Below are 226221 nucleotides of genomic sequence, written 5' to 3'. Positions count from 1 at the left end.
GACTTATCCACAGTGTTGGTAACTTACACGACTGTAGTTCATTCGGGAAAAGCCCCTTTCCGGCGAAGCGGCGGGACCTCGCCGCTACAGCGCCTCCCGGAATCCACATCTGTGGATAACTCTTGGGGATACCGGTGTGCGTAAGTGGATAAAGCGGACCAACCTGGGCGATTTGTGGATAAAGCGGTGGAAGAAAGCCTGATACAGGCAATACAAGAGCGACTGTCCCCCTCTTTCAACAAGTTTGTGCACAGTGTTAATAAGTGACAGCGATGTAATCGCATTTCCGTGATTCCCCGCGTCGCAGGGCGAAGAGAGCCACCGGCTCCCGGCAGTGCCCGCAAGTTTCCACAGGTGTGGATAAGTTGTGGGTATCGCGGTGTTGGTAAGTGGACAACTGCGGTGGGGTAGTTGAAGCTGGGTGGCAGCCCAGCTTTCCGGCTGACTGTCACTGCCTGCCCAGCCTTCTGACCAGGAGAATCCTTTGAGCGCTACCACGCAGCACATCTTCCTTGACAAGCAGCATCCTGCCCTGTGGCGGGCACTCAACGGGCTGGGGCTCAAAGTCCGTGAGGCGGCCGACGCGGCGGGGCTGGACGGGAAGACTGTAGAACTCCTGCACGTCCGCATATCGCAGCTCAACGGCTGCGCGTACTGCCTGGACGTCCATGTCAGGGACGCGCTGAAGGCGGGCGAGAGCGGGCAGCGGCTGGCGGTGCTCCCCGCCTGGCGCGAGACGGCTCTTTTCACCGAAAAGGAACGGGCTGCCCTTGCCCTGGCCGAAAGCATCACGGAGTTGCCGGACCATCGTTCACAGGCCCACGAGGAAGCGTTCGCCCGCGAGCACCTCACGGACGAGGAATTTTCGGTCGTCAGTTGGCTGGTGATCACCATGAACGCGTTCAACCGGGTTTCCATCACCAGCCACCATCCCGTCCGCCGGGATGGCTGATGCACGGTTTTCACAGCGGGGCCTCGTTATCCACAGGTCTTCCACACTGTTAATAACTGCATATCGGCGGCGTGATTAGCAGTTTGGCCCTGCAGGGCGCTTACGAAGCCTGCTTGCCATCTGCCCGTCGAAGTTTTCAACAGTGTGGATAACTTTCCCAACAGTTGGGGAAAACTACTTAGAGGTGGGGCCCGGCCAGATTCCTGAGGAACCGCGGCGGTGGCTGTCCAGCAGGTGTGTATCCACCATGCCTATGGCTTCCATGAGGGCAAACATGGTGGTGGGGCCGACGAACGAGAACCCCTTCTTCCGGAGTGCCTTGGACAGGGCAATCGACTCCGCCGACTCGGTGGGGATGTCGGAGTGGGCCGCAGGGCGGGGCGTATCAACCGGTTTGAACTGCCAGACGAAGTCCACCAGGCCGCCTTCCTTTCGCAGCGCGAGGGTGGCCTGTGCATTGGTCACGGCAGAGCGGACCTTCAGCCGGTTCCGGACGATGCCGGGGTCCTGCAGGAGCCGTTCGATGTCGGCCTCGGTAAAAAGGGCTACCGCGTCTGGGTTGAAGTCTGCAAAGGCCGCCCTGAAAGCCGGGCGCTTCCGAAGGATGGTTGCCCAGGACAGACCTGCCTGGAATCCCTCCAGACAGATGCGTTCGTAGAGCCCCTGTTCGTCGGTAACAGGAAGGCCCCACTCCTGGTCGTAGTAGTTGCGCAGGAGCGGATCCACCGACGCCCATACCGGCCGGGCGAGGCCGTCCTCGCCGACCACTGCGCCACCGGCGGCAGCTGCAGCGTTGACGGCTGCGCCGCGGTCAGGAACTATGAGCGCCACCGGGTGGTCATCAGGAAGCCGATGATCGCGATGCCGAAGCCGGCCACGATGTTCCAGGATTCCCATGCCTGGACCGGGAGGCGGCCTTCGCTGATGTAGAACGTGATGATCCAAAAGAGGCCGATGATCATCAGGCCGAACATGACCGGCTTGAACCAGACCGGGTTGGGCTTGTAGGACTGCGACGTAGCCTGCTGGGGGGTGCTGGCGGTCTTCTTGCGAGGCTTTGACTCGGGCACGGGCTCTCCTTGGCGGGCTGAGGCAAGCTCGGCGTTCCGGGCTTGATATCCTGCAAGAAGGATGTTGCCAGCGGTCTGCGCGATCTTGGTCAAATCTGGATTCTTACTAGCAGCCAATTCTAGCCGTAGTCATGGGTCACCAATGCCCATTGCACCCGCCCGGAGGAGAACCCGTGGTACTGCAGGAGAAGGCGAGGCCCGCCGCTGCGCCGGCTGCCGGCGTCGTAATTCTGCGCGGGACCATTCAGGTTGTGGGTGAGCTGCTCATAACAGCCGGAATCATCCTTCTTCTCTTCGTTGCTTGGCAGCTGTGGTGGACCAACGTGGAATCCGACGCGAAGCAGAGCGAAGTCATCAAGGAGTTCGCCCAGGACCTCGGCGCCGCGGCTCCAGCCGCCCCTGACGCACCGGCAGCTCCGGCGGCTCCCCAGAATTTTGGTCCCCCGGTGGTTTCGGCTGCACCGGGCCATGCAGGCACCATCGGCATCATGTACATTCCCCGGTTCGGCGAACGCTACACCCGGCCCATCGTTCAGGGAACCACTGGCGACGTGCTGGACACGCTGGGATTGGGACACTACGCCAACACGGCCATGCCGGGAGCGGTGGGCAACTTCGCTGTTGCCGGGCACCGCCAGACTCACGGCGCCGTTCTGGACAACATCCACACCCTGGTGCCCGGGGACAAGATCTACGTTCAGACCAAGGACGGCTATTACGTGTATGTCTTCCGCAACAACCAGATTGTGATGCCGTCGCGGACCGACGTCCTGGAACCGGTGCCCACCCTTCCGGGTGTCACCCCCACGGAAAGCTTCCTCACCATGACCAGCTGCAACCCCCGCTTCGGGGCGGAAGAACGCATCATCGCCTATGCACTGCTGGACACGTGGCGCCCTGCGTCCGCCGGTCCACCCGCTGAAATCGCAGCCCAGGTGGCCGCAGCGGTTGGACGGGGCTGAGCATGTACGGCTGGATTTTCCGCCATCTGCCCGGGCCTTTGTGGCTGCGGATCGTCACGTCGCTGGTGCTCATCGCCGCGGCACTGGTATTGATGGTTCAATTCCTTTTTCCCTGGATGTCCGGGTACACCGCATTCACCGACTCAACGATTGGTGCCGCAAGCCAGCCATGACCACAACCAAGATCCTCGTGGTGGATAACTACGACAGCTTTGTCTACACCCTGGTGGGCTACCTCCAGGAGCTCGGCGCAGAGACCACAGTGGTCCGCAACGACGACGTCACCCTCGCGGAAGCCATCGAACTGGCCGGCACCCGCGACGGCGTGCTGATCTCACCCGGCCCGGGCAACCCGGCCGAAGCCGGCGTCTGCATCGAACTCATCAGGTGGTGCGGCGAGAACAGCGTGCCCATGTTCGGCGTCTGCCTGGGGCACCAGGCGTTGGCCGAAGCGTTCGGCGGCAAGGTAACCCACGCACCGGAACTTATGCACGGGAAGACCTCCCTGGTGGAGCACATCGGAACCAGCGTTTTTTCGGGTCTCCCCTCCCCCGTCACGGCCACCCGCTATCACTCGCTCGCTGCGGTGCGGGACACCCTTCCTGACGTCCTGGAGGTCACAGCGGAAACTGCCACCGGAGTGGTGATGGGCCTCCAGCACAGGACGGCGCCCTTGTGCGGCGTGCAGTTCCACCCGGAATCCGTGCTGACCGAGGGCGGCTACCAGATGCTGGGAAACTGGTTGGAGTCCCTGGGTATGAAAGGCGCGGCTGCGCGGGCAGCCAAGCTGAGCCCGCTCATCCAGCACTGACCAGACAGAACCGGCCCAGCAGAACAAGCCCAGTGCGCCGCTGACCGAAGCCGGCCGCTGAGGCGAGGCGGGAGTACGGGGTCAACCCCTCCTGCCGGACCTCTCCGGATCCGGATCCGGATCCGGATCGTGGTCGGGGTCTGGATCTGGATCGGGGTCAGGCGCCGGCTCCGTCTCCGTCGGAGTTGGTTTGGCGGTGGGCGGCGGGGGCGGTGCCTTGGCCACCACGATGGCGACGGTCTTTCCCTGTTCCACCGCGGAGTTCACGGCGTCGCTCTGATCAGTGACCCTGCCTGGTTCCACCTGCGCGTTCTCGGCCTCGGTGACGGCAGGTACCAGGCCCAGTTCCTTCAGCGCTGCTTCTGCTTCCTGCCGGGTCAGTCCGCGCAGTTCCGGTACTGCCACCTTGCCCGTTGACACCACCAGTTCGACGTTTGTGCCTATGCCGACGCTCTGCCCTGGGGCGGGGCTTGTGGTTATCACGATGCCGGCCGGAACCGTGGCGCTGTTGGCGGTGGTGGTGGAGGGTGCGCCCACCAGCCCGATCTGCCGCAGCATGTCCCGCGCCGCAGCTTCCGTCTTGCCCGGGAGGGTGTCCGGAATCTTGACGGCGCTGGGTCCGTCGGAGATCTTCAGGATCACTTCGGATCCTGGGTCCATGGCCACACCGGAGGCCGGATCCGTGCCGATGGCGGTGCCCTTGGGCACTGTAGCGTGTTGCGAACGGACTATCCGGGGCTCGAAGTCCGCGCCGTAGAGTTCCTGCAGCGCCGCGGACTCAGTCATGGCGGCCACCGCCGGAATCGCAATCTTGGGCGGCGGGGGTGCCGGGCGGTTCACAATGTTGTACAACCACAGTCCGCCGCCGGCAAGGACCAGGACGGTGAAGATCACCAGGGTGCTGATCCATGCACGACGGCGGGACTTCTGCCGCGCAGTCCGCTCGCGTTCCGGAGGCAGGCCCAGGGGCAACTCATCCCGTGTGGAAAGTTCATAAGCGGCGGGAGCTATGCGGCCGCCGTCGTCCGCCAGTGCACTCGTGGCAGCGAGCCGGCCGGTGGGCGTGTCGTCGAGGAAGCTGGCACCGGTCACCGCAAACGCTTCAGTGGCAGGGCCAGTGGAAGGCGTTGGGACGTGGTCGTTGGGATCGGTGGGCGCTTCAGAGGCGGAGACAGCGGGAACAGGGATACCTGCCCTGGCGGCCCGCAGGGCACGCATAAAAGCGGCGGCATCCTGGAACCTGTCGTCGCGGTTCTTTTGCAGCGCTTTGGCCAGTACGGTGTCCAGCGCAGGCGAAATCTCCGGGTTCAGGCTGCTGGCCGGTGCCGGAATCTCACGGACGTGTTGGTAAGCAACGGACACCGGGCTGTCACCAACGAACGGTGGCCGCGAGGTCAGCATTTCGTAGAGGAGGCAGGCGGCGGAGTAGAGGTCGCTGCGTGCATCCACTGTTTCGCCGCGGGCCTGTTCAGGGGACAGATACTGGGCAGTTCCCACCACGGCCTGCGTCTGGGTCATAGTGGCTGAGGAATCCGCAATGGCACGGGCGATGCCAAAGTCCATGACCTTCACCGAGTCCGTGCCTTCGCAGTACATCACGTTGGCCGGCTTGATGTCCCGGTGCACGATGCCGGCCTTGTGGCTGTACTCCAGGGCCGCGAGCACGCCCAGGCAGTAATCGATTGCCTGGGCGATGGTGACGTCGTTGGCCCGGATAAGGTCCCGGATGGTCTTGCCCTCAACGAATTCCATCACGATGTACGGCACCCGGACGTTGTCGTCCGAACCGTCGTGGACGAGGTGCTCGCCCGTATCGTAGATCGCCACAATGGATGGGTGGTTCAAGGCAGCCACGGCCTGGGCTTCGCGCTTGAAGCGCGCCTGGAACTGGGGATCACGCGCCATGTCCGGGCGCAAAAGCTTGACGGCCACGGTCCGCCCCAGCCGGGTGTCCAGGCCCCGGTGCACGTCCGCCATACCGCCCCGGCCGATGAGGCCGCCCAGCTCGTATCGTCCGCTCAGGACACGCCGGTTATCCACCGGAAGGTTGTCCTCCCGGTGCGACGGTGTGCGCGCTGACTCGTTCATTGGCTGTCCTGGCGATTACGGCTGGCAGGTCGGGGGCAGCCCCGGCAGCTCGTCTTCGGCGCAATCCGGGAGTGACGGCTGTGCAGTTGGGGCTGCAACGGAGGAGGTTGTGGGTACCGGGGTCGGGGTTGGCGCCGGAGTGGATGTGGTGGGGGCGGGCGGTGCCACTGCATACGTGACCGTCACGGGCGATCCCACTTCCACCCGGCCCGAGCGGGACAGGGCGATCACCGAGTTGGGAGCCGAGTTCGCATCAACTTGGGGCTGGACCGTGACGTCCAGATTGAGCGCGGAAAGCTGGGACTGGACCGTCCGGTAGTCCTTCCCCAGGTAGGCCTCAGGGATGACGTCCACGGTCTCCGGTGTTGGGGCGGTGGTGGGCGCGGGTGTGGTGACGGTCTGGGTGGGTGTGGCCGACGGCGTTGCCCGGGTGGGGGTTGCCGAGGTGGCGGGGGCGCTGGTTGCGGGAGAACTGGATGAGGGATTGCCGGACGGGGAGAAGACTCCGAGCTGGTTCACCAGGAACCCGGCCAGCGCGAACAGGAGCAGCAGGACCAGGGCGATGAGGGGCCAAGTCCAGGGGCTGCGGCCCTTGCGCCGGGGCTCGTCGGCGGGCTCGTCGTCGTACGTTGATTCTTCCGGGACCCATTTCCGCTCGGCGGCGAGGGCATTGGCCCGGGCGAGCGTACCCTGCGGTTCATCAGCATCCGCAGGAGATGGTGCTGCACCGGCCGCCATTCCCGCTGCAGCACCGGCAGCACCAGCGCCTAACACCGGCAACGCGGACGTGGCAGTGGGCGAACTGTCCCGCTCCGCACCGATGACACCGGTGGGGGCGGTTGCGGTGTCCACGGGGGCGGTGATGGGACCCGTGTCAGCATCAAACAGGAGCATGCCCGGGACGGCAGCGCGTGCTGCGCTGACGTCTCCGTTCCGGATGGCTTCCGCTGCTTCTGCCAGCTTGATGGCATTGGCGGGCCGGTTCTTGGGATCCTTGGCGAGCATGGACATCAGGAGGGCGCGCACCGGGGTGGGAAGTGATTCCGGCAGTGGCGGCGGCGCATCGTTGACCTGGGCGAGGGCGATGGCGATTTGGGACTCACCGGAGAACGGCCGGTGCCCCGAGAGGCATTCGTAGCCGATGACGCCCAGCGAGTAGATATCCGAAGAACCCGTGGCCGTCTGGCCGGTGGCTTGCTCAGGTGCCAGGTACTGGGCCGTGCCCATCACCTGGCCGGTCTGGGTAAGGGGCACCTGGTCAGCAAGGCGGGCGATGCCAAAGTCGGTGACCTTCACGCGACCTTCAGGGGTGATCAGCAGGTTTCCCGGCTTGACGTCGCGGTGCACCAGTCCCTGGGCATGCGCAACGGCCAAGGCGCGGGCGGTCTGCGCGATGATGGACAGCGTGCGGTCCGGGGACAGCACCTGCTCATGTTCGATGATGGCGCTGAGCGGCTGGCCCGGTACCAGTTCCATCACCAGGTAGGCGGAGCCCTCTTCCTCGCCGTAGTCAAAAACGTTGGCGATACCAACGTGGTTGAGCAGGGCGGTGTGGCGGGCCTCTGCGCGGAAGCGCTGAAGGAAGCCGGGATCTCCCGTGTACTCCTCTTTCAACACCTTGATGGCGACGATGCGGCCGAGGACGAGGTCTTTGGCTTTCCAGACTTCACCCATGCCGCCAATCGCGATCCGCGTGGTCAGCTGGAATCTGCCGCCGAGGGTGATTCCGGTTGTAGGCCTCACTTATTCAACACCGCCTCAAAAATTCTCTTCGCGTTCGGACTCGTAAGCTGTGCGCCGGTGTTGATGTCCACGCCCTCCATGACGATCGTGACACCCACCTGCGGGTTGTTGGCCGGGGCAAAGCCGGTAAACCAGGAGTTGTTCGCGCCATTGCCCAACTCTGCAGTCCCCGTTTTGCCCGCCACGTCGACGCCCGGAACGGCTGCCCTGTTGGCGATGCCCTCGCTGACCGCGCTGGTCATCCATTCCGTGATCTGGTTGGCGATCTCCGGGGTGGTGGAGGTGCGCAGCTGTTCAGGCTGCGGTTCGTCGATGACCCGAAGGTCCGGGGAACGCAGGGCCTTGATGAGGTTGGGCCTCATCTGCACGCCGTCGTTCGCGATGGCCGCGGTCATCATGGCAACCTGCAGGGGTGTGGCCCGGACGTCCCGCTGTCCGATGGCGGACTGGGCCAGTCCCGGCTCGTCCAGATCGTCCGGGAATCCATTGCCCCGGGCGTAACCGAGCTTCAGCTGGTCTCCCATGTCCTCGGCAAATCCGAACTTCCTGGCCTGCTCGGCGATCGCATCGCGTCCAAGGTCCAGGGCGATGCTGGCGAAGGGGGTGTTGCAGGACTGCTGCAGCGCGAAAGCAAAATCCGCCGTGTCGCGCGTGTAGCAGTTGCCGCCTGCATAGTTGGGAAGCTTGTACTGGATGCCAGGGAAGGGCATCTCGGCGGGATTCGGAAGTTCGCTGTCCTTGTTGTACTTGCCGGAGGCAAGGGCAGCAGCGGTGTCCACGAGTTTGAAAACCGAACCCGGGGCGAGCAGTTCGCCGGTTGGACCGCTGACGTTCGGGTTCAGGTTGATGCCGGGGACCTTGACGAGTTCGTTAATGTTGGCCGACTCTTCGGCGGGATTCTGGGTGGCAACGAGGTTGGGGTTGTAGGACGGCTTGGACACCATGGCCAGGATCGCACCTGTCTTCGGGTTGGTCACCACAATGGAGCCGCGCTGCCCGTCAGGAATGAGATCGTAGGCCAGCCGCTGGATCTCCGGATCGATGGTGAGTTCCACCGATGCGCCCTTCGGCTGGTTGCCCAGGAAAAGCTGGCCCACCCGGTCCAGGAACAGTTGATCCGCGTCGCCTGCCAACTGCTCCCGCATGGCCTGTTCCAGGCCTGTGGCGCCGTAGTTCTGGGAGAAGTACCCGGTGATCCCGGCGTACAGCTCCGGCTGCGGGTAGGTCCGCTGGAACGCACACGTCTCCGAACCGCTCTCCACAGACTCCGCCACCGGCGTTCCGGCCACGACGATGGCGCCGCGGTCATTGCAGTAGTCCTGAAGGATGGCGCGCTGGTTCCAGGGATTATTCTCGAGCTCCTCCGCGCCGACCACCTGGACGTAGCTGATGGCGCCGAAGATGAGGGCAAACATCGCGATCGCTGCTACCCATGAATGCCGTATTGCCTGGTTCACAGGTGCTTCACCGCCTCGGTTGGAGTATCTATGCCCACAGATTCCGCGCCCTTAGCGGCAGGCAGGGGTGTGGTGTCCACCGGACCGCGGGCGGTATGGGAAATCATCAGGAGCAGGCCCACGATGATCCAGTTGGCCAGCAGGGAGGAACCGCCGGCGGCCAGGAAAGGCGTGGTGAGGCCCGTCAACGGAATGAGCCGGGTGACGCCCCCGATGACCACGAAGCACTGCAGCGCGACGGCGAAGGAGAGGCCGCACGCGAGGAGCTTGCCGAACGCATCCCGGGTGCCCAGGGCCGCGCGGAAGCCGCGGGTGAAGAGCAGCAGGTACATCAGGACGATGGCAAAGAGTCCGATCAGGCCAAGTTCCTCGCCGAGGGAGGCAATAATCATGTCGCTGTTGGCGAATGGAACCAGGTCCGGACGGCCCTGGCCCAGGCCTGTTCCCACGAGGCCGCCGTTGGCCATGCCGAAGAGTCCCTGAACGATCTGGTGGCTTCCACCGGGGGCACGGCCGTAGACCTCTTCGGTGAACGCGTTGAGCCAGCCGTCGATGCGCAGTTCAACGTGCGAGAAGACCCGCGACGCCGCGAATCCGCCGCCGAGGATGAGGGCCAGGCCGATCACTACCCAGCTGATGCGGCTGGTTGCAACGTAGATCATGACAATGAACAGGCCGAAGAAGAGCACGGATGAGCCGAGGTCGCGCTGGAAGATGAGCACCCCGATGCTCACCAGCCAGGCCGTAATCATGGGGCCCATGTCCTTGAACCGGGGGAACTGCAGTGGCCCAATTTTCCGGCCGGCCAGCAGGATCAGGTCCCGGTTCGAGGATAGGTACCCGGCGAAGAATATGGCCAGGGTGATTTTGGCGACTTCACCTGGCTGGAACGTCATGGGGCCGAGCCGGATCCATACCCGGGCGCCAAGGATTTCGCCCGCACTGATGCCGGGAATCAGCGGCAGCACCAGTAGCAGGGCGCTGGCGGCCAGCGAGATGAAGGTAAATTTGCGCAGAATGCGGTGGTCCTTAAGGAACCAGATCACGGCGATGGCCACGGCCATGGCGATGAGGGTCCAGCGGAGCTGGTTGTTGCCTGTATCGTCTCCGGGCGGGTCCAGCCGGTGGATCATGGCAAGGCCGATGCCGTTCAGGGCCACCACCAGGGGAAGTATTACCGGGTCAGCATATTTCGCACGGAAGCGGAGCACGCCATGGAATACCAGGGCGGCGACAGCGAGGAGGCTTGACTGGAACCAGAAGTCAGAGTCAAAGGCCGTTTCCTGGTCCACCCCCACCAGCATGTTGGCGCCGATGCCTACTGCAAGGGCAAGAAACAGCAACGCAAGTTCCACGTTTCGGCGCGGCTTGGGCGTGGTACTGAGCTGGCTCATTGGCCCACCTCGCAGGTAATTGTGGGACTGGCTGTGGGGGACGGGCTCGCCGGGGTGGTCGAGGCGCTGGGCGTCGAGGTTGCGGTGGCTGAAGCGGTGGCGGAGGCCTTGGGTGCCGGGGTGGCGGTGCCCGAAGAAGTGGCCCGAGCGCTTGGGCTGGCGGAGGCCGAAGGAGACGCCGACGGCGGCACGCACTCTTCTTCAGGCGACGTGGTGCCCGTCAGTTCGAGGTTCTTCACGATGCGCTGGGCATCGTAGAGGTCCTGGGCAGGCACGGTCTGGCGGACCCGTTGCTGCGAGAACGGCGGAAGGGAATCCATCCGGATAGCCGTGACCGTCTCGAGGCTGGAGAGCTGGATGGGACCCAAACGCTGGGAAACGCCATTATAAATAGCCACGCGGGAATCGAACTCGCCGACGTAGTAGCGGGTCTGGGTCCAGGCGTATCCGAGCCAAAGCCCGATGGTCAGTACCACCAGCACGGATGCGGCAATGGACCAGGTCAGCCACCGCCGTGGCCTGAGAGGCACGACAGTGTCGTCCGCTTCGCTGGTTTGCGGTTCAGCCTTGTGTGTCAGGAGGGTGGCGGCGCGACGTGCCACGGTGCGGCCGGCGATGGTGGGAATGGAGCCGGACGCCGCGGCTGACGCGGCTGCTCCCACGAGTTCGTGCGGGCGGGACGCGAGTTCGTCGCGGAGGACTTCGGCAGAGAGGTGCTCGCCGAGGTGCGGGTCTGTTGCTCCGGCTTCAGAGGACTCTGAGTTGCCGTTGTTGTCGCCTTGTTCCGATGCGGGTGGTTCCTTGCCCGGGCCGGAGTTTGAAGCGTTGGCAGCGGGCGGTCCCGCCGGATCGCCGGCAGCAGGCTTTCCGCCGTCCACCGAATCCGGTGCTTTAGCAGCGGGGGAGCCCGCGTTCTGCGCCACGGCAGCGGCCTTGGTGACTTCGAGGGAAGGAATGACGTCGACGGCGGCTGTACTGACGTCGTCGGGCGTTTCTTCCACGATTTCAAGCATCACGACGGTGACGTTGTCCGGTGAGCCAGCCTCGAGGGTGAGATCCACCAGGGTCTCTACGCACTCGCGGAGGTCCTTGGTTTCGCGCACGGTGCGTTCAACAGCGTGCCCGGCGACGTAGTTGAGGCCATCCGAGCAGAGGAGCCAGCGTTCCCCCGGTTCCACGTCCAAGGTGTCCAGGTCCAGCTCGGGGCTCGCGTCGACGTCACCCAGGACGCGCATCAGGACGTTTTTGTGCGGATGGGTTTCGGCTTCCTCGGGCCGGAGCCGCCCCTCATCGATAAGCCTTTGCACGAATGTGTGGTCCACGCTGACCTGCTCAAATACGCCGTTCCGCAGACGATAGGCCCGGGAATCACCGATGTGGGCAAAGTGCAGCTTTCCCTCGGCGAGCAGGAGCGACGTGACGGTGGTGCCCATGCCGGCCAATTTGGGGTTGATGTGCACAAGCTCAGACAGCAGGGAGTTGGCGGTCTGGATCTCGTCGGCCAGGGTGGTGGCGGCGTCCCCGGTGTAGTCGCCGCGGTCCAGGTGGATCATGTCCAGGACGGTGGCAGCCGAGGCGACGTCGCCGCCCGCGTGCCCGCCCATGCCATCGGCTACTACGGCCAAATGGCGCCCCACATAAGCGGAATCGTCGTTTTTGGAGCGGATTCTGCCGACGTCGGACCTCGCCGCGAAGCGCATGATGAGGGGCCGCTGCGCCGGCTTGGAATCGGTTGCGGGGGTTTGCGAAGCGGCCACGGCTATGGCCTCAATTCGATGACCGTCTTGCCGATTCTCACGGGTACGCCAAGCTCAACAGGCAGGGCACGGGTAAGCTGCTGGTCCGCCAGATAAGTGCCGTTGGTTGAACCAAGGTCCTCGATGAACCATCGGGTGCCCTGCGGGAACAGTCTCGCGTGACGGCCGGAGGCGTAGTCATCCTCCAGGACCAGGGTGGCCTCCTGGGCACGGCCCAGCAGGATGGGGCTTGAGGCCAAGGGGAGTGTCCGTCCCTTGAGCGGGCCTTCGATAACTGCCAGTTGCCGGGCCTGCTGCTTTACGGGCTGCGGCGGCTCTTCGGCAAGCTCGGGATTCTTGCGGACCTGCCGGGCTGTTGGCGCGCCGGCTGCGGCCTTGCGGCCCACCATGAGGTCGCGCCGCATTGCGGAAACGATGCTGAAGATCAGCACCCAGAGCAGGAGCAGGAAGCCGAACCGCAGGGCGGTGATGGTCAGTTCACTCATGCGTGGCCGCCAGGGCCGGCAGGAAGCAGGCGGAAAATGATCTTTGTCCGTCCCATCGTGATTGTGGAGCCGTCAGTGAGTTCGGTGCTTCCGGAAACCTTGTGTCCGTTCACGTAACTCCCATTGGTGGAACCCATGTCCACTGCGCTGGTGACACCATTGGCGGTTCGAATCTCGAGGTGCCGGCGGGAAACGCCCGTGTCCTCCACCAGGATGTCCGCATCGGAGGACCTGCCCAGCACGATGGACGGGGCGTTGAGTGAATACCGCTGACCGTCGATGTCCAGGATCGGTTGCAGGCGGACGGGCTGACGGCTGGGAGCGGCGGGAAGGTTGGGACGGGGCGGAGCACCGCCGGGAGCGCCCTTGGATTTCTCCGTTAAGGAGACGATCTCGAAGTCACCCGCCCGCAGTTCCGCATCATGCCGGAAGGAGATCCGCACCGAACCCTGCAGGGTGTAGCCCTGGCTGCGGACGTGGTTGATGACCACGTCGCAAAGTTCTTCGGCCAGCGGTGTACCCCATTCCTGGGCCCGTTTGAAGTCCTCATCGCTGAGTTGGACATCAAAAACGTTCGGCACCAAGGTGCGGCCCGCGGCAACGGTAAGGGACCTGTGGTCTACTTCCCGGCGCAGCCTGCTGGCGATCTCCACGGGTTCAACCTGGTTGCGCGAGCCGGTGGAGAAGACACCCCGGACGGCCTTTTCGATGCCGCGCTCGACTTTGTCCAGCAGACCCATGGTTCTTCTCCTTTCCCCCCGGCTGCGGGGCAGTTTCGTTCCGTAAGTTCACTTGCGGTGACGTTCTTAAGCCGCCGGTGTGCCTGCGTGCAGCAGTCACTCCTACATCAGATACTACTGGGCAGGCCTGTGAATGACCTTAATCCACAACGGCCGGGCGCTGCCAAAAGTTCGGTATCGGGCTGACCGCGGCGCCGGGCCGCCTGGGGTTTGAGCCGTCTCGCGGGTCGGTCCCTGCCCGGGTTTCGATGGCGCTAGGCAGGGCCCTGGGACCTCAATTGGTGTTTTCCGGCCAATGTCCGTTATGCTTGATCTCGCTGCTTTTACAGGGTTGCGGTTCGGGAAACCGGCCGGGATTCGGTGAAGGAAGTTGCGCGCGAGTGGCGGAACGGCAGACGCGCTGGCTTCAGGTGCCAGTATCCGAAAGGGTGTGGGGGTTCAAATCCCCCCTCGCGCACGCAAACGAAGAGCCCCGGTCAACAGACCGGGGCTCTTTTGCTTTCGTCCTCACGGCTCCACGGGTGTCAGAACCGAACCGTTGTCAGCAAAGGCTCGCAGATTGGCGAGGGTCAGGTCCGCCATGGCTGCCCGTGTCTCGTGGGTGCCGCTGCCGAGGTGCGGCAGGAGGACCACATTGTCCAGGGCCAGGAGGTCTTCGGGAACCTTGGGTTCGTCGGCGAAGACATCAAGTCCGGCGCCAGCCAGTTTCCCCGCCAGCAGTGCGGCCACCAGGGCTTCTTCATCCACCACTGACCCGCGGGCAATGTTGATGAGGTAGCCCCTGGGTCCAAGGGCAGCGATCACCTCCGCATCCACCAGCTTCGCGGAGCCTGCGCCGCCTGCCGCTGCAACGATCAGCACGTCACAACCAGCTGCCAGGTCGCGGGGTGAGGGTTCGTACCGGTAGCTGACGCCCGTCACCGGGTGCCGGCTGTGATAGCTGATTTCGCAGTCAAACCCCTCCAGCCTTTTGGCAATGACCTTTCCGATCCTGCCCAGTCCGAGGATGCCTACCTTTTTGCCGCTGGCCTTGGTGGCCAGGGGGAAGTTGCCTTTGCTCAGCCAGTCCCCCCGCCGCACGAATCGGTCCGAGGCGCTGATTCCCCGCAGCACATCGACGTAGAGGGCAATGGCCGTATCCGCAACACAGTCGTTGAGGACATCCGGTGTGTTGCTGACGGTGATGCCACGCTCAAACGCCTGGGCAGCATCGGTGGTGTCGTAGCCCACGCCGAAGTTGATGACCGCGCGGAGGTTGGGCAGCGCCTGCATCAGTTCAGTGCCGACGCCCACCTTGCCGGACGTCACCGCAACCTCAAAGGACCCGCCGCGGCTGCGCAGGAACTCCTCCCGCTCCGCAGGCGGATCGGGCAGCCGGACAGCACCGTATTCCTCCGTTATCGATTCCTGGACGATCGGCATAAGTGGCCCTACCTGGAGGACGGCGATGTTCTTCATAGCTGCACCATAGGTTTCGGCACTCATACAGGTCCAACTTGGAATTGGCATAGTTCGATGCCGGAACTGTATCGATCCGGCCGGTTCCGCGGACTGGCGCGGAATACCGTTCCAAGTGAGGACCGTCACACGGCCGCCTGCAGGCTCCCGCGCCCCTTCATCCGGTTGGCGGGCCGCCCAAATTCCTTGTGGACCCCTGGTACCTCAATTAGCTTGAGTCCAGCGCGGCGGCCTTACAGCCCTTGTTATCGGTGTTCTGCACCGGTACACGAGCGTCCCGCTGCCGTAAGTATCGATCTGGAGGAACCCAAAGATGTCTTCTTCAAAGCTTCCCTTTGCCACCGTACTCAAGTGGCCAGCCCTGGCGTCCGTCGCGGTGCTGGGCCTGAGCGGCTGCACCGTTGCCAACACGGACGACGGCGGTGCAGCCGCCGCCACCGATTCGGTCCGCGTAGTCCTTAGCCAGGAACCACCCACGCTGGAGGCGTGTGAATCGAACCTGACCTCCACCGGTGTTGTGGTCCGTTCGAACGTGACCGAGCCGCTGATTGAACGCAACCCGCAAAGCGGCGAACTGGAGCCCAAGCTCGCTACCGAGTGGAAGGCCACCAGCGACACGGAATGGACGCTCAAGCTGCGCGAAGGCGTGAACTTCCAGGATGGCACTGCCTTCAATGCCGAGGCAGCAGCCTTCACCATCGAACGGGCCGTCAACTCAAAGCTGGGCTGCAACGTGGAGGGCTACGTCTTCGGTGATGCTGACCTCGCCGTGAAGGCCGTCGACGCAACCACCCTTACTGTCACCACGCCCGAACCGGATCCCATCCTGCCGTTGCGGCTTTCCTTCCTTGAAGTGGTCCCGACGTCGACGAGCAGCACGGAAAAGGTCCGGGAACCCATCGGCACCGGCCCGTACAAAATCGATACCTGGGATGCCGGCCAGAAGATCACCCTGTCCAGCTGGGACGGTTACTGGGGTGACAAGCCGGCATACGCCAAGGCTGAATACCAGTGGCGCTCCGAAAGCTCCGTGCGTGCCGCGATGGTCACCAGCGGTGAAGCGGACGTGGCCATGGGACTAAGCCCGGACGACAACATCGGCGACCTCGGCGTGGACTACCCGAACAACGAAACCGTAGCCCTGCGGATGGACGCGAATGAGGCACCGCTTAACGACATCCGGGTCCGCCAGGCAGTCAACTTCGCCATCGATAAAGAAGGAATCGTCAGCTCGCTCTATCAGGGCAAGCACCAGGTGGCCGCGCAGTTGGTTCCTGAAGGAATTGTCGGCCACAACTCCGAGCTGAAGGGCTGGCCGTTCGACCTGGACAAGGCCAAGTCCCTGGTGGCTGAAGCAAAGGCCGACGGCGTGGACACCTCCGCGCAGATTTCATTGGTTGTCCGCAGCGCCCAGTTCCCCAAAATCACTGAACTGGCCCAGGTGCTCCAGGAGCAGCTCAGCCAGGCAGGCCTGAACGTCAAGCTCAAGATGCTCGAAACCAGCCAGCACCTCACCTACCAGGTTCGGCCGTTCCCGGAGGATGAAGGAGCTGTCGCCCTGATGACGCAGCACGGCAACCAGGCCGGCGACGCGGCCTTCACCGTGGACCAGTACATGCTCTCCACCGGAGCGCAGAGCTACTTCGGCACCCCCGCGTTCGACGCCATGATCAAGAAGGCCGATGCAGCCTCGGGTGACGAACGCAAGAAGGAATTCGAGAACATCTTTGCGTACCAGAACGACAAGGTGGTGCAGTTCGCGCACATCTCACACCAGACGGGCATCCTCGGCCTTGCCAAGTCCCTGAGCTACAAGCCCAACTCGTCCAGCGGTGACGAGCTGCGCATCTCGGAAATGACGCCGGCAAGCTAGCCCGGGCCTCGGGAAGAGAAGGACAGCCATGCTGATCTACTTGAGAAAGCGCATCGTTTCCAGCGCCCTGCCGCTGGTGGTGGTGATCGTGGGGGTGTTCGCACTCGCCAGGATGACCGGAAACCCGGCCAGCCTGTACCTGCCGCTGAACGCAACCCAGCAGATGCGGGACGACTTCACGGCCCGCAACGGCCTGGACCAGCCCCTGCTGGTCCAGATGACGGACTACTTCGGCGGCGTGCTGCGGCTGGACTTCGGGCAGTCGCTCCGCACGGGGCAGGACGCCGCCGCGATGGCACTGCGGGCCTTCCCCGCAACGCTGCAGCTTGCGGCCACCACCATGGTGCTGGCCGTGGTGCTCGCCCTGGTGGTGGGCTGCTGGGCGGCACTGAAGCCGAACGGCATCGCGGACCGCATCTCAAGTTTCATCTCCATGGCTGCCGCTTCCATTCCCGACTTCTGGCTGGCCATCGTGGGGATCTGGATTTTTGCCATCACCTTGGGCTGGCTGCCGACATCCGGTGTGTCGGGAGCCAGCGCCTGGGTGCTGCCCATCGCCACCCTGCTCCTGCGGCCGTTCGGCGTGCTGGTGCAGATTGTCCGCGGGTCCATGGTGTCAGCGCTCTCCGAGCCATACATCAAGCTGGCACGCAGCCGGGGTGCCGGCGAGCTGCGGGTGGTCACCCACCACGCACTGCGCAACGCTGCTGCTCCGGCGCTGACCGTCGCCGGCGACCTGACCGTGGGCCTGGTGAACGGCGCGGTGGTGGTGGAAACGATCTTCGGCTGGCCGGGCATCGGCAAGCTCATGATCGACTCCATCCTGCAGCGGGACTTCGCCGTCCTGCAGGCAGCGGTGCTGCTTACCGCCGTCGCCATCTTTGCCCTGAACATCCTCATTGACATGGGCTACGCGCTGCTGGACGCACGCGTCCGTCCCGTGACGGTCAAGGCCTAGGAGTAACCATGACGAGCTCACTGACAGATGGTGCGGCACCGCAGCCGCCGGCCGCCCAACCGCCCACCAAAAACGCTGAGGACACCAAGGGTGGAAAGCCGGGCCTGTTCCGGCTCCTGCTCAAGGACCGCTTTGCGGCGGCCTCGGCGCTGGTCCTGCTCTTTGTCGGCCTGACCGCACTGGTGGGTCCGGCGTTGATGGGGGACCTGGCCACCAAGCAGAACCTGCTGTTCGCCAACAAGGCACCGTTCACGCTGGCGCACGGCTGGGAGTACTTCCTGGGCAGCGATTCCCTGGGCCGCAGCATGCTTGCACGGCTGGTGGTGGCCAGCCGGACCACCCTCTCCGTCGCCCTCCCGGCCGTGGCCGTGGCCCTGGTGATCGGCTCCCTGTGGGGTGTCTGGGCGGGCTACCACCGAGGCTGGCGGGAGAACGTCTCGATGCGCATCGCCGATGTGATCATGAGCTTCCCCTCCCTGCTGCTCGCCGTCGTTGTGCTTTACGTCTTCAGCCCCTCCGCTGCGAACATCGTCCTGATCCTGGCCCTCACCCGCATCCCGATCTACCTGCGCACCGCACGCGCCGAGTCCGCCGAGCTGCAAAGCCGGACGTTCGTGGACGCGGCCCGCACCTTCGGTGCCAAGCCCAACGCCATCATCGTGCGGCACGTCATTCCGGTGGTGCTGCCGACGCTGCTCACCCTGGCAACCCTTGAGTTCTGCTACGTGATGCTCGCCGAGTCCTCGCTCAGCTTCCTGGGCATCGGCATCCAGCCGCCGGACGTCAGCTGGGGCCTGATGGTCTCGCAGGGCCGCCAGTACCTGCAGACCGCATGGTGGCTGTCCATCTTCCCGGGCGTGGCAATCGTTGTGACCACCATCGCCGCCAACGTCCTAGCCGCCTGGCTGCGCATTGCCACCGATCCCGCACAGCGCTGGCGCCTTGCACTTCCCCGTAAGCGGCTGATCGCCCGCATCCCAGCGAAGGAGGCACAGCCGTGAAAACAGCTGCCGAACAAGCTCCCGTGAAAGCGACGGCCCGTGCCGGAAAGCGCGCGGCCCAGGGCAACGCCCACGACGTCGTCCTGCAGGTACAAGATCTCGCCGTGGACATCCGCACCCACCGCGGCACCATCCGCGCCGTCAACAGCGTGGCGTTCGAGGCCCGGGCCGGCGAAACCCTGGCGTTGCTCGGTGAATCCGGCTGCGGCAAATCCATGACCGCCAAGGCACTGGCCGGAATCATGGACCCGGTCTGCGACCTCGCAGACGGCCAAATCGTCCTCAACGGCACCGACCTTGCGGCACTGACTCCCAAGGAACGGCTGAAGTTCGCCGGGCCGGAACTGGGCATCGTCTTCCAGGACGCACTCACTGCACTGAACCCTGTATATACAGTCGGGACGCAGCTCGGCGAGGCCTTCCGCATCCACCGCGGGCTGAACGCCAAGCAGGCACGGCTCGAAGCGATTGACCTGATGAAGCGGGTGGGCATTCCGGAGCCCGAGTCCCGGGTCAACTCCTACCCCCACCAGTTCTCCGGCGGCATGCGCCAGCGGATCCTCATCGCCATGGCCGTGGCCCTCAATCCGCGCCTCCTGATCGCGGACGAACCCACCACAGCCCTGGACGTCACCGTCCAGGCACAGATCATGCAGCTGCTGCGCACGCTCCGCGAGGAGGGCCAGATGGCGGTCATCCTCATTACCCACGACCTCGCGGTGGTGGCGGAGGAGGCTGATTCCGTCGCTGTGATGTACGCCGGCAACGTGGTGGAAAGCGGGCCGGTGGCTGAAGTGTTCGCCGACCCCCGCCATCCCTATACAAAGGGGCTGCTCGAATCCGTCCCCGGTCCACCTGGAACGCGGCGCCGAGCTGAAGTCGATTCCCGGCAGCCCGCCGGAGCTCCACGACATCCCACCCGGTTGCGTCTACCAGTCGCGGTGCCCTATGGTGCAGGCTATCTGCCGGGCTGAGCGCCCGGCGCTCCGCCCTGTGACCCGGCCTGCCTCCGGCGCGGGCGTTGTGGCCGGTGCCGGAGTTGCACCCGCCCAGGACAGCCAGGCGGTTACGCCCACCAGCGCGGAGGGACGGCCAGTCCGCGCCGCAGCCTGCCACTTCAGCGAGGAGATTAACAATGGCTGAGCCGCTATTGACCATTGAGGGCCTGACCAAAACGTTCCACGTGGCCAAAAGCGCCAGCGGCAACACCAAACTCAAAGCCCTGGACGGGATCAGCCTGACCGTGGGCCGTGGGGAAACCTTGGGGCTGGTGGGCGAATCCGGGTGCGGCAAGTCCACCCTGGCCCGCACGCTGATGATGCTGGAAACCCCGGATGAGGGAACCGTCAGCTTCGAGGGGACCAACCCCTTCGGGCTGCGCGGCAAGGAGCTGCTGGGCTGGCGGCGGCGGGTGCAGATGGTCTTCCAGGACCCATTCGCATCCCTCAACGCGCGGATGAGCGCCGGCGACATCATCGCCGAACCGTGGGCCACCCACCGGAGCCTGTACCCGACGTCCAAGCAACGCCAGGAGAGAGTCAGCGAACTGCTGCAGATGGTGGGCCTGCGCCCGTCGGACGCCCGGAAGTCGCCGCAGGAATTCTCCGGCGGCCAGCGCCAGCGGATCGGTATCGCCCGCGCCCTGGCCCTGAACCCGGACGTCATCATTCTCGATGAACCGGTGTCCGCCCTGGACCTGTCGGTCCAGGCGCAGGTCCTGAACCTGCTCAATGAGCTGCAGCGTGAACTCGGTGTCTCCTATATCTTTATCTCCCACGACCTCACGGTGGTCCGGCACGTGGCGGACCGGGTGGCAGTGATGTATCTGGGCAGGATCATCGAAACGGGGGAGACCGAGGAGGTCTTCGACCATCCCCGCCACCCTTACACCGCCGCCCTGATGTCGGCGTCCCCGAAGCTGGACGTCAGCGGGGCAAAGCGCGACCGGATTGTCCTCAAAGGCGAGCTGCCCTCACCGTTGGATCCGCCGTCGGGCTGCCGCTTCCGCACCCGCTGCTGGAAGGCACAGGATATCTGCGCCGAAGTATCGCCGGAACCCCAGGTCATCACCGCCCCCGACGGCAGGCGGCACAGCGCGGAATGCCACTTCCCGCTTGATTCCGTCAAGGGCCTGACCGGCGCTGCTGCCAGCGCCTTGTGACAGGCGCAGAATACGCCGTCATAGCCGGGATCATCTTCCTGGCCGCCTGCCTGCAGGCATCCAGCGGCTTCGGTATGGGAATGCTGGCAGCGCCGGTGATCGCCATCATCGACCCGGCGCTGCTGCCGGCCACCCTGATCCTCCTGGCCCTGCTGGTCACGGTGATGGTCACCGTGACGGAGCGCCAGAGCCTCGACCTGCGCGGAACAGGCTGGGCGCTCGCAGGGAGGCTTCCCGGCAGCATCGTGGGTGCGTGGCTGGTGGCGGTATCTTCAAAGGAAGGCCTGGCCTGGGTGGTGGTGGCCGTAGTGCTCACGGGCCTGGTCCTGGCCGGCAGGGGCTGGGCACCCCGGCCCCGGCGCGTGAACCTGATCGCCGCCGGCGCCGCCTCCGGAATCATGGGAACGGCAACGTCCATCGGCGGCCCGCCCATGGCACTCGTCTGGCAGGGGCATGAGGGGCCACGCCTGCGGGGCACCATGAGCGCCTTCTTTATGGTGGGCTCAACTATCTCAATGACAATGTTGTGGCTGGCCGGTGCCGTCACCCCGCAGATGCTGGTCCTGGCGCTGTGGATGGTTCCGGCTGTTGTTGCCGGCTACGCCGCCTCGCGCTACGTCAACCGCTTCCTCAATCCGCGGCGGCTCAAGGCGCTGGCCCTCGGCGCTTCCGCGCTGGGCAGCGTCCTGCTGATTCTGCAGTTGCTTCTGGCAGCCTAAGCAACCGGACGCTTCAAGCAGCCGGAATGGGACTTCGGACCACGTTGCTGAGCCCCAGGCCGCGGGCCAGGCGGTCGATGTTGGCGGCGATGTCGCCAGCACGGCGCTCAAAGGTGATCCGGGCGTGGCCGGAGTGGTGCGGCGTCAGCACGGTGTTCTCCAGCGAGGTGAACGGCAGCTCCGCCGGGGGGATCACGCCGTCGGCAGGTGCTCCCCACCAGACGTCGATGCCCGCCCCCGCGATCTGCCGGTCCTTCAAGGCCGCATAGAGGGCGGCCTGGTCCACCACTGGCCCACGTGCCACATTGATCAGCACGGCGGAGGTTCTCATGGCAGCCAGTTCGGCTTCCCCGATCATTCCCCTGGTGTCCTCGTCCAGCGGCACGGTGACCACCACGACGTCTGAGCTGCCCAGGAGCGTGTGCAGCTCCGGATTCCCGCCAACCCAGTCCAGCTGCACCCCCTCGGGAAGGGCTGCGGCCGGGTTGCGCCGGACGGCCTGGACTTTCATTCCCATGAGGGCGGCCACCCGGGCCACCTCCGCGCCGATGGAGCCGAGGCCCACCAGTCCCAGGGTGAGGTCGGCGAGGACGGGGTGGAAGGGGACGTCCGGAGCTGTGGCAATGGTCCGCCACTGCCCGCTGCGTACCTCCCGGTCCGCCCTGGCGACGTTGCGGGTCAGCATCAGGGTGAGCATCAGGACGTGTTCGGCGATGGGCCGTGCGTGGTGGAATGTGTTGGCCACAGCGGCTGCGGGCGGCAGGTGCGGGAGGGCGATCTTGTCGTAGCCGGCGCCGGTCACGTGGACGAGGCGAAGGTTGCCGGCAGCCTCCGCTTCCGCGGCCGTGAGGGAAGAGCAGACGACGACGTCGGCACCTGCCAGCGCGCGGCGTCGCCGTTCAGGGGACCATGCCGCCGCCATGTCCCAGTGGTGCGCGCCGCCGTCGTACTTCAACCTGTCCTCAAACCTACTGATGATGGGATCGGTGACGACGATCCGCAGGGCTTCCGGACCCGCAGGGCCGAGCGCGCTCACCAGCGGGGACTCTGGAGCTCGTAGCCGGGGTGGAGGCGCTGCATGTAGCCGGTGTCGTCCCGGCTGCGAATGCCGCACTCGAGGTACTGCCGGTGCAGCCGTTCCAGGGCATCACGGTCTATCTCGACGCCGAGGCCGGGCGCGGTGGGGACCTGGACGGCCCCGTCCTTGAACGCCAGCACGCCGTCCTTGATGACGTCCTCGCCAGGGTCCTTCCAGGGCCAGTGGGTGTCGCACGCGTAGTCGAGGTTGGGGGTGGCCGCCGCGAGGTGGACCATGGCGGCCAGGCTGATGCCCAGGTGCGAGTTCGAGTGCATGGACAGCCCCAAGCTGAAGGTCTCTGTGATTCCGGCCAGGAACTGGCTGCGGCGCAGGCCGCCCCAGAAGTGATGATCGGACAGGATGACGTCCACGGCGCCGGCTGTAACGGCAGGGGCAACGTCGGCGAAACTGACAACGCACATGTTCGTGGCCAGCGGCATCCCGACCTGCCGGCGGACGGCCGCCATGCCTTCGATGCCCGGGGTGGGATCCTCGAGGTATTCCAGCACGCCGTCGAGTTCCTTGCCCACCCGGATGGAGGTTTCCACTGTCCATGCGGCATTGGGATCGATGCGCAGGGGCAGGTCAGGGAACTCGTCACGGAGGGCCTGCATGGCCGCGATCTCCTTTTCCGGCGGGAAGACGCCGGCCTTCAGCTTGAGCGCACCGAACCCGTAGTGGTCCACCATGGTCCGGGCCTGCCGGACGATCCCGGCCGGGTCCAGTGCTTCGCCCCAGGTGTCCGCGGCCTGGCCGGGGTGGCCCGGCCACTTGTAGAACAGGTAGCCGCTGAACTGCACGGCGTCCCGGACGGCGCCGCCGAGGAGGTCGCTGACCGGCCGGCCCAGAAGCTTGCCCTGAATGTCCAACGCTGCAACGTCAAAGGCGGACAGCACGCGGTCCGCGGTGCTGGAGCCGGTGACCATGCCACTCATGCCGTGGCCGCCCTGGATGGTGTCCAGCCGAAGGGCCTGTTCTATGGCACCGCGCATGGAATTGACGTTGAAGATGTCCTTGCCGGGCAGGGCGGCAGCCGCAAGCTGGAGCCGGGCGATGTGGCCGGCGTCGCCGTAGGTTTCGCCGAAGCCTGAGACGCCGGCGTCGGTGTGGACTTCTACGATGGCCCGGAGTGCGAAGGGTTCGTGCACGCCCACCGTGTTGAGGAGCGGGGGATCCTTGAAGGCCACAGGTGTGATGGTGACTCCGGTGATCCGTGCCTGGTTGAGCTGGGCGTGGTGATCCTGGCCTGCGGGCTGGTGGTTCATCAGTGTCCTCGTCGACGTCGGTGCTGGCTTGCTAATTGTGGTCCTGGTCACTGACCATATGGGAAGGGATCAATACACGTCCAAGCCAACTTCTGCACTCAACCATCCAGTAAAGGTATGAATGTTTTCACTACCCCAGTTAGAGGCGTTTGTGGCCGTTGCCGAGGAGCTTCATTTCGGTGCCGCTGCTGAGCGGCTGAACATGACGCAGCCGCCCCTGAGCCGGCAGATCCAGATGCTCGAGAAGAAGCTGGGCACGCTGCTCTTCAGCCGGACCAGCCGGAAGGTGGAGCTGACGGCTGCCGGCGCCACGCTGTTGCCGCGGGCCCGGCAGATCCTGGACATGTGTATTAAGACGGACATGGACGTCCGCCGGGTTTCGTCGGGCCATGCGGGCACCATCACGGTGGGGTACACCGCCATTGCCGGGCAGAGCGCACTGCCGATGATGCTGCGACGGGCGGCGGAGGGGATGCCGGGGGTTTCCTTTGTGCTGCGCGAGCTGGTTTCCACCGACCAGATGGATGGCCTGGTGAAGGGGAGCGTGGATATTGGCCTGCTGCGTCCCATCGTGGCGCGGCCGGGGGTGGTTTCGCGGCCGCTGATGCAGGACCGCCTGGTGGTGGCGCTGCCGGAGGGCAGCTCCATCCTGGGGAGTTCTGTGCCGCCCGCGGGGGAGCCGTTGCCCTTGGGGTCGCTGGACCGGCGGCCGCTGCTGATGTACTCCACCAAGGAGGCCCGCTACTTCCACGACCTGGTCCTCCGCCTGTTTGCCAGTGCCGGCGCCCACGCCAACATCACCCAGTACGCCAGCCAGGTCCCGGCGCTGCTGGCGTTTGTGCAGGCGGGCCTTGGGGTGACGCTGGTGCCGGCCTCAGCCATGGCCTTCGCCCCGCCGGGAGTGGAGTTCCACGAGATCGACGGCCGGCACGGCATGCAGGAGCTGAACCGCGTGGATCTGGAGCTCGCCTGGAATGAGGAAACGGACAATCCGGCGGTGCTGCGGCTCCTGGATCTCATCGAGCCGGAAATGGTGGAGGCGGAGCAGGCCTGAAGCCGGGGACGGCGCCCGGGTTACGGCCGCGCTGAAGCCTTGAACCGCCGTCGTGAGTTGGCCAGATGGCTGCGCATGGCAGCCGCTGCGGCAGCCTCGTCTCCGTCCGCGATGGCCTCGGAGATGGAACGGTGCTCCTGGACCACCTGGTCGAAGTGGTCGCGTGCGTAGTGTTCGACGCCGGTCATCAGCCGGGTGCGCGGCATCGCGATCATTGTTTGGCCCAGGGCGGCCAGGCAGTCGGAGTAGAAGGGGTTGCCGGAGGCGGCGGCCACGGCCCGGTGGAACTCGAAGTCCGACTTCATGGCGTGGGCCGGGTGGCCGGCGCTCGCCGTGAACTCATCGAGGGCTGCGGTGACGGCCCGCAGCTGCCGGTCCGTGTGGTTCCTTGCTGCCAGTGCGGCGGCCTCGGTTTCCACTCCCATACGGAACTCAAGCAGGTGGAGCCGGTCTTCCATGGTGGCCACCGGACGGGCCCCGGGTGCTGCCTGGGGCTCGTCCGACGGCGGTGTGAGGGCGAAGCTGCCCCGCCCACGTTCGGTTTCAACCAGTCCCTCGGCCTGCAGCCGGGTCAGGGCGGCGCGCACCACGGTCCGGCTGACGCCGAAGTCGCTGATGAGGGTGTTTTCGCTGGGCAGCTTTTCGCCTGGCTGGATGGCGCCGTCGACGATGCGGGTGCGAAGGTCAGCGGCGAGGTCCGCGGTGAGGTTCCGGCTCATGGCTTCAAGGTTACGGCTTGATGGTTACGCGCCGAACTCCACGGAGTCGGTGGTCCACGCGCGTACCTGGTCGCTGAGCGTGACGCCGAGGCCGGGGCGGTCCGGGACGATCATGCGGCCGTTCTTGGTTTCGAGCCGCTCGTTGAACAGGGGATCGAGCCAGTCGAAGTGCTCAACCCACGGTTCGCGCGGGTAGGCGGCGGCCAGGTGCAGGTGGATTTCCATGGCGAAGTGCGGGGCGAGGCCCAGCCCGCGTTCGTCGGCCAGGGCGGCGAGGCGGAGGAACTGGGTGATGCCGCCGACGCGGGGTGCGTCCGGTTGGATGATGTCGCAGCCGTTGGCGCTGATAAGGCCCTTGTGCTCGGCCACGGAGGCGAGCATTTCGCCGGTGGCGATGGGGGTGTCCAGGACGTTGGCCAGGTGTGCGTGGCCTTCGAAGTCGTAGGCGTCCAGGGGTTCTTCGATCCAGATGAGGTTGAATTCCTCCAGTTGGCGGCCCATGCGGAGGGCGGTGGCGCGGTCCCACTGCTGGTTGGCGTCCACCATGAGCGGGACGTCCCAGCCGATGTGTTCGCGGATGCCGGCGACGCGCCGCAGGTCCTCTTTGCTGTCCGGAAGGCCGACTTTGATCTTGATGCCGCCGATGCCTTCTTCGATGGACTGGGTGGCGCGTGCCTTGACCTCTTCGAGGGTGGCGTTGAGGAAGCCGCCGGAGGTGTTGTAGGTCTGGACGGAATCACGGTAGGAGCCGAGGAACTTGGCCAACGGCAGGCCGGCGCGCTTGGCTTTGAGGTCGTAGAGGGCGATGTCGATGGCCGCCAGTGCCTGGGTGGCGACGCCGGAGCGGCCCACCGAAGCGCCTGCCCAGAGCAGCTTGGTGTAGATCTTGGCGATGTCGTTGGGGTCCTCGCCGATGATGCCCTCGGCAACTTCCTTGGCGTGGGCGTACTGTGCGGGGCCGCCGGCGCGCTTGGTGTAGCTGAAGCCGATGCCGGTGTGCCCGAGTTCGGTGGTGATCTCGGCGAAGAGGAAGACTACTTCCGTCATGGGCTTCTGCCGGCCGGTGAAGACTTTGGCGTCGCTGATGGGAACAGCGAGGGGGAGCTTGGCGGTGGACAGTTTGACGTGCCGGATCAGATCGACGGTACTCATGGGTTCTCCTTTGGGCGGGCGTCGGGCTCCTTCGCCCGCCTTCTTATAGTACAAGTGCGTTGCTTGTAATACAAGTAGTTTTTGCCGGTTGCCGGCCAGGCCAAGCCAATGCTCTCCCGCTGGCACTTCCCCACCTCGATGTCAGGCTGAGCTCTATGGCTTTTGAAAAGGAGTGTCAGGAAACGGCCGGTTGGATCCTGTTCTGACGGCAATTTGCATAGTGCCTGACGTCAGGTTGGGGTGTACCTCAACTGTTGTCAGCTCGGCTTAGCTTGACTGTTCGCCGGTACACCCGGAGTCCATCGCTGTGCAGGAACAGTGCCCGTCCCTGTCCGTCGTCCTGTTGAAGCCAGAGGACGCTGCCGTCCATGGCGAGCATGTCGATGCGGCCTGAGGTTATGACTTGTCCGTGATTGTGGATCTCCACCTCGTCGGTGCGGGAGAGTGTGGACCAGTTGGGGACGGGTTCGGGCCTGAGGGATCCAGTGTGGGGATTGGCCATGCGAGAGCGGGTGTTCATCTCGGTTGTCCTTTATCTACGGAGTTCTGGCGGTTGGATCTTCTGGGTAGTTATGGGAGGAGGCAGGGTGACCATGTTGGTCACCCTGCCTCCGTTGCATGCTGCGCTGTTCTCGCGCCCGTCCGTCGGGCTACCTGTTGCGATGGAGTGCGTGAACGGCAGCACACGCGCCGGACAGTGTGTCCGGCAGTCAGTAGCGCCGGGTCAGAGTTTGTCGGCCCGGACTGCGAGTACGGGGCAGGTCGCGTCGAGCAGGATGCGCTGGACGGTGCTTCCCAGGATGAGCTTGCCCACCATGGACCTGTGCCTGAGCCCAATGACAATTACTTCGACGCCGCGTTCCTGTGCAATTTGGATGACCGCGTCCCCCGGATCGGCCAGGATTGAGGATTCGATGGTCAGGGCCAGGCCGGCCTCGATCAGTTGGCCTTCGAGCTCCTGCAGTTCCTGCGCGTCCAAGTCGTGGTGGCCACGACCGATATTCACGATGAGCAGGTCCGACTTCCGCCGGTGGGCTTCCTTGATCCCCTCAGTTAGCGCCTCCCTGCCTTCGGGAGCGGATGCGTAGGCTACGAGTACCGTCATTTTTTGATTCTCCAATGGCTTTGGGTGTGCCGGGTGTTCCGGTGCTAGACGAGGGTGTTGAGCCAGCCCTGCGGCAGGTCAATCGGCAGCAGCGAGGGCAGTGCCAGGAGCACGATGTACAGGACTCCGGTGTAGATGATTGCGACCTTGAGCCGCGCCCTTGCGACTATCAGGAGGAAGGCCGGGATGAAGATGGTGACTGCAATCAGGTATCCGAAGGCGGCCGTGAGAGCCAGGAAGCCTGTCATCCATAGGAAGGTCTTCAGCGCGAACTTAGCATCAAGGGTCCAGCCTGCCTTCACGGGCTGTTTGCCAAGGCTCCCGTCTGCTTTTTCAGCAAGGGTGTGATCTGCGTGCGGAGTCCTGCCGCGAAGCCTTCTCCGGATCTCCATGAAGAGCAGGATGCCGGAGAAGATCAGGCCTCCGGTGCTCACCAGCTGGGGGACCAGTCTGGCTTCCGGGGAGAATGAAGCGGAGGAGAGGAAGGCGGCGGCGAAGGCGACGAAGAAGATGCCTGATGCTGCGAGAGACCAGGTGGAATTTTTCAGCGGAGCTTCGTCGTCCTCGGGCTGTTCGTCCCGGTGACCATCGTCAAGGTTGGTGTGCCGGCGGGCGCGGATGAACTTGATGAGCGCCCAGATCATCGGCAGGATGAGGATGGCCAGGAAGACCAGGACGCCGGGGCGGGCCATCCAGTCGAAGCCTTCGTAGAGGCTGTCGGTGAGGAAGTAGTAGCGTTCCAGCGGGATGGCCAGGACGAAACCGATCAGGAACGGTGCCCGGGGGAACCCTGTGGATTTCAGCAGCCAGCCGAAGACGCCGAGGATGATCATGATCCAGAGGTCGCCGAGCTGGCCGCCTTCCTGGAATGAGCCCAGGAGCATGATGGCTACGAGGCCTGCTGCCAGGACGGCGAAGGGGACCTTGGTCAGTTTTGCGAGCTGTTTGACGCTGAGGAAGCAGAGCAGCGCGCCAAGGATCGAGGCGATCGCGAAGGACCAGACGATCAAGTACATCAGGTCAAGGTGTTCGGTGATGATGGAGGGTCCGGGCTGGATGCCGTAAGTGAGGAGCATTCCCAGGAGCATCGCCGAGGGCACGCCGCCGGGGATGCCGAACAGGAGGGTGGGGATCAGGTCGCCGGCCTCCACGGAGTTGTTGGCGCTTTCGGGGCCGACAATGCCGCGTGGGTCTCCCTTGCCGAACTGGCGCTTGTCTTTGGCGGTAGCCACGGCCTGGCCATAGGCCATCCAGGTTCCGGCGGTGGCCCCGACGCCAGGCAGGACGCCTGCCCAGATACCGATAAGCGCTCCACGGATGACCTGTGTCCAGTGGGAAAGCCATTCCCGGATGCCCTGGCCCCATCCGCCGCCAAGGCTGATGGTTTGCTTTTCGCCCCGGCGCTGGCTGGCGCGGGATGCGATCTCGGCCAAACCGAAGATGCCCAGGGCAACAGCGACGAGTGACAGGCCGTCTCCGAGGAACAGACTGCCGAAGGTAAAGCGTTCCTCAGCTGTGGTCGGCGAGGTTCCAACCATGCCCAGGATCAGGCCAAGGAGGCCTGCCGAGACTCCCTTGATGATGTTTCCCCGTGACAGGACCGCCGCCAAAGACACACCGAGGACGGTCAACATGAAGAGCTCAGGACTGGCGAAGGAAAGGACCAAGGGCCGGGCCAGCGGAATCGCCAGGGTCAGTCCGACCGCGCCGATGATGCCGCCGGCCATGGAGGATAGGAAAGCCAGGGTCAGCGCGCGGGCTGCCTGGCCCTTCTTGGCCATGGAGTAGCCGTCGAGCATGGTGACGCTGGCTGATGCTGAGCCTGGGGCGCCGAGCAGTACGGCGGAAACGGTGTCGGAGGTGTGTACGACGGCGAGGGCTCCGATGAGGAGCGCCAGAGCCTGGGGCGGTTCCATGCCGAAGGTGATGGGCAGCAGGATTGCAACGGCTCCTGTGCCGCCAAGTCCCGGGATGAGGCCCATGATCAGGCCGGCGACCGTGCCGATCAGGAGCATGATGAGGAGGGAGGGGTCAGCGAGGGATGCCAGCGCTGCCATTGCGGAGTCAAGCATGATGGTCCTTATTCAACGTGGATGTTGTATTTGTCCGCGAGCAGCCCTGTGACATAGGACCGGACGGAGCCGCTGACTTTGTAGGCGTCGCGGACGCGGTCGGCCATGCCGGTGTCCGCGACGAGGGGGTAGCCGCCGAGTACTTTGGAAGCCTTTTCCTGGAAACCTGTGTCGGTGCCGAGCTTCTCGCTGGATTGGCGCAGCAGCTCGTAGGCGTTCTCGGGTGTTTCCTGGGGCACCCAAAGTCCTTTTTGGTAGGTGTAGGTGAGCCCGAGCAGGGTCTTGTAGGCCTCAAATTTTTCCCCTGACGGCTTCTTTCCGTGGAGCGTTTCGTAGGCTTCTGCGACCGTTGGCACGTCGGGGAAGTTCGGGTCACGGATGACGTCCCCGGCCTCGTTCAGTTGGCCGAAGGACATTAGGACGACGGCTTTGCCTTCCTTGGCGATGCCGGCGACGGCCGAGCCGTAGGCTGAGGTCGTCTGGTAGTCCAAGTCGATTTCGCCGCGCTGCAGGGCCAAGTTGACCGGGCCTCGGCCTTCGAACCCAAAGGTGGTCGTGATGTCCGCTTCGAGCAGGTCGAAGGCGACCAGGGTGGTGATATCCAGGCCTGTGGCGCTGATCCCGCCGAACTCCAGCGGCTGCTCCCGGTTGATCAGGTCCTGAACACCTGCAACCCCGGCTTCGGCCCGGGCGTAGATGACTCCGCCGGTGCCGTTGACCACGACGGGCTTGAGGTCTTCAAAGGAGTATTTAACGGCCGAGCGTCCCAGCACCCAGGGCACTACGGTGGAGGCTGTCCCGACCAGGATCTCAGTGCCGTCGGTCTTGGCTGACCGGGCGAACCTGTTGGTGCCGAGAATGCCTTCGCCGCCGGCTTCGTTCACGGGTGCGAAACCGGGGCGGCCGGGGACGTAGTTGGTCAGTTCGGTGCCGATGAACCGGGCCCAGGTATCTGTTCCGCCTCCTGAAGCCAGGGGAATCAGGAATTCGAGGGTTTCGCCGCTGAAGTTGCCGTCTTCGGTGCTGGAGGGTGGGTTCAGCAAGCTGCCGCCCAGGACGGTGGTTGCCGTTCCCAGGAGCGCGAACGCACCGACGGCGGTGAGGATAGTGCGCCGGGAGTGCTTGGGCGGATCTGGCTGCTCGCCTTGCTCGGTCTGCCCGTCGGTGCCTTCCGGGGAGAGTCCGGGCGGCTCCAAGGATGACTTGTTGCTCGTCATTGAGGAATCCTTAGGTTGGGCCTACCTCAATGCAACACCACTCCAGTGTCGATAAGAGGACAGGCTGTTATTTTGTGTTCCGCTTACCAGGACTCTGGAAGCAGCAGTTCGGCGTCCGCGATGCGGCGGGCGCTTCGGATGGTTCCGACGACGGGCACGCCGTCGTTGATTTCTGCCCATGTCTGGACTAGGCCGGCGGGGGTGCGCATGATGAGCCCGGACGAAGGATCCGTTGAGAGCAGATCCCGGACCACAGTGCCTTCGTGCTGGGCGGCCATGGTCAGCGCTACGCTTCCGGTGATAGCCAGGTGACAGCATGGCCGGGTGGAGCCTGCCCATGGACAGCATCCTGACGTTGAGCTCAGCTTCATCCTCCGGGGCCGCTTTGCCGACCAGGGCCAGCTTGGGTATCGCCCGTGCGGCGTCAGCGCGCGTTGCTGCAAGGCCCATGCGCACGGCGGCGTCCCGGCGTACGTCATCCAGATGGACAAGAAGTGCCGCCTGGCTGTCGATGTCCGCGGCCGTCTCGTTGCCGGTGAGGCCGATGGACTCAGCGTCCAGGATGATCAGGGGAGCGCCGGCATCGATGAGCGTCGCTGGGACTTCCCGCCCATCGAACGTCACCTTCTCCACCGGTTCACCGGTGGGGAACAGCTTCCCGGTGGTCCTCCCGGCCGGATCCAGGAACCCCATGCCGACCGACAGCCCGGGGAACGGAACGCCCGGGATCATCTGGGTGCCCGGATCCTGAAGTTTGCCCTCCGGCGTTGGAACCTTCTGCAAAATGAGCTGATCGGTGTTGGTATTCAAGGTCCGGACGGAGGTGGTCTCCTGGCCGGGAACCACCCAGCCCCGTTCGATCGCATAGGGGGCGACTACGGCTGAGCAGTTGCCGCAGTTGCTGCCCCAGTCCACTTTCTGCTCGTCGATGGCCACCTGTGCAAACGTGTAGTCGACATCGGCCTCGTCACTGACAGAGCGGGACAGGATAACGGCCTTGCTTGTCGTGGATGTTCCGCCTCCGACGCCGTCGATCTGACGGTTGTCGGGGCTGCCGAAGAGACGCAGAAGAACTTCGTCCACGCTCTTACCGGGAACCTGCAGATGGTCCCACTCGAACACCCAACACTTGCTGGTTCCGCCCCGCATCCACGCTGCTGGGATCTTAAACATGATTGCTTTCACACCTTCCTAGGGCCCTTCCTTGGGCCTGCAAGCCTTACCGGCTGTCTAAGTGTGATCCAAACCTCATATGAATTACAAACACCAAATAGTGAACGTCTATGCACTAATACTTCAATCAGCCGCTCCTGGAACGGGTTTCCATCAGGCTCACGCGAGCAGCTGTAGAACCGATGAGGCATTGAGGTCGGGAATTTCGGCCCGTACTGAAGTGAAGGCATAGGATTGTGAGGGGGGCATAAGAAATACTTCAAAGGAGGCGGGTGGCTGTGCTGAACATCAGGAGGCTTGAACTGCTGTTGGACGTGGTCGAGCTCGGATCGATTACCGCCGCTGCTGAAAAGCATGTGTACTCCCCATCCGGGGTGTCGCAGCAGCTGCGGAGGCTGGAAGCCGAAATCGGGCAGCCACTTCTTCAACGGCAGACCCGCGGTATGGTCCCCACTGATGCCGGTCATGTTCTCGCAGCGCACACCCGGCGCATCCTGCGACAGATGGCTGCCGCTGAGGCGGATTTGGCAGAAATCGCAGGACTCCACCGGGGCAGCCTGACCATGGGGACCTTCCCCACCCTCGGCGGATCCTTTCTCCCGCTCGTGATCAGCCGGTTCAAGAAGGAGTACCCGGCGATTGAGCTGCACGTGCGCAGCAGCCGTTTCGAGGACTTGGTTGAGATGCTCGAGAACGGCCAGGTTGGAATGTCTCTCCTCTGGGACTACGAATGGAACCGGATCAACCCTGGGGACTTTGCCCTCACGACTGTTTTCGAGGATGCTACGGCGCTCATAGTGGGCAAGGACCACCGACTGGGGCGACGAAAGCAAGTGGACATGGCAGACCTGGCCGCCGAAGAATGGATTGTTCGCGGTGATGCCCATCCTGTGGTTGAAGTACTGCACAGAAGCGCTAGTGCGGCAGGGTTTACTCCACGGATCGCTTTTCAGGCCAACGACTACCAGGAGGCCCAGGCAATGGTCAGTGTTGGCCTGGGCATAGCGCTTGCTCCGCGAACCGCCGTTGTCAATAAGCATCCCGGTGTCAGCATCGTTTCACTGGGTGCCAGTGCCCCGTCCCGACGAGTGCTCCTGGCCCACCGTCACGACAGGGTGCGCGCTGCCGCGGAAATGGCCTTCCAGGCAACCCTCCTGGAGGTTGCCAAAGAAACGACCGCGGATTTCCGGTGAAGCGCTGCATTCGAGAAGCCCCGTGCCAAGGGTGAGGCCGGTTGTATTCAGATCGTGTCGGCTTGCATTGACTGGCTTGGCAGCACCACCAAAGGGGGAGTGGTGAGCGAGGGAAAGTCGATCCGGTGGTTATGGATGCTGATCGCATCCGCGGTGCTTTGCCAAATCGCTCTCAATCTGGCGAGGCCACTCATTTCTTATAAAGTGTTGGCCCTGGGCGGTGACTCGGTTGCAGTGGGCCTGACCTCTGCCTCCTTCGCCCTCCTTCCGGTGGCCATCGCCCTCTGGCTCGGTCGATTGTCAGACCGCCGCACCTCGATGAAGGGCATCACCCTGGCCGGCACGCTCTTGCTCGCCACCGGTCCGCTCCTGCTCTCAGCCGCCCCATCCCTGCTGCTCGTTGCTGTGTCCAGCGCAGTGCTGGGTATTGGCCACCTGTGCTTCACGATTGCCGGACAGTCCGCCATCGCACGATTCGTTCCGCTCAGCCGGATGGACGCAGCCTTTGGCTGGTTCACCGCGGCGTTCTCCCTTGGGCAGCTGGTTGGTCCACTTGTTGCAGGTCTGGCCATGGGGCCTGCAGGAAACGTGTCCGCAGCGGCCCGGCTCATGGACGCCAACTCGGCATTGATACTCGCCGGGGCGATAGCGGTGCTAGCCATTCCGATCGCCTTCGGGGCATCGGGCAAGGAACGCGCGAACGCCCCAAAAACAGAAGCAACTCAAGCGAAGGCGGCCCCCAAGTCAAAGTCTGTCGCCCACCTTCTGGGTATCCCCACCGTGAAGACCAATATGCTCGCCAGCCTCGCACTGCTGGCCACAACCGACATCATCGTCGCGTTCCTCCCCCTGCTGGGAGAAGAAAACGGAATCGCCCCCATCGGAATCGGCGTCCTTCTCGCCGTTCGGGCGGCCGCCTCGATCGCGTCCCGTCTGCTCCTGCCCGTAATGCTGTCTCAATGGAGCAGAACCGGACTTATCACCGCCAGCCTCGCGGGCGCAGGTCTAAGCCTATCGATCCTGCCCTGGCTGTTCGGGAATCCTGTCCTGGCGGCGGCTCTCTTAGCCATCGTTGGATTCTTCCTCGGCCTTGGACAACCCATCACGATGACGCTCATCACCCAGGCGGTCCCTCCCGAGGCACGTGGCGCCGCACTGGCCCTGAGGCTGCTGGGCAACCGTCTCGGACAGGTTGCCCTGCCGATCGGGGCAGGGTTGCTGGCAGCTCCAGCCGGACCGGGCGGAGCCTTATGGATGTCATCAGCAGTTCTTTGCGCCGCCTCCGTAAGATGGCCAAAAAGGCCCACAACCTAGGCCCTCCCCGCGGGATGGAATGCCTTCGTAGAGGTGCCGTGCTTACGGAACAGGCGGCATTCAAAAGTTGGATTGCCTGGCAGTATCAGCGACATAGGCCGGGTTCATCCATCACAATGAAACTACGGTCACGATGTGTGATGGCGTAGCGCCGAGCGGAGCCGCAAATGAACCAAAACCAGCGACACGCAGAAGCCGCAGCAGCGCTTCAAAAAACGGTCGACCGTGGCGACCCTGATGACGCCCCAAGAGCGGCAGTCACCCTGGGAACACTGCGCCTGGAATCCGGCGACCCCGCCGGAGCACAAAGAGCCTTCCAAGCCGCGAAGGACAGCGGCCATCCCGAGTACGCCCCAAGAGGTGCTGTCCTCGTCGGCATAAGACTGATGGAGGCCGGCGACTGGGATCGAGCCCGCCGCGCGTTTGAGCAGGCTATCACCAGTCACCATCCCCAACATGCGCCTTCCGCCTGGGTCATGAAGGGGATGCTCCTGGAAAAACAAGCAAATCCAGCTGCGGCGAACGCAGCATACCGAACAGCAATCGACAGTGGTAACCCAGAATATGCCCCCTTAGCTGCGGTCGGGCTGGGGTTACTCCTCCAAAGACAGGGCGACGCCATCGGCGCCCAAAAGGCCTACCAAACAGCAATCGACAGTGAACACCCTGACCACGCACCCTTTGCGATGCTACTAACGGGGGAGTACCTCACGGGGGGAGACCTGCAGTCCCGTGAGCGCTTCCGCAACACAGCCGCCCGTTACGGAAACCCGGACGTTCTCGTGAGCCTGGCCGAGCTGTACATTGCCGAGCAGGAAGTACCCACCGCCCGCCGGCTCCTCCAGCAGGCGGCGGTCTTGGGCAACAATGTCGCCGCCCATTCGCTCCAGCTATTCGGGCTGCCGGACACCCACACAGCAACCAGTGACGCCGCACCAAAAGCACTCCTGGAATCTGCTGAAGAGAACGACACTGACAGCATGAACATGCTCGGCCTTCTTGCGGCCGTTCACGGAGACGTCCTCGAAGCACGCTCATGGTGGACCAAGTCCGCCAGTGAGAGGGACATGATTGCCCCGCTGCTGCTCTCACGCCATTTGGGTTAGCGGACCTCAGCGTTACGAAGATGCCGGAAGGGGAGCCTGGCTGGACCGGAAAGGGCTCAAGTCATCGGAAGCGGGAAGTCTCATGGAATCAACCCGTAAAAGCGCGCCCCGTTCTCGTAAAGGGCGAGATTCGCGTCCTCAGCAAGAATGTCCGCAACGAGTTCCACATCCTGCGGCTGAAACGGCACTCGGGCTCTCGTGCTGGGAAGATCGGTTCCAAACATCAAAGCCTCGGGATTCTGCTTGTGGATTTCCCGGACAGCCGAAGCAACGTCGAGCTCAACCCGACCAAATCCCGTGGCCTTCACCCGGACGCCACGGGACACAAGACGGAGCAGGACATTGCGATGCTTCGACGTCATGCCCAAGTGGTCGATACTCACCTTGGGAAGCGCTGCAATGACCGGCTCCAACTCGACCAGATCCTTCGCGTCGAGGTAGAACTCGACGTGCATCCCGGCAACGTCCCACACTCGCCGCCCAAGTGACGACACGCTTTCTATTTCCGCGGACCCGCCCCGGTAAAGATTGAATCGAACGCCACGGACTCCCGCTTCACGGAGACGAAGAAGTTCGTCGTCGCTTATCGTCTCGGCAACATTGGCAACGCCCACGAACATAGGCCCAAGAGTCGCCAACGCATCGATCAGGTAACTCTGGTCGAAGGCCTGGAATGAACCAGAGACGACAGCACCACCCGTAACTCCCAGATCTGAAACGGCACCAAGATAATCCGCCGCCGTGAACTCGGGCGGCAGATACCCCTTGTTCGGAACAAGAGGGAAGCGGGTATCGATGATGTGGAAATGGCTGTCAAAGATCCGTCGGTTCATGATGTTCCCCGTACGTGGATTGTGCGACTTCAGACCCTATTGTGCCAGCTCGATTTCGACCCCTAAACCGGAAGAGTCCGTCCGACATGGACTTGTTAGGTTGGGGTGTGCTCCAGCCTGCTAATAACTAGAGCAGGGGCAGTCCTGAGCTTCTGCTGGACGCTTCAGGCGCACACCCCCTATTTCCTTGCGCAAGTATTGGGTGGTGTTCCGGCAGAATTCTTAGTACCGCGCTTGTCATGGCGGATTCCCTTGGTTGGTGCAGGGTGCCTGATGGGATTGATCAAGTCAGCACGACGTGCATGGAATTTTTGCGTTCCGGACGACTCAGTTCAGGGAGTTGAAGCTTCCTGGTAGGGGAAGAACTCTATCCATCTCGGCCCGGCTGAGCATCTTTGGGAGCTTTGCCGGCTCAGAAGGCCGCTGGTTCGGTCTATACGGTAGACCGAGATCCTGTTGGATACTTCTCCGCAGACAATTAAGAAGTTTCCCGTTGGGTCGATTGCCATGCCGCGGGGTTGTTCTTCTGTTTTCACCGTTGCGCGCAGTGTTAGTGATTGCGTGTGATCGTCCTGAGCCAACACAGCTATAGTGCTACTGGTTCGTTCGGTGGCGTAAAGGAAACGTCCATTTGGGGTGACTTGAAGTTCAGCACTCCAGATGGCGTTAACTAGCGGAGCTGGACCGGTTCCGTTGCGGATGGTCCCAGGTACGAGCCCGAGTTCGGGAGCTGTTGAGCATAACTCGCCAATCTCAGTTAGCTCTCCGGTGACCTTATCCCGCGAATAGCTTGTAATCGTGCCCGATAATTCGTGGATTGCATATAACAGGGCACTGTTTGGTGAGAAATGAAGGTGGCGGGGACCGCTGTTGGGCGAACAAGGCAAAGACTTTTGTTCACCAAGTTGCCCTCCTTCATCCAGAGCCCACCACACAATTTGATCGTCCCCTAGCGAGGTGGCGTATAGGAATCGTCCGTCGGGGCTCGAAAGTACGGCGTGGGCGTGACGACCTGGGTGTCGCTTGCTTACCGGCGTTTCAGTCACTTCTCCGTTGTCATCGATGCGGGTAACGGATACGAAGCTTCCCTCATAGGACGCTCCGAGGAGGAAATGGCCTGATGGGTCCACAGCTAGATAGGCAAGCCGGGCGATCGAATTGGCAGCGGCCGATTCTTGAAGGGAACCACCCTGGGCAGTGATGTGGAGCGATGCAATTGACGGGGGATTGGTTGCAAGAGCTGCATACAGCTTATCTTTGGCCCTGTTTACGGCGAGGCAATGAACGGATGCGGCGGTGGAGAACTGCGATAGGGGGACTAAAGCGCCTGAAGTTGAATCGAACAGCAGGACCTCGATTTTTAGACCTTCGTGGCAGGCGACGTAAACGGCGAAGCGGGTCATTAGGCTGCAGTCCTCTCATTGCTGTTTGCCCTGCCGAAAGACGTGCAAGCCTTATTGCCGACGACAAACGTTGAGGTCAGGTATTGCCGCATCTGAGGGACAGTATTGCCGTCAAAGACCCTGGTCCATGCCCAGTATGGTGCTGGAATGGGCATGGACCTAGGAGGAAGTCTCGATGGACCGCTCCTTTATGCAGGTTTGCGGTTCAACTCCTGTGGTTGTAGGTGGGTCGGTCAGGCGTGCCGCCGCTGCTCCCGAAGGTAGGCGTATCCCTTTATCAGGAATGTCAACCTGCTTACCAGCGGGGTTGGCTGCCTGGCGCCTCAAGTGAGCCCGTCCTCGGCGCAACTTCAGGCTGGACGGCTTGCGGCTTACCAGCGCGGTGCGACGTACTCGTACTCGGGCTCGATGGATTTCATGTAGGCGGTGTCATTTCTCGTTCGGATGTTCGAGGCCAGATACTTCTCGTGCAACCTTCCCAGGCCTTCACGGTCGAGCTCAACCCCGAGGCCAGGCTTGTCTGGTACCCGGATCGCTCCGTCGATGAACTGCAGATTGGCTGTGCTGACCACATCCTCGGACTCGTCTTTCCACGGCCAATGCGTGTCAAGAGCATAGGTCAGGTTCTCTGTGGCTGCACCAAGATGGACCATTCCCGCAAGGCTGATTCCAAGGTGGCTGTTGGAGTGCATCGACACGCCAATACCGAAGGTTTTGCAGAGTGCTGCGAGATTCAGGGACGGATGAAATCCTCCCCAGTAGTGCTGGTCGATGAGAATCACTTGGACGGCGTTAAGCCGGATCGCCTTCGGAATATGGCCGGTTTCCACAACGCACATGTTGGTTGCCATGGGAATGCCGGTGCGGCGGGCTACTTCTGACATCCCTTCGATTCCCATTGTTGGGTCCTCATAATATTCCAGGGCCTGGCCGAGCCGTTCGCCAACGCGGACAGAAGTTTCGACGGACCAAGCACCATTGGGATCCACCCTTAAGGGCAATGATGGAAACGCGGTGCGAAGTGCCTCGATAGCTTCTGCTTCCTCGTCGGGTGCAAAGACACCTCCCTTGAGCTTCAGGGATTTAAAGCCGTACTCACGAACCATTGTCTGTGCCTGACGCACAATCCCAGCTGGATCTAGGGCCTGACCCCAGCGGTCCTCTTGGCCTCCAGGATGCGTCGCCCACTTGTAAAAGAGGTAGGCACTGAAATCGACGTGGTCGCGGTGTTTGCCGCCGAGCACTGACCACACCGGTTCACCAAGAATTTGTCCCTGAAGGTCATAGAAGGCTGAGTCGAACGGCGCGACCACGCTGCCGATGGTCTTGCCGGTCGTTTCAGGACCCATGAGACCGGTCTGTGATCCTCGTGAAATTCCACCTAGAACGTCACCGATGACGGTCCAGAGCCGGCCTACGTCGAAGGGTGAGGCACCTTTGACAGCTTCTGCTGCTTTGTTCAGCAGTTCAAGATGGCCCGCGTCACCGTATGTTTCTCCCAGCCCGATGAGCCCGGTAACGGTGTGGACTTCAACAATGGCCCGTAAGGCAAGTGGTTCGTGAACTCCGACGGAATTGAGTAAGGGCGGATCCGTGAAGGCCACGGGAGTTATTACGACATGATTGATCTCGTGCCGGCTCATGTAGGTGTTGGTCCAATCGTAGTGATGAGTTGCGTTCTAGCCTTTTACGGCGCCGGAGGCGAGCCCGCGCATGAATGACTTTTGGAAGCACAGGAAGGCTATGACGGAGGGAAGCAGAGCGAGAGTAGCTCCAACCAGGACGACGCCGAGCCCAACCTCCGGATCTGCGCGCAGACTCCGCAGAGCCAGGGGAAGAGTGAACATGTTTGAATCCGAGGCCACGATCAGCGGCAAAAGGTATTGGTCCCAAATCATGGTGAACCCGAAGACACCGATCACTCCGAGAGCCGGGGTGCACGTGGGAAGGATGACCGAGAAAAAAGTGCGCAGTTCACCTGCCCCATCAATCTTGGCCGCTTCCTCCAGTTCCATCGGCACTTCCTTCATGAACTCCGTCATGACAAGTATTGAGAATCCCCAAGCGATGACGGGGACGATCATTCCGGCGAGGGTGTTGATGAGGTTGACCCCAATGAATGGAACATCGGAGAGGACCCTTGAGAGGGGGATGGCCAGAATTTCCTCAGGCAGCATCAAGGTAGCCAGAACCAGGAGCATGGCGATTCCGCGTCCCCTGAACTTCTTCCGGGCCAGGGCGTAGGCTGCAAAAACTGAGACCAGCATTTGAAACAGGAGGCCGATGCCGACTACGACTAGGGAATTCCCGAGGTAGAGCATGACGCTGCGGTCCAAAGCCGTGGAGAAGTTCTCCAGGCTGGGCTGTTGCGGTATCAGGCTCAACGAGGATGGGTCCCGGTTGGTGGAAAACGCACCCACGATGATGGCCACCAGGGGGCCGGCGAAGACGACAATGATTAGCACCCAGAGGCAGTAATTTATGGCCTTGATCCAAGGCTTGTTGTTAGTCCCCAGGCTTAGGGCTGAATCGAAACTTGTGCTCATGCTTTCCTCCTGCGGGAGAGCTGGATCAGTAGGGTCAACGCGACGGTGGCCGCAAAGAGGAGGACTGAGCCTGCTGCCGCGATTCCGAGTTGATTGCGCTCGAAACCTAGCTTGTAGATCAGCGTCATAACGACTTCCGAGGAACCGTTTGGTCCGCCGTTGGTCAGCAAGAACACCTCGGTGAAGACGCGCATGCCACGAATTGCTGCGAGAGTCAGAAGGATGGCTATTACAGGTCTGAGCGCCGGCAGCGTGACGTAGAGTATCCGCCGCAGGGGACCGGCCCCGTCGAGTGCACTCGCTTCGTAGAGGGATTTATCCACACTGACCAAGCCGGCGACGATGATGATCATGTCGTAGGGCGCCCCCCGCCAAATTCCGACCAGCATTACGGAAATGAGGGACGAGTCCGGCGAATTGATCCACTGCGAGGGTTCTAGAGCAATCCATGAAAGAACTTGATTGGCTATGCCGTCCCCGGTGGGGTGGTAGATGATGCGCCAGACTTCAGCGATCACGGCCATGGGGGCGACCACGGGAAGGAATGCCGCTGACCGGACGAACCACAGCCGTTTGGCCTGTCCCTCCAGGAGAAGCGCCAGGACGAAGCCCAGCAGCAATGATCCTGCGGTTTGTCCTACCCCGAGCAGCAGTGTGTGCCAAACTGCGCCCTGGAAATCATCGCTGGAAACCAGGGCGTTGTAGTTGTCCAGGCCAACCCACTGGTTTCCCAGGAAGGGTCGCACGTTCTGGAAGCTGGTCATCACAGCTTCGCCCATGGGGATGAACTTGAACATCAAGAACAGAACCAAGGCGGGAGCGAGGAATGCCCACGGGACCCAGAAAGCTCCAGCGCGGCGGCCAGGGCGTCGCTTGGTCGGTCGACTGGGTAAGTCTTCAGACTTTCGGGATTTTACGATGAGCGCGGAATTGCTCATTGAGCCAGGGCCCCCTGAGCGCTGAGTTCCGCGGTGAACTTCTCATCGAGTTTCTTCATTTGATCGGTGACGTCCAGGCTGCAGTCACTGATTAGCGTGTTGAGTGTTTCAGCTGACGCGTTGAGGAATGGAGCCCAGTTCGGGACTGCAGGGACGTAGCGGCCATTTTCCTCGTAGAGCTTTTCAAACATCTGCCAGCGGGTGTCTGTGCGGACTTTTGACATGTCCACATCGGAGTTGACGGGCACTCGGACCAGGTTTCCTTCTCGGTCGCCCGCCATTGCCACCGTTTGTCCCTCAACAGACACTGCCCATTCCGCAAATTTTTCCTGTGCGGACTCATTAGGGCTGCCAGCCATCAGGTAAACGTTGTTGCCTTCCGCCAGGGTCGTCAGACCGGCCGGTCCCGCGGGAGGGGCGAATACTTCCACCACGTCCTTGCCTGGTTTCAGATCGAAGCTCGCCAGTTCGTAGGGTGCGACGAGGTAGGACCCTACGGCACCGGTCTGAAACAGTTCTTTAACGTTCGTGGTGTCCTGGCTTCCAGCACCGGGCTGGAGGACGTCGTGTTCGCAGACCAGGCCGCGGATCCACTGAGCGGCGGCAATTGATCCCTCACTTGCTACTTCGGACGTAAATTTTCCGTTTCCATCTTCTTTGAAATATTCGCCGCCGCCTGACCAGAAGAAGGATGACGTGTTCCACGAGATGTAACCGCGCTTTGTGGAGCCAGGAACACCGAGGCCGGCGACGTCTTTGCCGGTGCCTGTGGGATCCTCGGTCGAGTACGCTTCCCACAGCTTGACGAGTTCGTCCCAATTTGTTGGGACTTCAGCTCCCACTTTCTGGCGCCAGTCGGAACGGTTGAACAGCGCGACTGTTTGGGCTGTGTGGGGCACTCCATAGAACTTGCCGTCTGCTGCCTTCGCGCCCTCCCAGGCCCGGTCCTTGATCTTGTCCGTGCCCTCGATATCGGCAGGATCTATTTCCCGCAGCAGTCCCTGAGTCTTCATGTTTCCGAGCTGCGCGGTGTCGTTGATGACGATGTCAGGCAGGTCGCCCTGCGAGGCCCGCTGTTGAAGCTTGATTTCGAAGTCCTCCAAGATCGAGGAGAACTCCACCTTCACTCCTGTGGCTTCAGTAAAGGCTGCGGCCACCTCCTGGCCCACCTTGTCGGAGGGGCTGCCAGGCGCCTTCCGCTGCCAGATCTCCAAGGTTTGCGAGTTTTCGTCGTTCTGGTTCACCGAGGAGCCTTCAGTGGCTATTCCCGTTGAACAACCTGCCAGTGCCGTAGCTGCCAGCATTCCAACGCTTAAAACGAGGGCGATTTTCGAGTTCATCCTGAGCTTCCTTGTCCATGGATGGGTGGGCGAACGGAGGGGCCTGCCTCGAGGAGGGGACCGAGCGTGCCGGCCATGCTCCGACGAGTAGGTCGGTGATCTAACTTCTATCCAAGTCACGGTGCAAAAGACCGCAAAGCTAGATGCAAACTCAGAAGAAACGATCCTATTTTATATATGTAAATGGCTGTTATGATTTGAAACAACCGTTATGAGAGTATGAGTGAAATCACAAATGTGTCAACCGCAGGAGGAACGTTGCCGGTAACTTCCCAGCCGCAAACCATCGCCGTTACGGGCGGCGCAGGCATGATGGCCACTCTCTTGCGCCCGCATTTGCAAAGGGCCGGGTATGACGTGCGTCTGATTGATCTGGTGGCCGCCTCTGCACCCGGTCCTCAGGAAACACTTCATGTTGGTTCCGTGGCTGACGCTGCATTCATGAATGCAGCCCTTGTAGGGGCCGACGCGGTCATCCACCTTGGCGGAATCCACCGGGAAAAGTCCTGGGAGGAGCTAAGTGCCACCAATATCACCGGTACCCAAGTGACACTCGAAGCAGCACGGATAAACGGTGTGAAACGCGTCCTTCTCGCCAGCTCCACCCACGCAGTTGGCTTTCACCCGGTTGATTCTGCACGTGAGGACATCATGCTGGCCCCCCGGCCGGACACCTATTACGGAGTTAGTAAGGCAGCGATGGAGGCCCTTGGCAGCCTGTATGCCGATAAGTTCGCCATGAAGGTCGTCAGTGCTCGTATCGGCACCGGCGGGGAGCAGCCCAATAACATCCGGACGCTGTCGTCCTGGCTGTCCCCGGGCGATTCCTATCGCCTGGTTGAGGCCACGCTGAACGACTTAGGCGCTCCTGGGCACCACGTGCTTTGGGCCGTCTCAGCAAATTCTCGCGGGTGGGCGGATCTGTCGGCCGGCCGGCGGATTGGTTTCAATCCCCTCGATGACGCCGAAGCGTTCGCGACAGAAGTGAACGCGGAAGAAGACGCTGCCCCAAACTCGCTCCTCGGGGGACAATGGGCAAGCAGCAGTCACCAGCTTGGGGTAGACAATTACTCTGTACTGGAGGCGAAATGAACGAGAGCACTGTGAAAGCGCGGGGAACAGGGATTCAAGGATGACCCCCCTGGACGAACAATCCGGCGATGCCGGACCGGTAGGTGACGTGAAGATGGTGAAGTCTGCGGAGCGGACCATCGCCATCCTCGAAATGTTGGCCGCAGCGCCGCAGCCACTGACCACTGCCGAGATTTTTAAGCAGACAGGGTACCCGCGCTCCAGTCTTCATTGGCTGCTCCTGACTCTGCTGGAGCTCAACTGGATCGAGCAGAATTCTGAAGGGGCCTACCGAATCGGCACCCATGCGCTCCTCTGCGGCACCGCCTACCTTGACCGCGATCCAGTGATGGAACACGTGTCCGGCGTTCTGGAAAAGATCCGTAATGCCACCACTTTCACTACCCACTATGCCCGCCTGGACCGGTCCGATGTTATCTACCTGGCCACGCGCCAAGCGGTGGACCGCCGACGGCTTTCATCTCGAGTGGGCCGAAAGCTTCCAGCCCAGGTGACCGCACTGGGCAAGGCCATCCTGGCCGAGTACACCGACGCCGAGGTTCAGCAACGAATCGGTACCGGCCAGTATCAGCAACTAACGCCACATAGTGTGCCTGACTTTGAGAGCCTGCGAGCAGAACTGGCAGAGTTCCGCAAAACAGGACACTCAATTGAGCGAGAGCAGAATACTGTTGGCCTGACCTGCGTAAGTGTGGTTGTGCCATACCGGATCCCCGGCACTGACGCCATCAGCTGCTCCATCCCCTCGGAACTGGCCACCGAGGAAGTACTTCGCCACACTGTTGCCATACTGCAAACATCTGCAGCTGAACTCGCGCGAACCCTGCGAGGGGCAGGCATCCGCTAGCCCCGCAAGGGCCACCTGCCTGCAGTTATCGGCCGACGACGGGCCCCTGCTATTTCAAGCGCCGGTAACGGATATACCGTCAACCTGATAGGGCGCCGACAAGCTAACCTGATGGCTCTATTCCGTCCACTGTTGGGTCAATTAGGGTTATCCACGGCTGGAAGTCGGGAGCCGTTGGTGTAGCTCCCATTGCAGCAGTAGCGGTGGATAACCCATAGGAATTGTCCCTGGCTGTGGGACGCGGCCGGACCGAACCTCTGAGCGGACCCACGAGTAAGTCCTAGTCTCTGGGCCTTAACCGACGTGCTGCTGTGCTCGGCTCAATGCTCATGATCGGACTGACGCCGACTATGTTCTTCATTTGGACGCCGGAGCCAGAAATGCTCAAGACGGGATCAACAGCTCTTGACAGCAGTCACTTTGCCGACCTCAGTCCAGGGGTTGATCACCAGGCCGCCATCTGGCTTGGTGACCGAGATGCCGTCAGCATTGGCCGACGCGTACTTGCCGCACACGAGCACGTTCTCAATCTCACCCGGAGCAAAGACTTGGACCGTTACGGGAACTGGTTTTTCGAGCTGAGTGAAGAGGACGAATAGAACGGTGAGCAGTATCATGAGCACAGCGAGGCCAGCGAGGCCCATCGCGACTTTCAGATCCATACGTGCTTGGTCAATTTTCTGTTGGGCAGACCGTGGTGACTTTCGCTGCGTTTCGTCCTGCCTCTTCGCTTTCACAAATCTTGGCGGCCACCCATGAGCGGCGCGAGTTCCGAAAAAAGTACATCCGGCAGCAGAGCCGACCGCGAGGCTCAAAAAGCCAGCGAACCTCCAGGCCAGCTCTATGTCCTGGTCTTCGAAAGTCTTAAGCGTTTCGGCACCAAAAAAGAGGCCCGAAAACGAGAGCAGGCCGAACAGCGCCATGGTTGCTGCCAGCCACTCCTTAGCCACCCCTCTCACACTGGCTAGCTCTGTACCGCCTGGTGGAGCCTTAGAAGGATCGGTCGGAGCTATCGATCCTATAAAGGTGTACATATTGCCTCCCTCGCCGGTCACGATATGAGGGTCATGGTACGACGGTGGACTACAGGATCGCACCAGTTATTTCTTGTCCGGGAGCGATGCTCCAAGAGCGTCCGTATGGGTGATTCAGCTCGCGTCTAACCTGGTGCTCACGATGAGTGGCACTACGACGATCAAAAATGTGGGGTGACTTGCCGTAGGCGAAGACTGGAACCTCAGCCCAAGCGTTCGGACTTTCACAAAAGGACCTCCTTCTACTCCCGTCATTTAGGAGCCGATAACGGACCTTCGTCAACCTAGGCGGGGGAGAGGGGCTACCTACGTGCCTAAATCTGAGCAGGAGCGGCTCAGGGCTAATGAACAGCCTTTCTCGCTTCACTGTCGCTTCCGGTGGGGCAACTATCGCTGGCCGCAGTATTTCTCGTCAGAACGAGAGTAAGACGTCAGGTTCCACCAAGACGGCAGTATGGCGTGTGGCCGGGGTTCAGTACGGCGAGGTAGTTGGAGCGGGGACGGACACTTCCTCTTCGCGGAAAACGTCACGGCCGGAAACGTGCCGCCAGGTTACATGGTCGAGCCGCCTTGGCTCGGTTGAATACAGCTCCGCTACTTTCTTGATCAGCGCCGCGGCCTCCTCCTCGGTAAACCGCCTGTCACCGAGCTCCGCATTTTCCCGGATAAAGCGGAGCACCATGCGGTCCGGCTTCACGGACTGGAAACCAGCAAGGATAAGAAGGTAGTTGAATGTCACGCCGGACCGCTGGCTAGGAAGCTCCAGCCACACCTTCTTTAGCTTCTTCAGGTGCTCGTCCTCTGCATAGGCTCGGTGCAGGTCGTCCCGCGTGCTGTAGTGCAGCTTGTGGTGGAGCACGTCAGCGGCCTGGCGGATGACCTCAGCCTTCAGCGGAGCGTTCGCCTTGGTGTGTGCCGGCTTCCGGTTGTTTACGATCTTGTCGGCCCAGACAGCGGCATCGTCGCCGACGTCAGCGAATGTCTTCAGCAGCTCTTCCGTGCCGTCGCGATCAGCGTCGCCGCCCTGGGTGTTTCGATACTCTCGGTAGGCGTTCACGACGTTGATGACGCTGGTGTAGTGCGAGCCTGTCGAAAAGATGGAGTCGATGATGCCAAGTGCCAAACTGTGCGGGTAGCCGTCAGCCGCAATCCATTTAGATTCATCGCCGAAAATGCCCCGGCATACCTCCGTCAGCTTTTCCGCCTCTGTGGCGAACCCAGTCGTCATGTTCGGACTCTAGCAAGCCTCCGTCAAGATCATCGGGACTTATACGGGCGCACCGGCGGGGTTCGTCCATTCCAGATCTTATCAGGCGCTCATTGATGCCAAGAAGGACCCCGTTCTGGAGGCGCTCCTCACAAGGGGAACGCTGTACAGCCTCTCCAAAGGAGGCAAGGGAACCGCCGGCCCCTTGGTCACCGCCCTGACCGTGGCGACCGTGGAAGCAGCCCAAGACCCCCGCCTGAACCTGTATTGACCGCCGGGAGAGCCGGTTGCACAATCATTCTTATCTGACTCGCGCGGCTGACGCGCGCCCCTTACAAGCACCTCAAGGAAGTGGCGAAGGTGTGGGATTTTATAGCTGATCTGCTGGATCAACTCTTCGGCTCAGGCGATAGCGTCGCCGACTCGGTCACCGGTGACGGCGGCAGCATTTTCGACGACGCCATGGTCATAGGTGACGGAGCGGGCACCGGCGCGGGAAGCATTCTCGGTGACGCAGCACCGGTCTCGGAAGAAGCATCGCCGGGGGCAGTCCCGCCACCGGCAGATGCCCCCGCTCCGGATCACAAGGCTGAGCCCCTCTTCGGCATGGCCATGGACGGCGGGGTTGACGAGAACGGCAACCCGCTGACGTGGTCCACCGCCGAGAGAGCAGGTGGAGCCCTATACGACGGCAACCAAGAGGTGGAAGAGGCGTAATCGGCCATGCGGCCATTTCTGGAGCAGACGGCTGGAGCCAACCTTCAGGTCAGCGCGCATGACCCTACGGTGCGGTTCCGATATAGCTTCCCGTACATCGAGCGTGAGGAATTCGTGGAGGATGGCGCCTACGCGGTCAGCTACATCACGCTACGGAAAGACGGCAGGGTCCTCATCTTCTCCAACGTCAGCGACTGGCCCACCGCCTTGGAATCGGTAGCCCGGGCGTCGACCAGCGACCTCGTGGGCATGGCCGAAATCCTTCCGGTGTCCTGCGCGATGCTAGCTAACCGAATGGTTCAGGATGAGGCTCTGCCGATGCTGCTGAAAGACAAGGACCCCGACAGCGGGCAGGAGACCTTCTTCGTGGCATACCATCTGCCCGGCACTACGAAGCGACTCCGGCAGAACCAGATCGACGCGTTCCTCTCCCGCCCGGAGAACAAGGTGGCGGCGGTACTCGTCTTTGTGGCCGCCATGAAGCTTGTGGAGGAACACATCGACATGGTGAAGATGAGCTCGGCCCGCAGAAACTGGATAGCGATCAAGGGCGGCCTGCTCATGGGGCTCAAGCACGGTGCCCGGATCGGCATGCGCAGCCTCATCCGGCAGGCCGCTCTGGGAGCACTTCCCGTTGACATTGCCCCGACACTCGACTCCGACATCTGGGATACCGCCTTCAGCGCCAACGAGATCGGGACGACCCTGAACAAGCCGTTACTCTTCCAGTACTTCGAATCCGCGCAGAGACTATGAGGCTTGGTTCCAGACAGACGCGTACTTCGACCCTGCCGAGCAGGACCTGCTAGCCGGCTTCCTGCTCGCAGCTGCCCTGGCCGACCTTCCCGTCACCAAGGTTCACACCTGGCTGACCGACGCCACCGACGACGCAGCTGCCGGGATCCTGATGGACTACGGCTTCACCCAGACCGGCAACGCCGTCCAAGGCGTGATCAACCTCCACGACAAACAACGCGGCGGCATCTACGGCGCCGCCCTGCAGATGGCATCCTGCCTGACCAACCGGCAAGTCTCCCGCTGGGTCACCGCGCAAGGCCGGCCGATAACCGGCCACTGTTCGACCCGGCCGCTTTCGCCCGGTCCAAGGGAACGCTCTACAGCCTCCAAAGAAGGCAAAGGCACCGCCTGGCCGGCGTCCTCGACGAGGCAGCAAACGTCTGCCGCTGGCGTGAACTTGCGCACCTCTACAGCCCTACGGCTCCCAGCCTTCGGGGACCTACCCGAACTCGTACGGCTGGTCGAGCAGTCTATGCGGCCAGTCGCCCCGCTGGCGGCCCCAGACGGGGAAGCCGAAGCGCGAGCAGCTTGAATTTCTGTACCTGCGGCTCGAAGGCAAGTTGTCGAATTATTCCTACCCGTGAGGGCCTTGTGGGTCCAAGAATGTTGCTCCCCAAATTCAGTAAGCCTCCAAGGCACGATCCCGCCCTAAACCGGCGCTGGCCAAGCAATTGTGACTGCCGGGATCTGGGCAGAAACGCCACGAATGATGGCGCCAAGCAACCCCTTTTACAGGCACTCCCCCGGTTCTTTTCAATCGCCATTATTGGACCTTCTGTCAGCCTGACCACATCTGGATCATCCTTGCTTCTGCATATCAGGGAGACGGTGGGCGGTCCACGGCTGGGGTCAATTTTGGTTATCCACGGCTGGGAATGGGAGCCCTCGGATTAGCTCCCTGGCAGCAGTAGCGGTGGATAACCAATGAGAAATTGTCCCCGGTTGTGGACCGCCGCGCTTCACGTGACTCTGGTTTCTAGAAGCCAGGGTCGGAGTCGTATAAACACGTCACAACCATCGTCGTCAGGTTTGGGTGTGGCCTACTCAGACGAAATTCCGGCCTACCCCTGCTTGGGATTTCAACACTCCCCGAGAAGCCGTGGTTGGTGTAGTACTGCCGGGTCGAAACTCGTATATGGGCAACAAGTTGGTCATGGGTTGCTCCCATGCGTGTCTCCCACCCGTTGGTACGAACTATCCAGCAATGTCCAACTCCGGACAGCCAGAGGGTGGTCCGTATGTCCCGCTTTGTACCCGTGGCTAGCTGCCCAGGGTTTTTTCCACGTTGGGCTATTTAGCATCGGGGTTGCTTCACAGTCTGTCCCTATGGGAGGAGGCACAGATGAATCGTCAAGGCTGGCTGGGCTTTGCTGATGTAGCGGCGAGATGCGTAGCTGCACGGCGTCTGCGGGGCGCTGCCCGTGGCTTGGCGTTGACTTTCCTCCTGGCTTTCTTGTTTTTCTTTCCGCTGGCGCCTGCTGCAGCGCATGATGCGATCGAGTCATTCGCGCCCGCCGAAGGCGCGGTAGTGGCGGAGGCCCCGGCGGCGGTGAAGCTGACGTTCAACAACACGCCCATAGCTCTCGGCGCAGCGGTGCAGGTCACGGACGGGAGCGGCACTGACCAGGCAGAGGGTCCGGTCGTCATCACGGACAACGTCGCCTCACAGGCCGTGAAGACGAGCGCCCCAGCCGGCAGGTACACGGTCACCTGGCGGGTGGTTTCCTCAGACTCACATCCCATCGAGGGTCAGTACACGTTCATAGCCGGGGATTCGCCCGGATCGTCCTCCTCCTTGGCAGCGGTGCCCGCTGCCCCGTCCACTCCTGCCAGTGAAACCGCGCTACCGGTTGCTACGACTTGGGCGCTTGTCGCGAGTGGGGCGGTGGCTGTTGCGAGCCTGCTTTTAATGGACTGGTATGTTCGGCTGCGTTTGCCCAGGGGAAGCGGCAGCCCGTCATGACGCCTCAAAGGGGGGATTTCGGCCGGGTTGCCGCCGTAAAGTTTGTCAGGTCAGCACTGCAGGCAGCATTGATCCGCCGGAGAAAGGAACGCCGATGACGCCACGGGCTTCGTTTCGGCTGTTCCGCACCGGTCTCATCGGATCCGTGGTGCTCGGCCTCGCCTTCGGCGGGCACTTGGCCGGAGGAGGGCAGGTACCTGCCCTGTCTGTCTTGGCCGCCTTGTGTGGCGTGACCATGATCCCGATAGCAGCGTTGACCCGGGCCCGCCTGTCCTTTCCTGTTCTGACCGGCTTGGTCGGTGCCGGCCAGCTCTGGCTTCACTGGGGCCTGGAGGCATTGTCCGTTGGGGCCCCGCCGCCGGTAACTCTGGCGCTGCTGGCAGGCCACGCGGACCACACCGGCCGCGGCGGCCATGCAGGAGCCCATTCGGTCCAGGAGGCAGTGGCAGTAGTTGGGGCCGCTCCGACTCACGCGGCAGCGCCGGATTGGTTGATGTTTGCCTCACACACGGTAGCCACCGTGTTCACGGCACTGCTTTTGGCCCGGGGAGAGCGCGCCCTCGCAGTCTTGGCGGGCTGGCTTGAACCGCTCCTGCGGCAGCGCGAACCGGCCCTTATCCTCCCCGCCCGCACCCCCGTCCTCGGCATCGGTACCGTCGTTCTTCCCTCGTCGCGGCCAGGGATCCGGTTGCCTTCAAGACGAGGACCCCCAGTGCTGGCCCCTGCCGCCTAGCGCCTTTCCCTGCACGGACAGGAAGAAGGCGGCACTCCACCGCTTTCACCGGACACGCGCTGCCATGCCGCCGTCCGCTCCTGACCCATGCATGTTTCTGAAAGGCACCCACCATGAAAACTTCCATCCGCCGTACCGTCACAACGACCGGGGCCGCCGCGCTCACGGCTGTCCTCCTCGCTGCCAGCGCGGCCGTGGCCTCTGCCCACGTGACCGTCGATCCGTCCGTCACGAAAGAGGGCGGGTTCACCAAGCTGACTTTCAGCGTTCCCAATGAATCCGCCACGGCCAAAACCAATCGGCTCGAAGTGAAGCTGCCTACCGAGACTCCGCTGACGTCCGTCTCGGTCAAGCCCATCGATGGGTGGACAGCGCAGGTCGTCACCAGCGACTTGCCCAAACCCGTCGAGGTCCAGGGGGCCACGGTCACCAAGGCACCGACCAGCGTGGTCTGGACCGCCGACGACACGCACCAGATCGGGCAGAACGAGTTCCAGATGTTCACTATTTCCGTTGGGCGCCTTCCGGCAGCCGGCACCACGATAGTCACGCCCGCCGCGCAGGGTTACACGGACGGGACCACCGTCAACTGGGCAGACACCCAGGCGGCCGGCCATGACCATTCGGCAGCCACAGCCTCGGCGGCGGCGTCACCGGCAGCCACCGCCGCTGAGCCGTCGCACCCGGCACCGTCCTTTGTGACTACAGCAGCGGACTCCACCACCGCCCCCGGGACCACGGGAACCACCCCGGCAGCGGCGGAGGCCCCGCCGGTTGCCGCTGCTTCGTCATCCGATGCCGGGAATACTGCCGGCTGGGTGGGGCTCGCCGCGGGCCTGATCGGCCTCGCCGCCGGCGCGACCGCACTCGCACGCAGCCGCCCTACCCGGACCAACTAGGCCCCGGGCGAAGACCATGACGCTACTAGCCAACTCGAAGGACCCCCGCCGAGGCGGCCCCTGGCAGCAACCGTCCGGACGCCAGCGGACTCGAGAGCCGCGGCTGGTTCCGTGAGTTCGTGCTCCGGCTCCACTTATCCGATTCCCCTGAGCCCTCGGCAAAGCCTCCCACAGGGGTCGGGCGAAGCGTTCCTCGCACTGCTGATCCGGGCCTGACGTCGCGCGGCGTGAAAACTTGCAGTAACGCTGGAATGGTTTTCAGTGAGTCCTCCACGACGCTGCACGGAGACCATATTGCGGCGTCTGCGCGCTTGTCCGCTGCGTTGAGTGAGCTAATAAATCGTGGAATCCAGGGGATGGCGGTGCCAATGCAGCCCTTCCTAAGTCCAGTCCTACACAGAACTAAGCTCCAGGCCAATGGCGGAGTTTGGGAGTGGGCGCACTTAAGGCACCACTGGTATCGTGCCCTTCATTGGTGGGGACATTGATTGCTGGACGGGCCGACCGAATGGGAAGGGCGACGAATGCCGATTTGGGTGCAGGCCCTGTTATGGGGCGCTGTCGCCGGTGGAGCCCTCGTTTTGGGATCCGGAATTGCCTGGCTGTGGAGCGTCCCGCCCAAAATCGTCGGCACCGTGATGGCGTTCGGAGCAGGTGTCCTGATTTCAGCGCTTGCCTTCGAACTGGTCGACGAGGCGGTGGAAGGCGGAGGGCTGCTGCCGACGGTCATTGGCTTTCTGGCTGGTGCGCTCATCTTTGTCGGTTCCAACATCCTGCTGAGCAGAGCTGGTGCGAAACATCGGAAACGGTCCGGGCAACAGCAACCTTCGGAAAAGGAAGAGCCCGGCAGTGGCACCGCAATTGCAGTCGGGGCGCTGATTGACGGGATCCCGGAGTCGGTAGTTCTGGGGCTGGGCCTTATCACCGCCGGCACCGTTAGCCCAGCCATGCTGGCTGCCGTAATTATCTCTAACGTTCCCGAGGGTCTGTCCAGTACGGCCGGGATGAAGAAAGCCGGGCGTGGGCCCACATATGTTTTTGGTATTTGGATTGCCATAGCAATCCTTTGCGGAGCAGCCTCCCTACTTGGCTACGCCGCCCTGGAAAATGCCCCGGCAGAACTCGTCGCCTTCATTACTGCGATCGCGGCTGGCGGCATCCTTGCCATGCTGGCCGACACGATGATCCCCGAAGCCTTCGAAGAACACCACAACCTCACAGGTTTCACAGCAGCCGTGGGGTTTCTGACCGCCTTCACCATTCACCACACCGGCGGCTAATCGGCCGTAGCCATCCTGCTTGTCTGGCATAGCCCATGCTGGCGCTCCCCCGCCATTCTCGAACACCGGTGATGGACATTCTGCCAACCTCCGTGGGGCAAGAACCAAGATTTTGGTGATCCCGCGGCCGGAACTCGGGGCGACTCTAAGCCGTCCCTGGTTGGGGTCAATCAAGTTATATACGGCTGGAGTGGGGAGCCGTCCGGGTAGCTCCCAGGTAGCAGGAGCGGTGGATATCGTACAAGAATCGTCCCAGCTGTGGGCGGGCGGAACGAGCTTCTCGTCCGAGCGTGAGATCAGTTCCGGTTGTTCCGAGGACCCAGGCAAGGAGCCGTGTGTCGGCGTGGTGTTGCCGCTGTGAAAGGCTTCGTCGGCAGCAATAGCGATGGTTAAACATAAGGATTGTCCCAGTTGTGGGCAGTGGGTCGCGCAGCCCGTCCGGTTAGCATGTAAATTTTTGCTTTCTACAGCCTCCCAACCCTCTGCACGCTCGGGTCTTCACTCTGGATGTGCCGGACGAGCGGGGCTGGTTATGTGGTTGGTAGCATTCGGGCGTTATTGCTGGTTGGGTTGGACGCAAGTCAGGGTCCTGCCGGCGGTAGGCGGACAGGACCCTGAATTGGTGGGTTGTATCTAGCGTGCTGCAACCGTCCCGGTGGCTGTGCCTCCCCGCGTGGACTGGATGAGCACACTGGTGACCTGTTGGTTAGGTCCAGGCTTGGGTTTCAGCGCCCAGGCACCTAGAGTGTCCACCGGCGACGTACCGAGCTTGGTGACAGGCCGGCCGGGGGTGGTGTCGTAGATGACCACGGATGTTGCCGGGGTAAGGACGCCTGAGCTACCGCTGAGCGTGGAAGTACCGGCGATCCTCATCTCCTTGTTCAATCTGTGACGGGACTCGGTGATGGTGACCGTGTCCGTTTGCACGGTCAGTTCAACAGTAGCCGGGGTACTGGCCGTGCCGTTGCGGTCAGTTACGACCAATTCGATCCGGACTGGTTCGTCCGCTTTCGCGGTCAACGGTGCGGTATCGGTCGTTTTGGCGTAGTACGGAACGGAAACGACCGTTTTCACGGCAGTGTTGCTGGAGAAGGTAACGGCTGGGCCACTGACTTGGCGCCATTGGTAGCCGGCAGCGCTGGTTGAGGTGCTGCCGTCAAGCTCAACGGTTCCCCCGCGAGCGACTGTGGGTGATGCTGCCGTGGCCACGGCTGAGGCCGGGGCATCCGGCGTGCCGGGATTTTCGGAGCCGGGGACTGGCCCACCGCCGGTGTCAACGACGGGACCGGGGTCCGGTGCCGGGGCTACAGGATCCTGACCTGCCGGTGATGCTCCGCCGCCGCCGACGGTGACCGGCAGGGATGCCGAACCGCCGGACGCGGTTTTGACGGTAACGCTGGCCGGCGGTGCCTTCACGGCAAAGGATTTCTCAGATGCCGTCCCAGCAGCGGGTTCTTCTAGGGTCCCCAACCCCACCACGGTCAGAGGATACCCTGCTGTGGAGGTCGCGGCGACGGTCAGATTGGCCCCGTCATAGTTGGCTTTAGTGATCAAGATGCCGCTTGGCTTGCTGACATTGATGGTGCTGCTGCTGGCGGGCTTGTCCTCGATGTTGGTGACCTTGATGCTGCTGGGGGTGTCACCGGTGAACTTGATGCGGGCGTAGTACCGTCCGCTGTCGTCGTCGCTGAGCATGGGAACGGTTTCGAACTTCCCGTCCTGGCCTTCCACCTGCAGTTGGGAATCGATGCCGCTAGTGGCGAAAACATCGATCATGTCCCCGTTGAGTACTGCCGCGTCGGTGTTGACGCCATGGTTCGTGGAGAGCTTGCCCATCAGGGAGAACTGGTCAGTTTCCAGCGCAAGTCCGCCGCCGTTGACGGAGAACCTGTTGTAACCCAGGGGGCTGCCGACAACTGTGTGGTCCTGGTTCGGGTCGCCGAGGTACCCGTCGGGGCGGGCTGGAGCGGTTGCAGGGTCCCACTTGAGGAAAGGCCCGATGTTGCTCTTAAGCGCTGTGGTGAAGTTTCCGATGGCGGGGGAGATGTCTTCGACGAGTTTGCCGTCGCCGCTGGCGTCGGTGTCGATGGTGATAGTGCCGTAAGGGTGGCGGAACTCCAGTGTGGTGTTCGCTGGCCCGCCTTTGACGACGACCCGCTGCCGGCCAAATACAACCTGATCGCCCGCGGAGACTGTGTTTGCGAATGCTGCCTCCAGCCCAAGAACCAGTACGGCTCGCCCACCGCCGGGAAGATCCAGCTCGGAGCCAGCCAGCATGTAGAACGCCTCCTCCGGGAAGTTTCCTGGGAATGCTATCGGTGCGGTTTCGTCCGGGATGTCCCCCGGGAGGAAGCCGCACAAGGGGTTTGAACCGTCAAGGCACAATTCAACGCGGGTGTTGGTGCTGTCTTCGTACCAAGCCGGGAATCCGTACTCAGTATTCACCGGCCCGACAGCGATCAGCCCCCCTGGATTCTTCACGCTCACTTCGGTCGCGGCCAGTGCCGAGCTCACGCCCGTAGCCGTCAATACCAAAGCAGTGGCCGCTGCCAGGCCGCGACGGGTCCTCTGTTGTGGACTCAAAGGCGGGCCTGAACGAACAGGCATGCTAGTAACCATTTCGTGCTCCTAATTCGAACGGTTGGTAAGAACCACTGTGACGAGCCCGAGTTGGAGAAACGCTAGAAACCCAAGTTGGAAAAACCTTGTCAAAGCCCCTGCACGGCTCGTTTCCTGTGAAGGAATCACTGAACATCGGCCTGGAGGGAGGGACGCAAGGAAAACTTTCACGAAGGCCCACACTGTGTCGCTTCCGCCATTGATGTCGGTGACGCGGCGTTATGGGCACGCTACGACTGGTCCGCGCGGCGGGCGCGGAGTTCAAGGTGTTTGCTCGGGGGCGTCCTAGTGACCAGGATGGCGCGATTAGGGACGGGGGTGCGCCAGTGATTGATTCTCGTTTGCTGTTACCTTTCGCGGGCGGCAGCTCTTGCTCCTTTCAGGAGGCAGTCACAGTCACGGTGCGGGTCGCCAGGATCTGACCTGTAACCCAGTGCAGGAAATCGACGGCGATTTTGTATTTCCCCGGCGCCGGTGGGTGAAGCAGGAAGTCAAACTTCTCCGCGGCTCCGGACTTGATCACGCTGGTGAGCAGCGGTTGCCCGGCCATCGAGGGCTGAACCGCGGGGCCGACCGGGTTCGGGGTGTTCCAGAAGGGGCGGCCATCGTGGGCGATCAGCTCTGCCATTACCACGGGTTGGTTCGCCTCGTTGAGGAACCTGGTACGTGTGGGAAAATAGTCCACGTTGATCATGCGGACCAGTGTGGGTGCAACGCCCTCTTTCGCGACGTTGGCCCGCATCGAGCTGATCGCCCATACCCTGTCCCCAGTGGGCCGGCTGGCTACCGCGCCGCCCAGGAGAAGGAAGTGTTTGGGTTCAAAGCGGTTGAGCCCGGCATCGTCCCCGGACAGGCCGGCTGCGTGGTTGAGTTCGTGCCACCGGGGATCAATGGAGTAGGGAGCAATCAATGTCTCGGTGGGTATGTCGTACAGCGGCCCCTGCACCGAGTGGCGGCGCATTCCACGCGGTGGCGGAGGGGTACTGGCCGGGGGATCTATGATGATCGGCCCGAACATGCCCATCTGCACGTGCAGTGGCGTGTTGACGTGGCAGTGATAGAAGTAGGTGCCCGCGGAGCCCCGGTTGGGGTTTCCGACCACGCCGACGTCTGTTCTCCACTGGTAGGTGTAATGCCCGGAGACCTCATAGGAGGTGTGGCCGACGCCGTCGTTCCGCGGGTCGGGTTCGATCCCGTGCCAGTGGATGGTGTGGACCCTCTTACTGGGTTTGATGGTGCCGTGAAACAGCTTGCCCTCCGTCAACCGCACCAACGGTGCCGGGATCCCTCGCCCTGACTTGCCGCTCTCGAAACTCCAAAATTCGAGTTCAGGCCCGTTCGGAATCTTCAGCTTCCTGTTGAAGAAGTCGAACTCCATGCTCAGGTCCGGGCGCTGGAGGAACTCCGTCTCCGGGCTTCCCTCGTGAGGTTGGTCCGAGGCGAACTCCACCTGGCTCCGGTACTTGTGGTGCCCGTCTTCCGCGGTCCCCGGCAGACCTTGATCAGGGCTGGCATCAGCGGCCACCACCCAGTCGGCGACAAGGCCGCCGGGGTAGAGTCCGCCCGCCGCTGTCTGGGAGGGCTCCGCGTGGCAGTGCATCGGATACCGCCAGTCGACAGTTCGGGCGTTCCACACTTCATTGACCACGTCCGGTGGACGCCGGACCGGAAGCAGTGACTCCTTTCGGTCCAACGGTTCCAGTTGAACGGTGTCCTCCCAGTGCTGCAGGATGACGTCACCCTCCGGGCTGACCCGTCCATGTTCGCGCGGGAAATCCTTACCATTGGCCCGCACGGTCCAGACGTGGTTGCCGTGGTAGTGCAGCTGGTGGTCCACGACGCCAGCGTTGATCATCCTCATCAACTGGCCGGTGCGGATGGCACCCGCGCCCGGCGAGGCGCTGAAGTTCCGCACGTCGGTTTCGCGCGGGAAGCCCGAGGGCAGCGTGTCCTGCTCCCGCCGCTCGTTCAATTCTTCATCGGTGCTAACGGCCAATGACTGGAAGCCCGAGTACCCGTTGAGGGTGAAGTACCTGGGTACCGCCGGTGTCGAGGCGGGATTGACCGTCCGCCCTCGGGAGGCGATTCGGGCCCAGACAGGATCCACGTCGTGGCACAGCCACAGCCACTGGCGCTCGAATTCGGTTCCGTCGGGGCCGGGGTAGAGCTGCCAGGCGTTCCGCGGGTCAATGACCACGAGCCCGCCGTAAAGGCCGAGGGTCCGCTCCACCGGTTCGTTGCCCGGGTCCGAGAACAGGTAGGTCCCTGGCGCCGGTGCGTCGAACTCCAGGAGATACGAGGCTCCCGGGGCTATAGGGCCCGTGCCTTTATCCCCGTCGTCCGGGCCAGCGCTGTGGAACCGGAGTTCGTGCGGCTGCGCAAGATGGTTGTGCACCCTTATCCGGATGATGCTGCCTGTTTCGGCGATGAGGGTCCGGTCCGGAAAATAGCTGGCCCAGTATTCCTTCCTCGCCAAATACTGTCCGGGGTTTGCCTGGTCGGGCTGCAGCGGTGTTGGCCTGCCGCGCGGTGGCGGCGGGGCGGTCAGGGGATAAGTCCGGCTTGCCGAAACCTCTCCGGCCGCAGTGAAAACCCGGGGGCTCATCGACAGTGACGGGTTGGCGTCCGACAAGGTGGTGGGGCGCTCCCCGAAGCCTCGGTGGTAGACCAATGAGCCATCCACCATCACCACGAAACCTTCATTGATATGGAAGTCCAATGTGTTCATGACAGTGCCTCGTTAATAATCAGGGGTGGCAGCGCCAGACGGTAAATACGGTCCCTGCTGCTCGTCGGAGAGCCCCAGCTTCGGGGAATCACGCGGTGCCAGGTAACTGATCAGAAGGTGCTCCGAGGTGTGCGGTGCTACCGGACCGGGTGTGCGGTCGGAGTCCCGGTGAGTGACTGTCACAGCCGTCGACCCCAGCTTTAGCCGGAGCTGCCCCGGGCTGAAAAGCACCGGCACCGCACCGGAATTCTGAAGTTGCACTTCCAGCAGCACGACGTCCGCCCAAGTCAAGTTGACCGGTTCAGGCCACGCCGGGTCTGGCAACGTCCGGTTGTCGTGGCCGTGATCGTCGGGGCTGGACTTTTCCGTAGTGCTGACACGCCTGATCTGCGTGTCGCCTCCAATGCCCCTGCCTGCGTTGATAGAGGACGCAGCGGCTGCCAAGGTTTTGAAGGCCGTTTGGCCTTGGGGATTGAGGCGGGCAAGGCGCCCGGCCCGAACAATGGCTAAGGACCCAAATGCTGTTGTCACGCTCGTAGTCATTTTTTGCGGGCTTCGCCCGGCAACCCCGTAGGTGCCACCGGCCAGCAGCAGGAAAGCGCCGCCACTTAGTACCAATCCGAACTGGCAGCGACTCAGGCCTCGATCCGGAATACGGTTACGTTGAGGATGCATGACGCTCCTTTTTTTGTTGCGGATTGGATCATCCTGCTTGCATGCCCCTGCGGAAACCTTTGGAGCAATTAGGAGGAGGTCTTGAAGCTCCCAGGCCCGCGCGAAGGGCGGCGCCGCGGAAGAGGCCGTCGTCTGGTCCTTTGAAACCCCACAACGCTTTGGTGACACCTACAGCAAGACGAACACGCCTCCGCGCGGCGCTTACCGCGTTTCAATCGCATTACTTTCCGGGGGTCGATTCCGGCAGCCACAAGTTCTTTTGTGAGGGTTCCCCCGTATAGGACCTAACCGGCAACCCAGTGCAGATGGAGGCTCGATGGCAGGTTCTATCAAGAGGGTGCGGACGGTGAGGATAACCGGGACCGGAATCAGCGCCGCCACCAGGAGCCCGGCCAACGTCCTACAGTCAGTTGCATCTTTGGCCACGACAACAGACGGCGGCTGGGAAACCGGCGCCTGCCATGGTGCTTTATTTCTTGCATGATCAATCCTTCTCGTCGTCCCATGCAGGCTGAGCGGCGGTCATGGGATCGTTCTCGTCCACGTCTGTCGCTTTGAGGCCTACCCGGAACTGGGTCATCATGTCGTGGTCCTCGTGCGGCAGGTTATGGCAATGCATCATGTACAGGCCTTTGTGGGGGGTGAACCTCATCAGCAGCCGTACGGTCTCGTTTTCGCCTATGTACACCACGTCCTTCGGGCCGCGTTCGTAAGCGAAGGGTGCTTTCCCGTTGCGGCTGAGGACCTGGAAATCCACGAGGTGGATGTGGAGCGGGTGGAACCAGCCGCCTGATTTGTTCTCAATTTCCCATATCTCCACTGAGTTGGCTGCTGGATCCGCAGCCACTTTTTTGTACCCGCTGGCTATGATGTCCTGCCAGCTGTCATCGTTGATGGTCCACATGTTGGTGACGTCGTTGCGCTTAACTCGGAACTGGCGCGTCTTTACGGACTGTTTTGTTGTCAGCGACATGGCTTCACTGGGGGCCAGGGTGGTGGGAATCCGGTTCCAGGTGGGGTCGGAGGTGTCCACCGGCTCGTCAGTGACGTCGAATGCCATGATCTTGTTGGTGAAGTCGTAGTCGATGTTGTTCGGGTTGGAGAGGTTCCGGAGCTCGACCCGCTGCCCGGTCTTGTACTTCCGGAAATCGATCAGGACCTCGTACCGCTCTGCCCCGCCGTGGCGGTAGTTCGCCACGCTTTGCGCGGCCGGCATCAGTCCGCCATCGGTGGCAACCATGATCAGCGGATCGCCGGTACTGAGCACCGGCCGCAGGGAACGGGAGATGGAGCAGTTAAGGATTCGGAAGCGGTACACCCGCTTCTGCACCTTCATAACGGGCCACGGCCTACCGTTGACCAAAATGACGTCACCCCAAAGTCCCGAGTGGGTGTTGTCGTCGTAGCCCAGCGATCCGTCTGCTGCGAACATGACGTCGTTAATGGTCAGTGCCACGTCGAAGCGGCCCTGCGGGAGCAGCTTCCGTTCGATGGGATCATGCATGTGGTACTGCGCCGCGAGGCCCGAATAGGCATTCTGGGCCGTGTAGTGGACGCCGTGGTCGTGGTACCACAGCGTCCGTGCAGGCTGGAAGTTGGGGTAGTGGTAATCCTTGTAGAACCCCGGGTAGGTGATGTCGCTGGCATAGCCGTCATACTGCGGCAGCGACGCGGACCCATGCAGGTGCGTGGAGGTGGAAAGGGCGTGTCCGTCCAGCGGATGCAGCGCCGGAAGCTGGTTGCGGACCCGCAACACAGCTTTGGTGCCTTGGTCCAGGCTGATGGTGGGCCCGGGGAACAGCCCGTTGTAGCCGAGGATGGGTGTTGTCAGCCGAGGCAAAATCTGAGCCGTCGTGGCCTTCTCCGTCACCTGGTAGTAATGTACGGGGCGCCCGTCTACGGGATCAATGCCCTTCTTATACGGATCCAGGAAGGGCGCCTGGTGGAACTCTGACTGGAAGGGCCGTGGCATCTCATTGGCGGCGAGCCGGCTGGCGGACTTGGCCTCCACCGATCTCGTCGGCAACAACGCCCCACCTGCTCCGAGGACCCCAAGTCCACCGATCAACAGAACTTGGCGGCGTGAAATTGTCATGACGGGTCTCCCTCTGTTTATTGCCTTGACTGTGCACCGCTCAGCTTGGGGATTCCTTCGCCGGTATCCCCCTAAGGCTTGGAGAAACCATGTAAGCCAACATGCAGACGGCCCTTATCGGACAGCGTTGGGGCTCGTGGTGGGATGGAGTTGCTGGGCCAGACGGACGCTATGCCTTTGACGGTGCATCAGTACATGCTGGAGCGGGCTATGGCTTAGCAGAACGGCGGGAAGACTTTGCACAGAGCCTTGACCACATCGGAGACAGGGAAGCCGTAGGCCAGACTCACCGCTGACCGGGACCGTGCAGCGCCGCCTACGTCGACGGTAACTTCAACCCGCAACAAGGCTCCCAGAGCACGGAAGACACGCGGCGCACTCGCGGCCGCCCAGCAGACCCACAACGGCCTGAGCCTCTAAGCGGGGTGGGGGAAACAGGGAGAGGTAACAAGTTCATGGCTGGCTATGGAGTAAATGATTTTGGCCATGCCTGTGAGCTAATCGATCTTTGGCGGCGATGTGAATGGACGTGGGGCGGTTCTTCAGGGTGAGCACGGCTTCCTTGCGTAGCCACAGCAGAGGATCAATGAAGGTTGGAAAGGATCGTTTGCTGGCTGTGCCGTATCTGAAGAGTTCTTGCGGGTCAGTGATGCGTTGGCCAGGACGTGTTCGACGTGCACGTCGCCGAGGAGATCAACCGCTGCGTCGAGGTAGCCAAGTGAAAATCCTCGGGCGCTGCACGAGGCAGGGTTTTTGGGATGGTCGTTGCAAGCTTTAGCCCGCCCAAGGGCTCAAGGGACGCCCGCGCAAAACGCTCGGCTGGAGTACTGCAGCCGGGCGTTTTGCGTGATTTACTACTTACCTCCTGACCAACAGGTGTTGCAAGGATTCTTAGAAACCGTCCGCTCTCAGCCGGCCTTCCCCGCCTCTTAGGCGACGTGTTCAGGTTTATGTGGTTAGAGGGTGCCGGTGGTAAAGCTCCAACTGGTGGTGGCTAGGGGTGTGCCTGCCGCGTCGCGGATGGTGCCGGGGCCGCCGGTGATGGTGGCGGTGTACCGGGTGCTGGCCGCAAGTGTGGTGGCGGGGTTGAGGATCCACTGGTTCGTGGTTCCGTTGCGGGTGACGGTGGCTGTTACCGCCGCACCGGTTGCAGTGTTCTTCAGGGTGAAGGTGGTGGCGCTGACGCCGTTAACGGGCTTGCTGAACGTCGCGGTGATGTTGGCCGTTCTCAGGACTCCGGTGGCGTTGACTGCGGGTGTCCGGGAGGTCACGGTGGGTGCGGTGCCTGTGGTGAATGACCAGTTGGTTGATGCCAGCGGCCGGTTGGCCAGGTCCCGGATTGCGGCCGTGCCGCCGGTCAGGGTGGCGGTGTAGGTGGTGTTCGGATTGAGCAGGGCGGTGGGGTCAAGGGTTGCTCGCCGGGTGGCTTGGTCGTAGGTCACTGTCGCCGGGATTACGGTGCCGGCGGCGTTTCGGAGTGTAAACGTGGTGCCGGAGATTCCCTGAACGAATTCGCTGAAGGCGGCGGTGATGTTGGTGCCGGTACCGACGCCGGTGGCACCGGAGGCGGGTACCCGGCTGGCGACAGTGGGTGCCACGGTGTCGGCGGCACCGATCCTAACGGTCCGGCTGGCGGTGGCGCTGACGTTGCCGGCGGCGTCCGTGGCCCGGACCTCGAAGACATACGTCCCGTTGACCTGTGCATCCCAGGTTTTGGGCGAGGCGCAGGTGGGGTCCCAGGTGGAGTTGCTCGGCAGCAGCCGGCATGCGAACTTGGCACCGGCTTCACTGGAGAAATTCAGTGTCGGGGTGTTATCCAGCGTTGGTGTTGAGGGGAACGGGGCGGTGACGGAGGCTGCCGGGGCGGCGGTGTCCACCGTGAACGTCAGTGTCGGGGAGGTGAGGTACTGCGGCACGTCTGCCGGTACCAAACCCGTTGCGGGGTCCGGGAGGTAGGCAGGGTTTGCTGTGCGGGACTGGATCTTGTGGATGCCCGGGGTGAGCGGTGCCAGCCTAGCGGAGTAGCTTCCGCCGGAGAGTGTGGTTGCCACCGGGGTCGCTGCTCCGTCGACGATCAGCTGCACAGGCGCTGTGCTGCCCGCCGGCGCAGTACCGGTCACGGTTGGCGTGGCGATGTTGGTGATGTTGTCCGTCGCGGAACGTCCACTGTCACTGGCTGCAGCGAGATCCGGTGTGGAGGGGGCGCCGTCGGAACCCTCCGCAATCAGCCCCTGGACGGTGAAGGTGCTCACGGTGAGAGTGTTGATTCCCGGGCCACCGGCGTTAGGGGCCGGCGACAATCACGGCGTTGGTGCCCGAAGGCGCTCCCGTGACGGCCCGCGGTGTGTTGATATCGCCCAGGGTTCCCGGGGCCGCCCCTACCTGGCGGAGGAACGTCGCGGTGCTGCCGGCCTTGTAATCGCCCAGGAACGCGGCGCCAACTCCGGCCCAGTCGCACGGCACGGTGGGGCTGGGCGCGCACACGCCGGAGTCCAGGGTGGCTCTGATCCTTCCCAGCGCGGGATTCTTCGGATCCGCCTCAGAGGTGAACACATTCACCCCGTAAGGGTGCGTGATCGTGTACGAGGCGTTGGGAAGGATGTTCTCGACGATGAACCGGAGCCGGCCGAAGCCCATCTGCTCACCAGGCTCCACAACCCCGTTGGTGTGCGCACCTTCCAGTGCCGCTTCATACAGCCCCAGGTTGCCGCCTGCCGCTTCGGCAGCAAACCAGAAAGCCTCCTCCGGGAAGTTGTCCGGATACGAAGCCGGCGCCCCAACGTTTGGCGGCTCCGAGAGGCACCCGGCGTCAGCCATGTAGCAAAGCTGCAGCCTCACAGTGCCGTCCGAAAACCAGGACGGAAAACCGGTGGACGGATCTACAGGCCCAACTCCGGCTGTTGACGCGCTGGCCGGTGCCGCTGCCAACGGCGACAGCGCCGCTGCCAGCAGCGCCCCGGCAGCAGCGGCGGCCAACCCCGCCCTGGCGCCCGCCCGCCGCGGAAGAGGATCAACTTGGCCGGCCCCGGCCGCATATTGAAGCTTCCTGATCATGATGACTCCTTTGGACTCCAGATGGCCCCCAGTACCTCTCAAGGCCAGGCCGGGTAATTGCCCCAACCACCGCAATCATCAAATGACAACCTTGGATAAGCCTCGGTATCCCTGCCCTTGGTTGCCCACCCTGCCCATCAACGGTGGGCGCCCGTTTTGGGCCGGGCCTAACAGGCCAAGGAAATCCCAAGATGGATTCGCAGGATTCCCCCAACATCCTGTCAATACCGTCACAAAATGATTAACTGTTCAGTGCTACGGTGCACCAATCCTGGCTCCGCCTTCGTAGCGGGCACCCAAAACCTCACTGTTGGCTATCACGAGGCCTACGTCTGTGCAGAACACAAGACACTGATCGATGCCGGCACCCCCTGGGACATGCAAGAGCGCCATGTCCTGATGGGTCATGACCTGGCACCGGTCCTCGGTAACTGGTCCGCGCGCCCCAGCACCGGATCGAATGGCTTCACCCTCCGCCTTGAAATCGCTGGGCAGATCAAGCCCTTCGAGGTATTTCTAATGCCTACCGAAGCGAAGATGCTGTCCACGTTCATCAGCGCAGCCAATGGCGCCGATTGACCGTGTAAGTGCTGGACCTGCTGAGGACTGCCCGGCCGCCCCGGGCAACCAGCGTTATATACGTCGACTCTCGGCCGAAAATGCGCAGCGACAATGTGTGTGGGGGATCAGTGGAAGCGCGGTGTGGAGCCGGCGGCGGCTGGGGGTGGCGTTCGCGTCTCGAACGAACGCCCTCGTCGCCGGCTCCGCTTATGACGCTATGGCGATGAGTTGAGAGATACCCCAGTAATCATTACGTGTTTTCCTGAAACAGGACTACTTGCTGGTATCGGTGATGGAGGTGTCCTTCGCCGGGGGACTGCAGCGGGGGAGTGGCTCCACTGTTTCATTTTCGCTCACGGCTTGGTCTTTGAACGCGCCGGAGTGGCGGCTTTCCGGGCAGGGAATGCCTCGGTGGGCTGCCGAAGCGCAACTCCTCCTGGGGCCACTCCCCGCCTATTTTCAAGAGCCGATAACAGCGATTCTGTAAAGCTACGCAGCATGCCGTGCCACATCAGCAGAGCCGGTTCGGGAGCGGCTTCAGTCCAGCCTGGCGTGGCGGGGATATTGGTAGACCGGCTCCCTGCTGATCCCGTAATCGCGGGCAAGGACGACTTTACGAACGCCACGGCCCGCGCGCTGGACCAGTTCGGCGCCCGTTCCGGCGAAAGGGTCCTCTTCCGTCCCTCGTAAACGCCGCGCTGCTGCGCCAGCGAGATGCCTTCCCGTTGTCGCTCCCTGATCAGGGCGCGCTCGAGCTCCGCTAACGCTCCCATGACCGAGAGCATGAGGTTGGCGATGGGGGAGTCCTCGCCGGTGAAGACCAGGCGTTCCTTGACATACTCCACCCGGACTCCTTTGCGGGTGAGAGTGTGGACCAGAGCCCGGTAGGTGGACGCGGCATCCACCCATGCCGGTGATGCTGTGGTGCGGGTGGGCCAGCCCTACGAATGAGGCCCCATCCGGAAAGAATCTGGACGGGGCCTCATTCGCTAATGCTAGGAAATAATCGCTAAATCACCTTGGCGGTTGCCGCGGAAGTCTTAGCGACCGTGGTGTAGCCGGTCTTTGTCCCTGTAACGGTGACGGTCACCGTCTTTGCGCGGACCGTTGTTGTCGGTGTGTAGGTGCTGGCGGTAGCGCCGGTGATGGCGATGCCGTTCGCTTTCCACTGGTACTTCAGGGTGACCGGTGCCGGTCCCCAGGTGCCTGGGGAGGCTGCCAGCCTTGAGCCGACTTTGGCAGTGCCCGTGATCGCAGGCGCCGGTGCGGTCAATGTTCCTGCCACGACCCTCGCTGTTGCCGCGCTGGTCTTGGCTACTGTGGTGTAGCCGGACTTGGAACCGGTGACGGTGACGGTCAGGGTTTTGCCCAGGACTGTTGCAGCCGGCCTGTAGGTGCTGGCGGTGGCGCCGGTGATGGCGATGCCGTTCGCTTTCCATTGGTACTTCAGTGTGACCGGCGCCGGTCCCCAAATGGCGATTGCCGTCAGAGTGTTACCGACCTTGGCCGTTCCGGTAATGCCCGGCACCGGTGCGGTCAGGAGGCCTGCGGCAACCTTGGCCGTTGCTGCACTGGTCTTGGCTGCCGTGGTGTAGCCGGACTTGGAACCGGTGACGGTCACGGTCAGGATTTTGCCCAGGACTGTTGCAGCCGGCCTGTAGGTACTGGCGGTGGCGCCGGTGATGGCGATGCCGTTCGCCTTCCATTGGTACTTCAGTGTGACCGGTGCCGGTCCCCAGGTGCCTGCCGCGGTAAGGGTGGAGCCAACCCTGAGCGTCCCCTTGATGGTAACCGCCGGCACGCCCAGGGTGCCTCCGGCGACCTTGGCTGTTGCCGTACTGGTCTTGGCTACCGTGGTGTAGCCCGCCTTGGTTCCGGTGACGGTGACGGCCAGGGTTTTGCCCAGGTCCGTTGCCGCGGGCCGGTAGGCAGCGGCAGTGGCGCCAGTGATGGCGATGCCGTTAGCTTTCCACTGGTAGCCCAGGGTGACGGTCGCCGGTCCCCACGTGCCGGGCACGGCCGTGAGGGCGACGCCTACCTTGGCAGTGCCGGAAATCGTAGGCATGGGTGCGGTCAGTACCGGGTTGGCAGCCATAACGGTTCCAGTGGCCGGGGAAGTCTTCACCACTGTGGTGTAGCCGTCCTTGGTTCCTGTCACGGTGACGGTCAGGGTCTTGCCCAAGTCCGTCGTCGTGGGTTTGTAGGTGTTGGCGGTGGCGCCGGTAATGGCGGTGCCGTTAGCTTTCCACTGGTAGGCCAGGGTGATTGGTGCCGGTTCCCAGGTGCCCGGGACCGCGGTGAGGGTTGAGCCCACAGCGGCGGTGCCGGTGATGGTCGGATCCGGGGCAGTGAGGGTGCCGGCGGCAACGGCGGTGGTAGCCGCAGATGTCTTAGCAACCGTGGTGTAGCCGTCCTTGGTTCCTGTCACGGTGACGGTCAGGGTCTTGCCGGCATCCCTCGTCGTGGGTTTGTAGGTGTTGGCGGTGGCGCCGGTAATGGCGGTGCCATCAGCTTTCCACTGGTAGGCCAGGGTGACTGGTGCCGGTTCCCAGATGCCCGGGACCGCGGTGAGGGTTGAGCCTACAACGACGGTGCCGGTGATGGTGGGATTTGGCGCGGTGAGGGCAGGACGTACTGCTGCCCAGGACAGGTCATGCGGCGTAGAGTTGCCGCCGACGACCGTCACGGGACTGGCAGCGGCCTCGGTGTCGGCGTTGCCCGAGAAGAGTTCTCCGTCCATCCAGCTATGCACCCGAAGAACGTACTTCCCTGATGTCAGGCCGGTGACGTTGTATTTGCCGGCCCCGTCCGTCATTCCGCCGCGCGTCACCAGCGAACCGTCCACCGTATACGCCTGGACATAAAGGTAGGGCGCCGGCTTTCCGGCCTTGTCAAGCACGGTGCCGCCGATCGATCCGCCCTTGGCCAAGGTGGCATCAACATTCGGCACAGACTGCCCCGCGGCGAGCTGGATCAGCTGGGCTTGGTTAATACCCGCGGATTCGGGCTTGTTCTGGTAATACTGGGCTTCCTCCGTGGAGTATCCGCTGGAGCGGTTGAAGGCCACCTTGTACGACCCGGCCGCAAGTCCGACCACGCTGTAATTGCCTGACTGGTCGGTGTACTCGCTTTTAACGAGCTTTCCGGTTTCATCCAGAACTGAGAGCGGGTAGCCCTGAGGGTTAGCACCCGCGACCTTTCCAGTAATGGATGCACCGGTCACTACCGTCACGTCGACTCCAGTGAGGTTTTGTTCCGCTGTGACCGGCCTGGCGGTGGCGGCCTCGAACGTGGATCCGCCGAACCAGCTGTCGACGGCGCCGCTGCGAACTCCGAAGAACTGCAGTTTGTACGTTCCGGGCTCCAGGCCAACCAGGGTGTAGGAACCATCCGCGAGCACTGAGCTGCGGGCCGCCGCAACGTCAGCGGATCCGGACTTGAAGGCGCCGACCTGGGCAGCGCCAAGGGAGACGCCGTCAGGGGCTGTGATTTTTCCGCTGATAGTGGCGCCCTTGACCAGGGTTGCATCCATGGAGGTTAGGCTCTGGCCGTCCGTCAGTGTGACAGTGGCTGCCGCTTCCATGGACGAGGCGTTGCTGTACCACTGCTGCAAAACTGCCGCGGTATACGGGACAAACTGCAACTTGTAGCTACCGGCGTCTAGCCCCTGTAGCAGGTAGTTGCCATCAGATCCGAAATAAACGGATTTTGCGAAAGTGTTATCGCTCTTGTGGAGGATGACTACGCCGGAGCTGCTTACACCGGCAGGCACAGTGACCTTGCCACTGATGCTCGCGCCTAGGGCAAGTACCGCGTCGATACCCGTGCGGCCCTGTCCGGCAGTCAAAACGATGGGTGCCGCCTCGGCCTGCATCTTCGCATCGTCGTACCACTCGTCCAAGGCGCCGGATTCAGGGCCACTAAAGAGCACCTTATAGGTTCCTGCAGGCAGTCCCTTGAGCACATACGTACCATCCGCGTTTACGGGGAACCATGTCCTCATCGGGCGTTCGTCCAGGCTGGCGGCGACGTTGACGCGGGTCAGATCTACACCGGAGGGCGCAGTGATCTTTCCGCTGATGGTGGCGCCCTTGACTAGGCTCACATTGAGATCCGCCAGGTCCTCGCTAGCCCCGACGGCGACGGTCGCAGCAGTCTGCAGCGACTCGCCGCCTCCATGCCAGGCATCCAGCGCCCCGGAGGTGCCCCCATTGAACTGGACCTTATAGTTTCCTGCCCGAAGACCACCGACCCTGTAGCTGCCGTCGACTGCTACCCAGGCGTATCCTGCTTGCGATCCGCTGTCTGCTTCGAGAACCGACACGGTGACCTCCGAGACGGAGACCCCAGCGGGCGCTGTGACTTTGCCGCTGAGGCTCACACCCTTCACGAGCACGGCATCAGCGTTGCCTGCGGCCTGGCCGTCGGTGATGACGATGGCGGTGGCCGTGCTGAAGGTCAGGCCGCCCCCGTACCACTGGTTTAGGGCGCCGGAATTACCCGAGTTGATCTCCAGTTTGTAGGATCCGGCCTGCAACCCACCCACTTTGTAGGAACCATCCGCTGCGACGGAGGAGGAGCCCGCGTAGTCCATGGCACCACTGCTGTGGTAGGCGGTGACCCACACGGCTTTCAGGTCTACGCCTGCAGGAGCGCTGATTTTTCCGCTGATGGACGCTCCGTTCTTCAATTCAGCGTCGATTCCAGTCAAGTCCTGACTGGCGGTCACGGTGACGGCGGTGGCGGACTCAAATGTGGATGCTTCCGCATACCACTGATCGAGAGTGCCGGAGGCGAATCCGCTGAACTGCACTTTGTAAGTGCCGGCTGGCAGTCCCCGAACTGTGTATTTGCCGCTCCGGTTCACCTGTGTGTTGAACCCGGTAGAACCTTCCAGGCTTCGTACCTGCACGCTGACGCCGCTGAGGTCCACGCCGGCAGGTGCCGTAACAGTTCCGCTGATCGAGGCACCCTTCACCAGGGTTGCGTCGATTTCGGTGAGGTCCTGGCCTGCGGCAAGAGTGAGCGGCGTGGCCGTTTCGAAGGACGAAGCATTGGCATGCCACTGGTCGAGCAAGCCCGCGCCGCTTCCGCTGAACTGGACCTTGTACGCACCTGCAGGCAGGCCGCGCACCAAGTAGCTACCGTCATAGTTGACCCGTCCCGACAACGACGAGGAATGATCCGCCGCGGACACGTTTACGTAGACAGAGGTTAGATCGGTTCCGGGAGGTGCCGTCACCTTGCCGCTGATGGAGGCGCCCATAACGAGTGCCGCATCGATGCCGCTGAGATCCTGAGCCTCGGCAAGAATGACAGGGGTTGCACTTTCAAAAGTGGAGGCCCCCGAGTACCACTGGGTGAGGGTGCCGGAGTTGTACCCGCTGAACCGCACCTTATAGCTGCCCGGGGCCAGGCCCCTCAGGGTGTAGTTGCCGTTGAACTCGGCGTTGCCGTAGGACCGAGAGGAGCCATCCAAGCTTTCGGCGTAGACGCTCAAGTAGTTCACGTCCACACCCGCAGGCGCCGTAACGGTTCCACTGATGGAGGCCCCTTTCACCAGCGTTGCGTCGACGCCGGCGAGATCCTGGCCTTCGGCCACGGTGACGGGAGTGGCTGTATCGGCCGAGGCGGCTCCGGAGTGCCACTGTTCCAGCGCACCCGAATAGCTGTCGCTGCCGCTGAACTGAACTTTGTAGCTTCCGGCCGGAAGGCCGCGCACCAGGTAGGCGCCGTCCGCGCCGATGGGTCCAGACCCGTAGTCCTGGCCGGAGCCTGAACGGACGGTCACAGTAATGTAGCTGAGTTCAACTCCCGCCGTTGCGGTGAGGTGGCCGCTGATTGAAGCGCCTTTGACCAAGGTGGCGTCCACTCCGCCCCGGCCCTGTCCGGCCGTGAGGTTGATGACCGTGGCTGTGTCGGAGGAGGCTGCACCTGGGTACCACTGCTCCAACGCGCCGGAGTTGTAGCCGCTGAAGTGGACTTTGTAACTGCCGGCGGAAAGGCCCCCGACTGTGTAGGTGCCATCCACCTGAACTTGCGCGGACCCGGCATAGCTGCTCGAACCGTCTGTCTGATAGAGCTGTACCTGAACGGACGCCAGATCGACGCCGGCGGGCGCGGTAACCTGTCCGCTGATGGAAGCCGCCTTGACTAACGCATCATCGATTCCAGTGAGATCCTGGCCGGAGTCAACTGTGACCGGGGTAGCTGTTTCGAAGGTCGCTGCCCCTGAGTACCACTGTTTTGCAGCACTGGAGTTGTTGGTATTGAACTCCAGTTTGTAACTGCCCGCGGAAAGACCGCGTACTGCGTAACTGCCGTCGGAGTTGATCTGTGCGTATCCCGAGTAGGAGTACTGCGCTGCCTTGTGGACCGAAATGCTCACCGAGGCCGGGTCGACGCCGGCAGGTGCCGTCACCTTGCCGCTGATCGAAGCTCCTTTGACGAGGACGGCGTCGACGCCGGTGAGTTCCTGTTCCGCCGTGAGCAAGACGGCGGTGGCGCTGTCGGACGAGACTGCCCCGCCGTACCACTGCTCCAAGGCTCCGGAATTGTTTGGAGTGAACTGGAGTTTGTAGCTGCCGGCGGCAAGGGCGGTGAACTTGTAGCTTCCGTCTTCGGCCACGGCGGCCCAGCGGGACCCGGCATAACCGCCTGAGTTGTACGCGTAGACGCCTACCGCCGAGAGGTCGACCCCGGCCGGGGCGGTGATGTGGCCGCTGATTGATGCCCCCTTGGCCATGACGACGTCAATGCCGGTGAGCTGCTGCCCGGCTCCGACAGTCAAGCCGGTGGCTGAGCCTTGATCAGCCCCGCCGTACCACTGAGGAACGGACTTGCTGGTGTAATCGGAGAACCACAGTTTGTACGAGCCTGCCGAAAGATTGCTAACGCTGTAGGCGCCTTCGGCAGCTGGATAGGCGGTGGTCACGTACTCTCCCGTGGGAGTGGCAGCGTAGACATGGATTGCCGTGGTGCGGGCATCTGCACCGGGCGGGACGGAAATGTGCCCGCTGATTGACGCGTCGGACAGGTCGGCCGCGTTGGCAGGCACCAGACCTGAAACAATGAGCGCCGAAAGAACTGAAAACAATAACGCGATCCGTAATCGGAATCGCCCGCTCTTTACGAGCATTTCTACCCCCCATGGGTCAGCAAACGGACCGGCCGCCACTTTAGATTTTCAAAGAACGCCCCAGTCTAACCGCCGATTAATATTTCCCAAACGCCTTACTAAAGATGCTGGACATACCGCGTATTTTTTTGATCCGGATGAAAGCCGCCCAACGGCTATTGTTGGTCCCGAAGTACTTTGGGGGAGAGGCTGCAGGATACGCATGAAAAGAGTAATTACCCGGATGCCGGGGCTCTGCATCGTCCTGATGGCGGTATCTCTTCTGGCTGTGCAGCCGGGCGGGCTGTTCCGGTTTGTCTGGATCAAGGTCCTGGTAGTGATGATTGCCGTCCTCGCCGCCGTGTTCTCGCCGCCCGGCTTTCGGCTCCCGCTGGCAGTTAAGACTGCGCTTGCCGCCTGCGTGTTGTGGATCGCCGTCGCCATGTTGCTCTCCGACGCTCCCATGACAAGCGTTGCCGGGCGGTGGCCTCGCTATGAGGGCGTGCTGATGCTTGGACTGAATGTAGCTGTTTTCGCCATGGGCGCGAAGGTCCTTGGGCGGCGGCCGTGGGGGCCAGCGGCGTACACTTCTTGGCGTGTCCCTCGCCGTTTCCGGCGCGGTGGTGTTCGTCATCGCGGTGCTGGAAAGCGCCGGTTTGCGGCCGCTGGGCGGTGCTGCCGATGTGCGTCCCGGAGCGACGTTGGGCAACGCTACCGACCAGGGGCTGATCGGCGTAGTCATCACCGGTGTGCTGGCCGCCCAAGCCGAGCCAGACCGGGCCTGGCAGGTCTGGTTGCGTCGTGGCGGTCTGCTTGCGGGCGCGGGGGTCGCAGTTCTTTCCGGTTCCCGCGCGGCGCTGGCCGCGTTGCTGGCCGTGGTGGTGTTCGGTGTTTGCACGTGGATGAGGAGTCGGTTGTGGACGGGTCCGAAAACCGCCGCCGGCGCCGGGCTCGCGGTGGCGGGCATCGCCGTCGGCGTCCTGCTGGCCCCCGCGCCTCGCGAGCGGCTGCTGTCAACGGGAACCGTGGACGGGCGGTTGCTGCTGTGGGAACAGGCCCTTGGACTGATCGCCGACCGCCCGCTGTCCGGCGTCGGTCCGAGCGGCTTTGTTGACGCCCTGCCGGGGTATCTCGGGCCCGAGTGGGCGCGGACTGTGGGAGACAGCTTCCCGACGGACTCCCCCCATAGCTGGCCGCTCCAGGTGCTGGCCGCTGGTGGCTTTCCCCTGCTGGTGCTTGTGCTGGTGCTGATTGTGGTTTCCGTGGTGGCGGTGGTCCGCCGGATGAGGGCCTCGCCTTCTGCCTCCCACCGGCGATACCTGGCCGTGGTGCTGGTCACGGTGGCGGCGTACGGAGTGGCGTTGCTGACGCACTTCACATCCATCGGCACCACGGGACTGGTGGCCTTCCTGTGCGGCGGGCTCGTGGGGCGCGAGGCGGCTACCGGATCTCCAGCCCGTGACGGCTTCCACCGCACGTTTGCTGCGGGGAAAATGTTGGCCGTTCCCCGGCTGTTCGGGGCGTTGCTCGTTCTTACCGGACTCGGGCTCGCGGTTCCTGCGACGGCGGCGGAAGGGTTTATGGGAGCCGGAGCCAGGGCGGCTGCAGGAGGGAATTATGCCCAGGCTGAGCAGGCGTTCAGGCAGGCCTGGCAGCTTAGGCGCTGGGACAGCGACACCGCACTGCTTGCAGGTCAAGCCTTTGCCGGCCCGGCCACGGAGGGGGAGCGGCAGGCCGCCCGCTATGCCGTCGAGTGGGGGACGCTCGCTCGGGAAAGGACACCGCGCTCCCAAGAGGCGGGAACGGCCCTGGCCCTCGGCCACCTCTACAGCGGCGAGGTGCCTGAAGCTAAGGATGTGCTGGATGCGCTGATTGCCGAATCTCCCAATGCCACGGCGCTCTACATTCACCGCGGCGTGGCGCAATTCGGCCTGGGCCAGCCGGCGGCGGCGATTACTGACCTGGAACATGCCGCATCGCTCGACCCTGCACTGGATACCCCATGGAGGGTCCTAGCCAACATTCATCAGCGGCTGGGCAATAGCCAAGAAGCTTTCGCTGCTACGCAACGTGCGGCTGCGCTGGCGAACCCTTAGCTCACAATTTCCGTGAATATAATCCCCGGATCAAGAATGCCACAGGGAAAGATCAAGATAAGCCAAGTTTTTTATTGTGCGCTGGTTTTCATATTCATATTCATATTGCGCCAAGACTCTGGCATGCGTTGCCGGCCCAGAGACTTCGATGCCGTCGGGTTTGGGCAGTTTTCTGGCTCGTCGCCTTTGAGGGTGTAGTGCGGGGTGGGCGCGTCGGTGCCGGCTAGGGGTCGAGGTCTTCCGATGATGGAAGTTCCTACACAGCCCATCCGGAAGACCTCGACGTGTCTCGCGCTACCCTTCCTGCCTCCTGACCTGACTACGTTCTGCCGGCTCGGTGAGCTCGGGCTGGAAGCTGCCGGGGCAGCTTTTCGGGCCTAACCGCGCGGTGTTGGAATGTCGTGCTGTTGATCCGGATGACTGGTGCCGTTCTTGTGGAGGCGCAGGGCGTCGCCCGCGGCCCACCTGCCTTGGCATACCGCGAACAGCGCGATCCTCGCCGAGGGCAACCGGGTGTTGATCGCGGACCCGGCCCGGTTCAGCGGGGTCGCCGAGATCGGCGTGGATGAGCATGTCTGGCGGCACACCCGGCGCGGGGACAAGTACGTCACCGTGATCATCGACCTCACTCCGGTCCGTGACAAGACCTGCCCGCACGATTGCTGGACATCATCGAGGGCCGCTCCAAACAGGTCTTCAAAACCTGGCTGCCGGGCGCCCGAAGGCCTGGCGGGATGGGATCGAGGTCGTTGCAATGGACGGGTTGACCGGGTTCAAGACCGCGGCCGTCGAAAAGCTCCCTGACGCGGTCGAGGTCATGAACCCCTTTCGCGTCGTCCGGCTTGCCGGCGACGCCCTGGACAGGTGCCGCCAGCGCGTTCAGCAGCAGACTCTTTCCAGCGCGCCCGGTCTTGTTCTACGGATAGGCTGGTCTTGGACCTAAACGTGGTCACGAGCTCGATGAAAAGCTCCAAGAGCTGCGTCAGAAGTTCGGGGCGCTCTAGCTGAAAGAAAGGCCTTCGACGCCGCCGCCCGGCGCCGCAACTATCCCGGGGGCTTCGGGCCAAACAGCATGGGCAGGGCAGGGGGCGGGCCCGTTGTTCACCGACAGGTCTGAGTGGCACATCGGCAACGAGCTCACATACGGCCGAAGGATCGCCGCCCCGTCCTACAAGGAAGTCAAGATCTGCCCACGGTCGTTGTCGGGTTGGGGTGTACTTCTGTCTTGCACGGGCAGTCCCGCTCGTCCGGTTTTCACCGATGATGGAACGGCTGCAGTGCGCGAAGCCGTCGGCAAATTATCCTGATGGTTTACTGCACCAAACTGGCCTCGGATAGGCCGGCACCGCAGGCGTTGGTCGCCAAGGGCCGACTGTTGATCCCTTGACCAGTTTGGTCGCAGGTCTAGCTTTACTTTGCTGACCAAGCTGATCTGAAGGAGTTTTCCCCATGGCACTATTCACCCTCCTCCACCGCTTCGCCGACTACGACACCTTCCGCAGGGTTTACGACTCCGCAGACGGTCTGCGGCAGTCCGGCGGCGTGACCGATCACTCGGGCCACCGCATGGCACGTTCCTGGCCCTTTGTGGGCTAACGACTGTCGAGGGTTTCTCCTGTGCTGCACTCCCTTTGCGGTCGGGTACGTCAGAGGTAGCTGCAAATCTGTGTGGGCTCGCATGCGGCCGGGTCTGCGGCGGTCAGGGTGCGGTGGAGCTCGGAAACGGTAGCTCTGAGGGCGGTCAGTTCGGCGATCTGCCGGTCCAGGGCATCCAGTTGTTGGGTCAGTTGGTCACTTACCTGTGCGCACGGGGCGTGTCCGGCGTCACGGATCCGGAGGATTTCCTTAATCTGGGCCAAGCCCAGGCCCGCGTCTTTACTGCGCCTGATGAATTCAAGCCGGCTGACCATCGCGGGGGAGTAGTCGCGGTACCCGCTGTCGGTGCGGCCGACGTCGGGCAGGAGACCTCGCTCTTCATAGAACCGCAGGGCCTTCGTCGTCGTACCAGCCGCGGCGGCTGCCTCACCGATACGCATATTTCTCCCCTTTCAGCTGATTTCACCGGCGTTTGACCTTCACCTTAGAGGAATGTTGGCCACGTCAGACCTCGCCATTGACCTTCCCCCAAGGGGAGGGTTGAGAGTGGGTGAGGAATGCGCCACGCGACACCGAGGTCCGGCGCGACCCAACCCGGGAGGCGCCATGACTGAGATCGCCGAAGATGAGTTAGACCTGGCTGAGAACGGCTCCTGCGGAGCGACGGTTGTAGCCGCGATAAGGGCCAGCGCACGCCCATCCGATCCAGACAGCCGGTCCAAACAACTGTCCGTCCGAAGGCAGGACCGCAAAGCCGCAGTGAGCTGCCACTTCCGTGGCCGGAACTGCAGGAGGCCACAGTGAGCATTCAACGGCGAAACGCTACCGTTCACACATACGCCATTTCCGCGTTCTGGCGGTGGTGGTCAGCAGAAGGTGCCGGGCACCTCAGTCGTGCCGTCACGACAGGTGACTACCGGGACCTTTCGGACACCCTCGATGGCATGGTGAAGGCCATCGGCCCGGGCCTTGGCTGGCAAAACGGCCCAGGCATCCGTGCACGGCACCAGCTCTGCGTCTCAGGCGGCGGGGACCCCGGACTGCGGGTCTTGGCCGAACGGTGGAGGCGGGCCGCACCCCCGCCCACACCGATGTGGGAATTCGCCGGAGCCAGACAGCCGCAACCAGGCATGCTCGCCGTCACCCTCGAAGTTGCCGGGGAATCGATCAACCTTGGCCTGAGCCGTGCCTCAGTAACCCTGGACGTGGAACGCGCCCGGGCCCACGTCATCGTCCACCACCCGGCCTTCACGCGGGTCACCCCCGGCTACCGGCACCAGCTCTCCCGTCTGCTGGTGGACTGGCTCCTTGGAGAAGACAACGTCCAACGATGGATCGGCGCCATCAGCGCCGCCGAGACCGAACCCCCGGACAGCCTGCCAGCAACAGCCCTTCCCGAGATCATCGAAGCCATGGCCGCCCGGTACGCGCCCATCGGCTGGACATTAAAGGACGCCGGAACATCCTCGGGGCCGCGCACGATCATCAGAGCACTGCGTCCCCTACGGTGGGTAGACCACCCCCTGCTGGACCTGCACACAGCCATCCAGGTTGGTTACCCGCAGACCCGGCCCGACGGGCTACCAGACTACGACGAAGCGATAGACCTGCACCGTCTCGAAGAGGACCTGACAGCAGCCCTCGGACCCCGAGGCATGCTCGTCGCCACCCAGACATCAAATGACCAGCGTATCCTGCACTGCTACACCGACTCCGAAGACCAGAACGGCCAGGACACCATCGACCGCTTCGCGGGAACCCGACCCCATATCGAAGTGACCCACACCCACGACCCCGGATGGACTCTGATAAACCCATTCACATAACCGCAGCAGTTCGGCGAGTTGGGGTCTGGCTGTGTCTCTACTGGGGCCTGGTTTGTGAAGACTGTTGGCTGGTGAACGGAAGGCATTGGTCAAGCACGTTCGACATCCCGGTTCTCCTACTCTGAGTGGTTCCAAAGCCCTTCATCATTCCGCGGTCCTCCTGAGAGGATACTGAGAACCGAACACCGCTGCCCAGAAAAGTTGCTTCCGGCATCTTCTGGACCCTTCACGCGGTCAGCAGCACATGGATGCTTGTCCGAATACAGGCGAGAGGAAGTCACTGTGCGGGTCCTGCTTGTGGAAGACGAGGTCCTGCTGGCCGAGACGATCCGGCAGGGGCTAAAAGCCGAGGGTTTCGTGGTCGATACGGCCCATGACGGTGTTGATGGGTTGTGGGCCGCCACGGAGAACCTGTACGACGTCGTTGTGCTGGATGTGATGCTTCCGGGCATGCATGGTTATTCGGTACTGAAACAGATGCGGGAGCGCCAGAATTGGGTGCCGGTGATCATGCTGACGGCCAAAGATGGTGAATATGACCAGACCGATGCCTTCGACCTGGGGGCAGATGACTACTTGACCAAGCCGTTCAGCTTCCCCGTGCTGGTAGCTCGGCTCCGGGCACTCATTCGCCGGGGAGCCCCGGAACGGCCGGTCGTCCTGGCTGTTGGTTCGCTAAGGCTGAACCCGGCAACCCGGCACGTGACACGTGACGGGCAGGTCATCTCGCTGACTGCGCGGGAGTTTGGCCTGCTGGACTACCTGATGCGCAGGCCGGGCGAGGTTTTGTCGAAGGCTCAGATCATTGACAATGTCTGGGACTCCGAATTCCTGGGCGGCGATAATGTGGTCGAGGTCTATATCGGGTATTTGCGCAGGAAAATCGATGTGCCCTTCGGCCTCAATACGCTCAGGACGGTAAGGGGCATGGGCTACAGACTCAGCCCTGATTAGAGTTTGCGGTGGGTACATCGGCAGGGGGTTCGCTAGGCGGCCGGGGCATCGGCGGCAAACTGATTTCAAAGCGGCACCAGCCCTGTGGCGCCACGGTTGCCGTAACCCGGCCACCGTGGCCCTCTATGATGCCACGGGTAATCGCCAGGCCCAGCCCGCTTCCGCCCTGCTGGCGTGACCGGCTCTCATCCAGGCGCACGAAACGTTCGAAGATCCTTTCCCTGTCGGCCAGCGGCACGGGGACTCCGTCGTCGTCAATGGTCACCGACACTGTCTGAACTGTCACCGACAGCTTCACGGCAATGGTCCCTGTGGCGTGGCGATCGGCGTTGTCGAGCACGTTCCGGAAGGCCTGTCCAAGGCGGACTGGGTCTCCTGCGACCTTGGCCGGAACGAGGTCTGCGACGATCCGCTGGCTGCTCGTTGCTTTGAGCCTGCGTAACTCAACGGCCAGGACATCATCGAGGTCCACATCCTCACGGCGGACGGTCATTCCCTCGTCGTCGGCCTTGGACAATGTCAGGAGGTCCTCCACGAGACCCTGCAGCCGTTGCGTCTCTTCGGCAAAGACGGGCCGCATCCCTCGCCACGTCTCGCCGGAGGGGTCGGCGTTGGAGATGTCCAGGCCTGTCCGGAGAGTGGTGATGGGGCCCCGCAGTTCATGGCTCGCGTCGGAGACGAACTGCCGTTGTCTTTGGTCGGCCGTTTCAATCCGGCCAAGCATGGAATTCATAGTGGCGGCCAGGGCTTGCAATTCGTCACCCGTGCGTGGGACATCCACACGCTCGCTCAGTCGCCCGGCGCCTATGTGGTTGACCTGTGTCCGTATCGTCTCCATCAGCCGCAGTGAACGCCCGACGAGGAAATACACCGACCACGCCACCAGGCCCAGCAGCAATGGCATAGCAACGAGCAAAAACCAGGTGACAATCCGGACCGTGTCTGACTGGGGCTGAATGGTTCGGCCGGCCAGAACCCAATACCTGGTGTCTTCATCGTCGTCCACGCCCCACACCACCAGATAGCGCTCGTCGCCGTCCCCCACGAGATCGGGAGCGGATACCTTGTCGGTGGCGCTTTGACCGGCAGTCGGCCTAAGAGAACTGAGTGGCCCCTTCAAAAGCCCCGGCTCGGAGGCCCCGATAACCTTCCCCTGGGCGTCGATGATTTGCACCAAGGGGTCCTTCTTCGCCGTCTCTGCCACCACAAGGCTGGCTTCTTCTGCGTCGTGGCTCTGAATGAAGGCTGCCACGTCCTGGACCTTGGTCCGCAGGAAACTGTCTGTCCCGGCAACGAGCGCGGACTCCAGCATCAGGAGCAGCAGCAGGCCGCCGGTCAGCAGGGCGACGGCGACGACGGCCACCGCTGCAAGGGTCGACTGCCCTCGGAGTCCACGGCGCAGAAATGTCCAGCGCCCCTGCGTTTGCTCTGCTACCAGAACACGCGCGGCAGTGGACGGATCCGGTTGGTCCATGATCCAAGGATTCAGGCTGAACCGGTCCAGCGCAATGGGAGCCGCCAGTCGTCTCAGTCTCCTCTCAGCAAGCCGGCGGCATGATGAAGCAACAAACTCCAACCGTAAGAGAACACAGATGTCGACCACCCTCAGCTCGTATGACATTGCTGCCGAAAGGTCCAGGCTTAGGACCGCGATTGGGAGTAGCGATGGAAGGGAATCCTAGCTGGACGCACTCGGCCGCGTTCTTCTGGGTCGTCTGCATCCTGGTCTCGAAGCGGAATGACGTGGTCAGACCCTTGGAAGGAGGCGACAAAATCATGACGGAAACCAGCGATTTCATGGAAGAACTGGTCCCTGATCACCGGCTTCTGATCGATGTCCGGACACCCGGCTATGGGTACCTATTTACGCTTCCGCATACCCTTCACGACGGAACTCCTGTCGAGTTGTATGTAGAGTTCGACGGCCAAGCTGCGCGAATCAATGACCAAGGCCTCGTGTCGAATCACTTGGATATGGCCGGGGTCGACCTCGGGAAAAAACACATAGCCACTGGGTGGAGCCGGATCCAAACGTCTGTGGGTTACGCCCCCGACTTTTCTGCCAGGCCATGGGAGCTTAGCGCCTTTGCTGAGCGAAGCCAGCTAAGTAGCGCCCTCTACGCGGTTGCGGATGCTGCCGTCCGTGCCGACGGGCTCAGAGTGCTTGCATCCCAGTACCGGCCACGGTCATTTTCCGAACGGGTTGAGCACTATGGGCCGGCGCTTGACCCAGAGGTATAGAGAGGTGTCGCCGGCGTGAACAGCAGTTTGTTATTGGCACCGCGTACGTAGTGCCAGCATGGGGGAGCCCAGTCCTGAAGCGGTCCTGGCCAAGGAACTTATCACCACGATCTGCAGGAATGTCGTGGTCGTGGTGCGTCTGCGCCGTCTGCTTGGGATGGGTACGAGGTGTGGCGAGTGGCTTGCCGGGTTGGTGGAAACCGGGATCAGTTGCTGCCGGTGCGGCCAGCCAGTTCCGTGCTTTTCCGGACGATAAGGTCGCAGGGGAAGTTGATTTGGCGCGGCGCGCTTCTTGGCGCGTGGATCCGGTTGATCATCATTTCTGCTCCGGCGCGGGCCATTTCGCGGCTTGGTTGTCGGACGGTAGTCAGGCTGAATGAGTCCCAGGCGGCCATGTCGACGTCGTCATACCCGATTACCCAGCAGTCCGTGGGTTGAATCTGGTGGGCTCGAAGGGCGTCTAAGGCACCGAAGGCCATGTGGTCGTTGGCGCAGAAGATGGCTTGGGGCCGGTCGGCGCGGGCAAGCAGTCTGTTCGTGACCTGGGCGCTGATGTCGTGGGAAAACATGCCGTCGAACCGGAAGTGTTCTGGCACGGCGTGGCCCTGTTCGGCCATTCTTCCGAGGAATCCCCGTCCGCGTTCGCGGGAGGTACTGGCGTTTTGCGCGCCGCCGATGAAGGCCACGTGTGTCTTGCCGTGAGCCAGCAGGTAATCGGCGACGGCGGCGCCCCCGGCGGTATTGCTGCTGGTGACCTGGTCACAGTCCAGGCCTTCCACCACGCGATTGATGAGGACGATGGGGCTGTTCTTTTCGATGGCTGCCTGCAGCTCCAGTGAATCTTCCGTGGCGGTCGTGAAGATCACTCCGTCGACGGCGTGTTCGCGGATGGCCTTCAGCGCGTCGTGGTGGCTTCCACCGCCGGCGTTCCAGATGACGACACGGAAACCGGCGGCATCAAGTTCGCGGCTTAGTTCATCCAGTACTTCAGGGTAGAACGGGTTTGTGAGGTCAGCGACGACGACGCCGATGGTGTTGGTCCGACGGGTCTTCATGGCTTGGGCGCCGGCGTGCGGCACGTAACCCAGGGTTTCCATGGCTGCCTGTACGCGGGCTTTAGTGGCCGGTGAAAGTTTCGCGGGGGAGGACATCACACGGGAGACCGTTGCTTGGGAAACTCCGGCGAGTTCCGCCACGTCTCGGCTTGTGACCATCGTGCCGTCCTCCATGAGTTGTTTGGTTCCGTTACGGGGGCACCGGAACTGCTGCATTGCGTTCGTTTCAGACTAAGCCAACCGGAGCCCCCACCAGGCCGGTGCCCACACCGTTACGTGAACCTGCCGCCAGTTCCAGAGGCTGATGTCGGTCAATGACGTTTTCTGGTCGGCCTGCGCCGCAAGGAAAGCTGGAATGGCCGGAACGGCGGCTCCTGCTGGTGCAGGCTCCGCCGTTCCGACTGCTTGGTGAGGGTTGGTTTTGCCGCTTAGGCTTTCGTCCCGGTCAGGGCCGGGTCCCTGCCAATTTCGGCCAGATCAAGGTCTTTGGTTTCCTTCGCGAAGGAAACCGAGATCATGGCAACGATCGTTGAGGCGATGATGATCAGTACGACAGGCCAGGTGCCGCCACTCCAAAGGACAAGTGCGCTGGCCAGCGCCGGCATGAACCCGGCGAGCAGGATTGATGCCATCTGGTAACCGATGGAAATTCCGGAGTACCGCACGGCGGTGGGGAACAATTCGCAGTACAGCGCCGGAAGTGGTGCATAGACCAGCGCGTGGCCCAAAGCCAGGAACAGTGCGACGCCGAGGATGATGGTCAGCTGCTGGCCCGCGCCGACCAGCGCGAAAATTGGCCAGGCGGTCAGCACGATTGCCGTGCCGCCGAGCAGGAAGGTCCGCTTGCGGCCGATGCGGTCCGAGAGGCGTCCGAAGACCGGGATCATGATGATGTTCAGGGCAGAACCGATCATGACGGCCGTCAGCCCGTAGTGCTGCGGAACCTTCAGTGTTGTTGTGACGTAGGAGAGGACGAAGACGGTGAAGAGGTAGTAGTTTCCAGCCTCGGCGAAGCGGGCGAAGATGGCGATCAGCAGCGGCTTGCGGTGGTGCGTGAGCAGTTCGGCAATGGGCGCCTTGCGGTGCTGGGCCTCCTTCGCCATCTTTTCCTTCTCGGCAAGGAACTCCGGGCTCTCGGTTGCGTTGAGTCGTATGTAGAGCCCGACTGCGGCGAGCACGATGCTCAGGAGGAAGGGTATGCGCCAGCCCCAGGTCGTGAAGGCATCACCTGTCAGGGCGCCTGCCAGTGCCACGGCTGCGGTGCCCAGGAGCAGCCCGCAGGACACACGCCGATCTGCGGCCAGGAGCCGTAGAAGCCGCGTTTTCCTTTGGGCGCGTTTTCGACGGCGATGATGGCCGCCCCGCCCCATTCCCCGCCCACGGCGAAGCCCTGGGCGAGGCGGAGTACGCAGAGCAGGATGGGCGCCAGCACCCCGACCGCCTCGTAGGTGGGGAGCATGCCGATCAGTGCTGTGGAGGCGGTCATGATGGCGAATGTGAGGATCAGGGTCGATTTCCGTCCGATCCGGTCACCGAGGTGGCCGGCGACGAACGCGCCCAGGGGGCGGGCAATGAATCCGACACCGAACGTTGCCAGGGCCGCGATCTGGGAAATGCTGGGATCCATTGCGGGAAAGAAGAGGGGTCCGAAGACCAGCGCCGCAGCGGTGGCGTATACGGTGTACTCGTACCATTCAACGACCGCGCCGATGGTGCCGGAGAACAGGGTCCGTCGGCGGACTTGTTCCATTGTCATGGACTTCTTGTCTGACATGGCAAAACTCGATTCTTGAGAAAGTGATCGGGGGTTCTTGTCAGTTCCCGAAGGTATGGTCGGACCAGGGCAGGGTGGTGCCGCGGTATTTCGCGGCCCGGACGTCGCCGGAGCGGGCGTGTCCTTCGAACCGTTCCACGCGGGAGGCGCGTCCGCAGAGTTCACCGAAGAAGGCGCTGGATTCGGTATTGGTCACTTCCTGGTAGGTGACAGTGCGCAGGTACTTGCCGACCCAGAGGCCACCGGTGTAGCGGGCGGCGCCGCGGGTGGGCAGCACGTGGTTGGTGCCGATGACTTTGTCTCCGTAGGAGACGCAGGTTCCTTCGCCCAGGAAAAGCGCGCCGTAGTCGTGCATCTTTTCCAGTGCTTCGCGTGGGTTTTCCGTGAGGATCTGTACGTGTTCGTAGGCGTACTCGTCCCCCAGGACGTAGGCGTCGTCGAGGCTTTCAACCACGTGGACGGCACCCCAGTCGCGCCAGGCCGCACCTGCGTAGTCGCGGGTCGGCATGTCCACGAGGATCGTATCGATGTGCTCAATGACCTTCCGGCCCAGCTCCTCGCTGGTGGTGATCAGGACGGCAGGTGAGTCGGGGCCGTGCTCTGCCTGGGACAGGAGGTCGACGGCGACGATGAACGGGTCGGCGTGCTCGTCGGCAATGATCAGCACTTCTGTGGGACCGGCGAAGAGGTCGATGCCCACCTCGCCGAAGAGTTGGCGTTTGGCCTCTGCCACAAAGGCGTTGCCGGGTCCGGCCAGCATGTTGACCGGCTTGATGGTCTCGGTGCCGATGGCGAGGGCCGCAACGGCCTGGATACCGCCGAGGAGGTAAATCTCGTCCGCGCCGGCCAGATACATCGCAGCGACGGTGGCGTCGGGGACTTCACCCTGGATCAGCGGGGTGCAGGCAGCGACGCGTTCCACGCCCGCGACCTTGGCGGTGATGATGGTCATGTGCGCGCTGGCCAGCAACGGGTACTTCCCGCCCGGGATGTACGCGCCGGCGGCCTGGATGGGAACGTTCTTCTGGCCCAGGAAGACACCTGGCATTGTCTCGATCTCGAAGTCGCTCAGTGACTCAAGCTGCTTCTGGGCCATCGTCCGAACCTGTTCCTGGACAAACTTGATGTCCTCGATGGTCTGTTCCGGAACGCGGGCCATGATCTCGTCCAACTGCTCCTTGGTAAGCAGGAAGGACTCGGGTGCATACTTGTCGAACTTCTCGGAGTATTCGCGGACAGCGGCGTCGCCGCGTTCACGAATGTCCGCAATGACGCCCTCCACGGTGGCGCGCACCTCGGGAGTGCTGCCCCGGTTGATGCTGTTCTGGGCCGGCTCCTTCAACATCACGGAGTCCACGGCCGAGCTGATTGCTGCTGTAACTGTCATGAGGATTTACCTTCCATCGTCATTGATGGGCGACCCTAGTAGCGCCCCGGACCAGACACTCAGGTCTGCCTGATCAACAACTGTATACGTATACATTTGAGCGCACAAGACTTTTACCGAAAAAATGTATACGTATGCACAAAAGCTCTCCTTGACGAACTCCACACGCACGCCTTTGCGGGTGAGACTCTGGACCAGAGCCCGCAGGTCGTCGAGGTCAAGCGTGCTGACCCGCGCGTACCCAAATCGCTGTCCGTTGACCGCCTCCTTTCTCTTGCAGCTAATCTTTCTCAGCTACTCATCTGCTCCCTCCGGCTGCCCCTGTCGCAGCCCCGCACTGCTACTACTTGACGGTCCCCGCTGCTGTGGCACTCGTGGTCTCGGCGGCGTCAGATTCCGCCTTTCGGCCCTTCGCGTCAGCTGCGGTCACCTGCTCGCCGTCCACCTGGTGGCGGTCGTTCTTCTCCGCGTCGCCGCGGGTCTTGCGCAGGCTCGCGATGGTGGCGACGGCGATGGTGATTCCGATGAACAGCAGTGAGAACCAGATGGGGATCTCGGGCGCCCAAAGGAGCGGCTGGCCGCCGTTGATGAAGGACAGTTCGTTGACGTGCAGGGCATGGAAAACTAGTTTTACGCCGATGAACGCGAGGATGACGGCGAGTCCCTGCGCGAGGTAGATCAGTCGTTCGAGCAGTCCGCCGATGAGGAAGAACAGCTGGCGCAGGCCCATCAGCGCGAAGGCGTTGGCCGTGAAGACGATGTACGCCTCGTTGGTCAGGCCGTAGATCGCGGGGATGGAATCGACAGCGAAGATGAGGTCCACGAAACCGATCGCGATGATGGTCAGCAGCATCGGCGTGACGAACCGCGTGCCGCCCTTCTTCACGGTGAGCCTGTCCTGGTGGTACTCGTCGGTCACAGGCAGAACGCGGCGCACGAACCCCATGAACCTGCCGTCGGCCGGGTTGGAGTCGTGGCTGCCGAACGCCTGCTTGTAGGCCAGCACGAGCAGCAGGGCGCCGAAGAGGTAGAAGATCCACGAGAAGTTCTCGATCAGTCCCGCGCCGATGGCGATGAACCCGCCGCGGAGGATCAGGGCGATGATGATGCCGATCATCAGCACTTTCTGCTGGTACTTTTTCGGTACCGCGAAGCCGGCCATCACGATGAGGAAGACGAAGAGGTTGTCGATCGACAGGGCCTTCTCGGTGAGATAGCCCGCGAAGTACTCGCCGCCGAACGTCCAGCCCGAGACCGCTCCGATGCCGACGCCGAACAGCAGCGCGAGGCCGATGTAGAAGGCGGACCAGCGGGCCGATTCGCCGATGGTCGGTTCGTGGGGTTTACGAACGTGTGCGAAGAACTCGTAGACGAAGAAGAGGATCGTCACGGCAATGGTGATTAACCAAATCAGGGGTGTGACCTGCATGAGGGGCGCTCCAAAGGGTAGGCGTCGGACATAGGCGCCAAGGTCTCCTCCGCCCGGACATAACCGGAACCGATGACCCGGGATGCATTGGTGCATCCGTAGTGACGGGTCAATCGCAGACGGGAGTACTCCCCTTGATACGAAAATCCTAACGCAGGCGCACCTGCCCTATCCACCACCGCTGCAGGTACTGTTCTACGCTGCGGGTGCTTTGCCTTGGAGGTAAGAACGGCCCCCGGGAGCCGAAGGCTGCCGAAGGCCGTTCTTGAACCTGGCGATTAGCCCGGTGGTTCTGCTCTTAACGGGTGGTTGCACCCCGGCTGCGGTACGTTTCGCGGGAGAGCAGGATGGCCAGGGCGATCATGGCGATGCCGAGGACGAAGTGAAGCCAGTTGTCTGCGTTGTTGACGGGGACGAAGTTGGCGGGGGTGTCGTGGCCGATGATGAGTCCGTAGAGCCAGAGGATCAGGTAGATGACTCCGCCGTAGAGCAGGAAGTTCCGCGCCTGGTCGTTGATGCGCGACATCAGGATCCCCGCGACGCCGAAGAGGAGGTGGACGATGTTGTGCAGGACCGAGACCTGGAAGATGCCCAGGAGCAGCGCCCCGGAGTCGTGTCCGGCGAATGAGAGCGTGTCGTAGTTGCTGGTGATGCCCGGGATGAAGCCGAGGATTCCCACCAGCAGGAAGACCGCGCCTACTGCCTGGGCTGCTTTTTGGAGTTTTGTTTTAGGTCCGGTCGTGCGGTTTGTTGTGGTCATTGGTGTGCTCCTGGCTCATTGGGGTGTGTGCTTGTGATGTCCGGGTGAATCCCAGGGAACCGGGGCGGCGCCCGCGGGTTCCACTGCGGGGGAGTGAAGAGTGCTCGGTGTTTCTGAGTTGGGTGATGTGTTGTTCGAGTTGGCGGCGGAACTCAGCGTCGGCGTCGGCTTCGGGTAGCGCCTGAACCAGGCCCTCGGCCGTGGAGAGGGCAGCCTGACCGGCTTCGGTGAGGCGGATGTTGGCGCTTCGGCCATCCCTTGCGCGTTCCTTGGCGAGGAACCCGAGTTCTTGAAGGCGCCGCAGGACCTTTCCCAGGCTTTGCCTGCTCACGCAGAGCATGGCCGCGACATCAGTGGCGGTGGCGGGTTGCAGTTCCGCAACCGCTTCGAGCGCATCCAGTCCGCCCTTCGTGAGTTTGAGGCGGGCCAGTTGCCGGTTCAGCCGGCGTTCGGTAAGCCGCGCGGCGATGCTGACGAGCCGGTGCGTGGCCCACTGCTCCGGGCCGGGGTGCGGCAAAGCATTCATGTGCCGGGGGCCGCCGGCGTGAAACTGCTCCGGCTCCGGCCCCGGCTTTTGCTTCGGGTCCGGTAGCCGCCCCGCCGGGTTGGGGGGCGGCACGGGAACCTTTCCCTGGCCGCTCACGCGTTCGTGACGTTGTCCTTGGCGTCGGTGGCGCGGTCTTTGACGTCGGTGACGGCGCTTTGGCCTTCGGCTTTGACGTTTTGGGCGGCGTCAGCGGCGGTGGCTTTGACGCTTTCCATGGCTTCCTGGGCTGGTTCCTTCAGGTCCTGGACCATGTCCTTGGCCGCGTCGGTGACCTTGCCGGCGAGGGGCTCGGCGGCGGTTTTGAGCTGCTGGGCGGCTTCGCGTTCCTTTTGGCTGGCCGGGATCAGGGACGAGACGAGCATCCCGGCGCCGAACGCGATCAGGCCGGCGGCCAGGGGGTTGCCCTGGGTTTTGGCTTTGACCTGGTCCGGTGCGTGCGAGATCGCGGTGCCTGCGTCGCTGAGTTTGGCGGCGACGTTGTCCTTGGCCCCGTGGAGGGAGTCGCCGGTGCTGTGCAGGGCGTTCCCGGTGTGGCCGGTGCCGGAGGAGACCTTGTCCTGGACGGTGGTGGTGGCGGTGTCTGCTGCTCCCATGATTTTCTCCTTCACCCCGACGACGGCGTCTTTTACCTTGTCGGTTTGGCGGTGGACGATGTTGGAGGGGGTGACTTTGTCGGCGACCGCGTCCACGTTGGTGCCCAGGCGGGCGCGGGTTTCTTCAATGTCTGCACGGATTGCGTCCGGGTTATCGCTCATCGGTTTACCTCACCTGGTTTTAGGGTTGGGGGAATCTCGGAAAGGGTTTCGCTGGTCTGGGGGATGCCTTTGATCTGTTTGAGTTCCTTGCGGCCGATCGAGGCCAGGACCGCGGCGATGATGCCCCAGATCACGGCGACGATCACGGCGGCCCAGCCCAGCGGCATCAGCGCGCCCAGGGCGAACATGAGTGCCAGGGACAGGAAGACCAGGACGAAGTGCCCGGCGACGCCGGCGCCGGCGAGCATGCCGCCGCCTTTGCCTGCCTTGGTGGCGGACTGCTTCACTTCGGCCTTGGCCAGTTCGACTTCCTGGCGCATCAGGGTGGACAGGTCCCGGGTGACATCACCCAGCAACTCACCCAGCGACGCGTTATCCGCCTTCACATGCGCCTCACTTGGCGGGGGCTCGGGTATTTGGCTGCTCATTAGAGTCCGCCTGACTGCCCGCCGGCGCGACGGTCCCGGGCGAGCGGATCGTCATCGAACGGATCAGCGGCAAGCCGGGGGTCACCCAGGGGGTCCTCAGCTGACCGGTTGCCGGACCACGGCTCCTCGTCCACCAGTTCCGGGCTGCCCAGCGGGCTGGCCGCAGGCGTCGTCGGGCTGGTGTATGTGGACGGGGTGGTCGGCTCGTCGTAGAAGGGCTCCCCGATACCGGCGATGACGACCGTTTCGGTAGCCGGGGGCTGGACAGGCCGGGGCGGGACGTCAACGTCGGTTGCCGGGGCGGTGGCCACTGCAGTGAGGCCGCGGGTGAGGCGGCCTGCGAGCATACCTGCCCCCGCGGCAAGAAGCAGGAACGTGCCCGGCTTGCGGCGGGCGAAGGACTGCAGTTCACTCAGCATGGCTGCCGGTTCCCTGTTCTCGACCCAGGAAGCAATAGATTCGGAGCGCTGGGCTGCCTGGCGGATCAGGTCACTTGCGAGGCCCGGCTGATCAGGAGCGTCAGCCATGCTCTGGAGCTGGCTGGAGATCGCCCGGATGCCTTCGGCGGCCTTTTGCTGCTGGGTGCCGGCCTGGCTGGAAAGCCCCGACTTCGCCTGCGACAGCAGGTCCTGCGCACTGGACTTGGCCTCGGAAGCGATGTTTGCAGCTTCCTCCTTGGCAGTCTGGGCGACACCCTGGGCTGCCTCTTTGGCCTGCCCCGCGACGTGGGCTGCCTCATCCTTGACTGCTTCGGATTTGCTCGACGCAGGGGAGTCCGGTGTCACGGGACTGGGATCCACTGGTGCGGACCCGGGAACGGATGTCCATTGGTTTTCGGTCATGATTACCCTCTTTCCATGGTCAGTTGTTGCTGACGATCGCGCGCTCTGCTTGATAGTAAGCATGTTTACTAATTAGATAGTAAGCACACTTGCTATCTATGACGCAAGGTGGCGCATTGGACGGTGCCTTCCTCTTGCTGCCTGTGACGTCGGCGTTTACGGGTCGGCTGTGGCACCCCCCCGTCAGGGCGGTGCAATAGCCGAGCCCTCCCGGAGTATCAGGACTTCGCAAGGTCTTGGGGCTGGTGCCCGAACCATGCTGCCGTGCCGGCGGTTCCCGCATCTAAGCCGGCCACGTGGATTGTTTGTGCGGTTACCCGAGCGTCGCGAGGGCGGCGGGTGAACATTCGATAGTGACCGGGGTATTTGCTTCGACGGATTTTACTTCTCCGTCGATTTGGTAGGGGATGGGTTTGAGGGTGGTGAACCGGTAGCTGCTGACGCTGGGCTGGTCCCCGAGGCCCTGGGTGGCGGCCCGCAACGCTGTCAGCAGCACGCGGAGCTTTGACCGGTGGGGGAAGATGACTACTTCAAACTTTCCGTCGGCGGCGGCGTCGTTGGCTTCGCTGAGAGTGGCGTACTTGGCCATTTCGGCGATGTTGGCCAGGACGAGACTGTCGAACTTGCGTCGTTTGCCGTTTGCTTGCCGGATTTCGAACGGTTTGAATTTCGAGAAGGTGCGTATCACGGAGAACATCTCCTTCAAGGCGCCTTTACTGCCTGTTTCGAGGTCGATGGCCATGACCGGTGTCAGGCCGAATCCGATGTAGGAGTGGGCGTATTCCACCGGCACCTGGCCGTTCGCGCCTGTTGTCATCTTCAGGAGGTCGATGCGCCGCACGTTGCCGCCGGCGATGGCTGCCTCAAGCGGTTGGGTGCGTGTGGTCCGGCGGTGGTCGTTGGCATTGCCGGCTGCCTTCACGGCACAAACGGCGTTCGGGTTGCCCGCCTGCATGACACCGTTCACCACCTCGTTATAGCCGCCGTCGCCGCTGACGGAGACGACCAGCACGTTGCGGCCGCCGGCCGCTGCTTCACGGGCAAGTTCGACCGCGTGGCCGGCGTGTGCAGTGGGTTGGAGTTCGACGTCGACAGCGTACGGGAGTAGGTCCCCCAAGCTGGCTTTGAGCTCCTCAGCGAGTTTGGGCGCATCACCGGTGCTGTTGGGGTTGAAAATGACGACGATTGAGTCGAAGGTCCGTGCAGTGCTCATTGCGCGCTCCGTGGGTTTTCTGTGATTTTCTGATCGACCCGCATATCGTTACGGGCCGAACGGTCGTCGACCAGCGTTTCGCGGATGTCTTGGCGGTGGCGGTCAGTAGTACGGGCCGCTTGCGGCGGGGCAGGACTCGTGTCTAGCTGTTTCCGGTATGGACGATGCTTCCGGGGTCCTTGGTGGGCCGGGGCGTCGGCGAGGCCCTCCAGGCGGGTAGCGGTTAGCGGGGCAGTTCCACCTGGAACCCGCACCGGCAACGCATGACCTTCATGGTGAGGAAGGCCGCCAGAGTGTCCAGAGCGCCAAGCTGGCCGAGAAATGTCCGAAAAATGGTTTCGGCCCGAGGGCCAGGCAGATTCATGAGTTCGCCGCAGTGAAGGTGAGCACCGCTCCAGTGAGACAGGTCCTCAGGCTTTGCCGAACGGGGTGGAACGGTGGCGATATGTTCTGCGGTGGTGTCAAAGACTCTGGACTGGCGGCACTTGAAGCAGTGGAGGGCGACGGCGAGAATGCCCGTTCGCCAGTCGCTAACGGCTGGGGATTGAACTGCCAAATAAATGTCGGTGTCGCACCCGGCGCACCACGGCTGCTTTCCCCGTGGCTGATGGGCCTCACGGGGAATATAGGTGTTCGAGGATGTGGTCATGCCCGAAGGTTCAGACCACGGCCTGGTAGCTGGAGAGAATGTAGTCCGCAGCGGCCGGGCCCTTCATCTTCAGGCACTGGCCGGGGCTGACGCGCTGGTTCATCGCGGCCCAAAAGGTGCGCTCCGCCTTCGGGGTGGTACCGGACAGGTAGCACCAGCTGGTGTACAAGCCGTAAAGGGAATCCCCGTTGAGAGTGGAATCGCACTCCCGGTCAAGGTAGGTGGCTTCGCTGAGGAACTGGTCGAACTGTGAATGTGCCATGAGGGCTCTTTTCACTACGGTGCAGATCTCCGCCGTTCGGCTACAGCGGCCTAAAAACTCAGATGCCTTGCACGGGACATTGAGCGTACTGCCGGGACCATGAGGTCAGTGTTGCTCCGGCAGGCTAATACATAAGGTGAAGCAGATGACTCTGGCGCAGCATCCGTGTGGATGCTGCGCCAGGATCAGCATTCCCGGCGGGGCCGGGAGGGCGCGCGTTTAGGCGTGGTTGTTGTGGACGCGGTTGCCGGCCTTGGCCAGGCCGCGGGCGATCATTAGACCGACAGTGAGCCAAGTGATGTACTGCATCGCGTCATTGGCGTTGAAAACATCGACGCCGTTTTCGCTGGCGTCGTCCCCAACAACGGCCGCGGTAATGATCGTGGCGATCACTGCAGCGACGTAGACAGCGAACTCGAGGGTCCGGGTCGAGATCTTGATGTCATTGGCGTTGCGGACGGTGCTGGTGTGCGTGTTCTGGGTTTGGGTCGTCATGTGGTTCTCCTTGGGTGATGTGAGCAGCCCTGAGCGGCTATGCAAACTCTGATCCCTGTACTGAAACCATGTCGACAACTTCTCTACGCTGTAGACGTTACGCGTAGACTAGATAATAAGCAAGCTTACGCATCCGTAAACATGGGGTGGGCCTGACGCAATCAACAGGACGGTTCCTCCATGGCTTCCCCCGAGCACACTCCCAACAGCCCAGTTCCCCGGAAGGCTCGCCTGAGCAGGGACGTCGTCCTTTCCGCCGCGTTGAAGCTGGTGGATGCCGAGGGCCTGGATGCACTCACTATGCGCCGGTTGGGCCAGGAACTGGGGCGGGACCCCATGAGTCTCTACCGCTATGCAGCCAACCGGGCAGCCCTGCTGGACGGGGTCACCGAAATGGTGCTGAACGAACTGGCGATCTTCGCCGATGACCCTGACTGGCAGGCCCAACTGCGCCGGATCGCCCACGACCTCCGGCTCCTTGCCCTGCGCCACCCCAACGTCGTGCCCCTGCTGGTCACCCGCCCCCTGTCCACTCCTTTGGGCCTGCGCCCACTGGGCACACTTCGCCCCTTGGAACAGATCCTGGCGCTGCTGATAACGGCAGGCTTCAACCCCGCTGATGCCCTGCACGTCTACCGCGCCTACTACGGGTTCCTTTACGGCCACATCCTCAATGAACTGCAGGAATACATCGTGGACCCGGACGAGAACGAAGCCATCCTCCGCCTTGGCCTGCATCGCCTGCCGGCAAAAGAGTTCCCGCACCTGCGCGCACTGGGGCCGGTCCTCGCGCAGTACGACGGTGACGCTGAGCTTGATCAAGGACTGAGCATCCTGCTCTCGGGCCTTGCCACACAACTGTCAGGACCGCACCCAAAGCCGCTGGCTTAAAACGCGTTCCGCCGCAGCGGAGATGAACCTCCCGAAGGGCATGCGGCCCCTCCCTCGGCAATTTCAAAACGACGATTGTGATGATTCGTCAAGCCATCGTTCCACGGTGGGGGAGAGGTCATGATCTCCTGGACCGGCCAGTGGAGTCTGAAAGATAGGCGGCATGGATAAACGTGTTGAAGTGGGATCGACGGTCGACCGGAAACGGTCCTGGAGGTTCGCGTGGAACTGGTCGCGCCGCTGCGGCCGGTCGACGGCGAAATTTCGGAAGCCCTTCAGTGGCTTCCAAAGCAGGAGGGCGAAGAACCGAATGACAGGCCAGGAGGATCTCTCCCTTGACCAACTGCTGGCGCTTGGCAGACAGCCCGTCTGCACTGAAGCTCGCCGCGGCAGTTAGCTGTTGTATCTCCTGTTCGGTCATTGCCGAGCCGTCCGGGGGCAAAGGCGTTATCGACTATGGAGAATTTGGGCAATCCTCGCCGGCCCTAACCCGGAAGAATGCCGCCTGACCACTCAATGGCCGAAGCATGGACGAACACCGCCGTCTGAACCAGCGGTTGACCAAATTCTCTTATCCTGAGGCCAGCATGGTGTTGCAGGCGGCTTCGCAGCGGCGGCAGGCTTCGGCGCAGATCCGGCAGTGCTCGTGCATGCCTGCGTGCTTTTCGCACTCTTCGGCGCAGGCGGCACATGCTGCCCGGCACGCCTCTAGTGCGGCAAGGGTGATGGATGTCTGTCCGCCGGTCTGCCGCGTCAGGATGTTTCCTGTCGCGGCGCAGACATCGCCGCAGTCCAGGTCTGTGCGGATGCATGCGGCGAGTTCTGCGACCATGTCTTCACCCAGACACGCGTCCGCGCAGGCCGTGCACATCTGAGCACACTCGAAGCACGCAGCAATACACTCGGCCAGGCTGTCTTTGCTCGGGGCCTTGTCCCCCTGCGGGTGGGCGTTGAGCATGGCGCTGATGTGGTGGCTCATCTTTGGCTCCTGTCGCTGGGCGAGAGGACAGCCGGGCCGTTCCCAGCCGTCCCCTTCACCCTAGACCGGCGGCGGTGGGGCCAACAGGGTCAAAGGAGCGGCAAATTCTGTGGTCGTTGCCCGGGTGCATTCACAAAGGTCGTTGTGCTTATGCCGGGTATATGCCCGTTGCCGCTTGGCCGACAACGCTCTGATCGCGATCGTGGTCCCTGTCGGAGGAGTCGCGTAAGCCGGGTCACATCTAATGGGCTGAATCAACGTCACCTTGGTAATAGTGTGAGGATCCCTAGGATTCTCTATTTCCCGTCGATAGTATCTGGGACAGGACGCCACCCTACGTGAGGGTCAGTGAGAACGTGATCGAAGGAGTTGCTGCGGTAATCGGCCGGAACAATGTCACCATTATCGGCCGGGATGATGGGCCTGTGATGATGTTTGCCCACGGTTTTGGCTGCGATCAGGCTATGTGGCGGAAGCTGCTGCCCTATTTCGTTGATGATTACCGGCTGGTGCTTTTTGATCACGTTGGTGCCGGACACTCTGACATCAGCGCCTACGATTGGGAAAAGTACGGATCCCTAGATGGGTACGCGGCGGACCTGCTGGAGATTTGTGCCGCTCTTGAACTTGAGGACGTCATCCTGGTGGGCCACAGTGTCAGCACGATGATCGCTGTGATAGCCGCAGTGCAAGACCCCAACCGTTTCTCCCACCTGGCCCTGCTTGCTCCTTCACCCCGTCACACGGACGACCCGTACGACGGCTACGTGGGCGGGTTTTCGCGGGAAGACATCGAGGGCCTGCTGGCAGCTCTGGACAGCAACTATTTCGCCTGGGCCGCGGCCTTGGCGCCCGTGGTTATGGGCAACCCGCAGGAGCCGGAATTAGCGGAAGACCTGCGTACCAGCTTCTGCCGGACAAATCCGTCCATCGCGCGGCACTTCGCCGGGGTAACTTTTTTCTCCGATACCCGCCCTCAATTGAAAAAGTTGCGCACCAGCTGCCTGATTCTGCAGTGCTCCGACGATCGGCTTGCCCCGCCGGAAGTCGGCGCCTACCTGCACAAGAATCTGGAACACAGCACCTTGGTGCAGCTTCAGGCCACCGGGCACTGCCCCCACGTCAGCGCTCCGGAGGAAACGGCCCGGGCGATTCTGCGCTACCTCGACACCAGTGCGTAAGCGGACAGCGCCGGAGCTCCGCGGATAGCTTCAGTGCAGCACCTTCGGGCCGAGGAGCCCTCGGATCAGAAGCGCCCACGGCCTGGAGGTAGTTGACTTTCTTGACGCCGACCGAGCAGGTAACAACTCTCTGGCCGTACTTTCCTGGAATGACAGCTCGAGGCACCACGGTCAAGCGCCGGCCCATAGTGCTCAACCCGTTCCGAAAATGAGCGTGGCTGGTACTGGGATGCAAGCACTCTGAGCCCGTCGGCACGGACGGCAGCATCCGCAACCGCGTAGAGGGCGCTACTTAGCTGGCTTCGCTCAGCAAAGGCGCTAAGCTCCCATGGCCTGGCAGAAAAGTCGGGGGCGTAACCCACAGACGTTTGGATCCGGCTCCACCCAGTGGCTATGTGTTTTTTCCCGAGGTCAACCCCGGCCATATCCAAGTGATTCGACACGAGGCCTTGGTCATTGATTCGCGCAGTTTGGCCGTCGAACTCTACATACAACTCGACCGGAGTTCCGTCGTGAAGGGTATGCGGAAGCGTAAATAGGTACCCATAGCCGGGTGTCCGGACATCGATCAGAAGCCGGTGATCAGGGGCCAGTTCTTCCATGAAATAGCTGGTTTCCGTCATGATTTTGTCGCCTCCTTCCGAGGGTTTGACCACGTCATTCCGCTTCGAGACCAGGATGCAGACGACCCAGAAGAACGCGGCCGAGTGCGTCCAGCTAGGATTCGCGTCCATCGCTACTCCCGCACGTTGTTCCCATGGTGCTCCTCCTGAGTTTCCCTACTTCACCCTCACCACCTTGATGGGCGAGTCTGGAAACTTGGTGAAAAACAGCCGTACATTCACCACTTATTTAAAGCGTCCAAGCAATGTCATCGCCCTCCGGACCACGCCCGCGATCCATGGCCCAAAAGTCACGCCACCGTGGCTTCGATCAGCGCTGGACGCGTTTCTGGGCAGAGGCTCGCGAAAGGCCCATGTACCCCTCCTTGGTCCCCAGTACATGGACTTTGAGAGCTTGACCGCGGTCAGTGGCCGCAATGCGGTAGGTGACTGTGTTGGCGCCCCGGATCGGCTGGTTGTTCCGGTACCACTGATAGCGAAGCTGCGTTCCGGGGGTCCACGCCCAGGCGTGGGCTGATAGCGTCCGTCCTGCCTGCAGGGTTCCGGTTATTAGCGGTGTAGGGGCGGTCAGGATGCCGGTGTTGATCAGGTGCTGGGCGCCTTGCCTCGTGACCGTCGTGTAAAAGGTCTGCGTGCCCACGACGCGCACCCGCAGTACGGCGTTGCGATCTCTCGCCGGCACTGTATAGCTTGAGCTTGTCGCGCCCTGAATGGCCTGGCCGTTTCTAAGCCATTGGTAGCTAAATTTGGTCCCTGCGGTCCACCCGGGGGTGGAGGCCCGCAGTGTCACTCCAACGCGTGCGCTTCCGGAGACCAGCGGTTCGGCGGACTTCAGATTAACCAGCGGGATCTTCACCACGGAGGCCTTGGCTTCATGGGAGGCATAGCCGGGACTGTCCGTTCGAACCACTGCCTGAAGAGTAGCTCCGGCGTCAGAGGCTTTCAGAGTGTATGCCGCCGTGGTCGCACCGGAAACAGTCTGCCCGTTTCGCAGCCAAGCGTAGGTTACTGCCTGCCCGGTAGGCCAGGGATTGTTAGCCGTTAACCGGTAGCCGGGCTGGAGTCTCTGCTGGAGTTCCGCCACTGCGTTTACGAGCGTATCGCCATGGACATAGCCGCTGCGCCGGTCCTCTGGGAGGGGTGCGGGACCGACCGCGACAACCGCAGAGGCTCCCTTCGCGCGGGTCCCCGCTTCGATGAACTGAAATCTCTGCCCTACGTCCGTCGGTTTGGGATACCAGGAATCCGGTGCCGCTTCCGGCGTTGACGGGAAGCTTCCGTCGGACCGCAGCCGATACCATCCGGACTTTGTACTCTGATCCGGGGCGGTACGGGCTACCCGTACTGGATGGTAGCTGTAGGGCCTTGCCGCTCCAACAGTCACGTCGTTGAATCCGCCGGCGCCTTCAACGCTCCGGACCAGCTGTGAAGACCGCTCGTGCACTGTGCCGTCCGGCCAGGTCCCGGTGACGACGATCCGCGAGACGCTGCCTGACGCCGGGATGTATTCTCTTCCGTCAGACACCAGTGTCCCGTCCTCCAGGAGCCAGCGGTAGCGCAGGACCGCTCCCTCACCCCACGCCGGGAAACGAACCCCGGCTGGAACCCCGGCCTTGAACGCCCAGGGAACCTGCGGCGTCGGGGCAGCATGGGTGGGATGGCCCACCCGGACTTCCCATCCTGCCGTGCGGTGCAGCGACAAGTACGGCTGGTGAATGGTCCGTGAGTAGAGCGGTGGCTGGGCTCCCGTGGGGAAGCGCGGAACCATTTCCATCACCGGGGTGACAAGGGTCAGCCGCTGCAGCCCTTCAGGCAAGGACCCTTCCGGCGCGGGAATGGTCACGGTGTAAGCCGTGGACCCACCATTGGCTGCCTCAGCTGTGATGCCGGCCTTGTTTACGCTGAGTTTCGTGGTGATGCCTTGATCGTTTTCAAACGTGAGATGCATGTGGGCCAGCACGGCCTGCTGATCCCCCTCGCATCTAATGCTGACCGGCATCCGCACCGCGTCACCGGCAAGAACGGTTGCCGGTAATGCCAGGGATTCGAGGCTGCCCACGGTCGCAGAAGATTCTGCTCCGCAGGGGTACGACGAGACCGCAATGGCTGGAAATGCCACCAGCGTGCCTGACAAAACCACGGACGCGGCGAAACCTGCAGAGATGACAGCACGTACACCACGGCCCACGAATTCCCCCAAGATTACAAACAATTCATCAGAGTATATATGCAGCCTGTGATGCATTATATTGACGGCAACTAGAAAGCTTTCTAGCTGCTTTTGACCGGAAAGTCACTCCCTATGTCAGTAAAGAAGATCACCAATTTCGCTGTTGCGGCGCTTGTCGGTGCTGCGGCGCTTCTGGTGGCACCCGCACCGGCAGCACAGGCAGCGGCCCAGGTCTATAACCCCTGCGCACGCGCAACGTCGGGTCAAACCAAATACTCCACCTTCGGAGCAAACCGTGTCACTTTTGCCACCACGGTGACACGAGACGCCAACGTTGTCACCCTCACCAGCTGCGTGCGGCGCGGGAACACTTACGTTCAGGAGTGGCAGGACTGGGGCTACGTCGGTCTCAAAGGATTCGCTGCGCCGGGATTGACATGGGAGAACACTTTCAAGTCTCCGACTGGTTCCTACAGCGTCACCGAGGCGCTTGGCCGCTCCAATCCGGGCACGTCGTTGAAGTACTACAAGGTGAATTCCAACTCGCGCTGGGGTGGCGAATACGGAGCTACCTACAACCAGTACTTCGAGGGTCGCGGTGGACCCTCGGACGAGAACCTCTGGACGTACATGAATCAGGGTTACTACGAGCAGGCAGCAGTTATCAACTACAACCGCGCGCCTGACATGAAAGTGACGCAGGGCGCTTCGTATGCGATCTTCCTGCATGCTGGTCGCACCACGTCAGCAGGTTGTGTATCCACGAGCCTTGCTACAACCACACGGTTTCTCCGCTCAGCGCGACCTGGTGACAGGATCATCATGGGAGCGGTGGATGACGTGTTCACTCCGTACTCCAGCAACCCGTTTGGCGCGATCATGGGCAAGTATGCGGCTTCAGGCAGTGTCGCTGGAGGTCTGAAAAGCCCGATCAACAAAGAACTTGCTGGATTGAAGAACGGTGGGGCGGGACGCGCCTATCAGGGCGGCGGCATTTACTGGTCACCTGCTACAGGCGCGAAGATTTCCGGTGGTGCCATCCGTAATAGGTGGGCAAGCGCAGGAGCTTACAACGGCTCCTATGGTTACCCGACAACCGATGAGTACGCAGTTCCGGGCGGCAGGGCGCAGAAGTTCCAGAACGGCATTTCCATCACATGGAATGGCAAGGCCGCATTTGCCCAGTCCGGAGCCATCGGTGCGCGCTGGCAAGGAGCAAGCTGGCTAGGTACAGCCAGCAACAACATGACCAAGATCAAGAATGGCGGTTACTACCAGACATTCCGTGGTGGCCTGATTTACTGGTCTCCAACGACGGGTGCCCGCCTCTCAACCGGAGCGATGCATGCCGCTTGGGGTAAGGCCGGTTACGAGAACGGTCGCCTCGGTTACCCGAAGACAGATGCTTACAAGACTTCCAAGGGAATGTCGCAGAACTATCAGGGTGGTCGCATTGATCTCAGCACCGCTGGCAAGGCGACTTACACCTATGGAACGGCTGTACCAACCGCAAGGTAGCACTATCTGACGCTTACCTCTCTGCCACCTGTTGGGAGCGCTTAGCGAGGGTTTCGTGGATGCCCGTGTGGTCCAGTGCCCCGTCGCCGTTAGCGACCATTTCCTCAAACAGTTCATTGACGGCAGTGCTCACCGGGAGCTCGAGCCCGCGCGTAGTCGCGGCGTCGAGCACAAAACCGAGGTCCTTAAGCTGGTTCCGGGCGCTGCCGCCGCCCGTGAAGTCGCCCGTGAGCCACCGTTCTCCTTTTTGCCGGAGGACCTCAGAGTTGGCGAGCCCGCCGCGCAGGAGTTCAAGCATCACCGCGAGATCCAGATTGCCGGACCGGGCCAGCAGCATCGCCTCTGACACGGCCGTCACCGTCGCCGCGACAATGACCTGGTTGCAGGCCTTGGCCAAGGCCCCCGAACCGGCAGGCCCCATGTAGCGCACGGTGGTGCCCATCGCCTGGAAAACCGGCTCCAAAGAACGGGCCACCGGCTCGTCCCCGCCCACCATGATGCTCAGGGTCCCGTTTTCGGCGCCGGCGGTGCCGCCGCTGACGGGCGCATCAAGAACCCGCACCCCATGGTCCCGGAACAATTGCTGTACGAAGGCCGCTACCGCAGTCGGCGACACCGTGCCGTGAACCACCAGGACGGGCTCTTTGATCCCCTTGGCGGCCCAGCCTGCCAGGAGGCCGTTATCGCCTGCCAGCAGGGATTCAACCTGTTCCAGGTCCGGCAGGATGGTGAGTACGACGTCGGCGGCGGCCCGAGCCCCAAGCCTTACCAGTGGTTCCGTTTTCGCGGCCGTCCGGTTCCAGACGGTGAGCCCTTCCAGAGATGGTCCGGCTATTGTGGAACAGGTTTACTTCGAAGCGCATGCCGAAGCAGCGGCATAGCAGCGAGCCTTATGGCCGGGAGACGCTGGACCGCTCCACCAGCTCAGCGGCCACGCGGATGGTGGTCGGCTTGCCGTTACTCTTACCGCTTGCCCTTGCCAGGGCCAGCTGTACGGAGTGCCCCGCGAGCAGGTCCACCGGCTGGCGGTCCTCGATGCGCGTGGCCTGGCTGGGAGTTTCCTGTCAGTTTATTCGCCGCCCTGTTCCCCCGGACCCGCCGGGCGTAAATTTGCTGATTATAGTCCAATCCGCCACCCTCTTGAAGCGGCGGAGTTGGACCGGGAAGAGGTCAACATGTATCCGTTCAGGCGCGTGATGGCGACAGCCTCCATTGCCGCACTTATCACCATCACTACAGCGTGCGGAGCGCCGGAGGCGCCGGATTTGGCAGCGGATAACCCAACCTACTTCACCGTTGCCACGGCCTACGGCGTTGGGCAGCCCGGGGCAGCGCAGCTGGCAGAATTCGTCCGGCAAGTCCAGAGACTCTCCCCGGACGGCAGCATCAAGATTGATACACAACTCCAGGCCGCGGGTGACGCCACCGAGGCATGGAACCAGGCCGTCCTTGAGCTGGTGCAGGCAGGAGACGTCGACCTGGCCCTGATCCCCACACAGACGTGGGAAGCCGAAGGAGTCACCTCGTTCAACGCACTCTCTGCGCCGTTCCTCGTGAGCAATGATGACGTGCTGAAGCAGGTTGTTGCCCCTGGCTTCGCTGACCCGATGCTGGCCGGACTCACACCGGCGGGACTGACCGGGCTTGCCCTGTTTCCCGAAGGCCAGCGGCATCTCTTCTCCTTCGCGGAACCCATTAGGGATCCCGCCGACCTGGAGGGAAAGGTCGTCCGCGCCCCCCGGTCGGACACTGCCGAGGAGGTGCTGGAGTCCTTCGGTGCGGTGCCAAAGCCCTTGCCTGGAAAGCAATTCACACAGGCGCTGGCACAAAACGCGGTGAGCGCGACCGAAACGTCCTTCGCCCGTGCCGGTGCCCTGACGAAGCCCACGACCGTGACGGGAAATCTCCCGCTCTATCCCAGAATCAATACCCTGGTCATCAACCAGGACCGGCTGAACGGGTTGCCCGACAAAGAACGCCGCACCCTGGAGCAAGCAGCAGACGCCACCCGTGCGTGGGCCACCGCATCGATGCCTGCTACTGCAGCCGAGGCCGTCGGATACTGTCGGGCCGGCGGGACCATCTTCACGGCACCGGAAGAGGGCATCGAGGCTTTCAAAGCAGCAGCAGCCCCAACAATCACCAGGCTGGAAAAGGACCCCGCGACCAAGGCCCTCATGGCCAAGATCCGCTCACTGGCGGCATCCACGCCCGCCCCGGCCCCGCTGGCCCCCTGCCGCCCCACCGGATAGAAACCGCCTACGCCCGCAACGCGCCGAGCCCCGAAATCAGCGCCTCAAGCCCCAGCCCGAAGGCAACATCGGCCGGCCGTCCCCCGCTCCCGGAAGCGGCGCTCCGCACGGCAGCGGTGAAATGAGGCGTGGACTCCGCCATGGACCCTGAATCAAAGATGTCCTCGGGCGCCGTTACGTCATACGCCGAGCCGAAGATGAAGGACTCCAGCGCCACAATGGAGGAAACAATGCGCTCCTGTGGGAAACCGGCGTCGAGAAAACCCTTGCTCACTGTCTCGTACATGGCGAGGGTCTGCGGCGCGTCAGTCACCGGAAGCACGGCAATGACGGGGATCAGCGGCGTGTGTTCCGCGAAGACGTTGCGGTAGCTCCAGGCCCATCTGCGCACGGCGTCCTCCCACGGTGCCGACCCAAAATCCGACACGTCCACCAGAGAGGTGAGGTGGTCCTCCACCAGGAGCAGGACGTCCCGCTTGGCAGCGACATGGTTGTAGAGGGCCGACGGCGCCACGTCCAGTTCCTTGGCCAGGCCCGCCATCGTAAGGCCGTCGTAGCCCTTGCGGTTGATGAGCTCCAGCGCGGCTGCCGTGATCCCGGCCTTGTCCAGCAGGGCTGCCGACGGGCGCCCTGCACGCCTCCTGGCGCCGGCGTTTCCGGCGGAGCGTCCCTGCGTGGCTGGTACTGCCGGCATTACTGGCCTTTCTCTGGTGGGTCTCCAGCATTATTCCATCCGGCACTTCCGGTCCCTGCAGCGAGCCGCTATAGTTCTAATAAATGAACGCCAATCATTTAGTGGCTCCCGTCACCAAGGAAACAAAGAGGACATCATGCTGAACCTGAACCGCGACGTCGTTGTCGTTGGAGCCGGACCCTCGGGACTCACCGCAGCCCGCGAACTCAAGAAGGCCGGCCTCACCGTCGCCGTCCTTGAGGCACGTGACCGCGTCGGCGGCCGCACGTGGACCGACACCGTGGACGGCGCCATGCTCGAAATCGGCGGCCAGTGGGTCTCACCGGACCAGACAGTGCTCCTGGACCTCCTCCAGGAACTTAATCTCCAAACCTACCCCCGGTACCGCGAGGGCGAGTCGATGTACATCGGCAAAGACGGCGTCCCCGTCCGCTACGCCGGCGACTCCTTCCCGGTGGACCAGGACACCGAAGCCGAGATGGACAAGCTCATCGCCCTGCTGGACGGGCTCGCCGCTGAGATCGGCCCCGCCGAACCCTGGGCCCACCCCAAGGCGCGGGAACTGGACACCATCTCCTTCCATCACTGGCTGCGGCTGCACTCCGCCAACGAGGAGGCCTGCAACAACATCGGCCTGTTCATCGCCGGCGGCATGCTCACCAAGCCCGCCCACGCGTTCTCCGCCCTGCAGGCAGTGCTGATGGCTGCCTCCGCGGGTTCCTTCACCCACCTCACCGATGAGGACTTCATCCTGGACAGGCGCGTAGTAGGCGGCATGCAGCAGGTCTCCCTGCTGCTCGCGCAGGAGCTGGGGGACGACGTCGTCCTTAACTCCCCGGTGCGCACCATCAACTGGGAGCCGGACGCCGACGGCGGGCACCGCGTCACTGTCGTTTCGGACCAGGCCACCGTCAACGCCCGCTTCGTGATCATGGCCGTGCCGCCCAATCTCTACTCGCGGGTCTCGTTCAACCCGCCGTTGCCGCGCCGCCAGCACCAGATGCACCAGCACCAGTCGCTGGGCCTGGTTATCAAGGTCCACGCCGTCTACAGCCGTCCGTTCTGGCGGAACTCCGGCCTGTCCGGCACCTGCTTCGGGGCCGGCTCCCTCGTCCAGGAGGTCTACGACAACACCAACTTCGGTGACACCCGGGGCACCCTGGTGGGATTCATCTCGGATGAAAAGGCCGACGCCGTCTTCGAGTTGAGTGCCGACGAACGCAGGGGCGCCGTCCTGGAGTCCATTGCCGGGTTCCTTGGCGCCGAAGCCCTTGAGCCCGAGGTCTACTACGAGTCCGACTGGGGCTCCGAGGAGTGGACCCGCGGCGCCTACGCCTCCAGCTACGACCTCGGCGGCCTCCACCGCTACGGCAAGGACCAGCACGCCCCCGTGGGCCCCATCTACTGGTCCTCCTCAGACCTCGCCGCCGAAGGCTACCAGCACGTGGACGGCGCCATCCGGATGGGCCGCCGTACTGCCGCCAGCATCTGCGAGGCAGCCCGGGTGGGCGTGCCGGCCTAAGTGATGCCGGGTAGGCGGGCTGGAAAATAAGCATGCTTACCAATAGGCTGGCGGATGGGGAGCGTCCCCGCATGCAGACGAACGAGGTGAAATATGACTGACACCGAGAGCATCAGCAAGGTCACGGACATCATCAACCATTCCCACATCGGAATGTTGACCACCGTCAACGAAGAAGGCGCCCTCGTCAGCCGGCCGCTGGCAGTCCAGGACGTCAAGGACGACGGCGACATGTGGTTCTTCACGGGCCTCGGCACCTCGCAGGTGGCCCACGTCCGGGCTGACCCGCGCGTCAACGTTTCCTTCGGCAAGAACACCGAGTGGGTTTCGGTTGCCGGGACCGCCGAAGTGGTGACGGACCGGGCGAAGATCCGGGAGCTGTGGAACCAGGCCGTTGAAGCGTGGTTCCCGGACGGCCCGGATACCCCCGAAGTGTGCCTGCTTCGCATCGATTCCGATTCCGCCGAGTACTGGACCAGCCCGGGCGGCACCGCCGCGACCGTGTTCCAGTGGGTCAAGTCCAAGGTCACCCACAGCCGGATGAGCGTGGGCGAAAGCGGCACCGTCGAGCTGTAGGAAGCTCCTACGAACCGTTCAGGGCGCCGAGGACGGCGGGCAGCAGCACGCCGTCCCGGCCCCAGAACGGGTCCAGGACCTCCACGTACCAGGAGTCGGCGAGCAGCAGCGCCAGCGTTTCGTTGGTTTCGTCGGCCCAGTCCTGGATCTGCTCCTCCGTGACCGGGTTCTCGCTGGACCCCAGGACCGTCACTACCTCGCCGCCATCCAGGGTTACCGGGATGGCTGCATTGCTGGACTCGCCGGGGGAGTGGGCCACAGTAACGAGTTCAGACCGGGTGGACAGGGCCAGGAGTTCGGCTGCCACTTCTGCGCTGCAAAAGCCGGTGACGTACTGGCGCTGTACAAGTGCGCGTGCGCTCAGCCCGGGCTGCGATTCCTTCGTAAACAGCCCGTTCCGGTTCAGGTCAGCAAGTGCGACGGCGATCGTTGCGGTCTCGGCGTCATACCTTGCCGTGAAGGTGGCAGGCTGAAATTCACTGTGCCCTTCGAGCCAGCGCGCTGTCAGTTCGCCGGCGGCCGGCAGCGTGGTGGCCTGCCGCCAGGCTCCCCGGTCCTCCAGACGCCTGCCGAACCGGTCGCGGTCTTCTGTTTCTTGAGGCTCCATCCTCGGATGCTACGGCGCCCCGCCGCCGGACTCCAGTGGAAGCGACACAGCAGTTAATGCACAAACAAGCAGTTATTGCCCCGCCGCAGGAATCCCCGCCGCTTGCTCGGCGTCGGCCAGGGCACGGCTGAAGCGTTCGACGGCGGGCGGGTACCCGTGGTGCCCCGCGGCCCTCAGCTGCTCGGCCTCACGCATGGCTTTGATGACGGCAGCGGTCTGGGGCAGCCGGACATCGGTCATGGCCGGGTAGTCGATGCAGTACGCAGGATCCAGCTCGTACCGGCGCCAGCGCTCCAGAAGCACACTGTGTTCAGCCTGCGCAGCCGTGTGCAGGGGCAGATACTCCCGGCGTTGCCGCCGAAGAGAAAGCCAGGCCACCATCCGCGGGCTGCCCCGGTAGGCGGCGACGCCGGAAGCCACGGCCGCGCCGGCGAGGAAAAGCCCCGCCCACGCGGACGTGAGGGCGGGAATGATCAGGGCGGGAAGGGCAACCGCTGAGCCAAGGAACAGGTCCCAGAACAACTGGTCCGACCGCTCAGGTTCCGTGGCCGGCACGGCAAGTGCCCGCCGTCGGACCTGGAAAACGGTGGCCGCCACGCTGATGACCAGCACTGATCCGCACAGCAGGAGGATCCATGCCCCCGGGAACAGGGATTCTGCGATGGCTGCCACCTTGCACCTCCACGTCCACAGGCCCGGCGGGAAAGGCCGGGCTGGTCCTTCCATTCCAGCGCCTTCCCGCGCCGCGGTCAATGGCCACGGGACCCGGAGCAGGGGAGGGCGGGGCTTTCGGGCAGGTGCGGCTGCACGTACCTTGGGACCATGAGACTCAAGATGTGCAGCATCCACGTTCAGGACCCCACCGCCGCCCATACCTTCTACACGCAGACGCTCGGTTTCGAGACGCTGATGGCCATGCCCGAGTACAACCTGTTCATCATCAAGGACCCGGGCGCGGACCAGAGCTCAGTGGGCCTGCTGCTGGAACCGAGTGACAACCCGATTGGCGCGAGTTACATGAATGCTGTCAACGAGGCCGGCCTGCCTGCGATTGTTTTTGGCGTCCCGGACGTGCGGGCGGAGTATGAGCGGCTGGTGAAGGCGGGCGTCAGCTTCAAGAGCGAACCGGCCGAAGACCCCTCCGGGATCAGCGCAGTGTTCGACGACGGCTGCGGCAACTTCGTCCAGCTGCACCAGGACTGAGCCCCCCCTGGCACAACAGAGGCTTGTTCGCGGATCCGGACCTTGAAGGGTTCGGGTCCGCGAACAAGCCTCGGTTAAAACCTGCCCGGATTACTCGGCCTGGGCGCGGGCCGGCTTGGCGTCCTTCTTTGCGGTTTCTTCCTTCACCCGCTGGGCTTCGGCCCGGACCGCGGCGTGGGTGGCGCGCTCGCTGACCAGCCACGCGGGGGGAGCCTGCAGCAGTGCGGTGATTTCCGCCGTCGTCAACGCTTCCTCAACGCCGCCGCGGGACAGTCCGCTGATGGACACGTTCAGCTTCTGGGCCACCACGGGGCGGGGGTGCGGGCCGTTGCGGCGCAGTTCGGCCAGCCACTCCGGCGGGTTGGCCTGGAGTTCGGCGAACTCGGCGCGGGTGATGGTTGATTCCTGGAACTCCTGCGGTGTTGCGGGCAGGTAGATGCCAAGTTTCTTGGCAACGGTGGCCGGCTTCATGGACTGGGAGTTTGCAGAGGTCATGCTTCAAGGGTATCCGGGCGGACGGTACTGTGAAGACGTGCCCACCGACAACGCCCCCCAGACAGACGCCGGTCCCGCAGGGTCTGCTGACCCGGCCGAGCAGGACGCCCCCCGCGTGCTCCGCATCGCCTACGTGGCGGGAGTGACGCCCGGCAAGTGGATCCGCCGGTGGGAAGAACGGGTGCTGGACATTCCGCTGCAGGCGTTTATGTCCGACGACGGCGCGCAGGTTGAAGTGCTGCAGGACGGTTCCGCGGACCTCAGCTTCGTCCGTCTTCCGGTGGAGCGTGAAGGCCTCAACGTGATTCCGCTGTATGAGGAGCAGCCCGTGGTGGTTGCCCCCAAGGGCCACGAAATCTCCGTGTTTGAGGAAGTGGCGTTTGCCGACCTGGAGCAGGAAGCCTTCCTGGACATCACTGCGCTGGGTGGCCCGGAGGCGGCGCTGCAGGTGGTGGCAGCCGGCGCAGGCCTGGTGATCCTGCCCATGTCCGTAGCCCGGCACTTCAACGTCAAAGACACCGTGGCACGGCGGCTCACCGGCGCCTCAGCCACCGAAATCGCCGTCGCCTGGCCTGCGGATTCCACTGATGAGGTCATCGAGGAGTTCATCGGGATTGTGCGCGGGCGTACGGCCCAGAGTTCCCGGCAGCCCTCCGCCCAGCCAGTCAAGGCCAAGAAGGAGCCCAAACCGGACCGACGCGGTACCGGAACCAAGAAGGCCCCCAAGGTGGCCCAGCGCTATGCCCCGAATCCGGACAAGGGCCGGGGCAAGGGGTCCCGCAAGAAGGGCAAGCGCTGACATCAGCCCAAAGACGCCGGAAGGCCGGCTCCGTGCGGAGCCGGCCTTCCTGTACCTAAACGTTCTTAGGTGTTTTGGACGTTGGTTTTGGCGTCGGTGGCGCGGTCTTTGACGTCGGTGACGGCGCTTTGGCCTTCGGCTTTGACGTTTTGGGCGGCGTCAGCGGCGGTGGCTTTGACGCTTTCCATGGCTTCCTGGGCTGGTTCCTTCAGGTCCTGGACCATGTCCTTGGCCGCGTCGGTGACCTTGCCGGCGAGGGGCTCGGCGGCGGTTTTGAGCTGCTGGGCGGCTTCGCGTTCCTTTTGGCTGGCCGGGATCAGGGACGAGACGAGCATCCCGGCGCCGAACGCGATCAGGCCGGCGGCCAGGGGGTTGCCCTGGGTTTTGGCTTTGACCTGGTCCGGTGCGTGCGAGATCGCGGTGCCTGCGTCGCTGAGTTTGGCGGCGACGTTGTCCTTGGCCCCGTGGAGGGAGTCGCCGGTGCTGTGCAGGGCGTTCCCGGTGTGGCCGGTGCCGGAGGAGACCTTGTCCTGGACGGTGGTGGTGGCGGTGTCTGCTGCTCCCATGATTTTCTCCTTCACCCCGACGACGGCGTCTTTTACCTTGTCGGTTTGGCGGTGGACGATGTTGGAGGGGGTGACTTTGTCGGCGACCGCGTCCACGTTGGTGCCCAGGCGGGCGCGGGTTTCTTCAATGTCTGCACGGATTGCGTCCGGGTTATCGCTCATCGGTTTACCTCACCTGGTTTTAGGGTTGGGGGAATCTCGGAAAGGGTTTCGCTGGTCTGGGGGATGCCTTTGATCTGTTTGAGTTCCTTGCGCCCGATCGAGGCCAGGACCGCGGCGATGATGCCCCAGATCACGGCGACGATCACGGCGGCCCAGCCCAGCGGCATCAGCGCGCCCAGGGCGAACATCAGTGCCAGGGACAGGAACAGCAGGACGAAGTGCCCGGCGACGCCGGCGCCGGCGAGCATGCCGCCGCCTTTGCCGGCCTTGGTGGCGGACTGCTTCACTTCGGCCTTGGCCAGTTCGACTTCCTGGCGCATCAGGGTGGACAGGTCCCGGGTGACATCACCCAGCAACTCACCCAGCGAGGCGTTATCAGCCTTCACATGCGCTTCACTCGGAGCAGGCTCCGGAATAGTACTACTCACAGGTGGCGTCCTTCCTTTGACTGGTAGGGGTCATCCTCGAACCGCAAGGGGGTGTCTTCTGCCGTGCCGGAGGGCAGGGTTTGCCGTGGAGACCGGAGCTCCGGCCCCTACAACCGGTTCGTCGTACAGGTCCGTGCCGCTTCCTGCGGCGAACACTGTCTCCTGCCTGAGTGGCGCTGCCTGCGGGGCCACGGCGGGACGCTGGGCCGGGTAGGACTGTGCGGTTCCACCCTGGGAACCGGTGGCGCCTGCGGTGAGGCCGCGGGTGAGGCGGCCCACGAGGATGCCGGCGCCTGCAGCGAGCAGGAGGAAGGTGCCGGGCTTGTTGCGGGCGAAGGTCTGGACCTCAGTCAGCAGCGAGCCTGCATCCTTGTTTTCGATCCAGGAAGCCATGGACGAGGTGCGGTCAGCAGCCTGTCGGATCAGGTCGCTGGCAATGCCCTGCTGGTCCGGGGCATCGGCCATGCTTTGCAGCTGGCTGGAGATGGTCCGGATTCCTTCGGCGGCCTTTTGCTGCTGGGTGCCGGCCTGGCTGGAAAGCCCGGACTTCGCCTGGGACAGCAGGTCCTGGGCGCTGGACTTGGCCTCTGAGGCGACGTGGGCTACTTCTTCCTTGGCCGTCTGGGCTACGCCCTGGGCTGCCGAGGCCGCCTGGCCGGCCACGTCCGATGCCTCTTCCTTGGCGGCCTGCTTCTTGGAGCCGGCGCTGGAATCGGCTGTGCCGGAAGTGGCGAAGGTGTTGTCAGTGCCAACCTCTGAGGCGTAAGGGTCCGAGATAGCAGGGTTGGGCGTCTGGGGCCATTGGTTCTCTGTCATCATGCTCTCTTTCGTAGAAGGGTCGGCTGGCGATCAAGAACCAGCAGTGCTTGCTGTAGTTAGTAAGCATGGTTACTACTTAGATACTAAGCACACTTCCCATTTGAATTGCAAGGGGGCATGTTGGGGCGGCTGTTCTACGGCCTTGCTGGCCCCGGCGATAGTAAGCCTACTTGCGAACTGGATGCTAAGCATGCTTATTGTAGGTAGGTAGCGACGCATGAAGGGGTGACGACACCCGCACTTCGCCACCTACAGGAAGGCCGCGGCCGATGACCAGCAATCTCGATCCGGACGCCCGGAACAGCTACCGCCTGATTACGCTAGCGGCGCGTCTGGTCCAACGGCGTCAGGATGATGCTCTGGCGCCCCTGGGCCTGACCCGGGCCGCCGTTATAGCGCTCGAAGGGCTGGCAGCCGGACCACTGAACCAGGAGCAGCTTGCGGAAGTGGTCCGGGTACAGAGCCAAACCTTGGGCCGGGTACTCACCCGGCTTGAGGCGTCAGGGCATATCAGCAGGAACCGCCACTCGGCGGATCGCAGGCAATTCAAGGTAGAGCTCACCCAAGCCGGCAAGGCGGCGCTCGAGGCGGCGCGGCAGGCGGAAATTGATGCCTACCCTGATGACGCGGATATCTCATGGACAGTCCTGCAGGAGGAATTATCGAAATTCATCCGTGCACTGCCGCCCAGCCGGGACCCGGACGTGGTTCCTTTCGTGGCTCCTGACCACAGGAGTGCGCGCCGCCCCCATGGCGGCCGCGGCAACGGCCTGCGCGGGCTGGACCAGCCGCACCAGTGATGACCCGCAAAGATCAGTCATGACAGGGCAAGAGGGACAGGGCCGCACGGACCTGCCCCTCTTGTTGTGACTGCCTACTTGTTGTTGTTCTCTTGGTTTTCGGTGGCATCGTTGTCTTCCAACAGACCCCGCTGCGCCAGGTCGGCCGCCTCCGACGACTCGGGCGGCAACGGATCCGTTGCCTGCGGGACATCTGCGGGCGCATAGTCGGCAAGGCCGGCGGCAACCCGCTCCTGGTCGGCTGCTGCTTCGTACACGTCGTCGTCTATGTCTTCCGGCATCTTGCCGTGGCCAGTCCGGGTGGGATTCGGCAGCGCATCCTCTTCTGGGATGATGACGCCACCGGGGGCAGCGTCCTGGTTTTCATCCGAAGTTGCCATGATTCACCTTCCGCTCACTTGTGTTGTTTGGGCTTAGGACGACGGCACCGTTGGACCTGTGGGCCAGCGGAGCAGGGCGGCCACGTCCACGCCGTCCGGCAGGACGGGACCCGGAACCAACAGAACCCGGGCGTCTGTGAGGGCGGCAGCCCGGAGCAGGGCCGCCGGCGCAGGAACACTGCCCAGGACGTTGGCGGCGAGCGATTCCTCCTCGGCGGTGGCGATCCACGGCTCCGCGTCAAGCGCCAGCAAGGTCCGTTCGGAGAGTGCGGCATCGTCCAGAATCAGAACGTCCACCTGTGCCTGCTGCAGTGCGTGCACCACGGCGCCGATTCCGGTGGCGGACTCTGGATTGGCCTGGCCCTCCTGCATTGCCAGCCGGTCCATGATGTCCTGCTGCTCAGAGGCCCACTGTTCAGCCACCCGCTGGTTGACCTGGTCCTCCAGGAGGGACTGGTCCGCGCCGGCGGTATGCGTGTGGGAATCAACCACCGACACCAGGGCCTGGCTCGCTTTGGAGAGTTGTTCCTGCACAAGCCTGCGGGCGTGGATATCGCCCGCGAGGACCACCAGCCGGGCACCGCTGCTGCCCACTACCCGGTCGATCTCCTCGGCCACCTGGTCTGCGTTGCGGCGCCAGACGTCTTCGGTGTGGTGCTGGAAGCGGAGGTGGGCCCAGCCGCCGCCCTGGAACTTGCTGACATGTTCGCTTTCTCCCTGCACCTCCCGGGTGCTGGCAGGCGCGCCTGCGCCCGCGTAGTGCAACCGGATCTCGCCGTGTTCGCGGCTGACCTCCGCCACTACATAGGGGAATTCTTCGGGACGGTGCTTCATGAGCGGCAGCAGGTCCGGGATGGGATCCACCGACACCCGCTCCGCCCCTATGCGGTCTCCCGCCAGGACCTCGTTAACCTTCGCTTCGCCCTGGTGGACCAGGACAAACCTGGAGACCGGGGAAGGGACACCTGGTTCGGGCTGCAGGGCCTGCTCGATGGCATCAAGGTCCGCGCCGGACGCGCCTGCGGCTTCAAGGGCGGCCCTGGTGTTGCCCGGCCGGACGTCTGCCGCTTCGAGCGTGTCAACAGTGCCGGTGCCCGCGTCCACGTAGGCGGTGCACCAAGGGCCCGCCATCCGGTAGAGGTCCGCGTATTCCTTCAGGCTGCCGGTCATCGTGCGGCCCCCTCACGGACGGAGTGCATTACGGCAGGTTTGAAGGGTTTTTGGGTGGGGTGAGCTTGTTCAGCCATGACGATCTCCTTCGCTCCGTGATTAGTATCACAGGCTTACTAGTTCGTCGTTTCACCGTAGCACCAGCCAGCGGCGGCTAAAAGGGGTTTCAGGAGGGAACTCCGGTTAGGCGGAGCAGGCATCCTTCAGGGCCTGGACGGACTCGGCCGGCGCCTGGTCTCCGGCCTCCGCGATCTGTCCCAGCGGCGTCGTAATTTCCGCCGGGACGCCGGCAGTACGGGCGGCTGACACCAGGCCGCCGAGCGCCCGCTTGTCCTCCACGCTCACCACGCCGTCCTGGATTACCGCACAGATTTGCCGGTTTACTTCGTCGGCGGCAGCGGTGGCCACTTTCGAGGCTGCATCGCTGGCAGCATTCCCGGCGGCTTCCTCTACGGCGCCGCAGCCGGCCAGCAGCAGCAACAGGGGGACAGCGGAAAGGGGGGCAAGGCGGCGTTTCATGACTCCACCCTAACAATCCAGCATCGTTGACCTTCCGCGTACCATGAGGTTCCTATGGAGACAATGCCGCCTGCTCCCGGTCCGCCGGCGTCCTCCGCCCCGCCCACGGCACTGAAGGTGCTGTCCGTCCGCGCGGTGGGCACGACGGCGGTTCTCGCCGAGCTTTCCGGGCTTCCGGCGGTGCTGGCCCTGCAGGCCGCACTGCTGAAGCAGCCGCTGCCAGGCCAGATGGATGTCCTGGCCGTTGCCGAGACCGTGCTGGTGATGGCGGACTCGCCACGTTCGGCACGCGCCATGCCGGGCCTCCTGCTCGCCATGGACCTCACGGTCCAGGCCCGGGCCGAGGGCCGGCTGGTCACCATTGACGCGGTGTACGACGGCGAAGACCTCGCCGAGGTTGGGCGGCTGACAGGACTTGGCCCGGACGGAGTGGTCGCGGCGCACACCGGACAGGTGTGGACAGTGGCCTTTGGTGGTTTCGCGCCCGGCTTCGGATACATGGTGGGTGAGAACCAAGTGCTTGACGTTCCGCGGCGCTCCTCGCCCCGGACAGTTGTTCCTGCCGGCTCGGTGGCGCTGGCCGGCATCTACTCGGCCGTTTATCCGCGGCAATCTCCCGGCGGGTGGCAGCTGATCGGCCGCACAGCCGCGCATATGTGGCACCTCGGCAGGGAACAACCGGCGCTCGCTGCCCCCGGGGACAGGGTCCAGTTCCGGCCCGTCCGGGAACTGGTTGAGGTAGTGGCATCGTCTGCCCCCGCCACTGAAGCTGGTGCGCCGGAGGTGCCGTCGGGGCTGCGCATTCTGTCGCCGGGACTGCAGAGCCTTGTCCAGGACCTTGGCCGCCCCGGACACACCGGCTTGGGAGTGGGCGCGGCCGGTGCCCTAGACCGTTCATCCCTGCGCCGCGCGAACCGGCTGGTGGGTAACGCGGCAACGGCTGCCGCCGTGGAGACCGTTGCGGGAGGGCTGACGGTGCAGGCCGTGGGCGACCAGATCCTGGCTGCCACCGGGGCCGCGGGGCAGCTGACTCTGCGGCGGGCAGATGAGGACCAGGAGGACGCGGAATCATACTCCGAGAGGAATATACCCACGGCGGAGGCTTTCGTGCTGCTTGATGGCGAGGTGTTGACTGTTGGAGCACCGAAACGAGGCGTTCGCAGCTACCTGGCCGTCCGGGGCGGTGTGGCGGCAGAAGAAGTGCTGGGCAGCTCCTCCACCGACACCCTGTCCGGGCTGGGACCTGCTCCACTGGCTGCAGGAGACGTGATTTGCCCGGGCGATGCCACGGTCTCACAGGTCGTCAGCAGCCCGGAGTTGCAGCCCGACTTTCCGGGCCCGGGAGTGACGCTGCTGGACGTCGTGCCGGGGCCGCGCGAGGACTGGTTCGACGGCGCAGAGGTGGAATCGTTCTACAGCCAGGAATGGGAAGTCACCCCGCGGTCCAACCGGGTGGGGATGCGCCTGGCGGGCGAAGCCCTTCAGCGGAGCCGGGAGGGGGAGCTTCCCAGCGAGGGTACGGTGACGGGGGCACTCCAGGTTCCGCCGGAGGGAATGCCGGTGCTGTTCCTGGCCGATCACCCGGTCAGCGGCGGATACCCGGTCATTGGGGTGGTGGTGGACCACCAACTGGACCTCGCGGGGCAGGTACCCATCGGGGCCCGCATCCGGTTCCGCCGCGTGGAGGGTGCGGGCTGAGGTTACTTGTGGACCTGCCGCCGGCACCGGCAGCGGGGCTAGGATGGCCCGAAAACGGAGGAGGACCATCAGATGCCTGAGCATGTCCCGGCAGCCCCCGAAACGGGGTATGCCCCCGTCAACGGGCTGCAGATGTATTACGAGCTGCATGGCGCCGGCGGTACGCCGCTGCTGCTCCTGCACGGCGGACTCTTCGACATCGAACAACAGTTTGGTGCCTTGATCCCGGGCTTGTCGGAGGGCCGCAGGGTCATCGCCACGGACTTCCAGGGTCACGGCCGAACCAACGACATCGACCGTCCGCTGAACACCCGCGACCTTGCGGCCGATGTCGTCGGACTTCTTGACCACCTGGACGTCCGCAAGGTCGACGTTTTTGGCTTCAGCGTCGGAGGTGCGGTCGCGCTGCATGTGGCAGTCAACCATGCGGAGCTTGTCCGCAAGCTCATCGTTTCATCGGTGTCATTCCGGCCCGATGGTGACCGCGGCGGAAACGCCGAAGCGGTAGCCGCCATGACTGTCGACATGATCGCCGGCACCACGATGGAACAGCGCTACCTGGCTGTTTCGCCGCATCCGGACCTCGGGCACCTGCAGGGGCTTCTGGACAAGCTCGGCGGCTACGATGCCGGCACCGGCGGATGGAGTGATAAGGAGATCCGCGGCATATCCGCTCCAACGCTCATCACGGTGGGCGATTGCGACATGGTCAAACTCGAGCATGCTGTGCGGTTCCTGCAGCTGCGCGGGGGAGACGTGAACGGAGACTTTGACGGCGTGCCGGCGTCGCAGCTGGCGGTTTTTCCCGGCACAACTCACTTCTTTGGGCTGTCCAGGACCGGGCTGGTGCTGGACGTTGTCACCACGTTCCTGGACGCGCCCCGGCCGTCAGGCTGGCAGGACCAGTGATTACCTGAAGCGTACGACGGCGGGAGGCCCCCCGCCGTCGGACGCTGACGTTTACGCCCCGTCCGCCGGGGCGGACCTGGAAACTGACCGTCAGCGTGCGCTCGCCGCCGGGACGCCGAGGATGGTGTCCAGCAGTCCATTGCGGAACTTGCCCTCGGGATCGTGCGCGGAGGCCAGGGAGCGGAACCCGGCGAAGCGGGGGTACAGCGACTCCCAGTCGTGGCCGCCGGGGGAGAACAGCTTGCCCCAGTGCGGCCGGGCGCCGAAGGGCCGGAGCAGATCCTCCAGCTCCGGAAGGAGGGCTTCCACCGCGGGCTGCAGCGGCTTCCAGGTGAAGTGCAGCGCAACACTTTGTTGCCGGTAGAAAGGGCTCAGCCAGAACTCGTCCGCGGCTCCCGTGCGGATCTCCGAGACAAACAGCAGCGGCGCCAGCTTGTCTGCGAGGCTGCGGACCGCCCCTAGTGCTGCCGGCGCGTGCTGCAGCGGCAGGATGAATTCGCTCTGGAGTTCCTCGCCCTTGCTGGGAGTGAACTCGTGCCGGAAGTGCGGCAGCCGGTCCAGCCACTGCCCCGGCTCATCAAGCTGGATGGTGCAGTTCTCGGCGGACATGTCGGGCAGGGGGTGCCTGGGGAGCACTGCCGCCGTCGCGCCGAACAGTTCGGTCAGCGGAGGCTCCGAGTCCAGCGCCTTGAGCCACACCTGGCTGATGGTGTCACCGGCATAATCCGTAAAAAGACTCACGCTGTAGGCGCTGGAAATGAGTTCCGGAAAGTCTGCCAGGGCCCGGTCCCACGGCAGGTTCTCCAGGACGCGCTGGCGCATCTGGAAGCTGGGCTGGACGGCCAATTCCAGCCCGGTGACGATCCCCAGGGCGCCGAGCCCCACCACGCTGGCCAGGAACTCGTCGCCGTCTGCCCGGGTGAGCGTGACGGATTCACCCGAGGGCCGGACCAACTCTATGGACTGCACCGCATCAGCCAGCGACGGGTTGTTGACCCCGGAGCCGTGGGTTCCCGTCTGCACCGCCCCTGCGACGGAGATGTGCGGCAGCGAGGCCAGGTTGTGAATGGCGAAACCGGACTGCTCAAGGGTGCGGCACAGGGTGCCGTAGCTGACACTTCCATTGACCCGCACGGTACTGTTCTCCGGGTCCAGGGCTATGTGTTGGGGCAGGGCGTCGAGCAGCACGTGGACGCCATCGGTGTCCCCCACGCGGTTGAAGGAGTGGCGTGATCCCAAGGCCTTGACCCGGCCCGCCCGCTCCACAATCCGTGCCAGCTCCGCCACCGACTTTGGCCGCTCGACGGTGGTGGAGGAGTATTCGAGGTTTCCTGCCCAGTTCTTCAATGAATCAGCTTTCCGGTGGGGTCTGTGACGGCCTTCTCAACTGTCAGCGCTCACAATCGGCATGTCAAGGCGGTTCCACCGCGCACCATGCCGTGGTCCGGACCGTGATGGGACGGCCGGCGCTGTCTGTCCAGGTTCTGCGGCACGGGGTGCATTTCTACAGGCTTTCCCGGGTACGGCTCATCCTGAGCCGCCACTCACCGGAAATTCATCGCCCGGCGCCGTTCGGCCAGCCGTTGAATCATGGCAGAGTGGAATGCAGTCAAGTTGAGGGAGGAACTCAGTGTCTGAACTGGGAAAAGCTACTGCCAGCGTCTCTGAGGGGGATGCAGTAGAGCTAGCGGAGGAAACCGGCGGTGTGACTGAAGTGGAGGCCGCGGAAGCTGCCGAGCTTATGGAGGCCCCGGAAGCTCCGGAAATCACCTTTGATGAGCAGTTCTATCCGGCACGGCCCAAAGCGCTGCGCCCTGTGGCACGCCGCCGGCAGTACTTCGCCAACGCACCGTCGCTGGAACTCGACGGACTCAACAAAACCTACGTGGAGTGGCTGAGGAACCAAGCCATGCTCGGCGACGCGAATGTCCTCGCGCGGCAGCTGTCGGGGCAGGCGAGCATGTGGCAGCACTCCTTCGCGCACCCCAACCCGAGGGCCGCCGTCGAACGCGCCTCGGTATGGTTCACCGCCTACCCGCTGTCCTTTATGACGACGCCGGGACAATCCTTCCTGGGGGCGCTCGGCGACCCGGAGCTGTGGAAGACGTTCCGCGAGATCGGCATCCGTGCAATCCACACCGGCCCGGTGAAAAAAGCCGGCGGGCTGCAGGGGTGGGCTGAAACGCCCAGCGTGGATGGCCACTTTGACCGCATCAGCATGGCCATCGACCCGCTGTTCGGCTCGGAGGACGAGTTCCGCCGGATGTGCGAGGTTGCCGGCGAACACGACGGCACCATCATCGATGACATCGTCCCGGGGCACACCGGCAAGGGCGCGGACTTCCGCCTCGCCGAGATGAATTACCGGGATTACCCCGGCATTTACCACATGATCGACATTCCGGAATCGGACTGGCACCTGCTGCCTGACGTCCCGCCGGGCGAGGACTCGGTCAACATCAGCCCTGATGCGGAGCAGGCCCTGCAGAAGGCCGGGTACATCATCGGCAAGCTGCAGCGGGTCATCTTCTATGAACCCGGTGTGAAGGAAACCAACTGGAGCGCCACCCGCGCCATTGTGGATACCACCGGCCAGAAGCGCCGCTGGGTGTACCTGCACTACTTCAAGGCAGGGCAGCCTTCCATCAACTGGCTGGACCCGACCTTCTCAGGCATGCGCCTGGTGGTGGGTGACGCCCTGCATTCACTGCTGGACCTGGGCACCGGTGCCCTGCGGCTGGATGCGAACGGCTTCCTTGGCGTGGAAAAGAGCGCCGAGGAACAGCCCGGCTGGTCCGAAGGGCATCCGCTCTCCGAGGCCGCCAACCAGCTCATCGGCAGCATGGTGCGCAAGGTGGGCGGTTTCTCGTTCCAGGAACTGAACCTCACCATCGATGACATCAAGGCAACCTCGGAAACGGGCCCGGACCTGTCCTACGACTTCATCACCCGGCCCGGCTACCACTACGCCCTGGTCACCCAGGACACGGAATTCCTGCGGCTCACCCTGAAGCTGGCCATGGAGATCGGCGTGGACCAGGCGTCGTTGGTGCACGCGCTGCAGAACCATGATGAACTGACCTACGAACTGGTGCACTTCGCCACCCGCCACAAGGACGACGTCTTCCAGCTGGGCGGTTCCGAACTGACCGGCACGGAGCTGACCGAACACGTCCAGGACACGCTGCGGACGGCGCTCACGGGCGAAAACGGGCCCTACAACGCGGTGTTCACCACCAACGGCATTGCCTGCACCACCGTCAGCGTCATTACTGCTGCTTTGGGCATCAAGGACATCTCGGTCCTGACGGACCAGCAGATCGAGACGGTGCGGGAAGCCCACCTGCTGCTGGCCATGTACAACGCGCTGCAACCCGGGGTCTTCGCACTGTCCGGTTGGGACATGATGGGCATGACCACGCTGGACAGGGCGCAGGTTGGTGAGCTGACGTCGCAGGGCGATACCCGGTGGATCAACCGGGGCGCCCACGATTTGATGGGCACCAACGCCGAAGCCACCGTCTCCGCGTCCGGGATGCCGCGGGCACGCAGCCTTTACGGTCCCCTGCCCGAGCAGCTCAAGGACGACCAGTCGTTCGCGCGGCGGCTCCAGAAAATCCTCAGGGTGCGTGAGGAGTGGGGAATTGCCACCAGCCTGCTCCTGGATGTTCCGGACGTTTCCCACCGGGGCCTGCTGGTGATGGTGCACCGGCTCGCGTCCGGGCAAATTCAAGTGACCGTGCTGAACTTCTCCGGTGAAACCATCATGGGCAGTGTCCACTCCACCCACCTCCAAGCCGGCGCCCAGGTCCAGGACCTCTTCACCGAGCAGACCGTGGGGCAGGTGGACGACCTGCACAGTTTCTTCATCGAGCTCGGCGCTTACCAGGGCACGGCGCTGTTAATCGAGGATCTGGCCAACGACGAGGACGAAGCGTAAGGAAGGCTGAGGCGGCGTGACCCGGGGGTGCGCCCCCGGGTCACGGCGGACCCAGGAAGCTAGGCTGCTTTGACGAGCGGGAGCTCATCCCAGTGGGTGGTGTACCTGGGGGAGCGCATGTCCCGTTTCATGGTCCAGTCCGGTCCGCCGCGGATCCCCGCGTGGCCCAAGCCGATGGAGCCGCGGCCGTACCGGCGGGTGACGTCCTCCAGCAGTGGCCCGACACGCCGCTCCTCATGCGGGTTCTCAAAGGGCTCCAACGGCTTTTGGTTGCCGCTGGGGCGAAGATCGGTGACCATGATGCCGGCGCGGGCGTATTTGGTGCCGTCGATGATGGCGGGCAGCAGCGCGTGGGCGGCTTTGGTGAGGATGACGGGATCCGCCGTCGGCATGGGAAGCGGAACGCAGACGGAGGGGAAGGACGTCCCCTGCGCGTTGAACTGGGATGTTCCGGCGAACGCGGTGAGGACCTTCGCCTGCAGGTTGTGCTTGGCGAGACGGCCACTGGCCATTTGGGCGTAGACGCTGAGGACCTGCCGCACATCGTGCGCCCTCGTAATGGGGGTGGAAAACGAGCGGGAGAAAATCAGCTGGTCGCGGCCCACCCGGGCTTCCTCCATGGGGATGCACGGCGTCCCCTGCAGTTCGAGCACGGTCCGCATCATCACCACCGAGAAGCGGTCGCGGATCAGGACGGGGTCCGCACGCTTGAGGTCAAGGATGGAATGGATGCCCATGGTGTTGAGGCGTCTGGTGATCCGAGCCGCCACACCCCAGATCTCCACGACAGAGAGCCTTGCCATCAGCGCCTCCTGCTGTTCCAGGGGCACTGAATCCCAGCGGCAGACGCCGCCGAACGCGGGATTGTGCTTGGCCCACTGGTTGGCCAGCTTCGCCAGGGTCTTGGTGCGGGCGATCCCCACGCAGACCGGGACCCCGACATTCCGGGCTACGGCGGCTTTGATGGTCCGGCCAAGCCCCAGCAGGTGCTCCGGCGTGCCTTTGACTCCCAGGAAGGCTTCGTCGATGCTGTAGACCTCCAGCCAGGCGGAGTACCGGCCCAGCAGTTCCATCACGCGGGCGCTGATGTCCCCATACAGTTCATAGTTGCTCGACTTCGCTACCAGGCCCCATTCCTTGGCCCGCGGTGCGAGCTTGAACCAGGGCTCGCCGACTCCAATGCCGAGGGCTTTCGCCTCGGGGGAGCGGGTGACGGCGCAGCCGTCATTGTTGGAAAGAACAATCAGCGGCTTGCCCTCAAGGGAGGGGTCGAAGGCACGTTCGGCGCTGGCGTAGAAGCAGTTCACGTCCACATGCGCGATTTCGGGCAGCTGACGCATGATCGCCGGCCGGGTCACTGGCGCCCCCTAGACATGGTGAAGGCACCTGGTGGCCACACCCCAGATGGTGAGCTCACTGAGGTCCGAGACCTTGATGTCCGGGTACTTGGGGTTCTCGGCCTGCAGCACCACGCCCGTGGCGGTGATGCGAAGCCGTTTTACGGTCAGCTCCCCGTCCAGAACGGCGATGGCCACGCAGCCGTCCTTTGGTTCAAGGGCCCTGTTGACGATCAGTTCGTCGCCGTCGCTGATGCCGGCACGCTCCATCGAGTCGCCGGTGACGCGGACGACGAAGGTGCTGGTGATGTCCTTGATCAGGTGCTCATTCAGGTCTATCCGCCCGTCAAAGTAGTCCTGGGCGGGCGACGGGTAACCCGCAGCTACCGGCACCGGGGACACCCACGCCAGCTGCAAAGAGAGACCCGCATCTATCACGCGGGGACCGACAATAACGCCCACAACACACCCTTATTCGAATATATGTTCGATACCTTGAGTGTACAGCGGCAGGGCGACAATAACGACGGCGGCGCTACCCCCTCCGCTCCACTGCCGCCAGGATGGCGCGGCCCAGCTCGGCGGGTTTGGTGAACTGGGGCCAGTGTCCGGTGGGGAGGTCCACGTACTCCACCTCCCGCATCCGGCCGAGTTCGGCAACGAAGGGGTGGCCGCCGTCGATCCATTCCTTCAGCATGGCCGACGGAAACTCGCAGGCGATGATGGTGGCCGGGACGTCGTAGCGGCGCTCGTCGCTCAGGTGCTGCTGGTCGTATGCCACGCCTTTGGGCTGGGGGATGGCCCGTGCCCGGAAGGCTTCGCGCAGCCCGTCATCAAGATCCACCAAGTCGGCGTCCTCGAAGCCCTCCCACGGCGGAAGCGGAACGTCGTCGCCGTCGGCCTCCAGTTCATCGTTGACGACGCCCCCTTCGCCGAGCGGGCCGCTGTCCACATAGATGGCGCGTTCCACCCGGTTGGGACGGGCATCCAGGGCGCCGTGGATGATGGCACCGCCGCCGGAATGCCCCACAAGGACAACCTTGCCCTCCAAAGCATCGAGGGCGGCCACCACCGCGTCGATATGGTCCCGCAGGCCTATCCCGGTACGGCTCGCATCGACGGATTCCATGCCGGGAAGCGTGAGCGGATGCGTCCGGTGGCCGGCGGCGTTCAGGGCCGGCGTCACCTCCTCCCAGGATGAGGCGTCCAACCAGAAACCGGGTACCAGGATGATGTCCATGACGGAACCCTACTACCCGGGCAGGACGCAAGTCCCGCAGCCGGCGGTTCCTTGCGGGGCGGGACTTGCACAGGGACTTCCCGGAGGGGCGGCATCCGCAGTAAAGTCCCGAAATAGCCACTGCACCGGACATTCACCTCTATTGGAGAGAGCTTCACATGAACCGGAAGGAATACCGCCGCAGCGCCCACGGCGCCCCCCCAGGCCCGGGCAAACGTCGGGGGTGGGGCGGCATGAGCAGCACCCCCGCAGCCAGCTCGCCCCGGCCCGGTTCGGCCGCACCAACGAAGCGCGAGACCTTTTCCACACGCAGGCTCTTCATCCTCTCCGCCATCGGCTCAGCCGTGGGACTGGGCAACATCTGGCGATTTCCCTACATCGCCTATGACAACGGCGGCGGTGCCTTCCTCATCCCTTACCTTGTGGCATTGCTGACGGCAGGAATCCCGCTGCTGTTCCTCGACTACGCCGTGGGCCATAAGTTCCGTGGCTCCGCTCCGCTGGCCTACCGCCGGCTCAGCCGCGTTGCCGAGCCGTTGGGGTGGTGGCAGGTTCTGGTCTGCTTTGTCATCGCGGCCTATTACGCGGTGATCATCGCGTGGTCCGTGATGTACACCATCTTTTCCTTCACCGAGGCATGGGGCGACGACGCCGAGGGCTACTTTTTCGGGAGCTTCCTTAGGGTAGCCGAGGCGCCGGGCATCGGGTTCAACTACGTGCCCTCCGTTTTCTTCCCGCTGCTGCTGATCTGGATTGCAGTAATCGTCATCATGGTGGCCGGGATCCGTAAGGGCATCTCACGAGCGAACTCCATCCTGCTCCCGCTGCTGGTGGTGATGTTTGTGCTGCTGGTGGTCCAATCGCTGTTCCTCCCAGGCGCCGCTGAAGGGCTGAACGCGTTCTTCACCCCGGATTGGTCCGCCCTGGCCGATCCGTCCGTCTGGGCTGCGGCCTACGGCCACATATTCTTCTCGCTCTCGGTGGGTTACGGCATCATGGTTACCTACTCCTCCTACCTGAAGCGCAGGACGGACCTCACCGGTTCCGGCATGGTGGTTGCCTTCGCGAATTCGGGGTTCGAAATCCTGGCCGGTATCGGCGTGTTCGCCGCCTTGGGTTTTATGGCCCAGGCCGCGGGGGCCGGCGTCAATGACGTAGTGACCCAGGGCATCGGTTTGGCATTTGTCGCGTTCCCTACCATCGTTTCCCAAGCTCCGTTCGGGGCCCTCATGGGGGTGCTGTTCTTCGGATCCCTCGTGTTCGCGGGAGTCACATCACTAATCTCCGTGCTCGAGGTTATCGTCGCGGCCGTGCAGGACAAGCTCGGCTGGGGGCGTATCAAGGCTTCCCTGGTGGTCAGCGTGCTGGTCGGGGCAGTGTCTTTGGCACTGTTCCCCACAGCAACGGGCCTCTACCTCCTGGACACCTCCGATGCGTTCGTCAACAGCTTCGGCATCACGCTCGGCGCGCTGGTGACCGTAGTGGTGCTGGCCTGGTTCCTGCGCAAGCTGCCGCTGCTGTCAGCACACCTCAACGGCGTATCAACCATTAAGATGCGACGTACGTGGATGGTACTGGTGGCCGGGGTGGTGCCACTCGCGCTGATCTACATGGTGTCCAACGAATTCATCAGCAAGATTTCCACGACCTACGAGGGCTATCCTGAGTGGTTTGTGGGCCTGTTCGGCTGGGGCATGGCTGGCAGCCTCGTGGTCCTGGCGCTGGTCTTGACCTTCATTCCCTGGAGCCGCACATCCAAAGCGCACCATGACCCGGAGTACCAATCCATGATGGACGAGGAAGAAGAGGAAGCGGCACGATGACGCCGATCGCGATAACCATGATGATCATCGCCATCCTCACGGTATGGGGCGGTCTGCTGCTGGCGTTGCTCAACCTGAAGCGGCACCCGGAGGATGAAGGGGCGCTGCCCGAAGAGCACGCCCCGGAGCTCTAACACGGTTCGGCGTCAAACAACCGGCTGACCGCATGCAGCAACAACCGCAGCAAACCATCAGCGCCGCTTGCGGCCCGCACGGTCCTTCCGCTCCGCCGTCTCCCGCTCGGCCCACCGCTGGGACTTCCCCGCCGTCACCACCTTCTGGTGCCACTCCCGCTGGTAGGCGCGCTGCGCCGCGGCGTCGCCGCGGCGGGCCAGGGCGGCCAGTTCGCGCTGCAGCTTCAGGTAGTTGTGCCAGCGGCGTTCCTCCAGCCCGCCGTCGGCAATGGCCTCCTGCACGGCGCAGCCGGGCTCGCCCTGGTGGGCGCAGTCCGCAAACCTGCACTGACCGGCCAGTTCCTCCACGTCGCCGAACATCTCGCCGAGGCCGTCCTCGGCGTCGAACAATCCGAAGCCCCGCACCCCGGGTGTGTCCATCAGGACCGTCCCGTTCGGCAGGGGCACGAGTTCCCGCGACGTGGTGGTGTGCTTCCCCTTGAAGTCGCCCGTTCGGACCTCCCCGGTGTTCTGGACTTCGCGGCCCACCATGGCGTTGATGAGCGTGGACTTTCCGGCGCCGGACGGCCCAAGGAGGACGATGGTGCCGCCCGCCGGAATGTGTGCCAGCATCTCGTCGATGCCGTCGCCGGTCTCCGCGGAGGTGGTCACCACGTCCACGCCTGCCGCCTGCAGGATGACCTTGCCGACGACGTCGTCCGCCACCGCTGCGAGGTCCGCCTTGGTGATGATCACCAGGGGAGTGGCGCCGGAATCCCACGCCGCGACGAGCGTGCGTTCCAGGCGGTTGTGCGTGAGCGGCCGGTCCACCGGCACCACCACGCCCACCATGTCCATGTTCGCAGCCAGCACCTGCGCCGCGGAGGAGTCCTCGAAGGCACGCTTGCGGCTGAGTTCCGAGCGGCGCGGAAGGACGCCCAGGATCTGGCGGTCACCGGCCCTGTTGGGACCGATCCAGACCCAGTCGCCGGTGACTGCCGTTTCCCCAGTCAGCGGGTAGGGCAGGTGCAGCAGGTCCGGACCGGCTGCCACCAGTAAAAGGTTGCGGTCCACCCGGACCACGCGGCCCGGCTCGGTTGCGTCCGGGACGGGATGGTTTTGGAAGTGGCGGGCGACGGCGGGGGTGTAGCCATAGAGGAGCGGGCCGTTGCCTGCGCTGGTGACTACGTTGTTAGTGCTTGAGATGTTGGTGCTGTCCAGGGCGCTGCCTGACGATGTGTTCACTGTGATACCTCATGGGAATGCCCCCTGCGCACCGGCCGCTTTTGGCCTGGGTGTTGGCGCTCCGCGGAGAGGTCAGGCGGGGCCGGTGCGGTACAGGGGAAGGGTTTGGATGAGGGTTGCGGAGCGCTGTGGGCGCACGGCTGTAACAGTCATCAAAAACACCTCCCTTCCCGCAGAGGGGGCCGGCATCAGGTCCCTCGGTTGTGAAGCCCATCGGCTTCCGGCTGGCCGGCACCGCCCGTCTGGGGGTGCGGATCCGGTCCTACTGTAGTAGCAGGCGGCGGGATCCGCCAGAGTTTCCGGCGCACCACCCCCAAGGTATTGGTGATCGCTCCGCCTAGCGCTGCAGTTCCAGCGCCCGCTTCTCCCGCGCAGAGATCCTCGAGACGTAGCCGCAGTTTGTACACGTGATCTGGTAGGACCGCGAGGTGGTGAACACCGGGATGAAGAAGAGCGTGAACTTGGTGGCCTTCTCCTCGAGGTGGTGGTGGACGAACGAGCGGCAGTACTGGCAGGTGGCCGGCTTGCCGGGGAGGGCCTTCAGCACTGTCTTGAAACCAAAAAGAAGGAGCATGGGTTTTGCCTTTCGGTGGTCCTGCGGGCTGTCTGGCAACCTTCGGCCCTGCACAAGCCGAAGCGGATATCCTGACAGGCTCCCGCGCCGGTGCAATACTTGGGGTCGGCACGCATTTCCGCATTCGGGGGGACTACGGTTACATGGTTCTGGATACCGCGACCCTGAGAATCGCGTTTGGCCTGATGGCCCTGGTTCTGGTGTTCCTCTTCTACTTTTCCGCCTACCGGACCACGCGCTCGCCGTACAGCGGCTGGTGGTGCCTGGCGTTGATCTTCTTCCTCTCCGGATCGGCGTGCTTCCTTCTGGACCGTACCCCGCAACAGGTATGGGCAAACCCGCTGGGCAACGTGCTGCTGGTGCACGGCGGCGTCGCGGTGTGGGCAGGTGCGCGCTCGCTGCGGACGGTCCCGCCCCCAAAGTGGGCCTTCACCGGCATTCCGCTGGTTACCCTGATCGCCTCCGTCCTGGACAACCCGGCCACCAATACCTGGTCCGGCGGGCCGGTGTTCCTGGCAGCTATGGGCCTGACCATCGGCCTGGCATCCCGCGAGCTGTGGCGCCTGGAACCAGGATATTCACGCGTGCGGATCCCCATGGCCATGGCCGCCGGCGGTCTGGCGGTCTTCTACCTGCTGCGCTGGGCTGCCTTCCTGGTGGAGGGCCAGAACGGCCCCTATTTTGTCACCATCTTCGGCTCCGCCGTCACCACGTTGGTGACAATGGTGCTGTTGGTTGTGGTGTCCTTCAGCATGGCCGCCCTCAGCAGCGAACAGCAGACCCGGGCTCTGCGGGTAGTGGCTTCCCGCGACGACCTCACCGGGCTCCTCAACCGGAAGGCCTTCCTGGACCTGGCGGCCGAGCAGTTGGCCGACCGCACCATCACCCGCGGCTCCGGCACACTCATCCTGGCCGACCTGGACCACTTCAAGTCCGTCAATGACACCTACGGCCACGCCGCCGGTGACCTCGCCCTGCAGTCCTTCGCCGAGGCGTGCACTGACACGGTCCGCTCAACCGACCTGGTGGGACGGTACGGCGGGGAAGAGTTTGTCCTCCTGCTGCCCGGCACCAGTGCGGAGCGGGCGGAAACAATCGCCGAGGAAATCAGCAGGCGCCTGGCAGCGGCACCCACGGCGGAGGAGATGGAGATGCCGACTGTCAGTTACGGAATTTCCACGTACGACGCCGGCACAACCGACGTGGACAAGCTCATCGCCGCCGCGGACCGCGCTTTGTACGCCGCGAAGTCACTGGGCCGGAACCGCGTTGCCCGCAGCGATCGGATACTTTAGGACAGCTACGCCCCCTAGCTGCCGCCGCCGTTGAGCTTTCCGGCCAGCCGCTCACGCATCTGGACGCTGGCGGAGTTCAGGCCGAGCAGTTCCACTTCGCGGCCGTGGCGGCGGTACTTTTCCGTCACGGCGTCCAGCACGGCGATGGTGGAGGCGTCCCACAGGTGCGAGGCGTGCAGGTCCACCACCACGCGGCTGATCTCCGGCTCCGCATCCAGTGCGTAGTCGAACTGCATGTAGAGATCGTTGGACGAGGCAAAAAACAGCTCGCCGTCGACTGTGTACGTGGCAACGTTTTCGCCGTTGATCCCGAGTACTGTCCGCTCAACCGTGACAAAGTGGGCCACCCGCCGGGCAAACATCGCCATGGCGGCCAGCACCCCGACGCCGACGCCGATGGCCAGGTTGTGCGTCGCCACCACCACGCCCACCGTGATCAGCATGACGGCCGTTTCGGACTTTGGCATCCGCCGGAGCGTCCGCGGGGCGATCGAGTGCCATTCAAACGTAATGGCGGAGACGAAGATCATCACCGCCACAAGTGCCGCCATGGGGATGAGGCCCACCACGTCGCCGAGGACCACCACAAGCACCAGCAGGAACACGCCGGCCAGGAAGGTGGACACCCGGCTGCGCGCCCCGGAGCCCTTGACGTTGATCATCGTTTGGCCGATCACAGCGCAGCCGCCCATCCCGCCGAGGAAACCCGTGATGATGTTGGCGACGCCCTGGCCCCACGATTCCCGGGTCTTGTTGGAACGGGTGTCTGTGATGTCGTCCACCAGCTTGGCGGTCATCAGGGATTCGAGCAGCCCCACCAGCGCCATGGACAGCGAAAACGGCGCTATGACCTGGAAGGTCTCCCACGTCAGGGGGACGTTCGGAAGGAAGAACGAGGGAAGGCTTTCCGGCAACTGGCCCTTGTCATTGACGGTGGGCACGTCCAGTCCTGCCACCACGGCAATAACGGTGAGCACCACGATGGCCACCAGAGGCGAGGGCACCGCCGTCGTAATCCTTGGCAGTCCCACCACGATGACCAGGCCGGCGGCGACGAGGGGATAGACCAGCCAGGGGACTCCGACCAGCTCCGGAAGCTGGGCCATAAAGACCAGTATGGCCAGGGCGTTGACGAAGCCCACCATGACGGACCGGGGGATAAAACGCATGAGCCGGGTGACGCCGGCGACGGCGAGGAGGATCTGGAAGACGCCGGCCAGGATGACGGCCGCAATCAGATGGTCCAGCCCGTGGCTGCGCATCAGGGGAGCGATCACCAGCGCCACGGCTCCGGTGGCCGCCGAGATCATGGCGGGACGCCCGCCAACGAAGGAGATGGTCACCGCCATGGTGAAGGAGGCGAACAGGCCTATCCGGGGATCCACGCCCGCAATGACCGAGAAGGCGATGGCCTCGGGAATGAGGGCCAGCGCTACCACCAGCCCGGCCAGGGCCTCCGTCTTCAACCGCCGGGGGGAGCGCAGCGTGGCGCGCACGGACTGCAGTTGCCGGGGCGACGGCGCCTTGTTGTCGGCGGTGGCAACAGCCATGGTGCGGCTCCAATCGGGATGTGAGAATGCCGCAGACGGGGAAGTGCACGCCTTCGCAAGCTGTGGGTGGTCAGGAAGGTGGGCGCTTCCTTGCGCCGGAGTGAAAGAGTCGATCCGGGCATGAGCGGGTCCCGCCGCGGGCCGGACTCTCCAACTTTACGCGGACCCTCTGAGGAACCTGTATCCGGGCCTGTTGCCAAACTGTGGCTTGCGACGGTTCGTCATCCAGGAGCAGCGGGAAGCCCGGCTGGTAAAATAGCCGGGTTGCAGGGCGGCTTTCTCGCTGGTGCAACCAGCGCCGTAACGAAGTAGGGGACCAACAATCATGACGGCAGGCGGTGCACACATAGGGACGTCGGAAAGCCAGTCTGGCCAACCGGCCACAGCCGCGGCCGAGCCCGTAAAACGCCGCGCCTACGTGGCAACCATCGAGGGTCTCCTCGGTTCCCTCATGATGTTCGTTGGCTCCATCGGCACCGGTTGGATCGCCAACGGCTCGCCCATGATCCGCCAGCCTGTGGTCATCGCCCTCCGCACCGAAGGCTGGGGAGTCACTGTTTCCACCGTGCTGCTGACGGTGGGCGCCATGGTGCTGATGCGTTCGTGGCTGCGGCTGGGGCAACGGCTGGCTGAGTGGGGAAAATCCTCCCTTCGGTCTGTTGTCATCGCCATTTCCGCCTGGTCCCTGCCACTGCTTTTCTGCGTGCCGGTCTTTTCCCGCGACGTCTACGCCTACACCGGCCAGGGCAGGCTGGTGGTGGAGGGCCAAAACCCGTACGAGGTGGGCATTTCCACGCTCAACAACTGGTTCGCGCTCGGGGCGGACCCTGCCTGGGCTGAGAACAGGACCCCGTACGGCCCGTACTTCCTGTGGCTGGCGCGCGCCGTCGTCGGACTAACCGGCGCCCAGCCCGACGTCTCCGTACTGCTCTTCCGGCTCCTGGCCGGCGTCGGCGTCCTGCTCTGCGTCATGTACGTGCCTAAGCTCGCGGAGCTGCACGGCATCAACGGGGCGCGCGCGCTCTGGATCTCCGTGGCCAACCCCCTGTTCCTGATCAGCTTCATCGCCAGCGCCCACAATGACGCACTCATGGTGGGGCTCGCCGTCGCCGGCGTCTACTTCGCGGCTACGCGCCGCTACGTGCTGGGCATCCTCCTGGTCACCGCGTCCATCGGGATCAAGCCGATCACCGTGCTCCTGCTTCCGTTCATCGGCCTGATGTGGGCGGGCGCCTCGGCCACCTGGCCGCGCAAGTTCCTGATGTGGGGCGCGACGGCGGGCATCAGCTTCGCCACGCTGGCCCTCAGTGGCATCCCGTACAACCTGGGGCTGGGCTGGACCTGGGCCATCATGGACCCCACGCCGGGCTACACGGGCTATTCACCGTCCGGCTTCCTGGGCCAGCAGGTGGAGTTCCTTGGAAACGTGCTGGGGCTGCCCGGCGGGACCTTTGCCACCGTACTGAGGACCGGCATGAAATATGCCGCCATCGGACTGGTTCTGCTACTGATGTTCCGCGGCGACTACTCACGGGTGGTGCGCCGGATGGCCCTGGCGTTCACCGCCGTCGTGATGCTCTCACCCATCATCCAGCCCTGGTACATCCTCTGGTTCGTGCCCTTCCTGGCCGTTACCGGGATCCGTGATGACTGGCAGATCAAGTCGTTCTACGTGGGCGTGACGTTCTTTGTGGTGTTCGGCGCGCAGGACCAGCTCTCGGTATGGTCCTTCGTGGAACTGCCCATCGACGCGTCGTCACTGGCGTTCGTAACGGCCCTGGCATTTACGTTCTACCTTTTATTCCTCGACGTGCATACACGGAAGCTGCTCTTCGAAGGCAAGCCCGTGGACCTGGCAAAGCGGGGCTGGAACTGGGTCCTTGCCAAGCGTGAAGCCCGCCGGATCAGGGCAGAAGAGCCCGGCCGGCAGCAGCTCGGGAGCCGCTGAGCCGAGCCTCCGGATCAGGCGCCGGCGGGCACCGCAGCAGGGGATTTGCGGCCCAGCTCGGCAGTCCGCTTTACCGACCACCACAGCAGCACTGCCAGGAGCACGTTGCGGGTGGTGAGGATTGCTGCCATCACGGGATGGGCATGAATCAGCGGCGTGTAGAACAGGGGATAGATCACGAACGTGGTCATGGCGATCCCCATCAGCAGTGCGGCCGGGACCTTCCACCTGTTCCAGTCATGCGTGAGCCCGGCGATGATCACCGGGGCCAGCCAGATGATGAACTGCGGGGAACCCACCTTGTTGAAGACGATGAACGCGGTAACCATCATGAGGGAGCCCTCAAGGAACAGCTCTTCCCGTTCGGCGCCGCGGTTCAGCGCGCGGACCAGCAGGACGGCCGCTCCAGCCGCTGCCAGGATCAGCAGCGGCTGCATCAGGAACGCCGCCACACTGGCACCCGGGCCGTAGACCTCGGTGGAGTTGATGGCCGTGTTGTCGGCCATCCTTGAGCCTGCAATGTTAAAGACGCTCAGCCACACCCACGGCGTGGAGAAGGTGGCTTCCAGCTGCATGCCGCGCTCGCCCTGGTTAGTGAGGAAGTCCATGATGTGCGGCAGTCCGCCGGACAGCCATGTTCCCAGGGCCACCACCGCGGTCACCGCTACGCCGGAAAGGACCACGTGGATGCGCTTCTGGCATGCAATCACGATGGGCGCCAGCACGGCGGCCGGCCACACCTTGATCCAGGTGGCGATGCTCAGCAGGACGCCCGCCACCACGGGCCGCTTTGCCGCGTACAGCAGCGCGACCAGCACGATGGGAGCGGTGATGCCCTCCACCCGGGCGAAGCTGAGGTAGCCCATGAAGACCGTGAAGAACAGCCACCACCAGGCGGGGGCAATGCCGCTGACCTTCCGCGGGCCGCGGGTGAGGAAGAACAGCCCAACGGCGTTGAGGGCTGTGATGATCAGGAACCAGACCAGCAGATACAGGCTGGGCCCGGCGATGTTGGCGAGGAAGATCGGGATCTGGGCCAGCACGGGGTAAACCCAGGGGCTGATTTTCCCGTCGAGGTCCGCCGGGTTGTAACCGTCCTCAGCCCACTGGCGGTACTGCTCGGTGTCGCTGAAGGTGTCGCCGTGCAGGAAGAAGGACGCCATCCAGCCCAGGAAGTAGAGATGCACGACGGCGAAACCCCACCACACGCTGGAAGGGCGGGCGAACCAGTCCACCACCTTCACCGGAAGGACTTTGGTGCGGACGCTGACCAGCCGGTCGAAGAACCTCGTGGAAATCTCAGGACTCCTTCAACGCGGGAGCAGCTGCCGGCGTCTTCTTGCCCAGCAGGTAAAGGCGCCGGACACTCCACAGGAACAGGACCACCAGGAGGACGTTGCGGATGGTCAGCACGAGCGCCATCCACGGGTTGTTGTGGCTGAGGGCGTCGTAGAACAGGGGGTAGATGAAGTACGTGGCCACCGCGATGACGATCAGCATGGCGGCCGGGACCCGCCATTCGCGCCAGCTGTGGGCCAGCCCGACGGCGACGGCCGGGGCCAGCCACACCATGAACTGCGGAGAGCCCACCTTGTTGAACACCACAAACGCGGTGGCGAGGGTGAGGGCGCCGGCCAGGAGCAGTTCGGTGCGGTCAACGCCGCCGTTGCGCTGGTTCCCGTTGTGCAGGGCCCAGAACGTCAGGCCGGCCACCAGCAGTGCGGCGAGGATCAGGAGGGGCTGCATCAGCACGGACATCGACGCCGTGCCGGGGCCGTCCACCTGCATGGAGTTGATGTCGGTGTTCATGTACATCCTGGAATCACCGATGTTCAGCACGGACAGCCAGAGCCACGGGGTGGTGAACGTGGCCTCGAGCTGCATGCCGCGGTCGCCCTGCTGGGTGAGGAAATTCAGGAGCTTCGGGAGACTGCCCACCGCAGCGGCCAGCGCAACCACGACGGCCGACGTCGCAATTCCGGCAAGCACCACCAGGATCCGGTTCTTTACGACGGCGAACAGGGCCAGCATGATGGCGGCTGGCCAGACCTTCACCCAGGTGCCGATGGCCAGCAGGACGGAGGCGATGAACGGCCGGCCCACGCCGTACGCGAGGGCGACCAGGACGAGTGGGGCGGTGAGACCGTCAACGCGGGCGAATCCGAGCCAGCCCATGAGGAAGGTGAAGACCAGCCACCACCAACCGGCGGGAATCGCCTGGTGATCGCGGCCGCGGTCGGTGAGCTTCAGCAGGGCCCAGCCGTTGAGGAGGGTGGTCATAATGACCCACAGGAAGAAAAACGGCCCCGGCCCGGCGGCACCTGCGATGGCCATCGGGATCAACGCGAGGATGGGGTAGACCCAGGGGCTGGGGCCGCCGGTGAGGTTGGCTTCGTTGAAGCCGGCCATCGCCCAATCGCGGTAGATGAAGGTGTCGCTGAACGCTTCACCGCGGAGTGAGAGCGAGGCCGCGAAGATGAGGAAGACCAGGTGCACCACGATGAACCCGCCCAGCAGGCCGCGCCCGGTGTTCAGGCGGGTCCGGGCTGTTGCAGGAAGGATGACGTTGCGGATCCGGGTGAGATTGCCGAAGATAGCGTCCGTGGAAATGGCGGGATCCTTTGTCAGGTCGTGGCACACGCAGGTTGCTGCGCTGGCGGCGGAGTTCTGCCGCGTGGCGGGTGTTAGGGGGCATCGGAGCCGTCCGGGAACAGCTTCCACTCGCTTCCAACTCTAATTCACCGTGCTTTGGCGCCCGTAATTGGGCACGCTGCTCCGTCGCCTGCGGGTCTGACCTGCGGTGATTCCTTAGTTGATTATTCAAGTTGCTGGTGCCCTGAACCTAGGGGACCATGGCAGGCAAGGTACTAAGATCCCTTACTACACCTGCAGCCTTGGGGAGCGCTGGTGTTTGGCCCCCCAATTCCCCCAGTCCACAAAGGTTGCCCCATGAACTTCCCACTGACCCTGACTGTTGCCGACCGCGAGAGCATGGACAGCGAGCTGGACGCCGCCGTCACCGCCGCCAAGGCCCACGCCCTTGCGGAAAGGCGGCACGGCATTCTGGTCACCCGTCTCGGCGTTGACAAGTTCACGGTGGACCTCAGCGATGCCGTTCCCTTCGGCTTCACGCGCGAACACCAGGCTTGGTAAAGGCCCTCTTTAGCCGATGGTTCTCTAGCTTTCCCCGGCGTCGCCGGAGCCGTCCCCGGACACCCTTCCGCTGCGCTGCTGCAACCGGTCAATGTGCTTCGAAGCCTCTGCCTTGCTGAGGTCTGCCGGGAGTTCTTCCCCTGCTTCGCGGGCCAGCGTGTCGAGGTAGCTTCGCTGAGCTGCCGTCATCGGCTCGTCGCCGGTCACCCAGTCTTCCGGATCCCTGTTTAGTCCCGCATCCGGCTCAGGGGTGGGGCTGCCAATGGTTTCGTTGTTTTCACTCATGCCCAGAAGTCTAGGCGCCGCGACTGACAGAGCGAACCTGCACCTCGGTCCTGCACGGTCGTCGTTATCGACGTCCCGCACATCGGATCGCGACGCATCCCTTCCATTTCCAATGTATCCCCCACGGTAGGGCTTGCGGCAAGGCCCGGGGATGGCCGGATAATCGCACTGCTACAACCGGGAGAACTGGAGCGAGAGCGATGACTGATCATTCGGTGGTAATCGTGGGCGGCGGCCCTACCGGGTTGATGCTGGCCGGGGAGTTGGCGTTGGCGGGAGTTGACGCGGCCATTGTGGAGCGTCGTCCCAGTCAGGACCTCGCCGGTGCGCGGGCAGGGGGCCTGCACTCGAGGACCGTCGAAGTCCTGGACCAGCGCGGCATCGCCGGCAGGTTCCTGGCGGAGGGGCGGATCGCCCAGGTGGCGGGGTTCTCGGCGACCCGCTTTGACCTCGGGGACTTTCCCACCCGGCATCCCTACGGTCTGGGGCTGTGGCAGAACCATATTGAACGCATCCTGGCAGGCTGGGTGGAGGAGTTGGCGGTGACCCTCTACCGCGGACGCGAGGTGAGGGGGCTCGCCCAGGACGGCGCCGGCGTCGACATCCAGCTCGCTGGCGGCGGGGAGCTGCGGGCGGACTATCTTGTGGGGTGCGACGGCGGCAGGAGCCTGGTCCGCAAAGCGGCAGGCTTTGACTTTCCCGGCTGGGATCCCACCACCAGCGCGCTGATCGCCGAGGTGGAGATGACCGGGCAGCCGGAGTTCGGCGTCCACCAGGATGAGTTCGGCATCCACTCCTTCGGCCGGCGGGAGTACGAAATCGTGGACGGCACGGTGGTCTACGCTGACAGCGGGCCGGTGGGCGTCATGGTGACAGAGGAGCGTGTCGGGACCGGCAGCGAGCCCACCCTTCGTGAGCTGAGTGCTGCGCTCATCGCCGTCTGCGGGACTGATTACGGCGCTCACAGTCCTATCTGGATTTCCAGGTTCACGGACATGGCGCGGCAGGCCGCTGCCTACCGTGCCGGCCGCGTGTTGCTGGCCGGCGACGCCGCCCACGTCCATGCCCCTGACGGTGGCCAGGGCCTGAACATGGGTGTGCAGGACGCGGTGAACCTGGGGTGGAAGCTGGGGCAGGTGGTCAAGGGGACGGCCCCGGAGAGGCTGCTGGATACCTACCATTCTGAGCGCCATCCGGTTGCCGCGCGGGTGCTGCGCAACACGATGGCGCAGTCGGCGCTCCGCCGTCCTGACCCGCGGATCAGGGCTGCAGGCGAGGTGGTTGCGGAGCTCCTCGGCATGGAGGAGCCGCGCAAACGGTTTGCCGCGATGCAGTCCGGCCTGGACATCCAGTACGACTTTGGGGAGGGGCACCCGCTGCTCGGACGCCGCATGCCCGACGTCGACCTTGTCCATTCGGGCGGAACGCAACCGGTCTATTCGTTGCTGCACGAGGCGCGCGCTGTCCTGCTGAACCTCGGGCAGCCCGGGGTCCTCGACTCGATCCCCCTGCCGCAGCTGGTTCGGCTGGTGGAAGCGCGATACGACGGATCGTGGGAGCTGCCGGTACTTGGCGAGGGCACCGCTCCCGCTGCTGTCCTGGTCCGGCCCGACGGGCACGTGGCTTGGGTGGGTGAGGGAACGGCATCGGGCCTCACGGAGGCATTGGCCAGGTGGTTTGGATTCCCGGACGGAGTAGGGCCGGAGGGAAGCAGCAACCTCGAGGGTTAGGAAAGGCGCTCGCCGGTCACTCGGGCCAGGTGGTCCAGGAGCTCGTTCTGGAACCGCTCATCGTGGACGGCCTGATGGGCCTTGTGCCGCTGCCGGTGGAACCAGTATCCACCGCTCGTGAGCGCCTCCGGGTCGTCGCTGGTGGCCAGCCACTCCTGCGTGAGGTGGCCGAGGCGGAGGTCGTCCGGAGCGCCCGGGCCGCCCATTTTGGTGGGCACCCAGCCGGGATCCACGGCATTGCTGAGGACGCCGGGCCATAAGCGGGCGACGGCAGCAGCCAGGGCCGTGACGTGGAGCTTGCTGTCCGAGTAGGTCACCTTGTGGGTGCCTTGGTCCACGCCGTCGAGCCGGGTGTGGCCGCCGCGGTGCATGCCGCTGCTGAGGTAGATCAGCCGGCGCGGGCGGTTGATCAGTGCGGTGAGAAGGTACGGTGCCACCACGTTGACCTGAAAGATATTTTGGCCGTGGAGGATGCCGGCGTTGTGGATCACGGCGTCCACAGGATCAATTCTGTTTACCTGGTCCGCGAGATCGCGGGTTTGGTTGATGTCGGAAAGGTCGCCCGTCACGCCTTCCGCGCCGCGGTCAAGAAGGTCCTGCAACGCGGACAGGCGGCTGACGCTCCGCGCGTGCACAATCACGTGGTGGCCGTCATCCAGGAGGGACTCCGCGGTGGCACGTCCCAAGCCGTCAGCCGAGCCGGTGATAAAAATACGTGCCATTAGTCCTCCGCAGCTATCCGGGCTGCCCGTCCAGATGCGCACGCTTGACGTCAGGAGCCGTTGCCCCCTGAAGAACCCAGCGGTTGCCGTCGGGGTCCGCGAAGTAGGCAAACTTCACTCCGCCCATGTCCTGGACGTCGCTGATGTTGGCGCCTCGGCGCACCAGCTCGACCCGTGTAGCGTCGATGTCCGGCACCACGAGCTGCAGCCCTTCCAGGCTGCCCGGTGTCATGCTGGTCATTCCCGTGCCGATGACGATCGAAGCAGCCGACCCCGGCGGCGTCAGCTGAACCACCCTCATGCCGGGAATGTGCTCCACGTCGTGGTCGAGGACAAAGCCCAGCTTTTCCGTATAAAAGGACTTGGACCTGTCCACGTCGGACACGGGTACCTGCACAACCTCGAGGCGCATCTCCATCCGCCCACAGTACCCTTCGAGGCCCCCTGAAAAGGCCGGAATATGCCCAGTTTTGCTGGGGGGTTCCAACAAACACAGGCGGCGGCCGGGCGCGGGCGGGGGGCTATTCACGTCCCGGAGCGGGGGAGAGGTCCGTGGCCGCCGGGCTTGGCATCGCATGGGGGGGCTGCGCTACCAAGCCCGGCGCACTGACCGGATTGAGTCATTGGGGGTCAAACTCCCCTGCCAGATACGGACATCTTGGCGCCCCGACCTTGCGGAAACCCTTTGCCGGAAACCTTGGAAAAACCTTGCGAAGCGGAACCAGGGCCCCGAGGAATCCGCCACGGCCGACCGGGATTCGAGCTCACGTCCGGCCCGGCGCTGTGCCCAGGACAGGAAGGGCATGATGACCAGGCTCGCCGCGGCCAGGACGATTCCCGCCGGGGAATGGACTGCTTCCTGAGCTCCGGTCAAGGCCCGGATAGCGCCGACCGTGACGAACAGGGCAAGACCGAAGCACGAGAGGGCGATGAGGCGCAGGGCGGTCTCTTCCCGTGGCGGGAACCTGCATGGTGTATACAAGTATAATTCTTTGCGGAGGTCCATCACATGCCAGATTCGCCTGCCCGGAACACCGGTGCACACCTTGTTTATGCCGAGTTGAAGCGGCGCATCCTGAGCCTTGAACTCAAGCCGGGGGAGCGTATCTACGAACCGGCGATGGCATCAGCGCTGCAGGTCAGCCGCACGCCCTTAAGGGAGGCCGTCCGGCGGCTCATCGCAGAAAGCCTGTTGGAACAGCAGCCCACCGGGGGTGTGTTGGTGCCGGTCCTGGACGAGGCAGCCATATCGGAGCTGTACGAGGTTCGTGCGGCGATGGAATCACTCATGGCACGGAATGCCTGCCTAAAGGCGACGCCGGCAGACATTGAAGTGCTCCGGGGCATCCTTGAGCGCAACGAGGCCTTGGTGCGGTTTGCGGACGAAGCCATGAAGCTTGGCATGTCGCTTCACGCAACGATTGCTGACATCGCCGGAAATTCGTGGGCCGCCCGCTTCCACGGCCAGGTGTCCAGCCAGATGGAGAGGTACCGGCATTTCACCAACAGCACGCAGGAACGAAGGGACCGGGCCCTGGCCCAGCACCGGACCCTGGTGGAGGCGGTGGCCGCCGGCGATCCCGAAAAGGCAGCCAAAATCGCCTTCGAGCACGTCCTCGGGGCCCGGGATGCGGCTGTGCTGGCCATGTCAGGCAACGGCCCAACCATCTCATGATTGGCGAACTCGGACACCGCTCGGCCACAGCCCTTCTTCTACATTCCGCCCTGATCCAGGCCGTGACCTTCCTGGTCCGGCCGGCCGTTACCTACCGCGCACTCGAGTTGGATGTTCCCGGCTTCGCCCTGGGTCTCCTGGCGGCAAGCTACGCAGTCTTTCCCCTGCTGCTCGCCGTTCCCACGGGCGGACTGGTGGACCGCCTGGGCGAGCGCCGGTTGATGGCCATCGGGGCCGCCGTCGTTCTTGGCTGCTCCACATTCCTCCTGATCTGGGGATCATCGATCGCCGCCCTGGTCATTGGAACCGCCCTCCTGGGCGCCGGCCAACTGGCCTGCGTGGTGGGGCAGCAGGCCGTGGTCGCCAACAACGCCGCCCCAGCCCGAATGGATTCAGCCTTCGGCTACCTGACGTTCGCGGCGTCCCTTGGGCAGGCACTGGGGCCGTTGGTGATAGCCCTGGTGGGCGGCGCCTCCGTCCGCCCCGACACCCAGGCGATCTTCTTCCTTTCCGTCTGCATGAGCCTGGTGCTTTTCGGAACCACCTTTGTTGTGTCGGCCAAGGTCAGCGGCGCGAACATGCCGGCTGGGCCACGCGGCAGCAACGGCGGTGCCGTTTCGCTACTGAGGACCCCCGGCGTCGTCCGGGCGTTGGCCACCAGTGCCACCGTCCTTGCCGTGGTGGACCTGACCATGGTCTACCTGCCGGCACTCGGTGCGGAGCGCGGGCTCACTGCGGCAACGGTCGGCGCGATGCTCACTGTCCGGGCAGTCTTCTCGATGATTTCCCGGATCCTGTTGGGGCAGGTGTCAAGACGAATCGGGCGGATGAGGCTGTTGGTTGTAAGCCTTGCGCTGTCTACGGTCGCTTTGGCCGTGGCGGCGATTCCGATGCCGGCATGGCTGCTGTTTGTGGTCATGGCCCTGCTTGGGTTGGGGCTTGGCATTGGCCAGCCGCTCACCATGTCCTGGCTTTCATCCCAGGCACCGGCGGGTCAGCGCGGCCGGGCGCTTGCTCTCAGGCTGGCAGGGAACCGGGTGGGCCAGGTTGTGCTGCCCAGCACCATCGGCGTGGTCGCGGCAGGGATCGGCACAGCGGGCGTCTTCCTTGCATCGGCGGTTGTGGTGGGCGGAACGCTCCTGCTGCTCCGGGGCGTGCGGTTGGACGACTAGCTACGGCAGCCGGCCCGGCCGCAGCAGAGTCGCCACGCCGGCCTGCCCCGGGTCCAGCGCAACAGGGCTGACCAACACGGCCGGGCCGCGGTGCAACAGGCCACTGGAGAGTGCCCGGCAGCGGATGCCGCCCCGGCCACTCATCGCGGCATGGCCTCCGGGCGCGAGCACCCCGTTCATCCACGCACAGGGGTGGGCCGGGCGGCCGCCATGGAACTGCACCCGGGAGCCGCCGGCCTCGAGCGCGAAGTCCTGGCCCAGCAGCGGCGCCAGGTGTGCACCCCCGAGGATGACGTTCCGCCGCGTCGCCAGGGGATCAAACGGCCCGGCGCCGAGCTCCATTGCCATGGCTTCGAGGGCCTCGACGGCGAAGAGGGTCACCGCCGCGTCCATGTGTGCGGCCTTTCCGAAAAAACGGTCACCCACAATGCCCTTGCCCGCCACCACCTCCGCGATGGCGGCGTCCACAGTGGGCACGTCTGCGGCGCCGTCCCGGGCCCGCCCGAAGTAGGCATGCGCCGGTGACACCAGCAGGTGCAGGATCTCGACGTCGTACCTATAGGTCTCCGTCATTCCGCCTAACCACCGACATAGGCCGCAAGATGCTTGCCGGTGAGCGTTCCGGCGCCGGCCACAAGCTCAGCGGGCGTGCCCTCGAAAACCACCAGCCCGCCGTCGTGCCCTGCTCCCGGACCCAGGTCGATGATCCAGTCGGCGTGGGCCATCACTGCCTGATGGTGCTCGATGACGATCACCGACTTGCCGGACTCCACCAGCCGGTCCAGCAGGCCCAGCAGGTTCTCCACGTCGGCGAGGTGCAGGCCGGTGGTCGGCTCGTCCAGGACGTACACATCACCCTTCTCGGCCATCTGTGTGGCGAGCTTGAGCCGTTGGCGCTCGCCGCCGGAGAGCGTGGTGAGCGGCTGGCCGAGGCTGAGGTAGCCCAGTCCCACGTCCTCCAGCCGGTCGAGGACGGTCCGGGCAGCCGGTGTTTTGGCCTCGCCCTCGGCGAAGAACGCGGCGGCCTCCGTCACTGACATTGCCAGCACGTCGGCGATGTTCTTGCCCCCGAGGGTGTACTCCAGCACGGACGCCTGGAAGCGGCGGCCCTCGCAGTCCTCGCACGGGGATTCGACGGTAGCCATCACGCCCAGCTCCGTGAAGATCACGCCGGCGCCGTTGCAGGTGGGGCAGGCGCCCTCGGAGTTGGAGCTGAACAGCGCGGGCTTGACCCCGTTGGCCTTGGCGAATGCCTTGCGGATGGGCTCCAGCATCCCGGTGTACGTAGCCGGGTTGCTGCGGCGGGAACCACGGATCGCGCCCTGGTCGATCACCACCACGCCGTCGCGCTTGGCCACCGAGCCGTGGATGAGCGAACTCTTGCCCGAGCCGGCCACCCCGGTAACCACCGTGAGGACGCCCAAGGGAATGTCGACGTCGACACCCTGCAGGTTGTGCGTGGAGGCGCCACGGACTTCCAGTGCGCCGGACGCCTTCCGGACGGTGTCCTTCAACGACGCGCGGTCCCCAAGGTGGCGCCCCGTGATGGTGCCGCTGGACCGCAGGTCCTCCACCGGGCCTTCGAAGCAGACCGTGCCGCCCGCGCTGCCGGCGCCAGGCCCGAGGTCAACGATGTGGTCCGCGATCGCGATGGTCTCCGGCTTGTGCTCCACCACCAGCACCGTGTTGCCCTTGTCCCGCAGCTGCAGCAGGAGCTGGTTCATCCGCTCGATGTCGTGCGGGTGCAGCCCGATGGTGGGCTCATCAAAGACATACGTGACGTCCGTGAGTGAGGAGCCGAGGTGCCGGATCATTTTGGTGCGCTGTGCCTCACCCCCGGACAGGGTGCCGGCCGGCCGGTCGAGGCTGAGGTAGCCGAGTCCGATGTCGGAGAACGAATCGAGCAAGTGCTGAAGGCCCTTGAGCAGGGGAGCCACCGAGGGGTCCTTGAGGCCGCGGACCCACTCGGCGAGGTCGCTGATCTGCATCTGGCACAGCTCGGCGATGTTCTTTCCGTTGATTTTCGAGGTCAGGGCCTGCTGGGTCAGCCGGGTTCCTTTGCACTCTGGGCAAGTCTGGAACGTCACGGCCCGCTCCACGAACCGGCGCACGTGCGGCTGCATCGCCTCAGGGTCCTTGGACAGCATCGACTTCTGGATCTTCGGGATGATGCCCTCGAAGGTCAGGTTGACGCCCTCCACCTTGATCTTGGTGGGCTCCGCGAACAGCATCGTATCCAGCTGCTTCTTGGTGAACTTCGCAATGGGTTTGTCCATCGGCAGGCCCATGCCCTCGAACAGCCGGCCGTACCACCCGTCCATCGAGTAGCCCGGGACAATCAGCGCGCCCTCGCTCAGGGACTTCCCGTCGTCGTAGAGCGCTGTCCGGTCAATGTCGCTGACCGCGCCCATCCCTTCACACCGCGGGCACATGCCGCCCAGGTAGACGGCCTGCTGGACCACCGCCTTCTCCACCCGGCCGCCCTTCTCCGTGGACATCACACCGCTCGCCTTGCGGGTGGGAACGTTGAAGGAATACGCGGTGGGCGGACCAACATAGGGGGAGCCGAGCCGGCTGAAGAGGATGCGCAACATGGCGTTCGCGTCGGTGGCGGTGCCCACGGTGGAGCGCGGGTTCGCGCCCATCCGCTCCTGGTCCACAATGATCGCCGTCGTGAGGCCTTCCAGGAAATCAACCTCGGGCCGGGCCAGCGAGGGCATAAATCCCTGCACGAACGCACTGTAGGTCTCATTGATCATGCGCTGCGACTCTGCAGCGATGGTGGCGAACACCAGGGAGCTCTTACCCGAGCCGGACACACCCGTGAACACCGTCAGCCGGCGCTTGGGCAGCTCGACGCTGACGTCCTTGAGGTTGTTCTCCCGCGCGCCCTGCACACGGATGAGGTCGTGGGTATCGGCAGCGTGCAGCCCGTTGGTCCGGGGATCGGTGTTTGTCTCGGTACTGGTGTCCGTGCTCATCGGGTCTCCACTCTGTTGGGCTGCGATTCTTCGTGCCCGGGGGAGGGTGCGCTCGCAGCCTCCCCCGGCGTCGCCGGGTTCAATCCTCCCAGCTCAGGGCTGCTGGTTGATGCGGACGGTGTTGCCTGCCGGGTCGCGGAAGGCGCAGTCGCGGATTCCGTAGGGCTGGTCGACAGGTTCCTGGACGACGTCGGCCCCGCTCGCTTCAACTTGGGCGAACGCGGCGTCCACGTCCGGGGCGGACAGGATGACGGTGGCGTAGGTGCCCTTGGCCATCATCCCGGCGATGGTGCGGCGTTCGTCGTCGGTGATGCCGGGGTCCACGGCCGGCGGGTGCAGGACGATGGAGACATCGGGCTGTCCGGCCGGACCCACGGTGATCCAGCGCATAGTGCCGCGGCCAACATCGTTGCGGACCTCGAAGCCCAGGGCGTCGCGGTAGAACGCCAGGGAAGCGTCCGGGTCGGTGTGCGGAAGGAAACTGGAACTGATGTTGATGTTCATGGCAGTCATGCTAGTTGCGGCTCCGGCGCGGGCGCTTCTCGATTCCTGACCGGTCTGGTGACCTGTTTCGCCACGCACGCCGGGATGCCCGCCGTCGAGCTTTCCGCTTCCTGTCTGTAGACGCTGGGAGGCATACCCACCCGCTCAGCAAAGCGGGTACTGAAGGTTCCCAGGGAGGAGCAGCCGACGGCGAAGCATACCTCCGTGACGGAAAGGTCACCGCGGCGAAGGAGCGCCATGGCCCGCTCAATGCGCCGGGTCATCAGGTAGCTGTAGGGCGATTCCTGGTAGGCGAGCCTGAAACGGCGGCTGAGGTGCCCGGCGGACATGTGGACGCCGCGGGCCAGGGATTCGACGTCCAGCGGCTGCGCGTACTCCCGGTCGATCCGGTCCTTGACGCGGCGGAGCTCTCGAAGCTCACGCAGGCGTGGATCGGAGTCGGGACTGGTGGTCACAACTCAGATCGTGCTACGCCGCAGGGGAGATGTCCAGAGGCAGGGTATCCCGCCTCTGGACATCGGTTGTCAGCTGATCGGTGCCGGGCCGAGCTCATCCAGTAATTTCTGCATGGCCACGTAAGCCTTGTTGCGGTACGCGATCAACTCGGGTGTGCGTTCGGCCGGGACGTCAAGGAATCCGGCACCCGTCTTGGTGCCGAGCTTTCCGGCATCCACCAGGTCGCTGAGGATCTTCGGGGTGGCGAACCGCTCCGGGAAATCCTTTTGCAGGGACTTGTAGCAGAAGTTGTATACGTCCAGCCCGGCCATGTCCGCGATGGCGAACGGCCCGAAGAACGGCAGCCGGAAGCCGAACGTGGTGCGGACCAGGGTATCCACGTTATCCGCCGTCACGATTCCCTGCTCCACGAGCTGCGCGGCCTCGTGGAAGAGCGCGTACTGCAGGCGGTTGAGCACGAACCCGGTGACGTCCTTCACTACGGCGGTCTGTTTGCCCGCTGCGTGGACCAGTTCGCGGACGGTACCCACGGCGGAGGCCGAAGTGCCTGCGTGCGGAATAATTTCCACGCCGGGGATGAATGGCGATGGATTGGAGAAGTGGACCCCGAGGAACCGCTCCGGATTGGCGACCGGTCCGGACAATTCGGCAATCGAGATGGTGGACGTATTGGAGCCGATGATGGCGTCCGGCCGGGCCGCGGCGCTGATGCGGGCCAAGGTCTGGTGCTTGATGGTGATGACTTCGGGGACGGCCTCTTCAATGAAGTCCGCGTCCGCCACAGCTTCCTCGATGTCCTTGGCGGCCCAAAGGTTCTGCTTGAGGATTTCGCTGGCGCCGGCAGGGAACAGTCCGTCTGCCACGAACTGGTCCGATTCCAGCAGGAGGCGGTCGTAGTTGCTTTGGGCCACTTCGGCGGATACGTCGGCCAGTGCCACGCGCGCTCCGCCGAGGGCCAGGACCTGTGCGATGCCGCCGCCCATGTAGCCGGAGCCGACGACGGCGACCGTCCGGGCGGTGCCTGCATCAGCGGTGTTCGGGGTGCTTGGTGTTCCGGTCATGGTCAAACTGCCTTTGTATAGTCGGGCTCGTAGGAGCAGATGGCGTCCACCTTCGAGGCGGACGCTGAGGTTTCGTCGAACCGGTAGTCGAGCCACTCGCCCACGAGCTTCTTGGCCAGTTCAAGGCCGATGACGCGCTGGCCCATGGTGAGGACCTGGGCATTGTTGCTCAAGACGGAGCGTTCCACGGAGTAGCCGTCGTGGGCGGTGACGGCGCGGATTCCGGGCACCTTGTTGGCTGCAATGGCCACGCCCAGCCCGGTGCCGCAGATCAGGAGCGCCCGGTCGGCTTCTCCGTCGGCGACCTTGCGGGCGGCGTCGACGGCGACATGCGGGTAGGCGGTGGTGTCACCGGCACGCACGCCCACATCCACCACGGAGGCCACGCGGTTGTCGGCTTCGAGCAGGGCCTTCAGTGCTTCCTTATATTCGACGCCCGCTTCATCGTTGCCGACGACGATGCGCCATCCTGTTGCTGCGCTTTGCTCCAGGTTCATGCCGGTACCCCTTCTTCGGACGCAGAGGTTGCCAGCGGGGATTCAGAAAGTGAAAGGTCTTGGCCGACAGTCAGGCAGTCCGCCATCCTGGCGGCGATCAGGCTGAGAGAGACCGCCCCGGGGTCCGGGTGACCAAGGCTCTTTTCCGCCAGCGGCCTTGCCCTTCCCTTGCGCGGCCTGAGGGATGCCGTGGCCTTCGCGGCTTCCTGCGCAGCCGCGGCCCCGGCGGCCAACGCCGCTGCAACGGGAGCGCCGCCGTTGAACGCCGACTGGAAGGCGCCACGGAAGGGAAGCAGCGCGTCCACCATCGTCTTGTCGCCCGGTACAGCCTTGCCCAGCGCAGTAATGGCGTCTGTAAAGGCGGTCACAGCGACAGCCGCGTCCCCGCGTGCATAAATGGTTTTGTTGCCGAGGGTCCTTCCGGCAGCCTGCAGGGCGGAGCCCCACAGGGCCCCGGAGGTGCCGCCGGCGCGCTCGCTCCATGCCTCACCGGCGGCGGTCAGGACACGTTGCACGGAAGCTCCGGCTGCCGCCGCCTCCCGGGCTGCCGCTGCCGCTGCCTCCACGCCACGTCGCATGCCCCTGCCATGGTCACCGTCGCCGGCAATGGCGTCCAGCCTGCCCAGTTCCGCCTCATGCTCGACGACGGCGTCCTGCACGTGGGCGAGGACCTCCGCTGCCAACCTGCCCAGCCCACTTGCTGCCGCCGTCGCATCCTCTCCTTCAGCGGCCGCGGCTTCTGCCGGTCCGGCCAGTTGGCGCCGGGCCCGCGGAGCCAGATTGCCCTTGCGGAAGCCGGCGGTATCGGCCGGCGCGGCCCAGAACCGCTCCAGTTCATCATCAAGCCACAGCAGGGTCAGGGAGAGCCCGGACATGTCCAGGCTGGTGACGAGCTCGCCGCATTCCGGCTCCACAACTGTCAGGCCGGCAGCGGTGAGGAGTTTTTCGATTTTGCCGTAAAGCAGGAACAGTTCCTCATACTTCACCCTGCCCAAACCATTGAGGATAGCCACCACGCGGTCGCCGGCATTATCGGGCTTGTCTTCGAGCAGCCGGGAGACGAGCATTTCGGCAAGTTCGGAGGCCGTGGGCATGGGGTGGTCGGAAATCCCCGGTTCGCCGTGGATGCCCAAGCCCAGCGACATCTGGCCGGCCGGCACCTGGAACAACGGCTCGGCAGCGCCGGGTAAGGTGCACCCATCGAAGGCCGCACCCAGGGAACGGGTGCAGTGGTTGGCGCGGACAGCGAGCCGTTCCACGGCGTCGAGGTCCAGTCCCGCCTCCGCGGCGGCGCCGGCAATCTTGAAGACAGTCAGGTCGCCGGCGATTCCACGGCGTTGCGCGATCTGGTCCAGCGGGGCGCTGGCGATGTCGTCCGTGACGAGGACGGTGCGGGTCTCGATGCCTTCGGCGTTAAGCCGCTGCTGCGCCTCACCGAAGTGGATCACGTCCCCGGCGTAGTTGCCGTAGCTCAGCAGCACGCCGCCCCCGGCGTTGGCTGCCTTGGCCACCCGGTAGACCTGCCCGCCGGAGGGTGACGTGAAGATGTTGCCGCACACCGCACCTGCCGCCAAACCGGGCCCTACCAGGCCGGCGAAGGCCGGATAGTGGCCGGAACCGCCGCCCACCACCACAGCCACTTGCCCGGCGGGTACTTCGGTGGAGCGGACCACGCCGCCGTCCACCCGGGCAACGTACCTGCGGTTGGCTGCCACGAGGCCGTCGAGCGCGTCTTCGGCGAAGTCCGCGGGGTTGTCAAAGATCTGGGTCATGGGTTCCTCGTTGAATCCTTCTTGGAAAACGGTGTTGAGGGAGCGGGTTTTGATCACACCCGGGCGAGCTCCTGCGTCGGTTGTTGCCGTCCCTGGGCCACCTGGCTGGTGCCCAGTGTGTAACCGTCCGTCTTGGGGAGAACGTGGCGGCGGAGGTAGTCCTGGTTGCTGGCGGCCACGCTCAGGCCGTCTCCACCGTAGTGCTCGGTGCAGAGAATGCCCTGGAAGCCGACCGACAGGGCTACCTTGAACGCCTCGCGGTAGTTGATGAGGCCGCTTTCCATCGGAGACGGCATCGTCACATACGAGTCGCGGGCCACGTCCTCGTCGCGGAAGTAGTTCTTCATGTGCCAGTAGTTGGAGAAGGGCAGGGTCTTGGCTACCAGCTCCCGCCAGTCCTCGACGGGCCGGTGGAGCCGGATCAGGTTCCCGAGATCCGGGTTGAGGCCCACGTTCGGGAGTCCGATGTCCTCGACCAGCCTCACCGAGGAGTCGGCGGTGCCCAGGTAGGTGTCCTCATACATTTCAAGCGAGAGCAGGACGCCCACGTCGGCGGCATGCCTGCCGAGGTCGCGGAGGCGGATGACTGCGTTGCCCCAAGTTTCCTTGTTACCCGCTGGGTCCTTGTGGCCTTGGACCGTCCAGAACCACAGCTGTTTTTGCTGCTCCTGCGTGATGGCCTGGTGGAGGCCGACGGAGACGACCTCGCAGCCGAGCTCTGCAGCCGCCTCGATGGTGCGGTGGCTGTAAGCCAGGTTGGCTTCCCAGTTCCTCTCCTCGATGACGCTGCGGCGGATGGCGGAGATGGCCGGGATGCCAATTCCTACGTCCTTTGCGGTCTGCTTGAATTCAGCGAGGCGGTCCCCGCTGAGGTCACCGGGACGCACCCAGCTGTCCGTCAGGTCCGCGTTTGCGAAACCTGCTTCCTTGACCTCGGTGAGCGCCGCGGCCCAGAGTGACGACTCAGCGTCATTGATGTGGATTCCCTGCCCGCTTGTGCCCGGGAATGGCAGCATCGCCGCGGCGATGGGCCAGTTGTCGGCTGTGTACGCCATAAATGTTCCAATCTCAGAAGGTGGTTCGCCCTGGTGCAACAGCTCCTAGGAAGCGGCTTCCTGGGCCTGGAGCTCGTCCGCGCCGTCCGTCAGGACGGTCAGCTCCACGCTCTCCGGCCGCTCCGCTGTGCTGGTGATTGCCACCGCAGCGCCTGTGCGGGCCGAATCGAGCACTGATTCCATGACTTCAAGCGCGTGGTAGGCCAGGGTGCCGCCCGCGCGGGGCTCGGCACCCGGCGCGGTGGAGGCCAGGTCGGCGATGCCGAAGCCTCGCCCGGCATCGACGTAGCCTGCGGACACAGGAAGGGTCTCCCAGGTGTCTGCGCCCAGGGGGAACAGCTGGACCTCGCCGTCGAAGTGGTTGGGGTCCGGCACCACCAGCGATCCCCGCTCGCCGTGGATTTCGATGTTCGGGGACTTGGACTTGACGGCGTCGAAGCTCATAAAAAGCGTGGACATCGCGCCGGAGGCGTGGACCAGGACACCGGTGACGTGGGAGTCGATGTCTACAGGAACCTTTTGGCCCTGGCGTGGTCCGGAGCCAATGGTGCGTTCATTGCGGGTGTGGCTTGCTGCGCCGATAACGGAGACGACGGGTCCCAGGAGAGTTACGAGGGCGGTCACATAGTAGGGGCCCATGTCCAGGAGCGGTCCGCCGCCGGGCTGGTAGTAGAAGTCCGGATTCGGGTGCCAGCGCTCGTGTCCCGGCGTCACCATGGTGGCGGAGGCGGAGATCGGCGCGCCGATTAGTCCGTCGTCGATGGCTTTGCGGGCGGTTTGGATGCCGGTGCCCAGTACAGTGTCGGGCGCGCAACCGACGGCGACCCCTGCCTCGCGTGCCGCGTCCAGCACATCGCGTGCCTCGGCAGTGGTGGCGGCGAGGGGCTTCTCACCGTAGACGCTCTTGCCGGCGGCGATCGCCTTCAGGGCCACCTCGGCGTGCGCGGCCGGGATGGTCAGGTTTAGGACCAGCTCGACGTCATCCGCGGTGAGGAGTTCGTCAACGGAAACAGCGCGGACGCCTTCGTATTGCTCCGCTATCGCTTGGGCCCGTGCCGGGTCCAGGTCCGCTACCGCCACCAGTTCGATGTCGTTGAGCTTGCGGAAATTGGTGAGGTACTGCGCGATGATGGCTCCGCAGCCAACGATTCCTACTTTCAACGGCTTGCCCACAGCAGGCCCCTTTCGATGATGGTGCGGACGTTAGTGTCCTGGAGGATTTCGACCCGGTGGCCGGGGGTGGCGACGAAGATGCGGCCCTTGCCCCACTGGCGGGTCCAGATGGCCGGTGAGGTGACTTCGCGGTTCCACGGGTCCCACTCCCGGACCTTCTGGGTGGTGGTGGCCAGGACATCGATGTAATCGTCCGAGAGGACCCAGTACTGCTCGGTGACAAGGTCGAAGTCGGAGAGGCCCTTGGTGATGGGGTGCTCTGCTGCGGCGGAGAGCATGTTCACCGTGTAGGGCACGTAGTTGTCCGACTGTTCGCCACTGCACTCGTCCGGGTGCTTGCCGGGATGGCAGGCGAACTGGCCGCCGACCAGGTGCAGGTAGTCGGAGTTGTTCCGGTAGGAGTCGGCGATTCCCCCGTGCCAGCCTGCCAGGCCGGTGCCGTTTTCGACCGCAGTGCGCAGCCCGGCGAACTCGTCCTTTTCAATGGTGGTCATGGTCATGCACTGCATGATCAGGTCTACGCCTGCCATGTATTCGGCATCAGCGTAGACCTTGGGGGATTCCTCGACGCGGACGTCGTAGCCGTTGTCTTTGAGGTAGGGGATGAAGAGCTCGGTGGCCTCGTACGGCTGGTGTCCGTCCCAGCCGCCGCGGACCACCAGGGCGTTCTTGGATTCTGTCATTGAGGTTTTCCTTTTGTTTGGTTGCCGGCTTTGCCGGGCCGGTAAAAGTCGGGTCAGCGGCTGGCGAAGGCTGCGTCGAAGGCGGCTGCGGGCGGGGCGATCCGGGCGAGTTCCTGGACCATGGCCAGAGCCTGAGGGGCGCCGACGAGGCGGTCCATTCCGGCGTCTTCCCATTCGATGCTGGTGGGGCCGTCGTAGCCGATGGCATTGAGGGTCCGGAAGATCCGGTTCCACTGCACGTCCCCGTGCCCTGCGGTGACGAAGTCCCAGCCGCGCCGCGGATCTGCCCACGCCAGATGGGAGCCCAGGCGCCCGTTGCGGCCGTCCAGTTGCCGGACGGACTCCTTCACATGGACGTGGAGGATGTGTTCCGCGAAGTCCTGCAGGAACATCACCGGATCCAGGTCCTGCCAGATGAAATGGGACGGGTCGAAGTTCAGCCCGAAGCTCTTGCGGTGCCCGATGGCCTCCAGGGTGCGCTTGGCGGTCCAGTAGTCGTAGGCGATTTCGGAAGGGTGGACCTCCAGGGCGAAGCGGACGCCTTCCTTCTCAAAGACGTCCAGAATCGGATTCCAGCGGTCCGCGAAGTCCTGGTAGCCTGCATCGATCATTGCCTCGGAGGCGGGCGGGAACATGGCGACGGCCTTCCAGATGGAAGAGCCGGTAAATCCTGTTACGGTCTTCACACCGAGGCGGGCAGCTGCCCGTGCGGTGTCCTTCATCGACTCGGCGGCGCGGCGGCGCACTCCTTCTGCTTCGCCGTTGCCCCAGATTTCCGTGGACAGGATGCCCTGGTGGCGTTCGTCGATGGGGTCATCGCACACTGCCTGCCCCGTGAGGTGGTTGGCGATGGCGAAAACCTGAAGGTTGTTTTTTTCCAGGATATCCAGCCGGTCCTGGAGGTAGCTATCGTCCTCCGCAGCGCGGCGCGGGTCCAGATGGTCGCCCCAGCAAGCGATCTCGAGCCCGTCAAAGCCCCACTCGCCGGCGAGCCGGGCCACCTCCTCGAAGGGCAGGTCGGCCCACTGGCCGGTGAAAAGTGTGATTGGTCGCGTCATTGGGGTTCCTTGTCCTGTGTTCACGTTCCTAGACCTTTTGCCACTGGCTTGAGTTCGAGGCGCTGGCCTCGACGGCGGCCAAGACCCGCTGGACCTGCAGGGCGTCCGCGAAGGACGGTTCCGGCGGGTGGCCCTCACCGATCGCCGTCACCAGGTCCACTACCTGGTGGGTGAAACCGTGCTCGTAGCCCAGGCCGTGGCCAGTGGGCCACCAGTTGCCGACGTAAGGGTGCTCGGGCTCCGTGACGAAGATCCGGCGGAAGCCGGCATCCGGGGACTCCGCTGCGTCGTAGAAGGACAGGACGTTCATGTCCTCAAAATCAAAGGCGAGGGAGCCTTTGGTGCCGTTCACTTCCAGGCGCATGGCGTTTTTCCGGCCGAGCGCGTAACGCGTGGCTTCAAAGACACCAACGGCCCCCGTCGAAGCAACACCGCCGTCGAACCGTGCGCTGAAGATGGCGACGTCGTCCACGGTGACCGTTCCCCGGGGTGCGTCGCGGCTGAGGTCTCCGTGGCCGCCCAAGCCCACAAGGTCACCGGCGAGCGGGCGCTCCGGGACGAAGGTTTCGAGCAGTGCAGAGACGCCTGTGATGCTCTGCCCGGTGACCCATTGGGCCGCGTCGATGCTGTGTGCCCCGATGTCGCCGAGGGAGCCGGACCCGGATTTGCTCTTGTCCAGCCGCCAGGTCATGGGGGCGTTCTCGTCGGAGAGCCAGTCCTGCAGATACTGTGCCCGGACGTGCCGGAGGTCACCCAGCCTGCCCTGTTCCACGAACTGTTTGGCCAGTGCCAAAGCGGGTGTCCGCCGGTAACTGAAGCCGCACATCGAGAAGATGCCCTGCTTGGCGGCGGTTTCCGCAGCGAGGGTCATCCGCTCCGCTTCCTCCACGGAGTTCGCGAGCGGCTTTTCGCACAGCACATGCTTGCCGGCCTCAAGGGCGGCGATCGCAATCTCGGGGTGCGTGTCGCCGGGGGTGCAGATGTCGATCAGGTCGATGTCGTCACGCTCGATCAGGCGGCGCCAGTCCGTCTCCACCGAACCCCAACCAAGCTTGTCTGCTGCGGCCCGCACGCCATCGGCGTTCCGGCCGGCAATCGCGGTGAGTTGGGGCTGCAGCGGCAGGTCGAAGAACCGTGGCGCGGTCCGCCAGGCGTGGGAGTGCGCTGCACCCATGAAGGCGTAGCCAACCATGCCGACCCGCAGGGGTTTTGCGGTGGTCATGTGAATGTCCTTTCGTGAAGTTCCTGGTGTTACTTGCTGAAGCCCGCGGTGAGGCCGGCGAGCAACTGGCGGCGGCCGATGACGTAGAGCACGAGGATCGGCAGGGTGCTGAGCACCACCGAGGCGAGCACGGCCGGAATGTTGACGCTGTATTCGCCCTGGAATGTCCACAACGCCAGGGGCAGGACGCGCAGGCCGGGGCTCTGGGTGAGGACCAGCGGAAGCAGGAATCCGTTCCAGACATGCAGGCCGTTGTAGATGGCGACTGTCACGATCGCAGGGCGGGTCAGTGGCAATGCGAGCCGCCACATGGTCTGCCACTCGCTGCAGCCGTCCAGCCGCATCGACTCGAACAGTTCATTCGGCACATCGCGGATGAAGTTGGACAGGATCAGTACGGTCAGCGGGATCGCAAAGGCAATGGATGGAAGCATGAGTGCCAGCAGGCTGTCGTACAGGTTGAGCCGGATGATCATCAGGTAGATCGGGATGATCGTCGCCTGGAGCGGGATCGCCAGTCCCATCAGGAACATGCCGTTGACCAGCTTGAGGAACCTGCCCTTGCCGCGAACAATGGCGAACGCGGCCATGAAGGAAACCAGTACGGTCGGGATGACAGCGCCGAGTGTGACGATTGTGCTGTTCATGAAGTACTTCGCGAAGTCGGCTTCAAGAACCAGCTGGTAGTTCTCCAGCGTGGGAGAGGTGGGAAGCGCCAGCGGATTCTGGCCGAAGTAGCCTTCCTGCGTTTTCAGGCTGGTGATGACCACGTAGTAGACCGGGGTGATGATGATGGCGAGCCAGATCCAGCCGCCGAGGCCTGCAGGGACGTTCAGCCGCCTCATCCGGGAACCGAACCCCCGCTTGGCGGGGGCGGAGTTGGCCGGGGAGCCGGTGGGAGTTTCCTCCGTGCTGCTTTTCAGGACGGTGCTCACCCTACATACCTTCCAATTGGCTGCCCTGCTTGTCCTTGCCTCCAAGGCGCTGGAGGAACAAGGCAAGAGCAAGGCCGATGAGTACGAGAATGACGGCGATGACGCTTGCCGGGCCCATCAGATTGGCCCGGAACCCGCGCAGGTACATGTCCAGGGCCAGGATCCGGGTGGAGTTCCCCGGACCGCCGCCGGTCAGGACGAAGATCAGGTCGAAGTACGTCAGCGATCCGACCACCATCAGGGTGGACGACGTGATGATGGTGTACTTCAGTTGGGGGAGCGTGATGTGGAAGAACTGCTTGATTGTTCCCGCTCCGTCGATCTCTGCCGCTTCATAGAGCGATTTAGGGATCTGGCGTACGCCGCCCTGGTAAATGAGTGTGTGGAACGGCACGAACTGCCAGGCAATCACAAAGATGACCAACCCCAGGGCCAGATGCGGTACGCCCAGCCAGTCCCGGGCCAGGAAAGGCAGCCCCAGGCCTGTGGCCAGCCCGAAGTTCGGGTCCAGCAAGGCCTTGAAGGCGATGGCCACTGCTGCCGATGAGAGCAGCAAAGGCAGGAAATACAGTACGGCCAGGGCTGCCCGATAACGCTGGCTTCCTGCCGTGAAGACTCCCAGGAGGAGGCTGATCGGAGTCTGGACGAGCCAGGAGGCGATCATGATCAGGAAGGTCAGTCCCAGGGCGTTGTACAGGCCGGGGTCTGCCAGCACGGAGAACCAGTTACCCATGCCCGCCGACCCGATGGCACCGATGCCGTCCCAGCTGGAGAAGCTCAGAATGAGTACACCGGCCAGCGGCACAACCGCGAAGACGAGGAAGAAGAACAAAGCCGGCAGCGTCAGCCACGCGAGTGCAGCATTCCGCTGCCCGCTTTGCCCGCCTTCGGTCCTGCCCCGGGTGGCAGTCTTTGGAGCGGTGGAGACGGCGTTACTCATTTTCCGAGGGTGGCATTCATGTTCTCGGCGAACTGCCGGGGGGTAATCGACTTCAGAAACAGCTGGTCGATATTGTTCAGCAGTGCCTCGGCAGCGGTGGGGCTCAGTGCCTGGTCCCAGGACTGCTGGAAGTTCGGGGCATTCTTGGCCAGGTCGTAGACGAAGTTCAGGAAGTCCTTGTCAGGAGAAGCATTGAGCTTGTCTTCGATGCCGTTGACGATGGGAACGGATCCGGAATTGATATACGTATCAATGACCGTTTCGGTCAGGATGCCGTCCTTGAAAAACTTCTTCGCCGTTTCTTTTTCCTGGTCGGTGGCCTTTGAGGAGATCGACATGTACTGGGCAGGGTTTCCCACGCCGTTTTTGGGGTCGCCCTTGCCCCCGGCAACGGTGGGGAACTGGACGAAGCCCAACTTGCCGTCCTGGACGAAGTTCTGGCCGCCCTTCTTCATGGCGCCGTAGGTCCAGGAACCATGGAGCATCATGGCTGCCTTGCCCGTGAACAGGAGTGCCTGGTCTGCGTTGGAGTCTGCGGCGATGGAGGAGAACCCTTTGATGAAGCCGTCCGCCGAGACGAGCTCCTGGATCTTGGTGCCGGTTTCAATCACGGCAGGATCCATCCAGGCATTGGGCTTGCCCTCGAAGATGGCATTGAATACCTCGGCTCCGCCGATCCGGTCCAGAAGGTATTCCAGCCACATCATGGACGTCCAGCGGGACTGTCCGCCGAGGGAGAAGGGTGCCACGCCCATGTCATTGAACGTCTTGACCAGCGACATGACATCGTCCCAGGTCTTCGGCGGCTGGGCGCCGGCCTTCTCAAACAGTTCCTTGTTGTAGAACAGGACGATCGGAGCGACGTACTGGTTGGGCAGTGCATAGATCTTGCCATTGACCGTGGCGGCGCCGAACGATGAAGGGAAGAACTTGTCCTTCACGTCCTTGTTCTCTTCAAACCAGCTGGTCAGGTCGTCTACCTGGTTCGCCTCTGCGTACGTCTTCAGGGTGCCGCCGCCCCAGCCGTAGATGATGGTGGGCGCCTGGCCGGCGCCGATGGCCGTTTTGGTCTTGGTTTTGTAGGCGTCGTTCTGGAAGTAGGTCACCGCGATCTTGTTGTCCGGGTTTGCCGAACCAAAGGCGTCGACCGCTTTCTGCATCGTGGTCTGGTTCGGCTCACCGGACAGGTACCACATGCTGGCTCCGCCGCCGGCGCTGGAGGTACCCGGCCCCGACGTGCCGCAGGCAGTGGCCGTCATGGCGGCGAAGGGGGTGAGGGCAGCAAGGGCGAGGAAAGAGCGCCGGGAGGTCTGGGGTTGCTTCATTGCTTCTCCATCTGAGGTTGCTTCATTGCAAATGTTGGGGCGTGAGCGCGGGTCAGCATTTCGAAAGATTTCGAACGCGTGATTTAGATCACGGTCTAAACTAAAGGTGCATGCGGGTAGCGGTCAAGAGGCATTTCGGAGTTTCTTTTCCGACAGGCCCGCATCTGGCCTTGACCGAATCGCGGGCCGACTGAATAATGAAACTCACGAAACTTTTCGAAAGGCTGCGAAATCTATGGCAACGAAGATGCCCGAACGCGCCAAACCGACGCTCGCCAGCGTCGCGCGCCAAGCCGGCGTCTCAGCGCCCACAGTATCGAAGGTGGTCAATGGCCGCGAAGACGTGGCGCCCGAAACCCGGGCCCGCATACTGGCTGTCCTGGAGCAGGCCGGGTACCAGTCCCCCTTGCAGCGCCGATCCGCCGCGGATGGAGGGACCGTCGTTGAGGTGGTGATAGATGTGCTGGATTCCGCCTACATGATTGAGGTCCTCAACGGGGTGCTGCAGTCTGCTGCGGGCGCCGATGTTGAGATCCTCTTGAGCGTCACGGGGCCGGGACCTTCGAGCCTGCGCAGCCCGGAGCGCCGCGCCCAGCGCATGCTGGACGAGGGCAGGGCCGGGATGATTGTGGTTACTTCTGCTTTCAGCGAGGCGCAGCTGCATGCGTTCCGGCGCCGCCAGATTCCCGTCGTCGTCATAGACCCGCTCAATCCGCCCTCAGCCGACGTGGTCAGTGTGGGCGCGACAAACTGGGCCGGCGGCAAGGCCGCGACAGAACACCTGCTGGGGTTGGGCCACCGGCGCATCGCCTACATCGGCGGAATACCGGGGGCTGAATGTAATCAGGCGCGGCTGCACGGGTACATGGCCGCCCTCATGGCCCAGGGCGTTCCTGTGGAGCCTCAGTACATCATTTCCGGCGGCAGATTCCGCAGGGAAAGCGGAATCACAGGACTCAGGGCGCTGCTTGAGCTTGACCAGCGCCCCACGGCTATCTTTGCCGGCAGTGACAGCATCGCGTTGGGTGTGCTCGGCGAAGCGGGCCGTCACGGGATCAGGGTTCCCGAAGACATCAGCCTTATCGGCTTTGACGGGACAACCCAGGGCCAGGAGTCCGTCCCGTCACTCAGCTCCGTCGCCCAGCCGCTCGAGGAGATGGGGCGCGCGGCGCTGCGGTCACTTCTCCGCCAGGCCCGCGGGGAAGTCCTGGACTCCCACCGCGTTGAGCTTGCCACCCAGCTGATTGTCCGGGACTCCACGGCCCCTCCCGCGGTACGGGCGAAGGACTGATGCTACCGACGGAACCCGCCTTAGCCGCCCCTTTTCGCGGCCCTTTTCCGCTACCTTTCTTGGCGGGAAACGGTGGCTGCGGCCTCAAGGGCCGTGGCTTGCACGGATTCCCACGTCTCTCCGTAGGGGACCTGATCGCTTAGTTCGACGCTGAAGTGGCCCAGTCCATGCTTGGTTACCAGGATGCCTCGAAACGGATACTCCTGGGTCATGGATTGAAGCTGGTGGATGGAGGCGTTGAGCTTGTCATCAGCCTCCGATCCTGTTGTGGCCGTGATGGTGACGCGGGGCGGCGTTCCCATGAAAATTCCTTTCAGTCCCATTGCAGGCGGCCGTGCGCAATAGCGCACGGCCGCCCGGTTATTGACTCAGCTGCCTGGCGTCACTGTGACACCGCAGTGCAGGCTGCGGGTGTGGTCAACCGTGCGTGTGTCACCGGTGAGCGTGATGTTGGTCCGCAGGCGGATGTCTCCGCTTGAGGCTCCAAAGCGGAGTTCCAGGTCGCCGGCTTCAACGATCCTCCGGCCATCCCGGCCGGTGAACGACGCGACGTCGGCGGGCACCGTGAAGGAAACCCGGGCCGAGGACTGCGGCTCAAGCGGGACGCGGGCATACCCCACCAGTTTCTGCACGGGCCGGACCACCGAGGCCACGGGATCGTGCAGGTACAGCTGGACGAGCTCGACGCCGGCCCTGTCTCCTGTGTTCGTGACGGTGATGGCTGCCTTCGCTGCGCCGTCCACCGCCACCTCTGCGGGTCCCTCGAGTTCCAGCCCGCTCCATTCGAAGGTGGTGTAGCTGAGGCCGTGGCCGAAGGGGTAGGCAGCGGCGGGATCGATGTTGGACACCCCGCTGGCCTGGGCCAGCGGTGAAGCCAGGTATGACGAGGGCTGCGCGCCGGGCCTGGCGGGGATGCTCACCGGAAGCCGCCCGCTGGGGTTGACGCTGCCGCTGAGGATCCTGGCCACGGCCGGTCCGCCTTCCTCGCCGGGGAAAAATGCCTGCACAATCGCGGCGGCATCTTCAACGGCGGATCCCACCGCGTACGGGCGTCCGGTGAGGAGCACCAGCACCACGGGAACGCCGGTCTGCATCAGCCGGTCCAGCAGTTGCTGCTGGACTCCCGGAAGCACCAGGGATTCCACGTCGCAGCCTTCACCGCTGGTTCCCCGCCCGAACAGGCCGGCACGGTCGCCCAGCACGGCGATGACCACGTCGGCGTCGGTGGCGGCAGCAACGGCGTCGTCAAATCCCGCCGTGGAATCGCCATCGACGGAGCAACCGGCCGTTACCGTGAGGGGGTTGTCCGGGAATTCGGCCCGCAGGGCCTGGGCCACGGTGTGCAGCTCAATACCGACCGGAATGTCCGGGTGCTGCTCGCCCACGTGTGCCGGAAAGGAGTAGCAGCCAAGGAACGCCCGGGCGTCGTCCGCGTTCGGTCCGACGACGGCGATGCGGCCGGGATTGCGCAGCGGCAGGATGCCGTTGTTGCGGGCCAGGACAATGGATTCTTCGGCAATCCGGGCGGCAAGCGTCCGGTTGGCCTCGGTGTCCAGGGTGATGCTGCCCTCCAGCCCGGAAGTGTCCTGCAGATTGGTGTCCTGCAGGGCGTGCGGGACCGCGGACCAGTCCTCGTCGAGCAAACCCAGTTCGATTTTCTGCACCAGGACGCGGTGCAAGGCGCGGTCCACCAAGTTGACAGGGAGGCGGCCGGCTTCGATTTCAGCGATGAGGTGCTCGCCGAAGGTGTGCACGGTGGGTAGTTCGACGTCGACGCCGGCGGCGAGTGCCGCTGCGGCGGCTTCGCCGAGGGATCCGGCAACGCCGTGCAGGTTTTTCAGGAAGGCGACGCCGAAGTAGTCAGCCACCACCGTGCCGCTGAAGCCCCAGGTGTCGCGCAGAAGTCCAGTAAGCAGCGAGGCATCGGCAGCTGTGGGGACGCCGTCGAGGTCCGTGTAGGCATGCATGACCGAGCGGACCCCGGACTCCCGGACGGCCATCTCGAAGGGCGGAAGCAGAACATCTGCCAGCTCACGGGCGCCTACGGAGACGGGCGCAAGGTTCCGGCCTGCCTTTGAGGCCGAATAGCCCACGAAGTGCTTGAGCGTGGCGACGATGCCGCTGCTTTCCAGGCCCTGGATATATGCGGTGGCAAGGGTTCCAATCAGATACGGGTCCTCGCCGATGGTTTCCTCTACCCGGCCCCAGCGGGCGTCGCGAACCACGTCGAGTACAGGGGCGAGTCCCTGATGCACGCCGACCGAACGCATGTCGGCTCCAATAGCGGCACCCATCGTACGGATAAGTTCGGTGTTGAAAGTGGCGCCCCACGCGAGCGGCACCGGGTAGGCGGTGGCCTGCCACGCGGCGAAGCCTGCCAGGCACTCCTCATGGACCAGGGCCGGGATGCCAAACCGGTTGGCCTGGGCAATACGCTGCTGGGTCCGCTGAAGCGACAGGGCGCCCAGTGCCGGGTCCACGGGCGCGGTGCCGAAGGGCCTGGTGAGCTGCCCCAGGCCGTTCGGCAGAATCTCGTCGAGGTCCACCGCCGGGTTCATCTCGTTCTGGTGGGGGGCCACTTCCCCGCCCTCAGTGGAAGCCCCTACCCAAACCCCGTAGAGCTGGGCGGTTTTCTCGCGGAGCGTCATGGCGGCGATGAGGCTCTCCGCACGCTCTTGCGGGGTGGAAGCGGTGTCGCGCCACGGCGCGCTGTGGGTTTTGGTTTCTGTCATGATTACTTTCCGCCAGCGCCCATGAGGCCCTGGACAAGCGCGCGGCGCGCGAAGAGGTATGCCAGCAGGACCGGCACCATGGATAGGGTCACGGCCGCCAGGAGTCCGGGGATGTTGATGCCGAACTGGGTCTGGAAGTTGAACAGGCCGAGGGTGACCACACGGGTGGATTCGGACTGCGTCAGGATCAGCGGGAAGAGGAAGCCGTTCCAGGCCTGGAGCGCCGAGAAAACGGCGATGGTGGACAGTCCGCCTTTGGACAGAGGGAGCACCAGGCGCAGGAAGGCGCGGGCGGGGGGTAGCGCCGTCCATGGCCATTGCCTCGTAAAGCTCGGGGGTGATGTCCCGCATGGTTCCGCTGAGGATAATCGTGCAGATCGGAAGGGCGAAGGCCGCCGTCGGAAGAATGACACCCAGCAGGTTGTCATAGAGACCCACGGTATTGATCAGATAGAACACCGGAACGATGACGGCTTGGGCGGGAATCGCAAGGCCCAGCAGGAACAGACGGAAAATGGCTGAAGCGGCTCGGCTCTGGCTGCGGACAATCGCATAGCTCAGCGGGGGTACCAGGAGCAGGACCAGGCCCACCACACCAGCGGTGACGATGACGGTGTTGAGGAAGTACTGGCCAAAGCCGCTGGTGATGGCATCCACGTAGTTCTGCAGGGTAAAGCTGGTGGGGAAGGACAGCGGCCCGTTGTCACCGAAGTCGGCACGCGTCTGGAAGGTCGCGGACAGCATGACGTACAGCGGGACGGCAATGATGGCCAGCCAGAGGAAGGCGCCGACGCCGGCGAGGTAATTCGGACGCGTTTTCATTTAGAGCCCCTCCAGCGAACTGCGCATTTTGTCATATCCGGACACGCGGACCACAGCGAAGGAGATCGCCGTGGAGATCACTACGAGTACGAGCGCAATCGCGCTGCCGGTACCGAAATCGAACCGCCGGAAAGCTTCCTGGTACATGTGGAAGGCGGTGATGGTAGTACCGGTGCCCGGCCCGCCGTTAGTCAAAATGAGGACGGTTTCGAAAGTGGTCAGGCCGCCAACCACCATGAGGATCACGGAGGTGATGATGCTGTTCTTCAGCTGCGGCAGCGTGATGCTGAAGAACTGCCGGACGGTGCCGGCGCCGTCGATCGACGCTGCCTGGTAGAGGACCGGCGGGATCTGCCGGGCGGCACCCTGGTAGATGAGTGTGTGGAACGGCGTGAACTGCCACATGCCCACGAAGATCAGCACCGCGATGGCACCTGTCTGGGTGCCGAGGACGTTGCCGTCTCCGAACAGCCAGGACAGTTGGCCGGGGATTCCGAAGTTCGGGTCAAGAAGGGCCCGCCACAGGACGGAGATGGCGGCGGAGGAGAGCAGCAGCGGAACGAAGTAGATGGCACTCAGGATGGCCCGGTTTTTTTGGTTGCCGGCTGCCCAGACGCCCAGCAGGATGCTTAGCGGAGTCTGCGTAACGATGCCGAGCGCAATGAACAGCAGGCTGAGCCAAAGGCTCTGGAGCATGACCGGGTCTTCAAAGAGGGATTCCCAGTTCTTGAGCCCCACGAACTTAGGGTCCCCCAGGCCGCTCCAGGAGGTGAAGGACAGCACCGCCACCGCGATTAGCGGGACAAGCGCGAAAAGTCCAAAAAAAATAGTGGCAGGGAGGGCCCAGACAAAGCCGGGGCGGCTCGCGGAGGAGCCGCCCCGGCGTGCGGGACGGCCCTCTTCAGGGCCGCCCGCACGTGTCGGGCGCCTGCGTTTTGCAAGCGTCGTTGTCATGATTCTTCCTAGAGGCTCTGCATGGCCTTGATAAAGCCGTCTTCATCAATCTGTCCACTGAAAAACTGGGAGACGGCGGTAAGGATGGTGACAGTTGCTTCCGGCGGGTACGCCTGATCCCATGAGAGCTGGAACGAGGGCGCTTCCTTGACCAGTTTGAACTGGTACTTGGCGTATTCAGGGTCTGCTGCCTTGTCCAGGAACTTTTCCGTGTTCGTGGTGGTGGGGAGGTTTCCGATGCCCACCTGCTCCTGCACAAACTGATCCGAGTACATAAGTTTCAGGAAGTCGCGGGCGGCTTCCGGGTAGCGCGTGTTCTTGTGGATCGAGTAGAAGTTGTTCGTGTTGCCCACCAGGTTGTCCTGGTTCCCAGCGCCACCTTCGATCTTCGGGAACTCGCTGTAGCCAAGGACCTCCGCCGCGAACTTCGGGTCGCTGCTTTGCTGCGTGGAATACTCCCACGAACCCATGAGTTCAAAGCCGGCCTTGCCGGCGGCGAGAAGGGCGGGCGATCCGCCGTCCGTGAACTTCACTGAATCGAAGTTGGTACCGAAAGCTCCCGCATCGACGAGCTCCCGAATCATGCCGAGTGCCTTACGGCTCTCTTCCGACTCCCAGACGCTGGTATCTCCATCCAACGCCTTCTGGAACAGGCCTTCACCTGCGACACGGTCGTAGATGTATTCAAACCACATGAGCGTGGGCCACCGGTCTCCGGCGCCCAGGGCAATGGGCGTAATGCCCTTATCCTTGAGGATCTTTACGTCCGCCAGCAGTTCTTCCCATGTCTGCGGAGGGTTGCTGATGCCGGCATCAGCGAGGACCTTGGAGTTGTTGAAGAGCATTACCGGCTGGGTTCCGCGCATGGGAATTCCGTATGCCTTGCCATCAACGACGGCGGTCTCGAACACGGAGGGGAGGAATGCATCCTTCAGCTGCGGGTCTTCCTTGATGAAGTCGTCAAGGGGAAGCAGCAGGTCGGCTTCGACGAAGTTCTTAATGCTGCCGCCGCCCCAGTTGAAAAAGATGTCAGGCGCGGAGGGGGTGTCAATGATGGTCTGCAGCTTGGACTGGTACTCGGCGCCAGGGATCTTGTCGAGGACGATCTTCACGTCGGAGGTTGCGTTGAAGGTGTCGATCAGTTTCTGCTCCACCGTGTTGCCTGCATCGCCGTACATCGCCACATGAAGCTCATTTTCGGGCCGGCTTGACGCACCGGACTCGCCGGAGCAGCCGGCCATCGTCAGGCCCAGGGCAAGAGCGGCGCCGCCAGCTATGCTGCGGGCCACCCATCCATTTAGGTTCATCTTCGAACGCCTCTCGAAAGTTTCGATATTTTGACCGAAAGTTATGTGATGCCAGCAAGTGTAAGTTGCGTTACATTGTGGACGCAAGGTGGCGGCATTTTTGGTGGCAACTCGCGGAACTCCCGCTATGCTGGACCTCATGTCCAGCCCCGTATCGTCCGACACGCGCGTCACCCTCGCTCAATTGGCGGAGGAGGCGGGCGTATCGCTGTCGACTAATTTCGAAGGTTTTGAACGGCCGCTCCGACGTTTCTCGAAAAACCCGTTCGAAAGTTGAGGAACTGCTGGAGGAGCACGGCTACAAGCGGCGGAAGGCCACCGCATCCAGGTCGGCACTCCTGGAGCTCGTTTTCCATGAGCTTGAAAGTGCCTGGGCGCTGGAAATCATCCGCGGCGTCGAGAACGTCGCGAAGGCGAACGGGATGAGCGTCATCCTCACTGAGAGCGGCACCAGGCATGCGCCTGGAGCGGACTGGATCGAAGGCGTGCTGGCCCGCCGGCCCGCCGGGGTTGTCCTCGTCTTTTCGGATCTGCCGCAGGAGTACCGGCAGCAACTGGATGCCCGCTCCATTCCGTTCGTGATCATCGACCCGGCTGGTGACCCTGCCCCGGACGTTCCTTCCGTTGGGTCGGCAAACTGGGCCGGGGGCATGATGGCCACCCGGCACCTCATCGAGCTCGGTCATACGCGGATTGCCGCCATCTCCGGCCCCGAGGACATGATGTGCTCCCTGGCGCGGATCGATGGCTACAACTCCGCCCTGAACACCGCAGGCATTCCCATTGACCGTACCCTCATCCGATATGGCGACTTCCACGTGGACGGGGGCCGGCACCATGCCCGTGAGCTGCTGGAGATGGAGCAGCGGCCCACCGCCATCTTCGCCGGCAGCGACCTGCAGGCCCTCGGCGTGCTGGACGCAGCCCGCCAGCTGGGGATTTCCGTCCCGGCCCAGCTGTCCATTGTGGGATATGACGACCTTCAGGTGGCACGCTGGTCCAGCCCGGCGCTGACTACAGTGCACCAGCCACTGATAGAAATGGCTGAAGAGGCAGCCCGGATGGTCCTGCGCCTCCGGGAAGGCGAGCGGCCCAACAACCTGCGTCTTGATCTTGCAACATCCCTTGTTGTCCGGCAAAGCACTGCCGTTTGTTCCGGCTGAAACCTGGGGCAGCACCTTCCTGAAAGGAACACCATGTCACCGAACGCCACGCCCTAACGGGAAGCTGATAATCCTAGAGGCGGGTGACTACAAGGCAACAGCAGCAACCGTGGGAGCCGGGCTCGTGAACCTGTCCTTCCGGGGGAAGGACATCGTGTTGCCCTTCCCCGCGGACGATCTGCCGCCTGCCTATGCGGGAAAAGTGCTCATGCCATGGCCCAACCGGGTGGCAGGGGGCGCCTACAGCTTCCGCGGGCAGCGGTATGAGCTGCCGGTGAACGAGGCGGCTACCGGCAGTGCCCTGCACGGGCTGGCACTGTGGAACGCGTGGCAGGTGGAGCAGCGCTCGCAGGCTGACGTGGTGTTTACGCACCTGCTGCATGGAGAACCCGGTTACCCGTTCCAGCTCGCGCTGTCGGCGCGTTACACATTGGACGCAGAGACCGGGCTGCATGTCGAGCTTGCTGCCACGAACTGCGGCACGGCAGCGGCACCTTACGGCACTGGCTCGCACCCTTACATCACTGTGGGTGGCGAGGACGTTTCCAACTGTGAATTGAGCTTCCGCGCGGGCAAGGTGCTCCTGACGGATGAAAAGCTCCAGCCAACCGAGCTCCTGGACACTCACGGCACGGACTTCGATTTCTCGGATCTTCGGATGCTGGCCTCCCAGTCGCTGGATCATGCCTTCACCAACCTCCCGGAGGGGAAGTGGGATGTGACGCTGCGCAACCCCGACCTGCAGCTTTCGGCAGTGGTGGAAGCCAGTGGAACTGACGCTCCCTGGTTGCAGCTCTACTCCGGAGAGCTGCGCGGCCGGAAGGGGCTGGCTGTTGAACCCATGACCTGCCCGCCCGATGCCTTCAACTCGGGCCACGACCTTGTTGTTCTTGAAGCCGGACAGACACATTCCCTCACGTTCCGGGTCCACGCGGTGGAGGGTTAGCGGCAGTAAGTAAAAACGGCCCGGAACCGTGTGGTTCCGGGCCGCTCTGTCAGGACTTACTGGCTACCGCCGGTGTTACTGCTGGTAGGCGGGGTGGTGGTCCAAACGCCTGGTCTCCGCCCGGGTTCGCCTTCAGGAGCGTGGACTGCAGTGCGTAATAGGAAGGCTTCCGGGTGTAGTCCTCCCACATCACCGTAGCCTCACCCTGGCCGCTGAAGAAGACCGGCACCCAGGAGTACTTGTCATTGAAGCCCCAGATGGTGAAGGACTTGCAGTCCTCAACATTCAGGCAGGCTTCGAGTGCGCGCTGGTAGTAGCTGGACTGCTTTGCCAGTTGCTCGGCTGTCGGCTTGGTGCCGGCGGCAATGTTCATGCGGACATCGATCTCGGTGACTGCGGTCTCCAGGCCAAGGTCATCGAAGCGTTGAAGGTTCGCCTGCATGTCGCCGGGGAAGCCGTACTGCGTGCTGAGGTGGCCCTGCACGGCGAAGCCGTCCACCTTGACGCCCTGGGCCTGGAGCTTGGGAATGAGTTTGACGTAGGCCGTGCTCTTGGCGTTGATGCTTTCAACACCGTAGTCGTTGAAGAAGAGCTTGGCCTTCGGATCGGCTTCGTGGGCCCAGCGGAAGGCGTCAGCGATGATCTCCGGACCGAGTTCCCGGATCCAGATGTTGTCCGTGGTGCGGAGGGTGCCATTGTCGTTGAAGATTTCGTTGGCGACATCCCACTGCTGGATCTTGCCTGCGTACCGTCCGACAACCGTGGTGATGTGATCCTTCAGGATGGAACGGAGTTCATCCTTGCTGAAGTTGCCCTGCTCCAGCCAAGCCGGGTTCTGGCTGTGCCAGAACAGCGTGTGGCCGCGGACCACTTGGCCGTTCTGCTGCGCGAACTCGACGATTGCGTCCATCTCGGCAAAGCGGTACTGGTCACGCTGAGGGTGGATGAATTCCCACTTCGCCTGGTTTTCCGGCGACACGGAGCTGAACTCCGCAGCCAGAACCTCGCGGTACTGCTGGTCCGAAGTAAACGGGTTGGCATACGGCATCGTCTCGTGGTGGCCTCCGCCGGCAACTGCAGTGCCGATCCGGACGTTCTTCGGTGCGGCCCAGCGCAGGGTGTCCTGCTTGGCGAGGCCGGGGGGCTGCGGCTTGTCATTCCCGGCGGCGACTGCAGGCAGTGCCGTGGGGAGGACAAACGCTGACGCCATAACAGCTGCAGCGACGAGTTTTGCAACCTTCATTTAAAGCTCTCCTTTGAGTACGCTCGATCGGCACGTGAATCCGATCGGAGCTTTTCCGGAAACTTCCGGAATGTGGTCGTTGTAGATTAGGAGTGTTTCAGAGAGCGCGTCAAGGGTTTGCCGAAAAGTCGTGGCTGGCAGTGTGGCGGGAAGGCCTATACTTGCAGCGAAACCAGGAGGATTGCGTGCCCGAGACCAAGCGCCCGGCTGTCACAATTTCGGCTATTGCGGCCGAAGCGGGCGTTTCGGTGCCCACTGTCTCGCGCGTACTGAACGGGCGCGGCGATGTTTCCGCACGGACCCGCGAGCGGGTGGAAACCTTGTTGCGGGACCATGGCTACCAACGGCGGGGGAATCGCCCGGACGTCCGGTCCGGCCTCATCGACCTCGTTTTCAATGACCTTGACAGCCCCTGGGCCGTGGAAATCATCCGGGGTGTGGAGGAGGCCGCCAACGAGGCGGGGGCTTCCACAGTGGTGTCGGCTATCCACCGCAAGGCAAGCCCAACCTCCACGCGGCAGTGGCTCGACAACGTCAGCGCCAGGGCGAGCGACGGTGCCATCCTCGTTACCACTGATCTCGATTCGTTCCTGCGGGCCGAACTGGAGCGCCTGCACGTTCCCGCAGTGGTGATCGACCCTGCCGGCGTGCCGGACCTGGACGTCCCGACGATTGGTGCAACGAACTGGACCGGTGCTGTAGGCGCCACCGAGCACCTCACCGGAACCGGCCACCGCCGGATCGGGTTCGTGGCCGGCACGCCCGGGTTGTGGTGCAGCAGGGCCAGGCTGGACGGCTACCGCGCCGGCCTTGACGCGGCCGGCATCCCTTTCGACCCCGACCTGGTGGTTGAAGGCGACTTCGACTACCAGTCCGGGTTCCGTGCCGGTTGCAGGCTGCTTGAGCTGGGTGAGCCGCCGTCGGCTGTTTTTGCCGCGAGTGACCAGATGGCCCTGGGAGTGTATGAAGCAGTGCGCAAGAAGGGACTGCGGGTACCGGAGGACATCAGCGTCATCGGCTTCGACGACCTTCCGGAAGCCCGCTGGGCTTCTCCTCCTCTGACCACCGTCCGGCAGCCGCTGGCGGAGATGGGCAAGCTTGCCGCCCGCACCGTGCTTCGGATGCTGCAGGGCGAAGTGGTCGAAAGCCCCCGCGTGGAACTGTCAACCAGGCTCGTCATCAGGGATAGCACGGCGCCCCGCTAAGGCTGATCCTTCGCTCCACGGTTCCTTTGACCCACCCTTGACGTGATCCTGGAGGCGCGCCTACGCTAAGCGCGTTCCGGAAATTACCGGAAGTTTCTTGCGACTCCAAAGAGGTGGCCATGAATTTCCCCTTTCACCGCTCCATACTTCTGCGCAAGGCGGCGTTGCCCCTGGCTGCCACTGCGTTGGCATTCGGCGCGGCCATCCCCGCAGTCCTCGCCGGTGCAACTCCTGCCCAAGCGGACCAGGCCACTCCAGTGGTTGTTGATTCCACCCGGCATGAGGGCAAGTACTTGAGCCTCACCTTCGACGACGGCCCCGACCCTGTCAACACCCCCAGGTTGCTGGCAGCGCTTGAGAAGCACCACGTGAAAGCCACGTTCTGCCTATGGGGGGACCACGTAAAACAGCACCCCGAAATCGTCCGCCAAATTGCTGACGCAGGCCACCTGCTCTGCAACCACACCATGCACCACGACAACATGGAGTCGTGGAGCGCTGACGCCATCAGGGCCGATCTTGAAGAAACCAGCGCCGTTATCCGCCAGGCCGTTCCGGAGGCGAAGATCAACTACTTCCGTGCGCCCTACGGAAGCTGGGGCGGGACTCCGCAGGTAGCCGCCGGGTTGGGCATGCAGCCCCTCGGGTGGGCGACGGTGGTGGGCGACTGGGATCCGCCGGGAACGGCAGAGCTGGTACGCCGCCTCAAGGAGGGCATCAGGCCGGGGGGAGTGGTGCTCCTGCACGACGGCGGCGGAGACAGGACCCAGACGGTGGAAGCGGTGGACCAGATCATCCCGGAACTGAAGTCCGAGGGATGGCGCTTTGACAGGCCTGCCCGCCGGGGCTGACTTCCTGCCCGGTCGAACTACAGGGGCGGTGCGCCCTTGACCCCGGCGCACCGTTCCTCATATAGTTCAGTGTATAAACTAATTGGCCTTTCGGCCCCCAATCAATTCCAGTGCAAGGACGCATCATGACTCTTTCCCCCACGCCTGCTGATAAGTTCACATTCGGTCTTTGGACTGTTGGGTGGACCGGCGCTGACCCGTTCGGTGTTGCCACCCGCGCGGAGCTGGACCCGGTGGAGGCGGTGCACCGGCTGGCCGGGCTCGGCGCGTACGGCATCACGTTCCACGACAACGACCTGATTCCGTTTGACGCCACGGCCTCGGAGCGGGACCTGATCCTGAAGAACTTCAAGGCAGCCCTGGCCGAGACCGGCCTGAAGGTCCCGATGGTCACCACGAACCTGTTCAGCCACCCGGTATTCAAGGACGGCGGTTTTACCTCCAACGACCGGTCCATCCGCCGCTTCGCCTTGTCCAAGGTCCTGCGCAACATCGATTCGGCCGCCGAGTTCGGCGCCGAAACCTTTGTGATGTGGGGCGGACGCGAAGGCAGCGAATACGACGGCTCCAAGGACCTCGCCGCGGCCCTGGACCGGATGCGCGAGGGCGTGGACACCGCCGCCGCCTACATCAAGGACAAGGGCTACAACCTCCGCATCGCCCTCGAACCCAAGCCCAACGAACCCCGCGGCGACATCTTCCTCCCCACCGTCGGCCACGCCCTGGCGTTCATCGCCCAGCTCGAACACGGCGACATCGTGGGCCTGAACCCCGAAACCGGGCACGAGCAGATGGCCGGGCTGAACTTCACCCACGGCATCGCCCAGGCACTCTGGGCCGGGAAGCTCTTCCACATCGACCTCAACGGCCAGCGCGGCATCAAGTACGACCAGGACCTCGTCTTCGGCCACGGCGACCTCACCAGCGCCTTCTTCACCGTTGACCTGCTCGAAAACGGGTTCCCCAACGGCGGACCCCGCTACGAGGGCCCGCGCCACTTCGACTACAAGCCCTCCCGCACCGACGGCTACGACGGCGTCTGGGAATCAGCCAAAGCCAACATGGCCATGTACCTGCTGCTGAAGGAACGCGCCACCGCCTTCCGCGCCGACCCCCAGGTCCAGGAAGCCCTCGCCGCCTCCGGCGTCTACGAACTCGGCGAAACCACCCTCGCCGCCGGCGAAACCGCCACCGACCTGCTGGCCGACACCACCGCCTTCGAAGCTTTCGACGCCAACAAAGCCGCCGAACGCTCCTTCGCGTTCATCCGCCTCAACCAGCTCGCCCTCGAACACCTCCTCAACGCCCGCTAACCGGCACCCTCCGCTGCTGGCTGAAGGTACCGGCCCATAAACGGGAATCCGGGGCGACCGCCGTGGTCGCCCCGGATTCCCGTTTTGTTTGCAGGGGATTGCACCGCTGCGGCGCAGAGCATGTTTATGCCGCCGCTGGCTCTCCCGGCATCACCCCTTGAAAGGACATCATGGAACTGTTGTGCGAAAGCGCCGGCTGGGGTGCCCTGATGACCGTCGGGGGCGGCGGTGTGTGAGGTCCTTCGGGCGGCCGTAAGGGCCGCAAACCCGGACTACTTCACGGCTTTGTCCGCCTGGGTGGCAAGGGATGCGCCGCCTGCATCGTGAGTGCTCGACCAGATCTGGCTCATCTCTTCGGAGGACTGTTCCACGATCCTGCTCATGGCTGCGTGGGCTGCGCCGGCCTCCCTGCGTTGAATGGCACTCGCCACGTCCACGTGCAGCTGCAGTGCTTCGTGGTGCGGAAGGTGGGGCATCAGGCCGTGCTCCGAGCGGCCGGTGAGGACCTCAGCCACCAGCTCCTGAAGCTGGGAAAACATGGCATTGCCGGAGGCTTTAAGCACAGCCGCGTGGAACTCCACGTCCAGGCGGAGGAACTCCTCCTGCTCGCCGCGCTGGCCGGCGGCCCATAACCGTGCTGCAAGGGAGACAAGTTCGCTGCCCGCGTCCCAGGACCCGCGTTCGGCGGCAAGACGGGCGGCCTGCGGTTCCACCGCTCCCCGCAGTTCATTAAGCGACTGCAGTTGCTCCAGCCGGCGGGAGGACGCCAGCCGCCAGCGGATCACCTCGGGGTCGTAGAGGTTCCAGGATTCCTCAGGCTGCACCACTGTGCCGAAGCGCCGGCGGGATTCCAGCATTCCTTTCGACGAGAGCACCCGAGCTGCCTCCCGGACCACCGAACGGGATACCTTGTGCTGCTCCTCCAACTCATCCAGCCGCAGGATGGAAAGTGGCGCGAGCCGCCCGTCCGCGATTGACAGACCGAGGCTCTGCACCAACGCCGCGTGCCGGTCCGTAGGGGACGCCACCCTTGGAAGTCTCATGCCTAAATCATACTGGTCGGCAAAAAGGGGTTGTCTAAGTCTGACTTATCCGCTTATGCTCGCATCCAGAGCAGACGTAAAGAAGCGTCAGCGACCGGCTGGGCAGTGACGCCAGCCAAAGAAAAAGGAGTCGTAATGAAGCGACGTGCAGTAATGAAGTACGCGGCAGTCGCCGCTGCACTTTCGTTCGGGCTCACGGCCTGCAGCGGGAGCGGCAGTGACGATGCCAAGGAATCAGGTGTGGTCCGGGTGACGCTCGCCAACCATGTATGGACTGAAGGCATCAAGTCCGCCATCCCCGAGTTTGAGCAGTCCAGCGGCCTGAAAGTGGAGCTGACCCAGCTCGGCGAAGACCAGCTCTCCGACCAGTACAACGTCAAGCTCAACGCCGGCAGCGATGAGATCGACGTGATGATGTACCGCCCGCTCCAGGAAGGCAAGGCCTTCGCCAAGAACGGCTACCTTGCCGACCTGACCGAAAAGGTGTCCTCTGATTCCGGCTGGGACTGGAAGGACTACCAGGAGGGCCCGGTGAAGGCCACCACCGCCGACGGCAAGGTCGTCGGCGTCCCGATCATCACCGAGCGCGAGGTCCTCTACTACCGCAAGGACCTCCTCAAGGCCGCAGGCCTGGAGGTCCCCAAGACCATGGAGGAGCTCGAAGCGGCTGCCAAGGCCATCAAGGAATCCACCCCGGATACCGCTGGTTTCGTGGCCCGCACCGGCAAGTCCACTGCCGTCACCCAGTTCTCCAGCTTCCTGTACAGCTTCGGCGGCGACTTCACAGACTCCAGCGGCAAGTCCGCCGTCAACTCGGACGCTGCGAAGAAGGCTTACGCCTACTACGGCGGCCTGATCAAGAACTACGGCCCCGCCAACGTCAGCACCGATATGAGCTGGCCGGAGGCGATGGCAATCTTCACCCAGGGCAAGGCCGCTTTCTACACCGAGGCTGACTCGCTTTACAAGAACGCCACCGACCCCGCCAAGTCGAAAGTGGCGGACTCGGTAGGGTTTGCACCGCTGCCCGCAGGTCCTGCCGGTTCCAAGCCGTACAACATCCCCTCCTGGGGCCTGGCCGTGAACGAGGCTTCCAGCAACCAGGACAACGCCTGGAAGTTCATCCAGTGGGCAACGAGCAAGGAACGTACCCTGGCTGCACAGAAGGCCGGTGTTCCCGGACCCCGCGCCTCCGTATGGTCCAACCCCGAGGGGACCTCCACCTACCCCAAGGACCTTGCTGACGCCATCGCCGTCAGCGCGGAAAACGGTGTGGGCCATGACCGCCCCGAGGTTGTCACCGTGGGCAAGGCCAGGGAAATCGTGGGTGAGCCGATCGTAGCCAGCATCACAGGTGCCGATGCCTCCGCGGCAGCCGACTCGGCCCACGACGCCTTCCAGAAGTTCCTGGACAGCGAAAAGCAGTAATGCCACAGGCGCCCTGCGCGCCTGCAGCCTGCACCACAGCCCGGCGGGACGGCAGCCCCGTTGCCGTCCCGCCGCGCACCGCTCCCCCCAAACTCCTTAGGTGAACCATGTCCGTAACGAACGCTCCCCGCAGCGCTCCCGCCCGCAGCGCCGGCCGCCCTCCCAGCTTCGCGGGGAACGTCTCCGCCTGGTCCAACCGGCACCGCAAATGGCTTTTTGCGGCCCCCGCGATGATTTTCGTCGGGATCCTGATCGTCTTCCCGCTGGTGTGGACCCTGTACCTGAGCCTTACCGACTCACAGGGCTCCGTCCGCGCCGCCACAGAGTTCATTGGCTTCCAGAACTACCTCGCTGTCCTTACTGACACCGAGCGGTTCTGGCCGGCGGTGGGCCGGACGCTGACCTTCACCGGTGTTGCCCTGGTCTGCGAGGTGGTGCTCGGCATGGGCATCGCACTGCTCCTCTGGCGTCCTTTCCGCGGTGAAAAGTGGGTCCGGGTGGCAATCCTGCTTCCCCTGGTGGCCACCCCAGTTGCCGTCGGCATGATGTGGCGCCTGATTTTCGACCCGAACATCGGCTTCGCCAACCAGCTGCTGGGCATGGTGGGCATCCCGCCGCAGCCGTGGCTTTCCGGCCAGGACACCGCACTCGGGACCACCATCTTTATGGACGTCTGGCAGTGGACCCCCATGGTGGTGCTGATCCTTCTCGCCGGCCTGACATCACTCTCCGATGAGCCGGACGAGGCCGCCCGGGTGGACGGCGCCAACGCCTTCCAGCGCTTCTTCTACATCACGCTTCCCCTCATGATGCCCACCGTGATTGTCGCCATCCTGCTCCGCGGCATCGATGCCCTGAAGACCTTCGACATCCTGTACGCCACCAAGGGCAAAGGCGGCGGATCCTTCAATGAGGTGGAAACCCTGAACGTTTACGCCTACGGCCTGAGCTTCGACTACAACCAGTACGGGCTGTCCTCTGCCGTCCTGATCCTGTTCTTCATGATCATCATCGGCTCGATGTGGTTGCTGACCATGCGCAAGAAAGCGGTAAGCAAATGACCGTCCTGACCCCAAGCCAAACGTCCGCCGGAGAGCCCCAGGTGCTTCGCCGCCGTCGGAAGCCCTTGTCCACAAGGCTCTACAAGGTCTTCCGGGTCGCGGCCCTCATTGCCGTGGTGCTGTTCCTCATCGCCCCGTTGTTCTGGATGTTCCTTGCCTCACTCAAAACCAACGTGGACATCTACGACACCGGCAAAGCCCTGTTCTTCACACCCACGGGTGAGAACTACGCCAACGTACTCCAGCGGAACAACTACTTTGTCTTCATCTTTAACAGCTTCTGGGTGGCCTTCGTTTCCACGGCGCTGTCGATCGTGCTTGGAGTTCCCGCGGCCTACGCGATGAGCCGCTTCACCATGCACCGCTCGGCCCTCGTGGTCCTGATGGCCCGCGTGATCCCCGGCGTTTCGCTGCTGGTGCCCTGGTACTACGTGTTCTCCAACCTTCGGATGGTGGGCCGTTTCGAGGTGCTGATCCTCAGCCACATGTTCGTTGCGCTGCCGCTGATTGTCTACATCATGATGAGCTACTTTGATTCCCTGCCGCTGGAACTGGAGGAGTCCGCACAGGTGGACGGCCTCACGCCGATCGGCGCCTTCCGCCGCATCACGCTGCCGCTTTCCGTCGCCGGAATTGCCACCGCCGGGATCCTTTCCTTCATCTTTTCCTGGAACAACTTCATGTTTGCCCTGGTGCTCTCCGGCGCCAGTACCAAGACACTGCCGGTCGCCATCTTCGACTTTGTGTCCTACGCCAGTATCGACTGGGGCGGGCTGATGGCGGCGGCCACGGTGGTCACCATTCCGATCATGATCATTGCGCTTTTCACGCAGAAGTACATCGTCTCCGGCCTCACGGCCGGTGCGACCAAGGGCTAGGCACCAGATGACCCTCATCAGCAGGATTGAAACCTTCCTCGTCGCCCCGCGCTGGCTCTTCGTCCGGATCGAAACCGACAGCGGCATCGTCGGCTGGGGCGAAGCGACGTGCGAAGGCCGCAGCGAAACGGTGCGCACCGCCGTCGAGCAGCTCGCCGAATTCCTGATCGGCAACGACGCGCTCCGGATCGAAGACCACTGGCAGGTGATGACCAAGGGGTCCTTCTACCGCGGCGGACCCATCCTCGCCAGCGCCGTATCCGGCCTTGACCAGGCCCTCTGGGACATCGCCGGCAAGTACTTCAACGCGCCCGTGCACCAGCTCCTCGGCGGCCACGTCCGGGACCGGATCCGGATGTACGGCTGGGTAGGCGGCGACGAACCCAACGAGGTGGCCGACCAGATCAGCGCGCAGCTGGAGGTTGGCCTCACCGCGGTGAAGATGAACGCCAGCGGCCGGATGAGCCCGATCGCCTCCGTGGCCGAGATCGACGGCGTCGTCCGCCGGGTCGCTGCCGCCCGCGAAGTCCTCGGCGAACACCGCGACGTCGCGGTGGACTTCCACGGCCGCTTCAGCCTGGCCAATGCCCGCCGCGTGGCGCCGCTGCTGGAAACCTACCGGCCCTTCTTCCTCGAAGAACCCGTGGTCCCGGAAAACACGCACCTCCTGCGCGAGTTCACCTCGTCCACCACCACGCCGGTCTCCACCGGTGAGCGGCTCTACAGCCGGCAGGAATTCCTGCCGGCACTGCAGGCCGGCATCGCCGTGGCCCAGCCGGATCTCTCCCACGCGGGCGGCATCACCGAGGTCCGCAAAATCGCCTCGCTGGCCGAGATCTACGAGGTGCAGCTGGCGCCGCACTGCCCGCTGGGTCCGCTGGCACTCGCCGCGTGCCTTCAGGTGGGCTTCGCGACCCCCAACTTCCTCATCCAGGAACAGAGCATCGGCATTCACTACAACCAGGGCGCAGAGGTCCTGGACTATGTGGTGGACAAAACGCCGCTGAAGTTTGTGGACGGACACATCGAACGTCTTACCGGCCCCGGCCTCGGCATCGAAATCGACGAAGCTGTGGTCCGTGCCGCAGACAAACGCGGGCACGCCTGGCGCGGCCCGGTGTGGCGCCAGCCGGACGGCGCTTTCGCCGAATGGTGACGGCCCGAACCGTGGACACGGACATGAACACCCCTTTCAAGGAGAAGCAGCCGAGTATGGAGAACCCCCTGACCCCCGACGCCCTGCTGGCCGGCGTGCGCCGGACCAGACTGGTGGCGATCGTCCGCGGCAACGACGGACCGGCCGCCGGACGGGCGGCGCTTGCCGCGATGGAGGAGGGCTTCCAGTACGTTGAAATCGCCCTCACCACGCCGGGAGCATTGGACGCGATCAGCGAGGTGCGGGCATCCGCTCCCGTTGGCTGCTTCGTGGGTGCCGGGACGGTGCTGACAAAGCAGGACGTGGACAACGTTGCTGCGGCCGGCGGCCAGTTCATCGTCACGCCGTCCCTGGCACCGTCCATCGAGGAGGCGGCCGGCCGGGGCATCCCCGTCCTGGCTGGAGCCCTCACCCCGAGCGAGGCGTACGAGGCCATGAACCGCGGCGCCGCCGCGGTCAAGCTTTTCCCCGCCTCCATCGGCGGGCCGGGTTACCTCAAGGCGCTGCGCGACCCGTTCCCGGACATCCCGTTCATCGCTGTGGGTGGCGTGGGATTGGATGAAGCGGCGGGGTACTGGGGAGCCGGTGCCATCGCGGTGGGGCTGGGAGGCCCCCTTTTCGGCGACGCCGGATCCGGCGGCGACCTTGCTCCCATGCGCGAGCGGGCACGCCGCTTCGTTGCACTCGCCACCCAGTATGACGGCCGGGCCGCGGCGGAGAGCCTGCGGTGACTGCCGACGTCGGGCGTGCCTCCGTTGACCTCCTCACCTTCGGCGAGTCCATGGTTTCGCTGCGCTCCGCGGGGCCGCTGTCCGCCGGCGGCGCCCTGTCCATGCACGTTGCCGGCGCCGAATCGAACGTTGCCGTCGGTGTCGCGCGGCTAGGCCACAGCGTCAGCTGGGCCGGAGTGGTGGGTGCCGATCCGCACGGCGAATTCATCCTCCGCCAACTCCGCGCCGAGGGGGTTGGATTGCAGCACCGGGAGGATGCGACCCGCCGGACCGGAGTGATGTTCCTCGAACAGCGCACCGCCGATGTCACCCGCGCCTTCTATTACCGTTCCGGTTCGGCAGGGTCAACGCTGTGCCCGGAGGATATCGACAGCGCCCTCCAGGCAGGGCCCCGCATTCTCCATTTGACCGGCATCACGGCGGCCCTCAGTCCCGAATCCCGGAAGGCCGTGGAGCACGCCGCCGAACGTGCCGCTGCTGACGGCGTGGTGGTGTCCCTTGATGTGAACTACCGCAGCAAGCTCTGGTCCCGGGAGGAGGCGCGGGAGGTGCTCACACCGCTGGTGCGGCACGCCGGCATCCTGATCGCTTCCGACGACGAACTGGGCCTGGTGGCCACGGCGCCAACCGGCACGCATGACCAGGCCTCCAGCGAAGCGGCGATGGTGGCCGAGCTCCTTGGGCTTGGAGTGCAGGAAGTTGTAGTTAAGCGCGGTGCCGCCGGTGCCAGCGTCCACACCGCCGACGGCCGGTGGGATGCCCCGCCGGTGTCCGTTACCAGCATCGACACGGTGGGAGCCGGCGACGCCTTCACCGCCGGCTACCTGTCCGCCCTGCTCGACGGCGCCGACGTCCCCGGGCGCCTGCACCGCGGTGCCCTCACCGGCGCCTTCGCCGTCAGCACTGCGGGGGACTGGGAAGGCCTGCCCTCGCGTGCGGAGCTTGCACTGCTTGGAACCACCCCCGGCGGAACTACGCAGCGTTAGTTTTGCAGGCAGGCCTTCGGCCTGTCCCACTTTTCCCCTACCAAGAAAGCCGCATCCACAGTGAAAATCGTTGCCGCCGACGTCTTTGTGACCAGTCCCTCCCGCAACTTCGTGACGCTCCGGATCACCACCGAGGACGGTGTCACCGGTATCGGTGACGCCACTCTCAACGGCCGCGAGCTCGCGGTTGCCGCGTACCTGAAGGAGCACGTTGCGCAGCTGCTGATCGGCAAGGACCCGCACCGGATCGAGGACACCTGGCAGTTCCTCTACCGCTCCTCGTACTGGCGCCGCGGCCCGGTCACGATGGCAGCGATCGCCGCGGTGGACATGGCACTGTGGGACATCAAGGGCAAGCTCGCCGGCATGCCGGTGTACCAGCTGTTGGGCGGGGCGTCCCGGAACGGGCTGCGCGCCTACGGCCACGCTTCCGGTGCTGATCTTCCGTCCCTGTTCGATTCGGTCCGGGAGCACCTGGAACTGGGGTACAAGTCCATCCGGATCCAGACGGCCGTGCCGGGCATCAAGGCCGTCTATGGTGTTGCCGCCCAGGCGCAGGCCTCCGGTGAGCGCTATGACTACGAACCCGCCGGTCGGGGTGCGTTCCCCCTGGAGGAGGACTGGGACACCCGCGCGTACCTGCGGCACCTGCCCGGCGTGTTCGAGGCGGTCCGGAACGAGTTCGGCCCGGAGATTCCGCTGCTGCACGACGGGCACCACCGGATGACGCCGATCCAGGCGGCCAAGCTGGGCAAGGCGCTGGAACCGTACGACCTGTTCTGGCTCGAGGACTGCACCCCGGCCGAGAACCAGGAAGCCCTGCGCCTGGTCCGCCAGCACACCACCACCCCGCTGGCCATCGGCGAAATCTTCAACACCGTGTACGACTACCAGACCATCATCAAGGAACAGCTGATCGACTACGTCCGGGCCGCGTCCACGCACTTCGGCGGGATCAGCCCGTTGAAGAAGGTCATGGACTTCGCCGCGCAGTACCAGATCAAGTCCGGCTTCCACGGCCCCACCGACATTTCCCCGGTGGGCTTCGCCGCGCAGCTGCACGTGGGCCTAGCCATCCACAACTACGGCATCCAGGAATACATGCAGCACTCGGACAAAACCAACGAGGTCTTCCAGCAGTCCATGACCTTCGTGGACGGCTACCTCCACCCGGGCAACGAGCCGGGCATCGGCGTCGAATTCAACGAAGAAGCCGCCGCGGCCTTCCCCTACCAGCAGGCCTACCTGCCCTACAACCGCCTGGTCGACGGCACGGTGCACGACTGGTGAGCCGCCGGCAGGTTACTCAGCCCAGGCTGACCCCTGGGAGGGGGCCAGCCGCGGTCGTTGACCTGCCGTGGTGTCCTAGATGCGAGTAAGGCCCTGCCCCCGATGACGTCCCAACGGAATGTGCACACCCACAATGCCGCCGGCCGGATTGGTTGTCCGGACCCAGTGCCTTCTGCGCACGGCCCTGACACGATGGTGTAATCCATTGATCAAGCCCAAAGGACAAGCAATCATGAGCAACGGTGCTGTGCCGGAACCCGATCCCACCAAGTTCACGGGAGCGGACTCTGTGTTCCTGCAGGACTTCGCCACCCTATGCACTTTCGGTGCCACGGCCGGTGGGGGAGTGGAGCGGCAGGCGGGGTCATCCTCCGACGGGGAACAGCGCGCCTGGCTGGCCGGCCTCCTGAGGGACAAGGGTTTGGACGTTTCCTTCGACCAGGTGGGCAACCAGTTCGGCCTGCTGGAACTGAATCCCGGTGCGCCGTACGTGCTGGTTGGCTCCCACCTGGATTCCCAGCCAACAGCCGGGCGCTACGACGGTGCCTATGGCGTCCTCGCCGCTGCCCACGCCGCCTTCCGGCTCGGGGAGGAGTGGCGTGCCGGCGGGACAATGCCCCGGTACAACCTGGCCGTGGTCAACTGGTTCAACGAGGAAGGCAGCCGGTTCAAACCGTCGATGATGGGCAGCTCCGCCTACACCGGAAATATGGCGCCCGAGGACGTCCTGGAAATCAAGGACCATGCAGGCGTTACCGTGCGGGAGGCCCTGGAAGCCACCGCCGCACTCGGCCAGGGTGGCGGGCCCAAGGCCGCTTACGCTGCCGAAATCCACATCCAGCAGGGCCGCAGCATGGAACGCGACGGGATCACCATCGGCGTCGTCGACTCCAACTGGGCCGCCAACAAGTATGAATTCGAGGTCCGCGGCGAGCAGGCGCACACCGGCTCAACCGTGATCGCCGACCGGCACGACGCCCTCCTTGGCGCGTCGATGCTGGTGGTGGCCGCGAGGGAAATCGCAGATCATTTTCCCGACGGCGCCGTCCACACCTCTGTGGGGCAGCTTGAGGTCCATCCCAACTCGCCCGTCGTCGTGCCTTCGCTGGTGACCTTGCTCCTTGACCTCAGGTCCGCTGACGAGGAACTCCTCGCCGAGGCCGACCGAATTCTCCACGACCGCATCGACCACATCCAGCAGGCAGCGCGGGTGGAGATCAGGAAGACCGGGTCCCACTGCTGGCCCGTCACCCCCTACCAGCCCGAAGGTGTGGCGCTTGCCGAGAAAACAGCGGCGAACCGTGGATTCACCTATACGCGGGTGAAGACACTGGCCGGGCATGACTCCACGAACCTGAAGGACATTGTGCCCACGGTGATGCTGTTCGTTCCGTCGGTTGAGGGCATTTCCCACAACGAGCACGAGTACACCACGGACCAGGACATCGTCAGCGGGCTGCTCGTGCTCACCGACGTCGTCCGCAGCCTGTGCCTGGGAGAGCTTGACCCCCGCTAGACACCGCACGAAAAAGGCGCCCGGCCAGTGGCCGGGCGCCTTTCGCGTTCGCGAAAAAGACTAAGCTGCCTCGGTTACCCCGCACCAGTCGGCGATAAACAGTGCGATGGTTTTGGTCACTTGTCGCACCGACTCGATGCTTACCCGCTCATCGAAGCCGTGAATCGCCTCGGATACCGGCCCGTAGACCAGCGCGGGGATGCCCGCGTACAGGGTGAAGACCCTGCCATCCAGGTAGCCCGGCGTCGTAAAGCTCTGCAACACAGAACCGAACACCTCCTGGTGTGCAGCGGCCAGCGCCGCCTCCGCATCCGAGCCCTCCTCCAGGACGTAGCCCTCCGAGAAGAAGCCCGTCCGCTCCGCGGACACCGCTACCGACTCCCCGGCCCCGGCAGCCCGGAGGCACTCCTGGATCTCGTCCCACACGTCAGCGGCCGGGACCCCCGGATACAGGGCCGCACGGACATCGAACTCGCACCAGGACGGCACGCTCGAGGGCCAGTCGCCGCCGGAGATCATGCCGATGTTGACGTTAATGGGATGGTCAACGTCCTCAAAGTACCGGTGGCTGTCCTTGTCGGCGTTCCATTTGGCCTCCAGCTCCCGCAGTGCGCCCATCAATGAGTAGGCGGCGTCGATGGCGTTGAAGCCGGACGCCATTTCCCGGACATGGGTGGGCTTGCCGGAAACCCGCACCCGGAACCAGATCACCCCCACATTGGCCCGCACCAGCATGTTCTCTTCCGGCTCGGGAATGATGACGGCATCCGCCGCGTACCCGCGCTGCAGCGCGGCCAGGGAACCGTTGCCGGTGCACTCCTCCTCCACCACGGACTGGACATGGATGGTGGACGCCGGCGCCAGCCCGGCAGCGCGGATGGCGTCGAACGCGAAGAGGTTGGCGGCGAGCCCGGCCTTCATGTCACCGGCGCCGCGTCCGTACATCCAGCCGTCCTTCACGGCGGCGTCCCAGGGGCTGCGTTCCCATGTCTCCTCGGGGCCGGTGGGGACCACGTCAATGTGCCCGTTGAGGATCAGCGACCGGCCTTTTTCTTCCGGGGGAGTATAGGTGCCCACCACGTTGGTGAGATCCTCGAAGGCCACCGTGCTGGGCCCGTAGCCCACGTGCGTTGCCAGGGCTTCGCCGTCGAGCGCCCAGCGGTCCATGGCAAAGCCGCGGGACTCCAGCTCGGCGAACATCAGGTCCTGCGCGCTGGCCTCGGCGGCCCTCAGCGAGGGATGCCGGATCAGCTCCGCGGTGAACTCAAGCTGGCGGTCAAAGGCGGCATCCACGGCGTCGGTAATGCGCCGCGCAGTTTCCGGGTTCAGCATTCTGCTCCTTACCGCACGATCGCTTTGTCCTTGACGCGGAGGCGCTCGCCGAAGAATCCGCCCGCGGCGGTAATCAGCGATACCACGATCAGCAGCAGGGAAGCGGTCCAGGACGCTCCGCCGGAGACGCCAAGCAGGGCGACGGCGATCAGGGGCAGGAATCCGCTCAGGGCACCGGCCAGGTTGTAGCCCAGGGAAACGCCGCTGTAGCGCAGGTTCGGCGGGAACAGCTCGGTCAGCAGGGCCCCGGTCACCGAGTAGGCCACGGACAGCAGGGCGATGCCGGCAGTGACGGCGAGGATGATAGCGGCAGGGTTGCGGGTGTCGATCAACCAGAAGAGCGGGAACGCTGCGGCGGCGGTTACCAGGCCACCAAGGAACGTCATTTTGCCGGGTCCCACCTTCTCGCTGATCCGGCCGATAACCAGGATGACGCCGATCTGTACGACTGCGGCAATCAACGTGGCGTTGACCATCAGTCCGCGGTCCAGGCCGAGGGTGGTGGTGCCGTAACTGATGACGAAGGTGGTCATCACGTAGAACCCGCCAACCCCCAGGAAGGCGGCAGCGATGGCCACAATCAGCCGGCCCCAGGCCTGGCGGAACACATCAATCGCGGGAATCTTGGCGCGTTCCTCCAGCTTGACCAACTCGTTGAAGATGGGGGATTCCTCAACCTTCAACCGGATGTACAGCGCGATCAGCAGCAGCGGGAACGCTGCCAGGAACGGCAGGCGCCAGCCCCAGGAGTCAAAGACTTCCGGTGGCATCAGCAGCACCAGGGCGAAAGCGCCGGAGGACATGAGCGTGCCCACCGGGGAACCCACCTGCACCAGCGCGGCGTACCGGCCGCGCTTTTCGATGGGCGCGTGTTCCACCGCGATGGTCATCGCACCGCCCCACTCGCCGCCCACCGCCAGGCCCTGCATCAGGCGCAGGATGGCAAGCATGATGGGTGCAGCGAGGCCAATGGTGCCGAAATCGGGCAGGACGCCGATGAGGCCGGTGGCCAATCCGATCATCACGATGGTGATCAGCAGCGCGGGCCGGCGGCCCACCCGGTCACCGATGTAGCCGAATAGGACTGCGCCCAGCGGCCGGGCAGCGAAGCCGACGCCGAACGTCGCGAACGCTGCCAGGGTCGCGGCCGTCGGGTCCAGCGACGTGAAGAACAGCCGGTTGAACACAATGGCGGCCGCGGTACCGAAGAGGAAGTAGTCGTACCATTCGAGTGCAGTGCCGACGAAGGCTGCACGGGCAATCATGCCCGCATCGGCTCCGCTGACAGCGGGTACGGTGACGTCCTCTCCCTGTTGTGTCTCATCTGGTTTCATGCTTGGTTTTCCTGCTTCTCGAGGTGGAACGGGGACTGGACGTTGGTGGGGTGGGCCGTCGGCAGGTCATCAAGGTAGTCCTGGCCGAAGACGCAGGTGCCGCCAAGCACTGTTGCCAGCACGGTGATTTGACCGATTTCGTCGACGGCGACGTCCGCCGGGTGGGCGGAGAGGAAAACAAAGTCGGCAAGTTTGCCGGATTCCAGCGTGCCCCGCCGGTCCTCCTCGCCCGCCGTCCAGGCGGCGTCCACTGTGTACGCCCGCAATGCGGTCCCGGCGTCGACGCGTTCCTGGGGGCTCAAGGTGGTTCCGCCCGAGGACCGGCGGGTCACCATCGACTGCATGCCGAGCAAGGGCGCGCCGGATGCCACCGGGCGGTCGGAGCTGCCGGGGACGCGTACGCCGAGGTCGAGAAAGGACTTGTGGCGGTACAGCCAAGGCACCCGCTCGGGACCGACGGCCGCGGCCATGGTATCGCCCACCTCAAACAGGAAGTGCGGCTGCGGAACCGGCGTGATTCCGAGGGATGCGAACCGGGAAAGCTGGTCCGGCCGCACCATGCCTGCGTGCTCGATGCGGTGCCGCGCTTCGGGCCGTGGCAGCTTTTGCTGGGCGGCAGCGAAGGCGTCCAAAGCAACGTCGACTGCGGAGTCCCCAATGGCGTGCGCGGCGACGTTCCAGCCCGAGCAGTGGGCGTCCACGATCCGCCGGGTCAGCTCCTCGAGGGAGAGCTGGAAGCTGCCGGTGCCGTGGCCATGATCGCAGAACGGTTCGGTCACAGCGGCAGTACGGCCGATTAGGGAGCCGTCGATGAAGATTTTCATGGCACCGAGCCGCACCTGGTCGTCACCGAACCCGGAGGCGATGCCGAGGTCCAGTCCGAAGGTGATCGCGTCGGTGGCATGTGACTGCAGCGGATGCAGGGCATCGCTGGCAGCCATCAGCTGGACCCGGGTTTTCAGGAGGCCGCGGCGCCGGGCTTCGAGGTAGGCGGCGAGCTCCACCGGGCTGCGGCCAATCCAGCCGGAACCGATGCCGGCTTCCACCACGTGCGTCAGGCCTTCGGAGGCATAGACCTCGCTGGCCGCACCGATGGCGTCCGCCAGATCCGTCACGGGATAGGGGACCACCAGCGCGGTGACGAGCTTCTGCGCCTGTTCCTCAAGCAATCCGGTGGGCCCCTTGGTATCCCGGACAACGGTGCCACCCTCCGGGATGTCCACCGAACCGTCCAGGATGCCCGCGCGTTCCAGCACCTCGGTGTTGACGGTGCACATGTGTCCGGACCGGTGCTTGAGCCACACCGGGCGGCCGGGTGCGGACCGGTCGAGATTATTGCGGTGCGGATGGCCGCCCATCACGGTGTCGTCGTAGCCGGAGCCCACTACCCACGCGCCATCGGGCAGTTCGGACGCAAACCGGGAAACGGCGTCGTACATATCATTCAGGGTCCGGCAACGGGATAAGTCGAGTTCGGCCAGGGACTGCCCGAACCACGCCATGTGATTGTGCGAATCGCCAAAGCCGGGCACGACAACGGCGCTGCCGCAGTCGAGGGTGCGCTGCGCGGGGAGTTGAAGGACGTCGGCGTCCAACCCGACAATCCGCCCGTTCAGCACTCCCATCGCGCTCGCTGTGGGCGCGGCCTCAGCCATCGTGAAAATACTGGCGTTAACAAGTTTCAGATCAAGCATGGACTCGGGACGTCTTTCCGTACTAGAGGGCGCAGCCGCACAGAGCCGGCTCCTTCAATGGTGGTCCCAATCACAGGGTTAAACAATGGATGATCACAGTGCCCTCCGGTTCTAGAATGGGCATATGCCCACCGAAGCGTCCGCCGACGCCGTTCAAGCGTCCCGCGGGCCGATCGCCCGATCGGTGGTGTCGGACGTTGTGGCCGACTGCCTGGCCGACATCGACCGGATCGCACACGAGTACCTGCGCGAGGTGCAGGAGATCGACGGTTACGCGGGCTCGCTGGTAGTCGATAAGGACCTGGAAGAGACAGCCGTCGCCTCAATGGAACTGTTGCTGCGGCTGGTGGGTGACCTGCCGATACCGGACCGGCTGGCCGGGATTTCCGAAGCGCTCGGCCACCGCCGCGCCCAGCAGGGCCTCCCGCTGGAGTCCCTCCTGCGCGCGGTGCGCATGGACTTCCGGGTCCTCTGGACCGCAATGCTGGAGAAGGTTCCCGCCGAGTTCCTGCCCAGTTTCACCAAGGACGCCGTACGCGTCTGGGAAGCGGTCGAATTCCATACCATCCGTGTCCACGCGGGCTACCTCAACGAGCTCGCCACCATGGCCCAGGAAAAGGAGACGCGGCGTGCCTTCCTTCTGTCGAGGCTCCTCAACTCGGACGGAAAGGATCCGCAGTTGCTGGGCCAGGCCGCACGTGCGCTCGGCGTGAAGCCGGAAAGCACCTTTATCGTCGCCGTCGCCGCCGGACATGCGCAGGAGACATTCCGGGCCGGGGTGCTGCGCGCCGGCGTCGAACAGTTCCTGCACGAGCGCGACGGGGCGCTCATCCTCATTTTGGAAGATGTTCCCGCCCGTGCCGGACGCGGGCCGGAGAGGACACGCCCCTGGCTGGCCACGCTGGACTGCTTTGTGGCACCTCCCGCCCAGTCGCTGGCCGATGTGCCCCGGATGCTGCGGATTGCCCTGGAGTCATTGCCGGCGGTGACGCCGGGAAGGCCAGGCCGGCAAACGGTGCGTGATGCGTGGGGGTCCGTCGCTGCAACCCGGCTGGGAGAGTATGGAACCGTTTTGGCGGACACCGTGCTGGGGCCGCTTGCAACGATTTCCGGGCATGAGCGGGACCGGCTAATCGAGACGGTGCAGGCGTACCTTCGCTCCGGGTCGGTGTCTGAGGCCGCCGGCGAGCTGTACTGTCACCGGAACACGGTCCTGAACCGGCTCGCACGGTTCGGCCAGCTCACCGGCTTCGATCCCGCCATTCCCCAGGACGCCGCTACAGTGATCGCCGCCCTTCACGTCCACTTCATGCCCGGGGAGTAGATCCACCCCCTACTTCTTCGTCAGCCGATACCGCTCGATTTCTTTGAGCCTCCGCAGGAGGCTGTCGCGCCGGGGGTGCGGGACGGCGTCGGCCGCCTCTGCCGTGAGGTCGATGTGTTTGGTGCCGTACTGCCAGAGGAGCAGGTCATCGAGCAGCCGGTCGGGCCCGGGGGAGTAGCGGTGGTCCAGGGCCTTGCGGACCTCGGTAATGCGGTTGGCGCTGAGCAGCCCGGCCAGCTGCATGGTCTGGTTGAGGCCGTGGGCGGCAAGGAGTTCTGCCGCCCAGCCCCAGTCATCGTCCACCTTGCGGTCCACGTGGGGCAGCAGGGTGCGCCACACGTCCCGGATACGGTTGGGCGTCAGGGGTGCCGCGCCTTCACCCTCGGTATCCCAGAAACTGCGGACTTCCTCATAGCGTTCGTGCAGGTCGGCGAAAGCCGTTTCCACCGTTTCCAGCATCGCGGCGGTGGCCGTGAACTGCCGGTCGAAATGCGGAGTCCAGGCGCGCGGGTCCTCCGCCTTGAACCGGATGTCGTGCTCGATTTCGCTCCAGGCATGCGCGAAAATGGTGCGGATCTGGCATTCGAAAAAATAGCTGCCGTTGGGCTGGGCATCCGGGTTGAAGACCTGCTGGTACTCCTTGACGGCCTCGTTCTGGATGGTCCGCAGGATCAGGTGCCGGCTGGAATACCCGTAAGTCCCGGACTCGATGGAGCCGATGTCCTTCTCCCGGTCCCCGCGGCAGTCGAACAGCTGCCGCTGGCGTTTGATGATGTTCGCCACCGCGGCGTTCTCGGCCGGCAGTTTGGTGATGACGCGGATGCCCACCATGTCGTTCAAAGTGCGGAATGGGTCCGGGAACTTCAGGACCGGCGGGCCGCCCGGCTCCAACGGCTCCTCGATCCGGGAAATTTTCTCACGGAAGGATTCCACGGTTTTGGTCCGCCCGGTGACGAACAGCGGGGTGACCTCGCTGTCCTTCAGCATGTCCCGCATCAGCAGCAGGACATCCCGCGTGACCAGTTTCAGGGCCGGCCGGACACGCGCGTAGATCTCCACGTTCTGCTGTACGGAATCGCGGAGGGCGACGTCAAGGCTGTCCCAGTTGCTCGGCATAATCCCAGCTTACGGCGGGGCCCCGACAGAACGACGGCGGCACGGAGCCAGTGTTCAGCGCCCGGTCCGTCACGCGGCCCGGGAGTTTCACGCGAAGGCGTTGACATGGACAATGAGGAAGCCTACATTTCTTCCCATCTGCGGGGGAGCGGCACATGTAGCCGCCGGTACTGGTCTTGTCGCCGCAAAGGCACTCATCTGCTTGTCCATGCAGAGCCGAGCGGGACACCGCACGGCTTCTGCCCGCTTCAGGACCACCACCATGACCACCTCGATGAGGACGTATCGCCGCGCAGCGGTTGCCCTGATGCTGGTGACCGCCAGCCTTGCCGGTATCAGCTCTCCGGCGCAGGCCACGAACCAGATCGCAGCAACGGGCGCACCGGGAAGCGGTGACCCCTATTTCCCCAACTCCGGCAACGGCGGGTACGACGTCCTGCACTACGACCTCGACCTCCGGTACACCCCGCCGTCGGATCCTGCTGTGCTCGTGGGACACCTCACCGCCGAGGCAACCATCACCCTGCTCGCCACCGAGGATCTAAGCTCCCTCAACTTCGATCTGCGCGGACATGAGGTCTTCGCCGTTTGGGTCTACGGGTCGGGCGCAAAGCACGGGAAGTCCCCGGCCGAACGTGTTCCTGCGGAATGGTCCCAAATGCGGGACGACGCGAGCCGCGTGTGGGAACTGGCCATACAACTCCGGCCCAAGCTGAAGGCAGGCCAGCGCACAACCATCGAGATTGAGTACAGCGGCAACACCGGGCGGCCGGTGGACACCACCGGGGCACTTTACGGCTGGGTCACCACCGCCGACGGTGCGATGGTGGTCAACGAGCCCGACGGCGCTGCCACCTGGTATCCAGTCAATGACGATCCTGAAGACAAGGCCACGTACACGTTCCGCATCACCGTGCCGGAAGGGAAGACCGCCGTCGCCAACGGCCTGCCCGACGGCCGGCCTGTAACCACGGGAGGGTGGACGACGTGGGCATGGGAAGCATCCGATCCCATGGCCAGCTACCTGTCCACAGCGAGCGTCGGTGACTATGTCCTCTCCTACGACGAGGGGCCCGGAGGGTTGCCGATCATCAACGCCATCGACGCGGGCGTCACGGGCCAGCCGTTAACGGACACGAACGCGGCCCTCGCCCTGCAGCCACGGATGATGTCATTCCTGGCGGACCTGTTCGGGCGCTACCCGTTCGAGGCCTTCGGCGCGATCGTCGACGACGATTCCGTTGGCTACGCCCTGGAGACCCAGACCCGGCCGGTCTACTCGCACCTCGCGAGCGAATACACCATTGCGCACGAACTCGGACATCAGTGGTTCGGCAACGCCGTCAGCCCGGCCGACTGGCAGGACATCTGGCTTAACGAGGGCTGGGCGACATACATCGAGTGGCTGTGGGCCGAGCACCAGGGAAAAGCTACGGTAACGAAGCAATTTACGGACGCCGTGGCGGAACTGGATCGGAAAAACCTCTGGGCGCTGAACATCGCCGACCCCGGACGGGACAACCTGTTCGTGGAACAGATCTACCGGCGGGGCGGGGCTGCCATCCATGCCCTGCGCGCCGAAGTGGGCGACGCCGCATTCTTTGAAGGCGCGAGGGAATGGCTGGGCCGGTATGACGATTCGTCAGCCACAACGGAAGACTTCGAAGTGGTGATGGAGGAAGCCTCCGGCCAGCCGCTGGACGCATTCTTCAACGATTGGCTGCGGGAGCCTAACCGGCCCGCGATGCCGTAAAAGGTTGCCTTAATAGCGACGGCGGCTGGAACCTTCAGCGTTCAGCGGCAACAGTGGAGCCACGCACCACGAGGGAGCTCTCCAGCGTGACCCCGCTCTGCTCCAGCGCCTGGCCCTCCATCAGGCGGCGCAGCTGCTCCCCGGCCTTCAGGCCCAGGGGAGTGGCGGGCAGATGGACACTCGTGAGGCCGGGGTTGCTCGTGGCCGAATAGGGCAGATCATCAAAGCCGGCCACCGCGAGCTCCGCCGGGATCCGCACCCCGGCCACCCGGGCCTCCTGCAGCACGCCGTAGGCGTGCGTATCAGTACCGCAGACGACGGCGGTGACCCCCTCGCGCTGCCACTCCGGCCAGGCGGAGGCGAACGCCGAAGCCGCCGTGCCGACGTCGATGGTGGTGCTGATGATGCGGTCCGTACCCACGGTGATGCCATGGGAAGCGGCCTCGTCCAGGAAGGCCTTTCGGCGCAGGGCGAAGGTTTCGGTGCCGGTGACGCTGTCCACGTAGGCCACTTCCCGGTGGCCCGCATCCGCGAGGTGTGCCGCCAGTTCCCGCGCCCCGCTGGCCACGTCCAGGTTCACCGACGGTGCATACGCCTCCAGTCCGGGGGCGTCCAGGAGAACGAGTGGCGACGGCGACGCAAGGTCTTCGAGGAAGCCGGCGTTGGGCGCGTCCACCAGGAGCCCTGCCGGGCGGAGGGACATCAGCCGCCGGACGTCGTCGGCCTCGGGAAACTGGCCCGCCTCGGTGACGGACAGCAGCAACTGGTACTGCGAGCCGAGGGACTCCCGCACCCCGGCGATCACCTTGGCAAAGAACGGGTTGGAGATGTCCGGCGCCACCAGGATCACGATCGAGCTGACACCCTTGGCCAGGGAACTGCCGATGCCGTCCACCACGTAGCCCAGCTCGGCAATGGCCTCCTGGACCCTGGAAATGTTGTCCTCGGAGACCCGGCCGGCGGTCTTGCCGTTGGCCACCAGCGAAACGGTGGCCGTGGAGACTCCCGCCCGGGCAGCGACCATGGCCGCCGTGATGCGCCGCGGACGCGCGGAGTGCTGCAGCTGTTCCGCGGGTTCCATACCTCGATCGTAGTAGGCGGAGGGCCCGCGCCGGACCGTTCCACGCGGCACCTGTTACGCCTGCACTACCGCGGCGCTGTTTCAGCCCACGAAGTCGAGATCCGCGGGGCTGGCAGGCTGCCCTTTGCCTGGCCGGCGGCCACCGCGTTGCGCCGCGGCTCCCGCCAGGACCACCAGCAGGATGCCGACTACCTGGATGGCCGTGGGCTGCTGGTGCAGGATGAGCAGCCCAAGCAGGACGCCGACAGCGGGTTCGAGTGCCATCAGTGTTCCGAACGCGGTGGGCGTCATCCGGCGCAGGGCCAGCATTTCCAGCGCGAACGGCAGCACCGGCAGCAGGACGGCCAGCCCGGCTGCGGCTACCAGGATCTCGAGGGTGAGGTGGCCGGCGGCCTGCGGAATCCCGACGACGGCTGCCGCCACCGCGGCGATGGGCACCGTGAGGGTGAGCGCACCGATGCCGCTGAAGCGGTCACCGATCCGTTGCGTGAGGAGAATGTAAAAGCCCCAGCCGATGGCCGCCAGCGCGGCCCACGCTACGCCGGTGGGGTTGAAGCCGCCCTGCCAGGGTTGGGTAAGCAGGACGACGCCGGCCAGCGCCAGTGCAGGCCAGGCAAGGGCCGTCCGGTTGTGGCTGCGGATGGCGGCCACGGTCAGCGGGCCGAGGAACTCGATCGCGACGGCGGTGCCGAGCGGTATGTGCTCAACTGCGGCAAGGAACCCCACTGTCATCACTCCCGTGGTGATCCCCAGTCCAAGGAGCGGCAACACATCAGGACGGCGGATTGAGCGCAGCGGCGGGCGGCCAATGGCCAGGAGAATGACCGCCCCCATGCTGAGGCGAAGCCACGCCGTCCCGGCCGGACCCACAGTTTCAATCAGGTTCACGGACAGGGCCGAGCCCAGCTGGACCGACAGGATCGCCGTAACGGCCAGCCCCCACGGCGGGACCGGGAGATTTCGCTTGGGCATCTCAGATTCCTTCCCTGTATTTTGCGGCCTCGGAGTTTGCTTCCGGACGATGCCCCGCGCCCACGCCCGGCTCGAAGACCGCCAGCGAGAACGCCGCTGGTTCACTGCCGGGGTTGGCGTACGAATGCTCAACATCGCCCGGGAATGAGACGGCGTCACCGGCTTCCAGGACAAAGGACTCATCGGCAACCACTACCGTCACGGACCCTTCGCGGACTTGGAGCAGCTCCTTGGTGCCGGCTGCGTGGGCCTCACTCTCATGCCGGTCGCCGGCCCCAAACGTCCAGTCCCAGAGCTCCACGACGTCCGGCGATCCGGTACCCGCAACCAGGACACCCCTGCCGCCGGAGGCCGAACTCCACAGGGCCGCGCCGTCGCCGCTCCGGGTGACTGTTACGGGCTTGGGACGCGGAGAGTCCACCAACGCCGGCAGGCCAATGCCCAGCGCGTCGCTGATCCGAAGAAGAGTACCCACGCTGGGATTCGCGGCGCCCTGCTCGACGATGAGCACCATGCGGCGGCTTACTCCTGCAGCCTCCGCGAGTTGATAGAGGGTCCAGCCCCGCGCCTGCCGCTCCTGCCGTACGCGGCCGCCGATAGCCGTGGCAAGGGCAGAGGTACTTTTATCCATAGGTGCATCATAGTGCACCCGCAGGTGCACTTCAGGACTACTTAGGCCTGTACTCAAAAGGGAAGCGCAGAACCTCTTCCTGAAGAGTCCAACTGGTGGGACGATGCACATATGAGTGATATCAGCGGAGGCGCCGCCCGCGACCTCGGCCCGCACCAGCATGCGCACGCAGCACCCAGCACCCAGCAGATGAGGACCGTCGGGCAGCGCCGGCGGGACGCGGAGGAGAAGCTGGAACACCACCTTCAGGAAGCCCGCCACAAGAGCGAACACCAGGGCATCGAGGACGAAGCGGGGGCCGGAGCCCCGGCGTCGTAACGCCCGGGCGCCACAACTGAACTTGCACCGACAGCCGGCAGTCATTGGCGCTGCTGGCATCAAGCGCTTGACCCGCGTCAACGTCAAGCGTTTGACGTGACGTTGCTAACGGTGCCATGATCTCTCCTGAACGCTTTAGCTCCCCGCCCCGTGCGGGCCCCAATGACGTGGAGATCATCGTGGAACCCATTGCCCCATCCCCTGAACGGCAGTCACCTGGCCGCAAGAAGATCATTCTTGACTGCGACCCCGGGCATGACGACGCCGTGGCGTTGCTGCTCGCGCACGGCAACCCGGACATCGAGCTGCTGGCCGTCACCACGGTGGTGGGAAACCAGACCCTGGAAAAGGTCACCCGCAACGCCCTGGCTGTGGGCACCATCGCCGGCATCACCGGCGTTCCCTTCGCCGCAGGCTGCGGCCGCCCGCTGGTGCGCAACATTGAAACCGCCCCGGACATCCACGGCGAGAGCGGCATGGACGGCCCGGAACTGCCGCCGTCGAATATCGAACTGGACCCGCGGCACGCGGTGGACCTCATTATCGACACAGTCATGGCCCACGAACCCGGCACCGTCACCCTGGTTCCCACCGCCGGCCTGACCAACATCGCCATGGCAGCGCGCAAGGAACCGCAAATCGTGGAACGCGTGAAGGAGGTTGTCCTGATGGGCGGCGGCTACCACGTGGGCAACTGGAGCGCCGTGGCGGAGTTCAACATCATCATCGACCCCGAGGCCGCCCACATCGTCTTCAACGAGAAGTGGCCGGTGGTCATGGTGGGCCTTGATCTGACGCACCAGGCGCTCGCCACCCCGGACGTGGTGGAAAAGATCGCGGCCATCGGCACCGGGCCGGCGAAATTCGTCACCGAGCTGATGGACTTCTTCGCCCACACCTACAAGGACGCCCAGGGCTTCGACCATCCCCCCGTCCATGACCCCTGTGCTGTCGCCTACGTTATCGACCCCAGCATCGTCAGCACCCGAAAGGTCCCGGTGAACATTGAGCTTCAGGGCACCCTGACGCTCGGCATGACGGTGGCCGATTTCCGTGCCCCCGCTCCGGCGGACTGCCACACGAGCGTGGCAGTGGACCTGGACCACAAAAAGTTCTGGAACCTCGTCACCGACGCACTGGTCCGCATCGGCGAGCCGCACGACGACGGTAGCAGCGAAGGCGAGGTCCGCGACGCCGGTGACGCGGCCGACGTCGTCCGTCTGGAACGTGCCCACGTCACCGCGGGAGGGGTCAAGTAAGTGACTGCCACCATTTCCCAAGCCAAGACCAGCCGCGGCAACGTCACCGCCCTGATGGTCGCCCTGCTGGCAGCCTGCGTGGCTTTCCAGCTCAACGCCTCCATGCTCAGCCCTGCCCTGGTGACCATGGGCGAGGAGCTCAACACCGACCAGGCCGTGATCGGCCTGTCCCAGACCTGGTTCTTCACTGCCGCAGCCCTGTTCTCCCTGTTCCTGCCCCGCCTGAGCGACATCGTGGGCCGGAAGAAGGTCCTGGTGGGCATGATGCTGCTGATGGCCGTCGGTTCCGTCATCGCGGCGCTGGCCCCGGACGTCACCTGGCTCTTCGTGGGACGCATTATCCAAGGCGTCAGCGGCCCCACCGTGCCGCTCTGCTTGATCATGCTGCGCTCCGCAGTCAGCAACCCCCGCAAGTACGGCGTGCTGATGGGCCTCATTACGGCGGTCAATGGCGGCGTGGCCGGCGTCGACTCCTTTGTGGGCGGCTACTTCGCCGAACATTACGGTTTCCGCAGCATCTTCTGGCTGATGGTGGTGCTGGCGCTGGTTGCCACCGCACTGATCACCTTCCTTGCGGGCGAAAGCAAGCCGGCCGCCGGCACCCGGATGGACTGGATGGGCGTGTTCTTTATCGTGGTCGCCGTGGGCGCGCTGCTCACCGCCCTGAATGAGGGCTCCAAGCTGGTGGGAGCCTTCTCGTCGGGCACCCTGATGCTGAGCCTGGCGCTGGTGCTGTTGTCCGCCGTCGCATTTTACCTGTTCTGGCGGACCGAGAAGCGGGCCAACCAGCCCATGGTGGAAACGCAGCACCTCCGCCAGCGCTCCACCTGGGCGCCGCTGCTGACCACCACCCTGACCATGACCGGCATCTTCGCCGTCATCAACGGCATCGTCCCTGCCTATGTCCAGGCGGCGGGCCCCGGCTTCGGCCTTGGGCCCACGGAAATGTCGCTCATCATCCTCACCCCGTACGCCCTCCTTGGCTGGGTGGTGGGACCCCTAAGCGGCAAGCTCGCCCCCGTGCTGGGCTACACCAGGGTTTTGCGGATCGGCCTCCTGGGAAGCATCGCGGCGCTGGCCATCATTGCGTTCCTGGGCTTGAACAGCCTGCCCCTGATGATCGCCGGCACGGTCTTGCTGGGCATCATGTACGCCGGTACGGTCAACATCATGCTCAACGGACTCGGCGTTGTCCTCTCGCCAGCGGGTAACCCCGGCTTCCTGCCCGGCATGAACGCGGGTGCGTTCAACCTCGGCGCAGGCCTCAGCTTCCTGATCCTGCCCGCCGTGCTGGTGGCGACGTCGGCCCTGGGCGATGCGAAGACGTCCTACCTGACCGTCGTGGTGGTTGGCCTCGCGCTCACCGTGGCAGCCTTCGCCGCCTCGCTGCTGATCCCCAAGCCCGTTGAGGCTGAGGTGGCCGAATGAATGCCGCACCTGGGCATGGTGACTCTGCAAGCCCGGGCCGGATCGCCGTCGTCGGCTCCCTGAATGCCGACCTGACCATCTACTGCGAACGCCTGCCGCTTCCCGGCGAGACGGTGCACGGCAACGGGTTCGCCGTGAACCCGGGCGGCAAGAGTGCCAACCAGGCCGTTGCCGCAAGCCGGCTGGGCGGGCACGTCAGCCTGGTGGGCGCGGTGGGGGAGGACCCCAACGGCGACATGCTGCTCACCTCCGCCGCGGGTGCCGGGGTGGACGTGGGGCACGTCCGGACGTCGCCGGAGCCTACGGGGGTTGCCGTGATCGCGGTGGACGCCAGCGGCGAGAACAACATCATCATCTCGGCCGGCGCCAACGGCACGCTGTCGCCGGCAGACGTGGCGGACGCATCGGATGTACTTGGCGATGCCGCAGTGGTGTGCCTTTGCCTTGAGGTTGCCACGGAGACGGTTGTGGCAGCAGCCCAGGCAGGGCACGACGCCGGCGCAACAGTCCTGCTGAACCTCTCGCCCTACGCGGAGATCCCCGCAGCCCTGGCCGGGCTGGCCGACGTCCTGCTGGTCAACGCCCACGAGGCCGCTCTGTTCCTGGGATCCGGCGCCGCTGTGCCCGGCGCGGGCGGGACTGGTTCGGACAGTGCTGAAGGGGAAAGGGCCGATGAGGGCAGTGCTGAATGGGGCACTGCTGAATGGGACAAGGTGCGGCTGCGGTTCGCTGAGCGGGGGATCCAGCAGGTCCTGGTGACGCTCGGTTCGCAGGGTTCGGTGGTGCTCGACTCACTGGCTTCGGAGGGCCGGCAGGTGACCCGGGTTGCTCCCACCACGATCCGCGCTGTTGACACCACCGGGGCCGGCGACGCCTTCACCGGTGCCGTTGCGGTGCGGCTGGCCGCGGGCGATGCGCTCGCCGATGCTGCTGCCTTTGCCTCCGTGGCTGCCGCCTTGGCCACCACCCGCAAGGGGACGCAGGCGGCGTACCTGGAGGCGGCCGACGTCGCCCGTCTTCTGCGGGCCTAGCCGAATCGAGTGCTCCGTAACTGCCGTTCTCACCCACGAAAAGGGCATGTACGGAGCACTCGATTGATCCCGGGTTCCGCCCTGGGAGGCCCAACCCGCCGAGTACCCGTCCTTGATGTCCGCCCGTGACGAGCCGGGCACCCTTCGCGAGGGTGTTCTCGACGTGGAAATTTGAGTCCTGAGCCTAGCCAGGCGGGGCCTGTCTTTTAAAGGCCCGCGGCCACGGCCTTCAGGTGCCCGGGGGCTTGTACTTGATCTCTCCGGCTTTCCGCAGGGCATCCAACGTGTCCTCGACGCTCATCAGCACCGTAGTTTCGAAGGAGCTAAGCGCACCGCCTCCACTGATGGCCAGTGCCACCGCGGCCATCGAGACGTCGTCCGGGGCTTCCCAGAGGTTGTAGCCGTCGTGGCTGCCGAAGGCGTACCAGAATCCGTGGAGCTTGCCGCCCACCGACTCGATGTAGGTTTGCGCCGCCTTCCGCCGGTCTTCGGGGTTGGTGATCAGCCGCCCCCAGGTCTCCGGCGTGTAGCTGAACCTTGACAGATAGAGCGGCATCTTCTTATCCCTTCGGTGGGTGCCGGAGGTGCGGATTCACCCAGAATGGCAGTGGGCGGCATGGACGGCAACGGTCACTTTGGTGCTGCGCGGTACGCTCGGCACATGGTGCAGCGGCATAGGCATTACTACGGAGATGACCCCAGCCAGTGGGGTGAGTTGTTCCTCCCGGAGCTGCCCGACGGCGCGATGCATCGCGGCGTGGTGGTGGTGATCCACGGGGGCTTCTGGCGATCGAAATACGGGGCTGACCTGGGTGAGCCGCTGGCGCGGGACCTGGCCGAGCACGGGCTGGCGGCCTGGAACATGGAGTACCGCCGTGCTGGAAACGGCGGCGGTTGGCCCTGTACCTGCCAGGACATTTTGGCCGGCATTGACAAGCTGCAGGAGCTCGCCGAGCCGCACATTTTGGACCTGACCAAGGTGGTGGCCCTAGGGCATTCCGCCGGCGGGCACCTTGCAGTATGGGCGGCCGGCCGGGACCGGCTGCCGCTGGGGTTGGAGGCTGAGCGCAGCGCCGTCGGCATGAACAATGACGGCGTCCGCCTCACCGGAGTCGTGAGCCAGTCAGGCGTCCTGAACCTCGCTGAGGCCGAAAGGCTCCATCTCAGCAACGGTGCGGTGGCCAACCTGCTGGGCGGACCGTCGGCGGAATTCCCGGACAGGCACCGGTACGCGGACCCAATGGCCGCGCTGCCTCTGGACGTGCCCGTTTACGCCGTCCACGCCACGGATGATGAGGACGTGCCGCTGGCCATGTCCACCTCCTACGTTGAGGCGAGCCTGGCCGGAACCACTCCGGCGCGCCTGCTCACAGTGCCCGGCGACCACTTCGCGCTGATCGACCCCGCAGCTGAGGCGTACCGAAAGTGCCGGGAGCTGGTACAGGCGCTGCTTGACTGAATGAACTGCTGCCCGTCCCACTTCTCTGGCAGAGTATGACCATGCTCACTGTTATTGGCGAAGGCCTCGTCGACGTTGTCCAGCGCGCTTCCGGAATCGAAGCCCACGTAGGCGGCAGCCCGCTGAACGTAGCCGTTGGACTGGCACGGCTGGACCACCCCGTGCAGTTCATTGGGCGGTTCGGCCGGGACGCCTACGGCGATTCCGTCGCCGCCCACCTGCGCGCCAGTTCGGTGATGATGCCGCTGGGTCCTGATGATCTGCCCACCAGCGTGGCCACCGCGATGATTGACGACGACGGCGCCGCCACCTACACGTTCGATCTCACCTGGCAGCTTCCCGGCATCGCCGACCGGCTCGCCTTTATGCTGCAGGGCACCACCCTGCTGCACACCGGCTCCATCGCTACGATGCTGGCGCCGGGCGCTACGGACGTCCTCGCCGCCGTCGAATATGCCCACCCCCGCGCCACCATCAGCTTCGATCCCAACTGCCGGCCGAGCATCATTACAGATGTGGACTACGCGCGCCGGCACACGGAGAAGTTTGTGTCCTTGGCCGACGTGGTGAAGGCCTCAGACGAGGACCTGGAATGGCTGTATCCGGAGCTCGACGTGCTGGACGCCGCGCGGCGCTGGCTGGAGCTGGGCGGGAACGAAGGGCCGGCCATGGTGGTGGTGACCCGTGGAGCGGACGGGCCGTGGGGAGTGACCCGTGCGGGCGAGGCGCAGGTGCCGGCACCCCTGGTGGAGGTGGCGGACACTGTGGGCGCCGGCGATTCGTTCATGGCTGCGCTGCTGTCCGGGCTGGTGGACCGTGGACTGGACGGCGCTCAGAACCGCAAGGACCTGCGCGAGCTGCCGGCCGAGGGGCTGGCGGAACTCCTGGCCCACGCGGCCAAGGCGGCGGCAGTTACCGTGTCACGTCCCGGCGCCAACCCGCCCACGCGGGCTGAGCTGAACGGGGCTTCCGAAGAGGGGTAAGCAGAATCGTCTGGCACATCGATTGCTCCGCAGATGCCGTTTAGAGGAGTCAAAAGGGCGCCCGCGGAGCAATCGATCAAGTGCGGGCCTACTCCTTGCCGAGCCCTGCGGCCGAGGTCTTCTCGCCGGCCACACTGTTCAGCGCCGTCAGGTCGAAGATGCCGTTGATGTCGGCCTGCTTGGTGGTTCCGGCGGTCACGCCGTCGGCCAGCAGCTTCTGGTAGGTGCCGGCGAGCGGGTCCACGGTGAACACGATGTTCTTCAGGGACCGGTCGATCACATCAGCCTTGAGCTCTGCGCCGGCAGCTTCCTTCAAAGCGGCGTTGATGACGCTGGCCTTCTCGCCGCTGGCCGCGCTGTTCAGCCACTCCACCGACTTCACGTGGCCCTTCAGCAGCGCCTTCACGGTGTCCGGGTGGTCCGCAGCGAACTTCCGGTTCACGATCAGGATAGTGGTGGGGAACTCGCCCGGCTTGCCGGACAGCGAGCCGTCCCACAGGTCCTTCTCATCCACCAGCACCTTCGCCCCGGCGGTCAGCACCAGGCGTGAGGCCCAGGGCTCAGGCAGCCACGCGCCGTCGAGCTTTCCGTCCTGGAACAGCTTCAGGGTCTGGGCGTTCTCGGTGGGGTTGATGGCGACGTCGCCGCTGCCGTCAACGTTGGTCTTGTACCCCTGCGCCGTGAGCCAGGCGCGAAGGGCGACGTCCTGCGTACCGCCGAGCTGCGGGGAGGCGAGGGTCTTGCCCTTGAGGTCTGCGGCGGAGTTGATCTCCGGCTTGACCACCAGTTGGGCGCCGCCGGCCGCAGCACCCGCGATGATGTTGACCGATTCGCCGCCGCTCTTCACGAACGAGTTGATGGCGGGATTGGGGCCGATGTACGTGGCATCGATGGCGCCGGCATTCAGCGCCTCGATAGCGGCGGGTCCGGCGTTGAACACCTGGGTGGTCAGCTTGGTGTCGCCCAGTTCACCGGCGATGTGGCCCTGGCTGACACCCACCAGGGCGGGGGCGTGGGTGACGTTGCCGAAATAGCCGAGTCTCAGTTCGGCGGCGGGGTCGCCGGCAGCCGCGGTCTCCTGGACTGTGGCCGGGGTGCCGCTGTTGAAAGTGGTGGCAACGGCGGCGCCACCGCCCACCAGGGCAAGAATGCCGGCAGCGATGCCGATCTTCAGGCCCAGGGGGCGCTTGGCAGCTGCCTGGCCAGCGACGATGCGCGTGGAGGTTTCCGTGTTCCGGGGGCTCTTGTTTGTAGGTTCTGACATGAGAATTCCTTTGCTGGGGTCTGATGCTGAGTTGAGAGTACGGAGCGCCCGGCGACCCCACAATCGTTTCTGTAGCAAGGGTTCACGGGGCGTCGCGAAGGCTCAATGTTGCGTAGTGGTGCGTCAAGGAACGTCACGGCACGTCGTGTTGTGTGGGTGCGGAATCAATAGAGGACCGTTCAAGCTTTACCTTCTGGATGGTAAAGTTTGGGTGTGAGAGAGAGCCAGCGCCCGCAGATACTGGAGGCTGGATTACGCGTGGCGGCAGGCACTCAAGGTGCCGCTATCACCCTCGACGCGGTCGCATCCGAGGCAGGGGTTACCAAGCCGGGTCTGATGTACCACTTTCCCAACCGGGATGCGCTCATGACCGCCCTGGTTGAGTACGCAGCATGCCAGATGGGACAGAGGATGACTGAGCTCCTCGGGGCGCGGGAGGCCAGCGTCATTGAGCGGTACCGCTCATATGTTCTGGCGGCAGCTGACGGGCAAATGATGCGGGCGGAGTGGGCGCTGTGGTTCCACTCTGCGTATAGGGCCGAGCTCCAGGAAGCCTGGGCCCGTCATCTGGACCCTTGGCTCCTAATTCCGGAGGGAACACCGCGCGGCCAACGCACCCGGCTCATGACTGCCCGCCTGGCAGCTGATGGACTGTGGGCTGCGCAGGCCAGTGGTGTGGCCGCCCCCGGCGAACCGGACCGGTCGGAAATTATCACCCACATCCTTGCCCTGATCGGCGAAGGCGGTGCGGAGTGAAGCCGTGGTTGTGCCTCGGCGGAGCAATCATCACGGAAGTTTCGGCAACCCTGGCACTGAAGGCGGCCCTGGATGCCCCGGGCTGGTACGCCCTTGTCATTGCGGGGTACGTCACCGCCTTTTCGCTTTTGTCCGTCTGCCTGCGACTGGGCATGACCATCAGTGTCGCCTACGGCGCATGGGGCGCCGGTGGTGTATGCGCCACCGCGTTGCTGTCGGCAAGCATTTTCAACGAGCCGCTCACATGGCTGATGGGCTTCGGCATCGCACTCATCCTAGCCGGCGTGATTACTGTTGAAGCCGGATCGCAGAACGCTCACAGTGCCAAACAGGGGAATGAAGAGACATGACCTGGGTTTTCTTAAGCCTGGCCATTCTTTTGGAAGTTGCAGCAACAATGTCCCTTCGCGCTTCTGAGGGGCTGAAGAAGAAGCTGTGGCTCGTCCCCATCGTCCTGGGCTACGTGAGCGCGTTCGGTTTTCTTGGCTTGGCGCTTGCCGGCGGGATGCCCCTGGGCGTGGGGTACGGCATCTGGGTGGCCTGCGGTGTCGCGCTGACGGCCGTAGCCAGCCGCATCCTGTTCAAGGAACCACTTACGCCGCAAATGGCATTCGGGATCCTGCTCATTTCCGCGGGAGTGCTCATTGTTGAAATAGGTGCGCGTCAGGTCCATTAGAGCACCATCAACAGTCGTTGGTATGCGCCGTCACAGGTTTCCCCATATTCTGGCCAAGTGGATACAGGCACCGTGAACTCCCGTGAACAGGTTGACCGGCAGCAGCGCATTCTTGATGCAGCCCTGGACCTGCTGTCGCACCGCGGGATCTCGGGAGTGAACATGCGTGCGGTGGCCCGCGAGGCGGGTGTCGCCCTCGGACTGGTGAATTACTACTACGAAGACAAGTCGAGCCTGATCCGTGCGCTGCTGCACAGTGTGGATAAACACGACCTTGCGCTGGTTGCGCCGGACCCGGCATTGCCCCCTGACGAACAGCTCCAGAATGCCCTCCGCCGGGTTGCGGGCCCGGAACTCCTGACCACGCGGTACCTGTCCCTGCGCCTTCATCTTTGGGCGCTGGCGAGGGCGGACGAAGATTTCGCCCTGATCAACGCGGCGGCGTTCGACCGGTATTTGGACGGGCTTGCCGCCCTGATAGGGAACGCCAAGCCCGAGCTGTCCGCCACGGAATGCAAGGAGCGGGCCGCCGATATCGTTGTCCTGCAAAACGGCATGTGGCTGACCGCGCTCCTCGGGGTGGACAAGGAGTCCATTCGACGGAGCATCACCCGCACCGAAGAGATCGCCTTCGCCGCCTGACGCCGGGCCGCAGCACTTCTCCTAACGGACGCAGCGGGTAGCCCACATCCTTGGCCTGCCGTGAGGACGCTATCCGCTCCACGTCATATACCGGCAGGAGTGCGACACATAGGAAGCGCAAGCGCTCATTCCCGCGCCGTTTGGGGAAGTGATGTTTCGCGCCCGTAAATTGTTGAACACTTGTCCAGTTTTCCTATTGAACACTTGTTCAACGTGCACTACTCTCCTTGGATATGACCTACGCCACACCAGGGAATACCGCGGATTCTCCGGCTAACACGGTCACCCTTTCGCATCCGGAAGAACGACGACCCGATCCGGGCCAGTAACTGGCATTGGGTAAAAGGAGAGTTTGCAGCATGACAAAAGACAGCTACGACTACGTCATCGTCGGTGGCGGCAGCGCGGGTTCCGTGCTGGCCGACCGGCTGAGCGACGGAGGCAACAGCAGCGTCCTGGTTCTCGAAGCCGGACGGAGCGACTACCCCTGGGATCTTTTCATCCAGATGCCCGCCGCGCTGACCTTCCCCAGCGGCAACCCGCTTTATGACTGGCGCTACGAATCGGACCCGGAGCCCCACATGGGCGGCCGGCGGGTTGCCCACGCCCGCGGCAAAGTCCTCGGTGGCTCGAGCTCGATCAACGGCATGATCTTCCAGCGCGGAAACCCCCTCGACTACGAGCGGTGGGGCGCTGACGCCGGCATGGAAACCTGGGACTTTGCCCACTGCCTGCCCTACTTCAACCGGATGGAAAACGCCCTCGCCGCAGACCCGGACGATGAGCTGCGCGGCCATGACGGCCCCCTCGTCCTGGAACGCGGCCCGGCCACCAACCCGCTGTTCCAAGCGTTCTTCACCGCCGCCCAGGAGGCTGGCTACCCCCGGACGGACGACGTCAACGGGTACCGCCAGGAGGGTTTCGCTGCCTTCGACCGCAACGTCCACAAGGGCCAACGGCTCTCCGCCTCCCGCGCCTACCTGCGTCCCAACTTCGGCCGGACCAACCTGACCGTCCTGACCCGGGCCTTGGTCACCAAGGTCAACTTCAAAGGCAATGTAGCAACCGGCGTCACCTACCGCCGCAACGGCAAGACCCACCAGGTCAACGCCGGCGAAGTGATCCTGGCTGGCGGCGCGATCAACACACCGCAGTTGCTGCAGCTCAGCGGCATCGGCGACGCCGCACACCTGAACTCCCTGGGCATCAACTCCGTGGCCAACCTGCCCGGTGTCGGGGAAAACCTCCAGGACCACCTCGAGGTCTACATCCAGCACGCCTGCACCCAGCCGGTCTCCATGCAACCGGCCCTGGACGTCTGGCGTATGCCGTGGATCGGTATGCAATGGATGCTGGGACGGAAGGGACCGGCAGCCACCAACCACTTCGAGGGCGGGGGATTCGTCCGCTCCAACGAGGATGTAGCGTACCCGAACCTGATGTTCCACTTCCTCCCGGTCGCCGTCCGTTACGACGGCCAGAAGGCGGATGCGAAGCATGGCTATCAAGTGCACATCGGCCCCATGTACTCCGACGCCCGCGGCACGCTCAAGATCAAGTCCACAGATCCCACGGTGCACCCGTCCATGGTGTTCAACTACCTTTCCACGGACCAGGACCGCCGCGAATGGGTCGAGGCCATCCATGTGGCCCGCGACATCCTCGGCCAGTCCGCCATGCAGCCCTTCAACGGCGGTGAGCTTTCGCCCGGCCGGGCCGTCCAGACTGACGCGGAGATCCTTGACTGGGTGGCCCGTGACGCGGAAACCGCCCTGCACCCGTCCTGCACCGCGAAGATGGGGCCGGACACCGACCCCATGGCCGTAGTGAACCCCCTGGACATGACTGTGCACGGCACCAGCGGCCTGCGCGTGGTGGATGCATCCGCAATGCCCTATGTCACCAACGGCAATATCTACGCGCCTGTCATGATGCTTGCCGAAAAGGCCGCTGATTTGATCACCGGCAAAAAGCCCCTGGCTCCGCAGCACGCAGATTTCTACCGGCACGGCCTCAGCCCGCTGGAGCGTAACGGCGCCCCGCTCACTGCGGCAGCGGCGGCAAAGGTCTAGGCATGATGGATGTAAAGAAGGAGACACGATGACCGCCACCGTTGAAGCAGTCCACCAGGCCGGGAAAGCCCAGGACGCAGTCAAGGGGCTGTATATCGACGGCGCCTGGCAGCAGGCGCCCGACGGCGGCACCACGGTGGTGCGCTGCCCGGCGGACGGACGCGAGGTGGCAATTGTCACCTCGTCAACGGCGGAGGACGCAGAGCGGGCGATCACCAGTGCCCGGGCCGCGTTCGACGACGGCCCCTGGCGGAGGCTTACCGACATCGAACGGGGCGCCGTTATGCTCCGCGTCGCGGAGCTGCTCGAGCGGGACAAAGCCGTCTATGCCCGGGCCGAGGCACTTGACACCGGCAAACGGCTTATCGAGGCTGAGTACGACATCGACGACATTGCCGCGTGCTTCCGGTACTACGGCAAAATCGCCGGCCTGGATGCCGGCCGCGTAATCGACACCGGCCGCCCTAACACCATCAGCCGCGTGGTGTACGAGCCGCTGGGCGTCTGTGCCCTCATCGCCCCGTGGAACTACCCGCTCCTCCAGGCCGCCTGGAAGGTGGCCCCGGCGCTCGTCGCGGGAAACTCGTTCGTGCTCAAGCCCAGCGAACTCACCCCGTCCACGTCAATCCTGCTCATGGAAACCCTCGCCGAAGCCGGCATTCCCCCCGGCGTTGCAAACCTCGTGACCGGAAAGGGATCGAAGGTGGGCGGCCCGCTCAGCTCCGACCCGCGCGTCGACCTCGTCTCCCTGACCGGAAGCCTCGCCACCGGCCAGACGATCATGGCCGCCGCTGCGGAAACCGTGAAGCGCGTCGCCTTCGAACTCGGCGGAAAGAACCCCAACGTCGTCTTCGCGGACGCGGACTGGGACGCCGCCGTCGACAACGCCCTGACCGCGGTGTTCCTGCACTCCGGCCAGGTCTGCTCCGCAGGGGCGCGGCTCGTCGTCGAGGAGACCATCGCCGAGCGTTTCGTGGCCGAGGTGGTGGAAAGGGCGAAAAAGATCCGGATGGGCGGACCCTTCGATCCGGATGCCGAGACGGGCCCGCTGATTTCCGCCAAGCACCGTGATCAGGTCCACGCCTACGTCCAGGCCGGGATTGCTGAGGGCGCCGAGCTGTTGTGCGGCGGCTACATACCGCACGAGGGGCCCCTCGCGGAGGGTTTCTTCTACCCGCCCACCGTGCTCAACAACTGCCGCTCGGGCATGAGCGTGCTGCAGGAGGAATCATTCGGCCCGGTGCTTACTGTCGAGACGTTCCGGACCGAGGCTGAGGCCGTGGCGATCGCCAACGACACCGAATACGGGCTTGCCGGCGCGGTATGGACATCGGATGCGTCGAAAGCGCAACGTGTTGCGGGCGGCCTCCGGCACGGAACAGTATGGATCAACGACTACCACCCGTACGTCCCGCAGGCGGAATGGGGCGGCTTCGGGAAGTCCGGCATCGGCCGGGAGCTTGGCAGCGCGGGACTCAACGAGTACCGCGAGGCGAAGCACATCTGGCAGAACATCCAGCCCGCACCCAGCGGCTGGTTCGGCTCACCTGTCGGGGATGCTGGCATGGGGGCCGCCGGCTAGCAACAGCATTTGGGGGAAACAGCCGGGCGCCGCAGGCGCGGCGCCCGGCCACCGATATTACCCGCGTCCAATGGAGGCCGCGGGGCATCACCATCGTGCTTTTCTCACCTAGGAGTTCGTATGTTGGAACCCAGCAAGAGTACTGATTCAAGCGGCATGGACGAATTCGGGTATGCCCAGACCCTGGACCGCAGCATCGGCAAGTTCGCCAGCTTCGCCGCCGGCGTCAGCTATATCTCCATCCTCACCGGCGTTTTTCAACTGTTTTACTTTGGCTTCGCCATGGCCGGGCCAGCCTATGCATGGTCCTGGCCCATCGTCTTTGTTGGCCAGCTGATGGTGGCACTCTGCTTCGCCGAACTGGCCGGCCGCTATCCCGTGGCCGGTTCTGTCTACAACTGGGCCAAGCAGCTCTCGTCAGGGACGTTCGCCTGGCTGGCTGGCTGGCTGCTGCTGATTTCCTCGATCGTGGCGCTTGGGGCCGTAGCCCTGGCGCTGCAGCTCACCCTGCCGCAGATTTGGTCCGGCTTCCAGGTCATCGGAGACGGCACCGGCACGTACGATTTCGCCCTTAACGGCGTTTTGCTCGCCAGCATCATGATTTCCATCTCCACGCTCATCAACGCCTTCGGCGTGAAGCTGATGACCAAAATCAACAGTATCGGCGTCTTTGTGGAACTCGCTGCGGCCGTGCTCCTCATCCTGGCTCTTGCCTGGCATGTGGTGCGGGGGCCTGAAGTCCTGTTCAGCACAGCCGGCTATGGCATGGACCACGACCTTGGCTTCTTCGGTGTGTTCCTTATTGGGGCCATGGCTTCCGGCTACGTCATGTACGGCTTCGACACCGCCAGCTCGCTGGGGGAGGAAACCAAGGACCCGAAACGCACCGCCCCGAAGGCCATTCTGCGGGCAATTACGGCGTCGTTTATCCTCGGCGGGCTGATCCTCCTTGGCGGACTCCTGGCCGCCCCGGACCTGAATGACCCCAAGCTGGGTGCTGCCGACGGCGGCCTTCAATACATCGTGCTCTCCGTGCTGGGAGGCCCCTTCGGCAAGGCCTTCCTGGTGTGCATCGTCGTAGCCGTGATCGTCTGCACCCTCGCCGTTCACGCCGCCGCAATCCGCATGATGTTCGCCATGGCCCGGGACAACAACCTCCCCTTCAGCCGCCAGCTCAGCAAGGTGCACCCCGAGCGGAAGACGCCTACCGTGGCGGCCATCGTCATCGGACTCATCGCCATGATTCCGCTGATAGTCAACGTCTCCCAGCCCGCGATCTTCACCATCCTGTCCAGCATCAGCATTGTCCTGATCTACCTCTCCTACCTGCTGGTCACCGTCCCGCTGCTGCGGCAGCGCTTTTTGAAGAAATGGCCGCTTTCCGACGAAAGCCACGGAAAATCCGGCTTCAGCCTCGGCAAGTGGGGCGTCCCGGTGAACATCCTCGCGGTCCTGTGGGGCGGCGCCATGACACTGAACCTGATCTGGCCGAGGCCGGAAATTTACAACTCGGTCCCTCCGTTCGAGTGGTACCTGCAGTGGGGCGGAGTGATCTTCGTTGCCACCGTCATCATTACCGGCGTCCTGATGTACCGCCTGAAGCTCCGGCACCACACCGGTGTCCTCGCCGAGCACGCCGCCTCCACTCCCGCACCTCCGCTGCGGCGCTCCACCCCAACAGAAGCTTCGGCGTCCACCGGCCTTGCACAGGCCCCTGTGCACGCCGGAACTGCACAGTCCACCGCAGACCTGGCCGAGGCCGGCCAGTCACGTCCGTAGCACCCACGCCTGCAGAGCTCACCAGGCACTGCGTCCGGAACTGACTTATCCCCTAAATGAAACGGAGGGGGACTGCACCTTCACGTGCAGTCCCCCTCCATTTTCCTATCCTGCGCTGGAGGTGCGGATGGGCTCCCGTACCACCGCAGCCGTGAACCTCGCCCCCGTATCCGGGAAGCCCGGCACTTCGATCCGGGCATGGGTGTGGACTTCCTGTACCGTCCTGCGGGTGTGTTCAGCGATATCTTTCATGGTGGTCACCCACATGCCGTCCATCCCCTTGACCCGCTCGATAAGCCGTTCCAGGGCCACCGCTTTGGAGGGCCGGCCGGAAATGAAGGGGTGGTTGGTAAGGACAAAACAGCTGCCCTGGGCGTGGTGTGCCTCCGCCTCCAGCGTCCACATTTCGAGGACCTTGGCCGGGCTTTCGATCACGCCGCTGCCGGTTACCCCCGGGTAGAAGGCGTACTGTTCCCAGTCGTCCAACGTCCAGTCGACGGGGATCTCCACGATGTCCCGGGTGTCACCCGGGGCGACGCTGAAGCGGTAGGGAGCATCGCCGTCGAGCAGGCTTGAATCGTAGAGGAAGCCCCGGTCCGCCAGGAGTGCCGGGGAGTGCCAGTTGAGCTCCCACCAGGGTGCGCGGTACCCCACCGGTTCTACCCCCGCGGCCTTGGCCAGCGCCTCCAGTCCACGGTCGATGTAGCGGGCCTCTGTCTCGGCGTCGATTCCCTGCATCGGCTCGTGCAGGTAGCCGTGGTGGGCCACCTCGTGGCCCGCGTCAACGATCCGGCGGACGGTATCCGGGTAGCACTCGGCCGTAAAACCGGGGACGAAGAACGTGGCGCGGATGTCCTGGCGCTGGAGGATCTGCAGCAGGCGGGGGACTGCCACCTTCGGCCCGTAGGACTGATGGGTCATCAGGGACATTCGGCTGGTGCTCTTGGGATCGTGGGCGATGGTGCAGGACTCGGCGTCGACGTCGAAGGTGAAGGACGCTGCTGCGCGCTTGCCGTCAGGCCAGCTGATCGGGTGGGCGGAGTCGGGGAATGCTTCGAGAGTCATGCGGGGAAGTCCTGTCGTGACGCGGTTGGAAGAGGGTTTAGAGTGCGGGCTGCGTGCCGGGGGCGGCGGCGCTAGTCAGTTCGCTGGGGAGCTGGTGTGCAACGGGCGCCGGTGCATCAATGTATTTGCGGTGCATTTTCGGGCCCAGGATGGCGTAGCTGGTGGCACTCGCAAGGCCGCCGGCGAGCCAGGAAAGGTCCCAGCCGCCCAGGGCCACGGCGATGGGGCCCTGCATGGCGGGAACGAGCCCGTACATAAACAGCCAGGTGGCGAAGATGCCTACCAGGAGGGAGGTGACGCCCGCCCAGTTGATGACGGGGAGCCGCCTGGTGCCGACGCCGTCGAACAGCCGTTCCGGATTGCCGGGACAGCGCTTGTCGATCCAGAAGTAGTGCACCAGCATCACGCCGCCCCAGGCAGCGACCCAGGCCACCAGGCCGATGAGCCACGCGTCGAGGACTGCCGCGAAGTCCTCCTGGAAGATGAAGAATACGACGGCGGCGAGCGAGAAGACGCCGACGAACAGGTTGAGCTTGCGGCGGCTGATGGTGATGTCCAGCGCCTGCGTAGCTACTGAGAAGGTGTAGATGTTGAGGATGTTGGTGGCGATGGGGCCGTGGAGCACCATCAGCAGTACCGGCAGTGCGAGGACGCCGAAGTTCTGGACGATGAGCTTGCCGGGATCGATTTCTCCGCTGTTGGTGGCCAGGCTCGCACCCAGGACGCCGAGCCAGACGACGGGGATGAACTGGCCGAGGACGGACGCCAGGTAGACCTTCTTTTTGGGCACTTCGGTGCTGACGAACCGGGAGTAGTCGGCGGCGTAGGTGAACCAGGTGATGCCCCAGCCGATGCCGATGGCCGTCATCACGGCGCTCATGGCCGCGATCCGCTCGGACCCTTCCAGGATGTTGCCGGCAGGGCCGGCGTAGGACCAGTTGATGTCCATGCCGAACCAGGCCACGGCCGACATCACGGCCAGGATGACGATGGTGGGCGGGACAGTCCACTTTTCGAAGGCGGCGATGGCTTTGTACCCGAACCATGCGATGGCTACCTGGGCGGCCATGATTCCGGTGGCTACGGCAATCTTCCACCCGTAGTTGTTGGCTGTTGGATCCACCCAGCCGAGGGTTCCGAAGAGCGCCATGACCAGGTCTAGGATGATCCAGGTGTTGACGGCACACCATCCGATCACCAGGAGCGCCTGAATGGCTGCAGGGAGGTAGTTGCCGCGCCGGCCGAAGGCCGCCCGGGCGAGCACCATGCCGGTGGCGCCGGTCTTCTGGCCGAGGAGGACGAAGCAGCCGAAGAGCAGCATGCCGATCAGGTTGCCCAGCACCAGGACGGTCACGGTGTCAGCGAAGCCCAGGCCCAGGTGGATGCCCAGGGCGCCCAGTACCCAGTTGATTGGTGCCAAGTTGGCACCGGCCCAGATCCAGAACTGGCCGGAGACCTTGTGTGTGCGCTGGGACTCGGGAATGGGCTGCAGCCAGGCTTCGACGTCCTCCGCGTGGGCGGACTGATCGACTCCTGGGGCTGTGGGTTGTTGTTGCATCGAGGCCTCTTCGTTGAGGGGATGGGGGTTCTTCAAGATTATGTGTCGGGAGCCACATCCACCATCTACAATGTGTCTTGAACTTTTCCCTTCTACATGACGGAGTGTCATGCCGGTTCGTTTGGATGACGTCCTGAAACATCCCACCTTCACTGCCGCCGATCCGGTGGTTCGTGCGGGGGCTGGAGTTGTTCAGCAGACGCAGCTCCGCTGGATCCACTCCAGCGAGGTTCTGGATATTGCGTCGTTGCTTGGCGGCGGTGAGCTGCTGCTCACCGGCGGGCAGGCCCTCGCGCTGGCGCCGGACGAGCGCCGCACGGGCTATATTCGGGACCTGGCCAGGCGTGGGGTGGCGGCGCTCGCCATCGAGACCGGCAGCGTTCTGCCCTCCATACCTTCGTCAATGGTGTCCGCTGCCGAGGAGGCCGGGCTTCCGCTGATCGAGCTGCGCCGCGTAGTTCCCTTCGTCGCGGTCATGGAGGCAATCAACTCACAGCTGGTCAGCCAGTCTGCGGCCCAGCTCCAGCAGGCGGACCAGGCCAGCCACGCCATGGCGGTGGAGCTCGCCCACGGCGGCAGCCTGGACCGGATTCTGGCAGTTCTTGCCGCGGCCACCGACGCGGAAGTGGTGCTCACGTCCACCGCCGGGATCACCCTCGCAAGCGCCGAACCTGCGGAGGACGCTGAGTCATCCGAACCCGTCGCCGGCGACGCTGCCGGGGACCGTCAGGGAACTGTCCACATTGAGGTGCCCGTGCGCGGCATCCCGTCGGCACGCCTGACACTGCAGGTCCGGGGTGACGCCGATGTGAATCTGGCGAGGATCGCCGGCAACCGGTCTGTGGACATCCTGGCCCTCGCCCTGCTGCAGCGAATGCCGCCCGGCCTGAAGGAGATGGCCGGCGCTGCCCTGATCCGGGCCATCGATTCCGGCAAGCAACACTGGCGGCTCCAGGAGCTGGCTCCCGCCGCAGGCATCCCGGTTTCAGCGCAGGTTGTGGCCGTGGTGGTCCGTTCCTCTGCCTCCAAGCAACTTCAGCGGAACGTGGAGCACCTCCTGGACCCGGGCGGGCAGCACGGCGCCAGTTACGCGGACAATGCCGAGCTGCTGGCCCTGGCTGTCCTCCGCTCCGGGAACGCCCACGACGAGCGGCAGAAGATTGTGGACGGTCTGCAGTCACTGGAAGTGCCAGAGGGAACTGTCAGCGCAGTAGGGCCTGTTGCCTCGGGGATTTCCTTCGCGCCGTGGTCGCTGTCCGAGGCGAGGCTCACGCTGGAACTTGCTGCCGACGTCGGCCGTTCCAAGGCAGTGGCAAGCGGCCCCGGGAAGGTTCTTGATGCGCAGGCGTTCGCGGTGGAGCGGTTCGCCGTCCAGTCGATGGACGAGGCACTGCGCCGCGACTTTATCGACCAACAGCTGGCCGCAGTTCTACAGCATGACGCCCAGCGCCAGTCCAAGCTCCTGGAGACGCTGCGGGTGTGGCTGGACTCCGGCTGCAACACCGCGCAGGCCGCGCGGGAGCTCCATGTGGAGCGGCAGTCCATGCATCAGCGGCTGCAGCGGATTTTTTCTCTCTGCGGCGGCGACCCCCGCGGCACCGGCAGGCTGCCGGCCTTGCACCTCGCGGTGAGGCTGGCTGCACTCCAACCCAAATAGTCAGCCCCACCCACCCCCACCCGACGCTCTCTCACTTAACGCGTATTTTCGGGTGATCCTCTCTCACCTGATGCCGGTTTTCAGGCGACCTTCTCTCACCTCCAGAAGCCCAGCGGCTGGTTGTGGATAACTTCTGCAGCGTCCTGCTGGAACAGGGCAAAATGCCAGCATGCCAAAGCGCCAAGTCTTGCCCCCGCCGTTGGCGGCCGCTCCTTTTACCTTCAGCACAGCCCGGGCCTCCGGCATCAGTGTGGGCAGGCTTCGCCGCAAGGATGTCATCAACGTGGGCCGTGGTCTCTACCGTCCGGCAGGCTGGGACTTCGATCTGGAAGGCGCAGCCAGGGCGTTATCTGCTGCGTCGCCGGGCGCGTGGATTTCTCACGTCACCGCGGCCAGGCTTCGGTGCCAACTGTTGCCGCCGTGGCTGGGCGATTCCACGGAGCTCCATCTGAGCAAGCCGCGTTCGCTGCCCCCGGTACGCCGGAAGGGCGTGGTGGGGCACACCGTCCTGGCACTGAAAGAAGAGACTGAATGCGTTGACGGCATTCACCTGAGCACCCGGTCCCGCACGTGGTTGGATATGGCCCGCGTCCTGCCGCTCCCGGACTTGGTGAGCATGGGGGACGAGCTGGTTCGCGCCCCGCGGGCCGCGTTCGAAGGACGGACGGAGCCCCATGCCACGCTGACGGAGCTGCGCATCCTGGTACGTCGCCACCCGAATCTCCAAGGCATCGTTCGCGCCCGCGAAGCGTTGGATCTGATGCGGGTGGGTGCCGACTCGGCGCCCGAAACAATGCTCCGGCTCGCAATCGGTGACGCCGGCTTGCCCGAGCCCGAGCTCCAGTTGCCGTTGCGCGCCGGAGACGCCCGGTCGCCGTCGGCCGACCTCGGCTACCGCCACCGCCGTCTCGCTATCCAGTACGACGGCGAACATCACCTCGGCGACGCACAGATCCACTCAGACAGGAGACGGGACAAAGCATTCGAGTCAGCAGACTGGACGGTCCTCGTTTTCGACAAGGACGACTATGCAGACGGCTTCCGCTCAGCGGTACAACGCATCAGGCGCGCCCTCCGGAATGGCTGGCTTGACCCGGCCCAGGCGTCGGGGTTTGCGTAGCGGCGGCTAAGCGTCAACGTAATGTCGTCAGGACGAAGCGGCTCGCAACGCCGTAACGCTCCCTCACCAAGGTGAGAGAGCGCCACAGCAAAACCTGCACTAAGGGCTAGAGGATGCCCTGAAAACCGACGTTAAGGGATAGAGGATCGCCTGAAAACCGGCATCAGGTGAGAGCGCGTCGCTACCGCAGCACCACGGTCCGGTTTCCCAGCAGGATGACCCGGCCCTCGCAGTGCCAGCGGACGGCGTTGGACAGGGCCTTGCATTCGGTGTCGCGGCCGGCAGCCACCAGATCCTCGGGCCCGTACGTGTGGTCCACCTCAACGGTCTGCTGGGAGATGATCGGGCCCTCATCCAGTTCGCTGTTCACGTAATGGGCCGTGGCTCCCACGGTCTTCACGCCGCGCGCGTAGGCCTGGTGGTACGGCTTGGCGCCCTTGAAACTGGGCAGGAACGAGTGGTGGATATTGATGGCCTTCCCGTCCAGCTTGCGCGTCAGGTTATCGCTGAGCACCTGCATGTACCGGGCCAGCACCACGAGTTCCACATCGAACTCGTCCACCAGTTCCAGCAACCGCGCCTCGGCCTCCGGCTTCGTGTCAGAAGTGACCGGCACGTGGAAGAACAGGATCCCGTGCCACTCCACCAGCGCCTGGTGGTCCGTGTGGTTGGACACCACGGCCACCACGTCCACCGGGAGTTCGCCGATGCGCGCCCGGAACAGCAGGTCATTAAGGCAGTGCCCGAACTTGGACACCATGATCAACACGCGCCGCTTGGAACCTTGCGGCTCCAGCCGCCAGCGCATCCCAAACTTCTCGGCAACGGGACCGAAAGCGGCCCGCAGCGTGTCCGCCGTGGAGGCATCGCCGTCGGACGCAAAATGCACCCGCATAAAAAAGTGCTTTTCCGAACGCTCGCCGAACTGCTGGTTGTCGATGATGTCGCAGCCGTGCTCCAGCAGGAAGCCGGAGACGGCGTGGACAATACCCGGCGACTCGCTGCAGTCCAAGGTCAGGACATGCTCCACCGTGGTGGGCGGCTGGGGGAGGGACGTTTCAGCTTGGATGGCAGTCATGGCTCAGCACTCGATTACGTTGACGGCAAGGCCTCCGCGGGAGGTTTCCTTGTACTTGGTTTTCATGTCGGCTCCTGTTTCGCGCATCGTTTTGATGGCTTTGTCGAGGGATACCTTGTGGCTGCCGTCGCCGTGCAGGGCAAGGCGGGCGGCGTTGATGGCCTTGACGCTGGCGATGGCGTTGCGTTCGATGCAGGGGATCTGCACCAGTCCGCCCACCGGGTCGCAGGTTAGGCCAAGGTTGTGTTCAATGCCCACCTCGGCGGCGTTTTCCACTTGGGCAGGCGTTCCGCCCAGCACTTCGCAGAGCCCGGCGGCGGCCATGGAGCAGGCGGAGCCCACTTCACCCTGGCAGCCCACCTCGGCACCGGAAATTGAGGCGTTCATCTTGAACAGAATTCCGACGGCGGCCGCGGCCAGCAGGAAGCGGACCACGCCGTCGTCGTTGGCGCCGGGGACGAACTTTATGTAGTAGTGCAGCACCGCCGGGACAATTCCTGCCGCGCCGTTGGTGGGCGCCGTGACGATACGCCCCCCTGCGGCGTTTTCCTCGTTCACGGCCAGCGCGAACAGGTTCACCCATTCCATCGCCCGGAGCGGATCGGTCACGCCGGTATCCGCCGCCAGGGTCTGGAATAACGACGGCGCCCGCCGCCGAACGTTGAGCCCGCCCGGCAGGATGCCTTCCGCGGCGCAGCCGTTGTCCACGCATTCGCGCATAACGGCCCAGAGTCCCAGCAGTTTTTCCCGGAGTTCCGCTTCGGTCCGCCACACCAGCTCGTTGGCGAGCATAACGTCCGAGATGGACATGCCTTCGCGCTTGCAGATCTCGAGGAGCTCGTCGGCAGTACTGAAGGGATAGGGAAGGACAGTGGCATCGGCCACCACGCGGTCGCCGGCGTCGGCGTCACCATCAACAACGAAGCCGCCCCCAATCGAATAGAAGCTCCGTTCGCTGAGCACGGCACCTGCGTGGTCCAGCGCCCGGAACGTCATGCCGTTGGGGTGCGCCGGAAGTGCCTTGCGCCGGTGCAGCACCACGTCCTCGTCCCAGTTGAAGTCCACCCGGTGGTCACCGCCCACCCACAGTTCGGCGTCAAGGGCGGCTGCCGCGACCTGGTCATCTGCCGTGAAGGTGTCAACGGTCTCGGGGTCCAGCCCCTTGAAGCCCAGGACCACTGCCTTGTCCGAGCCGTGGCCCCGCCCCGTGGCGCCCAGCGAACCGAAGAGTTCGGCCTGCACGCGTTTGGTGGAGCTCAGGTGTCCGTCGCCCTTAAGCCCGTCGGCGAACAGCTTTGCTGCCCGCATCGGGCCCACCGTGTGTGATGACGACGGCCCGATGCCAACGGAGAACAGGTCCAGGACGCTGAGCGCCATGTCAGGGAACCTCGGGGGAGGCGTACTCCCGCATGGCGTCAAGGAGCCAGCGGCCCAGGAAATCGGCGAACGATGCACGGGGGAAGATCCGGAAGCTCTCCTCGCCGGTCTTCCACAGGACCACCGGGATGTTGCCGATCTCCGTGGAGAGCGCCGTGCCGGCTTTGAGTACGCGGGGGTGCAAATCCAGGGAGCAGCCCTTTTCCAGGACGGCGCGGGAGCGCGGGCCGGTGAGATCGAAGGTGGTGCGGTTGGCGGAGAGGTCCACCACCTGGCCTTCGCCGTCAGCCAGTGCTTCGCGGAGTGCCTGGATCAGGTCGCCGCCGAGGGACTCGTGCGCTTCCGTGGGTGCCACCACCAGGAACTCTTCGGGTCCGAGCCACAGCACGGACGTGTCCCCGGTGCCGGTGACGCCGCCGCATCCGGCGGGAAGGCCGCCGGTGATGGAGGCGACGCGCTGTCCGGCCTCGCTGTCCCGGTTGACCCGGAGGCCCACCATGGTCAGGAAGGCCACTTCGCGCAGTTCCGCCACGCCCTGGACGGAGCCGGTTTCGAACGCTGCCCTTAGCTGGGCAGCGGGGCTGATCCTCAGGGAGAGGTTTTTCTCGGAGGAGGTTGCGGGTGCTGCTGTTTCAGCCATCTTTGCGGGTCCCTTCGGGGTCAAAAAGTACGGTTTCGGCGACGACGACGTCCACGAGCTGGTCGCCGGCGGCAGCCACCAGGGTTTCACCGATGCGGTTGCGGCCGTTCTTGATCAGTGCAAGGCCGAACGACCTGCCGAGTGCTGCGCTGTGGTAGCTGGAGGTGACGAAGCCTTCCATGGGGACCGGTCCGTAGGCGGGGTTGGTGGAGCGGCCCTTTTCCACGAGCTGGGTACCTTCCGGCAACCTGATGCTGCCGTCCACCGGCAGGACGCTTACCAGGTGCTTGCGGTCCTCGCGCTGTGCATCGGCGCGGGCGTAGGAGCGCTTGCCGATGAAGTCCTTGGCCTTGGAGACGATCCATTCCATGCCGGCGTCCTGCGGGGTGACGGTGCCGTCGGTGTCCTGGCCGACGATGGGGTAGCCCTTTTCGGCGCGGAGCACGTGCATGGTCTCGGTGCCGTACGGGGTGATGTTGAATTCGGCACCGGCCGCGGCCACGGCTTCCCAGGTGTTCAGCCCGTACCAGGCAGGCACGTTGATCTCGTAGGCCAGTTCACCTGAGAAGGAGATCCGGCAGACCCGGGCGCGGACGCCCGAAGCGAGGGTGGTTTCACGGAAGGTCATGAACGGGAAGGCTTCCGCTTCCAGCCCGCCGTTGGCGGCCAGTTCCGGTGCCACCTTCGCCAGGACCGCGCGGGATTTGGGCCCGACGACGGCGATGGTGCTCCACTGTTCGGTCACCGAGGTGCAGTGCACATCCAGTTCCGGCCATTCGGTCTGCAGCCACTCTTCGAGCCAGTCCAGGACCTTCGCGGCACCGCCGGTGGTAGTGGTCATGAAGTAGGTGTCCTCGTCGAGGCGCAGGGTGACGCCGTCGTCGAAAATCATGCCGTCCGCCATGCACATCACGCCGTACCGGGCCGAACCCGGGGCGAGCTTCTTGAAGGCGTTGGTGTAGATCCGGTTCAGGAACTCGCCGGCGTCCTTGCCCCGGATTTCGATCTTGCCCAGGGTGGTGGCGTCCATAAAGCCCACTGATTCACGGACTGCGGCGCACTCGCGCAGCACGGCGCTGTCCATGTCTTCCCCGTCCTGCGGGTAGTACCAGGGCCGCTTCCACTGCCCGACGTCCTCGAACAGCGCACCCTTGGCGACGTGCCACGGGTGGATCGACGTCTTGCGGGCCGGGTCGAACAGCTCGCCGCGCTGGCGTCCGGCGAGTGCCGCGAACGCCACAGGGGTGAACGGGGCGCGGTAGGTGGTGGTGCCGATGTCACCGATGCCGCGGGAGGCTTCGCCGGCCGTCCGGAGCGCGGCGGCGATGACGCCGATCGCGTTGACGCCGGAGGTCTTGCCCTGGTCGTTGGCGGTGCTGATGGAGGTGTAGCGCTTGATGTGCTCCACGGACCGCATGCCGGCTCCGGTGGAGCGCAGCACGTCAGCCACGGACTGGTCGCGCTGGAAGTCCACGAAGTGGTGGTGCCAGTCGTCCGGGGTGCCTTGCTCGCCTGGGACCAGCCACAGCTGGCGGGTGGGGGCGGAGGCCTTCGGCCCGCTGAGTGGCGTGGGCGTGGTGGCGGTGCTGAAGCCCGCGGCGATGGCCGCCGAGGCTCCGGCGGAGATGCCCTCGGCGAGGCAGTCCTGGAGTTCGAAGCTGCCGCGGCCCGAGCCGACGATCTGCTGCTTTGGGACCGCTGTGCTCGGCACAAAGGCGGCCAAATCCTCGTCCCAGCGCAGCTTGCCCTGCCGCTGGGAGTGTAGGTGCACCAATGGGCTCCAGCCGCCGGAGACAGCCAGCAGGTCGCAGGCGATCTGTTCGATGCCCGAGGTGAGCTCGCCGTCGTCGTTGATGCTGCGGACGGTGACACCGTCCAGGCGGCCATCCGAATCAGCAGAAGTATTGGCCACGGCGCTGCCGATCAACACGCGCGTACCGGCTTCGACGGCGGCGGCAGCCACGTCGGTGAGCTGGGGACGGGCGTCGACGACGGCGGCAACCTTGACGCCGGCGGCGCGCAGGTCCGCTGCCAGGGCGTAGGCACTGTCATTGGTGGTGCTGATGACCACGCGCTGCCCGGCGGCGACGGCGTAGCGGTTGAGGTAGCTGCGGACGGCCGAGGCGAGCATGATGCCGGGGCGGTCATTGTTCTCGAAGACCAGCGGGCGTTCGTGGGCACCGGGGGCAAGCACCACCTGGTTGGCACGGATGTGCCAAATACGCTGCCGGGATACACCGGATGCCGCCGGGGAAGAAAGGTGGTCGGTGCGGTTCTGGACAGCGATGACGTAGTTCGCGTCGTAGGCGCCAAAGGCGGTGGTGCGGTTCAGGACAGTGGACTCTGAGCCGGAAACGAGCTCCGCTTCGACATCCGCGACCCACTCCAAGGCGGGCTTGCCCTCAATGGTCTCGGCGAGTTCAGCCGCGGTGGAACCGGACAGGAGCGAGCCGCCCAGTTCGGGCTGGTCGTCCAGCAGCATCACACGGGCGCCGGAGCGCACGGCTTCGCGGGCGGCGGCCAGGCCGGCGGGACCGCCGCCGATCACCAGGACGTCGGTGTGGACGTACTTCTTGTCGTATTCGGCGCGGTCCTCGGCCGGGTCCAGCTTGCCCAGGCCCTCCAGGTACTCCGCTTTGAGACCGTCCACCAGGGTTACCGTGGTGGCGGGGAGCATGGACTCGGCCACGTGGCCGGGGAAGCGCGGCTGCACCTTGACCAGGGCGTTGGATTCCTCCACACCGGCGGACAGGATGCCGCGGGGCCGGTCCTCGTAGAGGGAGTTGCCCGCGGCGATGCGGCCGTTGGCGAGCAGGGCCGAGGCGAGGGTGTCGCCGGGGTGGCCAGTGAATTCCTCGCCGTCCACGGTGAAACGCCACGAGATGGTGCGGTCGATGCGTCCGCCGGCGGCGAGGCGGGCGTTCTGGGAAGTCACTTGGTTGCTCCTTCCGGGGCGGTGGTGCTGGTTGAAGAGGTGCCCGCTGGAGCGGTGCTTGTACCGGAAATGTCCGGCGCCGCGGTCCCGGTGGTGGTGCTGTCAACGGCGGTGCTGGCAGTGCCGGTTTCGGCGGTGAGCTGTCCGGCGGCGTCCGGCCGGGGCGTACCCATCGGGTAGACCGCCTGGATGTCATAGGTGACGGTGTCCCGGAGCATGTTGAACCACTGGCGGCAGCCGGTGCTGTGGAGCCAGCGTTCGGCGAAGGCGCCCTTGGTGTTGTCCCGGTAGAACAGGAACTCGGCCCACTCGCGGTCGTTCAGCGCGCTGGGGTTTTCCGGGTAGGCAACGTGGGCCTGGCCGCCATAGTGGAATTCGGTCTCGTCGCGCGAGCCGCAGTTGGGGCAGGAGATGAGCAGCATGTGCGTCTTCTTTCTAAGGTGCGTCGGTCGCTGGCGGCTAGTGGGCGACGGCGGCAGCGCCGTGTTCGTCGATCAGGGCGCCGGTTTCGAAGCGTTCCAGGGCAAACGGCTTGTTCAGCTTGTGCGGGGCGCCCGTAGCGATGTTGTGCGCGAAGGTGAGGCCGGCAGCCGGGGTGCCCTTGAAGCCGCCGGTGCCCCAGCCGCAGTTCACGAACATGTTCTCCACGGGGGTGTTGCCCACGATGGGGGACGCGTCCAGGGTGGTGTCCACGATGCCGCCCCAGGTCCGGAGCACATGCGCCCGGGCAAAGATCGGGAAGAGTTCGACGGCGGCCGCCATCTGGTGCTCAATGACATGGAAGGATCCGCGCTGGCCGTAGCCGTTGTAGGAATCCACGCCGGCGCCCATCACCAGTTCGCCCTTGTGCGCCTGGGAAACGTAGACGTGCACGTGGTTGGACATCACCACCGTGGGGTGGACAGGCTCGTGCAGTTCGGAGACCAGCGCCTGGAGCGGGTGGGACTGGATGGGGAGCCGGAAGCCGGCCATTTCCGCCAGGACCGAGCTGTGCCCGGCGGCGCAGAGGCCCACCTTTTCGGTGTTGATGGTGCCCTGGTTGGTCTTGACGCCCACCACCCGGTTTCCGTCCTTGACGAAGCCGGTGACTTCGCAGTTCTGGATGATGTCCACGCCCAGCTCGTCACACTTGCGGGCGAAGGCCCAGGCCACATGGTCGTGCTTGGCGATGCCTGCGCGCGGCTGGTAGGTGGCACCCATAACGGGGTAGCGGATGTTGTCGCTGATGTTCAGGATGGGGCAAAGTTCCTTGACCTGCTGGGGGTCAAGCCATTCGGCGTCTACACCGTTGAGCTTGTTCGCGCCCACCCGCCGCATGCTCTCCCGGACGTCTCCCAGCGTGTGGGCCAGGTTCATTACGCCGCGCTGGCTGAAGAGGAAGTCGTACTCGAGCTCCTCCGGCAGGATTTCCCAGAGCTTGAGGGCGTGCTCATAGATGGCCGCGCTCTCATCCCAGAGGTAGTTGGAGCGGATGATGGTGGTGTTCCGGGCCATGTTGCCGCCGGCCAGCCAACCCTTTTCCAGGACGGCGATGTTGGTCATGCCGTGGTTCTTTGCCAGGAAGTACGCGGTGGCCAGGCCGTGTCCGCCGCCGCCCACAATCACGGCGTCGTAGGAGGACTTGGGTTCCGGGTTGCGCCAGAGGAAGTCCGGGTGCTCGGGGAGCTGTTCGGTACTCACTGGGCTGCTCCAATCATGTCTGCTTCAAAAGCGCCGATAGCGGCGTCGTCGTTCAAGTGGGGGTAGAGGGGGAACTTCTCCGCCAGGGCAGTGACCCGGGCGCGGAGTTCGACGGCGGTGCTGTCGCCCAGGGTGCCGTTGCCGGCGGAGGCGATGAGCGCCGTTGCGATGATGTCCGCGACTTCGGTGAATTCCTCGGCGCCGAAGCCGCGGGTGGCGAGGGCGGGTGTGCCGATCCGCAGGCCGGAGGAGACCATCGGCGGGCGGGGGTCGAAGGGAACCGCGTTGCGGTTGACGGTGATGCCGATGCGGTGCAGCGCGTCTTCGGCCTGCTGTCCGTCCAGTTCGGAATTGCGGAGGTCCACGAGGACCAGGTGGACGTCGGTGCCGCCGTTGACCACGGAGATTCCTGCTGCGGCAACGTCGTCGCGGAGGAGCCGTTCGGCCAGAAGCTTGGATCCCTGCAGGACGCGTTCCTGGCGTTCCTTGAATTCAGGGGAAGCGGCGAGCTTGAAGGCCACGGCCTTGGCGGCGATGACGTGCTCTAGCGGGCCGCCCTGCTGGCCGGGGAATACTGCGCTGTTGATCTTTTTGGCGTACTGCTCCTTGGCGAGGATAACGCCGCCGCGCGGGCCGCCAAGGGTCTTGTGGGTGGTGGTGGTGACCACGTCCGCGTAGGGGACCGGGTTGGGGTGCAGTCCTGCGGCGACGAGGCCGGCGAAGTGTGCCATGTCCACCATGAGGTAGGCGCCAACGAGGTCGGCGATGCGGCGGAACTCGGCAAAGTCCAGCTGGCGGGAGTAGGCGGACCAGCCTGCCACGATCAACTTGGGGCGGTGCTCGAGCGCCAGTGCTTCAACTTCGGCCATATCGATCCGGAGGTCTGATTCGCTGACGTGGTAGGGGACCACGTTGTAGAGTTTGCCGGAAAAATTAATCTTCATGCCGTGGGTCAGGTGGCCGCCGTGTGCCAGGCTCAGGCCCATGATGGTGTCGCCCGGGTTCAGCAGGGCGAACATCGCGGCGGCGTTGGCCTGTGCCCCGGAGTGCGGCTGCACGTTGGCGAATTCTGCGCCGAACAGGGCCTTGACCCGGTCGATGGCCAGCTGCTCCACAACGTCCACGTGCTCGCAGCCGCCATAGTAGCGCTTGCCGGGGTAGCCCTCGGCGTACTTGTTGGTCAGGACGGAGCCCTGGGCCTCCATGACGGCGGACGGGGCGAAATTCTCGGAGGCAATCATTTCCAGCGTGGACTGCTGGCGCACCAGCTCCTGGGCGATGGCCTGCTGGACCTCGGGATCGACTGCGGAAAGTCGCTCGTTCAACTGCTCAACCACGGATGCTCCTTTGAAATACCACTTGTTCGTTGACTGATATATCAGTGTGGTGTCAATGGTATGATTGGGATCACAGCAGAGTCAATAGCTGGGCCGAAAAGCGTTGAAACACTACGGGTTCCGGCTCGGCGGGTGTCGAAGAAATGGAGCAGCCCCTTGAATGCACTTCTTGCCCTGACCCCGGCGGAGGAGGAAGCGCCGTCGCAGGCGGAGGCTGCCTACCGGCAGCTGCGCGACAAATTGATCATGCTGGAGATCCGCCCGGGCGAGCCGATAAATGACGGACTGTTGGCGGCCGAGCTCGGCTTCAGCCGTACGCCCGTCCGCGAGGCCATCAAACGGCTGGAGGTGGATCACCTGGTCATTTCCTATCCGCGCCGGGGGACTTTCGCCACCAATGTGGACTTCACTGAGCTGGCCGACGTCTCGGAGATCAGGGAGCTGCTGGAGCCCCTCGCTGCCCGCCGCGCCGCGGGCCGGGCGAGCGAGAGCATGCGGCGGGAACTGCTGCAGGTGGCAGATGCCATCGCCGGGATTGATCCGGGGGCAGGGGAGTCCCGCGACCTGATGCGCTACGACCTGATGGTGCACCGGCTCATATACAAAGCCGCTGCCAACCCGCACCTGGAAGACACGCTGATACGGTACGACAACCTGGCCACCCGCATCTGGTGCGTGGTACTGGACAAGGTGCCGTCAGTAACCGGTCACATCACCGAGCACGTGGACCTGCTCAAGGCGGTGGCTGCAGGCGACGCCGACAAGGCAAGTGAGTTGGCCCTGCACCACGTCACAAGCTTCGAGGAAACCATACGCAAGGTGTTGTAACCACCTGGTGGTCAGCCGCTCGGAACCATTACTCCCAGTGCCCCTCATCTACAACAGGATGGAAAAACGCGCCATGCCCACTGCCATCAGGAACGCATCGGACCGCACTGCCAGGATCGGCTTCGCTTTCATCGGCGTCCTGCTCATCGCAGTCAACCTTCGGGTGTCCTTTGTCAGCGTGGGGCCCGTACTCGCAAATATCAGCGATGACCTTGGCCTATCCAGTGCCGCAGCAGGGTTCCTGACGGGTCTTCCGCTCATTGCCTTCGCAGTCTTCTCACCCGTGGCCCCCGCTTTCGCCTCACGTCTGGGTCTCGACCGTGCGTTGTGGATGTCCCTGCTGATCCTGGCCTCGGGCATCGTGCTCCGCTCCCTACCGGGGCCTGGCCTCATTTGGGCGGGCACAGCAATGATTGGCTTGGCCATCGCGTTTCTCAATGTTCTGGTCCCCTCCCTCGTGAAGCGGGACTTTCCCAAAAGGGTCAGCCAGGTCACCGGAAGCTACACCGCCACACAGGCCGCCTTCGCTGCAATGGGGGCCGCCGTCGTCGTTCCCGTGGCACAAACGTCACCGGCGGGATGGCGGCTCGCCCTCGGTATCTGGGTCGGACTTGCCCTCATCGCCATGGCGGTGCTCCTGCCGTGGCTGCGCCGGCACATGTCCGGCACCATGACCTCCACGAGCCCGGAGGTTTCCTACCGGTCGCCCTGGGCCTCAGCTTTGGGCTGGCAAGTGACGTTCTTTATGGGACTGCAGTCCATCGCTTTCTACGTCCTGATGGCATGGCTGCCCACCATTGAACAAAGCCGCGGGGTCCCCGCCGCTACCGCCGGCATCCACCTTTCCGTCTTCCTGCTCATCAGCGTCTTCGCCAGCCTTGCGGCAGGGGGAATCCTCCATCGGGGTCCGGACCAAAAGCTTGTCTGCTTCACAAGCGGCGCGGTCATGTTCGTGACGTTCCTCGGGCTGGCACTTGCGCCGGACCTCATCCTGCTGTGGGTTTTTCTTGGAGCAGTCGGATGCGGGACCCTTATTGTCGTCGCTTTGTCGCTGTTCAGCCTCCGCACCGTCAACTACCCGCAGGCAGCCTCCCTTTCCGGCATGGCGCAATCCGTTGGCTATGGCATGGCTGCTGTGGGGCCGGTGATGTTCGGGGCCCTTCGCGATGTGAGCGGAGGATGGACAGTCCCGCTCCTCGTTACCGCGGGGATTATGGTGGTGCTGGCCCTGACCGGCGCGCTCGCGGGCCGCGACAGGGTCATCGGCGGTCCGGCATGACGTACGGGCGAGTGTTGAAAAGCCGCATGGTTGAGAAGAATCCCCGGCAGGCGCGTGTGGAAGACGTTATGGTCACCTGCCCGAAGACACTGCTGCAGGAGTGCACCGTGGAGCAAGTGCGCAGCTTCTTCGGCGACGACCACGTCCATATGGCCTTGGTCGTGGACCCGGCTGGCCGCCTCCTCAGCACTTTGGAGCGGTCTGATATCCCGGAGGGCGCACCACCTGCTGCCCAGGCCGTCGCTTACGGGGTAACGCGTAACAGGACTATTGCTCCCGGAGTGCCTGTCGAAGCCGGCATCGCCGCGCTGCAGGCAGCTGGCCGGCGCCGGCTTGCGGTGGTGGACGACGACGGCACGCTTCTTGGCCTGCTCTGCCTGAAGCGGAGCGGCCTCGGCTTTTGCAGCGATGCAGGAGTTGCTGCCCGGGCAGCAGAACGGCAGTACCAACACCCAAGCGGGGCACCTTTTGCGTGTGGTTGATTTCACCATGCGCGCCCTGCTTGAGATTATGGACCATGGCTTCGAACAATGAGCGTGAACCCGACATCGACGCTGAGGCGGGACAGTCCGGCGGCGTTCAGTCTGTGGACCGTGCCCTGGCAGTCCTGGAAATCCTGGCCCGGGACGGCCATGCCGGAGTGAGCGAAATCGCCGAAGAAATGGGCATTCACAAGTCAACGGTGTCGCGCCTGCTCGGTTCCTTGGTCAGTCGCGAGATGGTCCACCAGAATAGTGAACGCGGCAAGTACCAGCTGGGCTTCGGCATCCTGCGCCTCGCCAGTTCCATCCCCGGGAGGCTCAGCCTGGTGCGGGAAGCGCGCCCCGTGCTCGAAGCCCTGGCCGAAGAGTTCAAGGAAACCGTCAACCTGGCGGTGTTGCGCTCCAACTTCGCCGTAAACGTGGACCAGGCCATGGGCCCTTCCACCCTCGCCACCTACGACTGGGTGGGCAGCTTGACGCCGTTGCACGCGACCAGCAGCGGCAAGATCCTGCTTGCGGGGCTGCCAGCGGACGAGCGGGCACGGATCCTGAAGGAAACCGGGCTGCCGGCCCGCACTCCGCGCACCATCACGGACAGGAAAGAACTCGAAACCCAGTTACTTGACGTCGCCCGGAAGGGTTATGGCGTGGTGCGGGAGGAATTCGAGATCGGGCTCAACTCGATCTCGGTGCCGGTCTACAACCACGTGGGGGCCGTCGTCGGGGCCGTCAGCATTTCCGGGCCCGCCTTCCGCTTCGAACCGGAAGAGGAACCGGGACTTCTGGACGGGTTGAAAGAAGCCGGCCTGAAAATCAGCACGCGGCTGGGCTACGCCCGCCATTGATTCGCCCGCGTCCTTCCTTGCGGGGATAAGGAAGAGCTGCTGAACGCCAGGACGGCCCGTGCCGGCAGTGCTCAGAGATCCTCTTCGAGACGGGCGGTGAGGATCCGATTGGCGTTTACCTGCAGGATGCGCAGCGACTCCTGAATCAGGGGTGAAGCGATGCTGCCCCTTCGCACCGCGGCGACAATGCGGCGCGTGGGTTTGGCCTTACCCGTGATACGTAGCCGAACCACGTTCTCGGCACCACGCAAAGGTGCCAGCCGGGGCAGCAGGCCGACGCCCAGCCCGGCACCCACGAAGGCGATCTGGGTCTCCCATTCAACGGCTTCATGCGCAACCCGCGGTGTCACCCCGACTGCAGTGAAGGCCGCGATGAAAAGGGAATGGTAGGTGGAACCAGCGGCCTCCGTGATCCAGGGTTCCGATGCCAGGTCTTCAAGTGTCGCTGTTTCCCGTGACGCCAGCGGATGGTCACCAGGAATGATCACGTCCAGTGGATCGTCGAGCAGAACTGTCTGCTCGAAGCGGGGATCGTCCTCGCCATAAGTGTCGGACTGCGTGGCGACAATGACCGCAAGGTCTATTCGTTCCGCGACCAACAAATCGAAGCAGCGGGCTGGATCAGCCTCAAGAACCTGTACCTCCAGCAGCGGGCGTGTTGAGCGCAGTGCGGCGGCCAGCGGCGCGAGCAACTGGGCGGCTGCAGTGGAAAATCCGCCGAGGCCAAAATGGGCCTGCACCTGGTCACCGGCCTCCATGGCTGCGGCCCGCAGGCTCTCCCACTGGGCAATGAGGGGATCCGAGCCCGCCACGAGAAAGCGACCCGTGGCGGTAAGCCGGACGCCCCGGCCGTCTTTCGTCAGCAGCTGCATTCCAAGCACGCGCTGGAGCTCCCGCAACTGCGCGGAGACGGCAGAAGGGGAATATCCGGTCAGCTCCGCGGTCGCGCCTATGGTGCCGCACCGGGCGAACACGCGGAGTGTGATGAGCCTTGGATCGATCATGCATCAATTCTGCATGGTTATCTTCAAAAACTTGCGCTTTTGTTGCAGCTCTTGTGACCCTAATCTCATTACTACAAGTTCTTCGACCATGTCGGTAGCATCCGCGCACCCGTGGCCAACGCTACACCCACTACCCATGCCTCCCGGGAGGAAACCCATGACTGCTCCAGTGAACGTGCCCCTCAATACACGCGGAAAAATCGCTGCCTCCTTGCCTGGCGAGCAGCTGGCAGAAATTACCGCCTTGTTTGAGTTCCGGCGCACCGGCTACTCCCTCGATGCCCCCTTCTATACCGATGCCTCGATCTTCAAGATCGACATGGAGGCCATTTTCGGCCAGCACTGGATCTATGCCGCCAGCACCGCGGAACTGCCGGAGCCGGGCGACTACGTAACCGTCGACTACGGGCCCTACTCCCTGATTGTGCTGCGCAACGACGACGGCGGCGTCAACGTCCTGCACAACGTATGCCGCCACCGCGGCGCACGTGTTCTCACCGAAGCTGCCGGGTCAACCGGAAACCTGGTCTGCGGCTACCACTCCTGGACCTACTCCCCGGAGGGCAACCTGATCCATGCCTCCGCGCCGGGGGAAACGAAGTTCGACAAGAGCTGCTTCGGCCTCAAGCGCGCCCACGGCCGCGAGGTCGCCGGACTGATCTTCGTCTGCATTGCGGATGAACCGCCGACGGACTTCGACGAAACCGCAAAGATCTTCGAGCCCTACCTGGCGCCCCACGATCTTTCGAAAACCAAGATCGCGTACCAGCAGAACATCATTGAAGAAAGCAACTGGAAGCTCGTCATGGAGAACAACCGTGAGTGCTACCACTGCGACGGCCACCCTGAGCTCGCCTGCTCCCTCTTCCCCACCTGGGGCCTGACGGAGGGCCTGATCCCGGCTCATCTTGAGGAAGTGTGGGACCGGAACAAGGAGGCCGAATCGTCCCTCGAGGAGCGCTGCCGCCGCTACGGTCTTCCCTACGAGGTGGTGGAGCAGCTTGACACGCGCATCGCGGGAATCCGCATCTCACGGGAGCCACTCGATGGAGAGGGCGAATCGTTCTCCGCCGACGGGCGCAGGCTTTCCAAGAAGCTGCTCGGGGACTTGCCCGACTTCCGCCTTGGCCGCTGCTCGATGCACCTGCAGCCCAACAGCTGGTTCCATTTCCTCGGAGACCATGTCATCACGTTCGGCGTCTTCCCCATCAACGAACACCAGAGCCTCGTGCGCACCACTTGGCTGGTAGCTGATGACGCGGTGGAAGGTGTCGACTACGACCTGGAGAAGCTCACCTACACCTGGAAGCAGACGAACCTGCAGGACAAGGCGTTCGTCGAGCTCTGCCAGCAGGGTGCCGGCAGTCCCGCCTACGAGCCCGGCCCGTACATGAAGAGCGAATACCAGGTGGAGGCATTCATCAACTGGTACGTGCAGCGCGTGCAGGAGCACTTGGCATGATTGAACTCCTCACTGAAACGGCAATCCAGGAACCACAGCGCATTCGCGGTCTTGAGATGCCGTGGAACAGGGTGATGGGAAGCACTGAGACGCCTGCCCGGGCAGCCCGTGCACTGGGCCCGTGGCATCCCCAGGAGTTCATGGCCGAATGCGTCGAGACGGTTCCCGAGGCCGGCGCCATG

201 protein-coding genes, 1 tRNA gene and 4 pseudogenes (1 of these 206 cut by a window edge) are annotated in these 226221 nt (G+C 64.0%); 87 read left to right on the top strand and 119 right to left on the bottom strand.

The features are described 5' to 3' along the window. The first annotated feature begins 484 nt into the window (after positions 1–484). The gene (locus tag QFZ70_RS17840; RefSeq protein ID WP_307097520.1) at positions 485–952 is read left to right on the top strand and encodes a carboxymuconolactone decarboxylase family protein; all 468 of its coding nucleotides are present in this window, start codon (positions 485–487) and stop codon (positions 950–952) included. 174 nt (positions 953–1126) lie between these two features. Here the strand turns inward: QFZ70_RS17840 and QFZ70_RS17835 are convergent, their stop codons facing one another. After that, complete coding sequence (locus QFZ70_RS17835; protein WP_373461613.1) at positions 1127–1783, bottom strand: DNA-3-methyladenine glycosylase I; 657 nt, start codon at positions 1781–1783, stop codon at positions 1127–1129. Then, positions 1771–2022, bottom strand: coding sequence for a cell division protein CrgA (locus tag QFZ70_RS17830; protein WP_307097935.1), 252 nt, complete (start codon positions 2020–2022; stop codon positions 1771–1773). The genes QFZ70_RS17835 and QFZ70_RS17830 overlap by 13 nt, the downstream gene beginning before the upstream one ends. A gap of 173 nt (positions 2023–2195) precedes the next feature. Between QFZ70_RS17830 and QFZ70_RS17825 the strand changes: the two genes are divergently transcribed. The 3 genes from QFZ70_RS17825 to QFZ70_RS17815 are packed head-to-tail and all read left to right on the top strand — an operon-like array spanning position 2196 to position 3795. After that, on the top strand, positions 2196–2984 hold the full coding sequence (locus tag QFZ70_RS17825) for a class E sortase (RefSeq protein ID WP_307097518.1): 789 nt from the start codon (positions 2196–2198) through the stop codon (positions 2982–2984). Between the two features lie 2 nt (positions 2985–2986). Beyond that, on the top strand, positions 2987–3157 hold the full coding sequence (locus QFZ70_RS17820) for a hypothetical protein (RefSeq protein WP_307097516.1): 171 nt from the start codon (positions 2987–2989) through the stop codon (positions 3155–3157). Next, complete coding sequence (locus tag QFZ70_RS17815) at positions 3154–3795, top strand: aminodeoxychorismate/anthranilate synthase component II (protein WP_307097514.1); 642 nt, start codon at positions 3154–3156, stop codon at positions 3793–3795. Before QFZ70_RS17820 ends, QFZ70_RS17815 begins: the two co-directional genes overlap by 4 nt. 81 nt (positions 3796–3876) lie before the next feature. Here QFZ70_RS17815 and pknB read toward each other — a convergent pair whose 3' ends face one another. The 7 genes from pknB to QFZ70_RS17780 are packed head-to-tail and all read right to left on the bottom strand — an operon-like array spanning position 3877 to position 13459. Further along, positions 3877–5883 carry a Stk1 family PASTA domain-containing Ser/Thr kinase gene (pknB, locus tag QFZ70_RS17810; RefSeq protein ID WP_307097512.1) on the bottom strand — a complete coding sequence of 669 codons (2007 nt, stop codon included), beginning with the start codon at positions 5881–5883 and terminating at the stop codon, positions 3877–3879. Positions 5884–5898: 15 nt separating this feature from the next. Continuing rightward, positions 5899–7626, bottom strand: a complete 1728-nt coding sequence (locus QFZ70_RS17805) for a serine/threonine-protein kinase (protein WP_307097510.1) — start codon at positions 7624–7626, stop codon at positions 5899–5901. Then, positions 7623–9083 (bottom strand): penicillin-binding protein 2, encoded by a 1461-nt coding sequence (locus QFZ70_RS17800; RefSeq protein WP_307097509.1) that lies wholly within the window; start codon positions 9081–9083, stop codon positions 7623–7625. Before QFZ70_RS17800 ends, QFZ70_RS17805 begins: the two co-directional genes overlap by 4 nt. After that, the gene (locus QFZ70_RS17795) at positions 9080–10477 is read right to left on the bottom strand and encodes an FtsW/RodA/SpoVE family cell cycle protein (RefSeq protein WP_307097508.1); all 1398 of its coding nucleotides are present in this window, start codon (positions 10475–10477) and stop codon (positions 9080–9082) included. Before QFZ70_RS17795 ends, QFZ70_RS17800 begins: the two co-directional genes overlap by 4 nt. Next, the gene (locus QFZ70_RS17790) at positions 10474–12234 is read right to left on the bottom strand and encodes a protein phosphatase 2C domain-containing protein (RefSeq protein WP_373461612.1); all 1761 of its coding nucleotides are present in this window, start codon (positions 12232–12234) and stop codon (positions 10474–10476) included. The genes QFZ70_RS17795 and QFZ70_RS17790 overlap by 4 nt, the downstream gene beginning before the upstream one ends. Positions 12235–12236: 2 nt before the next feature. Continuing rightward, positions 12237–12719 (bottom strand): FHA domain-containing protein, encoded by a 483-nt coding sequence (locus QFZ70_RS17785; protein WP_307097507.1) that lies wholly within the window; start codon positions 12717–12719, stop codon positions 12237–12239. Next, positions 12716–13459 (bottom strand): DUF3662 and FHA domain-containing protein, encoded by a 744-nt coding sequence (locus tag QFZ70_RS17780; protein WP_307097506.1) that lies wholly within the window; start codon positions 13457–13459, stop codon positions 12716–12718. The genes QFZ70_RS17785 and QFZ70_RS17780 overlap by 4 nt, the downstream gene beginning before the upstream one ends. A gap of 374 nt (positions 13460–13833) precedes the next feature. On the opposite strand from QFZ70_RS17780, the gene QFZ70_RS17775 reads away from it, so the two are divergent. Further along, positions 13834–13916 (top strand) — tRNA-Leu (locus QFZ70_RS17775). A 50-nt stretch (positions 13917–13966) separates the two neighbouring features. Here QFZ70_RS17775 and QFZ70_RS17770 read toward each other — a convergent pair. Next, positions 13967–14917, bottom strand: coding sequence for a 2-hydroxyacid dehydrogenase (locus tag QFZ70_RS17770; protein WP_307097504.1), 951 nt, complete (start codon positions 14915–14917; stop codon positions 13967–13969). 313 nt (positions 14918–15230) lie between these two features. On the opposite strand from QFZ70_RS17770, the gene QFZ70_RS17765 reads away from it, so the two are divergent. The 6 genes from QFZ70_RS17765 (at position 15231) to QFZ70_RS17735 (ending at position 21629) form a co-directional block, all read left to right on the top strand. Then, positions 15231–16790: an ABC transporter substrate-binding protein gene (locus QFZ70_RS17765; RefSeq protein ID WP_307097502.1), complete on the top strand. Its 1560-nt coding sequence runs from the start codon at positions 15231–15233 to the stop codon at positions 16788–16790. 28 nt (positions 16791–16818) lie between these two features. Further along, positions 16819–17748 carry an ABC transporter permease gene (locus tag QFZ70_RS17760; RefSeq protein ID WP_307097501.1) on the top strand — a complete coding sequence of 310 codons (930 nt, stop codon included), beginning with the start codon at positions 16819–16821 and terminating at the stop codon, positions 17746–17748. An 8-nt stretch (positions 17749–17756) separates the two neighbouring features. Next, on the top strand, positions 17757–18749 hold the full coding sequence (locus tag QFZ70_RS17755) for an ABC transporter permease (RefSeq protein WP_307097500.1): 993 nt from the start codon (positions 17757–17759) through the stop codon (positions 18747–18749). Then, a complete protein-coding gene (locus QFZ70_RS17750; protein ID WP_307097499.1) occupies positions 18746–19723 on the top strand; it encodes an ABC transporter ATP-binding protein in 978 nt (325 codons plus the stop codon). The genes QFZ70_RS17755 and QFZ70_RS17750 overlap by 4 nt, the downstream gene beginning before the upstream one ends. A gap of 161 nt (positions 19724–19884) precedes the next feature. Further along, complete coding sequence (locus QFZ70_RS17740) at positions 19885–20910, top strand: ABC transporter ATP-binding protein (RefSeq protein ID WP_307097498.1); 1026 nt, start codon at positions 19885–19887, stop codon at positions 20908–20910. Continuing rightward, on the top strand, positions 20907–21629 hold the full coding sequence (locus QFZ70_RS17735; RefSeq protein ID WP_307097497.1) for a sulfite exporter TauE/SafE family protein: 723 nt from the start codon (positions 20907–20909) through the stop codon (positions 21627–21629). Before QFZ70_RS17740 ends, QFZ70_RS17735 begins: the two co-directional genes overlap by 4 nt. Positions 21630–21642: 13 nt before the next feature. Here QFZ70_RS17735 and QFZ70_RS17730 read toward each other — a convergent pair whose 3' ends face one another. Both QFZ70_RS17730 and QFZ70_RS17725 read right to left on the bottom strand, forming a co-directional pair. Further along, on the bottom strand, positions 21643–22665 hold the full coding sequence (locus QFZ70_RS17730; protein ID WP_307097495.1) for a 2-hydroxyacid dehydrogenase: 1023 nt from the start codon (positions 22663–22665) through the stop codon (positions 21643–21645). Next, on the bottom strand, positions 22662–23972 hold the full coding sequence (locus tag QFZ70_RS17725) for a glucarate dehydratase family protein (protein WP_307097493.1): 1311 nt from the start codon (positions 23970–23972) through the stop codon (positions 22662–22664). The genes QFZ70_RS17730 and QFZ70_RS17725 overlap by 4 nt, the downstream gene beginning before the upstream one ends. A 121-nt stretch (positions 23973–24093) precedes the next feature. On the opposite strand from QFZ70_RS17725, the gene QFZ70_RS17720 reads away from it, so the two are divergent. Further along, entirely contained in the window at positions 24094–25026 is a 933-nt protein-coding gene (locus QFZ70_RS17720; RefSeq protein WP_307097492.1) for a LysR family transcriptional regulator, read from the top strand. A 20-nt stretch (positions 25027–25046) separates the two neighbouring features. On the opposite strand, the gene QFZ70_RS17715 is transcribed toward QFZ70_RS17720, so the two are convergent. The 7 genes from QFZ70_RS17715 to QFZ70_RS17685 form a co-directional block, all read right to left on the bottom strand. Beyond that, positions 25047–25745, bottom strand: a complete 699-nt coding sequence (locus QFZ70_RS17715; protein ID WP_307097490.1) for a FadR/GntR family transcriptional regulator — start codon at positions 25743–25745, stop codon at positions 25047–25049. A gap of 24 nt (positions 25746–25769) precedes the next feature. Further along, a complete protein-coding gene (locus QFZ70_RS17710) occupies positions 25770–26897 on the bottom strand; it encodes a mandelate racemase/muconate lactonizing enzyme family protein (protein WP_307097489.1) in 1128 nt (375 codons plus the stop codon). A gap of 247 nt (positions 26898–27144) precedes the next feature. After that, positions 27145–27417, bottom strand: a complete 273-nt coding sequence (locus tag QFZ70_RS17705; RefSeq protein WP_307097487.1) for a hypothetical protein — start codon at positions 27415–27417, stop codon at positions 27145–27147. Between the two features lie 204 nt (positions 27418–27621). After that, a complete protein-coding gene (locus QFZ70_RS17700) occupies positions 27622–28002 on the bottom strand; it encodes a universal stress protein (RefSeq protein ID WP_307097486.1) in 381 nt (126 codons plus the stop codon). 44 nt (positions 28003–28046) lie between these two features. Further along, a complete protein-coding gene (locus QFZ70_RS17695) occupies positions 28047–30074 on the bottom strand; it encodes a tripartite tricarboxylate transporter permease (RefSeq protein WP_307097485.1) in 2028 nt (675 codons plus the stop codon). An 8-nt stretch (positions 30075–30082) separates the two neighbouring features. Continuing rightward, a complete protein-coding gene (locus tag QFZ70_RS17690; RefSeq protein ID WP_307097484.1) occupies positions 30083–31291 on the bottom strand; it encodes a tripartite tricarboxylate transporter substrate binding protein in 1209 nt (402 codons plus the stop codon). 21 nt (positions 31292–31312) lie between these two features. Continuing rightward, complete coding sequence (locus QFZ70_RS17685) at positions 31313–32464, bottom strand: PrpF domain-containing protein (protein WP_307097482.1); 1152 nt, start codon at positions 32462–32464, stop codon at positions 31313–31315. Positions 32465–32742: 278 nt separating this feature from the next. Between QFZ70_RS17685 and QFZ70_RS17680 the strand changes: the two genes are divergently transcribed. From QFZ70_RS17680 to QFZ70_RS17670, 3 genes are all read left to right on the top strand, one after another. Then, a complete protein-coding gene (locus tag QFZ70_RS17680) occupies positions 32743–33657 on the top strand; it encodes a LysR family transcriptional regulator (protein ID WP_307097932.1) in 915 nt (304 codons plus the stop codon). A 135-nt stretch (positions 33658–33792) separates the two neighbouring features. After that, positions 33793–34971 (top strand): MFS transporter, encoded by a 1179-nt coding sequence (locus QFZ70_RS17675; protein ID WP_307097931.1) that lies wholly within the window; start codon positions 33793–33795, stop codon positions 34969–34971. A gap of 167 nt (positions 34972–35138) precedes the next feature. Beyond that, on the top strand, positions 35139–36077 hold the full coding sequence (locus tag QFZ70_RS17670; protein WP_307097481.1) for a lipopolysaccharide assembly protein LapB: 939 nt from the start codon (positions 35139–35141) through the stop codon (positions 36075–36077). 80 nt (positions 36078–36157) lie between these two features. On the opposite strand, the gene QFZ70_RS17665 is transcribed toward QFZ70_RS17670, so the two are convergent. The 6 genes from QFZ70_RS17665 to QFZ70_RS17640 form a co-directional block, all read right to left on the bottom strand. Continuing rightward, positions 36158–36910 carry an amidohydrolase gene (locus tag QFZ70_RS17665; protein WP_307097480.1) on the bottom strand — a complete coding sequence of 251 codons (753 nt, stop codon included), beginning with the start codon at positions 36908–36910 and terminating at the stop codon, positions 36158–36160. Positions 36911–37242: 332 nt separating this feature from the next. Then, positions 37243–38313 (bottom strand): beta-propeller fold lactonase family protein, encoded by a 1071-nt coding sequence (locus QFZ70_RS17660; protein ID WP_307097479.1) that lies wholly within the window; start codon positions 38311–38313, stop codon positions 37243–37245. A 371-nt stretch (positions 38314–38684) separates the two neighbouring features. Further along, positions 38685–39917, bottom strand: coding sequence for an enolase C-terminal domain-like protein (locus QFZ70_RS17655; RefSeq protein WP_307097478.1), 1233 nt, complete (start codon positions 39915–39917; stop codon positions 38685–38687). Positions 39918–39992: 75 nt separating this feature from the next. Further along, positions 39993–40859, bottom strand: coding sequence for a carbohydrate ABC transporter permease (locus QFZ70_RS17650; RefSeq protein WP_307097477.1), 867 nt, complete (start codon positions 40857–40859; stop codon positions 39993–39995). Beyond that, the gene (locus tag QFZ70_RS17645) at positions 40856–41656 is read right to left on the bottom strand and encodes a carbohydrate ABC transporter permease (protein WP_307097930.1); all 801 of its coding nucleotides are present in this window, start codon (positions 41654–41656) and stop codon (positions 40856–40858) included. Before QFZ70_RS17645 ends, QFZ70_RS17650 begins: the two co-directional genes overlap by 4 nt. Before the next feature lie 137 nt (positions 41657–41793). Next, on the bottom strand, positions 41794–43137 hold the full coding sequence (locus QFZ70_RS17640; protein WP_307097475.1) for an extracellular solute-binding protein: 1344 nt from the start codon (positions 43135–43137) through the stop codon (positions 41794–41796). Positions 43138–43356: 219 nt separating this feature from the next. On the opposite strand from QFZ70_RS17640, the gene QFZ70_RS17635 reads away from it, so the two are divergent. After that, positions 43357–44229 carry an NAD(P)-dependent oxidoreductase gene (locus QFZ70_RS17635; protein ID WP_307097473.1) on the top strand — a complete coding sequence of 291 codons (873 nt, stop codon included), beginning with the start codon at positions 43357–43359 and terminating at the stop codon, positions 44227–44229. 40 nt (positions 44230–44269) lie between these two features. Then, positions 44270–45076 (top strand): IclR family transcriptional regulator, encoded by an 807-nt coding sequence (locus QFZ70_RS17630; protein WP_307097471.1) that lies wholly within the window; start codon positions 44270–44272, stop codon positions 45074–45076. Between the two features lie 395 nt (positions 45077–45471). On the opposite strand, the gene QFZ70_RS17625 is transcribed toward QFZ70_RS17630, so the two are convergent. Then, positions 45472–46131: a hypothetical protein gene (locus QFZ70_RS17625; RefSeq protein WP_307097469.1), complete on the bottom strand. Its 660-nt coding sequence runs from the start codon at positions 46129–46131 to the stop codon at positions 45472–45474. 451 nt (positions 46132–46582) lie between these two features. Then, on the bottom strand, positions 46583–47338 hold the full coding sequence (locus tag QFZ70_RS17620; protein ID WP_307097468.1) for a hypothetical protein: 756 nt from the start codon (positions 47336–47338) through the stop codon (positions 46583–46585). 339 nt (positions 47339–47677) lie between these two features. On the opposite strand from QFZ70_RS17620, the gene QFZ70_RS17615 reads away from it, so the two are divergent. Both QFZ70_RS17615 and QFZ70_RS17610 read left to right on the top strand, forming a co-directional pair. Then, a complete protein-coding gene (locus tag QFZ70_RS17615; RefSeq protein WP_307097466.1) occupies positions 47678–48034 on the top strand; it encodes a hypothetical protein in 357 nt (118 codons plus the stop codon). A gap of 6 nt (positions 48035–48040) precedes the next feature. Continuing rightward, on the top strand, positions 48041–48790 hold the full coding sequence (locus tag QFZ70_RS17610) for a hypothetical protein (RefSeq protein WP_307097465.1): 750 nt from the start codon (positions 48041–48043) through the stop codon (positions 48788–48790). Between the two features lie 49 nt (positions 48791–48839). On the opposite strand, the gene QFZ70_RS17605 is transcribed toward QFZ70_RS17610, so the two are convergent. Beyond that, the gene (locus QFZ70_RS17605) at positions 48840–49064 is read right to left on the bottom strand and encodes a hypothetical protein (RefSeq protein ID WP_307097464.1); all 225 of its coding nucleotides are present in this window, start codon (positions 49062–49064) and stop codon (positions 48840–48842) included. 1110 nt (positions 49065–50174) lie between these two features. Here QFZ70_RS17605 and QFZ70_RS17600 point away from each other — a divergent pair. The 4 genes from QFZ70_RS17600 to QFZ70_RS17585 all read left to right on the top strand — a co-directional run bounded on the left by QFZ70_RS17600 (position 50175) and on the right by QFZ70_RS17585 (position 53707). Continuing rightward, entirely contained in the window at positions 50175–50795 is a 621-nt protein-coding gene (locus QFZ70_RS17600; protein ID WP_307097462.1) for a copper resistance CopC family protein, read from the top strand. Between the two features lie 94 nt (positions 50796–50889). After that, entirely contained in the window at positions 50890–51528 is a 639-nt protein-coding gene (locus tag QFZ70_RS17595) for a hypothetical protein (protein WP_307097460.1), read from the top strand. A gap of 113 nt (positions 51529–51641) precedes the next feature. Continuing rightward, positions 51642–52427, top strand: a complete 786-nt coding sequence (locus QFZ70_RS17590; protein WP_307097458.1) for a YcnI family protein — start codon at positions 51642–51644, stop codon at positions 52425–52427. 524 nt (positions 52428–52951) lie between these two features. After that, positions 52952–53707: a ZIP family metal transporter gene (locus QFZ70_RS17585; RefSeq protein WP_307097457.1), complete on the top strand. Its 756-nt coding sequence runs from the start codon at positions 52952–52954 to the stop codon at positions 53705–53707. Positions 53708–54340: 633 nt separating this feature from the next. Here QFZ70_RS17585 and QFZ70_RS17580 read toward each other — a convergent pair. From QFZ70_RS17580 to QFZ70_RS17555, 6 genes are all read right to left on the bottom strand, one after another. Next, positions 54341–56221, bottom strand: a complete 1881-nt coding sequence (locus tag QFZ70_RS17580) for a hypothetical protein (protein ID WP_307097455.1) — start codon at positions 56219–56221, stop codon at positions 54341–54343. A 484-nt stretch (positions 56222–56705) separates the two neighbouring features. Next, positions 56706–59054, bottom strand: coding sequence for a multicopper oxidase domain-containing protein (locus tag QFZ70_RS17575; RefSeq protein ID WP_307097453.1), 2349 nt, complete (start codon positions 59052–59054; stop codon positions 56706–56708). A 12-nt stretch (positions 59055–59066) separates the two neighbouring features. Continuing rightward, positions 59067–59729 carry a hypothetical protein gene (locus QFZ70_RS17570; protein WP_307097452.1) on the bottom strand — a complete coding sequence of 221 codons (663 nt, stop codon included), beginning with the start codon at positions 59727–59729 and terminating at the stop codon, positions 59067–59069. A gap of 484 nt (positions 59730–60213) precedes the next feature. Further along, positions 60214–61824: a multicopper oxidase family protein gene (locus tag QFZ70_RS17565; protein ID WP_307097451.1), complete on the bottom strand. Its 1611-nt coding sequence runs from the start codon at positions 61822–61824 to the stop codon at positions 60214–60216. A 956-nt stretch (positions 61825–62780) separates the two neighbouring features. Next, positions 62781–64076, bottom strand: a complete 1296-nt coding sequence (locus QFZ70_RS17560; protein ID WP_307097450.1) for an Ig-like domain-containing protein — start codon at positions 64074–64076, stop codon at positions 62781–62783. Positions 64077–64107: 31 nt separating this feature from the next. Continuing rightward, on the bottom strand, positions 64108–64878 hold the full coding sequence (locus QFZ70_RS17555) for a hypothetical protein (RefSeq protein WP_307097449.1): 771 nt from the start codon (positions 64876–64878) through the stop codon (positions 64108–64110). A gap of 237 nt (positions 64879–65115) precedes the next feature. Between QFZ70_RS17555 and QFZ70_RS17550 the strand changes: the two genes are divergently transcribed. Then, positions 65116–65457 (top strand): hypothetical protein, encoded by a 342-nt coding sequence (locus tag QFZ70_RS17550; protein WP_307097448.1) that lies wholly within the window; start codon positions 65116–65118, stop codon positions 65455–65457. Between the two features lie 519 nt (positions 65458–65976). Here the strand turns inward: QFZ70_RS17550 and QFZ70_RS17545 are convergent. After that, positions 65977–66323, bottom strand: a pseudogene (locus QFZ70_RS17545) (recombinase family protein); the annotation flags it as partial. A gap of 125 nt (positions 66324–66448) precedes the next feature. Next, the gene (locus QFZ70_RS17540; protein ID WP_307097445.1) at positions 66449–72496 is read right to left on the bottom strand and encodes a carboxypeptidase regulatory-like domain-containing protein; all 6048 of its coding nucleotides are present in this window, start codon (positions 72494–72496) and stop codon (positions 66449–66451) included. A 656-nt stretch (positions 72497–73152) separates the two neighbouring features. Here QFZ70_RS17540 and QFZ70_RS17535 point away from each other — a divergent pair. The 3 genes and pseudogenes from QFZ70_RS17535 to QFZ70_RS17525 all read left to right on the top strand — a co-directional run bounded on the left by QFZ70_RS17535 (position 73153) and on the right by QFZ70_RS17525 (position 76248). Continuing rightward, on the top strand, positions 73153–74652 hold the full coding sequence (locus QFZ70_RS17535; RefSeq protein WP_307097443.1) for an O-antigen ligase family protein: 1500 nt from the start codon (positions 73153–73155) through the stop codon (positions 74650–74652). A 246-nt stretch (positions 74653–74898) separates the two neighbouring features. After that, positions 74899–75538 (top strand): annotated as a pseudogene (locus QFZ70_RS17530) (transposase); the annotation flags it as partial. Positions 75539–76101: 563 nt separating this feature from the next. Next, the gene (locus QFZ70_RS17525; protein ID WP_307097441.1) at positions 76102–76248 is read left to right on the top strand and encodes a hypothetical protein; all 147 of its coding nucleotides are present in this window, start codon (positions 76102–76104) and stop codon (positions 76246–76248) included. A 50-nt stretch (positions 76249–76298) separates the two neighbouring features. Here QFZ70_RS17525 and QFZ70_RS17520 read toward each other — a convergent pair whose 3' ends face one another. Further along, on the bottom strand, positions 76299–76688 hold the full coding sequence (locus QFZ70_RS17520; RefSeq protein ID WP_307097440.1) for a heavy metal-responsive transcriptional regulator: 390 nt from the start codon (positions 76686–76688) through the stop codon (positions 76299–76301). Between the two features lie 360 nt (positions 76689–77048). Between QFZ70_RS17520 and QFZ70_RS17515 the strand changes: the two genes are divergently transcribed. Together QFZ70_RS17515 and QFZ70_RS17510 are read left to right on the top strand one after the other, a co-directional pair. After that, positions 77049–78074, top strand: coding sequence for a DUF695 domain-containing protein (locus QFZ70_RS17515; RefSeq protein WP_307097439.1), 1026 nt, complete (start codon positions 77049–77051; stop codon positions 78072–78074). A 282-nt stretch (positions 78075–78356) separates the two neighbouring features. Then, positions 78357–79028, top strand: coding sequence for a response regulator transcription factor (locus QFZ70_RS17510; RefSeq protein ID WP_307097438.1), 672 nt, complete (start codon positions 78357–78359; stop codon positions 79026–79028). On the opposite strand, the gene QFZ70_RS17505 is transcribed toward QFZ70_RS17510, so the two are convergent. Beyond that, positions 79015–80502: an ATP-binding protein gene (locus QFZ70_RS17505; RefSeq protein ID WP_307097437.1), complete on the bottom strand. Its 1488-nt coding sequence runs from the start codon at positions 80500–80502 to the stop codon at positions 79015–79017. The genes QFZ70_RS17510 and QFZ70_RS17505 overlap by 14 nt on opposite strands. A gap of 302 nt (positions 80503–80804) precedes the next feature. Here QFZ70_RS17505 and QFZ70_RS17500 point away from each other — a divergent pair, with 302 nt between their 5' ends. Further along, a complete protein-coding gene (locus QFZ70_RS17500) occupies positions 80805–81269 on the top strand; it encodes a DUF1828 domain-containing protein (protein ID WP_307097436.1) in 465 nt (154 codons plus the stop codon). Between the two features lie 206 nt (positions 81270–81475). On the opposite strand, the gene QFZ70_RS17495 is transcribed toward QFZ70_RS17500, so the two are convergent. From QFZ70_RS17495 to QFZ70_RS17435, 14 genes and pseudogenes are all read right to left on the bottom strand, one after another. After that, complete coding sequence (locus tag QFZ70_RS17495) at positions 81476–82483, bottom strand: LacI family DNA-binding transcriptional regulator (protein WP_307097435.1); 1008 nt, start codon at positions 82481–82483, stop codon at positions 81476–81478. A gap of 269 nt (positions 82484–82752) precedes the next feature. Beyond that, positions 82753–83577 carry an MFS transporter gene (locus QFZ70_RS17490; protein WP_307097433.1) on the bottom strand — a complete coding sequence of 275 codons (825 nt, stop codon included), beginning with the start codon at positions 83575–83577 and terminating at the stop codon, positions 82753–82755. Then, a complete protein-coding gene (locus tag QFZ70_RS17485; protein ID WP_307097432.1) occupies positions 83556–84098 on the bottom strand; it encodes an MFS transporter in 543 nt (180 codons plus the stop codon). The genes QFZ70_RS17490 and QFZ70_RS17485 overlap by 22 nt, the downstream gene beginning before the upstream one ends. Before the next feature lie 40 nt (positions 84099–84138). Next, entirely contained in the window at positions 84139–85485 is a 1347-nt protein-coding gene (hisD, locus tag QFZ70_RS17480) for a histidinol dehydrogenase (protein WP_307097431.1), read from the bottom strand. 147 nt (positions 85486–85632) lie between these two features. Continuing rightward, positions 85633–85704: pseudogene (locus QFZ70_RS19025) on the bottom strand (recombinase family protein); the annotation flags it as partial. 124 nt (positions 85705–85828) lie between these two features. Then, entirely contained in the window at positions 85829–86914 is a 1086-nt protein-coding gene (locus QFZ70_RS17475; RefSeq protein ID WP_307097430.1) for a TerC family protein, read from the bottom strand. A 298-nt stretch (positions 86915–87212) separates the two neighbouring features. Beyond that, positions 87213–87674 carry a DUF4383 domain-containing protein gene (locus tag QFZ70_RS17470; RefSeq protein ID WP_307097428.1) on the bottom strand — a complete coding sequence of 154 codons (462 nt, stop codon included), beginning with the start codon at positions 87672–87674 and terminating at the stop codon, positions 87213–87215. Continuing rightward, entirely contained in the window at positions 87643–88317 is a 675-nt protein-coding gene (locus QFZ70_RS17465; protein ID WP_307097426.1) for a MarR family winged helix-turn-helix transcriptional regulator, read from the bottom strand. The genes QFZ70_RS17470 and QFZ70_RS17465 overlap by 32 nt, the downstream gene beginning before the upstream one ends. Continuing rightward, the gene (locus QFZ70_RS17460) at positions 88314–88976 is read right to left on the bottom strand and encodes a DUF3618 domain-containing protein (RefSeq protein ID WP_307097425.1); all 663 of its coding nucleotides are present in this window, start codon (positions 88974–88976) and stop codon (positions 88314–88316) included. Before QFZ70_RS17460 ends, QFZ70_RS17465 begins: the two co-directional genes overlap by 4 nt. Then, on the bottom strand, positions 88973–89404 hold the full coding sequence (locus QFZ70_RS17455; protein ID WP_307097423.1) for a phage holin family protein: 432 nt from the start codon (positions 89402–89404) through the stop codon (positions 88973–88975). Before QFZ70_RS17455 ends, QFZ70_RS17460 begins: the two co-directional genes overlap by 4 nt. Continuing rightward, complete coding sequence (locus tag QFZ70_RS17450; protein ID WP_307097422.1) at positions 89404–90246, bottom strand: hypothetical protein; 843 nt, start codon at positions 90244–90246, stop codon at positions 89404–89406. The genes QFZ70_RS17455 and QFZ70_RS17450 overlap by 1 nt, the downstream gene beginning before the upstream one ends. A 313-nt stretch (positions 90247–90559) precedes the next feature. After that, the gene (locus tag QFZ70_RS17445) at positions 90560–91459 is read right to left on the bottom strand and encodes a diacylglycerol kinase family protein (RefSeq protein WP_307097420.1); all 900 of its coding nucleotides are present in this window, start codon (positions 91457–91459) and stop codon (positions 90560–90562) included. A gap of 659 nt (positions 91460–92118) precedes the next feature. Next, on the bottom strand, positions 92119–92370 hold the full coding sequence (locus QFZ70_RS17440; RefSeq protein ID WP_307097418.1) for a hypothetical protein: 252 nt from the start codon (positions 92368–92370) through the stop codon (positions 92119–92121). Positions 92371–92589: 219 nt separating this feature from the next. Then, the gene (locus QFZ70_RS17435) at positions 92590–92865 is read right to left on the bottom strand and encodes a hypothetical protein (RefSeq protein WP_307097416.1); all 276 of its coding nucleotides are present in this window, start codon (positions 92863–92865) and stop codon (positions 92590–92592) included. A 180-nt stretch (positions 92866–93045) separates the two neighbouring features. Here QFZ70_RS17435 and QFZ70_RS17430 point away from each other — a divergent pair, with 180 nt between their 5' ends. After that, positions 93046–93756: a TetR/AcrR family transcriptional regulator C-terminal domain-containing protein gene (locus QFZ70_RS17430; RefSeq protein ID WP_307097415.1), complete on the top strand. Its 711-nt coding sequence runs from the start codon at positions 93046–93048 to the stop codon at positions 93754–93756. A 571-nt stretch (positions 93757–94327) separates the two neighbouring features. Here QFZ70_RS17430 and QFZ70_RS17425 read toward each other — a convergent pair. Then, positions 94328–94735 (bottom strand): four-helix bundle copper-binding protein, encoded by a 408-nt coding sequence (locus QFZ70_RS17425; protein WP_307097413.1) that lies wholly within the window; start codon positions 94733–94735, stop codon positions 94328–94330. 356 nt (positions 94736–95091) lie between these two features. Between QFZ70_RS17425 and QFZ70_RS17420 the strand changes: the two genes are divergently transcribed. Next, on the top strand, positions 95092–95916 hold the full coding sequence (locus tag QFZ70_RS17420) for an alpha/beta fold hydrolase (protein WP_307097929.1): 825 nt from the start codon (positions 95092–95094) through the stop codon (positions 95914–95916). Between the two features lie 933 nt (positions 95917–96849). Here the strand turns inward: QFZ70_RS17420 and QFZ70_RS17415 are convergent. After that, a complete protein-coding gene (locus QFZ70_RS17415) occupies positions 96850–98751 on the bottom strand; it encodes a hypothetical protein (protein WP_307097412.1) in 1902 nt (633 codons plus the stop codon). Between the two features lie 90 nt (positions 98752–98841). On the opposite strand from QFZ70_RS17415, the gene QFZ70_RS17410 reads away from it, so the two are divergent. Continuing rightward, positions 98842–100227: a hypothetical protein gene (locus QFZ70_RS17410; protein ID WP_307097410.1), complete on the top strand. Its 1386-nt coding sequence runs from the start codon at positions 98842–98844 to the stop codon at positions 100225–100227. Positions 100228–100240: 13 nt separating this feature from the next. Here QFZ70_RS17410 and QFZ70_RS17405 read toward each other — a convergent pair whose 3' ends face one another. Both QFZ70_RS17405 and QFZ70_RS17400 read right to left on the bottom strand, forming a co-directional pair. Next, entirely contained in the window at positions 100241–101047 is an 807-nt protein-coding gene (locus QFZ70_RS17405; protein WP_307097928.1) for an NAD(P)-dependent oxidoreductase, read from the bottom strand. Positions 101048–101117: 70 nt separating this feature from the next. Further along, entirely contained in the window at positions 101118–101246 is a 129-nt protein-coding gene (locus QFZ70_RS17400) for a hypothetical protein (RefSeq protein ID WP_307097408.1), read from the bottom strand. Between the two features lie 177 nt (positions 101247–101423). Here QFZ70_RS17400 and QFZ70_RS17395 point away from each other — a divergent pair, with 177 nt between their 5' ends. After that, entirely contained in the window at positions 101424–102479 is a 1056-nt protein-coding gene (locus QFZ70_RS17395) for a TRAP transporter substrate-binding protein (protein WP_307097406.1), read from the top strand. A 7-nt stretch (positions 102480–102486) separates the two neighbouring features. Here the strand turns inward: QFZ70_RS17395 and QFZ70_RS17390 are convergent, their stop codons facing one another. After that, complete coding sequence (locus QFZ70_RS17390) at positions 102487–103173, bottom strand: TetR/AcrR family transcriptional regulator C-terminal domain-containing protein (protein WP_307097404.1); 687 nt, start codon at positions 103171–103173, stop codon at positions 102487–102489. A gap of 136 nt (positions 103174–103309) precedes the next feature. Here QFZ70_RS17390 and QFZ70_RS17385 point away from each other — a divergent pair, with 136 nt between their 5' ends. Beyond that, the gene (locus tag QFZ70_RS17385) at positions 103310–104695 is read left to right on the top strand and encodes a flavin monoamine oxidase family protein (RefSeq protein WP_373461609.1); all 1386 of its coding nucleotides are present in this window, start codon (positions 103310–103312) and stop codon (positions 104693–104695) included. Positions 104696–104788: 93 nt separating this feature from the next. Then, positions 104789–105271, top strand: a complete 483-nt coding sequence (locus QFZ70_RS17380) for a pyridoxamine 5'-phosphate oxidase family protein (RefSeq protein ID WP_307097401.1) — start codon at positions 104789–104791, stop codon at positions 105269–105271. Between the two features lie 7 nt (positions 105272–105278). On the opposite strand, the gene QFZ70_RS17375 is transcribed toward QFZ70_RS17380, so the two are convergent. Then, positions 105279–105878, bottom strand: coding sequence for a hypothetical protein (locus QFZ70_RS17375; protein WP_307097400.1), 600 nt, complete (start codon positions 105876–105878; stop codon positions 105279–105281). Between the two features lie 72 nt (positions 105879–105950). Then, positions 105951–106550: a hypothetical protein gene (locus QFZ70_RS17370; RefSeq protein WP_307097398.1), complete on the bottom strand. Its 600-nt coding sequence runs from the start codon at positions 106548–106550 to the stop codon at positions 105951–105953. Positions 106551–106700: 150 nt separating this feature from the next. Here QFZ70_RS17370 and QFZ70_RS17365 point away from each other — a divergent pair, with 150 nt between their 5' ends. Continuing rightward, on the top strand, positions 106701–107081 hold the full coding sequence (locus QFZ70_RS17365; protein WP_307097396.1) for a VOC family protein: 381 nt from the start codon (positions 106701–106703) through the stop codon (positions 107079–107081). 90 nt (positions 107082–107171) lie between these two features. Here QFZ70_RS17365 and QFZ70_RS17360 read toward each other — a convergent pair whose 3' ends face one another. Beyond that, a complete protein-coding gene (locus QFZ70_RS17360; protein ID WP_307097394.1) occupies positions 107172–107576 on the bottom strand; it encodes a DUF5997 family protein in 405 nt (134 codons plus the stop codon). Here QFZ70_RS17360 and QFZ70_RS17355 point away from each other — a divergent pair. Next, the gene (locus QFZ70_RS17355) at positions 107575–108375 is read left to right on the top strand and encodes a LysR family substrate-binding domain-containing protein (protein ID WP_373461693.1); all 801 of its coding nucleotides are present in this window, start codon (positions 107575–107577) and stop codon (positions 108373–108375) included. The genes QFZ70_RS17360 and QFZ70_RS17355 overlap by 2 nt on opposite strands. Positions 108376–108440: 65 nt before the next feature. On the opposite strand, the gene QFZ70_RS17350 is transcribed toward QFZ70_RS17355, so the two are convergent. Genes QFZ70_RS17350 through QFZ70_RS17340 form a run of 3 tightly spaced genes read right to left on the bottom strand, consistent with a single transcriptional unit; the run spans position 108441 to position 110350 of the window. After that, positions 108441–109103 (bottom strand): DUF3618 domain-containing protein, encoded by a 663-nt coding sequence (locus tag QFZ70_RS17350; RefSeq protein ID WP_307097392.1) that lies wholly within the window; start codon positions 109101–109103, stop codon positions 108441–108443. Next, the gene (locus QFZ70_RS17345) at positions 109100–109531 is read right to left on the bottom strand and encodes a phage holin family protein (protein ID WP_307097389.1); all 432 of its coding nucleotides are present in this window, start codon (positions 109529–109531) and stop codon (positions 109100–109102) included. The genes QFZ70_RS17350 and QFZ70_RS17345 overlap by 4 nt, the downstream gene beginning before the upstream one ends. Before the next feature lie 30 nt (positions 109532–109561). After that, positions 109562–110350 (bottom strand): hypothetical protein, encoded by a 789-nt coding sequence (locus tag QFZ70_RS17340; RefSeq protein ID WP_307097388.1) that lies wholly within the window; start codon positions 110348–110350, stop codon positions 109562–109564. Positions 110351–110619: 269 nt separating this feature from the next. On the opposite strand from QFZ70_RS17340, the gene QFZ70_RS17335 reads away from it, so the two are divergent. Continuing rightward, positions 110620–111150: a MarR family winged helix-turn-helix transcriptional regulator gene (locus tag QFZ70_RS17335; protein ID WP_307097387.1), complete on the top strand. Its 531-nt coding sequence runs from the start codon at positions 110620–110622 to the stop codon at positions 111148–111150. 74 nt (positions 111151–111224) lie between these two features. Here the strand turns inward: QFZ70_RS17335 and QFZ70_RS17330 are convergent, their stop codons facing one another. From QFZ70_RS17330 to QFZ70_RS17320, 3 genes are all read right to left on the bottom strand, one after another. Next, positions 111225–111530 carry a hypothetical protein gene (locus QFZ70_RS17330; RefSeq protein ID WP_307097386.1) on the bottom strand — a complete coding sequence of 102 codons (306 nt, stop codon included), beginning with the start codon at positions 111528–111530 and terminating at the stop codon, positions 111225–111227. 33 nt (positions 111531–111563) lie between these two features. Continuing rightward, positions 111564–112700, bottom strand: coding sequence for a Vms1/Ankzf1 family peptidyl-tRNA hydrolase (locus QFZ70_RS17325; RefSeq protein ID WP_307097385.1), 1137 nt, complete (start codon positions 112698–112700; stop codon positions 111564–111566). A gap of 183 nt (positions 112701–112883) precedes the next feature. Next, on the bottom strand, positions 112884–113219 hold the full coding sequence (locus QFZ70_RS17320) for a hypothetical protein (protein ID WP_307097384.1): 336 nt from the start codon (positions 113217–113219) through the stop codon (positions 112884–112886). 54 nt (positions 113220–113273) lie between these two features. Between QFZ70_RS17320 and QFZ70_RS17315 the strand changes: the two genes are divergently transcribed. Both QFZ70_RS17315 and QFZ70_RS17310 read left to right on the top strand, forming a co-directional pair. Further along, positions 113274–114917: a 5-oxoprolinase/urea amidolyase family protein gene (locus QFZ70_RS17315; RefSeq protein ID WP_307097383.1), complete on the top strand. Its 1644-nt coding sequence runs from the start codon at positions 113274–113276 to the stop codon at positions 114915–114917. A 72-nt stretch (positions 114918–114989) separates the two neighbouring features. Then, positions 114990–115826, top strand: coding sequence for an alpha/beta fold hydrolase (locus tag QFZ70_RS17310; RefSeq protein ID WP_307097382.1), 837 nt, complete (start codon positions 114990–114992; stop codon positions 115824–115826). Positions 115827–115916: 90 nt separating this feature from the next. Here the strand turns inward: QFZ70_RS17310 and QFZ70_RS17305 are convergent, their stop codons facing one another. Continuing rightward, the gene (locus tag QFZ70_RS17305) at positions 115917–117173 is read right to left on the bottom strand and encodes an FAD-binding protein (RefSeq protein WP_307097381.1); all 1257 of its coding nucleotides are present in this window, start codon (positions 117171–117173) and stop codon (positions 115917–115919) included. A gap of 394 nt (positions 117174–117567) precedes the next feature. Here QFZ70_RS17305 and treS point away from each other — a divergent pair, with 394 nt between their 5' ends. Continuing rightward, positions 117568–119766 (top strand): maltose alpha-D-glucosyltransferase, encoded by a 2199-nt coding sequence (treS, locus tag QFZ70_RS17300; RefSeq protein ID WP_307097927.1) that lies wholly within the window; start codon positions 117568–117570, stop codon positions 119764–119766. A 59-nt stretch (positions 119767–119825) separates the two neighbouring features. Here the strand turns inward: treS and QFZ70_RS17295 are convergent, their stop codons facing one another. The 3 genes from QFZ70_RS17295 to QFZ70_RS17285 form a co-directional block, all read right to left on the bottom strand. After that, on the bottom strand, positions 119826–121106 hold the full coding sequence (locus QFZ70_RS17295) for a Y-family DNA polymerase (protein ID WP_307097926.1): 1281 nt from the start codon (positions 121104–121106) through the stop codon (positions 119826–119828). Positions 121107–121133: 27 nt separating this feature from the next. Next, positions 121134–121565: a LexA family transcriptional regulator gene (locus QFZ70_RS17290; RefSeq protein ID WP_307097379.1), complete on the bottom strand. Its 432-nt coding sequence runs from the start codon at positions 121563–121565 to the stop codon at positions 121134–121136. Between the two features lie 73 nt (positions 121566–121638). Continuing rightward, a complete protein-coding gene (locus tag QFZ70_RS17285; protein WP_307097378.1) occupies positions 121639–122343 on the bottom strand; it encodes an alpha/beta fold hydrolase in 705 nt (234 codons plus the stop codon). Between the two features lie 233 nt (positions 122344–122576). On the opposite strand from QFZ70_RS17285, the gene QFZ70_RS17280 reads away from it, so the two are divergent. Both QFZ70_RS17280 and QFZ70_RS17275 read left to right on the top strand, forming a co-directional pair. Then, entirely contained in the window at positions 122577–124166 is a 1590-nt protein-coding gene (locus tag QFZ70_RS17280) for a sodium-dependent transporter (RefSeq protein ID WP_307097376.1), read from the top strand. Beyond that, complete coding sequence (locus tag QFZ70_RS17275; protein WP_307097375.1) at positions 124163–124300, top strand: methionine/alanine import family NSS transporter small subunit; 138 nt, start codon at positions 124163–124165, stop codon at positions 124298–124300. The genes QFZ70_RS17280 and QFZ70_RS17275 overlap by 4 nt, the downstream gene beginning before the upstream one ends. A gap of 57 nt (positions 124301–124357) precedes the next feature. Here QFZ70_RS17275 and rsgA read toward each other — a convergent pair whose 3' ends face one another. Both rsgA and QFZ70_RS17265 read right to left on the bottom strand, forming a co-directional pair. Continuing rightward, positions 124358–125524 (bottom strand): ribosome small subunit-dependent GTPase A, encoded by a 1167-nt coding sequence (rsgA, locus tag QFZ70_RS17270; RefSeq protein WP_307097374.1) that lies wholly within the window; start codon positions 125522–125524, stop codon positions 124358–124360. A 337-nt stretch (positions 125525–125861) separates the two neighbouring features. Further along, the gene (locus QFZ70_RS17265; protein WP_307097373.1) at positions 125862–126098 is read right to left on the bottom strand and encodes a zinc-ribbon domain-containing protein; all 237 of its coding nucleotides are present in this window, start codon (positions 126096–126098) and stop codon (positions 125862–125864) included. A gap of 143 nt (positions 126099–126241) precedes the next feature. Here QFZ70_RS17265 and QFZ70_RS17260 point away from each other — a divergent pair, with 143 nt between their 5' ends. After that, positions 126242–127393 (top strand): GGDEF domain-containing protein, encoded by a 1152-nt coding sequence (locus QFZ70_RS17260; protein ID WP_307097371.1) that lies wholly within the window; start codon positions 126242–126244, stop codon positions 127391–127393. 14 nt (positions 127394–127407) lie between these two features. Here the strand turns inward: QFZ70_RS17260 and QFZ70_RS17255 are convergent, their stop codons facing one another. Further along, on the bottom strand, positions 127408–128943 hold the full coding sequence (locus tag QFZ70_RS17255) for a SulP family inorganic anion transporter (RefSeq protein ID WP_307097369.1): 1536 nt from the start codon (positions 128941–128943) through the stop codon (positions 127408–127410). A 325-nt stretch (positions 128944–129268) separates the two neighbouring features. Between QFZ70_RS17255 and mptB the strand changes: the two genes are divergently transcribed. Beyond that, on the top strand, positions 129269–130891 hold the full coding sequence (mptB, locus tag QFZ70_RS17250) for a polyprenol phosphomannose-dependent alpha 1,6 mannosyltransferase MptB (protein WP_307097368.1): 1623 nt from the start codon (positions 129269–129271) through the stop codon (positions 130889–130891). A 14-nt stretch (positions 130892–130905) separates the two neighbouring features. Here mptB and QFZ70_RS17245 read toward each other — a convergent pair whose 3' ends face one another. Continuing rightward, positions 130906–132129, bottom strand: a complete 1224-nt coding sequence (locus QFZ70_RS17245) for a glycosyltransferase 87 family protein (protein WP_307097925.1) — start codon at positions 132127–132129, stop codon at positions 130906–130908. 61 nt (positions 132130–132190) lie between these two features. After that, positions 132191–133453: a glycosyltransferase family 87 protein gene (locus QFZ70_RS17240; protein ID WP_373461692.1), complete on the bottom strand. Its 1263-nt coding sequence runs from the start codon at positions 133451–133453 to the stop codon at positions 132191–132193. A gap of 387 nt (positions 133454–133840) precedes the next feature. Between QFZ70_RS17240 and QFZ70_RS17235 the strand changes: the two genes are divergently transcribed. Further along, positions 133841–134044: a hypothetical protein gene (locus QFZ70_RS17235; RefSeq protein ID WP_307097366.1), complete on the top strand. Its 204-nt coding sequence runs from the start codon at positions 133841–133843 to the stop codon at positions 134042–134044. Between the two features lie 24 nt (positions 134045–134068). Here the strand turns inward: QFZ70_RS17235 and QFZ70_RS17230 are convergent, their stop codons facing one another. Then, complete coding sequence (locus QFZ70_RS17230; protein WP_307097364.1) at positions 134069–134329, bottom strand: DUF3072 domain-containing protein; 261 nt, start codon at positions 134327–134329, stop codon at positions 134069–134071. 200 nt (positions 134330–134529) lie between these two features. On the opposite strand from QFZ70_RS17230, the gene QFZ70_RS17225 reads away from it, so the two are divergent. Beyond that, positions 134530–136059 carry an FAD-dependent monooxygenase gene (locus tag QFZ70_RS17225; RefSeq protein ID WP_307097363.1) on the top strand — a complete coding sequence of 510 codons (1530 nt, stop codon included), beginning with the start codon at positions 134530–134532 and terminating at the stop codon, positions 136057–136059. Here QFZ70_RS17225 and QFZ70_RS17220 read toward each other — a convergent pair. From QFZ70_RS17220 to QFZ70_RS17210, 3 genes and pseudogenes are all read right to left on the bottom strand, one after another. Continuing rightward, positions 136056–136781 carry an SDR family NAD(P)-dependent oxidoreductase gene (locus tag QFZ70_RS17220; RefSeq protein ID WP_307097362.1) on the bottom strand — a complete coding sequence of 242 codons (726 nt, stop codon included), beginning with the start codon at positions 136779–136781 and terminating at the stop codon, positions 136056–136058. The two genes, QFZ70_RS17225 and QFZ70_RS17220, sit on opposite strands and share 4 nt — an antisense overlap. Before the next feature lie 13 nt (positions 136782–136794). Then, positions 136795–137199 carry a VOC family protein gene (locus QFZ70_RS17215; protein WP_307097361.1) on the bottom strand — a complete coding sequence of 135 codons (405 nt, stop codon included), beginning with the start codon at positions 137197–137199 and terminating at the stop codon, positions 136795–136797. 315 nt (positions 137200–137514) lie between these two features. Beyond that, positions 137515–137736 (bottom strand): annotated as a pseudogene (locus QFZ70_RS17210) (hypothetical protein); the annotation flags it as partial. Between the two features lie 54 nt (positions 137737–137790). Between QFZ70_RS17210 and QFZ70_RS17205 the strand changes: the two are divergent. Then, positions 137791–138456, top strand: coding sequence for a GntR family transcriptional regulator (locus QFZ70_RS17205; protein ID WP_307097359.1), 666 nt, complete (start codon positions 137791–137793; stop codon positions 138454–138456). After that, a complete protein-coding gene (locus tag QFZ70_RS17200; protein WP_307097357.1) occupies positions 138453–139628 on the top strand; it encodes an MFS transporter in 1176 nt (391 codons plus the stop codon). Before QFZ70_RS17205 ends, QFZ70_RS17200 begins: the two co-directional genes overlap by 4 nt. Here the strand turns inward: QFZ70_RS17200 and QFZ70_RS17195 are convergent, their stop codons facing one another. The 15 genes from QFZ70_RS17195 to QFZ70_RS17125 form a co-directional block, all read right to left on the bottom strand. Then, positions 139629–140201 (bottom strand): MOSC domain-containing protein, encoded by a 573-nt coding sequence (locus QFZ70_RS17195; RefSeq protein WP_307097356.1) that lies wholly within the window; start codon positions 140199–140201, stop codon positions 139629–139631. 5 nt (positions 140202–140206) lie between these two features. After that, the gene (locus tag QFZ70_RS17190) at positions 140207–142609 is read right to left on the bottom strand and encodes an excinuclease ABC subunit UvrA (RefSeq protein ID WP_307097355.1); all 2403 of its coding nucleotides are present in this window, start codon (positions 142607–142609) and stop codon (positions 140207–140209) included. Between the two features lie 93 nt (positions 142610–142702). Further along, positions 142703–143122 (bottom strand): VOC family protein, encoded by a 420-nt coding sequence (locus tag QFZ70_RS17185; RefSeq protein ID WP_307097354.1) that lies wholly within the window; start codon positions 143120–143122, stop codon positions 142703–142705. Next, entirely contained in the window at positions 143119–143568 is a 450-nt protein-coding gene (locus QFZ70_RS17180; RefSeq protein WP_307097353.1) for a helix-turn-helix transcriptional regulator, read from the bottom strand. Before QFZ70_RS17180 ends, QFZ70_RS17185 begins: the two co-directional genes overlap by 4 nt. Before the next feature lie 69 nt (positions 143569–143637). Further along, on the bottom strand, positions 143638–144630 hold the full coding sequence (locus QFZ70_RS17175) for a 3-hydroxyacyl-CoA dehydrogenase family protein (RefSeq protein ID WP_307097352.1): 993 nt from the start codon (positions 144628–144630) through the stop codon (positions 143638–143640). Between the two features lie 2 nt (positions 144631–144632). Further along, positions 144633–145127 carry a ribose-5-phosphate isomerase gene (locus QFZ70_RS17170; RefSeq protein ID WP_307097350.1) on the bottom strand — a complete coding sequence of 165 codons (495 nt, stop codon included), beginning with the start codon at positions 145125–145127 and terminating at the stop codon, positions 144633–144635. Next, entirely contained in the window at positions 145124–146899 is a 1776-nt protein-coding gene (locus QFZ70_RS17165; RefSeq protein WP_307097923.1) for a dihydroxyacetone kinase family protein, read from the bottom strand. The genes QFZ70_RS17170 and QFZ70_RS17165 overlap by 4 nt, the downstream gene beginning before the upstream one ends. 53 nt (positions 146900–146952) lie before the next feature. Beyond that, a complete protein-coding gene (locus QFZ70_RS17160; protein ID WP_307097348.1) occupies positions 146953–147954 on the bottom strand; it encodes a sugar phosphate isomerase/epimerase in 1002 nt (333 codons plus the stop codon). A 45-nt stretch (positions 147955–147999) separates the two neighbouring features. Continuing rightward, positions 148000–149127, bottom strand: coding sequence for a Gfo/Idh/MocA family protein (locus QFZ70_RS17155; RefSeq protein WP_307097347.1), 1128 nt, complete (start codon positions 149125–149127; stop codon positions 148000–148002). Further along, complete coding sequence (locus tag QFZ70_RS17150) at positions 149112–149810, bottom strand: ThuA domain-containing protein (protein ID WP_307097346.1); 699 nt, start codon at positions 149808–149810, stop codon at positions 149112–149114. The genes QFZ70_RS17155 and QFZ70_RS17150 overlap by 16 nt, the downstream gene beginning before the upstream one ends. Positions 149811–149863: 53 nt before the next feature. After that, positions 149864–150868 carry a sugar phosphate isomerase/epimerase gene (locus tag QFZ70_RS17145; protein WP_307097344.1) on the bottom strand — a complete coding sequence of 335 codons (1005 nt, stop codon included), beginning with the start codon at positions 150866–150868 and terminating at the stop codon, positions 149864–149866. Between the two features lie 28 nt (positions 150869–150896). Next, positions 150897–152090: a Gfo/Idh/MocA family protein gene (locus QFZ70_RS17140; RefSeq protein WP_307097343.1), complete on the bottom strand. Its 1194-nt coding sequence runs from the start codon at positions 152088–152090 to the stop codon at positions 150897–150899. Between the two features lie 29 nt (positions 152091–152119). Next, complete coding sequence (locus QFZ70_RS17135; RefSeq protein WP_307097342.1) at positions 152120–153025, bottom strand: carbohydrate ABC transporter permease; 906 nt, start codon at positions 153023–153025, stop codon at positions 152120–152122. Between the two features lies 1 nt (position 153026). Further along, positions 153027–153965, bottom strand: coding sequence for a carbohydrate ABC transporter permease (locus QFZ70_RS17130; RefSeq protein ID WP_307097340.1), 939 nt, complete (start codon positions 153963–153965; stop codon positions 153027–153029). Further along, positions 153962–155290 (bottom strand): extracellular solute-binding protein, encoded by a 1329-nt coding sequence (locus QFZ70_RS17125; RefSeq protein ID WP_307097337.1) that lies wholly within the window; start codon positions 155288–155290, stop codon positions 153962–153964. The genes QFZ70_RS17130 and QFZ70_RS17125 overlap by 4 nt, the downstream gene beginning before the upstream one ends. Before the next feature lie 235 nt (positions 155291–155525). On the opposite strand from QFZ70_RS17125, the gene QFZ70_RS17120 reads away from it, so the two are divergent. Then, a complete protein-coding gene (locus tag QFZ70_RS17120; RefSeq protein ID WP_307097335.1) occupies positions 155526–156581 on the top strand; it encodes a LacI family DNA-binding transcriptional regulator in 1056 nt (351 codons plus the stop codon). A 50-nt stretch (positions 156582–156631) separates the two neighbouring features. Here QFZ70_RS17120 and QFZ70_RS17115 read toward each other — a convergent pair whose 3' ends face one another. The 4 genes from QFZ70_RS17115 to QFZ70_RS17100 form a co-directional block, all read right to left on the bottom strand. Continuing rightward, positions 156632–156883, bottom strand: a complete 252-nt coding sequence (locus QFZ70_RS17115) for a hypothetical protein (protein ID WP_307097333.1) — start codon at positions 156881–156883, stop codon at positions 156632–156634. A gap of 66 nt (positions 156884–156949) precedes the next feature. Further along, entirely contained in the window at positions 156950–159313 is a 2364-nt protein-coding gene (locus tag QFZ70_RS17110) for a beta-glucosidase (RefSeq protein ID WP_373461691.1), read from the bottom strand. A gap of 822 nt (positions 159314–160135) precedes the next feature. After that, entirely contained in the window at positions 160136–161089 is a 954-nt protein-coding gene (locus QFZ70_RS17105) for a carbohydrate ABC transporter permease (RefSeq protein WP_307097330.1), read from the bottom strand. An 8-nt stretch (positions 161090–161097) separates the two neighbouring features. Continuing rightward, positions 161098–162396: an extracellular solute-binding protein gene (locus QFZ70_RS17100; RefSeq protein ID WP_307097327.1), complete on the bottom strand. Its 1299-nt coding sequence runs from the start codon at positions 162394–162396 to the stop codon at positions 161098–161100. A 230-nt stretch (positions 162397–162626) separates the two neighbouring features. Between QFZ70_RS17100 and QFZ70_RS17095 the strand changes: the two genes are divergently transcribed. Beyond that, positions 162627–163559, top strand: a complete 933-nt coding sequence (locus QFZ70_RS17095; RefSeq protein ID WP_307097325.1) for a substrate-binding domain-containing protein — start codon at positions 162627–162629, stop codon at positions 163557–163559. After that, positions 163504–164505 (top strand): aldose-1-epimerase, encoded by a 1002-nt coding sequence (locus QFZ70_RS17090; RefSeq protein WP_307097324.1) that lies wholly within the window; start codon positions 163504–163506, stop codon positions 164503–164505. Before QFZ70_RS17095 ends, QFZ70_RS17090 begins: the two co-directional genes overlap by 56 nt. Positions 164506–164554: 49 nt before the next feature. Here QFZ70_RS17090 and QFZ70_RS17085 read toward each other — a convergent pair whose 3' ends face one another. Next, entirely contained in the window at positions 164555–165748 is a 1194-nt protein-coding gene (locus QFZ70_RS17085) for an endo-1,4-beta-xylanase (RefSeq protein WP_307097322.1), read from the bottom strand. Positions 165749–165933: 185 nt separating this feature from the next. Between QFZ70_RS17085 and QFZ70_RS17080 the strand changes: the two genes are divergently transcribed. The 3 genes from QFZ70_RS17080 to xylA all read left to right on the top strand — a co-directional run bounded on the left by QFZ70_RS17080 (position 165934) and on the right by xylA (position 169117). Next, positions 165934–166953, top strand: coding sequence for a LacI family DNA-binding transcriptional regulator (locus tag QFZ70_RS17080; RefSeq protein ID WP_307097320.1), 1020 nt, complete (start codon positions 165934–165936; stop codon positions 166951–166953). Positions 166954–167072: 119 nt separating this feature from the next. Next, entirely contained in the window at positions 167073–167804 is a 732-nt protein-coding gene (locus tag QFZ70_RS17075) for a polysaccharide deacetylase family protein (RefSeq protein WP_307097318.1), read from the top strand. 125 nt (positions 167805–167929) lie between these two features. Further along, the gene (xylA, locus tag QFZ70_RS17070; RefSeq protein WP_307097316.1) at positions 167930–169117 is read left to right on the top strand and encodes a xylose isomerase; all 1188 of its coding nucleotides are present in this window, start codon (positions 167930–167932) and stop codon (positions 169115–169117) included. A gap of 272 nt (positions 169118–169389) precedes the next feature. On the opposite strand, the gene QFZ70_RS17065 is transcribed toward xylA, so the two are convergent. Continuing rightward, positions 169390–170160 (bottom strand): FadR/GntR family transcriptional regulator, encoded by a 771-nt coding sequence (locus QFZ70_RS17065; protein WP_307097314.1) that lies wholly within the window; start codon positions 170158–170160, stop codon positions 169390–169392. Positions 170161–170295: 135 nt separating this feature from the next. Between QFZ70_RS17065 and QFZ70_RS17060 the strand changes: the two genes are divergently transcribed. From QFZ70_RS17060 to QFZ70_RS17025, 8 genes are all read left to right on the top strand, one after another. After that, positions 170296–171588 (top strand): ABC transporter substrate-binding protein, encoded by a 1293-nt coding sequence (locus QFZ70_RS17060; protein WP_307097311.1) that lies wholly within the window; start codon positions 170296–170298, stop codon positions 171586–171588. A gap of 107 nt (positions 171589–171695) precedes the next feature. After that, entirely contained in the window at positions 171696–172649 is a 954-nt protein-coding gene (locus QFZ70_RS17055) for a carbohydrate ABC transporter permease (RefSeq protein ID WP_307097310.1), read from the top strand. After that, positions 172646–173527 carry a carbohydrate ABC transporter permease gene (locus tag QFZ70_RS17050; protein ID WP_307097309.1) on the top strand — a complete coding sequence of 294 codons (882 nt, stop codon included), beginning with the start codon at positions 172646–172648 and terminating at the stop codon, positions 173525–173527. The genes QFZ70_RS17055 and QFZ70_RS17050 overlap by 4 nt, the downstream gene beginning before the upstream one ends. Before the next feature lie 7 nt (positions 173528–173534). Further along, on the top strand, positions 173535–174683 hold the full coding sequence (dgoD, locus tag QFZ70_RS17045) for a galactonate dehydratase (RefSeq protein WP_307097307.1): 1149 nt from the start codon (positions 173535–173537) through the stop codon (positions 174681–174683). Positions 174684–174739: 56 nt separating this feature from the next. Then, entirely contained in the window at positions 174740–175414 is a 675-nt protein-coding gene (locus QFZ70_RS17040) for a bifunctional 4-hydroxy-2-oxoglutarate aldolase/2-dehydro-3-deoxy-phosphogluconate aldolase (protein ID WP_307097306.1), read from the top strand. After that, entirely contained in the window at positions 175411–176400 is a 990-nt protein-coding gene (locus tag QFZ70_RS17035) for a sugar kinase (RefSeq protein ID WP_307097305.1), read from the top strand. Before QFZ70_RS17040 ends, QFZ70_RS17035 begins: the two co-directional genes overlap by 4 nt. A 60-nt stretch (positions 176401–176460) precedes the next feature. Further along, the gene (gene manD / locus QFZ70_RS17030) at positions 176461–177690 is read left to right on the top strand and encodes a D-mannonate dehydratase ManD (protein ID WP_307097303.1); all 1230 of its coding nucleotides are present in this window, start codon (positions 176461–176463) and stop codon (positions 177688–177690) included. 232 nt (positions 177691–177922) lie between these two features. Continuing rightward, positions 177923–179206: a M20 family metallo-hydrolase gene (locus QFZ70_RS17025; RefSeq protein ID WP_307097302.1), complete on the top strand. Its 1284-nt coding sequence runs from the start codon at positions 177923–177925 to the stop codon at positions 179204–179206. A 60-nt stretch (positions 179207–179266) separates the two neighbouring features. Here the strand turns inward: QFZ70_RS17025 and QFZ70_RS17020 are convergent, their stop codons facing one another. From QFZ70_RS17020 to QFZ70_RS17010, 3 genes are read right to left on the bottom strand one after another with little or no spacing between them, the layout of a single operon-like run. After that, a complete protein-coding gene (locus QFZ70_RS17020) occupies positions 179267–180538 on the bottom strand; it encodes an ArgE/DapE family deacylase (RefSeq protein ID WP_307097301.1) in 1272 nt (423 codons plus the stop codon). 8 nt (positions 180539–180546) lie between these two features. Beyond that, a complete protein-coding gene (locus QFZ70_RS17015; protein ID WP_307097299.1) occupies positions 180547–181872 on the bottom strand; it encodes an MFS transporter in 1326 nt (441 codons plus the stop codon). Continuing rightward, a complete protein-coding gene (locus QFZ70_RS17010; protein WP_307097298.1) occupies positions 181869–183566 on the bottom strand; it encodes an amidohydrolase in 1698 nt (565 codons plus the stop codon). The genes QFZ70_RS17015 and QFZ70_RS17010 overlap by 4 nt, the downstream gene beginning before the upstream one ends. A 124-nt stretch (positions 183567–183690) precedes the next feature. Here QFZ70_RS17010 and QFZ70_RS17005 point away from each other — a divergent pair, with 124 nt between their 5' ends. Continuing rightward, entirely contained in the window at positions 183691–184890 is a 1200-nt protein-coding gene (locus QFZ70_RS17005; protein ID WP_307097297.1) for a CdaR family transcriptional regulator, read from the top strand. 9 nt (positions 184891–184899) lie between these two features. On the opposite strand, the gene QFZ70_RS17000 is transcribed toward QFZ70_RS17005, so the two are convergent. After that, on the bottom strand, positions 184900–186006 hold the full coding sequence (locus tag QFZ70_RS17000) for a GTP pyrophosphokinase family protein (protein ID WP_307097295.1): 1107 nt from the start codon (positions 186004–186006) through the stop codon (positions 184900–184902). A gap of 262 nt (positions 186007–186268) precedes the next feature. Between QFZ70_RS17000 and QFZ70_RS16995 the strand changes: the two genes are divergently transcribed. Continuing rightward, entirely contained in the window at positions 186269–187759 is a 1491-nt protein-coding gene (locus QFZ70_RS16995) for a M1 family metallopeptidase (protein WP_307097293.1), read from the top strand. Positions 187760–187793: 34 nt separating this feature from the next. Here QFZ70_RS16995 and QFZ70_RS16990 read toward each other — a convergent pair whose 3' ends face one another. The 3 genes from QFZ70_RS16990 to QFZ70_RS16980 all read right to left on the bottom strand — a co-directional run bounded on the left by QFZ70_RS16990 (position 187794) and on the right by QFZ70_RS16980 (position 190443). Then, positions 187794–188783 carry a LacI family DNA-binding transcriptional regulator gene (locus QFZ70_RS16990; protein ID WP_307097922.1) on the bottom strand — a complete coding sequence of 330 codons (990 nt, stop codon included), beginning with the start codon at positions 188781–188783 and terminating at the stop codon, positions 187794–187796. Between the two features lie 138 nt (positions 188784–188921). Next, positions 188922–189812 carry a DMT family transporter gene (locus tag QFZ70_RS16985; protein ID WP_307097292.1) on the bottom strand — a complete coding sequence of 297 codons (891 nt, stop codon included), beginning with the start codon at positions 189810–189812 and terminating at the stop codon, positions 188922–188924. A 1-nt stretch (position 189813) separates the two neighbouring features. Then, positions 189814–190443 (bottom strand): helix-turn-helix domain-containing protein, encoded by a 630-nt coding sequence (locus tag QFZ70_RS16980; protein WP_307097290.1) that lies wholly within the window; start codon positions 190441–190443, stop codon positions 189814–189816. A 111-nt stretch (positions 190444–190554) separates the two neighbouring features. On the opposite strand from QFZ70_RS16980, the gene QFZ70_RS16975 reads away from it, so the two are divergent. From QFZ70_RS16975 to QFZ70_RS16960, 4 genes are all read left to right on the top strand, one after another. Further along, a complete protein-coding gene (locus QFZ70_RS16975) occupies positions 190555–190761 on the top strand; it encodes a hypothetical protein (RefSeq protein ID WP_307097288.1) in 207 nt (68 codons plus the stop codon). 116 nt (positions 190762–190877) lie between these two features. Beyond that, positions 190878–192020, top strand: coding sequence for a nucleoside hydrolase (locus QFZ70_RS16970; protein WP_307097286.1), 1143 nt, complete (start codon positions 190878–190880; stop codon positions 192018–192020). A 54-nt stretch (positions 192021–192074) separates the two neighbouring features. Then, a complete protein-coding gene (locus QFZ70_RS16965; RefSeq protein ID WP_307097921.1) occupies positions 192075–193448 on the top strand; it encodes an MFS transporter in 1374 nt (457 codons plus the stop codon). Next, entirely contained in the window at positions 193445–194479 is a 1035-nt protein-coding gene (locus QFZ70_RS16960) for a ribokinase (RefSeq protein WP_307097285.1), read from the top strand. Before QFZ70_RS16965 ends, QFZ70_RS16960 begins: the two co-directional genes overlap by 4 nt. A gap of 229 nt (positions 194480–194708) precedes the next feature. Here QFZ70_RS16960 and QFZ70_RS16955 read toward each other — a convergent pair whose 3' ends face one another. After that, positions 194709–195035, bottom strand: a complete 327-nt coding sequence (locus tag QFZ70_RS16955; RefSeq protein ID WP_307097283.1) for a GYD domain-containing protein — start codon at positions 195033–195035, stop codon at positions 194709–194711. Between the two features lie 105 nt (positions 195036–195140). On the opposite strand from QFZ70_RS16955, the gene QFZ70_RS16950 reads away from it, so the two are divergent. Together QFZ70_RS16950 and QFZ70_RS16945 are read left to right on the top strand one after the other, a co-directional pair. After that, on the top strand, positions 195141–195938 hold the full coding sequence (locus QFZ70_RS16950) for a S9 family peptidase (protein ID WP_307097281.1): 798 nt from the start codon (positions 195141–195143) through the stop codon (positions 195936–195938). A gap of 41 nt (positions 195939–195979) precedes the next feature. Further along, the gene (locus QFZ70_RS16945) at positions 195980–196921 is read left to right on the top strand and encodes a carbohydrate kinase (RefSeq protein ID WP_307097279.1); all 942 of its coding nucleotides are present in this window, start codon (positions 195980–195982) and stop codon (positions 196919–196921) included. An 88-nt stretch (positions 196922–197009) separates the two neighbouring features. On the opposite strand, the gene QFZ70_RS16940 is transcribed toward QFZ70_RS16945, so the two are convergent. Then, on the bottom strand, positions 197010–198185 hold the full coding sequence (locus QFZ70_RS16940) for an ABC transporter substrate-binding protein (protein WP_307097278.1): 1176 nt from the start codon (positions 198183–198185) through the stop codon (positions 197010–197012). A 213-nt stretch (positions 198186–198398) separates the two neighbouring features. Here QFZ70_RS16940 and QFZ70_RS16935 point away from each other — a divergent pair, with 213 nt between their 5' ends. From QFZ70_RS16935 to QFZ70_RS16905, 7 genes are all read left to right on the top strand, one after another. Next, complete coding sequence (locus QFZ70_RS16935; protein ID WP_307097277.1) at positions 198399–198941, top strand: TetR/AcrR family transcriptional regulator; 543 nt, start codon at positions 198399–198401, stop codon at positions 198939–198941. Continuing rightward, a complete protein-coding gene (locus tag QFZ70_RS16930) occupies positions 198938–199291 on the top strand; it encodes a multidrug efflux SMR transporter (RefSeq protein ID WP_307097275.1) in 354 nt (117 codons plus the stop codon). The genes QFZ70_RS16935 and QFZ70_RS16930 overlap by 4 nt, the downstream gene beginning before the upstream one ends. Further along, entirely contained in the window at positions 199288–199617 is a 330-nt protein-coding gene (locus QFZ70_RS16925; RefSeq protein WP_307097273.1) for a multidrug efflux SMR transporter, read from the top strand. Before QFZ70_RS16930 ends, QFZ70_RS16925 begins: the two co-directional genes overlap by 4 nt. 57 nt (positions 199618–199674) lie before the next feature. After that, entirely contained in the window at positions 199675–200259 is a 585-nt protein-coding gene (locus tag QFZ70_RS16920; protein WP_307097271.1) for a TetR/AcrR family transcriptional regulator, read from the top strand. Between the two features lie 359 nt (positions 200260–200618). Continuing rightward, complete coding sequence (betA, locus tag QFZ70_RS16915; RefSeq protein ID WP_307097269.1) at positions 200619–202331, top strand: choline dehydrogenase; 1713 nt, start codon at positions 200619–200621, stop codon at positions 202329–202331. A 28-nt stretch (positions 202332–202359) separates the two neighbouring features. Next, positions 202360–203913 (top strand): aldehyde dehydrogenase family protein, encoded by a 1554-nt coding sequence (locus QFZ70_RS16910; protein ID WP_307097267.1) that lies wholly within the window; start codon positions 202360–202362, stop codon positions 203911–203913. A gap of 120 nt (positions 203914–204033) precedes the next feature. Further along, entirely contained in the window at positions 204034–205692 is a 1659-nt protein-coding gene (locus QFZ70_RS16905; protein WP_307097265.1) for an APC family permease, read from the top strand. Between the two features lie 105 nt (positions 205693–205797). On the opposite strand, the gene QFZ70_RS16900 is transcribed toward QFZ70_RS16905, so the two are convergent. Together QFZ70_RS16900 and QFZ70_RS16895 are read right to left on the bottom strand one after the other, a co-directional pair. Then, entirely contained in the window at positions 205798–206757 is a 960-nt protein-coding gene (locus tag QFZ70_RS16900; RefSeq protein WP_307097263.1) for a polysaccharide deacetylase, read from the bottom strand. 37 nt (positions 206758–206794) lie between these two features. Beyond that, on the bottom strand, positions 206795–208315 hold the full coding sequence (locus QFZ70_RS16895; RefSeq protein ID WP_307097261.1) for a cytosine permease: 1521 nt from the start codon (positions 208313–208315) through the stop codon (positions 206795–206797). Between the two features lie 109 nt (positions 208316–208424). Here QFZ70_RS16895 and QFZ70_RS16890 point away from each other — a divergent pair, with 109 nt between their 5' ends. Next, positions 208425–209972, top strand: a complete 1548-nt coding sequence (locus QFZ70_RS16890) for a PucR family transcriptional regulator (RefSeq protein WP_307097259.1) — start codon at positions 208425–208427, stop codon at positions 209970–209972. A 169-nt stretch (positions 209973–210141) separates the two neighbouring features. Continuing rightward, the gene (locus QFZ70_RS16885; RefSeq protein WP_307097256.1) at positions 210142–211092 is read left to right on the top strand and encodes a hypothetical protein; all 951 of its coding nucleotides are present in this window, start codon (positions 210142–210144) and stop codon (positions 211090–211092) included. A gap of 181 nt (positions 211093–211273) precedes the next feature. Here QFZ70_RS16885 and purU read toward each other — a convergent pair whose 3' ends face one another. Genes purU through glyA form a run of 7 tightly spaced genes read right to left on the bottom strand, consistent with a single transcriptional unit; the run spans position 211274 to position 220139 of the window. Next, positions 211274–212170, bottom strand: a complete 897-nt coding sequence (gene purU / locus QFZ70_RS16880; RefSeq protein ID WP_307097254.1) for a formyltetrahydrofolate deformylase — start codon at positions 212168–212170, stop codon at positions 211274–211276. A gap of 3 nt (positions 212171–212173) precedes the next feature. After that, on the bottom strand, positions 212174–213547 hold the full coding sequence (locus QFZ70_RS16875; protein WP_307097251.1) for an L-serine ammonia-lyase: 1374 nt from the start codon (positions 213545–213547) through the stop codon (positions 212174–212176). 1 nt (position 213548) lies between these two features. Further along, a complete protein-coding gene (locus tag QFZ70_RS16870) occupies positions 213549–214187 on the bottom strand; it encodes a sarcosine oxidase subunit gamma (RefSeq protein WP_307097249.1) in 639 nt (212 codons plus the stop codon). Next, positions 214180–217122 carry a sarcosine oxidase subunit alpha family protein gene (locus tag QFZ70_RS16865; protein ID WP_307097247.1) on the bottom strand — a complete coding sequence of 981 codons (2943 nt, stop codon included), beginning with the start codon at positions 217120–217122 and terminating at the stop codon, positions 214180–214182. The genes QFZ70_RS16870 and QFZ70_RS16865 overlap by 8 nt, the downstream gene beginning before the upstream one ends. Further along, entirely contained in the window at positions 217119–217544 is a 426-nt protein-coding gene (locus tag QFZ70_RS16860) for a sarcosine oxidase subunit delta (RefSeq protein WP_307097244.1), read from the bottom strand. Before QFZ70_RS16860 ends, QFZ70_RS16865 begins: the two co-directional genes overlap by 4 nt. A 37-nt stretch (positions 217545–217581) precedes the next feature. Further along, positions 217582–218802 (bottom strand): sarcosine oxidase subunit beta family protein, encoded by a 1221-nt coding sequence (locus QFZ70_RS16855; protein ID WP_307097243.1) that lies wholly within the window; start codon positions 218800–218802, stop codon positions 217582–217584. Next, positions 218799–220139 (bottom strand): serine hydroxymethyltransferase, encoded by a 1341-nt coding sequence (gene glyA, locus QFZ70_RS16850; protein ID WP_307097241.1) that lies wholly within the window; start codon positions 220137–220139, stop codon positions 218799–218801. The genes QFZ70_RS16855 and glyA overlap by 4 nt, the downstream gene beginning before the upstream one ends. A gap of 156 nt (positions 220140–220295) precedes the next feature. Here glyA and QFZ70_RS16845 point away from each other — a divergent pair, with 156 nt between their 5' ends. The 4 genes from QFZ70_RS16845 to QFZ70_RS16830 all read left to right on the top strand — a co-directional run bounded on the left by QFZ70_RS16845 (position 220296) and on the right by QFZ70_RS16830 (position 223573). Next, positions 220296–220967 (top strand): GntR family transcriptional regulator, encoded by a 672-nt coding sequence (locus QFZ70_RS16845; protein ID WP_307097239.1) that lies wholly within the window; start codon positions 220296–220298, stop codon positions 220965–220967. Between the two features lie 73 nt (positions 220968–221040). After that, positions 221041–222246 carry an MFS transporter gene (locus QFZ70_RS16840; protein ID WP_307097238.1) on the top strand — a complete coding sequence of 402 codons (1206 nt, stop codon included), beginning with the start codon at positions 221041–221043 and terminating at the stop codon, positions 222244–222246. Positions 222247–222272: 26 nt separating this feature from the next. Beyond that, complete coding sequence (locus QFZ70_RS16835; protein ID WP_307097237.1) at positions 222273–222728, top strand: CBS domain-containing protein; 456 nt, start codon at positions 222273–222275, stop codon at positions 222726–222728. A gap of 35 nt (positions 222729–222763) precedes the next feature. After that, entirely contained in the window at positions 222764–223573 is an 810-nt protein-coding gene (locus tag QFZ70_RS16830; RefSeq protein ID WP_307097236.1) for an IclR family transcriptional regulator, read from the top strand. A 71-nt stretch (positions 223574–223644) separates the two neighbouring features. On the opposite strand, the gene QFZ70_RS16825 is transcribed toward QFZ70_RS16830, so the two are convergent. Next, the gene (locus QFZ70_RS16825; RefSeq protein WP_307097234.1) at positions 223645–224577 is read right to left on the bottom strand and encodes a LysR family transcriptional regulator; all 933 of its coding nucleotides are present in this window, start codon (positions 224575–224577) and stop codon (positions 223645–223647) included. Positions 224578–224734: 157 nt separating this feature from the next. Here QFZ70_RS16825 and QFZ70_RS16820 point away from each other — a divergent pair, with 157 nt between their 5' ends. Next, positions 224735–226039 (top strand): aromatic ring-hydroxylating dioxygenase subunit alpha, encoded by a 1305-nt coding sequence (locus tag QFZ70_RS16820; RefSeq protein WP_307097233.1) that lies wholly within the window; start codon positions 224735–224737, stop codon positions 226037–226039. Next, positions 226036–226221, top strand: partial view of a ferredoxin reductase gene (locus QFZ70_RS16815; protein ID WP_307097231.1) — the beginning only. Its footprint extends 1230 nt past the window's final position; only the first 186 of its 1416 coding nucleotides appear in the window; it begins with the start codon at positions 226036–226038; its stop codon lies beyond the right edge, outside the window. The genes QFZ70_RS16820 and QFZ70_RS16815 overlap by 4 nt, the downstream gene beginning before the upstream one ends.

It is taken from the genome of Arthrobacter sp. V1I9 (assembly GCF_030817075.1).
Lineage (GTDB): Bacteria > Actinomycetota > Actinomycetes > Actinomycetales > Micrococcaceae > Arthrobacter.
Note: the sequence above shows the minus strand (reverse complement) of the source record. Positions and strands in the feature narration are given on the sequence as shown.

Excerpts from the sequence above, each read along its gene's own strand:
- QFZ70_RS17190 (WP_307097355.1), bottom strand. The coding sequence starts at position 142,609 with ATGAGCACGGACACCAGTACCGAGACAAACACCGATCCCCGGACCAAC.
- QFZ70_RS17720 (WP_307097492.1), top strand. The coding sequence starts at position 24,094 with ATGTTTTCACTACCCCAGTTAGAGGCGTTTGTGGCCGTTGCCGAGGAG.
- QFZ70_RS17460 (WP_307097425.1), bottom strand. The coding sequence starts at position 88,976 with ATGAGCGATAACCCGGACGCAATCCGTGCAGACATTGAAGAAACCCGC.
- QFZ70_RS16980 (WP_307097290.1), bottom strand. The coding sequence starts at position 190,443 with ATGGATAAAAGTACCTCTGCCCTTGCCACGGCTATCGGCGGCCGCGTA.
- QFZ70_RS17660 (WP_307097479.1), bottom strand. The coding sequence starts at position 38,313 with ATGACCCGCTTCGCCGTTTACGTCGCCTGCCACGAAGGTCTAAAAATC.
- QFZ70_RS17260 (WP_307097371.1), top strand. The coding sequence starts at position 126,242 with ATGGTTCTGGATACCGCGACCCTGAGAATCGCGTTTGGCCTGATGGCC.
- pknB (WP_307097512.1), bottom strand. The coding sequence starts at position 5,883 with ATGAACGAGTCAGCGCGCACACCGTCGCACCGGGAGGACAACCTTCCG.
- QFZ70_RS16975 (WP_307097288.1), top strand. The coding sequence starts at position 190,555 with ATGAGTGATATCAGCGGAGGCGCCGCCCGCGACCTCGGCCCGCACCAG.
- QFZ70_RS17815 (WP_307097514.1), top strand. The coding sequence starts at position 3,154 with ATGACCACAACCAAGATCCTCGTGGTGGATAACTACGACAGCTTTGTC.
- QFZ70_RS16940 (WP_307097278.1), bottom strand. The coding sequence starts at position 198,185 with ATGTCAGAACCTACAAACAAGAGCCCCCGGAACACGGAAACCTCCACG.
- QFZ70_RS17315 (WP_307097383.1), top strand. The coding sequence starts at position 113,274 with ATGGAGACAATGCCGCCTGCTCCCGGTCCGCCGGCGTCCTCCGCCCCG.
- QFZ70_RS16900 (WP_307097263.1), bottom strand. The coding sequence starts at position 206,757 with ATGACTCTCGAAGCATTCCCCGACTCCGCCCACCCGATCAGCTGGCCT.
- treS (WP_307097927.1), top strand. The coding sequence starts at position 117,568 with ATGGAGGCCCCGGAAGCTCCGGAAATCACCTTTGATGAGCAGTTCTAT.
- QFZ70_RS17820 (WP_307097516.1), top strand. The coding sequence starts at position 2,987 with ATGTACGGCTGGATTTTCCGCCATCTGCCCGGGCCTTTGTGGCTGCGG.
- QFZ70_RS17590 (WP_307097458.1), top strand. The coding sequence starts at position 51,642 with ATGAAAACTTCCATCCGCCGTACCGTCACAACGACCGGGGCCGCCGCG.
- QFZ70_RS17295 (WP_307097926.1), bottom strand. The coding sequence starts at position 121,106 with ATGCGTCAGCTGCCCGAAATCGCGCATGTGGACGTGAACTGCTTCTAC.
- QFZ70_RS17755 (WP_307097500.1), top strand. The coding sequence starts at position 17,757 with ATGACGAGCTCACTGACAGATGGTGCGGCACCGCAGCCGCCGGCCGCC.
- QFZ70_RS17015 (WP_307097299.1), bottom strand. The coding sequence starts at position 181,872 with ATGAAACCAGATGAGACACAACAGGGAGAGGACGTCACCGTACCCGCT.
- QFZ70_RS17715 (WP_307097490.1), bottom strand. The coding sequence starts at position 25,745 with ATGAGCCGGAACCTCACCGCGGACCTCGCCGCTGACCTTCGCACCCGC.
- QFZ70_RS17170 (WP_307097350.1), bottom strand. The coding sequence starts at position 145,127 with ATGAACCTGGAGCAAAGCGCAGCAACAGGATGGCGCATCGTCGTCGGC.
- QFZ70_RS17350 (WP_307097392.1), bottom strand. The coding sequence starts at position 109,103 with ATGAGCGATAACCCGGACGCAATCCGTGCAGACATTGAAGAAACCCGC.
- QFZ70_RS16820 (WP_307097233.1), top strand. The coding sequence starts at position 224,735 with ATGACTGCTCCAGTGAACGTGCCCCTCAATACACGCGGAAAAATCGCT.
- hisD (WP_307097431.1), bottom strand. The coding sequence starts at position 85,485 with ATGACAGTTACAGCAGCAATCAGCTCGGCCGTGGACTCCGTGATGTTG.
- QFZ70_RS17700 (WP_307097486.1), bottom strand. The coding sequence starts at position 28,002 with ATGACGGTACTCGTAGCCTACGCATCCGCTCCCGAAGGCAGGGAGGCG.
- QFZ70_RS16985 (WP_307097292.1), bottom strand. The coding sequence starts at position 189,812 with ATGCCCAAGCGAAATCTCCCGGTCCCGCCGTGGGGGCTGGCCGTTACG.
- QFZ70_RS16875 (WP_307097251.1), bottom strand. The coding sequence starts at position 213,547 with ATGGCGCTCAGCGTCCTGGACCTGTTCTCCGTTGGCATCGGGCCGTCG.
- QFZ70_RS17455 (WP_307097423.1), bottom strand. The coding sequence starts at position 89,404 with ATGAGCAGCCAAATACCCGAGCCCCCGCCAAGTGAGGCGCATGTGAAG.
- QFZ70_RS17115 (WP_307097333.1), bottom strand. The coding sequence starts at position 156,883 with ATGGGAACGCCGCCCCGCGTCACCATCACGGCCACAACAGGATCGGAG.
- QFZ70_RS17585 (WP_307097457.1), top strand. The coding sequence starts at position 52,952 with ATGCCGATTTGGGTGCAGGCCCTGTTATGGGGCGCTGTCGCCGGTGGA.
- QFZ70_RS17710 (WP_307097489.1), bottom strand. The coding sequence starts at position 26,897 with ATGAGTACCGTCGATCTGATCCGGCACGTCAAACTGTCCACCGCCAAG.
- QFZ70_RS17575 (WP_307097453.1), bottom strand. The coding sequence starts at position 59,054 with ATGAACACATTGGACTTCCATATCAATGAAGGTTTCGTGGTGATGGTG.
- QFZ70_RS17795 (WP_307097508.1), bottom strand. The coding sequence starts at position 10,477 with ATGAGCCAGCTCAGTACCACGCCCAAGCCGCGCCGAAACGTGGAACTT.
- QFZ70_RS17275 (WP_307097375.1), top strand. The coding sequence starts at position 124,163 with ATGACGCCGATCGCGATAACCATGATGATCATCGCCATCCTCACGGTA.
- QFZ70_RS17485 (WP_307097432.1), bottom strand. The coding sequence starts at position 84,098 with ATGTCAGACAAGAAGTCCATGACAATGGAACAAGTCCGCCGACGGACC.
- QFZ70_RS17640 (WP_307097475.1), bottom strand. The coding sequence starts at position 43,137 with ATGAACTCGAAAATCGCCCTCGTTTTAAGCGTTGGAATGCTGGCAGCT.
- QFZ70_RS17770 (WP_307097504.1), bottom strand. The coding sequence starts at position 14,917 with ATGAAGAACATCGCCGTCCTCCAGGTAGGGCCACTTATGCCGATCGTC.
- QFZ70_RS17410 (WP_307097410.1), top strand. The coding sequence starts at position 98,842 with ATGTCAGTAAAGAAGATCACCAATTTCGCTGTTGCGGCGCTTGTCGGT.
- QFZ70_RS17230 (WP_307097364.1), bottom strand. The coding sequence starts at position 134,329 with ATGAGTGAAAACAACGAAACCATTGGCAGCCCCACCCCTGAGCCGGAT.
- QFZ70_RS17150 (WP_307097346.1), bottom strand. The coding sequence starts at position 149,810 with ATGACAGAATCCAAGAACGCCCTGGTGGTCCGCGGCGGCTGGGACGGA.
- QFZ70_RS17340 (WP_307097388.1), bottom strand. The coding sequence starts at position 110,350 with ATGATGACAGAGAACCAATGGCCCCAGACGCCCAACCCTGCTATCTCG.
- QFZ70_RS17200 (WP_307097357.1), top strand. The coding sequence starts at position 138,453 with ATGATTGGCGAACTCGGACACCGCTCGGCCACAGCCCTTCTTCTACAT.
- QFZ70_RS17000 (WP_307097295.1), bottom strand. The coding sequence starts at position 186,006 with ATGCCGAGCAACTGGGACAGCCTTGACGTCGCCCTCCGCGATTCCGTA.
- QFZ70_RS16960 (WP_307097285.1), top strand. The coding sequence starts at position 193,445 with ATGAATGCCGCACCTGGGCATGGTGACTCTGCAAGCCCGGGCCGGATC.
- QFZ70_RS17570 (WP_307097452.1), bottom strand. The coding sequence starts at position 59,729 with ATGCATCCTCAACGTAACCGTATTCCGGATCGAGGCCTGAGTCGCTGC.
- QFZ70_RS17505 (WP_307097437.1), bottom strand. The coding sequence starts at position 80,502 with ATGGACCAACCGGATCCGTCCACTGCCGCGCGTGTTCTGGTAGCAGAG.
- QFZ70_RS17065 (WP_307097314.1), bottom strand. The coding sequence starts at position 170,160 with ATGAGACTTCCAAGGGTGGCGTCCCCTACGGACCGGCACGCGGCGTTG.
- QFZ70_RS17380 (WP_307097401.1), top strand. The coding sequence starts at position 104,789 with ATGACTGACACCGAGAGCATCAGCAAGGTCACGGACATCATCAACCAT.
- QFZ70_RS16830 (WP_307097236.1), top strand. The coding sequence starts at position 222,764 with ATGGCTTCGAACAATGAGCGTGAACCCGACATCGACGCTGAGGCGGGA.
- QFZ70_RS16840 (WP_307097238.1), top strand. The coding sequence starts at position 221,041 with ATGCCCACTGCCATCAGGAACGCATCGGACCGCACTGCCAGGATCGGC.
- QFZ70_RS17330 (WP_307097386.1), bottom strand. The coding sequence starts at position 111,530 with ATGGCAACTTCGGATGAAAACCAGGACGCTGCCCCCGGTGGCGTCATC.
- QFZ70_RS17280 (WP_307097376.1), top strand. The coding sequence starts at position 122,577 with ATGAGCAGCACCCCCGCAGCCAGCTCGCCCCGGCCCGGTTCGGCCGCA.
- QFZ70_RS17335 (WP_307097387.1), top strand. The coding sequence starts at position 110,620 with ATGACCAGCAATCTCGATCCGGACGCCCGGAACAGCTACCGCCTGATT.
- QFZ70_RS17235 (WP_307097366.1), top strand. The coding sequence starts at position 133,841 with ATGAACTTCCCACTGACCCTGACTGTTGCCGACCGCGAGAGCATGGAC.
- QFZ70_RS17610 (WP_307097465.1), top strand. The coding sequence starts at position 48,041 with ATGCGGCCATTTCTGGAGCAGACGGCTGGAGCCAACCTTCAGGTCAGC.
- QFZ70_RS17705 (WP_307097487.1), bottom strand. The coding sequence starts at position 27,417 with ATGAACACCCGCTCTCGCATGGCCAATCCCCACACTGGATCCCTCAGG.
- QFZ70_RS17165 (WP_307097923.1), bottom strand. The coding sequence starts at position 146,899 with ATGACCCAGATCTTTGACAACCCCGCGGACTTCGCCGAAGACGCGCTC.
- QFZ70_RS17320 (WP_307097384.1), bottom strand. The coding sequence starts at position 113,219 with ATGAAACGCCGCCTTGCCCCCCTTTCCGCTGTCCCCCTGTTGCTGCTG.
- QFZ70_RS17450 (WP_307097422.1), bottom strand. The coding sequence starts at position 90,246 with ATGACCGAAAACCAATGGACATCCGTTCCCGGGTCCGCACCAGTGGAT.
- QFZ70_RS17385 (WP_373461609.1), top strand. The coding sequence starts at position 103,310 with ATGCTGAACCTGAACCGCGACGTCGTTGTCGTTGGAGCCGGACCCTCG.
- QFZ70_RS17105 (WP_307097330.1), bottom strand. The coding sequence starts at position 161,089 with ATGACAACGACGCTTGCAAAACGCAGGCGCCCGACACGTGCGGGCGGC.
- QFZ70_RS17785 (WP_307097507.1), bottom strand. The coding sequence starts at position 12,719 with ATGAGTGAACTGACCATCACCGCCCTGCGGTTCGGCTTCCTGCTCCTG.
- QFZ70_RS17565 (WP_307097451.1), bottom strand. The coding sequence starts at position 61,824 with ATGACAATTTCACGCCGCCAAGTTCTGTTGATCGGTGGACTTGGGGTC.
- QFZ70_RS17075 (WP_307097318.1), top strand. The coding sequence starts at position 167,073 with ATGAATTTCCCCTTTCACCGCTCCATACTTCTGCGCAAGGCGGCGTTG.
- QFZ70_RS16925 (WP_307097273.1), top strand. The coding sequence starts at position 199,288 with ATGACCTGGGTTTTCTTAAGCCTGGCCATTCTTTTGGAAGTTGCAGCA.
- QFZ70_RS17005 (WP_307097297.1), top strand. The coding sequence starts at position 183,691 with ATGCCCACCGAAGCGTCCGCCGACGCCGTTCAAGCGTCCCGCGGGCCG.
- QFZ70_RS17445 (WP_307097420.1), bottom strand. The coding sequence starts at position 91,459 with ATGAGCACTGCACGGACCTTCGACTCAATCGTCGTCATTTTCAACCCC.
- QFZ70_RS16995 (WP_307097293.1), top strand. The coding sequence starts at position 186,269 with ATGACCACCTCGATGAGGACGTATCGCCGCGCAGCGGTTGCCCTGATG.
- QFZ70_RS17675 (WP_307097931.1), top strand. The coding sequence starts at position 33,793 with ATGCTGATCGCATCCGCGGTGCTTTGCCAAATCGCTCTCAATCTGGCG.
- QFZ70_RS17695 (WP_307097485.1), bottom strand. The coding sequence starts at position 30,074 with ATGCTTGACTCCGCAATGGCAGCGCTGGCATCCCTCGCTGACCCCTCC.
- QFZ70_RS17020 (WP_307097301.1), bottom strand. The coding sequence starts at position 180,538 with ATGCTGAACCCGGAAACTGCGCGGCGCATTACCGACGCCGTGGATGCC.
- QFZ70_RS17010 (WP_307097298.1), bottom strand. The coding sequence starts at position 183,566 with ATGCTTGATCTGAAACTTGTTAACGCCAGTATTTTCACGATGGCTGAG.
- QFZ70_RS17635 (WP_307097473.1), top strand. The coding sequence starts at position 43,357 with ATGAGTGAAATCACAAATGTGTCAACCGCAGGAGGAACGTTGCCGGTA.
- QFZ70_RS17050 (WP_307097309.1), top strand. The coding sequence starts at position 172,646 with ATGACCGTCCTGACCCCAAGCCAAACGTCCGCCGGAGAGCCCCAGGTG.
- QFZ70_RS17500 (WP_307097436.1), top strand. The coding sequence starts at position 80,805 with ATGACGGAAACCAGCGATTTCATGGAAGAACTGGTCCCTGATCACCGG.
- QFZ70_RS16945 (WP_307097279.1), top strand. The coding sequence starts at position 195,980 with ATGCTCACTGTTATTGGCGAAGGCCTCGTCGACGTTGTCCAGCGCGCT.
- QFZ70_RS17440 (WP_307097418.1), bottom strand. The coding sequence starts at position 92,370 with ATGGCACATTCACAGTTCGACCAGTTCCTCAGCGAAGCCACCTACCTT.
- QFZ70_RS16895 (WP_307097261.1), bottom strand. The coding sequence starts at position 208,315 with ATGCAACAACAACCCACAGCCCCAGGAGTCGATCAGTCCGCCCACGCG.
- QFZ70_RS17520 (WP_307097440.1), bottom strand. The coding sequence starts at position 76,688 with ATGCGTATCGGTGAGGCAGCCGCCGCGGCTGGTACGACGACGAAGGCC.
- QFZ70_RS17195 (WP_307097356.1), bottom strand. The coding sequence starts at position 140,201 with ATGACGGAGACCTATAGGTACGACGTCGAGATCCTGCACCTGCTGGTG.
- QFZ70_RS17475 (WP_307097430.1), bottom strand. The coding sequence starts at position 86,914 with ATGCAGGTCACACCCCTGATTTGGTTAATCACCATTGCCGTGACGATC.
- QFZ70_RS17690 (WP_307097484.1), bottom strand. The coding sequence starts at position 31,291 with ATGACGAGCAACAAGTCATCCTTGGAGCCGCCCGGACTCTCCCCGGAA.
- QFZ70_RS17055 (WP_307097310.1), top strand. The coding sequence starts at position 171,696 with ATGTCCGTAACGAACGCTCCCCGCAGCGCTCCCGCCCGCAGCGCCGGC.
- QFZ70_RS17285 (WP_307097378.1), bottom strand. The coding sequence starts at position 122,343 with ATGGACATCATCCTGGTACCCGGTTTCTGGTTGGACGCCTCATCCTGG.
- QFZ70_RS17670 (WP_307097481.1), top strand. The coding sequence starts at position 35,139 with ATGAACCAAAACCAGCGACACGCAGAAGCCGCAGCAGCGCTTCAAAAA.
- QFZ70_RS17725 (WP_307097493.1), bottom strand. The coding sequence starts at position 23,972 with ATGAACCACCAGCCCGCAGGCCAGGATCACCACGCCCAGCTCAACCAG.
- QFZ70_RS16890 (WP_307097259.1), top strand. The coding sequence starts at position 208,425 with ATGCCGGTTCGTTTGGATGACGTCCTGAAACATCCCACCTTCACTGCC.
- QFZ70_RS17765 (WP_307097502.1), top strand. The coding sequence starts at position 15,231 with ATGTCTTCTTCAAAGCTTCCCTTTGCCACCGTACTCAAGTGGCCAGCC.
- QFZ70_RS16970 (WP_307097286.1), top strand. The coding sequence starts at position 190,878 with ATGATCTCTCCTGAACGCTTTAGCTCCCCGCCCCGTGCGGGCCCCAAT.
- QFZ70_RS16955 (WP_307097283.1), bottom strand. The coding sequence starts at position 195,035 with ATGCCGCTCTATCTGTCAAGGTTCAGCTACACGCCGGAGACCTGGGGG.
- QFZ70_RS16885 (WP_307097256.1), top strand. The coding sequence starts at position 210,142 with ATGCCAAAGCGCCAAGTCTTGCCCCCGCCGTTGGCGGCCGCTCCTTTT.
- QFZ70_RS17205 (WP_307097359.1), top strand. The coding sequence starts at position 137,791 with ATGCCAGATTCGCCTGCCCGGAACACCGGTGCACACCTTGTTTATGCC.
- QFZ70_RS17495 (WP_307097435.1), bottom strand. The coding sequence starts at position 82,483 with ATGGTCACAAGCCGAGACGTGGCGGAACTCGCCGGAGTTTCCCAAGCA.
- QFZ70_RS17110 (WP_373461691.1), bottom strand. The coding sequence starts at position 159,313 with ATGACAGAAACCAAAACCCACAGCGCGCCGTGGCGCGACACCGCTTCC.
- QFZ70_RS17375 (WP_307097400.1), bottom strand. The coding sequence starts at position 105,878 with ATGGAGCCTCAAGAAACAGAAGACCGCGACCGGTTCGGCAGGCGTCTG.
- QFZ70_RS17620 (WP_307097468.1), bottom strand. The coding sequence starts at position 47,338 with ATGACGACTGGGTTCGCCACAGAGGCGGAAAAGCTGACGGAGGTATGC.
- QFZ70_RS17215 (WP_307097361.1), bottom strand. The coding sequence starts at position 137,199 with ATGGAGATGCGCCTCGAGGTTGTGCAGGTACCCGTGTCCGACGTGGAC.
- QFZ70_RS17100 (WP_307097327.1), bottom strand. The coding sequence starts at position 162,396 with ATGAACCTAAATGGATGGGTGGCCCGCAGCATAGCTGGCGGCGCCGCT.
- QFZ70_RS17355 (WP_373461693.1), top strand. The coding sequence starts at position 107,575 with ATGCTTCAAGGGTATCCGGGCGGACGGTACTGTGAAGACGTGCCCACC.
- QFZ70_RS17255 (WP_307097369.1), bottom strand. The coding sequence starts at position 128,943 with ATGGCTGTTGCCACCGCCGACAACAAGGCGCCGTCGCCCCGGCAACTG.
- QFZ70_RS17360 (WP_307097394.1), bottom strand. The coding sequence starts at position 107,576 with ATGACCTCTGCAAACTCCCAGTCCATGAAGCCGGCCACCGTTGCCAAG.
- QFZ70_RS17175 (WP_307097352.1), bottom strand. The coding sequence starts at position 144,630 with ATGACCGGAACACCAAGCACCCCGAACACCGCTGATGCAGGCACCGCC.
- betA (WP_307097269.1), top strand. The coding sequence starts at position 200,619 with ATGACAAAAGACAGCTACGACTACGTCATCGTCGGTGGCGGCAGCGCG.
- QFZ70_RS17185 (WP_307097354.1), bottom strand. The coding sequence starts at position 143,122 with ATGACTGCCATGAACATCAACATCAGTTCCAGTTTCCTTCCGCACACC.
- QFZ70_RS17060 (WP_307097311.1), top strand. The coding sequence starts at position 170,296 with ATGAAGCGACGTGCAGTAATGAAGTACGCGGCAGTCGCCGCTGCACTT.
- QFZ70_RS17395 (WP_307097406.1), top strand. The coding sequence starts at position 101,424 with ATGGCGACAGCCTCCATTGCCGCACTTATCACCATCACTACAGCGTGC.
- QFZ70_RS17310 (WP_307097382.1), top strand. The coding sequence starts at position 114,990 with ATGCCTGAGCATGTCCCGGCAGCCCCCGAAACGGGGTATGCCCCCGTC.
- QFZ70_RS17085 (WP_307097322.1), bottom strand. The coding sequence starts at position 165,748 with ATGAAGGTTGCAAAACTCGTCGCTGCAGCTGTTATGGCGTCAGCGTTT.
- QFZ70_RS17390 (WP_307097404.1), bottom strand. The coding sequence starts at position 103,173 with ATGCCGGCAGTACCAGCCACGCAGGGACGCTCCGCCGGAAACGCCGGC.
- QFZ70_RS16825 (WP_307097234.1), bottom strand. The coding sequence starts at position 224,577 with ATGATCGATCCAAGGCTCATCACACTCCGCGTGTTCGCCCGGTGCGGC.
- QFZ70_RS17325 (WP_307097385.1), bottom strand. The coding sequence starts at position 112,700 with ATGACCGGCAGCCTGAAGGAATACGCGGACCTCTACCGGATGGCGGGC.
- QFZ70_RS17645 (WP_307097930.1), bottom strand. The coding sequence starts at position 41,656 with ATGTTCAAGTTCATCCCCATGGGCGAAGCTGTGATGACCAGCTTCCAG.
- QFZ70_RS16860 (WP_307097244.1), bottom strand. The coding sequence starts at position 217,544 with ATGCTGCTCATCTCCTGCCCCAACTGCGGCTCGCGCGACGAGACCGAA.
- QFZ70_RS17435 (WP_307097416.1), bottom strand. The coding sequence starts at position 92,865 with ATGACGACCCAAACCCAGAACACGCACACCAGCACCGTCCGCAACGCC.
- QFZ70_RS16965 (WP_307097921.1), top strand. The coding sequence starts at position 192,075 with ATGGTCGCCCTGCTGGCAGCCTGCGTGGCTTTCCAGCTCAACGCCTCC.
- QFZ70_RS17120 (WP_307097335.1), top strand. The coding sequence starts at position 155,526 with ATGGCAACGAAGATGCCCGAACGCGCCAAACCGACGCTCGCCAGCGTC.
- QFZ70_RS17025 (WP_307097302.1), top strand. The coding sequence starts at position 177,923 with ATGAGCAACGGTGCTGTGCCGGAACCCGATCCCACCAAGTTCACGGGA.
- QFZ70_RS16835 (WP_307097237.1), top strand. The coding sequence starts at position 222,273 with ATGGTTGAGAAGAATCCCCGGCAGGCGCGTGTGGAAGACGTTATGGTC.
- QFZ70_RS16950 (WP_307097281.1), top strand. The coding sequence starts at position 195,141 with ATGGTGCAGCGGCATAGGCATTACTACGGAGATGACCCCAGCCAGTGG.
- QFZ70_RS17130 (WP_307097340.1), bottom strand. The coding sequence starts at position 153,965 with ATGAGTAACGCCGTCTCCACCGCTCCAAAGACTGCCACCCGGGGCAGG.
- QFZ70_RS17595 (WP_307097460.1), top strand. The coding sequence starts at position 50,890 with ATGACGCCACGGGCTTCGTTTCGGCTGTTCCGCACCGGTCTCATCGGA.
- QFZ70_RS17040 (WP_307097306.1), top strand. The coding sequence starts at position 174,740 with ATGGAGAACCCCCTGACCCCCGACGCCCTGCTGGCCGGCGTGCGCCGG.
- QFZ70_RS17125 (WP_307097337.1), bottom strand. The coding sequence starts at position 155,290 with ATGAAGCAACCCCAGACCTCCCGGCGCTCTTTCCTCGCCCTTGCTGCC.
- QFZ70_RS17160 (WP_307097348.1), bottom strand. The coding sequence starts at position 147,954 with ATGGCGTACACAGCCGACAACTGGCCCATCGCCGCGGCGATGCTGCCA.
- QFZ70_RS17425 (WP_307097413.1), bottom strand. The coding sequence starts at position 94,735 with ATGAGCCACCACATCAGCGCCATGCTCAACGCCCACCCGCAGGGGGAC.
- QFZ70_RS17225 (WP_307097363.1), top strand. The coding sequence starts at position 134,530 with ATGACTGATCATTCGGTGGTAATCGTGGGCGGCGGCCCTACCGGGTTG.
- purU (WP_307097254.1), bottom strand. The coding sequence starts at position 212,170 with ATGACTGCCATCCAAGCTGAAACGTCCCTCCCCCAGCCGCCCACCACG.
- QFZ70_RS17650 (WP_307097477.1), bottom strand. The coding sequence starts at position 40,859 with ATGAGCACAAGTTTCGATTCAGCCCTAAGCCTGGGGACTAACAACAAG.
- dgoD (WP_307097307.1), top strand. The coding sequence starts at position 173,535 with ATGACCCTCATCAGCAGGATTGAAACCTTCCTCGTCGCCCCGCGCTGG.
- QFZ70_RS17145 (WP_307097344.1), bottom strand. The coding sequence starts at position 150,868 with ATGACGCGACCAATCACACTTTTCACCGGCCAGTGGGCCGACCTGCCC.
- QFZ70_RS17600 (WP_307097462.1), top strand. The coding sequence starts at position 50,175 with ATGAATCGTCAAGGCTGGCTGGGCTTTGCTGATGTAGCGGCGAGATGC.
- QFZ70_RS17685 (WP_307097482.1), bottom strand. The coding sequence starts at position 32,464 with ATGTTTAAGATCCCAGCAGCGTGGATGCGGGGCGGAACCAGCAAGTGT.
- QFZ70_RS17220 (WP_307097362.1), bottom strand. The coding sequence starts at position 136,781 with ATGGCACGTATTTTTATCACCGGCTCGGCTGACGGCTTGGGACGTGCC.
- QFZ70_RS16910 (WP_307097267.1), top strand. The coding sequence starts at position 202,360 with ATGACCGCCACCGTTGAAGCAGTCCACCAGGCCGGGAAAGCCCAGGAC.
- QFZ70_RS17665 (WP_307097480.1), bottom strand. The coding sequence starts at position 36,910 with ATGAACCGACGGATCTTTGACAGCCATTTCCACATCATCGATACCCGC.
- QFZ70_RS17630 (WP_307097471.1), top strand. The coding sequence starts at position 44,270 with ATGACCCCCCTGGACGAACAATCCGGCGATGCCGGACCGGTAGGTGAC.
- QFZ70_RS17780 (WP_307097506.1), bottom strand. The coding sequence starts at position 13,459 with ATGGGTCTGCTGGACAAAGTCGAGCGCGGCATCGAAAAGGCCGTCCGG.
- QFZ70_RS16870 (WP_307097249.1), bottom strand. The coding sequence starts at position 214,187 with ATGGCTGAAACAGCAGCACCCGCAACCTCCTCCGAGAAAAACCTCTCC.
- QFZ70_RS17140 (WP_307097343.1), bottom strand. The coding sequence starts at position 152,090 with ATGACCACCGCAAAACCCCTGCGGGTCGGCATGGTTGGCTACGCCTTC.
- QFZ70_RS17555 (WP_307097449.1), bottom strand. The coding sequence starts at position 64,878 with ATGATCAGGAAGCTTCAATATGCGGCCGGGGCCGGCCAAGTTGATCCT.
- xylA (WP_307097316.1), top strand. The coding sequence starts at position 167,930 with ATGACTCTTTCCCCCACGCCTGCTGATAAGTTCACATTCGGTCTTTGG.
- QFZ70_RS17525 (WP_307097441.1), top strand. The coding sequence starts at position 76,102 with ATGGCACTATTCACCCTCCTCCACCGCTTCGCCGACTACGACACCTTC.
- QFZ70_RS16990 (WP_307097922.1), bottom strand. The coding sequence starts at position 188,783 with ATGGTCGCTGCCCGGGCGGGAGTCTCCACGGCCACCGTTTCGCTGGTG.
- QFZ70_RS17740 (WP_307097498.1), top strand. The coding sequence starts at position 19,885 with ATGGCTGAGCCGCTATTGACCATTGAGGGCCTGACCAAAACGTTCCAC.
- QFZ70_RS17550 (WP_307097448.1), top strand. The coding sequence starts at position 65,116 with ATGATTAACTGTTCAGTGCTACGGTGCACCAATCCTGGCTCCGCCTTC.
- QFZ70_RS17430 (WP_307097415.1), top strand. The coding sequence starts at position 93,046 with ATGGCTTCCCCCGAGCACACTCCCAACAGCCCAGTTCCCCGGAAGGCT.
- mptB (WP_307097368.1), top strand. The coding sequence starts at position 129,269 with ATGACGGCAGGCGGTGCACACATAGGGACGTCGGAAAGCCAGTCTGGC.
- QFZ70_RS17265 (WP_307097373.1), bottom strand. The coding sequence starts at position 126,098 with ATGCTCCTTCTTTTTGGTTTCAAGACAGTGCTGAAGGCCCTCCCCGGC.
- QFZ70_RS17760 (WP_307097501.1), top strand. The coding sequence starts at position 16,819 with ATGCTGATCTACTTGAGAAAGCGCATCGTTTCCAGCGCCCTGCCGCTG.
- QFZ70_RS17470 (WP_307097428.1), bottom strand. The coding sequence starts at position 87,674 with ATGACCACAACAAACCGCACGACCGGACCTAAAACAAAACTCCAAAAA.
- QFZ70_RS17365 (WP_307097396.1), top strand. The coding sequence starts at position 106,701 with ATGAGACTCAAGATGTGCAGCATCCACGTTCAGGACCCCACCGCCGCC.
- QFZ70_RS16905 (WP_307097265.1), top strand. The coding sequence starts at position 204,034 with ATGTTGGAACCCAGCAAGAGTACTGATTCAAGCGGCATGGACGAATTC.